Source organism: Corynebacterium sp. LK2590, from assembly GCF_040946105.1.
Taxonomy (GTDB): domain Bacteria; phylum Actinomycetota; class Actinomycetes; order Mycobacteriales; family Mycobacteriaceae; genus Corynebacterium.
The window spans coordinates 56,482-242,150 of the sequence record NZ_JAYWMH010000004.1; the positions used below are offsets into that span (position 1 = coordinate 56,482).

Sequence of the window (185,669 nt, forward strand, 5' to 3'; positions counted from 1 at the left end):
CCGCCGAGCACGTCGCGCGCCTGACCCCGAACCTGTACTCCGTGGAGGCCTGGGGCGGGGCGACCTTCGACGTGGCCATGCGCTTCCTCCACGAGGACCCCTGGGTCCGCCTGGACATGCTGCGCGAGGCCATGCCGAACGTCAACATCCAGATGCTGCTGCGCGGCCGCAACACCGTCGGCTACACCCCGTACCCGGACAAGGTCTGCCACTCCTTCGTGGAGGAAGCCGCCCGCTCCGGCGTGGACGTATTCCGCATCTTCGACGCCCTGAACGACGTCAGCCAGATGCGCCCGGCTATCGATGCCGTCCTCGAGACCGGCACCACCGTCGCCGAGGTCGCCATGGCCTACTCCGGGGACATGACCTCGCCGAAGGAAGACATCTACACGCTGGACTACTACCTGCGCCTGGCCGAGCAGATCGTCGAATCCGGCGCCCACGTGCTGGCCATCAAGGACATGGCCGGCCTGCTGCGCCCGGAGGCGGCCAGCAAGCTGGTCATGGCCCTGCGCAAGAACTTCGACCTGCCGGTGCACGTGCACACCCACGACACCGCGGGCGGCCAGCTGGCCACCTACTACGCGGCGGCCCTGTCCGGCGCCGACGCCGTCGATGGCGCCTCGGCCCCGCTGGCGGGCACCACCTCGCAGCCGTCCCTGTCCGCCATCGTCGCGGCCCTGGCGAACACCAAGCGGGACACCGGCATCGACCTGCAGGCCGTCTCCGACCTGGAGCCCTACTGGGAGGCCGTGCGCCAGGTCTACGCCCCGTTTGAGAACGGCATCCCGGGCCCGACGGGCCGGGTCTACAAGCACGAGATCCCGGGCGGCCAGCTGTCCAACCTGCGCGCCCAGGCCTCCGCGCTGGGCCTGGCCGACCGCTTCGAGGTCATCGAGGACACCTACGCCGCCGTCAACGAGATGCTGGGCCGGCCGACCAAGGTCACCCCGTCCTCGAAGGTCGTGGGCGACCTGGCGCTGCACCTGGTGGGCGCCGGCGTGGACCCGGCGGACTTTGCCAAGGAGCCGACCAAGTACGACATCCCGGACTCCGTCATCGCCTTCCTGCGCGGCGAGCTGGGCACCCCGTCCAGCGGCTGGCCGCCGCTGCGCGACAAGATCCTCTCCGGCCGCGCGGGCGAGAAGGAGGGGCCGCAGATTTCTGAGGTCCCGGCCGATCAGGCCCGCCACCTGGACTCGGAGGATTTCACCGAGCGCCGCGAGGCCCTCAACCACCTGCTCTTCCCGAAGCAGTTCGAGGAGTTCAAGGAGTTCCGCCGCCAGTACGGCAACACCGAGGCGCTCAACGATGCCGAGTTCTTCTACGGCCTGACCGAGGGCGAGGAGAAGATCGTCCACTTCTTCCCGGAAAACAGCACGGAGCGCGAGTCGCTTAACGCCATGGTCGTGCGGCTGGACGCGGTCGGCGAGCCGGATGAGAAGGGCATGCGCTCGGTCATCCTCAACGTCAACGGCCAGATCCGCCCGATGAAGGTGCGCGACCACTCCGCCGAGTCCACCGTCGCGACGGTGGAGAAAGCCGACTCGGCCAACCCGGGCCACGTGGCCGCCCCGTTCGCGGGCGTGGTCAACCCGACCGTCAAGGTCGGCGACGAGGTCGAAGAGGGCGATCAGGTCGCCGTCATCGAGGCCATGAAGATGGAGGCGTCCATTTCCGCCACCCAGTCCGGCACGGTGGAGCGCCTGGCCATCGGCCAGGCCACCAAGGTCGAGGGCGGCGACCTCATCGTGGTGGTCAGCTAGCTTAAGAAGCTAGAAGTAGTAAATCATGGTCCCCGGTTCGCCGCCGGGGACCTCCAGCGGGGTGAAACCGGCGGCATCGTAGAGCCGGCGGGCCCGCTCGTTGCGAGGATCGACCCACAGGGAGACGGCCGGCGCGGTCTGCTCCCGGGCGAGATCCACGACGTTGCGCAGCAGGCGCTTGCCCAGGCCTAGGCCGGCGTAGCGCCGCTCGACGGCGATGCACAGTTCGGGGATGTCTTCCGGGTCGAATTCCGTGGCCCACTGGCTGTCATCGTGGGGATCGGCGTCCGGGCGGCCGGTGTAGGCCACGCCCTTGTGCTCGCCTGTGAAGTAGCGCAGCCAGGCCCCGCCGGCCGGGACCTCGTACTCGGAGATGGCGATGACCCCGCCGTCCACGCGCGGGGACCATTCGCCCACGTAGGGGCCGATGTCGCGCAGGTGTTCCTCGCCCAGCGCGGCCGTCTCGTCACCGAGCACGTCGGTCAGGTAGAACAGGCGCGACAGGTAGGTGCGGTCATCATCCTGGGCCAGCCGCAGCCTGATCCCCGTGTCGTTGACGTCGGGGTGCAGCGGGGTGCGGTGCTCAGAAGGGGAGTGGGCATTATCAGTCATGCCCACCAGCCTAGCTACTTGATCTCCAGCATGGGGTTGCCCTTGTTGATCTGGGCGCCGGTCTCCACGGCCAGGCCCGTGACCACGCCGGCCTTGTGGGCCTTGACCGGGTTTTCCATCTTCATGGCCTCCAGCACGATGAGGACGTCGCCCTCGGCGACCTCCTGGCCCTCCTCGACGGCGACCTTGATGACGGTGCCCTGCATGGGCGCGACCACGGCGTCGCCGGACACGGCCGCCTTGGAGCCGCCGCCGCGGCGCTTCTTGGACTTCTTCTTCGGCGCCCCCGCGCCGGCGCCCAGCACCAGATCGCCCGGCAGGGCCACCTCGACGCGGCGGCCGTTGACCTCCACGACGTACTTCTGGGCCGGCAGGGCCTCGGCGTCCTCGGCCTCGGCGTCCGGATCCTGGTAGGCCGGCAGGTCACCGGACCACTCCTCCTCGATCCACTTGGTGTAGACGTCGAAGGACTCGCCGTCGCCGCGGAAGGCGGGATCGGCCACGATGGCCTGGTGGAAGGGGATGACCGTCGGCAGGCCGGTGACGGTGAATTCTCCCAGGGCGCGGGCGGAGCGCTGCAGGGCGGTCTCGCGGTCCGGGCCCCAGACGATGAGCTTGCCCAGCATGGAGTCGAACTGGCCGCCGATGACGCTGCCGGCGCGCACGCCGGAGTCCACGCGCACGCCCGGGCCGGTCGGCTCGCGGTAATCCACCACGGTGCCCGGGGCCGGCATGAAGCCGGCGGCGGCGTCCTCGCCGTTGATGCGGAACTCGAAGGCGTGGCCGCGCGGGGTCGGGTCCTCGCTAAAGGGCAGCTTTTCGCCCTGGGCGATGCGGAACTGCTCGCGCACCAGGTCCAGGCCGGTGGTCTCCTCGGAGACCGGGTGCTCGACCTGCAGGCGGGTGTTGACCTCGAGGAAGGAGATGAGCCCGTCGGATCCGACCAGGTATTCCACGGTGCCGGCGCCGTAGTAGCCGGCCTCGCGGCAGATGCGCTTGGCCGAGTCGTGGATGGTGGCGCGCTGCTCGTCGGTCAGGAAGGGGGCCGGCGCCTCCTCGACCAGCTTCTGGAAGCGGCGCTGCAGGGAGCAGTCGCGGGTGCCGACCACCACGACGTTGCCGTGCATGTCGGCCAGGACCTGGGCCTCGACGTGGCGGGCCTTGTCCAGGTAGCGCTCCACGAAGCACTCGCCGCGGCCGAAGGCGGTCACGGCCTCGCGGGTGGCGGACTCGAAAAGCTCCGGGATCTCCTCGTGCGTGTAGGCGACCTTCATGCCGCGGCCGCCGCCGCCGAAGGCCGCCTTGATGGCCACCGGCAGGCCGTGCTCCTGGGCGAAGGCCTCGACCTCCGCGGACTCGGCCACCGGGTCCTTGGTGCCCGGAGCCATGGGGGCGTCGGCCCGCTCCGCGATGCGCCGGGCGGTGACCTTGTCGCCCAGGGCCGCGATGGCCTCCGGGGAGGGGCCGATCCAGATGAGGCCGGCGTCGAGGACGGCCTGGGCGAAGTCGGCGTTCTCGGACAGGAAGCCGTAGCCCGGGTGGATGGCGTCGGCGCCGGACTTGGCGGCGGCGTCGAGGATCTTGTCGAAGACCAAATAGGACTCGGCAGAGGTGGTCCCGCCCAGCGCGAAGGCCTCGTCGGCAAGCTCGACGAAGGGGGCGGTGGCATCGGGCTCGGCGTAGACCGCTACGGAGCTGATGCCGGCATCGCGCGCAGCGCGGATGACGCGAACTGCGATCTCACCACGGTTGGCGATGAGCACCTTGGTGATCTTCTTTTGTTCAACTGCCACAGCAGGAATCCTCCTGAAAAACTAGTATTGGATCGCTTACTATTCTTGCACATCAAAACATGAGAAAACCGTCAGGTTCTAAAAATTATGCAAAAAATAATCCCGTACCAGGTTAGATACGGGAATTTCTCCGGCGTGTTACACCCAGCTCGGCTTAGACACTAGGATTCTAGCGCTCGATGGGCATTCGAACCATATTGCCCCACTCGGCCCAGGAGCCGTCGTAGGTGCGGACGTTCTCGACTCCCAGCAGGAATTTGAGGACGAACCAGGTGTGCGCGGCCTGCGCGCCGACGTGCGAATAGAGGATGGTGGGATCCCCGGCATTCAGGTTGCCGTAGTTGACCCGCAGCTCCTCCAGGGAGCGGAAGGTGCCGTTCGGGTACATCGCGCGGTCCCACTCCAGGTTGGTCGCGCCCGGGATGTGGCCGTGGCGGATGGTGGTCCCGTAGGCGGAGTTGCCCTGCGGGGAGGCGCTGGTCGGCTGGCCGGCGAATTCCTCGGGGCTGCGGGTGTCCACAATGACGGCGTCGGTGGAGCGCAGCTCGTCGACGAAGACGCGATGCGGGGCGTCGTCGCGCTCGACGGCCGGGTAGTCGGAGGCCGCGAATTCCGGCACGGCGAAGGAGGTGTCGCGCTCCTCGGCCATCCAGGCGTCGCGCCCGCCGTCGAGCAGCCGCGTGTCCGGGTGTCCGTAGAGCTCGAAGACCCACAGGGCGTAGGCGGCCCACCAGTTGGACTTGTCGCCGTAGAAGACCACGGTGTCCTCGCGGCTGATGCCCTTGTCCTGCATGAGCTGCTGGAAGGCCGCGCCGTCGATGATGTCGCGGGTGGTAGGGTCCATCAGTTCCTTCTGGAAGTTGATGCGGCTGGCGGTGGGGATGTGCCCGATGTCGTAGAGCAGGGAGTCTTCATCGACCTCGATGACGCGCAGGCCTTTGACCCCCAGCCGGGCGGACAGCCACGGCGCGGAGACCAAGCGGCCGGGGTGCGCGAAGTCCTGGAAGGGCGGGTGCGGGTCGAATTCGGTCATGCTCTTTGAAACCTTTCTTCGGGGGTGCGGTGCGCGCCGTGCGCTGGGTAAAGGGGGCTTCACGGCGCGGTCCGAAAAGTGTTGACCCAGGCGCCGGGGCTGGGGCCGGCGGGGCTGAGTCACGGTTGAATCTGCGTATAACTTTTACTGCCACATACTTTACCGCGCGGAAAACGATTGGTCACTTCCCCGCGACGGGTGTGGTATTTAATACATTCCTGCGCCCGCCGATGCCCCTTCCCCGGGCCCTGCGCCGCCCCGCCGGGGCGCTGGTTATAACAAGTGTGCTGGTAGGGTGCACGCGCGCTTTCCGCCCGGCCTGATCAACCCCCAAAAACCCCGCTTAAAGGTGGGATAGAGGGGGTAATTCCCGGCGCGCGCGGCGGCGGGAAGTCCGATAAATTAAAGGGTGTGGGAGCCGCTAGAAATCCGGTGCCCCAGACGTGACCGATGCCCCCTTTCCCGAAAGGTTTCACCCATGCACAAAGCCATCGTCGTCTTCGAAGTTGAAGGCGGATCCGACAAGCAGTTCAACGGCCACCGCAAGGACACCATGCCCATCGTCGAGTCTCTGCAGGAGGCCGGCTGGCACTCCGAGGTCGTCTACTTCCGCCCGGAGTGGTCCGAGGATCTCTTCGACTACGTCTCCAACAACTTCGACGCCTACATCTCCCGCGTGAACCCGGGCAACATCCCGGGCGGGGAGAAGGGCTACTTCGATCTCCTGACCAAGCTGTCCGAGGCCGGCCTGGTGGGCATGTCCACCCCGGAGGAGATGATGGCCTACGGCGCCAAGGACGCCCTGGTCAAGCTGAATCAGACCGACCTGGTCCCGGAGGACACCCAGGCCTACTACGACGTCGAGAGCTTCCACGAGACCTTCCCGCAGACCCTGTCCTACGGCGAGCGCGTCCTCAAGCAGAACCGCGGGTCCACCGGCTCCGGCATCTGGCGCGTGCAGCTCAAGGACAAGGAGCTGGCCGCCAGTGTTGAGCCGGGCACCACGCTGCCGCTGGATACCGAGCTCAAGTGCACCGAGGCCGTGGACAACCACACCGAGGAGCGCCAGCTGGGCGAGTTCATGGACTTCTGCGACCAGTACATCGAGGGCGATAACGGCATGCTGGTGGACATGCGCTTCATGCCGCGCATCGTCGAGGGCGAAATCCGCATCCTCCTGGTCGGCGTGGAGCCGGTCTTCGTGGTCCACAAGAAGCCGGCCGAGGGCGGCGACAACTTCTCCGCCACGCTGTTCTCCGGCGCGAAGTACACCTACGACTCCCCGGAGTCCTGGCAGGATCTGGTCGACATGTTCGCCGAGGTCCGCCCGGTCATCGCGGAGAAGCTCGGCGGCGACAACATCCCGCTGATCTGGACCGCCGACTTCATGCTCGCCGACGGCGAGAACGGCGAGGACACCTACGTCCTGGGCGAAATCAACTGCTCCTGCGTGGGCTTCACCTCCGAGCTGGACATGGGCATCCAGCAGAAGGTGGCCGCCGAGGCCATCTCCCGCGTCGAGGCCAAGCACGGCGCCGCCTAAGACCGGCCAACAACCACCGGCAACGATAAACCGCCCCGGGGCTAAATCAGCCTCCCGGGGCGGTTTTTAGTGTCTAAGCCAGCCTAGCTAGTCCAGCAGGGCAGCGACCGACTCCGGGTCGGCATCGCTAAGCATCTGGCGCAGGCGGTCGTACTCGTCCTGCTCGCCGATGGCCTGGGCCGCGTGCGCCAGGGCCGCGATGGCGCGCAGCACGCCCTGGTTCGGCTCGTGGGAATAGGGGACTGGGCCCCAGCCCTTCCAGCCGTTGCCGCGCAGGCGGTCCAGGCTGCGGTGGTAGCCGGTGCGCGCGTAGGCGTAGGCGGTGATATACGCGGTCGGCAGGGCCTCGTCGGAGCGCAGCCGGGCCAGCTCCTGCTCGGCCAGGGTGGCCCACAGCAGCGGCGAGTCGGGGTGCTCGACGATGCCGGCGGACAGGTCCTGCGTGGACTCCGCACCGGGATCCGCCGGCAGCTTGATCGGGTTAGGGGCAAGCATGTCTTTCATCTCCATGGCATGCCAGTATAGTCGCGCCCACCCGGTCCTGTCGGCGGCGTTTTAGGGGGCCCAACGCTAGTCCCAGAAAAGGCTAGTCCCAGAAATCCGCCACGCGCAGGCCGAAGGAGTACAGCGCCCGGCGCACCACCGGCAGGGACAGGCCGATAACGGAGGAGGGATCGCCCTCGATGCCGTCGATGAACCAGCCGCCCAGGGCCTCCAGGGTGAACGCGCCGGCGCATTCGAGCGGCTCGCCGGTTGCGGCGTAGGCGTCGATGTCGGCCTCCTCGGCCGCGGCGAAGTGGACCGCCGTGCTGGCGGTCTCCACGAATTCCTCCCCGCTGAAGATAACGCAGTGCCCGGTCAAAAGGTGTGCGGTGCGCCCGGCCTGGGCGCGCCAGCGCTCCACGGTGGCCGCGCGGGTGTGCGGCTTGCCCTGCAGCTGCCCGTCCAGCAGGAGCATGCTGTCGCCGCCGATGATGACGTCGCCGGCGTAGTCCGCGGCGTGTTCGGTGGCCACGGCCTGGGCCTTGGCGCGCGCCAGGGCGGCGACGACCTCGGCGGGGGAGGCGTCCGGCAGGCCTGCCCGGATGGCCTCCTCGTCCACCCCGGCGGGGGCCAGCACCGGGTCAATCCCGCCGGATCGCAGGATGCCGGCCCGTGACGGCGACTGGGAGGCCAGGACGATGCGCGGCCGGCGCGCCGCGGCGGCGTTGTTAGCAGCGGGCATCGTTAGTAGTAACGCACGTTGCGGAAGGCGTTCGGGTTGTATTCCACCCGGCCCGGCAGGCCGCGCCGGCCGTAGTCGCGTGCGCCCCACAGGTTGCGCTCGCCCGTGCCGGCGCCGGCGGCGGCCGCGCGGGCCTGGGCGGCGAGCTGGGTGAACACGGCGGTCAGGGCCGCGATCTCGGTGTCGCTGGGCTGGCCCTTGACTACTTGGAACAGGGGCTTGGATTCGGACACTGCTGCGGAGGCGGTATCGGTCACTGCGGGTGGCTCCTCACGGTGGGTGGTAACTGGCACGGGCGGGGCGGGCGTTAGAGCGTTATATTACCGTGCTTTTTCATGGAGGGTTGGGAAATCTTGCGCTCGAGCAGGCGCAGCCCCTCGACCAGGTGGCCGCGGGTGGTGGCCGGCTCGATAACGGCGTCGACCAGCCCGCGCTCGGCCGCGGCGTAGGGGTGCAAGAACTGCTCGGCCAGCTCCGCTTCCTGCTCGGGCGTGGCCGCGTCCCCGTAGATGGCGCGGGCGGCCTGGGAGGCCTGGGTGACCGCGATCTGGGCGGTGGGCCAGGCATAAGCCAGGTCGGCGCCCAGGTCCTTGGATCCCATGAAGACGTAGGCCGGGCCGATGGCCTTGCGGGTGATGATTGTCAGCTTGCCGACGCTGGCCTCGGCGAAGGCGAAGGCCAGCTTGTTGGCGCGGCGCAGTAGGCCGGCCTGCTCCTCGGCCGGCTGAGGCAGGAAGCCGGGCGAGTCGACGAACTCGATGATGGGGGTATTAAAGGCGTCGCAGGTGCGGATGAACCGGGCCGCCTTGTCGCAGGCCGCCCCGTCCAGGGTGCCGGCCAGGGCCAGCGGCTGGTTGGCCACTAACCCCACGGCGCGGCCCTCGATGCGCGCGAAGCCGGTCACGACGTTGCCGGCGAAGTCGGCCTGGATTTCGAAGAAGGAATCCGGATCCACCACGGCCGCGATGACCTCGGTGATGTCGAAGGCGCCGGTCTCCTCGTCGGGCACGATGGAATCCAGGGCGCGGGCGGTCTCGTCGACGTTGTCCGCGATGGATCCATGGGAGATCTCCGCGTCCGTGCGCGGGGCCTCGGCGCGGTTGTTGACCGGTAGGTAGGCCAGGGCGGTGCGCGCCAAGTCCAGGGCCTGGGCGTCGGTCTCCGCGATGAGGTGGGCGGTGCCGTTGGTGGCCAGGGCGTCCGCGCTACCGAGCTCCTCGGCGGTCGTCTCGGCGCCGGCGACCTCCTGGACCACGGCCGGGGCCGCCTGGTGCAGGGCGCCGCCGCGGGCCACGATGACCAGATCGGCCAGGGCCGGGGCGAAGGCGGCCATGCCCTCGTTGTCGCCGACCACGACGGCCACCTGCGGGATGAGGCCGGAGGCGCGCGTGACGGCGGCCATGATGCGCGCATGCATGCTCAGGCTGACGATGCCCTCCTGCACGCGCGGGCCCGCCGACTCGTGGATGCCCACCATGGGCACGCCGGTCTTCAGCGCCAGGTCGTAGAGCTTGCAGATCTTTTCCCCGGTGACCTCGCCCAGGGTGCCCTCGAAGACGGTGGCGTCCTGGCTGAAGACGCAGACGCGGCGGCCGTCGATGGTGCCGTAGCCGGTCACCACGCCGTCGGTGTAGGGGCGGTCGTGCTCGCGCCCGAAGTCGGTGGAGCGGTGGCGGGCCAGGGCGTCCGTCTCGACGAAAGATCCCTCGTCCAGCAGGTCGAGCACCCGCTGGCGGGCGTCGGTCGAGCCCTCAGCGCCGGTGGGCTGGCGGGACTCGCTCAGGCGGTTGTCCAGATCGGTGATCTTGCCGGCAGTCGTTTTCAGATCCGGTTTATCTGTCATAATCGCTTAGTCTACAACCTCTAAAAATAAAACAAACTCGCAGCCTGTGGTCTGCGGGCGGCGCCGAAGGTATCCTCGGCCCCTCCGGCTGCCTGGGTCCTCCCTTTTAGTCGGCGCCCGCCCCGTTTCTGTTAACACCTCGTGGCACCTCGACGACGTCCCTCCGGCACTGCGCCGGCATCCAACCAACATGGCGGCGACACCCAAGGGGCACCGCGCTGGCCTCCAAGCGGCACCGCTCCGACACATCTAAAAGACACCGTAGGGACAGCTTTCAGGCAGCTTTTTGTCATGGCATTGAAGCGGAAACGTTATTCGGGATCCATGGTGACCCATGTCATAATGGGGGCTATCCAGGAGTCTTGACGAGTCTAGGAGTGGCAATGTCCACCATGTGAGGAATACTAACCACCGGTATCGCCGGCGCCGTGTTTGCGCTGGCCGGATGCTCGGGCCTGAACGCAGACAAAGCCGATAATGAATCCGCCCCCGCCAGCGAGGCCCCCGTGGCTTCCGTCGCGGAGACCGACCCGGTCACTGCCAACGAACAGAAAGGCCAGGGACAGCAAGACCACGCCTCCCCGAGCGGCGAGGACGCCAACGGCGCCAACAACGCTGCGGGGGAGGCGGCCGTCACCGTCACCGGCGCGACGGCCTCATCGCCCTACCACATCATGCTCTTCCACCAGGGCGAATACCTGGGCACCGCGACCGTGGAGCCCTACGGCTTCGCCCCGGAGATTACCCGGGCCTCGGGCCGACAGGTGGATGTCACCTACCGCTGGCCGCAGGACGGCGACGCTAACGCCAACCCGACGGGCAGCTCGTTCGCGTCCTTTGCCTGGAACCCGGTAGCGGAAGAAATTGAGATGGCCGGCAACGTGCCGCCGGCCTAAAACAGGACCCCTTCCAGCAGTCCCCGCAACCGCCGCAGCCCGTCCCAGCCAGGGGCGGGCTAGAGCGGCATGTTGCCGTGCTTGCGGCTGGGCCGCGGCACGGACTTGTCGGCGTAGAGCCGCAGGTTCTTGGCCACCATGGCGCGGGTCTCGGACGGCAGGATGACGGCATCGATAAGCCCGCGCTCGGCGGCCTTGTACGGGTTGAGCATGTGGTCTTCGTACTCGCGCTCGAAGGACTTGGCCAGGGCCTGCTCGTCGACGCCCTTCTCGCGGGCGGCCTTGAGCTCCTTGCGGTAGATGAATCCCACGGCGCCGGCCGCGCCCATGACGGCGATCTGGGCCGTCGGCCAGGCGAGGTTGACGTCCGCGCCCAAGCCCTTGGAACCCATGACGCAGTAGGCGCCGCCGTAGGCCTTGCGCATGGTCACCGTGATCTTCGGGACGGTGGCCTCGCCGTAGGCGTAGAGCAGCTTGGCGCCGTGGCGCAGGATGCCGTCGTGCTCCTGGGACGCGCCCGGCAGGAAGCCGGGGACGTCGACGAGCATGACGATCGGGATGTTGTAGGCGTCGCAGGTGCGCACGAAGCGGGCGGCCTTCTCGGAGGAGTCGATGTCCAGGCAGCCGGCGAAGACCTGCGGCTGGTTGGCCACGAACCCGACGGTCTGGCCCTCGATGCGCCCGAAGGCGATGACGACGTTCTCGGCGCGCTCGGCCTGGATCTCCAGGTACTCGGCGTCGTCGGTCAGAGCGGCGATGACGTCCTTGACGTCGTAGGGCTGGGTGGGCGAGTCCGGGATGATTTCGTCCAGAGCCAGGTCGTCGACGCTGGTCTCGGTGACCGGCTCGAAGGGCTCGACGGGGCTGCGCTGCTGGTTGTTGGACGGCAGGTAGCCCAGCAGGTCGTGGACCCAGTCGAGGGCCTCCTCGTCGGTGGCGGCGGTGTAGTGGGAGTTGCCGGCGGAGACCATGTGGACGCCGGCGCCGCCGAGCTCCTCCTGCGTGATTTCCTCGCCCGTGACGGTCTTGATGACGTCGGGGCCGGTGACGAACATCTTGGACTTCTTGTCCACCATGACCACGAAGTCGGTCAGGGCGGGGGAGTAGGCGTTGCCGCCGGCGCAGGCGCCCATGATGACGGAAATCTGGGGCACGACGCCGGAGGCCTTGACGTTTTGGTAGAAGGTCTGGGCGATCCAGTCGAGGGAGACCGCCCCGTCCTGGATGCGCGCGCCCGCGCCCTCGTAGAGGCCGATGAGCGGGCGGCCGGTGGTCACGGCCAGCTCCATGATTTTGACCATCTTCTCGCCGTAGACCTCGCCCAGGGCGCCGCCGAAGACGGTGCCGTCCTGGCTGAAAATGCACACCTCGCGCCCGTCGATGGTGCCCCAGCCGGTAACGATGCCGTCCGTGGTCGGCCGCTTGGCATCCATCCCGAAGTCGGTGGTGCGGTGCTTGGCCAGCATGTCGGTCTCGACGAAGGATCCCTCGTCCAGCAGGTAGTTCAAGCGCTCGCGGGCGGTCAGGCGCTCCTGGGAGTGCACCTTCTCGAAGGCCTTCTGGCCCAGGGGTGCCTCGGCCTCGGCGCGGCGGCGTTTGAGCTCGGCGATCTTGCCGGCGGTGGTGTTGGCGTCGTTCAAGCTGTCTAGTTCCGTCAAATGTGAGGAAATGGTCATGTTCAGGGATGGTAGTGCGAAAAGTCCCCTCCATTCTAGACCCAACCGGCGGTAATTTTGCATGAGAAACCAAATCCGCAGCTCGCGCGTCAAATATGAGATTGTCCTCACGTTTCTTCCGGGTGCCCGGGCTGCCCCCATTAGGGGGAACTCGCCGCTGCCAATGTCGCTGCCGATGTCACCCCGCCGCTGGCCCAGCCCGCCGCCGGGGCGCTCCGGTTCAGCACGTGGTTTCCGCCTGCCCTTGCGCAGGAGCTTCCGGGAAGCTTAAAATCTCCGTATAGTTCAGTGAAGGGGTCTTGGGCCGCACTCTCAAGACAAGGAACCCTTATAGTGCACGCACCCAAGGCGTTAAACGTAGGGAAGAAGGGCTGGGCACGAGCAGCCGTCGCCATCGTCGCGGCGGCACTGGTCCCGCTGGTGGCCAGCCCCGCAGTTCCGGCACGGGCTGTTCCGCCCATGCCGCAGGGCTACCCTATTGCCAACCTCTACAAGTCCTGCGATGCCGCCGGCAAGAACAACCCGGAGCCCGAGTGGCGCTTCGGGGAGACCGGGCGTCGCTACCTCAGCGACGGCACGCTCCAATTCACCAACACCACCGATCAGGAAGTTCCCTACACCGCCGAGGTGGAAACGGGCACCAACCACGAGATCGATGCCAACTCCAAGGCCAAGCTGCCCAACGGTTGGAACACGACCGCCAAGTCCGACATCGGCCTGAAGATGACCAACGGCTGGCGCGACACCGAAACCTTCGGCCCGGTCAAGCTGGCCCCGGGCGAGTCCCTCCGCGTCGAGTACGGCGTCATTGAAAAAGACTTCATCTCCATGTTCGTCAGCTGCAACGACGGCCGCCTGGAAAACACCCCGGGCGCAAACGTCGTGCGCGGCACCGGCCCGGCTGAGCGCTACGCGTTTGCCTACATCATCCGGGCGGACGGCACCGTCTCCGATCTGGCCATGGAGATCCCCTCGCGATCCCCGGGCGCGAACAGCAAGCCCATCGACGGCACCTATACCTCCGTGTCTGGGCCCAGCCTGGAAAAGATCGCCGATCCGGCCCGCGACGAGGTCGTCGAACCGACCACCGAGCCGCAGCGCGAGGACGACTGGCCCAATGAGGGCGACGCCTGCGAGGCCGGCACCCGCACCTGGTACCCGCTGGACATCACCGCCGTCCAGCCGACCTACCGGAAGCCCGGCTATTCCACCGACTTCCTCAACTGGTCGAAGAAGGATTACGAGTACGCCCCGGTCACCGACTTCGTCGTCGGCGCGGAGCACCACCCGTACACCAACTGGCAGGGCAACCGCGGCGACATCCCGCGCGGCTGGCTCGAGTCCGTCGGCGCCGTCAAGCGCGCCTACATGCCGGTCGGCACGGAGCTGGGCCACGTGGACCTGGCCGCCGGGGAGCGCGTGCGCGTCGAGTACGGCACGACGATGACCCGCATCAACTACCGCGAAATCACCTGCGGCAAGGACGGCAAGTACAGCCTGACCTCGAACTACAAGCAGACCTCGGCGCCCAGCGGCTTCTGGGCCGAGGCCACCATCACCAGCCCGGGCGGGGCCAAGCGCACCGTCGACGTCACCCCGGACGAGTACCGGTCGCTGCCGGTGCCCACCCAGTCCACCTACTAACCCCAGGCCACCCAAAACCACATACTTCAAGGAGTTTCCTCATGCACGCATTCAACGCAATCTCTTCCCGCGCCCTCGCCGGCCTGACCGGCCTGGCCCTGGCCGGCGGCATCGTCGCCGCCGCGTCCGGCGCCCCGGCCGCCCAGGCCCTGCCGGCCCGCGACCTGGGCCCGGCCAACCCGACCGTCATCGGCGAGCAGTGCGCCAACCCGGGCGATACCGGCCAGACCGTCGACATCAAGCGCACCTACTTCGACGGCTCCGCCGGCACCTGGACCGTGTCCAACTACAACGATGAGCCGCTGCCAGTGACCCGCTCCATCAAGGAGACCAAGACCAAGACCTGGAACGTCTCTGCCGGCATCGACTTCAAGCTGCTGGATCTCATCAACATCAGCTTCTCCTCCAGCTACACCGACAGCCAGTCCTACGAGGTCGGTGAGCAGGTCGGCCCGTACGACATCGCCCCGGGCAAGACCGCGGTGCTCAAGGCCGGCTGGGTCGTCTCCGACTTCGAGGGCCAGAAGACCGTCTGCGGCTCCGACCACACCTGGCAGCCCAACGGCGGCAAGTTCACCGCCACCCTACCGAAGGAGCGCCACGTCCAGGTCTCCACCCGCGACAACACTGATTGGGGCGAGTAAGCATGGCGGGAAAGCGGCGCGCCGGACTCGCGGCGCTGTGCCTGCCGGTGGTGGTGGCGCTGGGCTACCCGGCATCGGCAGGTGCGGTCTCCCCGGCGGCGGATTTCGAGCTGCCGCAGCGCTGGAACGATGACTACGCCCCGGGATCGCACTGCGCGACGCCCGGTTTTATGGGCACCTACGTCTCCGCGCAGCGGCGTTGGTTCAAGCAGACCGATGCCACCAGCGTGGCCAACAACACCGACGGCCCGGTGCCGGTCAGCCACACCGTGACCCAGGCCCGCACCCAGACCATCGAGGTCGGCGCCGGGATCACCGGCGAGGGCGAGCTGGCCAAGGTGCTGACCCAGACCTACGGCTTCAACTACGTCTCCGAGCAGCACTGGAAGCTCAAGCAGAAGGTCGGCCCCTACACCCTGTCGCCGCAGTCGCAGGGCCAGCTGGTCTGGGGCTTTACGATGCTCGACGTCGACGCCCAGGACGTGCGCTGCAGCACCGACCAGGTCTGGGAGCCGACGGGCAAGCCCTACCAGGCCAGCGCCCCGGAGGCGAAGTACTCCGAGCTGCGGCTGGGCGATGCCCCAGACTGGGCCTAGCGCTAGCTCAGGTATTCGGCCGGCAGCCAGCTGTAGCCGTACGGCCCCAGGTCGACCGGTCCCAGATCCACCGGTTCGGCGGAGAAGTTGTGCAGGCACAGCAGGCCGCCGCGCTGGAAGCCCAGGACCACCTCGTGGCCCGTCTCGACGGGCTCAAACTCGGCCGTGCCCAGCTCGGGGTGGGCGTGCCGGGCGGCGATCATGCGGCGCACCGTGTGCAGCAGCGAGTCCTCGTTGTTGGCCTGCGCGGCCACGGAGGCCCCGCCGACCACGGCCCAGCGCTGCGGGGCGCGGGTGCTAAAGCCGGCGTGCTCGGTCTCGTCCCACTGCATCGGGGTGCGCACGGCGTGCCGGTCGGGCAGGGCCGGGTTGTCCAGCATTCCGATCTCGTCGCCGTAGTAAATAAACGGGGCGCCGGGCAGGGTGAACAGGAGCGAAAACATCAGCTCCACCTTGCGGCGGTCTCCGCCCATCAGCGGCATCAGCCGGCGGGCGATGCCTAGGTGGGCCCGCATGGCATCGTCCGGCAGGTAGGCCGCGTACATCTGATCGCGCACGGACTCGTCGACCATCTCCAGGGTCAGCTCGTCGTGGTTGCGCAGGAAGGTGCCCCACTGGCAGCTGGCGGGCAGGGATCCGAGATAGTCCATGATCTCATAGATCGGGGTGGCCGAGTTCAGTGCCAGCGCCTGGTAGAGGCGCGGCATGACGGGGAAGTTGAAGACCATGTGGAAGCGGTTGCCGTCACCGAAGAACTCGCGCGTTTCGGCCGGCGGCTGGTTGGCCTCGGCGATCATGACGGTGCCGGGGAATTCGGCATCGATAAGCGCGCGGATCTCCTCGATGAAGGCGATGGTCTCCGGCAGGGACTCGCCGCCCAGCCCGTCGCGCTCGTAGAGGTAGGGGATGGCGTCCAGGCGGAAGCCGTCGATGCCCTTGTCCAGCCAGAAGCGGATGACGTTTTTGACCTCTTCGCGCACGGCCGGGTTGTCGTAGTTGAGATCCGGCTGGTGGGAGTAGAAGCGGTGGAAGTAGTACTGCTCGCGCACCGGGTCCCAGGCCCAGTTGGACTCCTCGACGTCGGTGAAGATGATGCGGATTTCCGAGTAGCGGTTCGGATCGTCGCCCCAGACGTAGTAGTCGCCGTAGGGGCCTTCCGGGTCCTGCCGGGAGGCCTGGAACCAGCGGTGATCGGAGGAGGTGTGGTTCAGCGCCAGGTCGGTGATGATGCGCATGCCGCGGGCGTGGATGGCGGCGATGAGCTCCTCGACGTCTTCCATGCTGCCGTAGACCGGGTTGACCTCGTAATAGTCGGCGATGTCGTAGCCGTCGTCGCGCAGCGGGGAGGCGTAAAACGGCGGCAGCCACAGGCAATCAATGCCCAGCCACTGCAGGTAGTCCAGCTTCTCCGTCACGCCGCTGAGCGTGCCGATGCCCTCGCCCTTGCCGTCCTTAAAGGCGTGCACCAGGGCTTGATAGAAAACGGCGTTGTGGTACCAGCTCATGCTCGGTCTTTCTGTTGGGGAAGGGTGTTTCGGGGCGCGGTGTTGTGGGGCGCCGTGTTTTGGGCCGCGGTGTGCGGCTGGGTGCTCGGTCCGGTCCGGGCCAGGTGCGCGCGCTTGGCGCGGTAGATCCCGTACAGGGCCAGGCACAAGACCCCGGCTAGGAGGCCGGGCCAGATCGCCGGTTCGGGGCGGAAGAGGTTGACCACGGCCTGGAGGATAGCCAAGGCGGCGAAGAAGCCGCAAAACCCTAAGGCCGTGTCCCAGAGGAGGGAGTGGCGCATGCGGCCGCCTAGCCCTTGACCCCGCCGGCGGTCAGGCCGGCCACGATCCGGTGCTGGAAGATCAGGACCATGATGATGAGCGGGATGGTCACCAGGGCGCCGGCAGCCATGGTGGCCGCGTAGGGGTACTCGAAGGCCGAGGGCCCGGAGAAGCGCGCGATGGCCACGGTGACCGGCTCGGTGTCGGTGGAGGAGAGCTGGCGGGCCAGCATGAACTCGTTCCAGGTGGTGATGAACGCGATGATGGCCGTGGTGAACAGGGCCGGGGCGGCCAGGGGCAGCAAGATCATGCGGAAGGCCTGCGCCTTGGTGGCGCCGTCGACGCGGGCGGCCTCCTCCAACTCCCAGGGCAGCTGCCTAAAGAAGCTGAGCAGGGTGTAGATGGTCAGCGGGAGGGCGAAGGAGATGTTCGGGATGATCATGGCCCGGTAGGTGCCAATCCAGTCCAGGTCGCCGAAGAGCTGGAAGAGCGGGGTGACCAGCGCGATGGCCGGGAACATGGAGGCCGCCAGGATGACGCCGGTGACGATGCCCTTGCCCGGGAAATCGTAGCGCGCCAGGGCGTAGGCGGTGAACGCGCCCACCAGCACGGCCAGGGCGGTGGTGACCAGGGAGATGACCAGCGAGTTGGTCAGGGCCCCGAGGAAGTCGTTGCCCTTGTCGGTGGCCAGGGCGTCCCGGAAGTTGTCCAGGGTCAGGTGGGTCGGCCACGGGGTGGTGTCAAAGGTGTGGTCCTTGTGCCGCAGGGCGGTCACGACCATCCAGTAGAAGGGGGCCAGCCCCCAGAAGATGATGAAGAGGATGCCGGCGAAGTGGCCCACGGTTCCCCAGGAGATGCGCGATTTCATTACTTGGCCTCCTTCTTGGATTGGGCAGAGGCGGGTACGGCAGAGGCAGGCGCTGCCGACGCGGTGCTTGCCGATGCCGCTGCTTCCTCAGCCGCGGGCTCACCCGGGGCCTTCTTCCGGCCCCACGGCAGGTTTCGCCGTTTGCGGGGCTCCTCGGCGGTGCCCGCGATGTTGGCGCCCAGGAAGCGGATGAGGATGAAGGCGACGAAGAAGATGAGCAGGAAGATCAGGGTGGACAGCGCGGAGGCGGAGTTGAAGTTGCCCTGGCGCATGTCCTCGACGACCAGCTGGGAGATGGTGGCGGTCGGCGAGTTCGAGGAGCTGGAAATCATGATGACCGGCAGGTCGTACATGCGCAGCGCGTCGAGGGTGCGGAAGAGGATGGCCACCATCAGGGCCGGCCGGACCAGCGGCAGGGTGATGCGGGTAAAGATCTGCAGGCGGCTGGCGCCGTCCATGCGGGCGGCCTCGTAGACGTCCTTCGGGATCATCTGCAGGCCGGCGAGGATGAGCAGGGCCATGAACGGGGAGGTCTTCCACACGTCGGCGATGATGACGGCCAGCCGGGCGTAGAAGGGGTCGGTGGTCCAGGCGATGTCGGTGCCGAGCAGGGAGTTGACTACGCCCTGCGGGGCGAACATGAACTGCCACAGCTTGGCGGTCACGGCGGTGGGGATGGCCCAGGGGATGAGGACGGCGGCGCGCACGAAGCCGCGGCCGCGGTAGTTGCCGTTCATGATGAGCGCCATGGCCATGCCCAGGATGGTCTCGAGGGTCACGGTCACGACGGTAAAAAACAGCGTGATCTGCACGGCCGGCCAGAAGTCGGTCGCAATAACCCCGGGCGGGCAGGTGGCGGCCACGCCGGACGGCGACATGCACTGGTTGGTGATCCAGTACAGGTAGTTGTCCAGCCCGGCGAACTGGCCCTCGACGAAGAGCCCGGTGGTCGGGTCGAGCTGCCGGTTGCCCTTGAACGACAGGATGATGGCCCGGATGACGGGGTAGCCGATCACGATCGCCAGCACGATGATCGCGGGCGCGATGAGCCCGGCGGGCACCCAGGCCCGAGACTTGGGCGAGGGGCGGCGCCGTTGGGCGGTTTTCTCGGTCACGCGCTTGGCCTTTCTGATGTTTGCTCTACTGCTGCGAATTAACGCTGCGGCGAATCACCGCTGCTGTGCGGCGTGCAATGGTTTGCACTGAGGATGGCACTGATCATAACGCACGGCCCCGACGCAGCCTCGAAACTCGCCGTGTTCATACAAAAGCGAACGATGCCACCTCGCCGCACGGGAAGGGGCATCGTTCGCTAGGTTGGTGTCCGGCCGGGGCCGGGCGGGCCTGAGGCCTGGGAGGCTTAAGCCTGGGAGGTCTAGGCCTGGGAGGCAGACTCGATGGCGGCCTTCATGTCCTTGGTGGCATCGTCAACGCTCTTGCCGTCGGTGATGGCGGCGTAGGCGTTGTCCTGGATGGCCTTGGAGATGGCGGAGTAGAACGGGGAGACCGGACGCGGGGAGGCGGCCTCCAGGGACTCCTTCAGGGCCGGCAGGTACGGGAACTTCTCGATGAGCTCCGGGTCATCGTAGATGGAGGCCAGCACCGGCGGGAAGGAGGCCTCCGCGAAGGAGGTCTGGTTCTCCTCGTTGATGATGTACTCGATGAAGTCGCGGGCCGTGGCCTTGTACTCGGAGTTGATGTTGATGCCGTTGTTGTAGCCGCCCAGGGTGGACACGCCCACGCCGTCCTTGGCGACCAGAGGCTGGACCTCGAACTTGCCCTGGGTCTCTGGGGACTCCTCGGCGTTGGTGTACATGTACGGCCAGTTGATGGCGAAGGCCGACTTGCCCTCGGTGAACGCCAGGTTGGTCTCCTCCTCGGTGGCGGCGGTCGAATCCGGGGAGATGGTGCCGTCCTCGTAGGCGTCGACCAGGGCCTGCAGGCCCTCCTTGGCCTCGGCGGAGTCGACGGTGATGGTGCCGTCGTCGGCCAGGACCTTGCCGCCCCAGCCCTCGATGAAGCCGACGGTGTTGACGGTCAGGCCCTCGTACTGCTTGAGCTGGGTGGTCAGGCAGTCGGTGTCGTCCTTGAGCGCCTCGCAGGCGGACTTGACGTCGTCGAAGGTGGACACTTCCTCGGGGGCGAGCTCCGTGTTGCGGTAGAGCAGCTGGCCGTTGGTGTTCTGCGGCAGGGCGTAGAGGGTGTCGTTGTAGGTGGCGGACTCGACGGTGGCCGGCAGCAGGCCGTCGGTGTCGACGGCCAGGTCCTCGGTCAGCGGGGCGAGCCACTGGTTGGCGGCGAAGTCGGCGGTCCAGACGACGTCGAGGGCCATGACGTCGTAGTCGGAGTTGCCGGCCTGCAGGGACTGCACGAGGGTCTCCCGCTGGGCGTCGGCCTCACCGGCGAGCTCTTCGAGGGTGACTTTCTCCTCGGGGTGCTCCTCGTTCCACTTCTCGATGATGGGCTGGATCTTGTCCGTGTCGTTCTTGCCCATGGCGAAGGTGATGGGGCCACGGCCGTCGGTGTTCTCGGTGGCGGAACCGTCGGCGTTGGAGCTGCCGGAGTCGGAGCTGCAGGCGGTCAGCGCCAGGGCGAGGGCGGCGGTGCTGGCGATGACGCCGTTGCGCACGGTGCGCCGGGAAGGTGACTGCATCATAGTGATTTACCTTTCGGGAAACAGTAGGTGTATTTCAGGTTATATTCACCAACGTCCGGAAGAATAGTTTTTTGGGTTCTTGCCCCCACGCCGGGGGTAGTGGGCCCCGCGGCGCTCGCAGCCGCTGGGATCGCGGGCCCGGCGGCGCTCGCAGCCGCTGGGATCGCGGGCCCGGCGGGTATTGTTTGGGTTATGACTGAGCGAAACAATACTGAGCACAACGATGCCGTGCACCCCAGCAGTGATCTGGACCTGGACCGCATCCGCGCCGCGCTGTCCGGGCTTTACAGCACCGTCGACTACAAGGAACAGACGGGATCCACGAACACGGATCTGATGGGGGCTAACGATGTCGCCGACGGCACCGTCCTCCTCGCCAACGAGCAGGTCAGCGGCAAGGGACGCCTGGGCCGCAAGTGGGTCGCCCCGGCTGGCAAGCAGCTCATCTTCTCGGTCCTGCTGCTTCCGGATTCCCTCGAGCACCTGGGCACCCTGCCCCTGGCGGGCGGCCTGGCGGTGACCGACACCGTCGAGGGTTCCGTCCTGAAGTGGCCGAACGACGTCCACATCGACGGCAACAAGCTCTGCGGCATCCTCGCCGAAGCCGGCCCGGTCGGCGCCGCCTTCAAGTCGGGCGGATTTAAGACCGGCGAGTTCAAGGGCGGCGAGTTCAAATCGGGCAAGGCCACCGGCGAGTTCAAGTCCGGCGATGCTGAGATCAACAAGGCCGAGATCGACAAGGCCGAAATCAACAAGGCTGAGGTGGCCCCCAAGACCGAGGTCAACAAGGCAGAGGTCAACAAGGCCGAAATCAACAAGGCCGAGGTGGCCCCCAAGACCGAGGCCGGCGCCGCCCCGAGCGCCCGCGTCGTGCTGGGCATGGGCCTGAACGTCACCCTGACCCGGGAGGACCTGCCGATTGAGAAGGCGACATCGCTAGCGCTGGAGGGCCGCGACACGGACCGCACCCAGCTGGCGATTGACCTGCTGACCAACCTGCGCCGACGCATCGCGCAGTGGCAGAACCAGGACCCGCAGCTGATGCGGGACTACCGCGCGGTGTGCTCGTCGATTGGCCAGGAGGTGCGCTTGGAGGCGCCGACGGGTGATGTGGAGGGCATCGTCGAGGGCGTTGCCGACGACGGCCGCATCAACGTGGGCGGCGAGTACTACTCGGCCGGCGACGTGACCCACCTGCGGCCGCAGCGCTAGAAACCTCCACCGCCCTTCGCCGCCGATGCCATCCCAGGTAAGCTTTAGGGCGCTATGGGATATATGACGATGGGGCCCGGTGAGGCCAAGCGGGTCGACGTGACCGCGCCGTTCCGCACGCTCGTCTTCCCGCTGCTGGAGCTCATCCTGATTACGGGGGTGTGCTGGATAGCCATCGGCTGGCTGGACGCGCAGGGGGCGGACCTGCGCCTGCGCAACGCGCTGGTCGTGTTGTGGGGAGCGCTCAGCGTGTGGCGCTTCGTGCTGCCGGTGATCCGTTCGCGCCGGAAGCGCTTCATCGTCACGGACCGCCGCGTCATCGCCCGGGCGGCCCGCTTGGGCGGCCGGACGGATTCGATTCCCCTGCGCGACATCGTGGGCGCCCGGCGTCGCCGGGGCGGGATTTCGCTGGCGATCCGCGGCTACGACCAGACCCTGTATTTCCCGGACGTGCCGAAGACCAAGAAGGTCGAGGCTGCCATCGGGGATCAGCTGCGGGCGCTGCGATCGCCCATCTGGCGCTAGCGGCCCGCTACTAGCTAATTGGGGTACCGTCATGCCCGGTTTCCTGGGGTGACACGCGAGCCGCCGGCGCCGCGCTAGGATTGAAAACGTGAGTGAACAAGCTGGAAATCCCCAAGCCCATGCCCCCGGTATGCCAGTGGTCACCGTCATTGGTGACGGTCAGCTGGCGCGGATGATGCAGACCGCCGCCATCGAGTTGGGTCAATCGCTGCGCCTGCTGGCCGGCAGCCCTGATTCGTCGGCAGCGCAGGTCTGCGCCGACGTGGTGGTGGGCGACTACACCGATTACGACGACCTGTTGCGGGCCGTCGAGGGCGCGGACGCGGTCACCTTCGACCACGAGCACGTCCCGAACAAGCACCTGGAGGCCCTCATCGAGGCCGGTTACAACGTGCAGCCGGTGCCGTCCGCCCTGGTCAACGCCCAGGACAAGCTCGTCATGCGCCGCCGCCTGCGGGAGCTCGGCGCCCCGGTCCCGGAGTTCGCCGAAATCACCAGCACTGACGATGCCACCTCTTTCTGGGCCGCCACCTCCGGCCAGGTTTGCTTGAAGGCCCGCCGCGGCGGCTACGACGGCAAGGGCGTCTGGTTCCCCTCCACCGAGGAGGAGCTGGTCAACCTGGTCAGCGAGCTCCTCGATGCCGGCACCCCGCTGATGGCGGAGAAGAAGGTCGCCCTGACCCGCGAGCTGTCCGCCCTGGTGGCACGCACCCCGTCGGGGCAGACCGCTTCCTGGCCGATCACCGAGTCGGTCCAGCGCGACGGCATCTGCTCCGAGGCGGTCGCCCCGGCCCCCGGGCTGAGCTCCGCCCTCGAGTCCCGCGCCTCCCAACTGGGCGTCCTGGTCGCCGAGTCACTCGGCGTCACCGGCGTCCTTGCGGTCGAGCTCTTCGCCTTCACCAACGATGCCGGCGAGGAAGACATCGCCATCAACGAACTGGCGATGCGCCCCCACAACACCGGCCACTGGACCCAGGATGGCTGCGTGACCTCCCAGTTCGAGCAGCACCTGCGGGCCGTCCTCGATTACCCGCTCGGGTCGACCACCCCGACCGCCCCGGTCACCGTCATGGCCAACGTCCTGGGCGCCGAGGAGGATCCGGAGATGCCGATCGCCCAGCGCGCCGTCGAGGTCCACCGCCGCTTCCCGCAGGCCAAGATCCACCTCTACGGCAAGGGCCACCGCCCGGGCCGCAAGATTGGCCACGTCAACCTGACCGGCCAGGACGCGGAGCAGACCCGGCACGAGGCCCGCCTGGCGGCCGGCTTCCTGGTCAACGCCCGCTGGGACGACTAGGCCACCGGGGCCCGGCAGCTTCTTTCGGGCCCCGCGCACCTTCACCCCGGCCTTCAGGCCCCGCGTACCTTTGCCCCGGCCTTCAGAACCTGGCCCCAGGATCCAGGCCCCAGGATCCAGAACCCAGCACCCAGAACCCAAAACTCACCAAAGGAGTGCCCCACAGCATGACCGCTACCCCAGAGAACACCCAGGCCCGCGTCGGCATCATCATGGGATCCGATTCCGACTGGCCCACCGTCGAACCGGCCGCCCAGGTGCTGGCCGAATTTGGCGTCCCCTTTGAGGTCGGCGTCGTCTCGGCCCACCGCACTCCGGAGAAGATGCTCGCCTACGCCAAGCAGGCCCACACCCGCGGCTTGCAGGCCATCATCGCTTGTGCGGGCGGGGCGGCCCACCTGCCGGGCATGGTCGCGGCGGCCACCCCGCTGCCGGTCATCGGTATCCCGCGGGCCCTGAAGGAGCTCGACGGCCTGGATTCCTTGCTGTCCATCGTCCAGATGCCGGGAGGGGTACCGGTCGCCACCGTTTCTATCGGCGGCGCCAAGAACGCCGGCCTCCTGGCCGTCCGGATCCTGGGCGCGGGCGATCCCCAGCTGATCGAGAAGATGAGCAAATACCAGCAGGACATGGCAGATTCGGTGGAGGAAAAGGACGCAAACCTCCGCCGGAAACTGCTGGGTGACTAACACGGAACCCACACGGATCTCACACGGATCCCATTGATCTAGCCGCGGGCAGGCTCCACTACCGGTATCCATGTATCCACTACAGACATCTACTACCGGCACTCACTACTGTTTCAACTAGGCCGTCTTAACTAGCGGCCGCGGTTTGCCTTCGGAGCTTATACCCGGCGGCCTCTTGGGCGGCGACTGATTCGTTGCATTCGACGTCGCTACTTCCGGGCCTGACGAACCCGACCCTTCCGCTGCGAGGATCCCTGGCCGCATGGCCCATGTTTCCTCTGCCATCTTGTCTGTCGTTGTTATTGACGTGATGGGAGCGGCATAACAATGTCAGATTGTGTATGTCCGTGACCCCGCCGTAGTACCAGGCCTGCAGATGGTGGACATCGCAGGCATTGGCGGCCCGGTCGCACCCGGGGTGGGAGCAAACCAGCTCGGAGGCAATCAGCGCCAGCTTCTGCATGAAGCTCGCCGTCCGCTTCGAGCGACCTAGCGCCAGCGGCTGGAAGTCCTCGCAGTCCATGATGCAGAGGTAATCACTAGCCGCGGCCCCGAGTCGGATAATGTCCAGCGGGGTCAGCGAGTGCCCGGTGTTGGTGGGCAGCAGGGAATCCGCCTTGAGGTTCTCGAAGTCCTCGACCGTTCCGGAGATGATGATGGAGCCCAGGCCGGGGTGCGCCTTCTCGCGCGAGCCGAGGTACTCCTGCAAAATTGCGGTGAACTGGTCCGCCATCCGCTGGCGGTAGTTACGCTTGTCTTCCTCCGGCGGCAGGTCCGGGGTGCCCGGACGCGTGGCGGGCGCGAAGGCCTGGCTCATCAGCGCCGCGGTGGCGCCATCCAGGTAACCGCTGACGTGGACGCCGCCGTCGGCATCCGCGGGGCTGAACTCCAAATGACGCTTGCGGGTGGCGGCGAACCGGTCCCGGTTGCCGAAGGGATCCCGGCTGCGCGCATTCGCCGCACGGACCTCGCGGCGCAACCACTGGGCGAAGTCCTTCAGATTTCGCTTCTTCGCCTCGTCGATGGCCTTGTTGCGCAGCTCGTTCGGGCCCGGGGTGGCGTGCGCGTTCAGGTGCTTGAGCTCGCGGTCGATGATGGACAGGTAGCGCCCGCGAAGAGCTTCCTTCTCCCGCAGCTTGCGCTGCGCCTCGGCGCGGGCCTTTTCCTCGCGTTCCCGGCGAATACGAGCCTCTTCTTCGGCCTTCCTGCGGCGCTCCTCGGCCTGCTTCCGGCGCTCTTCTTCTGCCTGTGCGGCGGCCGCAGCGTCCCCATCAGCAGCAGAACCGTCAGCCGAACCATCAGCGGCGCCATTGCCGGCGCCCGCTTCAGCATCCTCCGGCGGGTCCTGCAGGGGCGGCGGATCCGACAGGGGAGCGGTCCCGAAGATGGTCTGCCCGTTGCGGAGCCGGTCCTTCGCCTCACCGTAGGACAGCCCCAGCCGGTTCATCAGGTAGTCCATCGCCCGCGTGGAGTTGACGTGGCGCCCGGCGTCGTCGCGTTCGGCGATGAACGCGAAGGCGGCATCGATAGTAGTGATGGTGCCCGAGAGGGCAGCGAGCTTCTCGAAATAAGGGTAGATCTCACCAAAGTACACCGAGTCCACCTCCGTGACGGCGGCGTGCAGGCGGGAGTATGCCTGTTCGATTTCGGCTACACATTCGGCAATGGATTGCGTCGCTTTGGTCATGATCTTCACCCCCTTGAGGTGCTCGAACCTTTGTTCCTTACGACATCAATCCTATTCACGCAACCACCCCACGCAACCCCTAAAGCAAAACTTTGTTCTAGATGGTCACATTGTTAGTAAAACGGGGGTAACCTCTGGCAGAAATAGGCATTAACGGCGCCGAATGGGCCGCCAAATGCCCTCAAGTATCCTAATTCTTATGTTCAAAAACGACGGCGGAGAAGCCTCCCGGCGACCATCACTTGACCCGACGGCCCCCATCGTCGTCCTCGGCTCCCGCACCACCGCCGGCCGCCCCGAACCGCTGCTCCGCGCCCGCCTCGCCACCGCCGCCCGCCTCGCCGAGGCATACCCCCAAGCCCCCATCGTGGTCAGCGGGCACGGGGAAGCGCTCCCGATGCACAACTACCTCACCGCCCAAGGCATCGACCCGGAGCGCATCATCCTGGAGCCCCTGGCCACCAGTACGAACGAAAACCTCGAAAATTCCGCGCGCCTGGTACCCCGCGGCTCGACGATGACCGTCGTCACCAGCAACTTCCACATCTTGCGCACCCGTCTCTGGGCCTGGCACCTCAAGATTCCTATTCACACGGTCGCCGCGCCGACCCCGAAGGGCCACAAACTACAAAACTATGCCCGTGAGCTCGCCGCGACGCCGCATTCTGCGCTGCGCATCGCTTGGCGACGCCTCCGGCACCGCCTCGAAGGCCGCCCCGACTAGCCTCAAACTAGCCTCAAACAGGCCCCAAAGCAGGCCCCAAACAGGCCCCAAAACTGCCCCAGAACCAGCCCCCGAAAACCTAGGCCCCAGACCCCGCGCCCGGACTTCCGCGTCGGCGCCCACCGCGACGACGTCCCCCGCGGCGCCCGCCCCGTCGCCGCTTATTCCGCGCGCCGGAGCCAGACCCAGCACCAGCCCGAGACCCAGCACCAGCCCCAGACCCAGCACCAGCACCAGCACCAGACCCAGTCCCAGAACCGGACCGAGAACCAGCCTCAGACTCTCGCGTCACCGACTCGGGCAGGCGCGACGCAGCTCGCTTGTGGGCGTCCTTTGCGGCTTCCTGCAGGGCCTTATCGATGCCCTCTGCCAGGGTGTCGCGAACCTCCTTCTGCCGGTAGGCGATGGCGCGCAGCCCCATGATGGCGATCTTGTCGGCGGCGCGGTTGAGCGGGTCGCCGGAGTGTCCCATGACGCGGCGGAAGGTGATGCTGCGCTGCCCCTGGTTGTCCTTCCAGGCCTGCTGGAAGCGGGAGAGCGCGCCCGGGTGGATGCCGCGCCAGCGCTTGCCGAGCTTGCCCTGGCCGGTGATGTAATCGACGGCGCGTAGGGCGGCCTGGCTGTCGCTCTCGATGAGGACGTCGGTGGCATCGGTGTGCACGAGGTACTTCAAGGCCAGGGTGAGGGCCTCGAGCTCGAGCTCGTCCGTGGAGGCCTTCGTGCGGCGGGTAAGTAGCTGGTAGTCGCCGTTGCTGGCGACGAAACACGACGCGCCCTTGATGTTGGTGTCGGAGGAGGCATCGGTGGCGATGCGGGTGGGGGTGGCATCGTTAGCGTTAGAAAAGTCGGAGAACTGCGGCCACCAGTGAGCCTCCGTGGCGGGCGGGGGAGTGGGCTTGCGCTTGGGGGACTGCCCGTTGCGCTTGCCCTGGCGCTTGGCCTTGGTCTCCTCGACGGTGCGCAGCTTGCTGGCCCGCGGGCAGGCGCGGTTGTACTCGGAGAAACTGCCCGTGACCAGGTAGCCCTGCTTCTCCAGCTCCAGGCGCAGCGCCCCGCGGCGGCGGCCGACGTTGCACCATACCTTCTTCTTGGCGCCGTTGAAGCTGCGGATGCCGCTGATGGCGTCGTTGAGGTCGCGCATCACGGGCCCCACGGTGTCTTCCTCCGTGGTGCGCCCGGTGCGGACGAAGCGCGGGCCGGGCTTGGCATCCACGGCGATGACCCACCCGTTGAGCTTGCCCTCGGCGGCGGACTTCCAGGGGATGTCCCACATGGCGATGGCCACGTGCACCGGCGCGTTGTGCATTTGCGGGGTGACCTTTCGCGATCGGTAAGTACGCGATTCTGTACCTACCAGCGCGGCGAGATCGACGGGTTCCATGCCTACTAGTAAACCGTACGGGCATCCGGGCCCGTTCCCCGGGGTAGGCACTAACCTGCCAGCGCTCACCAACCGCCAACCAACCGCCCACCAACCACCAGCCAACTGCCTCCCCCGGGGTACCCACGATGCCCACGGGGTTAGGCGGGTGGGGTTCGCCTTTACATATTGTTCAACAACCCCCTAAGATGATGCGCATCACAAACCTGTGTGACCTATATCGCGGAGGGAAAACAATGAGTGCACAGACACCCGAATCCACTTCTCACACCGGCTCGACCCCAGGCCGGGACTCCAACCAGGGCCCCGCCCACAGCAACCAGAGCGACAACCAGGGCCCCGCCCAGGGTTCCGCCCAGGCCGCAGGCACCACCCAACCGGCTGCCGATGCCGCCGCCTCCCCCGCGGGCGCCAAGAAGAAGTCCCCGGCCTCGAAGGGGATTGGCGCCATGGCGGGTGCCATGTTCCTCATGGCGACCTCCGCCATCGGCCCGGGCTTTTTGACCCAGACCTCTGTCTTTACCGTCCAGATAGGCGCTGCCTTCGCGTTCGCTATCGCGGTGTCGATCATCGTTGACATCGCCATCCAGCTCAACGTCTGGCGCGTGCTGTGTGTGTCCGGCATGCGCGCCAACACCCTGGCCAACACGGTCCTGCCGGGGCTCGGCTGGGTGCTGGCCGCCTTCGTCTTCTTTGGCGGCCTGGTCTTTAACATCGGCAACATCGCCGGCGCCGGCCTGGGCATGAACGCCATGCTGGGCCTCGACGCCCGCTGGGGCGGCCTGATCGCCTCCGCCATTGCCATCTTCATCTTCCTGTCCAAGCGCGCCGGCATGGCCTTGGACCGGCTGGTGGCCGCACTCGGCGCCATCATGATCCTGCTCATGCTCTACGTGGCGATCGTCTCCCAGCCCCCGCTGGGCGAGGCCCTCAAAAACACCGTGGCCCCGGAGACCATCGACCCGTTTGTCATCACCACCATCATCGGCGGCACCGTGGGCGGCTACATCACCTTCGCCGGCGCGCACCGCCTGATCGACACCGGCTACTCCGGCGTCGAGAACGTCAAGAGCATCACCTACACCTCGGTCTCCGGCATCATCATCACCGGCATCATGCGCGTGCTGCTCTTCCTGGCCGTCCTGGGCGTGGTCGCCACCGGCGTCACCCTGTCTGAAGACAACACTGCTGCCGATGCCTTCCAGCACGCCGCCGGCGAATTCGGCCTCCGCGCCTTCGGCGTGGTCCTGTTCGCAGCCGGCCTGTCCTCGGTCATCGGCGCGGCGTACACCTCCGTGTCCTTCGTGACCTCCCAGAACTCCAGCGACAAGGTCCGCAACTTCGCCACCGTCGCCTTCATCGCCGTGTGTGCGGTGGCCTTCGTGGTGCTGAACTCCGCCCCGCAGACCCTGCTGATTTTCGCCGGAGCCATCAACGGCCTCATCCTGCCCATCGGCTTCGCCATCGTGATGTGGGTGGCCTGGCGCCGCCGCGACCTGCTGCAGGGCTACAAGTACCCGACCTGGCTGCTGGTCCTGGGCGTCCTCGCCTGGTTCCTGACCATCTTCATCGGCGTGATGGCCTTCAGCGGCATCGCCGCCCTCTGGTCCTAGGCGGCAGCACCCTAGTCCCAGCGCCCTAGGCCCAGCACCCTAATCCCAGCACCCCAGCGAAATAACAAGAAGGAAGGCTACCCCATGGCACCGGAAGGCACCCAGCAACTCAACCCGAATTCGACCCCGGCGGAGGTGCGCGCCTTCGCCCGCCACCACCCGCTGCCGACGACCTCGGGGCTGGCCCGCGGCTATATGCAGGCCAACCTGCTGGCCGTACCCCAGGAATACGCCTTCGACTTCCTGCTGTTCGCCCAGCGCAACCCCAAGCCGTGCCCCATCGTGGGCGTGCTGGAGGCCGGCCAGCACACCTCGGACCTGCTGGCCGGCGGGGACATCCGCACCGACATCCCGGGCTACCGCGTCTTCGAAAACGGCGAGCTAACGCAGGAAACTGCCGATGCCACCTCCTTCTACACCCCGGACATGGTCAGCTTCCTCATCGGCTGTTCCTTCACCTTCGAGACCGCCCTGCTGGACAACGGCGTGGAGATCCCCCACATCGCCCAGGACAAGAACGTGGCCATGTACCGCACGAATATTGCCACCAACCCGGCCGGGGTCTTTAGCGGGCCGATGGTGGTCTCCATGCGGCCTATTAAGGCCTCCCAGGTAGCCGATGCCGTGCGGATTACCTCCCGCTACCCCGGCGTCCACGGGGCGCCGGTGCACGTGGGGGATCCGGCGGCGATTGGTATCGATAGCCTGGACGCGCCCGACTTCGGCGAGGCCATCGACGTGCCTGCCGGCTATATCCCGGTCTTCTGGGCCTGCGGGGTGACCCCGCAGGCGGTGGTGATGAACTCGGCGCCGCGCCTGGCGATTACCCACGCGCCGGGGCAGATGCTGGTCACCGACGCCCGCGACCTGGGCTACCAGGTGCCCTAGGCCGCCGGCCTAAAACACGGCCTTAAACCACAGCCAGAATCTTCTCGCAGGTCGCGCGCAGCGTCGCGTGCGAGAGATCGGCGGCCGCGCGGCGCTCGCCGCGGGCGATAAGGCCGGCCAGCTGCACGTTGCCGTCGATGTGATCGGCGTGCAGCAGCGGGTAGCGGGGGATGACCAGCAGGAAGGTCAGGCGCATGCGCGCGAGCAGGTTGCCCATCTGCTCGTCCAGCGTGGGCGAGCCGAGCGCGGCCACCAGCGCCCGGTGGAAGCGCTGGTTGATGTTGGAGACCTCCTGGTGCTCGCCGCGGGCGGCGAAAGCGCGGGCGGACTCGGTCAGCGCGACCAGCGCGTCGGCGTCTGCGAACTCGCCCCACAGCACCCCGGAGGGCTCGATGGCGGCGCGGGCGCGGAAGAGATCCTGGATATAGGCGCGGTCCGGGGTGGCGATGAAAACCCCGCGGTTGGGGATGCGCTCCACCAGCCGCTCGGCGGTCAGCCGGGCGAAGGCCTCGCGCAGGGTGTTGCGGGAGCACTCGAAGCGCGCGGCCACCTTGACCTCGCTGAGCTGCTCGCCCGGCTGGTACTCGCCCCGGGAGATGGCGTCCCTAAGGTCCGCCGCGACGGTCTGAGAAAGCATGCGTAACAGTCTAATGCCGCACCCCCGGCTAGCAGGGCACTTTGGCCCTTCTGCTTGGCGGCACCGCCCCGCGAAAAGGGGGCCGCACTGCCGCCCGGGGGACGCGGCGGGGTAGGGGGTTAGTTGATGGTGGCGATGACGTCGTCGGGGGTGACGCGCTCGCCGGCGTCGATCTTGATGGAAATCGTGCCGGCGTTGGGCGCCTTGACCGCGGATTCCATCTTCATGGCCTCGATGGTGGCGATGGCATCGCCCTTGGCGACCTCGGCGCCGTCTTCGACCTTCCACTCGACCAGGTTGGCCTCGAATGGGGCGGTCACGGCCCCGGCGGATCCGGCCTTGGCCTCGCCGCCGGCCGGCGCGGCGGAGCTAGTGGCCCCGGCGGGCGCCTGGAAGAACTCGACGGGCAGGCCGATGTTCATAAGCTTGCCGTCGACCTCGATGGCAACGGTGCGGCGCTGCGTGTAGATGGCCTCCACCTGCTCGGTCTGGTGTCCGGCAGACGGGCGGTAGTTGTGGTCCACCCAGTCGGTGTAGAGCTCCAGCTCGTCGCCGGTCAGCGCCGGGTTGTTGACCATGTCGCGGTGGAAGGGCAGCACGGTGCGCACGCCGGAGACGGTGAACTCCTGCAGCGCCTGCTGGGCGCGGCGCAGGGCTACCTGACGGGTCGGTCCCCAGACCACCAGCTTGGCAATCAGGGAGTCGTAGTACGGCGGCACGATGGACCCGGTCCGCACGGCGGCATCGACGCGGATGCCGGGGCCCGTCGGCGGCTCGAAGGACACGATGGTGCCCGGGCAGGGGGCGAAGCCGTTGAGGATGTCCTCGGCGTTGATGCGGAACTCGAAGGCGTGGCCGTGAGATTCCGGATCCTCCGCGAGGGAGATCTCCTCGCCGGCGGCGATCCGGAACTGCTCGGCGATGATGTCCACGCCGGTCACGGCCTCGGTGACGGGGTGCTCGACCTGGACACGGGTGTTGACCTCCAGGAAGGAGATGGTGCCGTCCTCGGAGACGATGAACTCCACGGTGCCGGCGCCGGTGTAGCCGACCTTCTGGCAGATGGCGCGGGAGCCCTCGATGATGCCCTGGTACTGCTTCTCGGTCAGGTTCGGGGCCGGGGCCTCCTCGATGAGTTTCTGGAAGCGGCGCTGCGTAGAGCAGTCGCGGGTGCCCAGCACGCGCACGTTGCCGTGGGTATCCGCCAGGACTTGGGCCTCCACGTGGCGCGGGTGGACTAGGAACTTCTCCACGAAGCACTCGGCGCGGCCGAAGGCCTCCATGGCCTCGCGGCCGGCGGAGTTGAACGCGCCCTCGATCTCTTCCATGGTGTCCACGACCTTCAGGCCGCGCCCGCCGCCACCGTAGGCGGCCTTGATGGCGATCGGCAGGCCGTGCTCCTCGGCGAAGGCGCGGGCCTCCTGCCAGTCGCCGATGGGATCGGAGGTGCCCGGGGCCAGCGGGGCGCCGACCTCCTCGGCCACGCGGCGGGCGGCGATCTTGTCGCCCAGCAGGTCGATGGCGTCCGGGCCCGGGCCGATCCAGGTCAGGCCGGCGGCGCTGACGGTGCGGGCGAACTCGGAGTTTTCCGACAGGAAGCCGTAGCCCGGGTGGATGGCGTCCGCACCGGCGCGCACGGCGATGTCCAGCAGCGCCGGGATGTTCATGTAGGTTTCACCGGCGGAGTTGCCCGGCAGGGCGTAGGCCTCGTCGGCCACCACGGTGTGCAGGGCGCCGGCGTCGGCCTCGGAGTAGACGGCGATGGAGCGGATGCCCAGGTCGCGGGCGACGCGGGCGATGCGCACGGCGATCTCGCCGCGGTTAGCAATCAGTACAGCAGAAATGGCCATGGTTAGTTGACTCCTGAGACTAGTTCGAAGCGGACCCGGGCCCCGGGCGGGAGCTGGGCGGCAATATCAATATCTTCTTCCAAGACGGTGGCGACGACGGGGTAGCCGCCGGTCACGGCGTGGTCCCGCAGGAAGACCACGGGCTTGCCGTTCGGCGGGATCTGGACGCTGCCGGCCACCATGCCCTCCGAGGGCAGCTCGCCGTCGACGACGCGCTCGATGGTGGCATCCCCGGCCAGGCGCAGGCCGACGCGGTTCGAGTCCGAGGTGACGGTCCACTCGGTGTCCAGGAACTGCTGGACGTTCTCGCCGAACCAGTCGTCGCGCGGGCCCAGCGCGCAGCGCAGCACGCCGGTGGTGGTGCCGTTGTCGTCGCGCACGCGCAGCGGGTTGGACAGCTGGGCGTCGGTCATGGCGTTCGAGCGCGGCAGCACGCCGATGACCTCGCCGGCGCGGACCGGGTCCGGCCCCAGCCCGGAGAGCACGTCCGTGGCGGAAGAGCCCAGCTCCGTGTCGGCGATGATGCCGCCGCGGATGGCGATGTACGAGCGCATGCCGGTAATGGCCGGGCTGACGGTCAGGGTGGTGCCGGCGGTGACCAGGATGGGCCGGGCCAGCTGCAGCGGGTATTCGCCCACGCGCACCACGGCGGTCGCGCCGGTGACGCAGATGACCGTGTCGGTCAGCGCCTTGAGCTGGATGCCGCCGATGTTTTCCAGCACCGTCGCATTGCGCGGGTTGCCCACCGCGATATTGGCGGTGGCGGCCGCCGCGCGGTCCGCCGCACCGGAGGGGGTAACCCCCAGGTCGCCGCGGCCCGGCCGGCCGAGGTCCTGGTACAGGGTCAGCAGGCCGGCGTCCTCGACCTCCATGCGGGGCAGGCGCGCCGGGGACTTCTTGGCCCCGTCGTGGTCGCGGGTCAGCTCGGGCAGCTCGCGGACGGCGTTGTAGCGCACCCGGTCGCCGGGCTGGACCAGCGCCGGCGGCTCCGCGTGGGACTCCCACATCGGGGTGTTCGTGGTGCCGATGAGCTGCCAGCCGCCGGGGGACACACGCGGGTAGACCGCGGAGAAATCGCCCGCGATGCCCACCGCGCCCGCCGGCACAGCCGTACGCGGGTCGGGGCGGCGCGGCACGGCCTTGGCCTGGCTAGGGTCCTCCGGCGCGCAGTAGGTAAACCCGGGCGCGAAGCCGCCGAAGGCGGCGGTCCAGGTGGTGGAGGTGTGCCAGTCGATGAGCGCTTGCTCCGACATGCCGAGTAGCTCCGCGGCGTCCGCCAGGTCCTCGCCGTCGTAGCGCACGTCGATGTCCACGGTGCGCGGCTCGCGCCGGCCCGCCTTCGTGGGCTGGAACTCGGCCAGCTGCTCGGCGGCGAGCTCGGCCGCGCGCGGGGCGTCGAAGGTGACCAGCAGGGTGGTGGCGGCGGCGATGCAGTCGACCTGGTGCGGCAGCGGGTGCGCGGATAGCTCCGCGTGCCAGCTCATGACCTGGTCGAGCCCGTCCAAGTCGATGAGCATCGCGCGCGTGCCGACCGGGTGGATGGTGGGGTTAGACATCGAGGAAGCTCCGAATCTCCACGCCTTCCTGGCCCAGCAGGTCCACCACGCCGCGCAGCAGCTCGACGGCGCCGGGGGAGTCGCCATGGGTGCACACGGACTGGGCATCGACGGCCAGCTCGGTGCCGTCGTAGGCGGTGATAGAGCCGGTGCGGGCCACCTGCAGGACGCGGTCGGCCACGGCCTGCGGGTCGTGCATGACCGCGTGGGCCTCGCGGCGGGAGACCAGCGTGCCGTCGGCGTTGTAGTTGCGGTCGGCGAAGGCCTCGCGCACCACGGTCAGGCCCTGGTCCTCGGCCATGTCTACGGCCACGCCGCCGGGCAGCAGCATCAGCGGCAGGTCACCGAAGGCGCGCACGCCGTCGATGACCGCCTGGGCCTGGGCCTTATCGTGCACGATGGTGTTGTAGAGCGCCCCGTGCGGCTTGACGTAGCGCACCCGGGTGCCGGCCGCGCGCGCCAGGGCCTCCAGCGCGCCGATCTGGTAAGTAATCTCATCGGCCAGCTCCGCCGGGGCGTAGTCGATGAAGCGGCGGCCGAAACCGGCGGCATCGTTATAGCCCACGTGCGCGCCGATGACCACGTCGGCGCGGGCCGCGGCCTGGACCGTCTGCGCGATTGAGTGCGGGTCCCCGGCGTGGAAGCCGGTGGCCACGTTGGCAGACGAGACCAGCTCCAGCATGGCCGCGTCATCGGCCACGGGGTTGCCGGCGGTCGTCTCACCCAAGTCTGCGTTGAGATCAATAACAAGCGAAGACATCAACACCATCCCTAAAATTGTTGAACAATCTGATGGATCCAGTGTAGCGCGCGTCACGTCGATTTGTGAATAGGGTTACGTTTCACGGATTCCCCGACTACCCCCACAGCCCCGGCGGGCTAAGATCTGAAAGATTTTGTACTTACAGAAAGGACCTGCGCAATGGGTTTCGGGAAAGCGCTTCTGGGTGTGGGCGGGGTGGCCCTCGCCGCGGTCGCCGGGGTGGCCATCCTGGGCGGCGGGGAAGAGGAAACCACCGTCAACCGCGTCATCGACGGCGACACCATCGACGTGCACACCGCCGACGGCGACAAGCGCGTCCGCCTGCTCAACATCGACACCCCGGAGCTCGCCCGCGACGGCCGCCCCGCCGACTGCCTGGCGGAGGAAGCCCGCGATTTCCTGGCCGATCTCCTGCCCGCCGGCACCGCCGTGCGCCTGGAATACGACGTCGAGCACCAGGACAAATACGGCCGTGAGCTGGCCGGCGTCTTCCTGGACGATGAGCTGGTCAACGCGCGCATCGCGGAGGAAGGCCTGGCTGCGGCCATGGTGGTCGGTGAGAAGCGGAAGTTCTACCCGCCCGTCCAGGCGGCCGTCGATGCCGCCCAGCAGGACCGCCGCGGCATCTTCGACGTGGATCCCGAGTGCTTCGCCACCGACGGTGGCGAAGCTGCCACCGCGCTGAGCTCGTCCCCAACCACGACCTATGGTTCCGGCGACGAGGTAGCTGCCATCGACAAGCTGCTGGCCGGCACCGCCGCCCGCCGCGCCGATCTGGACGCCATCGAGGGCGGCGCCCGCAACGCCTTCTACGGCACCTACCTGGTCGATCGCCTCAACACCATCCTGGCCGAACGCCGCGCCGAACTCGACGAGGCCGAGGAACGCCTCCACGATGAGCGCGCCGACGCGGTCGAGAAGGCCGAGCGCGACAAAGAACGCCAGGAAGAAGCCCACCGCCTAACCAACGAGTCCGCCCGCCCCAACACCGCCGATTACCCCGCGCCGGCCAACCCCGCGCCGGCCAACCCCGCGCCGGCCAACGATGCCCCGGCCGCACTAGCTCCCGCCGCACCAGCCCCCGCCGCACCCGCGCCGGATACCTACAACGGCTGCCGCGCCTACGGCGGAAACTACGCGCTGACCTCGGTGGACAACCAGGGCCGTCCGTACGCCAAGATTGATTGCTCGACCAAGGTGCAGATTGGCTAGGGGCCTTTAGCTAAAGAGTCCGGCGACCTGGGTGATGCACAGGTAGACAAAGGCGACGGAGATGACCGCCATGAGGGTGTTGACAATCCAGCCGTTGCGCCAGCGCTTCGGCGTGAGCTTCGTGTTGAGCAGTACCAGGAGGGTCAGCCCCAAGAAAGGCATGAACAGCGCGCCGAGGACCCCGTAGGTGATGATGAGTCCGGTGGGCTTGCCCAGCAGCAGAAGTAGCATCGGCGGGAAGGTCAGCCAGACCAGGTAGGCGCGGTAGTACCTGCCGCCGGTCTTGGTGGATGGGTCGTCCTGCGGCAGCTTCTTGAGGTGGCCGATGTAGTCGGCGAACATCAGGGACACCCCGTTCCACACGCCCAGGCAGGAGGAGAACGCGGCGGCGAAGAAGCCGACGATGAAGCCCTTGGACAGGACGGTCCCGTAGCGGGCCTCCAGGACGTCGGCCATGTCGACCAGGCCCTCGTCGTTGTCGGAGACCGCCACGTTGGCGCTGTAGAGCAGTTCCGCGCCCAGCACCAGCATGGCGAGCACGAAAATGCCGGTGACGAGGTAGGCCACCGAGTTGTCCAGGCGCATGACCTTCATCCACTTCGGGGTGTACCACTTTTTCTCGCGCAGCCAGTAGCCGTAGGCGGCCAGGGTAATAGTGCCGCCCACGCCGCCGGCGATGGAGAGCACGTAGACGAACGATCCATCCGGGACGGTGGGGACCAGTCCGGCGATGATCCCGGGCAGGTTGGGCGCGGTAATCGCGGCGACGCCCACGACGGTGACGAACATGATGCCCACCAGCACCGCGGAGATCCGCTCAAAGAGCTGGTAGCGGCCCAGCCACGTCAGCGCGAAACAGACCAGCCCGGTGCCGATGGCCCACATGTTCAGGCTCGTGCCGGGGAAGAGGGCGGACAGCGCCAGGCCGGTGCCCGACATCGCCGCGGCCCCGTAGACCAGCCCCCAAATCACGATGTACGGCGCGAAGTACCAAGCCGTCCACGGGCCTAGCTCCCGCCAGCCGTGGAAGATGGTATTGCCCGTGGCCAGGCTGTAGCGGCCCACGCCCTCCACGAGCACGATCTTCATGAACGTGCCCAGGATGACCGCCCACAGCAGCGCAAAGCCGTAGCGCTGGCCCGCAATCATCGTGGCCACCATGTCCGCCGCGCCCACGCCGGTGGCCGCCGCCACCAGGCCGGGCCCCACCAGGGTCCAGCGAACCTTCTGTTGGCCCTCATCAGCAGCCGGCGAGCCACCGGACGCACCAACCGGACGGGCAGCAGGGGCAGCTTCCATGACGCACTCCTTCACGGGCGACACTAGGGAACAGTGATGGAAGTCACTGTACTCCGATGTGCCGTGCGTCACGTTAATTTTTGGAAGAAAGTTGTCGCCTTCCTCCGATCCGGGCGTTGCCCGGCTGTTCTAGGCCACGGTGCGGCCTTCGACGAAGAGCTTTTCCGGAATGGGCCGCTCCAGGGCCCACTCGAATTTGATGGGCTTTTCGCCCTGGTGGGAGACGTAATCGACCTTGCCCAGGAAGGTATAGGCCGAGGCCGTTCCCACCTCGTTGCTGCTGAGGTAGCGGGTCGCCATGGCGATGGAACCGCCGAGCTCCTGATGGTGAATATAACGCTGCCCGGTCTTGCTCTTTAGCGTGGTGCTGTTCTGGGATTCCCAGCGCATGAGCTCAGGGGAGACCGGATAGTCATGGTAATCGGTCGAGGCGCTGATATCTTCGCGCTTCTTCAAGGTCACCAGGAACAGATCCGTGTTCAGGTTCGGGAAGTAGCGCACGCCCTCGCGCGGGAGACTGACCATCTTGGGCAGCGGCCGCTCTTCCATGGCGGCGACGAGCTCGGACAGCGAATACTCGGCGTGGCTTTTGAGTAGCGAGATGCCCGTCGGCCGCGGGATGACGCGGGCGGAGCTGATGGCGTATTCCATGATTTGCCCCAGCTCGGTGCGCACGGCGGGGTAGTTGCGCAGCAGGCGGAGCGCTGCAGCGAAGTCCTCGGGCGGCGTGACGGTCGACTGCCCACCCCAGAACGACAAGACCAGCATGCGTGCATACGCGCGGTCGTCGCCTTCCAGGTTCTCCGGGTCGGGGCCGTCCGGATCCAGCAAGCGCAGGTAGGCGTTCGCGCGGTCCTGATCGTTGATATGCAGCATGGTGCGCAGGCGCTTGAGCAAGAAGGTCTCGGTCTCGTCGGCGTCGCCTGGCAGGAGGTTAGCCTCCCGAAGGAACCGGGTCCACGAGTACTGGTTGGGGCGGGTCTTGTAAATATCGCTGATATCGATGCCGGACTCGGCCAAAAACTGCGACAAATCGGTCGTCCGGATCTCCGCGACCAAGGACTTGATCTTCTTCAGCGAGCTGCTGGCAGCCTTCTTGATGCTTCGCAGAATCTGCTCCTGGCTCACCCGGTCCAGGCTGATATTGGAGCCGGCCGGCATGGAATAGAAGCCCTTCTCAACTTCCTTGACCAGGTTCTGCCCGCGCTTCTTAGTCAGCGCCTGGTAGCGCTCCGTGAAGTCGAAGTTTTGGTGCTGCTGCCCGATGAAGTCGAGGATCAGGCAGGAGTCCTTGCCCTCGGACAGGCGCAGGCCGCGTCCCAGCTGCTGGATGAAGACTACTGGGGACTGCGTGGGGCGCAGGAGCAGCAACGTGTTGACCTGGGGGATGTCCACGCCCTCGTTGAAAAGGTCGACGGCGAAAATCACCTTGATGTCCCCGTCCTGGAGCTGGCGGATAATCGCTTCGCGTTGGTTCGTCGGGGTGTTGCCGTCGATGGCCTTGGCCGGGATTCCGAACTCGGTGAACTGCTGGGCCATGAACTGAGCGTGGGTGACGGACACACAAAAGCCCAGTGCCTTGAGCTCGGACATGTCGAGGACGCGCTTTTCGATCTCTTGGATGATAAACCGCGTGCGCTTCTGCCCGGCCTTGACGTAGAGCTCGCTGAGCTCGTTCATGTCGTATCCGTTGGTCCGGCGGTTCCAGGTCACCCCGGTCAGATCCGTGCCGTCGGCGATGCCGTAGTAGTGCATGGGCGTCAACCGTTGCATGCGCAGGGCGTCCCACAGCCGCAGCTCGTAGGCGACGCGGTAATCGAAGAACTTCTGCACGTTCTCGCCATCCGCGCGCTCCGGCGTGGCGGTAAGCCCTAACAGCTCTTGCGGGGCGAAGTGGTCCAAAATGCGGCGGTAGCTCTTCGCCTCGGCGTGGTGGAACTCGTCAATGACCACGACGTCGAAGTGATCGGGGGCCAGTTGATCAAGGATGGCGGGCTTAAGGGACTGCACGCTGGCGAAGACGTAGTCCCACTGGCCGGGCCGCTGGCCATCGACCAAGAGCTCGCCGAAGGTGGCATCGGAGAGCACCTCCCGGTACGTGCGCTGGGCCTGGAGGAGAAGCCTCTTCTGGTGCGCCACGAACAACAGGCGCGGCCGGCGGCCGAATTTTTCGCAGAGGTTGCGGTAGTCCAGGGCCGCCACGACGGTCTTGCCAGTACCCGTTGCCGCCACCAGCAGGTTGCGGTGCCGGTCGTGTTCGGTGCGCTCGGATTCCAAAGCCTCGAGCATCGGCCGCTGAGAGCTCAAGGGCTCGACCCGCAGGCCGGAGATCTCCAGGGACTCGTTCTTGCGCTCGCCGCCGTGGGCCAGGAGTAGGGCCCTATCGAGCTTGTCGAAGTCGCGCTCGGGCTGGAAATCCACAAAGTGGGGGTCGTGCCAGTACGTATCGAAAGTCTTGATGAACTTATCGATGACCTCCGGTGTGGTCTTGCTAGAACCGCGCACGTTCCATTCCCAGCCGTCTACCAACGCGGACCGGGAGAGGTTGGAGCTGCCGATGAAGGCGGTATCGAAGCCCGAATTACGCTTAAACAACCAGGCCTTGGCGTGCAGGCGAGTGCTCTTGTGCTCGTAGCACACGCGCACCTGCGCGCCGTAGCGCTCCACCAGGGTCTTGACCGCCAGGGCGTCGGTCGCGCCACAGTACGTAGAGGTCAACACCCGCAGGGGGATGCCCTTATCGCGGAGGTACTCGAACTGCTCCGTAAGCGCAGAAACGCCAGTGTTCTTCACGAAAGCACACAGGAGGTGCACCTCGTCGGCGGTCTTGATCTCGCGGTCGAGTTCGGTCCAGAGGTTCGATTCCTCGGGCGCGTTGGTAAAAAGGGCGCTCGAATGGAAAGGGATCTCCGGCATCTGGGGCGGGCTGGCGAGCGCGGTGTCGAAGATGGCATACAGCAACTCTTCGCTATCGATGGCCTCCTCGGCGCCCAGAGCCGAGGTCAGCCGGTTGACCAATGCCAGGCGGTCGGCCGGCTTGGTCAGCTCGCGAAGCTTTTGCTCGAGGATGCTGGCGATGCCCTGGGAGACCGCAGCCTGGTAGCGGCGGGAGACCTCCTCGCTCGCGCCGTCGGCAATCTGGAAGCCGGCGGTAGGGTAGGCGGCCTCTTTCCGGCGCAGCTCCTCCCGCACCCGGGCGGAGAGGGGAGTCTCGTAGTAGCCGAAGGGCAGCGTGGAGTCGTCGGGGTGGTGGCTCACAGGGCGTCCACCACCAGCTTGAGCGCCGGGACGTCGGCCGGCGCCCAGGTCAGCTCGGCGGCCTCGGCCGCGGTGACCCAGCGGGCCTCGTCATGATCGCTCAGTTGCGGGGTGTCCGCGGAGATCGTGCACCAGAACGTAGTCAGCTCGATGGTCGCGAAGTCATACTCGTGCGTCGTGGTGGTCACTTGCGACCCCACCTCGGCGGTGACGGACAGCTCCTCGCGGATTTCGCGCGCGAGCGCTTCCTCCGGGGACTCGCCGGCCTCGATCTTGCCGCCCGGGAACTCCCAGTAGCCGGCAAGCGACTTGCCGGGGGCTTTGCGGCACGCCAAGATCTTGTCCTCGGCGCGGAAGACCGCGCCCACAACTCGTATGACAACGCTCATTCTTTCATTATGAACATCTGCCGGGCACTCGGATGGACAAGTGCTAAACCCGCTGGGTAGCTGCGGATCTTCGCTACCCCCGACCGCCCTGTTCTCCGAACGCAGTGACAGAGGCAACGTTAGCAGTAAGATGTGCGCCAAAACTCAATCAAAAAGACCCAAAAACAATCGGGCACCGGGTTAATTTCACGAGAAATACCTGTTCGTAGCTAATGTTGATGCCGTTTTTGCTGGTGCGGAGTAGGCTAATGGATGAGCACATTCAGAAGTTTACGTTGGATTCCAACGTGCTGGACTTAAGGAGAAAACCAATGTCTGCTCAAGCTACGGAACGCGTAGAAAACGGCAAGGTCGCCCTGATGATCGGCGGCGGCCAGGGAATCGGTGAGGCGGCTATCAAGCGCCTGCACCGGGATGGCTTCCGCGTCGCGGTGGGGGACCTGAACCTGGACACCGCGCAGAAGGTCGCTGAGGACCTGGGCGGCGAGGCCGCCGGTGCCATCGCCATCGAGGTCAACGCGGCGGACCGGGACTCGGTCTACGCGGCGGTGGACCAGACCGTGGAGAAGCTCGGCGGCTTCGACGTCATCGTCAACAACGCCGGCATCGCGCCGCAGATCGATATCCTCGACGTGACCGAAAAGGACATCGACACCATCTACGACATCAACGTCAAGGGTGTCATCTGGGGCATCCAGGCCGCGGCGAAGAAGCTGCGCGAGCTGGGCCACGGCGGCAAGATCATCAACGCCGCCTCCCAGGCCGGTGTGAAGGGCAACCCGGGTATCCCGCTGTACACCTCCACCAAGTTCGCCATCCGTGGCCTGACCCAGACCACGGCCCAGGACCTGGCTGACGACGGCATCACCGTCAACGCCTACGCCCCGGGCATCGTCCGCACCCCGCTGATGGAAAAGCTCGCCCAGGACCTGGCGAAGAGCAACAACCAGCCGGAGGAGTGGGGCTGGGAGCAGTTCACCAAGAACATCACGCTCAAGCGCCTGTCCGAGGTTGAGGACGTCGCCAAGGCGATTTCCTTCCTGGCCGGCGAGGACTCGGACTACGTCACCGGCCAGACCCTAGTGGTCGACGGCGGCATGGTCTTCCACTAAAAGGCGACGCCACTGCGGAAAATCGCATTAGCAAACGGGGTAGTCTCCCCGGTGCGCACGATGAACCGGCACTCCGCGAGCCGGTTCTTCAGTGTTTCGTGAGTGGTCTCCCGGACGGGCACGTTCGGGAGTAGCTCGCGGATTTCGCGTGGGGTGCTGTCGGCAATCGCGACGGCCTCCACGACCACCTCGTTGAGGATGGCTCGGGCGACGTCCGCGAAGCTCGGCACGCCGAAGACGAGGCTCAAATCGATGACCTTCACGCCGTCCGGCAGCGGCAGGCCGCAGTCGCCGATGGCGAAGGTATCGGTGTGGCCCAGGCGGCTAATCGCCCAGGTCAGCTCGGGGTTCAAAATTCCTTGTTTACGCATGTTTTATACCTGTGGTAGTTCCGCGTCCAAGCCGGGGTAGGACGGCTGGGCGCCAGCAGAAAGGGCAGCAAAAGCGCCGACGCGGGCGGCGTGCCGGGCGGCATCGTTAAGCGATGCCCCGGCCAGCAGCCGGGCCACCAGCGCGCCCGTGAAGGCGTCGCCGGCGCCGGTGGTATCCACCGCGTGGATGCGCGGGGTGGGGATATCCGTCAGGCCGGAACCATCACCCACCAGGGCGCCCTGGGCGCCGAGGGTGAGCACGACGCTGTTAAAGCCGACCTCCAGCAGCGCCTGGACCAAATCGTGCGGGTCCGCCGAGGCTACCGGCGCGCCCAGCTGGGCCAGGACCAGGTCGGCCTCGTGCTCGTTGACCACCAGCGGGTCCGCGCGCAGCAGGCTGTCCCGGTCGACCTCAATGACCGGCGCCAGGTTGACCACCAGCCGGTGGGCGTGCCGGGCGGCCGCCGCGAAACCTTCCGCGGGGATTTCGCCCTGCAGCAGGACGATGTCGGCTGCCGCCACCGCGGAGGAGTGCGCGTCGACGTAGCCGCCGTCCACGGTGGCGTTCGCGCCGGGGATGACCACGATGGTGTTCTCCCCGTCCGCGCTGACCGTGATGACCGCCAGGCCCGTCGTCGTGGAGGAGCGGGTCGCGACGTGCTCCAGGTTCACTCCGCTGCTGTGCAGGTGGCTCATCGCCGGGGCGGAGTAGGGGTCGTCGCCGACCGCGCCGACGAAGTCCACGTGCGCGCCCTGCAGCGCGGCGGCCACGGCCTGGTTGGCGCCCTTGCCGCCGGCCAGGATGCCGCCGCCGCTGCCCAGGAGGGTCTCGCCCGGGTGCGGGTGACGGTCCACGCCCACCATGAGGTCGGCGTTGATGGAGCCCACGACGGCCAGACGGCCGGGCTGGGCGGACGCGGTGGACGGGGTGCTGGTCGGTTCAGTCATTATTTGTACTCAGCTACGTTCTGCTCGGTGACGGTGACAACTTCGACCGGGATTTCGGCTTCCGGGTCCTCGCCGTTCAGGATAGCAGCGGCCTGCTCCACGGCCTTGGCGCCGAGCTCGTCCGGCAGCTGCGCGATGGTGCCTGCCAGGGTGCCGTCCTCGATGGCCTTGATGCCGTCCTCGGTGCCGTCGAAGCCGAAGACCTTGACCTCCTTGCCGGCCTTCGCGCCCAGGGCCTCGATGGCGCCGAGGGCCATCTCGTCGTTCTCGGCGAAGACGGCCTTGACATTCGGGTGGGCCTGCAGCAGGTTGGTGGTCACGTTCAGGCCCTCGGTGCGGTCGAAGTTCGCGGTCTGCTTGGCCGCGACCTTGATCTTCGGGTACTTCTTCAGACCCTTTTCGAAGCCCTCGCCGCGGTCGCGGGAGGCCGAGGAGCCGGAGATGCCCTGCAGGACGAGGATCTCGCCCTCCTCGCCGATGGACTTAGCCAGCGCGTCGGCAGCCTGCTCGCCGCCGGCGACGTTATCGGAGGCCACAAAGGAGGCGACCTCACCGGCATTCGAGGAGCGGTCCACCGCCACGACCGGGATGTCCGCGGCGTTGAGCGACTGGACGGCCGAGCCCACGGCGTCGGAGTCGGTCGGGTTGACAATCACCACACCCGCGCCGGAGGTCTCCGCGTTCTTCAGCTGGTTGGTCTGGGTGGACGCGTCGTCGGAGGCGTCCTGGACGTCCAGGTTGATGCCCAGCTCGTCGGCCTTTTCCTGGGCGCCGTCGCGCAGCTCGACGAAGAAGGGGTTGGTCTGGGTCGACAGCGCCAGGGTGACGTTCTCGCTGGCGGCCTCGCCGCGGTTGCAGGCGGCAACGGACAGCGTCAGCGCGGCGACGGAGGCCACGGCCAGGGACTTGCGGATAAGGGTCCGGGATGCAGACATGAGGTTTTCCTTTACTTCTTCTGCGGCGACGGCGGGGTGTATTCCCGCGCGCCGCCGGGGGGAGGGGGAGAGTATTTAGTTAGCGGTCTTGTTACGGATGACGTCGAAGCCCACGGCCAGGGCGATGACCAGGCCGATGACAATCTGCTGCCAGAAGGAGGAGACGTTGAGCAGGTTCAGCCCGTTGCGGATGACGGCCAGCAGCAGCGCGCCGACCAGGGTGCCGGTGGCCTTGCCGGCGCCGCCGGCTAGCGATGCCCCACCGATGACCACCGCCGCAATCGCGTCCAGCTCGTAGCCCACGCCCGCCTGCGGCTGCGCCGAGGTCAGCCGGCCGGCCATGACCAGGCCGGACAGGGCGGCGAAGAGGCCGGACAGGCCGAAGACGGCGACCTGGATCTGGCGGACCGGCAGGCCGGACAGGCGCGCGGCCTCCAGGTTGCCGCCGATGGCGTACATGGAACGCCCTAGCACGGTGCGCTCCAGGATGAACCAGCACACCAGGCCGGCGATGACCATCATGACGATCGGGATGGGAACCCCGGCCACGGTCGAGCCCATCCAGTTGACGGCGTCGGCGGTCGGCATCGGCGAGCCCTGGGAGATGACCAGGGTGGCGCCGCGGGCGATCGACATCATGGCCAGGGTGGCGATGAACGACGGGATCTTGCCCCAGGCCGTCGCCATGCCGCAGATGACGCCGGCCAGCAGGCCGGTGAGCAGGCCGAGAATGAGCGTGACCCAGCCCGGCAGGCCGGTGTTGACGAAGAAGGAGGCCGAGACCATTGCGCCCAGGGCGGCGACGGAGCCCACCGACAGGTCGATGCCGGCGGTGATGATGACAAAGGTCATGCCGAAGGCCAGGATGGCCACGGTGGCGGCCTGGATGCCGATGTTGACAAGGTTGTTGACGGTCAAAAAGTGCGGGGTGGCGATGAACAGCGCCACGCACAGGACGATGAGGCCGACGAGCGCGCCGTTGTTCATCATCCAGTTGGATACCCGGTGCCAGCGGCTCGGGCCCGACGGGGCGCCGGCGGGCGCGCTGGCGGCGGTAGCGGTGGTGGTCATGAGGCGATCTCCTCAAAGTCGTGGGGGTTTTCGGTAATCGTGCTGGTGACGTTGGATACGGCGAGGGTCATGACCTCGTCCTGGGTGGCGGTCGGCGGCAGCTCGCCGGCGATCTTGCCGCCGGAGGCCACCAGCACCCGGTCGGACATGCCCAGCACCTCCGGCAGGTCGGAGGAGGCCATCAGGACGGCCCCGCCGGCGGCGGTGACCTCGTTGATGATGCGGTAGATCTCCACCTTCGCGCCGACGTCGACGCCGCGGGTGGGCTCGTCCAGCAGCAGCACGCGGGAGCCGGCCAGCACCCAGCGGCCGAAGACGGCCTTTTGCTGGTTGCCGCCGGACAGGTCCCGGATGGGCTGGTCGATGTCGGCCATGCGGATGCGCAGCTTCTCGGCCACCTCGCGGGCGCGGGCCTTCTGGCCGCGCCGGTCGGCGAGCCCGGCCTTGCTGGTCTTATTCAGCGTGGCCAGGCCGAGGTTCTCGCCGATGGTGGCGTCCAGGATGAGCGCCTGGGACTTGCGGTCCTCGGGCACGTGCCCGATGCCGGCGCGGATGGCGGCGGCGATATCGCCCAGCTTGAGCTTCTTCCCGGCCACGCGGACCTCGCCGGAATCCACCTTGTCCGCGCCGGCGATGGCCCGGATGATCTCCGTGCGGCCGGCGCCGACCAGCCCGGCCAGGCCGACGACCTCGCCGGCGTGGACGTCGAAGCTAACGTCTGCGAAGCTGCCCTGCGTGCTGAGGTTTCGCACGCTGAGCAGAGCCTCGCCGGCCGCCTCCGCCTCGCGCGGGTACTGGTTGTCGATGTCGCGGCCGACCATCAGGCGGACCAGCTCGGCTTCCGGGGTGTCCGGGCCGACCTCGGCGACGACGTTGCCGTCGCGCAGCACGGAGATGGAATCCGCGATCCGGGCCAGCTCCTCTAAGTGGTGGGAGATAAAGACCATGCCGACGCCCTTGGCGCGCAGGTCCTCGACCACTGCGAAGAGCTGGTCGATTTCCTTGCCGGTCAGCGCGGCGGTGGGCTCGTCCAGGATGAGCAGGCGCGCGTTCATCGACAGCGCCTTGGCGATCTCCACCAGCTGCTGGCGGGCGATGCCCAGCTCGCCGACCGGCGTGTCCAGGTTGACGTCCAGGCCGATAAGCCGCAGGGCGGCGGCCGCCTCGTTGCGCAGGAACTTCTTGTTGACCAGCCCGAAGCGCGAGGGCGTGCGGCCCAGCATGATGTTTTCGGCCACGGACATCGTCGGCACCAGGTTGAGCTCCTGGTGGATGGTGGCAATTCCCAGCGCCTCCGCCGCCTTGGTGTTCGGCAGCTGGACCTCGGCGCCGTCGACGAGGACGCGGCCGGTATCCGGCTGGTAGACGCCCGACATCATCTTGATGAGCGTCGACTTGCCGGCGCCGTTCTCGCCCAGCAGCGCGTGCACCTGGCCCGCGCGCACGTCGAGGCTGACGTCGCGGATGACGTTGACGGGTCCGAAGGATTTGTTGATTCCTTCCAGCCGCATGATGACCGGGTGGTTCATCGCGGCACCTCCTGGAGATAGTGTTCGGTCGATTGACGGGTGATAAGCCGGGTCGGCAGGGTCACGTCCGGCGGGGACATGCCGGACAGGGCGGCGACGAGGGTGTCGGCGGCGCGGTAGCCCAGCTGGGTCACGTCCTGGTCGATGACGGTCAGCGGCGTGGGCTGGACCCGCATATAGTCCAGGTCGTCGAAGCCCACCAGCGCCAGCTGCTTACCGATGCGCACCTTCTGGCGGTGGCAGTACTCCAGCGCGCCGAGGGTCATCATGGAATCGCCCGCGATGACCGCCGTGCACCCGGCCTCCCACAGCTCGTGCGTGCCCGCGATGCCCTGCGAGACCTCGAAGCCGCCCTGGTAGACGTTGTCGCCGCCGATGCCGAGGCGGTCTACCGCCGCACTAAAGGCCGCCCGGCGCTCCGCGCCGGTGGACAGCTCCTCCGGGCCGGCCAGGTAGCCGATGCGCCGGTGCCCGCGCGCGTAGAGCAACTCCACCGCCGCCGAAATCCCGGGCTCCGGGTTGGAGACCACCGTCGGCAGGTCGGATCCGGAAAGCGATCGGTCGATGAGGACCACCGGCGTGCCGGCCGCCTTGACCGCGCCGAGCAGGGAGAGCGCGTCCGCGGTGGGGACGACCAGCATGCCGTCGACGTTCTGCTGCGACAGCGTGGTCACCGCGTTGCGCAGGAGGGTCGAGTCCTCCGAGTAGGAGGTGATGATGGTGGCCAGCCCGTTGGCGGTCGCGCGGGCCTGGACCGCGTCGGCCATGGTGGCGAAATAGGGGTTGAGCAGCGTCGGGATGACCAGGCCCAGCGTGTAGGTGCGCGCGGTGCGCAGCCCACGGGCCTGGATATTCGGGTGGTAGTTCAGCGCCTGGGCCGCCCGCTCCACGCGCTGGCGCGTGGCCGCGGAGATGGAGTCCTTGCCGGCCAGCGCGCGGGAGGCCGTGGACACCGAGACCCCCGCGGCTAAGGCGACGTCTTTCAGGTTGGCGCTGTGGGCAGGCATGGTAGGGGCGGACCTTCTTCCCAGTCGGAGGGGGAGGGGTGCAAACGATTGCTGCAAACGTTTGCATTGTGGTTTGCGGCTTAATTTACGGCCTCACACCGCGCCCCGTCAAGTGCCCCTGCTCACCCTTTGCTGGCCGCGCAGGTAGCGCCACTAAACTCGGGAGAATGACAAAGAGTTCCTACCACGTCGTCATCATGGGTGTTTCCGGCTCCGGCAAGACCACCGTCGGCCACAACGTCGCGGCGCTGACCGGCCACGCCTACCGCGACGGCGACGACATGCATCCGGCCGAAAACATCGCCAAGATGTCCGCGGGCACCCCGCTCAACGATGCCGACCGCTGGCCCTGGCTCACCGCCATCGGCACCTGGCTGGCCGCCCAGCCCGCGGGCACCATGGTCGGCTGCTCCGCGCTCAAGCGCTCCTACCGCGACCTCCTGCGCGAGCACTGCCCCGATGTCATTTTCGTGCACGTGGCCGGGGAATTCGACGTGCTGGCCGAGCGCATGCAGCACCGCGCCGGCCACTTCATGCCGGCCTCGCTGCTGCAGTCCCAGTTCGACACCCTCGAACCGCTAGAGGCCGACGAAGCCGGCGCCGTCTTCGACGTCGACCAGCCGGAAGAGGAAATCGCCCGCCAGGTGGCGGAGTACCTGGCCGCCTAACGCCTGGCTTCTTAACGTTTGGTCGCTCTTAAAGCCGAGCCGCGCCCAAGGCCAAGCCGCACCCGAGCCGCGGCCCCCTCCCGGCCCGCTAGAAGACCGTGAGTTAGAAGGCCGCGGCGACCCCGAAGAGCACCAGCGCGAAGACGAAGCCGATCACGCTGATGAGCATCTGGTTGACGGTCCAGGTGCGCAGCGTGGTGGCCACGTCCATGCCCATCAGGCGGCCGACCAGCCAGAAGCCCGAGTCGTTGACATGGCTGCCGAAGACCGAGCCCGCGGCCGTCGCCAGCACGATGAGCGCGAGCTGGACCTCGTTGAAGCCGCCGGCCTCGACCGCCGGGACCATCAGCGCGGCGGCCGTGGTCAGCGCGACCGTCGCCGAACCCTGCGCCAGGCGCAGCGCCACCGCGATGAGGTAGCAGGCCAAAATCACCGGGATGCCGATGCCCGACAGCGAATCCGCCAGCGCATCCCCGATGCCGGAGGTGCGCAGCACCCCGCCGAACATGCCGCCGGCGCCGGTAATGAGCACCACCGAGCAGATCGGCCCCAGCGAGGACTCCATCGCCTTTTCCATCGCGTTCTTGTCCACCCCGCGGCGCAGGCCCAGGATTGCCATCGCGGCGAAGGTGGTAATCAGCAGCGCGATGGGGGTCTGACCCACCATGATGAGCACCTGCGCCCAGGTGGCCTCGCCGTCGATGGCCCCGGCCGCCGCTAGCGTGTTCAGCCCCGTGTTGCAGAAGATCAACACCAAGGGGATAAGCAGCACGGAAATCACCGCCGCCGGGGAGGCCGGGCGGTGGGGCATCTCCGCTTCCTTCACAGCCGGGCCGGTGAGCATCTCCGTCACGCCGAAGGGGAATTTCTTACCCAGGAACAGCCCCAGGCGGTAGCCGGAGAAGTACCACGTCGGGATGGCGATCAGCAGGCCGAGCGCCAGAATGAGCCCGATGTCCGCGTTGAAGAACTCCGCGGCCGCGACCGGCCCCGGGTGCGGCGGCAGGAAGACGTGGGTGACCGAGAACGCGCCGGCGGCCGGGATGCCGTAGGCCAGCACCGGCCCGTTGAGCCGGCGCGCCACCGCGAAGATGACCGGCAGCATGACCACCAGGCCGGCGTCGAAGAAGATGGGGAAGCCCATAATCAGCGAGGCGATGCCCAGCGCCAGCGGCGCGCGGTCTTCGCCGAAGCGGGCCACGAGGGCATCGGCGAGCGACTTCGCGCCGCCGGAGGCCTCCACCAGCCGCCCGATCATCGCGCCCAGGCCGACCAAAAGCGCCACCGATGCCAGCGTGCTCCCGAAGCCATCCGTCATCGTCTCGACCACCCCGGCGATGGGCAGCCCCGCCGCCAGCGCAGTCAGCGCCGACACCGTTACCAGCGTGACGAAAGCGTGCACGCGGAAATAGATGACCATCACCAAAATCAGGGCGATGGCTGCCACCGCGATGCCCAACAGCGGGCCCGCGCCCAGCGTCGGCTCCCACGTGTCCATAGTCTCCATTGGACAAACCTCTTTTCCTAGGTGGTTTGTGTAGTTAGGGGGAAGGCTCCGGTCGCCGTGGGCGGGCACGGGGCCAATACCTCAAGTTAACACGCGCACCCCCGCATTCAGGGTGTCGGTGAGCTTGGGAAACAACACACCTGCGGGATTTGCTTTTTGGGTCCGCGGCGTGCCGGTTGCTAAATTCAGGTGTAAATACCGCAGGCCGGCGCCCTAGTTGACGCTGACGGATTCGACAACTGCAAGGAGAAACCATGTCCAAACTAGGAGCCCTACTCGCGCCCGGGGGCGTGGAGCTGGACGCGCCTGCCGCGGACTGGCGCGCTGCTATCACCCGCGCCGGCCGCCTGCTGGAGGCCAGCGGTTCCGCCACCGCCGACTACACCCAGGCGATGATCGAGACCGTGGACAACAACGGGCCCTATATCGTCGTCGCCCCCGGCTTCGCCTTCGCCCACGCGCGGCCCTCGGAGGCGGTCCGCCACACCGCCATCAGCTGGGTGCGCCTGGCCGAGCCGGTCCGCTTCGGCCACGGCACCAACGACCCGGTCACCCTGGTCGTAGCCCTGGCTGCCCGCGACGACTTCGCCCACACCCGCGCCATGAAGGAACTGGCCCGCGTGCTCGGCGATGCCGACAAGCGCGAACTCCTCGACGTCGTCACCTCCGAAGGCCAGCTGCGCAACGTCCTGGACGGCTACGTGCCCACCGCCGCCGCCAACGCCATCGCTATGCGCCGCGAGCGCGAGGCCCGCGAGGCCGAAGAGACCGCGGCGGCCGCCGCAACCGGCGCGGCGGTCCCCGCCGCGCGCCCCGACGGCACGGTCGAGAGCAAGGGCAAGATACTTACCGTCTGCGGCAACGGGCTGGGCACCTCGCTGTTTTTGAAGAACACCCTGGACGGCGTGCTTGACGAGTGGGGCTGGTCGCCGTATTTCACCGTCGAGGCCACCGATACCATCTCCGCGAAGGGGCGCGCCAGCGAGGCCGACGTCCTGCTGACCTCCGGCGAGATCGCCGCCGCCCTGGGCGACGTGGGGGTGCCGGTCTACGTCATCGACAACTTCACCTCCGCCGCGGAGCTCGACCGCGCGCTCCGCGAAATCTACGACATCCCCGCCGCACAGGAAGGCCGGTAAAAACATGAACATCCTGGTAGACGCCGCCAATTTCGTGGTCAATGAGATCCTGGCCGTGCCGGCCTTCCTCATCGGCATCATCACCGCCATCGGGCTGGCCGCGCTGGGCCGCGGCATCGGCCAGGTGCTGGGCGGGGCGATCAAGGCCACGCTCGGCTTCCTGCTCATCAACGCCGGCGCCGGGCTGGTCACCGCCTCCCTGGAGCCACTCGGCGTCATGATCACCGGCGCCACCGGCGCGCACGGGGTAGTGCCGACCAACGAGGCCATCGTGGGCATCGCCCAGCAGCAGTTCGGCAGCCAGGTCGCCTGGGTGATGATCCTGGGCTTCGTGGTCTCCCTGCTGCTGGCCCGGTTCACGCCGCTGCGGTACGTCTTCCTGACCGGCCACCACGTGCTGTTCATGGCCACCCTACTCACGATGGTCTTCGCCCCGGCCGGCTATCCCGCCTGGGTGGTCATCGTCTTCGGCGCCGCCCTGTTGGGCATCCTGATGGTCTCCCTGCCGGCCATCGCGCACCCCTGGACCCGGCGCATTACCGGCGACGACTCCGTGGTCATCGGGCACTTCGGCGCCGCCGGCTACGTCGCCGCCGGCGCGGTGGGCAAGCTGGTCGGCGGCAAGCGCAAGCCTTCCGCCTCCACCGAGCAGCTCCACCTGCCGGAGGGCCTGCGCTTCCTGCGCGATTCCATGGTCGCCACGGCGCTGTCGATGGCGCTGATGTACATCGTGCTCGCCCTGCTGTTCCTGGCCCGCGCCGGCGACGAGGCCTTCACCGCCTTCGAGGACGGCGCGACCGGGGTGGGCAACTACCTCATGCAGTCGCTGACCCAGGGCCTGCAGTTCGGCGTGGCCGTCGCCGTCATCCTCTTCGGCGTGCGCACCATCCTGGGCGAGCTCGTGCCCGCCTTCCAGGGGATTGCCGCCAAGGTCGTGCCCGGCGCCATCCCGGCCCTCGATGCCCCCATCGTCTTCCCATACGCCCAAAACGCCGTCCTGGTCGGCTTCCTGACCTCCTTTGCCGGCGGGCTGGTGGGCCTGGCGGTCCTGTCGCTGTGGCTGGGCCCGGCCTTCGGGGTGGCGCTCATCCTCCCCGGGCTGGTCCCGCACTTTTTCACCGGCGGCGCGGCGGGTGTCTACGGCAACGCGACCGGCGGGCGGCGCGGCGCGGCCGCCGGCGGCTTCGTCAACGGCCTGCTGATTACCTTCCTGCCGGCCTTCCTGCTGGGCGTTTTGGGCTCCTTCGGCGCGGCGAACACCACCTTCGGCGACGCCGACTTCGGCTGGTTCGGCATGCTCATCGGCTGGGCCTCGGCGCCCGGCGGGGTAGTGGGCCTCCTCCTGGTCGGCCTCGTCGGCTTGGCCGTGCTGGCGCTCGGCTGGTTCTGCCAGGTCCGGCTCGTCGATGCCCACTGGGATCCCACCCCGCACCGCCCCGCGCCGACCGCGCACGACGACGCCACCGATGCCGGGGCCGCCGCCGGGAATTCCGCCGGGGCCGACGCCCGCCGCGGCACCTGGCGGCACTACCCGCGTATTACCCCGCCGGCGGGAGCGCTGATCCCGCCCGCGCCCCGGAACTAGCCCCGTTCTAACCCCCTCCTTACTTGCGGGGGTGTGCCGGCGGGCGTGTAATTGAGGCATGAGCCTCGACGTCAACACCGCTCTGATCGATCGCGTGGCCGCGGCCAGCGATGCCTCCCACTTCCTTTTCACCCCGCAAGCCGTCATCGAAGCCAAAAACGCCGATGACGTCGCCGCCGCCTTCCGCGCCGGGCGTGCCAACAACATCCCGGTGACCCTGCGCTCCGGCGGCACCTCCCTGGCCGGCCAGTCCGCCGGCGACGGCTACCTGGTGGACGTGCGCAAGCACTTCCGCGGCATCGAGGTGCTGGATGGTGGCGAGCGCGTGCGCGTCCAGCCGGGCGCCACGGTCCGCCAGGTCAACGCCCGCCTGGGGCTGTACGGCCGCAAGCTGGGCCCGGACCCGGCCAGTGAGTCGGCCGCCACGATGGGCGGGGTCATCGCCAACAACTCCTCCGGCATGGCCTGCGGCACGGAGCTGAACACCTACCGCACCCTGGAGTCGATGACCCTGGTCCTGCCGTCCGGCACCGTCTTAGACACCGCCCGCCCGGACGCCGACCAGCAGCTGGCCCAGCAGGAGCCGGAGCTCTTCGAGACCCTGCAGCGCCTGCGCCGCCGCGTGGTGGACAACCCGGCCTCGGTGGAGAAGATCACCAAGCACTTCAGCCTGAAAAACACCATGGGCTACGGCCTGAACTCCTTCCTGGACTTTGAGACCCCGGCGAAGCTCCTGGAGCACCTCATCATCGGTTCGGAGGGCACCCTGGCCTTTATCGCCGAGGCCGTCTTCCGCACCGTGCCGATCGCCCGCCTGACCACCACCTCCGTGGCCGTCTTCCCGGACGTGGACGCCGCCACCCGCAGCCTGCCCGACCTGCTGGAGACCGGCGCGGCCACCCTGGAGCTGATGGACTCGGCCTCCATCCGCGTCGGTCGCACCTTCGACAAGGTCCCGGAGGCCATCACCGGCTTCGACATCGACTCCCAGGCCGCCCTGCTCATCGAGTACCACGCCGACAGCGAGGACGAAATCAACGCCAAGGAGCAGGCCGGCTCGAAGCTGCTGGCCGAGCTCAACCTCCAGTCCCCGGCGCAATTCTCCGCCGACGCCGCCACCCGCACCGCCGCCTGGAACTTCCGCAAGGGCCTCTACGCCCAGGTCGCGGAGGCCCGCCCGTCCGGCACCACCGCGCTGCTGGAGGACATCGTCGTGCCGGTCGCCGACCTCGCGGACGCCTGCGCCGGCCTGCAGGACATCTTCGCCCGCTACTCCTACGACGACGCCGTCATCTTCGGCCACGCCAAGGACGGCAACATCCACTTCCTGCTCACCGACCGCTTCGAGGGCGACGAGGCCATCGGCCGCTTCAACAACTTCAACGAGGACATGGTCTCCCTGGTCCTGGAAGCCGAGGGCAACCTCAAGGCCGAGCACGGCACCGGCCGCGCGATGGCGCCCTACGTGCGCCGCCAGTACGGCGACGAGCTCTATGAGGTCATGCAGGAGCTCAAGCGCGCCTGTGACCCGACGAATACCATGAACCCGGGCGTCATCCTCGACGACGACCCGGACGCCCACGTCAAAAACATCAAGCTCAACCCGACCGTGGAAGAAGAGATCGACCGCTGCGTGGAGTGCGGCTACTGCGAGCCGGTCTGCCCGTCGCGGGATCTCACGCTCACCCCGCGCCAGCGCATCGTCGTCCGCCGCGCCCGCAAGCGCGCCGAGGAGGCCGGGGATACCGCCACCGTCGCCGAGATCGACGAGGCCTACCAGTACGAGGGCATCGAGACCTGCGCCGTCGACTCCATGTGCCGCACCGCCTGCCCGGTGGGCATCGACACCGGCAAGTTCATCAAGCGCCTGCGCCGCGAACAGGCCCAGCCGGTCCTGCAGGCCGGGTGGAAGGCCGCGGCGAAGGGCTGGCCGGTGGTCAGCGAAGGCGCATCGGTAGCGCTGACCGGCGCCCACTTCCTGCCGACCTCCCTGGTCAAGGCCGTCACCGACGTCGGCCGCCGCCTGGTAGGCTCCGACGTCATGCCGCAGTACCAGCCTGAGCTGTCTAAGGGCGGCAAGCCGCGCGCCCGCCTGGGCCGCCGCGTCGGCGATAACCGCGCCGCCGTGACCGGCATCTTCCTGCCGGCCTGCGTGAACACCATGTTCGGCCCGCAGGGCGACGGCCCCGGCGCCACCGATGCCTTCGTCAACCTCCTGGAGCGCGCCGGGCTGGCGCTGGAGGTGCCCGGTGGCATCGACAAGCTCTGCTGCGGCACCCCGTGGTCGTCCAAGGGCCTAAGCGAGGGCCACGACGTGATGGAAAAGCGCGTCGTGGACACCGTCGTGCCGCTGACCGACGGCGGGAAGCTGCCCGTTGTCGTCGACGCCTCCAGCTGTACCGCCGGCTTCCGCGACCTGCTGGAAGCCCACGGCGTCACGGTTATCGATGCCATCGCCTTCACCGCCGAGCACATCCTCCCGGCCCTAGATGTTGCGCACCCGGCCGAGTCCGTCACGCTGCACCCGACCTGCTCCGCCTTCCAGCTAGGAATCATGCCCGACCTGGAAAAGGTCGCCGGGGCCGCCGCGCGCGAGGTCAACGTGCCCACCGCCTGGAACTGCTGTGGGTATGCCGGCGACCGCGGCATGCTCCACCCCGAGCTGACCGCGTCCGCCACCCGCGCCGAGGCCGCCCAGGCCAAGGAATTCGGCGCCCAGTACCACGCGTCCACCAACCGCACCTGCGAGCTGGGGCTAACGCGGGCGACCGGCTCCGACTACCACCACATTCTGGAGCTGCTGGACAAGGCCAGCCGCTAGCGCCCGCTGTTTCGGCGTAGGCTGGCTGCGTACGCTTTAGTGAACCGGAAGGAGCCAGCCCATGGCAGTAGGGGACATCGTTAGCGGCTACGACGGGATTCGCGAGAAGCAGGAGGCGCTGTACGTCGACCTGCACCAGCACCCCGAGCTCAGCATGGAAGAGGAGCGCACCCGCGGGATCATCGCGGACAAGCTGCGCGAATTCGACTACGACGTCGTGGAAGTCGGCGGCGGGGTCGTCGGCGTCCTAGAAAACGGCGACGGGCCCACCGTGATGTTGCGCGCCGATTTCGATGCCCTGCCCATCCAGGAGGACACCGGCCTCGACTACGCCTCCACCGTCGACGGCGTCATGCACGCCTGCGGCCACGACTCCCACGTCGCCGCGCTCATGGGCGTGGCCGCCCTCATGAAGGACGCCACCGATGCCTGGTCCGGCACCCTGGAAGTCCTCTTCCAGCCCGGTGAGGAAACCGCCGAAGGCGCGCAGTCCATGGTGGACGCCGGCGTGGTGGACAAGGTCGCCAAGCCGGACGTCATGCTGGGTCAGCACGTTTTCTGCAGCGTGGTGCCCGCCGGCAGCGTGGCTATCAAGCCGGGCCCGGTGCTCTCGACGGCCACCAGCGTGACCGTCAAGGTCTTCGGCGCCGGCTCCCACGGGTCCATGCCGCACCTGAGCGTCGACTCGGTCGTGCTGGCCAGCTCGATTGTCATGCGCCTGCAGACGATTGTCTCCCGCGAGCTCAACCCGAGCGAGTTCGGCGTGGTCACCGTCGGCTCCGTGCAGGCCGGTTCCAAGGCCAACGTCATCCCGTTTGATGCCACGCTGAAGATCAACATCCGCGCCTACGACGAGGAGGTGCGCGACAAGATCATCGAGGCCATCGAGCGGATCGTGAAGGCCGAGTGCGAGGCCGCGCGCTCGCCGAAGGAACCGGAGTTCAGCTTCTCCGACCAGTACCCGCTGACCGACAACGACGCCGACGTCACCGCTCGCGTGCGCGAGGCCCTCGAGGAGCACCTGGGCAGCGACCGCGTCCAGGACGCCGACCGGTTCACCGCCTCCGAGGACTTCTCCGTGGTCGCCGATGCCTTCGGCACCCCGTACTGCTACTGGATCTTCGGCGGCGGCAAGGAGGGCGAGGAGATGCCGAACCACAGCCCGTTCTTCGCGCCCGTCCAGCAGCCGACCCTGCAGACCGGCACCGAGGCCCTCATCACCGCCGCTTACGCCTGGTTGGGCAAGTAAAATTCTTGCCCCGGTTGCGGGGTGGTGGGCCCTGTTTTAGGGTGTGGGGCATGACATCGGGGGATTGTTTTTCTAGGTTCGTGGCTGCCGTGACCCAGCCCGGAATCGACATCGTGGAGGGTGCTTGGCACGCCGATTGGGATGCCGAGCGCGCGGCCGCCGGCTCCGGCCGCGACGAGCTGGAGCGCCTTTTCGACCTGGCCGGGGTGTTTTTCGGGCCGGTCAGGCACGCTGGCCGCCAGCGCCGGGTGCGCGCGAACGCCGCCCGGCACGGGCACTGCCTGCCCGTGTTGGATGTGCTGCGTGGGGTGCTGCGGCGGGTCAAAAACAAAAACGATGCCTGGCGCATCATGGAAGAACTTTCCGCCCAGCCGGCTGACGCCAAGCAAATGGCCGCCATAGCCCGCCGCAAAATCCAGGAAGCGCGCCCCGCCCCGACGCCGCAGCCAGGGGTGATCTACCGCCGCTCGGCCGAGGGCTTGTGGTCGATGCGGCTTATCGCCGACGCCGGCCTGGTCGCCGATATTAAAGCCCAAGTGCGCACCGTCGAGGATGCTCGCGCGGTCTTCACCGGCGGCACCAGTGATGCTGCCAGTGTCGGCGACGGTGACGGTTCCGGTGCCGGCAGTAGACCTCGCGGCGGCGTGCGCGCGTCGGTAATCACCAACGTGGTCCTCAACATTCAGGACTTCGGCCACCTCGTCGGCGGTCAGGACGCCGCGGATATTACGGTGCAGCTAACCAACGGGGCGGTGATTAGTGGTGCGGAGTTGGTGACCCGGGCGTTTGAGCAGGTCGGCTACGTCGGGGTCTTTGACCCGGTGGCCGGGCCGGTTAATTGTTACCGGGATGAGCGTTTGGCGTCGTGGAAGCAGCGGCGTTTGGCGTTGATGGAGCACCCGGTGTGTGCCTGGCCGGAGTGTTTGGCCGGTGCCGATGAGTGCCAGGTCCATCACCTGCAGTCGTGGGACTCGGGTGGTCCGACGAATGCGGCGAACCTGGCCACGTTGTGTCCGCACCATAATGGTGCCAACGAGGATGGGCCAGGCCCGGCGCAGACTCGGGGCCGGATGGCTAGGGTTGGTGGCCGGGTGGTGTGGATACCGCCCGAACGCGTGCCGGCTTAAATCGCCGGCGTCCCACCCTGCGGCCAAAACTAGCGGCCAGGTCAGCGGCTAACTCGGCAGCAGGCCAGCACCCTGCAGCCAGCCCGGCTGCCAATTTGGCAACGGCAAAATGCGCGCGGTTAGCCCGGCGGGAAACGCGCAGCTAAGCAGCAAGAACACCGCGACAAGAACACGCGAAGAGGCGTCCACGGAACACACCGTGAACGCCCATTCAGCGTGCCTACTCGGCGTACCAAGGTTGTGAGCCTGCGCTGCGCGACTGGGGTGTGCGCCGAGGCGGCGCGCCTAGATTGCGCACCTAGATGGTTCTTACGGAAATCAGTAGGCGGAATCAGTAGTGAGGTTACCCTCGAGTAGTGGACACCCTATTAGTACGGATCTTGTGTCCGTAGGAGAGGATGTTCATTGTGAATTCGTCAAGGAAGAAGTACACCCCGGAGTACCGGCAGGAGGCCGCCAGACTGGTCATCGAGTCTGGGCGCCCAATCGCTCATGTGGCTAAGGAAATTAGCGTATCAGCGACAATTTTAGGCAGGTGGGTCAAACTCGAGCGGGAACGCCAAGGCTCGGTAGACGGCCGCAGTGATGCTGATATACGAGCCGAAAATGCTCGCCTGCGTCGTGAGTTAGCTGAGGCCAAGATGGATAATGAGTTCTTGTCAAAAGCCACCGCCTTCTTCGCTGCGAAGCAACGCGATCGGAAAAATTTGAGCTAATACAGCAGGAGAAGGCGAACTACAGTATAAAAAGAATGAGCAGGTTATTAGAGGTTTCCCGTTCTGGCTACTATAAATGGCAAAAGGCTCAAGCAGTACGGCTTCGTGGTGAAAATCAGCGTCAGAGATTCCTCGACCAGTTAGACAGGCAAATTCATGACATCTGGGAAGATTCTGACGAAGTCTACGGTGCCCCACGGATTACTGCAGAACTCGCCGAGGTTGGGGTCTATGTGAATCGTAAAACCGTGGCCAAACGCATGCGGATGATGGGTATTGAGGGCATCTCACCTAGGGCGTTTGTTCCCGTAACGACGATTCAATCCAAGCGGAAGTCCACGCTTCCAGACCTGGTGAAACGCCTATTTGATCAAGGGCAGCTTAATCGAGTGTGGATGTCAGATATTACCTATCTACGCACGAATGAGGGCTGGCTGTACCTATGCGTTATCCGCGATGGACACTCCCGCCGAGTCCTAGGCTGGTCCATGGATAGTGTGCAGGATTCTTACCTGGTTGAACGTGCACTGCGCATGGCTTACACCCTGCGTGGTGAAATACCCAACGGCGTGGTCTTCCACGCCGATCGTGGTAGCCAGTTCACCAGCGAACAACTGTGGCAGGTCTGTCAAGAACTAGGGATTGCACAATCGGTCGGCCGTACCGGTGTCTGCTTTGACAATGCGATGGCCGAGTCGTTCTGGTCGACATTGAAGACCGAATTTTACGATCGGAAGAAATGGCGAACCCGTGACGACGCCCGGAAAGCGGTGGCTCGCTGGATTGAGATTGTCTACAACCGGCGCCGTCGCCACTCGTCCATCGGGATGGTAAGCCCCGTCGATTTCGAAGCCCAGCTCGCTGATCAAAATGGTAATAAGAAGGCCGCTGCTTAACCCCTAAGCAGCTTAACAACGTGTCCACGATTTGCGGGTAACCCCAGTAGGCGGAATCAGTAGGCGGAATCAGTAGGCGACGGCGTCGGTGGAGTTGGGGTGCTTGGCCAGCGGGGTGACGTGGATCTTCATGTACTTGTACATGGGGAAGCCGGCGAAGATGTCGTGGAGGGCATCGTTGTCGGGGGCGTCGTAGATGGAGTAGTTGGAGTACTCGCCGACTACGCGCCAGATGCCTTTCATTTTCCCGGCGGTCTGGAGCGAGCCGGAGTACTCCTTTTCGCGGGCCTGGAAATCGGCGACCTCTTCGGGGCTTAGGTGATCGGGGAAGGTGACGTCCATTCGGGCAAGAAACAGCACGGTGGAAAATCCTTTCCTTGTAGGTTCCGGGTTCAGTTCAGGGGTAGGTTGCGGATGGTCTATTTAATTGTCGGGGCCCGCGTGCGCGAGGGCACGCGGAAGTTCGTTGCGCGAGCGGATGCCGAGCTTCCGGTAGACCCGCGTCAGGTGGTACTCGACGGTCTTGGTCGATAGGTAGAGTTCCTCGGCGACCTCCCGGTTGCTGGCGCCGTCGGCGACGGCCTTCGCGATCTCCTCCTCCTGCGGCGTCAGTCCGCCGGCGCCGGTGGTGCGCCGTCCGAGCCCGCTGGCGCGGCGCTCCTGGTTGCAGCGCTCGACGAATTCGGGCGCGCCCATCGCGGCGTAGACTTCGCCGGCGCGGCCGAAGATCTCGTCGGCGTGGCGCCGCCGGCCCAGCCGGCGCAGGATGCGCCCGTACTCAAACAGGATGCGCGACTGGTAGAAGGGCAGGGGGCGCGACTCGATCATCTCGACGGCATCGGCGAGCCGCTTCAATCCGGCGGCGGTCTCGCCGCGCTGGATGAGCAGGCCGGCGCGCGGGACGGCGAGCTTCGCGGCAACGGACAGGATGTCGCTGCCGGCGGCGCGTTCCTCGGCGCGGGAGGTGACTTCCTCGGCGAGGTCGGCATCGCCGGCGTGGAGGAGCTGCTGGGCCCAGATGTCCTCCCAGGGCCAGAACCCGGGCTGGCCGATGTCGACCAGCCGGCCCATCTCGTACAGCGAGCGCCCGAAGCGCACCGCGGCGGGGAAGTCCTTGTTCATGGCGGCCGAGTGCATCTGGGTCATCGCAGACGGGATGCGCTGGATCAAAAACGCGTCCTGGCTCAGGGTCAGCCGGTTGGTGTAATCGCGCCCCAGCTCCCGGTCGCCGCGGTAGTGCGCGACGATGGACCCAGTCCACAGCAGCACCGGCTCCAGCACCCGGATGCCGAACTGCTCGGCCCGAGACAGGCCCCGCTCGACGATGCCCAGCGCCCCGTCCAAGTCCCCCATCAGCAGCAGGGCGCGGGCGTGCCAGGCGTCCATCCACAGCGCGATGCGCTCGGAGCCCTCCACGTGGTAGGTCGTGCGCAGCAGCTGGCTGGCGGTGACGGGGTCGTCGTGGACGACGGACAGCCAGCCCTGCGTCATCGCGCGCCGGTGTGCCAGGGCCGGGGTTTCGTGCGGGAGGGCGGGCCCGGCGTGGTCGGCGCCGGTCAAGATGGCGTGGGCGAAGGAGGACAGGTAGCGGGCTTCGGCGCTGGGGGCATCGTTGGCCGGGGACCACTGGGCGGTGGTCTGGGCCCAGTCGAGGACCCGCTCGGGGCGCCATTCGTGAAGGTAGTACAAGGTGTGGCGGGCGGCGACGGTGGCGCGCAGGGAGCGGTCCGGGGTGTCGTCGCGCTCGAGCTTGTCCCACGCGCGGTCAAGGACGCCGCGGGCCTCGGTCCGCCGGCCCTCGTGCAGGGCGAGGTAGCCGCGCACGGAGTCCACCCTGGGGTCCGCGCCCGCGGAGTTGAGCAGCGACGTGTACAGCTTGGCCTGCCGGATGTCGGAGCCGGCAATCAGCGCCTCGATGGCCGACAGGGTATTGCTTGTCGATGCCTCCTCGCCGTCCGCCAGGTGCGCCGCCAGCCGGTAGGAGTCGGCGGCCGCCCGCCAGCGGCCCGCGTGTCCCAGGGCGGCGCCGCGTTCAGCCAGGTCCTGCGGGGCGGTGGCGCCGGAGTCGGTGGGCTGGCTGAGAGCCCGGTGGAAGGTGGCGGCGTCGATGTCGTCGCGGGCGGCGTAGTAGTCCGCGGCGCGGGCGTGCAGGCGGCGGGCGCGGGCGGGATCCGTGGTGGAGCGGACGACGGCGCGGTCGGTGGGGTGGCGGAAGTAGACGCTGTGCTGGTGGTCGTCGGTGGCCAGCGCGAGGATGCCCGCCTCCAGGGCGGGCTCCAGGTTGGTGGCGGCCTGCGGGGCGAGGTGCTCGATAAGCCCCAGGTCGAGGCTGGAGCGGTGCAGGTGCTCGAGGGCGGCAATGGGCAGCAGGTCGCCCAGGTCACGGCCGTCGATGCGCGCCGCCAGCGCCCCGTGCCACGCCTCCGGCAGGCGGATGAGCGGGTTCGGATCGCGCCAGTGGTCGGGCGCGGCCACGTCGAGGAGCTGGCGCACCAGCGACGGGCGCCCGCCGGAGACGTGCTGGAGGCTCAGCGCCGACAGCGGGGACAGGTGCACGCCCAGGTGGGTCAGCGCCAAAGACTGGATCTCCTCCGCGCCCAGCGGTGGGATGTCGACGACGACGTCGGAGATGGCGCGCAGCCGTGGCATCGGGAGGCGGTTGGTGCCGGAGTGGGTGGCATCGATGGTAAAGACCAGGCACATCGTGCCCACCGTGAGGCGGCGGGCCAGGGTGACCAGCTGCTCGAGGGATTCCGGGTCGGCCCAGTGGGCGTCGTCGACGATGATGAGCGTGGCGGCATCAGGGGTATCCAGCACGCTTTCCAGGCTGGCGTGCGGGTGGCGGGAGCGGGCCAGCAGGCGGGCGCGGATGAGGTCGAGCAGCGGGGTGTCGTCCCAGTCCAGCGCGGCGGCCTGCACCGTGGACCAGCCGGACAGCGACTGGAGGATGCGGCGGGTCAGCTCCGTCTTGCCCGCGCCGGCCGGGCCAGAGATGCTGGCGATGAGGCTTTCGCCCGGGCCCAAGTGGCCCAAGGCTGAAAACAGGTGCCGGCGCGAGTGACGGGAATCACTAGTGGGGTGGGGCATGTGTTCTGAGTCTACCGATTCTGCTCGAGGCCGTGATCTAGGGCTGTCGTGGGTTTGCCTAGCGTTGCCCTAGCTCGGCCCCGGTCTTTCCCGGGCGGGCGCTAGGTTCACCCTGGGCAGGCGCTAGGCCGGCACGGGGCTGTTCTAGCCCTGATCCCCGCCGGCGACCGGGAGGACGGAGCCGTTGATATAGGAGGCCTCCGGCGAGGCGAGGAAGGCGATCGGGGCGGCCTGCTCGTCCAGGGTCCCGTAGCGCTTGGCTAGCGAGGACTCGATGGTCTGGTCGACGATCTCCTGGTACCAAGCCTTCTCCTGCTCCGTGCCGGGTCCCGGCCCGCGCGGGACCTGCCGCTTGGGTGCGAGCGTGCCGCCGGGCGCGGCCGCGACGACCCGCACGTTGTGCCCGGCCGCCTCCTTCGCCAGGGCGGAGGTCAGCGCGTTGACCCCACCCTTGGCGGCGGCATAAGGAACGCGGTTGATCCCGGCGGTGGCCACGGAGGAGACGTTGACGATGGTGCCGCCGCCGGCATCGATAAGCAGGGGCAGCTCCGCGCGCACGGACCACAGGGTGGTAAACAGCGAGCGCTGGATCTCCTGCGTGATCTCCTCTTCGGTGTAGTGCTGGTAGGGCTTGGCCCAGATGGTACCGCCGACGTTGTTGATGGCGGTATCCACCCCGCCGAGCGCCTCCGCGGCCTCCGCCAGCGCCTCCTGGGCCCCGCTGAAGGTCTCCAGGTCGGCGGTGGCGGAGCCGATGGCGCCGAGGGTCAGCTCGCACAGGGACTCGGCGACCTCGTGCACGATCGGGGAGCGGTCCACCAGGAACACGGAGCCGTTCTCGCGCGCGATGCGCCGCGCCACCGCCCGGCCAATCCCCTGCGCCGCCCCAGTGACCACGACCTTGCGGCCGCGGAAGCGGTCAGGGGTATACAGCTGCGAGGTCTCCTCGCCGCCGACGGGGACCTCGCCGGGTTCGGATTGCGTGGAAGACATGGTTTAGGCGGACTCCTTCGCTGGTTCTTTTTCCTTTGCCTTTTCCGCCGTGGTGGACGGGTTGAACTTCTCGAAGTAGAAGTTGCGCGGCGGGGTCTCCTGGCCGTCCAGGTACTTGCGGACGGCCTCGACCATCGGCGGCGGGCCGCACAGGTAGACGTCGGCGTCGCCGTCGTGCAGGTGCTCACTGATGTCCATGTGATCGGTGACGTAGCCGCGGCGCTCGTGGGAGGACTCCGGGTCCGCGACCACGGTGGTGTAGTCGAAGTCCGGCAGCTTGTCGCGGAAGGCATCGAGGCGCTCCAACTCCACCAGGTCGTGGTCGAAGGTGGCGCCGTAGATGAGGCGGACGGGCACGTCCAGCAGCTCGTCGCGGGAGAGCTTTTCCAGGATGGCCATGATGGGCGCCAGCCCCGTACCGCCGGCCAGCAGCAGGATGGGATCCAGGGGCTCGCGGAGGAAGAAGGAACCGACGGGGCCGGCCATCGTCAGCCGGTCGCCGACGGCGGCGCGCTCGTCCAGGTAGGTCGACATCAGCCCGCCCGGGGTGTGCTTGATGAGGAACGTCGCCAGCTCGTCGGAGACGTCGGAGGAGAAGGAATAGGAACGGTGCTCGGAGCTGCCCGGCACGGTGATGTTGATGTACTGGCCGGCCAGAAAGTGCAGGGCGGACGGGTCGTCGAGCTTGACCGAGAGCTTGAAGGTCGAATCCGACAGGCGGTCTAAGGCGGCGACCTCGCCAGCGAACTCGCTGACGCCGGTCTTGGCCATCTCCGAGGTGGAGGCGATTTGCACGACCATGTCGGTCAGCGGCTTGGTCTGGCAGGCCAGGATGTAGCCTTCCGCGGCCTCGTCGGGGGAAAGCGCCTCGTCGACGTAGTCGCCCTCGGTGAAGTCGCCGGCGTCGCAGAAGGACTTGCAGGTTCCGCAGGCGCCGTCGCGGCAGTCGAAGGGGATGTTGATGCGGGCCTGGTAGGCGGCGTCGGCGATGGTTTCGTTCTCCGCGCAGTCGATGAAGCGGGTGACGCCGTCCTCGAAGGCCAGCGCGACCTTATGCGGTGCAGTCATGATTTCTCACCTTTCCTAGTGTCAGCGGTGGTTTAGACCTGGTAGATGTCCACGACGTGGTGGATGTAGTCGTTTTTGAGCACGATCTTCTTCTTGGCGATCTGGAGCTCCTCCTGGGAGGTATCCAGGGTGATGAACGTGGTGCCGAAGTAGTGGTCGGTGGTGTTGTAGCGGAAGTAGTAGGAAATCCAGTTGAAGCGGATGTCGACGGCGTCGTCGCGGCGCTCCAGGATTTCGACGTTGGTGATGTTGTGGTTGTGGCGCGGCTCCGGGATGGAGGTCGCGGACGAGCGCTCGGTGCGGATGCGGAAGACACGGTCCTCGAGGCCGGCGCGGGTCGGGTAGTAGATGAGCGAGATTTCTTGCTGCGGGTCCTGGGTCAGCTCGTCGTCGACGTCCCAGGCCGGCATCCAGTACTCGGCGTCTTCGCGGTAGCAGTTGAGCCAGTTTTCGAAGTCGCGGTCGTCGAGCAGGCGGGCCTCGTAGTAGAGGAAGTCTTCGATTTTCGTGCGCGTGATGTTCTGTGACATGGGTTTTCTCCTTGGGGCTTGGTTAGCGGCGGCGGCGACGGCGGCGGGCGGGGGCGTTCTCGGCGGCTTCGGCCTTGGCGGCGGCCTTCTGCTTGGCGTAGTCGACGGTCGCGGCCTGCGATGCCTCGTTGTCCTCCCGCTGCTTAACCGCGCCGGATTCCTCGTGGTCGAGGGCCTTTTCCATGACCTGCTCCCAGTAGCCGTGCTGGACCGGGTAGAGGCCTTCGTCCTCGGTGCGGGCGCCGGAGGAGAGCACCTCGTTCATGCCCAGCTCCTTGGCCTTGTCATTGGGGCCTGCGGACTGCTGCTGCTGGCCGCGGGTCATGTCGTTCCAGGGGAAGGCGGAGGCCTGGTAGGTCTTCTGGCAGCTGCGGAACTCTTCCAGGTCGTCCGGGGTGGCCATGCCGGTGGCGTTGAAGAAGTCCTCGTACTGGCGGATGCGCGCGGCGCGGGCCTCGGCGGACTCGCCCTTCGGCGCGATGCAGTAGATGGTCACCTCGGTCTTGTCCACGCCCTTCGGCTCCAGGCGGCGGATCTGGGTGGAGAACTGGTCCATGATGTAGACGTTCGGGTACAGGCACAGGTTGCGGGAGGCACCGACCATGAAGTTGGCGCGCTCCTCGCCGTGCAGGTCCTTCAGCGCGTCCAGGCGGTCGTAGAGCGGGCGGTCCTCCGGGTTGGCCCAGGTGGACCAGAGGGCCAGGTGGCCGTTCGGGAAGGAGAAGTAGCCGCCGCCCTGCTCGCCCCACTTGCCGGCGTCCATGGCCTTGGTGTCGTTCTTGGACTCGCCGGAGCCGCGGCGGGAGGTGGTCGCGGCGTAGTTCCAGTGGGTGGAGGAGACGTGGTAGCCGTCGGCGCCGTTTTCGGCCTGCAGCTTCCAGTTGCCGTCGAAGGTGTAGGTGGACGCGCCTTTTAAGACCTCGAGGCCCTCGGGCGACTGGTCGATGAGCATGTCGAGGAAGACGCGGGCATCGCCCAGGTGCTCTTCCAGGTCGACGACGTCCGGGTTCAGGGAGCCGAACAGGAAGCCGCGGTAGGAGGCGAACTTGGGCACGCGGCGCAGGTTGTGGGAGCCGTCGGTGTTGAAGTTGTCCGGGTAGCCGCCGTCCTTTTCGTCCTTGACCTTGATGAGCTGGCCGTCGTTGGAGAAGGTCCAGCCGTGGAAGGGGCAGGTGATGGTGGTGCGGTTGTCCACCTTCTTGCGGCAGAGCATGGCGCCGCGGTGGGAGCAGGCGTTGATGAGGCAGTTGAGCTCGCCGTCTTTGGAGCGGGTAATGACGACGGGCTGGCGGCCGATATTCGTGGTGAAGTAGTCGCCGGGGTTGGGGATCTGCGAATCGTGGGCCAAAAACAGCCAGTTGCCCTCGAAGATGTACTTCATCTCCAGGTCGTAGATCTCCTGGTCGGTGAAGACCTCGCGGTTCACGCGAACGATGCCCTCGTCCGGGCGGTTGTCCAGCGCCCGGGAGAGGAGCTCGCGGGCAGAAGAGGTGGGGGCAGTCATGGGAAAACCTTTCCTCGTTGTGCAGTTAAAGTAACGTCATGTGTTCGCCCTCACGTTTTCGGTGAAGGTGTGACAATGATGGGTCGAACGTGACCCGAGTCGCATTAGGGAAAGTCCTAGGGTGATTTAAGGGGTGTATGTTCACAACATTCCCGGGTGGTTCGCGGGTCGAAAACCTGCAGCTCAACCCCGGTAAGGCAAGCCTTTATTTACTGAGATAAGTATTTTTCGCGCCGCCGGGTGTGTCGTCACCCCCAAGCGCCAGGGTGGGGCCTAGTGGTTGTTAGGGGTGCCGCGTTCGCGTGGCGGCGGAAAGCGGGGAAAGTGCTGTTCGGGTACGCCGGCCGACCAAATTAGGGCAGCGTAACCTAAAGAAAACGCTCCAAAAAGGGGCTTGCGCACCTTGGTGAGTTGCAACACACTGATGGTCATCAAGTCGCCCACATCACGGGACGGGCGCTTGGCACTCCACAAGACCGAATCACCGACAACGAAGGAGCACCCCATGTCTAAGCTGGCAAACGCCCACGACGAGGAACTGTCCGCCAAGGGTTCCGGCAACGCCGCCACTGACGCGTTCAAGAACACCATCGTCAAGGCCGACACCTCGAAGGAACGCGCCGGGGAAATCTACAAGGACCTGCTGGCCGCCATCGCCGAGGTCGCCCACAAGCACCAGGTCACCTACGACGAGTACCGCGTGCTCAAGGACTGGATGATCAAGGTCGGCGAGTACGGCGAGTGGCCGCTGTGGCTGGACGTCTTCGTCGAGCACGAGATCGAGGAAATCAACTACAACCGCAACAACTTCACCGGCACCAAGGGGTCCATCGAGGGCCCGTACTACGTGCCTGACTCCCCGAAGCTGCCGTGGAAGACCGAGATGCCCATGAGCGACAAGGACAAGAACTCCGAGCAGCTCATCTTCAAGGGCCAGGTCACCGACCTGGACGGCAACGGCTTGGGCGGCGCAACCGTCGAGCTGTGGCACGCCGACGAGGACGGCTACTACTCCCAGTACGCCCCGGGCATCCCGGAGTGGAACCTGCGCGGGACCATCGTGACCAACGAGAACGGCGAGTACGAGATCACCACCGTCAAGCCGGCCCCGTACCAGATCCCGACCGACGGCCCGACCGGCTGGTTCGTCGAGTCCTACGGCGGCCACCCGTGGCGCCCGGCGCACCTGCACCTGCGCGTCAAGCACCCCGGCTACCGCGTAATCACCACCCAGCTCTACTTCCAGGGCGGCGATTGGGTCGACAACGACGTCGCCACCGCCGTCAAGCCGGAGCTCATCCTGGACCCGCAGCCGGGTGAGGGCGGCATCGACGTGGTGACCTACCCGTTCGCACTCGACAAGGAAGAAGCCTAAGGGATTAGCACCTTTAAAACACCTGGCCCCAGCCGCACTCGGACGCGGCGGGGCTTTTGGTGCGTTAAAACTAGAAGCGAGGAGCGAGCAATGACTGATTTGATAATTGACAAGGTAGAAACCCGCCTGCTGGACGTGCCGCTGTTTCGCCCGCACGGCTTCGCCACCTACACGGCGACGGCGCAGCCCATCCTGCTGGTGATGGTGCGGCTGAAGGGTGGCATCGTCGGCTACGGCGAGGGCGTGGTGCCCGGCGGGCCCTGGTGGGGCGGCGAGTCGGCGGAGACGATGAAGGTCATCATCGACGGCCACCTGCGCCCGCACATGGAGGGCCGGCCGGTCAACGAGCTGGCGGGCATCGTGGCGGATTTCGAGCGCTCGGTGGCGAATATGCGCTTCGCGAAGGCCGCCTGCGACGTCGCCATGCACGACGCCTGGGCCCGCGCGCTGGGCGTGCCGGTCACGGACCTGCTGGGCGGGCGCGTGCGCGAGGCCATCGACGTGACCTGGGCGCTCGGCGTGCTGCCGCTGGATGAAGCGCTGGAGGAAATCAACGACCGCCGCGAGCGCTTCGGGCACACCTCGTTCAAGCTGAAGATGGGCGCGGGCGATCCGGACCGGGATACCGGGCGCATCGCGGAGCTGGCCGATGCCCTGGGCGGCGAGGTGGGCCTGCGCATCGACGTCAACGCGCGCTGGGACCGGCTCACGGCCCTGCGCTACCTGCCGCGGCTGGCTGAGGCCGGCGTGGAGCTTTTCGAGCAGCCCGCCCCGGCCGACGACCTGGCCACCCTGCGCGAAATCACCACCCGGGTAGGCGTGCCGGTGATGGCGGACGAGTCGGTGTGCTCGCCGGCCGATGCCCTGCGCGTCGTACGCGAGCAGGCCGCCGACGTCGTGGCCATCAAGACGACCAAGCTGGGCGGGCTGCAGGAGTCGAAGAAGACCGTGGCGGTCGCCGCAGCCGCGGGTCTGGCCTGCCACGGCGCGACCAGCCTGGAGGGCCCGTTCGGCACGGCGGCCTCGCTGCACTTTGCGTGCGCTACCCCGGAGATTAACTTCGGCTCCGAGCTTTTCGGGCCGCTGCTGTTGCGCGAGTCCTATACCACCGAGGACCTGGTTTACCGCGACGGCAAGGTCGAGCTGCCCCAGGGCCCGGGCCTGGGCCTCGAGCCGGACTGGGACAAGGTGGATTTCTTCACCCGCGACTAGGCGGGCAGGAAGTCTGCCAGCGCCTTCGTCACGTCCGTGGGGGATTCCAGGGTCGGCACGTGCGCGCCGGGCACGGTCACGGTGGTGGCCGGCCCGGCCACGCGCTCGGCGATGGAGTGGACGGTGGCGGGTGGGGTGGAGGCATCGTCGGCGCCGGCCAGGGTGAGCACGGGGCAGGTGATGTCGGCGAGCTGCTCGGTGAAGTCCCAGTCGGCGAGCGCCTGGGCGCAGCTGGCGTAGCCGGACCCGCGGGTGGCAAGCACCATGTCGAGGCAGGCGGCCGTGGTGGCCGGGTGGGTGCGGCGGAAGTCTTCAGTCAGCCAGAGCTCGACCACGGACTCGGCCATGGGGGCAAGGCCCTCGCGGCTGGTCAGCTCGACCCGCGGCAGCCACTTGTCCGGGCCGCCGAAATAGGAGGCGGTGCACAGGAAGGCGGCGCGCTCCACGCGCTCCGAGGTCGCGGCCAGGTACTGGGCGATCGCCCCGCCCAGGGACAGGCCCACCACGCTAAAGCTATCGATGCCGGCTGCGTCCAGCGTCTCCAGCACGTCGGCGGCCAAGCGCTGCATGCTGGCAGGCTCCGTGATATCCGGCGAGCGCCCGTGGCCGCGGTGGTCGATGGCGACAACGCGGCGGGTCCCGGCGAGCTCGTCTGCGACCGGCGCCCACATCGCGGTGGTGGAGGCGATAGAGCCCAGCAGGAGCACCGGGGCGGAAGCGTCCTGGGTGCCGGGGAAGTCGTGATAGTGCAAGACGGTCATGGATTTTTCCTTTCGGGAGCTAGTCGCGGGTGATAACGGCTGCCAGGCCCTGGCCGCCGCCGATGCACATGGTCACCAGCGCGGTGTGCAGGTCCTCGCGTTCCAGGGTGTGGGCGGCGGTCACCAGCATGCGCGCGCCGGTCGCGCCGACGGGGTGGCCGAGCGAGATGCCGGAGCCTAGCGGGTTGAGGCGCTTGTCGTCGGCGGAAATGCCCCATTCGCGAAGGCAGGCCAGGGCCTGGGCGGCGAAGGCCTCGTTGAGCTCGATGAGATCCAGGTCGTCGAGGCTCAAGCCGAGGCGCTCGAGGACGCGGGCGGTGGCGGGCACCGGGCCGATGCCCATGCGCTCCGGTTCGACGCCGGCGACGGCCCAGCCGCGCAGGCAGGCGGCCGGGGTTAGGCCGAGCTCGCGGGCGCGGGCGCGGGTGGTCACGATCATGGCGGCCGCGCCGTCGTTTTGGCCGGAGGCGTTGCCGGCGGTGACGGTGGCCTCCGGGTCTTGGGAACCCATGACCGCGCGCAGGCCGGCGAGCTTGTCCGCGGTGGTGCCCGGGCGCGGGTGCTCGTCGCGCTCGACCACGACGTCCGGGTCCTTGCGGCGCCGGCCCGGTACGGTCACCGGCACGATTTCGGCGTCGAAGAGCCCGCCTTCCTGGGCGGCGACGGCGCGCTGCTGGGAGGCGGCGGCCAGCTCGTCCTGGGCGCTGCGGGTTAGCCCGGCCTCGCGGCGGAGGTTCTCGGCGGTCTCGATCATGCCGCCGGGGATGGGGTGGTGCTTGCCGCCGGCGGTCTCGCGGGCCTGCTGGAGGCGGTCGCGCAGGACCATGTTGCCGGCCTTGACCCCGGTGCGGATGGACGGGTCGACAGTGTATTCGGTCTGGGACATGGACTCGGCCCCGCCGGCGATGATGAGGTCGGCCGCCCCCGTGGCCACGTGCGCGGCGGCGGTGGTCACCGCCTGCAGGCCCGAGCCGCAGCGGCGGTCCAGCTGCATGCCGGGCACGCTTTCGCCCAGGCCGGAGTCCAGCGCCACCACGCGGCCCAGCGCGGGGGCGGCGCCGTTCGGGGCGGCCTGGCCCAGGATGAGGTCGTCGACGTCGGCGGTCCGCAGCCCGGTGCGCTCGACCAGGGCGCGCACGACGGTGGAGGCGAGATCCTGGACCGGCACGGCGGCCAGGGCGCCGCCGAAGCGGCCGACCGGGGTGCGCAGGGGCGAGCAGATGACGATGTCGGCATCGTTGGCATCGCTCACGTCGTGGGCGGTGGACTTAGGCATGATAAGGCTCCTTCGCGTGGGTGATATCGGCGCTGATGGCCTGCGTGGTGCGCAGCAGCGCGGGGATGAGGGTGGTCTCGATGTGCTCGAGGTCGTAGGAGGCGGTCTGGGTGGAGATGTTGACCGCGGCTACGACCTTGCCTTCCGGATCGGTTACGGGCGCGGCGATGGACCGCAGGCCCAGCTCGAGCTCCTGGTCGACCAGGCTGTAGCCCTGCAGGCGGACCTCGTGCAGGATCTCGCGCAGCTGCGCCGGGGAGGTGACCGTCCGCGGCGTGAGCGGGGCGAGCTGGGTGTGGTCGAGGTGCTGGGCCAGGGAGGCATCGTCAAGCCCGGCCAGCAGGACGCGCCCCATGGAGGTCGCGTGGGCGGGGAAGCGGGTGCCGACGGTGATGTTGACCGTCATGATGCGGCGCACGGGCACGCGGCAGACGTAGACCACGTCCGCGCCGTCGAGAACGGACAGGGAGCTGGACTCGTCGATGGTCTGGGAGAGCGCCTCCAGGTGGGGCTGGGCCAGGGCCGGCAGCTCGAGCCCGGAGACGAAGCTGTAGCCGAGCTCCAAAACCTTCGGCGTTAGCCAGAACTCGGAGCCGTTGGTGGCGGCGTAGCCTTCCCCCACCAGGGTGTGGAGGAAGCGCCGGGCGGTGGCCCGGGCCAGGCCGGTGGCGGTGGCGACCTCGGAGAGGGATTGCCGGGGCGCGCTCGGTCCGAAAGACCGGATGACCTGCAGCCCGCGGACCAGGGACTGGACCGGCTGGGTGGTCGAGGTGGACATGGTGGTTGCTCCTAAGCGTGTGTGCTGGGTGTTCACATGGTGAACCCTTGTGCTCTGTATGAACATCAGTGTACATTGTGGGGCATGTTTGACAAGACATTCCCCGAAATTTCCGCGGCGGTGGCCGATATCCCGGATGGGGCATCGGTGGCCGTCGGCGGGTTTGGCCTGGTAGGCATCCCCGCCCGACTCATTGACGCGCTCCGCGAAAAGGGCGCCAGCGATCTGACGATTATCTCCAACAACTGCGGCACCGACGGCTTCGGCCTGGGCCTCCTGCTGGCCGACGGCCGGATTGCCCGGACCATCGGCTCCTATATCGGCTCCAACAAGGAATACGCCCGGCAGTACCTAGCCGGCGAGCTGACCGTGGAGTTCACCCCGCAGGGCACCCTGGCCGAAAAGATGCGCGCCGGGGGCGCGGGCATCCCCGCCTTCTACACCACCGCGGGCGTGGGCACCCAGGTCGCCGACGGCGGGCTGCCCATGCGCTACAACCCGGACGGGACCGTCGCCGAGGTCTCCGAGCCGAAGGAGACCCGCGTCTTTGGTGGCCGGACCTACGTGCTGGAAGAGGCCATCGTGGCCGACTTCGCCCTGGTCCACGCGCACACCGCCGACCGCTGGGGCAACCTGGTCTTTTCCAAGACCGCCCGCAACTTCAACCCGGATGCCGCGCAGTGCGCGCGGACCACCATCGTGCAGGCCGAGCACGTGGTCGACCAGCTCGACCCGGACGAAGTCCACCTGCCCGGCATCCACGTCGACCGAGTGGTGGAAGTAGGACCGCAGGAAACGGGCATCGAAAACAGGACGGTGAGGTAAATGACCTGGACGAGGGAACAGATGGCCGCGCGCGCGGCACAGGAACTGACCAACGGGCAGTACGTGAACCTGGGCATCGGCATGCCCACTCTGGTGCCGGGCTTTCTGCCGGAGGATTCGGAGGTCATCCTGCACTCGGAGAACGGCGTGCTGGGCGTGGGCCCGTACCCGACCGAGGACGAGGTGGACCCGGAGCTTATCAACGCCGGCAAGGAGACCATCACGGTCAACCCGGGGGCGGCGTTTTTCTCCTCCTCGGATTCCTTCGGCATGATCCGCTCGCGGGCGGTGGACGTGGCCATCCTGGGCGCGATGGAGGTCTCGCGCTACGGCGACCTGGCCAACTGGATGATCCCGGGCAAGACGGTCCGCGGCATGGGTGGGGCGATGGACCTGGTCCACGGCGCCCAGCGGATCGTGGTGATGATGTCGCACACCAACAAGCACGGCGCGTCCAAGGTGCTCAACACCTGCGAGCTGCCGCTAACCGGCGCGCAGTGCGTGGACCTGATCATCACCGACTACGCGGTCTTCCACGTGGACCCGCAGGAGGGGCTCACGCTCATCGAGGTCGCCGAGGGCGAGACCGTGGACTCCGTGCGCGCGGTGACCGACGCGGACTTCGCCGTCAGCGACCGGCTAGCGGGTTAGAAAGCTAGAAAGGCCAGCACCCTAGGCGCCCGGCCCGATATAGCTTTCGGGCGGGGTCAGCCGGGTGATCGCCAGGTTGATGCGGTCCTCGGTGAACTCGCCGAGCGACATGCTGCGGTGGAGCAGCAGGCCCTCGTAGAAGGCGTCGAGCAGGTAGGTGGTGTGGGCGTCGAAGTACTGGCCCATCACGTTGCGGCAGCCCTGCGTCCACTCCAACAGGTTCATGCGGTGCAGGGGGCGCCGCAGGGACAGGGTGTAGAGCTCGGTGCCCAGGATCAGCGTCTTGCGGGAGGCCGCGGACGCGATGAGCATCTGGGACAGGGCGGCGCGGGCATCGGCAAGGCTGTCGATGCCGGTGAAAAAGGAGCCGAAATCCGCCACGGATCGCTCCGCGAAGACGGAAAAGGCCGCCGCCAGCAGGCCGTCCTTGTCGTTGAAATAATAGGAGATGGACCCCAAGGACACGTCCGCCTTGTCGGCGACGACGCGCATGGTGGTGCCGACCACTCCGTTGTGCACGATGGAGTCTAGGGTGGCATCGATAATGCGCAGTCGGGGGCCGTACTGGGGGTTATTCTTGGGCAACCATCGCTCCTCAACGCAGCCGAAACGCGGCCAACAATAAAACAGGCGGCCGCGGCAGTAATCCGTGTGCTAGGGAAAGTATAGTTGCCCACCCCGGACCGGCAAGCAGGGGTCGGGGGTGGTGGCGTTAAATTTAGGCGCTTAGTCTTAGGCCTCGTTGCGGCGGGTATCCGGCACGGCCTCGGCAGCCTTGCGCTTGCTGGAGGAGGTGAAAATCTTCCACAGGCCGAACAGGGCGACAATCGCCCAGACAGCCTCGGTGATGAACAGGCCCGGGTTGAACGGGGACAGGGCGGTGTAGACGAAGCCCATCGCGCCCAAGAAGTTCAGGGTCTGGTAGATGGGGGAGGTAGCGGTCAGGACCTTGAAGTTGAGCAGGCCGAAGGCAACGACGAAGCAGATGCCGGCGATGATGCCAATTTCGTAGGAGAGTGCCATGAGGGTATTCCTTTCGTTCGTTGCGGACTAGGCGGTGGCGGACTGGGACTGGTTGTTCTTGCGGCGGTTCAAGAAGATCTTGATGATGCCGTAGAGGCCCAGCAGGGACCAGATGAGCTCGGTCCAGAACACGCCCGCGTTGAACGGGTTGGCGGCAGAGGCGGTCAGGAAGCCGGCGCCGACGAAGTTCAGGATCTGGTAGGGGTAATCGTCCGGCGTCCACTTGCCCAGGTTGAGCATCGCGAAGGCGAAGAGCAGGGCGACCGAGGCGATCAGCCCGAAGATGACCATTGCTGACATTGTTCGACGGTCCTTTCAGAATGTGTGCGATATGGGAGCGCGACTAGCCGCGCGCAGGAGCGCCCCGCGGGCGCTACATTTATAGACTCTAAGCTGGGTTTTTAATCCATGCGAAGTCGAACGAGCATACGGTTTTGAACGCTTGATCTAAACCGCAGGTAAATGGGATAGCCCCGCCCTTGAACGTACGATCAATTCAGCGCGTTTGCCCAGCTTAAACTACCTTGGGGTTATGGGCACGGAGGCCCAACATAGCCTCCCGCGCGCCCGTGGGGAAGGCCTCAACACCTCCCGCACAATCCGAACGGAACTTTAACCTAACGGACGACGTCACCGGCCGGCGCACACGCGAAGCGCCGCCAGACGAAGTCGATAAAGAACAATCTGAACAGAAAAGGAGCCGAGCCGTGTCACAGCAACCGAACCCGGACACCGAGGACATTAAGCTCCACGTCAAACCCGGAAAGACGCGGGCGCCGTTTTTCCGCTATATCCGCATTAACCTGCCGCGCCTGACCAAGGCCGCCATCCTGGTGATCGTGGCGCTTATCGGCGGCTGCGCCTGGGCCGTGCTGTCCAGCGGCTTCGATATCTTCGCCGGCAGCGACATCGCGCTCGGCCTGGTCATCGCCCTGGCCGCCATCTTCCTGGTGCTGGGCCTGGTGACCAAGTGGCGCATCTGGGGCTTTGGCACCGTGGTGGCCGCCGCCGGCATCCTGGTCTACATCGGCGGCCTGTTCGGGCACGCGCCGTTCGTGGGCAACGGCGCGGGCGTCTACCTCGCGGCCGGCTGGAACACCATGTTCTTCGCCAGCCTGGCCTACTGCGTTATCTACTGGGCGCTGGACTACGGCGTGCTGGTGGCATACCCGGATACCCAAGGATTTGAGGATTAATCATGTTAGAAGAATTTCCGGTCTGGCTCCGCGTCGAGCACTTCGTCAACATCTTGTTCGTGACGCTGTTTATCCGCAGCGGCATCGAAATCCTGGGCACCTTCCCCAAGCTGCACCGCTCCGTGCACACCCCGCTGGGCGGGCAGTGGGCGCAGTTTTCCATTAAGCAAAAGCGCAAGCGCAAGTACTTCCCGGTCTCCGGCGAGTATGACGACTATTCCCCGATCATCTCGCTGCCGGGCTACGGCGCCCTGGGCCAGGGCCGCTACTGGCACTTCATCAGCGTGATGGGCTGGGTGCTGCTGATGGTCATCTACTGGGGCCTGCTACTGGTCACCGGGCAGTGGCGCCGCTACTGGCCGGAGGACTGGGGTGTTTTCGCCCAGGCCTGGGACGATCTCATCCACTACCTGGCCTTCCAGATCCCGCCGGCGATGGACGGCTACCCCTTCAACGCCATCCAGCAGCTGTCCTACGGCTTCGTGGTGCTCATCCTCCCGCTGTGGATGATCATCACCGGCGCCTTCCAGTCGCCGGCCATCAACAACCACTTCCCGCGCATTTCCAAGCTGATGGGCGGCCGCCAGGTCATCCGCACCCTGCACTTCTGGGGCCTTATCGCCTACGTGGTCTTCATCGTCGTCCACGTCGCGATGGTGGTGCTGCACGGCTACGGCCACGAGGTCTCCAAGATGGTCTTCGGCCACGCGGAGAACCCGATCGCCGGCGGCGTGATCTTCACCCTGGGCCTGGTCGGCATCGTCGCCTTCCACGTCTGGGCCACGAAGACCTCGCTGGAGCGCCCGAAGGTCATCGAGCGCCTGCACAACGTGGTGGTCCGCCCGCTCACGCGCGCGCTGCGCAAGCTGCCCTCGCGCCAGAACGCCTACAGCGATGCCGAGATCACCAAGGCGCCGCACCACCGCGCCTCGGGCATGCCGCCGTCAACGGAGGCCTATATGTCCCTGGTCTGCAACGACTACGAGGATGACTACGTGCTGGAAATCGGCGGATTCGTCGAAAAGCCCATGCGTCTGACCATGGCGGATATCCGCAAGATCGCCGACGGGCACTCGCAGAACACCGTCCACCACTGCGTGCAGGGCTTTTCCTCGGTGGGCAAGTGGGACGGCGTGCCGCTGTACAAGCTGCTCGACCTGGCCGGCCCGCTGGACGGGGCCAGCGACGTGGTGGTCCACAGCTTCCAGAACATGACCCGCGACGACGATAACTACAACGGTTCCTACTACTACGAGTCCATGCCCATGGAGGAGGCCCGCCAGCCGCAGTCGCTGATCGCCATTGGCTACGACGGCGACGAGATCCCCATCAAGAACGGCGCGCCCATGCGCCTGCGCCTGGAGACCTCCACCGGTTTCCGCTCGGCGAAGTGGCTGGACCGGATCGAGGTGGTCAACCGCTTCGACATCATCGGCAACGGGATGGGCGGCTTCTTCGAGGACACCGATTCCTACGACCGCCTGCAGATGCTCTAAGGAGGACACACCATGTCACGAGCGTTATACCAAGACATTTTCCTAAGCCCCGAGCAGCAGCAGCGCGTGCGCGACTACCTCCACGAGGTCGACTTCCGCCTGCCGGGCGCCACCCCGGACGACTTCGAGATCAACCCGCGCGCCCGCTACCTGGGCTACATGTTCCAGGCCGAGGACCTGGAGTCCTTCGGCGTGGGCCTGCAGTGCACCCGCCCGGGCATGGAGGACCAGCGCACCTTCATCCGGATAAGCCGCGGGCAGCTGCTGGGCGAGGACGATGCCCCGCGCCTGCCTGTCAACGACCCGGTCCTGGCCCGCGAGGCCATGACCCTGGACCGTTTCTACCGCGCCGAGGACCCGCCGCGGCCCACCGGGGTTAACGCCTATGCTCACGATGCCGGCCTGCCCGGCGCCGACATGGACCTGTCCATGTTGGAGGAGCAGCTGCGCGATATCGTCGCCTTCCACAACGGCGAACCGGTGCCGGGTAACCAGGAGATCCTGGACCTGCGCATCTACTGGGGCACCCTGCTGGCCGGCCGCTACCCGCGGCTGAAGGCCCTGTGCGGCAAGCTCAGCGAGAACCAGGCCGCGCGCTTGGACCAGCTGGAGGCCGATATTACGGCCCTGGCCGGCATCCTCGAGGCGCTGGGCCTGCCCACGCTGGAGGATCTGACGAAGCCGAAGCGCGAGGACGGCTAGCCCGCCCGGTGGTCGAAAACCAGGGAGGTGTTGGTGGAGGCCACCTCGGGGCGTGCGCTGACCACGTCCGAGATGAAATCGCGCAGGCCGGCCGCGCTGGCCAGCTGCACGTGCGCCACAAAGTCCTGGTTGCCGGCCACGAAGAAGACGTGGCGCACCGGCTCTAGCTCCAGCAGGTAGTGGTAGAAGTCTCGCAGGGCGCCGCGGGCTCCGGGGTGGAGGCGGATGTGGATGAGCGCCTCCGTGCCCAGTCCCAGGGCCGCCGGGTCCACGTGTGCGGAAAAGCCGGTGATGACCCCGCGGGCGATGAGCGAGTTCAGCCGGCGGTGGGCGGTGGACTCGCTGACGTTGATGCGGTGGGCGAGTTCGGAGATGGGTAGGCGGGCATCGGAAGCCAATTCGCGGCAGATGGCCGCCTCAATCTGATCCAGCTGCATGGGGTTTTGTTCTCCGCGGTGGGGGATGCTTGCAAAATCGGGCGGATTCTGGGGGATCCCGCCAATGTATACCCGCCCACTCTATCCTCCGTGGATGATATAGGTATTCAAATCATCTGTGAGGAGGAGCACATGACTAAGGCTATTGTGGTAGGCGCCGGCATGACCGGCCTGTCGACGGCGTGGTACCTGCAGGAACACGGCTACGACGTGGAAATCGTGGACAAGATCGGCGTCGCCGCCGGCGCGTCCTGGGGCAACGCCGGCTGGCTGGCGCCGGGCAAGACCATCCCGCTGTCCAATTCTAGCCTGTGGGGCTACGGCCCCACCGCGCTGTTCGACAAAGATGCGGCGCTGAGTGTGCCCACCCGCATCGACCCGAAGCTGTGGGCCTTCGTCGCCCAGTTCATGGCCCGGGCCAACCAGCGCTCCTGGGACAAAACCATGGCGGCCCTGACGCCCATCGACAAGGCCGCCCTGGGCGCCTACGACGAGCTCATCGACGGCGGCGTCGACGCCGTGACCCACGAGGGCCCGTTCATCGTCGGCTTCGAAAACGATAACCAGGCCAAGGGCTTCTTGGACGAGGTCGAGGGCGCCATCCGCCACGGCCAGGAGATCCCCTTCGACAAGCTCAACCACACCCAGGCCCTGGAATACGCCCCGATGCTCTCGGAGCGCGTCCAGACCGTCTACAAGCTGGGCGGCCAGCGCTACATCGAGCCGCAGTACTTCTGCGAGGCCATCGCCGAGTCCTTCGTCGCCCGCGGCGGCACGATTACCACCGGCGCGGAGGTCACCGACGTCCAGTCCACCCGCAAGCCGGCCATCCAGCTGGCCACCGGCGAGTGGAAGCCCGCCGACGTGGTGGTCATCGCCACCGGCGCCTGGCTGCCGAAGCTGGCCAAGTCCCTGGGCGTGCGCACCATGGTCCAGGCCGGCCGCGGCTATTCCTTCACCGTCAAGCCGGAGCAGGAGGCCAAGCACTCGGTTTACCTCCCGGAGACCCGCGTGGCCTGCACCCCGGCCCCGACCCGCGGCCGCTTCCAGATCGCCGGCACCATGGAGTTCCGTGGCCCCGACGAGGCCTTTCAGCCCGGCCGCATCGAGTCCATGATCAAGGTCACCGCCCCGATGTTCAAGGGCATCGACTGGGACGACATCCAGGACGAGTGGGTCGGCTCCCGGCCCGTCACCCCGGACGGCCTGCCGCTTATCGGCCAGACCCAGGTGCCCAACGTCTACACCTGCGGCGGCCACGGTATGTGGGGCGTCGTGCTCGGCCCGATTTCCGGCAAGCTGCTGGCCAAGCAGATCGCCACCGGCGTTATCGATCCCATCCTGGACCCGTTCGACCCGCTGCGCTAAGCGGCGCCCGCAGCGCGCGCACGAGCAAGAGCGCATAAAAAATTCCCATCACCTCCAGCGAGGCGATGGGAATTTTTTTAAAGCTTAAGCCAGGCCGATCTGGCGCAGCAGCTTCTGGATGGGGGAGAAGTCAATCTTCAGGATGCCGGCTGCCTGCGCGGCGGCGAAGATGGCGCCGAAGATAGCGGCCACGATGCCCGCGCCCGCCAGGCCGGAGGCGGCGTTGGAGCTGCCCTGGGAGGCACCAGCGTTGTCGTCCTGGTTGCCATCACCCGGCTGCCCGGAACCATCCGACCACCAGTTCTTCATGGCCAGCTGGGCGACGTCGGTGTTGTCGATGTAGTCGCCGCGGACCGGGTCGGTGCCCTTGACGCGGGAGATGATGTCCTCGGAGCCGGCGCCCTTGAAGAAGAACGGAACCAGCTGGTTGGTGTGCTCGTCGGAGTACCACTGGTGGCTCGGCAGGGACTCGGCGTCGCCGGCCATCTGGTTGAAGCGGCCCTCGTCCGGCTCGTTCTCACCGGACAGGTAGCCGGTCTCGTGGTCAGCGGTGACGATGAGCAGGGTCTCGTCCCAGTTGGAGTTCTCCTCGACCCACTGGATGGCGGCGTCGACGGAGGCGTTGAAGTCCTGCATCTCCTCGATCTCGCGGGCGGACTGGTTGGCGTGGCCGGTCCAGTCGATGGCGCCGCCCTCAATCATCACGGAGAAGCCGTCCTCGTCCTGGCCCAGGGCGTTCAGGGCGCCGGTGGTCATGGTCGGCAGGTCAACGACGTCGTTCTGCGGATCGGAGTACGGGGTGGTGCCCTCGCCGGAGCGCTCCTGCTGCAGGGTGGAGTGGACCGGAGCCAGGCTCCAGTACTTCTTGCCCTCTTCCACGTTGCCCTCGGCCAGGCTGGCGAAGCCGTCGTTGGAGTCGAAGTACTCCCAGTCGGTCTCGCCCTCGGCCAGGCGGTTGTAGTCGGCTTCGTTGATGTAGCCGAAGGAACCGGTCTCCGTCGGCTGGGCGTCCTTGTCGAAGAACGGGTGGCCCGCGCCCATGACGACGGAGAGATCCGAGTCGATCATTTCCTTGGCGATCTCGCCGTAGGCGTTGCGGTCCTGGTTGTGGGCGGCGAAGGCGGCCGGGGTGGCGTGGGAGAACGGTACGGAGGAAACCACGCCGGCGGACTTGCCCTGCTCCATGGCGGTCTCCTGGAAGTTCTTCTGGGCCATGCCGTAGTTGGACATACCCAGGACGCCGTTTTCGACCTTCACGCCGGTGGCCATGGCGGTACCTGCCGCAGCCGAGTCGGTGATGATGCCCTTCTGCACGTAATCGTGGGTGGCCCAGGCCTTAGACGGGTCGTAGGAACCGCCCTGGGAGTAGGTGGACATGGACAGGCGGTTGAAGTCCTCGTAGGCCTGGACGGACTCGCCGTCCAGCTCCTGCGGGCCGGCTTCGCTGAATTCGCCGTCGACCAGGTACTTGGACTGGCCGGTTTCATACAGGTTGTTGTAGGCGACGTGGCCGTAGCCCATGCCGTCACCGATCATGTAGATGATGTTCTTCGGGCCGTTGGATTCCTGGGCGGTGGCCGGGGCAACGCCCGCGGCAATCAGGGAAGCAGCAACGGCCACGGAGCCGGCGCGCAGAGAAAAACGCATAAGAAGAGTCCTTCACAAAGACGGAATAGAGACAAAAGAGACAGTGCGCGGGCGGTGGCTCGCCCGCGTCCCCACGCCGCGCAAAGGACGACGTTATGGTTCTGACAGGGCAATCACAGCCGCACGTGAAGAAACACTAATTTCCGAACATCTCGGGACGATGACAGAAAAGAAAACTTCGCGTTAACTCTCCCGGGAACACGCCCCGGGCACTAGCCGGCCGGCACCTGCTCGACGAGCGCTGCGGCGCGGGCGACCTCGGCGCGCTGGTGATCGTAGAGATCGTCCACGCCCTTGGTGTCCAGGTTCGCCGCGTGCGGGTCCCCGAAGCCGGACTCGCGGCCGGTCAGCTCCTCGATGACCCCCAGCCCGCAGACGGGCAGGTAGTACGGGCTGTAGCCGCCCTCCTGGAGGAAGGCGATCCGGCCGCCGCAGAGGGCATCGGCAGCCGCTAAAAGCCGGCGGGTAAGCGCCTTGAAGCCGCGCTGGGTGACCATCATCTGCGCCAACGGATCCATGACGGCGGCGTCGAAGCCGCTGGCCACCACGATGAGCTCGGGGTTAAAGCGCTCGAGCGCAGGCACCACGACGTCCGCAAAAGCCAGGTCGTAGACCGCGTTGCCGCTGCCCGGCGGCAAGGGAATATTCAGCGCCGCGCCCTTACCTGCGCCGGTGCCGTTGTGCTCCCGGTGCCCGGAGCGCGGCGGGAAGCTGTTGTGCTGGTGGATGGAGATGGTCAGCACCTCCGGGTTGTCCCACCAGATATCCTGGGTGCCGTTGCCGTGGTGGACGTCCCAGTCCACCACCGCCACGCGCTGAACCCCGTGCACTTCACGCGCGTGCGCAATCGCCACGGAGGCGTTGCCGAACAGGCAAAAGCCCATGCCGCGGGCGCGCTCGGCGTGATGGCCCGGCGGGTTGACCAGCCCGTAGGCCGTATCCACCTCGCCGGTGACCACGGCCTCCACCGTGCGGATCGCCCCGCCGGCGGCCAGGCGCGCGATGTCGAACCCGCCCCGGCCGAACGGGCTGGCGTCGTCGCCGGCATCGCCCCCGCGCAGCAGCTGCGACTGCCGCTTCATCTCCGCGATGTGCTCGCGGGTGTGTACCCGCGCAAGCTCGTCCTCGCTCGCGTACCGCGCCTGCAGCGGCGTCAAGTGCTCGCGCAAGGCGCTGACCTGCACCAGCTCGTGGAAGCGGCGCTTAGTATCCGCGTGCGCGACGTGGTGGGAAATAGGCTGCAGGCCCCGCGCCGGGTCCGCGGCCTCCATCCCGCCGGTGCCGGTATCCACCCAGCCATAAAGCGTGTCCCACACGTACCCAACCCGGCGCTTTGCCGCCTCCACCATCACAGCGTCCTTTCCTCGCGTCCACGAAACCACAATGTGATGTGGAGCCTACCGAAGGGAGACTGTGGTGTAAACGATAATGTGCGCGGCGGGGTTAACCGGCTAGGCCTCAGTTACACCCGCAACTTCTTACCGCGGTGTACGCGGTGTGCCAGAACCACACCCGTAAGTCCCCAGTCAGTCACGACCACTGAGGAGTGCTCTTTAGGGAGCGTGCCTGCGCTGCGTTGTTTTACGGCTGAGGCAGATTGTCGACAATACGGTTCGTCTCCATAGCGACACGAGTGACCTTGGCAACCAGATCCACGATGTAGCGCGGGTTCCCGGCTTCAGCAGCGAGGTCGTTCGGGTCATTGACGATGCCGGAGGCCTTGTCCTTCTTAATCTGGTAGCGGTCGATGATCCACGCTAGCGCCGAGCGGGAGCCGAGCTGGTAGCGCTCGGCCTCGGCGGGGATATCGGCGATGGTGATCTTGGGGTTGTAGATCATCCGGGTGGTGTCGTTGACCTTCTTGCCGGTCTCCGGGTCGGTGGTCTTAGCCCACTTCGGCTTGGTGACCTTCCAGGTATCTGGGTCGTCGGGGTCGGCGTTCTTCTTGAGTTGCACGTCGACGGGCCAGGGCTCGACGTCCTCGTAGTTGACGTGGAGGTCGAGAAGTTCCTTGCCGGCGGAGACGTAGGCGTCGAAGAAGTCCCGGTCGGCGGGGGTCTCGATGTGAGGCAGCATCTTCTTCAGGTCTGTCTTGTACGTCTCCCGGTAGTCGGGGGAGTGCAGCACGGCGTAGACAAAGTGGAAGATGTCGTCGCCGGTGACGTCAGATCCGAGACTGTCCCGGTAGATCGTCTTGATCTCGTCGGTGATGTTGTCAACGCGTCGGTAGCCGTCGACGACCTCGCCGATCTGTCCGTAGACGCTCGCCTCGGCTTCGGTGGTGGTATTCATGTCGAGGTTGAGTTCGCCTTCGGGCGCGTCGACGGGTTGCCAGGTGAAGCGCGAGAAGAACTGGCCAGCATTCGACCCCCACATCGCGAGATCCGGAAGGAGATTGGTGGCGATGGTGCTGAACGGCTTGGCCGAACCAGGGTTGACTACGTAGTAGCCGATGTTCTTGTGGTACGGGGTGGGGAACAACCGTGGGAGTTGGTAAATGCGTTGGTTCAGATGGGTGTCGTAGTAGACGTTCTGCTTAGTGAACGGGCGGTACAAACTCTTTTGGATGGATGGAGCAGATACTGAAATGCTCTTGTTACGCGCGCAGTTAGACTTCAGGTTGCTGTCCCAGGAGATCTTCGATCGATCTGTGTACTGAGGATTTTCATTGAGGAACTCGTCAACGACTCGCTCCGTAAGCTTCTGAAGCCCCGCAGGCGCCGCCCAGTCGTGGAAGTCATTTCGGGCTTGGTTGTAAGCGGTAGCTAAAAGATCGATATTGTTTAACAATTTCGATCTATTAGGCCCGTAGCACCACGCGTCTCGTGCAGTCGCAAGGCCTAGGGAGTGTCTACCGAAAATCGGCGTGCCTTCCGCGGGCTTCTTGGATCCGAGGACTGGCCACGTCTCGAACTCTTCGTGGCGCTGAGACACCCAGTCTCCGTATTTGTTCGGGGTGATGGCCCACCATCCGTGGGATTCGGCATCGTCGGCCAGTGCGGTGGCGGCATGGTCGACGATGTCGAGCTTCTCCTCGGTGCTCAGGTAGTCACCGATGTCCCGGTAGAAGATCCTGCAGCCGGTCGCCTGCGGGTCCTTGACCCCGATGGTGATCGCGACCGTGGTCTGGGAGCCGCCTTTGAAGATTTGGCCGCCTTCCTCGCGCCAGTTCGCATTCCTCATGTTTCCGCGCAGGTTGAATACGTGGACCTCGTTGAAGTCCTCAGTGAAGGACAGCCGTACCCCGTCTGCGGTGTTGCCGTCGATCCATCCGCCGTTGGACACGAAGGCGACCACACCCTTGTCCCCGATACGGTCGGTCGCCCACCGGAATGCTCGCATATAGGAGTCGTAGAGCTGCGCTTTGCGGCCTCCGGTGGAAAGCTTGGCATAGGTTTCGCGGATTCGACTGTCGAGTGTCGGGTACTTCAGATTCGCGTTGAGGTCGTTCGCGTTACTCTGCCCGACCGAGTACGGCGGGTTACCGACCACCACGTGGATCGGGGCGTCCTGCTGACGTTGGATACGCTCGTTGTTGTCCTTGAAGACCTCAAGATCCAGCGTGTCATCCTCCTCGCTGATCTGGAACGTGTCCGCCAGAGCGATCCCCGCGAACGGCACATAGGCGGGAGCCTCACGATTCTCGCGTTGTGCGGCTTCGGTCGCTAGGGCGTTGTAGGTTGTCTCGATGTTGACCGCAGCGACGTAGTAGGCCAGCAGCATGATTTCCGTGGCGTGCAACTCGGTCGCGTACTTGCGCGCGAGATCCTCCGGTTTGATTAACCCGGACTGGATTAGCCGCACGATGAACGTGCCGGTACCGGTAAACGGGTCGAGGATGTGCACGCCTTTGTCGGTCAGGCCCTTGCCGAAGTGGGCTTTGAGGATCTCGTCGGCGGCACGAAGTATGTAGTCGACGATTTCGACCGGGGTGTAGACGATGCCGAGTGATTCGGACTGCTTCTTGAACGCCTTCTGGAAGAAGCGCTGGTAGAGGTCCTTGACGACCTGCTGCTTGCCGGAGGCCGAAGTCACCTCGCCGGCGCGTTTGCGCACCGACTCGTAGAAACCTTCGAGTTTCTCGGTCTCGCTGTCCAGCTGCTTGTCGTTAAGCGCGTCGACCATAGTCTGCATGACCTTGGAAACCGGGTTCTGATCGGCGAACTCGACCTCGGTGAACAGCGCGTTGAACACTGGGGCGGTGATCAGGTGCTGAGAGAGCATGTTGACCGCTTCTTCCGCGGTGATCGACTCGTTGAGGTTGCCGCGCAGCCCCTCGACGAAGCGATCGAATTCCTTTTTCAGCTTCGGGTTGGCGTCGGCGAGAAGCGCGTTGATGCGTGCGGTTTGAGCGTGGGCGATGTCGGCGACGTCGTCGGCCCAGTCCGCCCAGTAGGTGCGGTCGCCGACCTTGTCGACGAGCTTGGTGTACATCGCCTCCTGCCACTCCTCCAAGGAGAACAGCACCTGCTGAGCCAGGTCCGACTCGTCCGCGGGCGACTTGTCGTCGGTGTGGTCGCCTTCCGCGGCAAGCCGGGCTTTCTCCTCGGCCTTACGCTTTTTCTCCTCGAGGGCCTTGTCAGGGTCGACGACTGGATCGACAACGATGGGAAGCTCCGGGTCGCCCTCGTTGAGTTTGATGGAATTGACCTTTGCATTGAAGCGGTCGTCGTGGGCGCGAAGGGCGTTGAGGATCTGCCAGACAACTTTGAAGCGCTGGTTGTCGTCGAGTACCTGCGACGGGGAAGCGCCCGCCGGCACGGCGACAGGCAGGATGATGTAGCCGTAGTCCTTGCCCTCGGACTTACGCATGACACGGCCGACGGACTGAACGACATCGACCATGGAGTTGCGCGGGTTGAAGAATACGATCGCATCCAGCGCCGGCACGTCGACGCCTTCGGCCAAGCAGCGTGCATTGGACAGAAGCTTCGATTCTTCTTCGCCGGTGGGCGCTTTCAGCCAGGTCAGTAGGTTGTTACGCTTCAGCGCGTTCATCGATCCGTCGACATGGCGCGACGAGACAGTCAGGTCAATGTTGTGCAGGCTGACATGCGGATTGGCTACTGCCTTCGAGCGCATCGTCTCGGTGTAGGCACCAACAATCCGGGGAAAGATTTCGGCGATGCGAGTGGAGGTCTTGATGTCCTTGGCGAAGGCGACCGTGCGCCGCATAGGGGTCTCGTTCGAGGAGAATCCGGAGCGGGTGTCCTGCTCGTCACCGGAGCGCTTGGCCAGCGCGTTCCACGTGCCGATCATGGCGCTTGCCAGGTTGAGAGTGATCTCGGATCCCTCAGCCATGGTTACCTTGGCCATCGCGTCGGCGGCAAGCTTCTCGTCGACGGTCATGACCACGACCTTGTAGTCGGTTAGAAGCCCGCGCTCGACTGCTTCGCCGAAGCCGAGGCGATGGAATTCGGGGCCAAAGACGGCCTCGTCGTCCATCGAAGCGATTTCAGCGGAGAATTCCTCGGCCTTGCCCTTGACCGTATCGTCGAAGAGTTTCGGGGTGGCGGTCATGTACAGCCGCTTCTCGGCTTTGATGTAATCGGCGTCGTGGATGCGAACGAAGTTTGACGCGTCCACACCGTCCAAGGTCACCCCGGTAGTGCGGTGGGCCTCATCGCAGATGACCAGGTCGAAGTCATCGGCACCGGCGGCTTGAGCGTCGTGGACGGAGAGAAGGGACTGGTAGGTGGAGAAAACTACCGTCAGACCTGCCGCGCGTTTTCGGTGAGAGAGTTCCTCGGCGAGTACTTTGCCGTCGGTGGTCACGGGGACTTCGAGGTCATAGGTGGCGATGTCTTCGGCGTCGCGGGAGACCTTCTTATCGGAACAGACCGCGAAGGTGCGAAGGTCTAACTCTGCCTGAGAGTGCCAGCCGCGCAGGGACTGGGACAAAAGACTGATCGAGGGGACTAGGAAGAGCACGCGTGCGCGTCCGCCGTTTTCACGAGCGAATTTCTCGGCTAGGCGAAGGGAGGTGAACGTCTTTCCGGTGCCGCAGGCCATGATCAGCTGGCCGCGGTCGCGGGTGGAAAAGCCAGCCATGCATTTATCGATGGCTTCGATCTGGTGAGGTCGAGGTTCAAAGGTCTGCCGGCGGGTGAGGTTGATGGTGACCTCGGAGCCGGGGAAAGCGATGTCCCAGTTGATCTCGGATTCGGCGATGTCTGACAAACCGATACGCGAGACAGGAATGGCCTGGTCGTTGAGCATCTCCTCGGCGTTCTTGCTCCACTTGTCGGTGGTAGCGATGATGATGCGCTGCTTGAACTCGACCGTCTCCCCGTCGATGTCGAAGGTATGCCCCGAGGCCTCGAAGAACGAGTCGAGGTTGCCTTTGGCCAGGGTGGTGGTTGGTCTGTAGAACTTGCACTGGATCGCGGCCCAGGAGTCGTCATCGACGCGTTGGGCTACCAGGTCGATGCCTGTTTCGGGTTTGCCGTTAAAGAAGGGGGGAGTCGTTGAAGCGGGCGACGTTTTTGTAGGTCTTCGATAGAACGGGGTCGACGGTGAAGTAGTTGACCATGAGCTTTTCGAAGGCGAGGCCCGCTTTGGCGTCCGAGGGGAGATCACGCAGGGCTTTGACGGAATCAGCAAACGACGACATATCTAACAGTATGCCGAAGTATGCCGACCATGTCGGGCAAACACTCGAGACTCGGCTCGATAGGGAATGGAGTCCTCTAAACCGGAGTACTCTTTCTCCCATGAGTCTGAATAACAAAGAACGCCAGGCCGCTGCGGCGGAGATTGCGGAGAACCTGCGGCGGGCGGGCATCGATGAGCCGGCGCTGCAGGCCCTGACCGGTTTGCCGGATGGGCGCTTTGCGGCGGCGTTGAACGTGACTGCGGCCTGCGACCCGGCGGATGTCTGGCTGGTGCGCGACGCGGTGGTCAAGGCCGTCGTGGACGCGGGCGCGGAGCCCTATCCGTTCTCGAAGATGGCGGATTCCATGCGGGACGCCGCCGGCAAGTGGTTCGGCTACCAGCGCCCGGAGCACCTGCGCTACTAGGCGGGCGCGCGCTGGTGGTAGCGCAGGAATGACAAAAGCGGCCGAGGGTCGGATTCTGGATCCGGTCCTCGGCCGCTGTTTTCTGTACCCGGCAGGGTAGTGCGGGTTTTAGGCCACGGCCTCTTCGACGAGGGCGACGACGGCGCGGCGGTCGGCGGCGGCGTAGAGCTTGTCGCGGAAGTCCTGCTTCATCAGGCTGCGGGCCAGCTTGGAGAGCAGCTTGAGGTGCTGCTTGCCGGCATCGTCGGGCACGGCGATGAGGAAGACCAGGCGGGAGGGGCCCTCGTCCGCGGCCCAGGGGATGCCGGGCTCGTTCAGGCGGGCAAAGGCCAGCGTCGGGGCGGCCACGCCGGCCACGCGGGCGTGCGGGATGGCCACGGCGTTGCCCACGGAGGTCGAGTGCTTGGCCTCCCGGGCGAGGGCAGCGTCGACGACGGCCTCGGCGTCGGTGATGCGCCCGCTTGCGGCCGCGGCGGCGACGAGCTCACGGATGACGTCGTCGCGGCTGGAGACGGCCTCCGGTTCCAGCAGCACGACCGAGGGGTCGATGAGCGTGCTGGGGGTGGTGGCAGTCGCCGTAGCGCTCGTGGCGGCCGTGGTGGCACCCGCGGCGCCGGCCGGGACCGCGGCACCGGTGGTGTCGGTCCCGGTGGTCTCGGTGCCGGTGGTCTCAGTGCCGGGCTGGGCGCTGGTGGCGTCGGTGGCGGCGTCGGCGTCGGTGTTCTGTTCTTCAGTGGTGGCGGGGTTCTTCTTCTGCGTCAGCCCCACCAGGACCAGGATGAGGATGGTCGTGGCGGCCACGCCGGCAGCCATGGCGATGAAGAAGCCGACGACGTTGTCCACGGCGCCCAGCAGGGCGACGATGGGGCCGCCGTGCATGACGTGGTCGGCCGCGCCGAAGGCACCGGCCAGGGCGCCGGCGATGGCGCCGCCGACGACGTTGGCCGGGATGACCTGCAGCGGGCGGGCCGCGGCCAGCGGGATGGCGCCCTCAGTGATGCCGAAGAAGCCCATAAAGAGGGCGGCGATGCCGGAGTCGCGCTCGGCCTTGGTGAACCAGGCGCGGCGGATGAGCGTGGACAGGCCCACGGCCAGCGGAGGGACGGCGATGGCGGCCGCGGCCATGCCCATGGGCAGCGCGTTGCCGGAGGCAATCATGCCGCCGCCGAAGAGGAAGGCGGTCTTGTTGAAGGGCCCGCCCATATCGAAGGCCATCATGGCGCCGATGATGGCGCCCAGCACCAGCACCGAGGCGCCCTGCATGCCGGCGAGGTATTCGGTCAGCGCGGCGAAGACGCTGGCAATCGGGGCGCCGATGAGCCAGATGAAGGCCAGGCCCACGATGAGGGTGGTCAGGATCGGGATGACGATGATGGGCCAGATGGGCGCGATGAACTTGTGGACCGGGATCTTCCTAATCCCCAGGGCCACGTAGCCGGACAAGATACCGGTGACAATGCCGCCCAGGAAGCCGGCGCCGGCCTCCGAGCCGTAGAGGGAGCCGGTGGTGGCGATAAAGCCCGTAATCAGGCCGGGCGCCAGCCCGGGCCGGTCCGCGATGCCGACGGCGATATAGCCGGACAGCACCGGCACCATCAGCGAAAACGCCAGGGTGCCCAGCTCAGAAATGGTGAACCAGAAGGAGTCCTCCGGGATGGCCAGGCCCTCCGGGGTGGGTGTGCCGCCGATGGACAGGGCCACGGCCAGCAGCAGACCGCCCGTGACCACGAACGGGATCATGTGGCTGACACCGTTCATCAGGGCCTTGTACATCGTCTGGCCCATGCCCGCGATGCCGGAGGACTCCGACTCGGCGCCTGCGTCTTGGTCGGCCTGCTGCTTCTGCAGCTGGCGGTCGGTGAAGGTGTTGGCCTCCAGGGACTGGCGCAGCAGCTCCTTCGGGCGCTTGATCGCGTCGTCGACGCCGGTGGCCAGTAGGCGCTTGCCCACGAAGCGCTCCTTGTTGATGACGGTATCGGCGCCGATGAGGATGGCATCGGCAGCCTCAATATCAGCGGGGGTGAACGTACCCTCGACGCCGATGGAACCGTGCGTTTCGACCTGAAGATCGAAACCCAATTCTTGCGCGGCCGCGGTGAGGTTTTCGGCCGCCATATACGTGTGCGCAATGCCCGTGGGGCAGGCGGTGATCGCCAGGATGCGCGGCGGGTTCTTAGTGTTATCGGACATGGAACCAATTTTATGGCCCCAGCCGGGCCGGGCCAAGACAATTGGGAAGAAAAACAAAAAGAAAACTCCCTTGGTTGCGCGAGAAGGAATCACTTTCTCAGTGCGCAACCAAGGGAGTTTAGTGCATCATCGCCGCGGGCGATGAGCAGTTAGTCCCATGTAGTTCCTCTGTCCCTAAGGAACTTAGTGGTCTTTAGTACAGACCGCTGTGCTTCTTGCCGAAGTCGTTGGTGCCAACCTTGCGGGAGTCAACGTTCTGGTCGTTGCCCTTGGAGTTGTCACCGTCCAGGCGGGAGGTCTGGGTAACGGTGATGTAGTTCTTCAGGCGGCCTTCCTTGGTGTTGCCGTCGCCGAAGTCCAGGAACGCCAGCTCCTGCTTGTCACCCTTGTTGATCGGGTTGGACAGGTTGACCTCGAAGGAGCGGGTGGAGGTCTTCTCGTTGAATCCCAGGTCGCGGATGTGAGCACCGTTGGTGGAGCGCGGGGTGATCAGGCGGTCAACGCCCTCCGGGCCCTTGTCGGTCTTGACATCGACGCGGAACTGAACGGCCGGGAACTCGCCGTAGTAGCGCTTGGAACCAACGTTCTCAGCGCCGATGGCGACGGTGCCGGCGAAGCCAGCGTGCTTAGCGCCGGAGGTCTTGATGAACGGCTTCAGGTCCAGCTCGGAGTCTTCCTCGGTGGCCTCGCCCTTGTCGACCTCTTCCTGCTTCTTCTTGTCAGCAGCCTCTTCCTTCTCGCCCTCAGCCTCGGAAGCAACCTCTTCCTTAACCGGCTTCTCGTTCTCGGCGATGACCTCGGCGTCAGCCTTCGGGTCCTTGTCTTCCTCGACAACCTTCGGGTCGTTGACGTCGGTGGTGTTCTGAGCGTCCTTGTTCGGAGCGAAGGAGTCAGCCAGGTCGTCGTACAGCTTGACGCGGACCTCGTTCTTAACCGGCTGCAGAGCGGACCAGAAGGTCGGGGTGGACCAGGTGCCGTTCGGCTTGCAGTACTGCTGGGTGCCGGTCATGTTCAGGACGCGGAAGCCGTAGGTGGCCTCACCGGTGTGGTTCGGCGGAACGTCGTACGGGCCAATGGTCTGGCCAGCGTCCCAGGACAGGGAGTAGGAAGCGGAAGCGCCAATCTTGGTGGCGATGGAGTGGGAGATGCCGACGGAGGACTCGCCGCCGTCCTTGGAGTAGCCGCCACCCAGGTTCATGGAGGTGGTGGAGGTGCGGTCACCGTTGATCTCCACGTTGATGGACTGGGACTTGGACAGGTCCTGGCTGAGCGGGATGTCCTTCTTGGTCTGGTTGGTGGTGGAGATGGTGCCGGCCGGCATGAAGGTGTCGGTGGCCTTGTAGACCACGGTGCGGTGGTCTTCCCACGGGTTGCAGACCGGACGCGGGTTCAGCACGTTGGCCTTCATGTGGTCGGAGCCGTGGGTGGTGTGGATGATCGGCAGCTTCGGGTTCAGCGCCGGGGTCTCCGGGTAGGACTCGGTCTGGGTCGCGGCACCGGCGACCGGGGCGGTCAGGGCGGTACCCGCAACGATGATGCCAGCGGTCAGGCCGGCAAAACGACGACGGATATTCATAAAGAAAGTCTCCTGAAGTAGGGGATGGTTTTTGACAGTACGACACGCATTCCTCAAGGCGTGATGGAATCCAACGTAAAGGCCGCTGGAAAGAACCGCAATAGCCAAGATGTCTAGACAAATGATCGTTTTTCAGGGTCGGACATCTGGTTCACCCTTTATTGAGCTTTTTCTGGACTTTCGCTGGCTACGGCGGGATAAATCATTATCTACTGGACCTTTAAAGGTATATACAATTGGAATTTCCAGAAATAGTCGGCACACCGATATGGGGGTGAAATTAAGCTTGCTGATCAGGAAACTCTCAGACGTTACTAACGGGTAAACAGTGATAAAAAGCGTTATTGAGCTGGAGCTTGCGAGATCGTCGAGGGTTGTGGATCATTTTGGTTAATGCGTCAAGTTAACGGAAGGTTAACTATGCCACGCTGGTTAGGCTGACCTCTGTAGATGGGTGGCGAGTGATGAAAGTTTTGCAATCTTGGGTCTAGCTGGGCACTGGGACAGCTGTTTCGGGGTGTTTCGCCCGTCGCAGGTGGCAGGCTGCCGCGAGTTTTGGGGCTTTGCTGCGGCTTTGCTGCCCTGTGCGGCTCGGTGCAGGTGGGCGCGGCGGGGCGGGGGAGTTTGACGCAGCCTGTGTGGCGCCTGCTTAAGCCACGTGCACGCTGGGGCTGGGCTGGCCGGTGTCCAGACTTGTCCGACGCAGGATCTCCCGGGTGACGGTGGCGACCTGGCCGCGGCCCAGGAAGACGGTGCGCAGGGCGGCCTTGAGCGGGCCGTCGTCGGCCCACTCGAAGTAGACCTCCACCGGCTTGCCGGTGAGGCGTTGGATGTCCAGGGCGATAACGGCCACCGCGTTGGAGACCGAGGCTGCCTCGACCACCAGGGCGCCGTCCACGCCGCGCACGGTGTAGGGTTCGGTGAAGGCGCTGGGATCGCGAACGGAAATCTCCAGCGCCACCAGCTCCGCAGTGCCGGCCAGGTGGTGGGCGCGGCAGACGCGCCGCTTCTTAGTGCTCAGGTCGGGGCAGGGGGCCGCCGGCATCAGCTGGACGCTAGGTCCGGGGACCTCGAGCAACGCCCGGGCGGCTGCGTCCCAACAGATGCCGTTGTCGCGCAGCTCGTAGGAGCGCGCGGCGCGGGAGGCCAGCGAGCTCAAGACAATGGCCACGATGAAAAAGCCGGCCACGCGCAGGCCGTCGGGGCGCTCCACGAGGTTGGCGGCAAGGGTCAGCCCCAGAACCACCGCGATGGCGGCGAACCAGGCCTTGGCGCGCGCAGTGCAGGTAACCGCCACGGCCCCGGAGAAAATCACCACCAGCACGCCGGTGGCATAGGTCCCGGACTGCTTGTCCACGTCCGCGTCGAAGAGGCAGGTAATGCCGACGGCGATAACGCTGAGCAGCAGCACCATCGGCCGAGAGCGCTTGGCCCACTCCGGGGCCATGCCGAACCGCGGCAGGTACTTCGGGATCAAAGCGAGCATGCCCGACATCGCCGACGCACCGGCGAACCACAGAATGGCCGTGGTGACGTAGCCATAGAACTGCCCGAAGGAAGCCCCGAGGTAGTGCTCGGCCAGCCAGGCCAGCGCCCGCCCGTCGGCGCTGCCGCCCGCGCCGAACTGGTCGGTGGGGATAAGCGTGGTCACCAGCAGGGAGGTCGCCAGCAGGTACAGGCTCATAATCACCGCGCTGGTGGTCACTAGCCGGCGGGCGCGCTTGATGCGCTGCGGCAGGGACTGCGAGCGGATAAGTGGCATGACGGACACGCCGGTCTCAAAGCCGGACAGTCCCAAGGCGAGCTTCGGGAAGACAATCAGGCTAAGCACGGCCATGCCCACCGGGTGCGGGTGCTGGGCGTTAAGGGTAGTGGCCCATTCGCCCAGGAGGACCGGGTGGGTGGCTAGCTGCCAGAAGCCGGCGCCAATGACCACCAGGGTCAGCGCGAGGTAGGTGACGACCAGGGCCACGGCCACGCCGACGGCCTCGCGGAAGCCGACCAGGAAGACCACGGCCAGGGCGCACACCAGGGCGATGGTCACGGCCAGCTGGTGCGGGCCGTCGGTGGCGCCGAGGAGGTGCGCGGAGGCATCGGAGGCCGACAGCGTGATGGTGACCATGAAATCCGTGGCGGCAAAGCCCAGCAGCACCAGCAACTTGCCCCACCAGCCGTGGGTGAGGGCCTCCATCATCGCGATGGAGCCCAGGCCGTGCGGCGAGCGCGCCGCCACGCGCCGGTAGACCGGCACTGCCCCGGCCAGGGTGACGGCAACGAGGATGAGGGTCGTGGCCGGGGCCAGTGCGCCGGCGGCCAGCACCGCGATGCCGGGCTGGTATCCCAGTGTGGAGAAATAGTCCACCCCGGACAGGCACATCACCTGCCACCACGGGTAGGTGCGTTCAAGAATGGGGTCCGAGGAAAAATTGTCCCTCCGCACTGGCTTGTGCGGGCGGGGAAGATGCATTGCCACGACAAAGGAATATACGCCGCGCGCCGGAGAATAAAAGTCCCGCGACGGTGACATATATCATTGGCTCGACAGCGCGTGCCCGCCGCGAAGGGGCTAAAGACATGAAGTTGCCCCTCCGCTTGCTCGGGGGGTGATAGGCAGAGGGGCAACGGGTGCGAGGTGGGGCGGCCGGAACGCTCGGGGGGTGATGTTCCGGCGCCACGCTGCCTCGCAATTACGATACTAACGTAGGTCGGCAAAAAATGCACGCCCAAAGCACAAACTTTTTGTTAGTGCAGCTCAGTGGCCTTTTCGTTGGCCCGGATTTCCTCTAAACGGGCGGCATCTGCTAGGCCCGAGACCACTACCGCGGACCCACCCAACGCCAGCGGTTCCAAGACATTCGCGCGGAAGCTGTCCCAATCGTGCCATCCGGTGCTCAGCACGCGGGGTCCGCCGTGGCCGCCGTGGCTGTCAGGGTTGTTCGCGGCCGCGTTCGTGGGCACGAGCTCGGGCAGGGGAGTGGTCGGCTCGAAGTACTGATCGCCGTAGAAGCGCACGGTGGGGCCGAAGTCGATGGCGCCCAGCGGCAGCGCGCCGCCGGACTCGACCACGCCGCGGCCGAAGGGGTCCTCGGTGACTAGGACGACGTCGCGGCCCGGGAAGTCCTCGAAGCGCTCCGGGCTGGTGAAGACCACCTGCGGGGTGCTGGGGCCGGTTGTGTCGGCGCCGGCGCTGGCGTCGGTGGTGCCGGTGCTGGCGTGGGTGGATAGCTGCACGCGGACGTCGCGGGCCAGGGCGCCGAGGCAGATGACGGCGGCCTGCCAGCTGACCGGCAGGTTCACGGCGATGGTGTCGCCGGGCTCCAGGTCGAGCTCCTCGGCGAGCATGTTGGCGATCTTCGCCACCCAGTTCTGCAGGGTCTGGGCGGAAAAGTCGAGGCGGGCGCCGGTGGCCTCCGTGTAGACGGTAATGCGCGGGGCGGCCGGATCCTGGTCCAGCAAAGCTTTGACGAAATCCATGGCACCCCATGGTAGGCAAAAGCCGCCTGCCACGGCGCTGGGGGCGGTGGCAGACGGCGGTGTGGCTGTGCGGCTGGGTGGCTAGTTCACGCAGCGCGGGCCGTGGCCGCCGGCGTCGATCTCCGGGGAGACCTCGGCGGTGCCGAAGTCGCCGCCCGGGGTGCCGACGGGGGCATCGGCGTCCGCGTCGGCCTCGCCGGCCGGGCCCTGGGCCTCCTCGTCGGAGGGGCCGGAGTACTCGTCGGCGGTGACCACGATGAGGGTGGAATCATCCAGGCCCTCGTTGACCGTGACCGGCAGGCCGCCGAGCTTCTCCGCCAGGGCCTTGGCCTTCTCGTCGTTGGCGTCGGCGGCGACGACCTGGGACTCGGCGTAGACCCCCGGCTGCGCGTTCGAGGTGCGCGCCACGGTGTAGCCCTCGCCCTCCAGGAAGGAGCCCACGCCGCCGGCCAGGCCGGAGACCGAGCCGGCGTTGAGGACGTGGACCTCGACGCCGTCGACGTGGGCCGGGGCATCGCCCGCGCCCGCGCCGTCGCCGGAGTCCTCGGCCGGGGCCTCCTCCTGGTCCTTTTCCTCCTGGCTGCGGGCCAGGTCGTCCATGAACTTGTGGACCTCGGCGACGTCGATGGTGATAATCGACTCGCCGTAGTCGCCCGTGCCGTCCACGGAGGTCACCGGGATGGTGTTGAAGGTGACGTTGCCGCCGGCCAGATCGGCCAGCTGCGTGGCGAAGCTCATCACGTCCCAGTTTTCATCGATGACGACGGAGCGCTCCACCGCCTCGGAGATCTTGCCCAGCTTGGACGGGTTGGTCAGGGTGCCCGCATCCAGCATCTTGTTGACCAGGGAGGCCGTGAAGGCCTGCTGGCGGGTGATGCGGTCCAGGTCGCCGCGGGGCAGGCCGTAGCGCTGGCGGACAAAGGCCAGGGCGTCGGCGCCGTGCAGGGTCTGCTCGCCGGCGGGGAACTTGGCGCCGGACATGTCGTCGTCGACCGGTTCGTTCAGGCAGACGTCCACGCCGCCGACGGCCTCGGTCAGCAGGACGAAGCCCAGCAGGCCGATCTCCGCGTAGTGATCGATCTCGATGCCGGTTAGATCCCGGACCTCCTCCAGCAGGGCGGCGCGGCCGGCCTCGACGCCCTTTTGCTCGATCTCCTTGGCGTCGTGCGGGGCGGACTTGCCGGCGGCCTCGGCCTCGTCGTTTTCGGCCTGCAGCTGGTCCGTCATCGCGCCCTTGTGCGCGGCGTAGACGCCGTTGATCTTCATGTTGCCGTGCTCGTCGTCGGAGATATACGTATCGCGCGGGATGGACACGGCGGAGGCCCGCGAGCCGTCGTTGGGAACGCGGATGACCATGATGGTGTCGGTGTTTTCCTCGCCCTCGTCGACGCCGGCGTGGAGCTTTTCCAGCTCCTCGTCGCTCAGGCGGTTGCCGTGGGCGTCCGAGCGGGAGTCGGAGCCGACCAGCAGGATATCGACGGCGCCGTCCGCGGCGTCCTTATCCTTAAAGCCGCCCCCGCCGCCGAGCTGCAGGTTGGACACCGAAGACAGGTCCCCGCCCAGGCGGCCGATGGTGGCGTACCCGATGCCGCTGATAACCAGCACGATCACCGACAGGATGGTCAGCACGGTCTTCAGCGCCGTGGACCCGGACTGGGCGGTCTGCGGACCGCGCGTGGGGGCGGCCTGAATATCGCGCACGGGGCGGGCGAGTTCTTTGTTCACGAGTTCGACTTCCGTTGGACTGCTGGTAGCGAGGGGTACTGGAACTGGGAAATAATAGCACTCAGTTTAGGCGAAACCGGGTAGATCCCCGAAGCCGGGCCGGCCGGGTCGTGTCGTGGGCGAGCGCGACAGGCGGGGTGGGTAGTGTGGAAACCATTGTGACTACTCAGAACCAAACCCCGCTGGCCGTGGTGACCGTGACGTACTCGCCCGGCGCTTACCTGGCGGACTTCCTGGATTCGCTGGCCGGCGCCTGCAGCCAGCCGACCCACGTCGTGCTGGCCGACAACGGCTCCACCGACGGCGTGCCGGAGGCGGCCGCGCGCGAGCGCGACGGCGTCGACTTCGTGCCGACCGGCGGCAACCTGGGCTACGGCGGCGGCATGAACTCCGGCGTCAAGGCGCTAGAGAAGCTGCGCGCGGCCGGGGAGATCGACCCGGACTGGGTGCTGCTGTCCAACCCGGACGTGGCGTTTTCGCCCGGCTCCATCGATGCCCTCCTAGCGTGCGCCCGGGCCTGGGACCGGGTGGGGTCAGTGGGACCGCGCATCGTTGAGCCGGACGGCAGCAACTATCCCTCGGCGCGCGCGGTGCCGGGTTTGTTTACCGGGGTCGGCCACGCAGTCTTTTCCGATATCTGGCCGTCCAACCCGTGGTCGGCGCGCTACCGCGCGGGCGAGGACATGGCCCGCCAGCGCGAGGCCGGCTGGCTGTCCGGTTCCTGCCTCCTGGTCAGCTGGGAGGCCTTCCGGGCCGTCGGCGGCTTCGACGAGCGCTACTTCATGTACCTGGAGGACGTGGACCTGGGCGACCGCCTGGCTCGGGCCGGCTACCGCAACGTCTTCTGCCCGGAGGCGGTCATCAAGCACGCCCAGGGGCATTCCACCAAGGCACACTCGGCGGCCATGCTGCGCGCCCACCACGACTCGGCCTACCGCTTCCAGGCGGACAGGCACCCCGCGGTGTGGCAAGCGCCCCTGCGCTGGCTGCTGCGGGCGGGGCTGCGCCTGCGCGCCGGGCTGGCTGTGGCCAAAGGTACAGACAAAGTCTAGTCACGCCACGGCCCCTCTTTGGCGGCGTTTGACCAGCGTGCGTGCGGTGTTCCCGCGCGAGTGCGCGGGAGAGTGACGTAAAAAGCCGGCGGCACGCGCGTGGCAAGGCGCGGCGGCTGGGGCCGGGGGCTCTACAATCGGGCGAGAATATTTCTACCTAAACCAAAGAAAGATGGATTCTATGGCCGAGCACGAGACCGCCGCAGAGAACCTGGGCGCGGTTACCGATGCCGTGATCCTCGTCGGTGGACGCGGCACCCGCCTGCGCCCCTTGACCATCGGCACGCCCAAGCCCATGCTGCCGACGGCCAACTATCCCTTCCTGCAGCACCTGCTGGCGCGCATCCAGGCCGCCGGCATCACCCACGTCATCATGTCGACCTCCTACAAGGCCGAGGTCTTCGAGGAATACTTCGGCGACGGCTCCGAGCTGGGCCTGGAGATCGAGTACGTCGTCGAGGAGCAGGCCCTGGGCACCGGCGGCGGCATCCGCAACGTCTACGACCACCTGCGGCATGACACCGCCATGGTCTTCAACGGCGACGTGCTCTCCGGCATGGATCTCAACTCCATCCTGGAAACCCACCACTCCAAGGGCGCGGATCTGACCATGCACCTGCTCAAGGTCGCCGATCCGCGCGCCTTCGGCTGCGTGCCCACCGACGCCGACGGCCAGGTTACCGCCTTCCTGGAAAAGACCGAGGATCCGCCGACCAACCAGATCAATGCCGGCTGCTACGTGTTCGACAAGGAGCTTATCGCCACCATCCCGGCCGGGCGCGTGGTCTCCGTCGAGCGCGAGACCTTCCCGCAGGTCCTCGAGGCCGGCCGCAAGGTCATCGGGCACGTGGACAATTCCTACTGGCGCGACATGGGTCGCCCCGAGGACTTCGTGCGCGGTTCCTCCGACCTGGTCCGCGGGATCGCCCCCTCGCCGCTGCTGGAGGGCCGCACCGGCGAGGCCATCGTGGATGATTCCGCCGGCGTGGCTGGGGGAGCGCTCCTGCTGTCAGGTACCTCCGTGGGCCGCGGCTCCGAGGTCGGCGCCGGCTCCCGCCTGGACGGCACCGTGGTCTTCGACGGCGTGACCATCGAGCCGGGCGCAGTCATCACGAACTCGATTATCGCCTCCGGCGCGCACATCGGCGCCAACACGCACATCGACGGCTGCGTCATCGGCGAGGGCGCCCAGATCGGCGCCCGCTGCGAGCTCGAGGGCGGCATGCGCATCTTCCCGGGCGTGGTCATCCCGGACCGCGGCGTCCGTTTCTCCTCCGACGCCTAAAACCTCCCCGTGGGGCGGGCCACCGGCTGGTGGCCCGCTTTTTTGCTGCCGATGCCACCTGGCGCCCCGCAGCCAGAAGTAAAAACCTGGCAAAAGGGTAGCGACACGCCGGGGATTCCTGTGAATTGTGAACAGGGATCGGGGTGGCCCCTATATGTAGTACCCCCGCCATCTCCCCCGGGGAAGCCGCGTCTGTGGTCAGTGTGAAAAATGTGAATAGTGACGTGGGGTTTCGGGATCTTTTCGGTTATTTAGCTCCCGACAGGTTGACGATATTTAGTGATACAGTGTGAAATAACAACAGTGTAAGTAACCACTTGGCGCGGTCCCGTGAGTACCGCGGCGGATGGTGTGGGTCGGCCCCTAGCGGGGTCGGCGAAGATTGTTCGAATTTTAAACTACTGCAAACTACGGAGGAAGGACGAGGCGTGAAAGACATGGCTAACGGCGCCATTCCCCGTGGCGGTGCTGCTGCAGAGATGTCCATCGACGAGCTTTTCGGGGCGGTCGAGCAAGAATGGCAAGACCAGGCGCTGTGCGCGCAAACCGATCCGGAGGCATTCTTCCCGGAAAAGGGCGGCTCCACCCGGGAGGCGAAGCGAATCTGCCAGGCCTGCGCCGTACGGGACGAATGCCTGGAATACGCGCTCGAGCACGATGAGCGCTTTGGCATCTGGGGTGGCCTCTCCGATCGTGAACGCCGCCGCCTGAAGCGCGAAATCAGCTAAACCGCACGTCAACTAACCGGTCAGAGCCCTTGTCCGTCGCGGGGTGCACCCGCTCCCAGCCTTCTCCGGCTGGGTTTTTGAGATCTTTGGGGCGGGCGGCCCGGCCGGGCGCTGGGTGCCGGTTGTCGGGTGTCGGCTACCGGCTACCAGCTAAACCGCGGGTCGATGTCCTGCGGGCTGAGGTTCAAGTAATTGGCCACCAGGGAGGTCAGGACGGTCGACAGGAGCTCGCTGCGCTCCTCGCGGGTGGTGCAGCGGGCTTCGATGGGCATGCGGAAAATTACCAGCCGCGAGCGCGTCGGCCGGCCCTTGGCATCCACGCCTGCCGGCACGATGCGCCCCAGCGGCACCGGCCCGTCCGCGATGATCTCGTCGGGCAGCACCGTCATGTCGGCGCGCAGACGCATCCGCGGCACGGTATCGACGGCCAGGTCCAGGGTGGTCAGCTGGTCGGCGAAGGCGTTCTGGATGGGCGCGTAGGCCTCCAGCACGGCCATGTCGAAGCTCTGGGCGCGCGTGCGGAAACGCGGCGTCTGCTGCGGCAGCAGGGGGCCGCGCTGGCCGCGGCCGTGGCGGTCGCGGCGGACGGAAAGCGGCGGGGTAGCGGGCATGAGGCTTACTCTAGGGCCCCGCGCGGCGGATTTTTCCGGGGCGCGCCGGTGGGAGTCTGTCTAAATGACTACTTGAGGTCTAGACTGTGTGGCTGTGACTGAATTTCGACGTTGTTCCCGCCCCGGCTGCGGCCGTGAAGCCGTGGCTACGTTGACTTACGCCTACGCCGAGCAGACCGCCGTCGTCGGCCCGCTCGTGGAAGAAGAAGACCCGCACTCCTGGGACCTGTGCGCCGAGCACGCCGAGCGCATTACCGCCCCACAAGGCTGGGAGATGCTGCGCGTCGACCAGGTCGACATCGAAGACGACGATGATCTCCTGGCCCTCGCCGAGGCCGTCCGCGAGGGCGGGCGCGTGACCACCGGGCTGGTCGAAGGCGGCGAGCCCGGTTCCGGCGCGGACCCCATCGACTACGCGCCCACCTTCGACGGCGCCGATCCGGCCCGCTCCAACCACCCCGTCTTCCGCACCCGCCGCGTGGCCACCGCCAAGCAGCAGCGCCGCGCCCACCTGTCCGTGGTCCCGGATCCGGGCAGCAACAGCTAGCCTCCGGTTGCCTGTGAGTTAGCTAGCAGTAACCCATGGGGAGCCCGGCCCGTGGCTCGGTCGCCGCGGCGGCGGACTAGACTGGGCGTTTATGCGAGACCGTGAAAAGCTGGACCAAGTAATCAAGGCCTATGACGTGCGCGGCGTGGTGGGCGAGGACATCGACGTCGACTTCGTGCGCGAGGTCGGTGCGGCGTTTGCGGCACTGATGCGCGCCGAGGGCGAGCACGTCGTCGCCATTGGCCACGACATGCGCCCGTCGTCGCCGGAGCTGGCCGCCGCCTTCGGTGAGGGGGTCAACTCCCAGGGCCTCAACGTGGTCATGCTGGGGCTGACCTCCACCGACGAGCTCTACTTCGCCTCCGGCGACCTGGACTGCGCCGGCGCGATGTTTACCGCCTCCCACAACCCGGCCAAGTACAACGGCATCAAGCTCTGCCGCGCCGGCGCGAAGCCGGTGGGCGAGGCCACCGGCCTGGCCGACATCAAGGACGCGCTGGTCAACGGCGTGCCGGACTTCGACGGCGAGCCGGGCGCCTCCACGCCCCGCGAGGTCCTAGAGGACTACGCCGCCTACCTCAACAAGCTCGTCGACCTGTCCGACACCCGTCCCCTCGTCGTCGCCGTCGATGCCGCCAACGGCATGGGCGGCCACACCGTCCCCGCCGTCCTGGAGGGGCTGAACCTGGACATCCGCCCGCTCTACTTCGAGCTGGATGGCACCTTCCCCAACCACGAGGCCAACCCGCTGGACCCGAAGAACCTGGTCGACCTGCAGGCCTTCGTCAAGGAGCAGGGCGCGGACATCGGCCTGGCCTTCGACGGCGACGCCGACCGCTGCTTCGTCGTGGACGAGCTGGGCCAGCCGGTCTCCCCGTCGGCCATCTGCGCGCTGGTCGCCGAGCGCTACCTGGACAAGTTCCCGGGCGCGACCATCATCCACAACCTGATCACCTCCCGCGCCGTGCCGGAGCTGGTCGAGGCCAAGGGCGGCAAGCCGGTGCGCACGCGGGTGGGCCACTCCTTCATCAAGGCCCAGATGGCCGAGCACGACGCCGTCTTCGGCGGCGAGCACTCCGCCCACTACTACTTCCAGGAGTTCTGGAACGCCGACTCCGGCATGCTGGCCGCCATGCACGTGCTGGCCGCCCTGGGTGCCAGCGATAAGCCGCTCAGCGAGCTCATGGCCGACTACCTCAAGTACGAGGCCTCCGGCGAAATCAACTCCACCGTCGACGACCAGGACGCGGCCACCCAGGCCGTGCTGGACGGCATGGCCGACAAGATCGCCGGCGTCGATCGCCTCGACGGCGTGACCGTGGATCTCAAGGACACCCCGGCCTGGTTCAACGTGCGCGCCTCCAACACGGAGCCGCTGCTGCGCCTGAACGTGGAGGCGCCCACCAAGGACGAGGTGGACGGCATCGTCCAGGAAGTCCTAAGCTTCATCCGCGCATAAGCTCCTGTTCACGCTGGCGTCCCCAGCCGTTTACTAGCCGGTTTTAATATTCATTGCGTATTGAACCGTTCTAGTAAAAGGAAAGGCCGTCATGCCGAACCGTCGTTTCACCGCCACCGTGGTTTCCACCGCGGTGGCATCTTCTTTGGTCGTCATCGCCCCCGCTACCGCCGCCGAGGACACCGGCTCCCGGTTTACCTTAGGCGTCATCCCAGACACCCAGTTCTACTCGCGCTATTCCACCCCGGAGACCGGCAACCTGGCCAGCGAGCGCTACGGCAGCGAGCCCTACCAGACCCAGATGGAGTGGCTGGCCGACAACCAGGACGCCCTCAACATGGAATTCGCCACCCACCTGGGCGACGTGGTCGACCAGGCCGACGTCGCCGGCGAGTGGGACGTCGCCGACAAGGCCATGCAGGTCCTCGACGACTCCGACCTGAACTACTCCATCCTGCCCGGCAACCACGACATGGCCGAAGGCGCGCCCTTTAGCACCCACTTCCCGGCCTCCCGCGCGGCCGGCAACGACACCTTCGGCGAGCGCCACGAGGTGCCCAACCAGGAGTCTGAGTATCACATCTTCGAGGCCGAGGGCCAGCAGTACCTAGTCCTGGCGCTGGCCTGGCGCGCTAACGATGCCACCCTGGACTGGGCCCAAGGCGTCCTCGACGCCCACCCCGATCTGCCGGTCATCCTGACCACCCACGAGGTGCTCAACATCGACGGCCAGGGCCAGGTCTACTTCTCCGACGACTACGGCCGCGGCCTGTGGAACAAGTTCATCCGCAAAAACGACCAGATCTTTTTGACCATGGGCGGCCACCACCACGGCGCCGGCTACCGCGTGGACACCAACGACGCCGGCAACGAGGTCGTCTCCATCCTGCAGGACTACCAGATGGCCTACCAGGGCGGCAACGGCCTGCTGGGCGTGCTGGAATTCGACCTGGCCGGCAACGAGCTGGAGATGGCCGCGCTGTCGCCGTGGGTGGCCAAGAAGCCGCACAAGGAGCTGACCCAGTTCGACAAGCTCATCCTGGACGGCGAGGGCGACAGCTACCACATCCCGCTGAACTTCAAGGAGCGCTTCGCCGGCTTCGCCCCCGAGTGGGAGGCCGGCGACGGCCAGGAAGGCGACCTGGCCGGCAAGGCCAAGGAGGTAGTCGCGGAGGGTTACAAGCCCTACGAAATCACCGACGACGAGCTGCCGCAGGACGATGCCGACTACATCCAGGCCGAGGACACCGTCTTCCACTGGCGCCCGGGCCAGACCACCCTCGACGGCAAGCAGCTGGCCGAGGGCGAGGCCGCCGGCCGCGGCGCTATCATCCCGGACATCCACGGCGACGGCGATCTCACCCGCGAGTCCGGCCTGCCTAACCGCGTGACCTACAGCACCGGGCACCACCCGCTGTCCGCCGATGCCGGCTCCCTCTACTGGTCCGACCCGGCCGGCAAGCCCGCCGTGGCCTGGTTCAAGTCCGCCCCCGATGCCGCCATCAACAACGTCGACACCTCCCGCGGCTACACCTTCGAGTCCTTCGTGAAGCTGCCGGCCGACTTCGACGGCGAGAAGCACGGCTGGGGCAACGCCATCGCGCGCGATTCCTCCATCGCCGACCTGGTCGAGGGCTCCACCGACACCGACCCGACCGTGATGATGGGCGTGTCCAACCTGCGCGAGCTGCGCTGGTGGGCCGAGCCGGAGGAGGGCAGTGGCAGCACCGTCTGGTCCCACGAGGTGCCCACCGACGAGTGGATGCACGTTGCCGTAGTCAACGACCCGGAGCGCGACACTGTCGAGATGTTCATCAACGGCGCTCCCATCCTGCGCAACGCCGCCGGCGCGCAGGGCCTGCTGCCGCGCGAGCTGCGCTGGGTCATGGGCGCGGGCATGGACAACAAGCGCCCGCAGGACCCGTGGTACGGCTGGATCGGCGAGACCCGCCTGGTCAACAGCGTCATCGGCGAGGACGAGTGGCTGACCGCCCGCGCCCACAACGCCGGCGATGCCGACGGCTCCAGCTCCGATTCCAGCTCCGACGGTTCCAGCTACGGCTCCAGCTCCAGCTCCGACCTGAGCTCCAACGGTTCCAGCTCTGACTCCAGCTCCAGCAAGGCCGGCTCCATCGTCGCGATTATCGCGGCTCTGGCGGCGGGCATCGGCCTGGCGTTCAACTGGCGGACGATTGCCGCCCAGCTGGACAAGTTCGGCATCCACCTGCCGCGCTAGTCATCCCCCGCGGCATACCAAGCCGTCTAGAACAACCCGCCCCGGCGCTGATTAACCCAGCGCAGGGCGGGTTTTTCGCGATTGTGGCCCGCGTAACTTTTGGCTAACCGAATTCAGGTGGCCCCGCCGAGTTAATTAATTTCTAACCGGGCCGCCGAGCAAACCCCAGTACAGGGCATATTTATCCGCCACGCCCACCCAAGACCGAGCGGTCTAGCTAGACCGTACCTGTTTGTTCGCTAGACTTTGGTCACACAATTTTCCCGCCCCGCGCCACACGGAAAGGCACACGACTATGGCAACCGACGTCAAAGAGCGAAAGCGATCCGCCCGGCCGAAAAAGCCCGAGGGCCAATGGAAAATCGACGGCCACAAGCCCCTCAACAACGACGAGGTCATCAAGCAGGAAGACGGGGGCATGTCGGCGCGCCAGCGCGTCATCGACATCTATTCTAAACAAGGTTTCTCCTCCATCCCGGCCGACGACCTCGCCCCGCGCTTCAAGTGGCTCGGCCTGTATACCCAGCGCAAGCAGAACCTGGGCGGGGAGCTGACCAGCCAGCTCGACAACTCCGAGCTGCAGGATGAATATTTCATGATGCGCATCCGCTTCGACGGCGGCCGCGCGACCCCGCAGCAGCTGCGCGTGGTGGGCGAAATCTCCCGCGACTTCGCCCGCTCCACCGCGGACTTCACCGACCGCCAGAACATCCAGCTGCACTGGATCCGCATCGAGGACGTCCCCGAAATCTGGGACCGCCTCGAGGCCGTCGGCCTGTCCACGCTCATGGGCTGCGGCGACGTCCCCCGCGTCATCCTCGGTTCGCCCGTGGCCGGCGTCGCGGCCGACGAAATCATCGACGCCACCCCCGCCATCGAGGAGATCGTCGACGACTACCTCCTCCGCGAGGAATTCCAGAACCTGCCCCGCAAGTTCAAGACTGCCATCTCCGGAAACGCGCGCCAGGACGTCACCCACGAAATCCAGGACGTCGCCTTCATCGGCACCAACCACCCGGAATACGGCCCGGGCTTCGACTGCTTCGTCGGCGGCGGCCTGTCCACCAACCCGATGCTCTCCCGCTCCCTCGGCGCCTTCGTGCCCCTGGAGCGCGTGCCGGAGGTCTGGGCCGGCGTGGTCGGCATCTTCCGCGACTACGGCTTCCGCCGCCTGCGCAACCGCGCGCGGCTGAAGTTCCTGGTCGCGCAGTGGGGCGTCGAGAAGTTCCGCCAGGTCCTCGAGGACGAGTACCTGGATGCCCCGCTAGCCGACGGCGTGCCCACGCCGATTAACCCGGGCAGCCGCGACCACCTGGGCGTGCACCAGCAAAAGGACGGCAACTACTACGTCGGCGTCAAGCCCACCGTGGGGCATGCGACCGGCGAGCAGCTCATCGCCATCGCCGACGTCGCCGAGCGCTTCGGGCTCACCCGCATCCGCACCACGCCCATGAAGGAGCTGCTCTTCCTCGACGTGCCGGAGGACCAGGTCGCAGAGCTCAGCGATGCCCTCGACGCCACCGGCCTCTATTCGCACCCCTCCGAGTTTCGTCGCGGCGTCATCTCCTGCACCGGCCTGGAGTTCTGCAAGCTCGCCCACGTGACCACGAAAGCGCGCGCCATCCAGCTCGTCGACGAGCTCGAGGACGCCCTCGACGACCTCGACGTGCCGATCTCCATCGCGCTCAACGGCTGCCCGAATTCCTGCGCCCGCACGCAGGTCTCCGACATCGGCTTCAAGGGCCAGACCCTGACCGATCCGGACGGCAACCGCGTGGAGGGCTTCCAGGTCCACCTGGGCGGCGCGCTCGGCCTGGACCCGGACTTCGGGCGCAAGCTGCGCGGCCACAAGGTCCTGGCCGACGACGTCACCGACTACGTCATCCGCGTGGTCACCAAGTTCAAGGAGCAGCGCACCGAGGGCGAACAGTTCCGCCAGTGGGTGCTGCGCGCGGACGACGAGGACCTGCAATGAGATTCCGCCGCCAGCCCAACCCGAACCGCAACCACCCGACGTACTGCCCCTACTGCGCCGGCACGCAGCTCTTCCCGGACACCGAGGACGACTTTGCCTGGAACTGCCAGGACTGCCGCCGGGTGTTCTCGGTGCGCTTCCACGGTCAGGACGACTCGCCGGTCGCCCCGTCGCCGGCTCCGTCGTCCCAGGAGGCGCTGCAGCAGTCGCTGCGCCGGCACGGTCACGCCACGGCCCGGCAGGAGGCCAACGATGCCTAACCGCGCCCTCATCACCCTCGCCCACGGTTCGCGCCGGGCGGGGGCGGCCGCCGGCATCGAGCGGCTCACGGCCGCCGCCGCGCGCCGGGCCGGTGTGCCCTTGGCCGCCGCCGCGCACCTGGAGTTCAACGACCCGGACCTGGCCAGCGCCGCCGCCCGCCTGCGCGATCGCGGGGCCGACGAGGCCGTCGTCGTGTCGCTGTTGTTCACACCCGGCTACCACCAGCGCGTGGACTACCCAGCCGTGCTCGCCGATGCCCAGTCCGCCACCGGCCTGCCCCTCAAGGCAGCCGCCGGCCTGGGCACGGGCGCGGATCTTGCCGACGTGTTGGCCCCGCGCTGCCCGGCAGGTAGCCACGGCGTGCTCTACGCGGTGGGCTCTGCCGACCCGCAGGCCAACGCCGCCGTGGCCGACCTGGCGTCTGAGCTGGGCTGGTCCACGCTCTTTGCAACGAAGGCATCCCCGGACGCCCCGCGGGGTGCGGCCGGTCTGGAGCACCTAGCCCGCCAGCAGGTCCAAAAGCACGCCCATCAGCGCACCCAGCAGAAGGGCCGAAAGCACGCCCAGGAACAGGCGCAGCAGCCCCCGCGCCTGCACGTGGTGCCGATGTTCGTCACCGACGGCCTCCTGCTCGACCGCCTGACCGCAGCCGTGCCAGACATCGAGGCGGCGACGGGCGCGAGCGTGACCTGCCGGCCGCCGCTGGGCGCTGCGCTCGCGGGCATCGTCGCGGCGCGGTACGGTGCCGCATATAAGCACGACAAGCACAGGCAGCACCAGACGCTACCGGCGCGGGAACTGTTGAAGGTAGGTGTCTAGATGACGGCATTGCTCTTGATTGCGGTGGGCGGCGCGGCTGCCCAGCTGGTCGATGGCGGCATCGGCATGGGCTTCGGCGTGACGTCGACGACCATCCTCATCTTCCTGGCCGGCCTCGGGCCGGCGCAGGCTTCTGCCGTCGTGCACACCGCGGAGCTGGGCACCACGCTGGTCTCCGGGATCAGCCACTGGCGCTTCGGCAATATCGACTGGAAGACCGTCGTGCGCCTGGCAGTACCAGGGTCTATCGCGGCGTTTGCCGGCGCGACGGTGCTCTCCAGCCTCTCGCTGGATGCCGCGGCGCCGATCACCTCGACCATTCTCTTCGCCGTCGGCCTGAACCTGGTCTGGCGCTTCTCCCGTGGGCGGGTCACGCGCAAGCTCACCGAGACCCCGCATTCCACCCCGTTCCTGTTGGGCCTGGGCTCGGTCGGCGGCTTCGTCGATGCCACCGGCGGCGGGGGCTGGGGTCCCGTCACGACGTCCACGCTGCTGTCGTTGGGCAAGCAGCAGCCGCGGCGCATCGTGGGCACGGTCAACACCGCGGAGTTTTTGGTCACCCTCGGCGCGACGCTCGGCTTCGTGGTGGGCCTGTGGGACGACCTGGTCTCGAACGCGGCCGCCGTCGTGGCGCTGTTGGTCGGCGGCTGCCTGACCGCCCCGGTCGCGGCGTGGCTGATTAGCCGGCTGAGCCCCATCGTGCTGGGCGGGTTCGTGGGCACCGCGATCGTGCTGCTCAACGTCGGCACCATCGTGGACGGGGCGGAGAACGCCTTTGGCTTCACGATGCCCACCGCCCTCACCATCGCCCTCTACCTCGCGCTGGCCGCCGGGGGAGTGGCCCTGACCCTGCGGGGGCGTAAGCGCGCCCGCACCAACCGGCAGGCCGCCGCCGACCAGGCGCCGGCCGTGGAGACGACCGACCCCGTGCCGGCGCCTTCCAGTCGCTAGGCACGCCGAGTAGGCACGCCGAGTAGGCGCTACGGACGTGGTCCGTGGCGCCTTTCGCGTGTTTTGGCGGGGTTTGTTCCCTTGGGTTTGCGGCTGCCCCCGTCTCAGCCGTCCGCCGTCAGCCGTTAGGTGCCGCCGCCCCAGGGCGGGTCCCATGTCACCTTGCCGTTTCTTCGGTTGACCCTGCCGTGTCTGGGGTAGGTGGGGTCGTCGTCGTTCCAGGAATTATGGAACTCGCACAACAAGGTCAGGTTTTCTTGGTTGGTCTCGCCGCCGTCTACCCAGGGGTGAATGTGGTGGACCTGGCACTCGTCGGCCGGCTTCCGACAGTTCGGCCAGGCACACGTCGTGGTCTCGGCTTTCGCCATATCTTTCTGTTTCGATGAGGCGTGGCGCTGGTAGCGGTATTGATTGACCGGACCCCGCCGCGGGTCCACCAGCGTGCCCAGGCCCGCGTCCCACAGGCATTGGCGGACGTATTCGGCACCCGTCATGGTGGTCCCGTTGGTCAGCTGCAGGGTGATCTCATCCCCGTCACCGGACAGGATACGAACCCAGTCGGGCAGGGAGATGACCACGTGCGTGGCCTTCGGCTGCTTGTTCAAGCCGCCGCTGAAAAGGGCCTCGACGTCGGAGATGGTCTTAATCGAGGCCCAAAGGTTTTCCACCAACTCCGGATCACCGGTAACAGAAAAAGTACTCGGTCCGTCTTTGCGTCGGGTCACGCGCACGCCTTCGGCCGGCGGTGCCGGGCGGTTAAGCTCCAGGACCTTCTTGTTGGCTAGGCGTCGTAGTTGTTTGGTGGAGCCAGGCGTGTTGCACAGTTCGATGAGCATGGCCCAGGCCTCGCCCTGGTTGCGCACCCGGCGGAAGGCGTTGTCTAACACCAGCAGTGTGTCGAGGTGGTGTCCGGATTCTGCGGCACCCCGGCGGGCGGCGGCTTGCTTGCGCGTATACGTCGTGTGCCTGAAGAAAGTCTGGCACGCGCGATGGTGCGCGGCGGCGGCAACGTCGGACATGACAGCCTTCAGGGCAGGCAGGCTCAACTCGCGGCACAGGCCCAAATACTGGATCCCGTCCGCGAAGATGGAGTGCGCTGCTTTCAAAGTGTCCATGGCTGTCGTCGTCATGCCCCACACGCTAGAAGCACACGTCAACCCCTACAAGGCCCGGAAACCCGATCTGTGGATAACTCGGGACAAAGTAGCCATCCTGCACGGACCCCAAAACAGCCGAAAACGCCCGGATTTACGGTTCAACCTGCCTAAAGGCTGAAAAATGGAGCAATGTGCCCAAGTTGGCGCAAAGCTGGTCCCTATACGCGTCGGGACTGTGCAGAACTTATCCCTCCGCGCGCAGGCCCGCGACGTTTCCAATGACGAAGACGGCCGGCGGCTGAATCTTTTCCTCCTCGACCACGGCACCTAAGGCGGACAGCTGGGTGCGCACCACGCGCTGGCCGGACAGGGTGCCCTCCTGGATGGCGGCGACGGGGGTGTCGGCGGGGAGGGAGGCATCGATGAGCGCGGTGGCAATCGCGCCGGCGTTGCGCACGCCCATGATGACCGCCAGGGTGGCCCCGGAGCGGGCGAGCGCCTCCCAGTCGACCAGGGAGCGCTCGTGGCCGGGCGGCAGGTGCCCGGAGACCACCGTCATGGCGTGCACCATCCCGCGCTGGGTCACGGGGATGCCCACGGCCCCCGGCACGGCGACGGCGCTGGTGACCCCGGGGATGACCTCGCAGCTTAAGCCGGCGGCAGCCAGCGCCTGGACCTCCTCGAAACCGCGGCCGAAGACGAAGGGATCCCCGCCCTTGAGGCGGGCGACGCGGCGGCCGGCGCGGGCGTGGGAGATGAGCATCTCGTTGATCTTGTCCTGCGACGTCTGGCGCTTGTACGGCAGCTTGGAGACGTCGATGAGCTCCTTGCTGGCGATATCGCAGAGCTTATCCAGCTGCGCGGTCGGGCCGAGGTGGTCGGCCAGGATGACGTCGGCATCCTGCAGGGCGTGCATGCCGCGCACGGTGATGAGGTCCCAGGCGCCGGGGCCGCCCCCGATGAGCTGGACGGGATGAACAACAGTGTTTCCGGTCATGATGTCGAAATAGTATAACCGGCGCTACTAAGGTGAGAAACCATGGAGAGCACACAGTGGACCCCGGAGCAGGTGCGCTTTTTCGACATTGCGCACGAAGGGGCGCAATTACGCGCGCTCGCCGGCCAGGTGGCGGGCCTGAATGAATATCTGGCCGGCCTGCGCCCGCGCTCGGTCGTGGTGCTGGCCACCGACCAGGTCGCCGCCGCGGCCGCCCGCGCGATCGCCCAGGTCTACCAACCCCAGGCCGCCTGCCCGGTGGTCGTGGCCCGCGCGCTGCCGGCCTACGTCGGCGCCCTGGACATCGTGCTGACGGTGGGGGAGGCCGCGGACTGCGAGTGGGTATCGCGGGCCCTGCTCACCGCCCAGCAGCGCGGCGCCGCCACGGTCTTTGCCGGCCCGCCCGGGCCCCTGGCCGACGACGTCGCTGACGATGCCTTCTTGTTCACCGCCCTGCCCAACGTCTCCGGCCCCGCTCCGGCCCGCGCCGCGGGCGCAGTCTGGCTGGTCCTGGGCGGCGACCCGCAGGCCCTGGACGAGGCCGCCGCTGCCGTCGATGCCGAACTGGCCGCCTGCGCCCCCGACCGCAGCGCGGATACCAACCCGGCCCGGCAGCTGGGCGCCTTCACCGCGCAGGCAGGTGGCAGCGGGGTGATGCACTCGGCGCCGGCGGGGGACCGGGTGGGTGAGGCGGTGGCATCGGTAGCCGCGGCGGTTTGGGCCACGCGCGGGCGCTCCGGGACCGTCGTGGAGGCCGCCCAGCTGCCGCAGGCCCTGGACGGCGCCGACACACAGGCGGCTGACGATATCTTCTACGATCCTTTTATAGATGGTGCGCTAACCTGGAGGGTGATTTTCTGGGGGCAGGAGGAGGCGAACCTGCCCCATAGCCTGGCTGTCAACGCCGCCGAGGGAAGCGAATTCTCCCGGGCGCTGCAGCTTTTCACGCGCGCCTATGCCGCGACCGCCTTTGATGAATGAGGAAAAGGATCCATAAACCGCATGAAGTTGCTCGATAGTTCGGTGCGTAACTATTCGTGGGGATCCAAGACCATGATCCCGCAGCTCTTAGGCCAGCCGGCGGGGGACAACCCCGTGGCCGAGCTCTGGTTCGGTGCCCACCCGGCCGCCCCGGCGACGCTGGACGGCACGCGCCTCGACGAGGTCATCGCCGGCGACCCGGAGACCCACCTGGGCCACCGCGTGCGCAGCACACACGGCGACCGCCTGCCCTTCCTGCTGAAGCTGCTGGCGGCCGAGGACGTGCTCTCGCTGCAGGCGCACCCGTCCAAGGCCCAGGCCGAGGAGGGCTTCGCCCGGGAAAACGCCCAGGGCGTGGCCCTGGACTCGTCCCAGCGCAACTACAAGGACGACAACCACAAGCCGGAGCTCATCGTCGCCCTGACGGAGTTTTATGCCATGGCGGGCTTTAGGCCGCTGGCGCGCACGCGCGAGCTCTTCGCCGCGCTGGATTGCCCCAGCCTGGAGCGCTACCTGTCCATGCTCGACGACGACCCCGCCGCCGAGGGCGCCAGCCTGCGCGCGCTGTTTACCACCTGGATCACCATCCCGGCGGGCGTGCGCAAGGAGCTCATCGCGGACATCGTGACGGCGGGCGAGCGCCTGGTCGCCGCCCCAGCCCCGGGCACCCCGGAGTGGATCGTGCGCGACGTGCGCACCGTGCTGGGGATTAACGAGCAGTACCCCGGGGACATCGGCGTGCTGGGCGCGCTGCTGCTCAACCACATCGTGCTGCAGCCCGGCGAGGCCGTCTTCCTGGCGGCCGGCCAGCTGCACGCCTACGTCCACGGCCTCGGCGTGGAGCTGATGGCCAACTCGGACAACGTGCTGCGCGGCGGGCTCACGCCGAAGTACGTCGACGTGCCCGAGCTGGTCAAGGTGCTGGATTTCCAGGCCGTCGCCGACCCGCAGGTCCACCCGGGGCACGCGAACCCGGCGGCCGGCTGCGAGGTCTTCGACTACCCGGTGCCCATCGACGAGTTCTCCCTGCGCCGCTACGCCCTCGATGCCGGCGCGCAGGCCACCGTCGAACTCGACGGGCCGGCCATCGTGCTGTGTACCCGCGGCGACGGCGCCACCGCCGGCGGTGTCCGCCTCACCCCGGGCCGCGGCGCCTGGGCCCCGGCCGCCGATGGCCGCGTCAACTTGGCAGCCGGCGATAGCCCGGCGGAATTCTTCGTCGCCAGCGTCTAGGAGCCAAACGCTCTAGCGCCAGGCGCCTAAGCTGCAGGCGGCCCTAGCACCGGGCGCCTTGAGCCCCGGGCGCTTTTAGCGCCGGCGCGCCCAGTGCCGCCGCGCTTAGTTGTTGCCCGGCTCGCCCGCGGTTTCCTCCGTGGGCTCGGGCGCGTCGCGGGTCTCGCCGCGCTCTTCGGCCGGCGGGGCCTGCTGCTGTGCCGGCTCCGGCAGGAGATCGGAGATCTGGATCTCCAGGTGGCCGTTGTTCTCTTCGGCCGGCAGGCCCGGGATGGTCGGGGAGGGCGCGGGCTGGTTCGGGCTGCTGGGCTGCGGCTCGGTGGTCGTCGACGGCTCCTCGCTGGTATCCGGGCGGGTAGTCGGCGCGGGCTGGGTCGGCTGTCCCGGCTGCGTCGGCTGAATCTGCGTGCCCTGCTGGCCCGAATTCTGCGAGCCCTGCTGACCTTGCTGACCCTGCTGGTTCTGCTGGCCCTGGGACGCGGAGAGGTTGTCGGGGCGGTAGTACGTCGTCGGCGCGGCGGGCGCGGTCTGGGCGTCCACCACGGAGTTGGGGGCCAGGAACGGATCGTTGGCCTGCGGGGCCGAGAACTTGGCGTCCTCGCGGGAGCTGTGCTGGTTGCCGTCGTTGTCCTTCGCGTCGTCGCGATCGCGGCGGTCGGAAGGCGCGGTGCTGGACGTGGAGCTCGACGAGGTGGTTGCTTTCTCCTCGGAGCTGGTTAGCTGCTTGTTGGCCACCGGCGTGGCATTATCGTCCATGGAAGAGGATTTGGGCGCACCGAGGTGCCAGACGCTCACCCCGACGCCGGCGGCCACAAGCAGGCCCACGACGACGAAGATGACGACGCGGCGCGTATCAGTATTCACCGTGCGGTCCCCTTCCATGGTAACAAGTCGATAACAACAGTACCATGCACTTTAACGTCTGATACCCGACTTCCGCTAGTGCGGGAGCCAAATTCACCTTGCGAAGGAGATCACAGTGAGCACCTGGGACGAAGAGATTTTCACCCGCGACAGCAACACCGATTTTCTCGATGAGCTGTCTGCCCTCGAAGAAGAGGAGGTCGTAGAAGCCGTGCGGGACGCCGTTGTCCTCGCTGCCGATTCCGCCCAGCCCACCGACGAGGAGCTCGCCAACGGCCTGGCCGCCGCCACCATCGCCGCCATCTGGTCGGGCGCGCCGTTCAGCGCCGGCGACGTCGTGGCGGAGTACCCGTTCATCCGCTCCCTGGCCGGCAGCTCCGACGAGCAGCTCAACGAAAAGGCCGCGGAGCTGCTGGAAACGGCCGAGCCGGGCGAGGCGGACGACGCCGACATCGAGCCCTTCCTCGAGGCCCTGGCTTAAAGGAGAAGGTGACGCACTGCTGTGATTATTGCCATAGAGGGCATCGATGGCGCGGGCAAGAACACGTTGGTGGCCCGCCTGCGCGAGGCCATCAGCCGGGAGATCCACACGCTGGCCTTCCCGCGGTACGCCGACTCCATCCACGCGCAGCTGGCCCAGGACGCGCTGTACGGCCGCATGGGGGATATGACGGACTCGGCCTACGCGATGGCCACGATGTTCGCCCTGGACCGCTGGGGCGCCAAGGAGCAGCTGCTGGCGGCCCACCGCGCGCCGGAGGTGTGGGTGCTGGACCGCTACGTGGCATCGAATGCGGCGTATTCGGCCGCGCGCCTGCAGGATGACGCGGTGACGGACTGGGTCTATAACCTGGAGTTCGAGCGCCTGGGCCTGCCCAAGCCGCACCTGCAGGTCTTCCTGGACACCGACGTCGAGCTGGCCGGGGCCCGCGCCCAGGGCCGCGCGGCTGACGATGCCACCCGGGCCCGCGACGCCTACGAAAAGGACGCTGGCCTCCAGGCCCGCACCGCCGCGGCCTACCGCGCGCTGGCCGACCGCGAGTGGGCGGGGCGTTGGATAGCTACAGCCGATAGCGATATGATTATTCAAGCTGTACGACAACTGGTAGGGGAGAAGTAGTGGCACCGACAATCCTGGTGGTCGATGACGACCCGGCGATCTCGGAGATGTTGACCATCGTCTTGGAGTCTGAGGGCATGGAGCCCATCGCCGTGACCGACGGCAACGACGCGGTGCCCATGTTCCAACGCCACGACCCGGATCTGATCCTGCTGGATCTGATGCTGCCGGGCATGAACGGCGTGGACATCTGCCGCAGCATCCGCCAGGTCTCCTCGGTGCCGATTGTCATGCTGACCGCCAAGACGGACACCGTCGACGTCGTGCTGGGCCTGGAGTCCGGCGCGGACGACTACATCACCAAGCCGTTCAAGCCGAAGGAGCTGGTGGCCCGCATCCGCGCCCGCCTGCGCCGCACGGACACCGCGACCACGGAGATGATCGAGGTCGGCGACCTGGTCATCGACGTGCCCGAGCACACCGTGACCCGCCGCAACGCGGACGGGAGCTCCCGCGAGCTGAACCTGACGCCGCTGGAATTCGACCTGCTGGTGGAGATGGCCCGCCGCCCGGGCCAGGTGCACACCCGCGAGGAGCTGCTGGAGAAGGTCTGGGGCTACCGGCATGCCTCCGATACCCGCCTGGTCAACGTGCACGTCCAGCGCCTGCGCGCCAAGATTGAGCACGACCCGGAGGATCCGCAGATCGTGCTGACCGTGCGCGGCGTGGGCTACAAGGCCGGCAAGCCGGCCGGCGCCGAATAAGCCGGGGGAGTAACTGCCATCCTGGACCGCTTCAGACAATTCCGCGACTCCGCCATCCAGTGGTGGCGCACCTCGCTGCAGGTGCGCGTCATCGGCCTGATCTTTATGGCCGCCACCGTGGTGATGGTCATTTTGACCTACGCGCTGGTCTCCGTGCTGACCTCCCGCCTGGTGGATCAGAAGCAGGACGTCGCCCTGCAGGAGCTAGAGCGCGCCCGGATCGCGGTGGAGCAACAGATCGCGGCCACGGGCACGGCCAACTCGGTGCAGGTGCGCATTAACTCCGCGCGCGCCTCCCTGACGCAGCTGGGCTCCCAGAGCGGCGAGACGCAGGCCTCCTACGAGCCGGTGATCGTGGTCAACGGCTCCGACGGCTCGGTGACCACCTCGCCGGAGGGCTACCGCATCCCGACGGAGCTGCGCAACGGCGTCTCCCACGACCAGGTGATGGTCCAGTACGCGCCCATCGACCACGGGGATGGTACCAAGTACAACGCCATGATCGTCGGCACGCCCACCGAGTCCGACATCCCGGACACCCAGGTCTACCTGGTGATGAGCATGGAGTCGGAGGAATCCACGCTGGCGCTGATGCGCGGCCTGCTCTCGGCGGCCGCGGTGGTGGTCATCGTGCTGCTGGTGGGCATCGCCTGGCTGGCGACCCAGCAGGTGATTACGCCCATCCGCTCGGCCTCGCGGATTGCCCAGCGCCTGGCGGCCGGCCACCTGCGCGAGCGCATGGCCGTCGAGGGCGAGGACGAGATGGGCAGCCTGGCCCAGTCCTTCAACGACATGGCCGACAAGCTGTCCAAGCAGATTACACAGCTGGAGGAATACGGCGACCTGCAGCGGCAGTTCACCTCCGACGTCTCGCACGAGCTGCGCACCCCGCTGACCACGGTGCGCATGGCCGCGGACATGATCGCCGCGAACGCGGACAGCCTGGATATTTCCACCCGCCGCGCCAGCGAGCTGATGAGCCGCGAGCTCGACCGCTTCGAGGAGCTGCTGGCCGACCTGCTGGAGATCTCGCGCCACGACGCCGGCGTGGCCGACCTGTCCACCAACAAGCTGGACCTGCGCAACTGCGTGACCGCCGCCTTCGGGCAGGTCGATCACCTGGCCGACGAGCTGGGCGTGGCGGTCAACCTGCACCTGCCGGACGAGCCCATCAACTTCGAGGGCGACGACCGGCGCGTCCAGCGCATCCTGCGCAACCTTTTGGCCAACGCCATCGACCACTCGGAGGGCAACCCGGTCGACGTGCACCTGGGCGCCAACGACACAGCCGTGGCCGTGACCGTCACCGACCAGGGCGTGGGCCTGAAGGAGGGCCAGGAAGAACTGGTCTTCAACCGCTTCTGGCGCGCGGATTCCTCCCGCAAGCGCCACTCGGGCGGGACCGGCCTGGGCCTGGCCATCGCCCGCGAGGACGCCGTGCTGCACAGCGGTACGCTGGACGCGACGGGCACCTTAGGCCGCGGGTCCTGCTTCCGCCTGATCCTGCCGCGCGTGCCCGGCGAGGCCGTGGAGGAGGCCCCGCTGGACCTCTACGTGCCGGAGCCCACGCCGCTAGCGGACCCGAAGGCCCCGAATGACCCGAAGGGAGGTCAGCCGTGATGCCACAGACCCACCGGCGCTCGGCCAGCACGGCCAGTCCGGCCCGCGCCGTCGTCGCCGTGCTGGCCGCGACCTCGCTGACGCTTTCGGCGTGCTCGACGCTGCCGCAAAACTCCAGCCCCAAAGTGCTGCACTCCTTCGAGCCGGCCGCCACCCCGGAGCCGTCCATGGGCCCGCGCGCCGGCGAGGAACCGGACCTGCTGCTGCGCGACTTCTACGCCGCCTCGGCGCTGCCGGCCGGCGATTATTCCGCCGCGCGCTCCTTTATGACCGAGGAGGCGGCCGGGGACTGGGACCCGGACCAGCAGGTGCTCATCGTGGACTCGCTGGACATCATCACCAACGCCGAGGCGGATTCCACCGAGGGCGGCCGCAGCTTCAACGTGCGCGGATCGGTCATCGGTACGCTCTCGGAGGGCGGGTCCTATACCTCCGAAAACGGCGACTTCGAGGCCCAGATCCATATGACCCAGGTGGACGGCGAGTGGCGGATCTCGGACCTGCCGGAGGTCGTGGTCATCGAGCGCACGGAGCTGCGCAACCGCTACCAGCCGCACTCCCTATTCTTCTACGAGCACACCGGCCAGGCGCTGGAAAGCGACCGCCGCTGGCTGTCCACGGGCCAGGAGTCCCTGGACACCGAGCTCATCACCCTGCTGCTGCAGGGCCCGGCCGAGGAGCTGGCGCCGGCGACGATGTCGGTGGTGCCGCGGGAGGCCAACTTCGGCGGCATCGAGGACGGCGTCTACCACTTCACCGGCATGTCGGATATGAGCCAGGAGGACCGCACCCGGTTCGCCGCCGAGCTGGTCTGGACCCTGTCCACCGCCGGCATCCCGGGGCCCTACCGGGTCGTGGCCGACGATGCCCCCTTGGTCGAAGGCCTCGACGAACTAACCACCGACGACTTCGCGGACTACAACCCGAAGGCGAACACGGACGCGGCCACCTCGCTGTACGCGGTGACCAACGGCAACGTGGTGCGCCTGAGCGGCAACGAGACGCAGCCGCTGAACAACCCGGCGGCGAACGCCGGCAACGTGGAGTCCGCGGAGATCTCGGCGGAGGAGACGTTCGCGGCCGTGCGCAAGAAGGGCGCGGATAAGACCCAGCTGGTGCTGGGGACGCTCAACGGCGACGTGGCCGAGTCCTTAGAGGGCGAGAGCATTACCCGGCCCACCTTCGGCATTACCGGCCGGGGCGCGTGGGTCGCGGTCGACGGCAAGAAGATCTACCGCGTGGTGCGCTCGACCACCGGCGAGGTGAGCGAGCAGCAGATCAACGCGGACGCGCTGGATGGCATCGACGGCGAGATCTCGGTGATGCGGCTGTCGTCGACGGGCGCGCGCGTGGCCTTCATCATCGGCGGCGCGGTCTACTCCGGCGTGGTGGCGCAGGAAACCGACGGCGACTACCGGATCGTCAACGTGCGCGAACTCGCCTCGGAGCTGGGCCGCAACGCGCTGTCGCTGGACTGGCAGCCGGACGGCTCGCTGGTGGTGGGCACCTCGTCCACGGAGACGCCGGTCTGGCGCATCGAGCAGGACGGGTCCTCGCTGACCACGCTGCCCAGCGGCAACATCACCGCCCCGGTGGTCTCCGTCGCGGCCTCGCCGACGACCGTCTATCTGACCGACGCCAACGCCTTGCTGCGGCTGCCGTCCGGCGAGTCCGACTCCGTGTTCTGGCGCGAAGTCCCCGGCCTCCAGGGCGTGCGCGCGGCCCCGATCGTGGGCAACTAGGCGGCGCGCGATGGGGGTCTGGCAGCAGGTCGGGGAGCTGCTAGTCCCGCGCGCCTGCGCCGGGTGTAAGGCCCCGGGCCAGGTGCTGTGCGCGGCCTGCCGGGAGCACCTGCGCACCCCGCCGCACCGCGTTTCCCGCCGCACGCTGCTGGACCCGCCCATCTTTGCGCTGGGCCCGTACTCGGAGATCCGGCGCAACCTCATCATCCAGATGAAGGAGTACCACAACCGGGCGGTGCGCCCGTACGCCGGCGCGGTCATCGCCGCCGGGTTGGAGCAGCTGGTGGCCCAGGGCGTGCTGCCGCCGCGGCTGGTGGTGGTGCCGGCGCCGACGCGGGCATCGTCAGCCAGGGCCCGGGGCGGGGACCCGGTGCTGCACATGTGCCAGCACGCGGCCCGGCTGCTGGGCGACGGCCTGCCGCTGACCGTGGTCAACTGCGCGCGCCTGCGCCGCGGCGTGGCCGACCAGTCGCGGTTGAACGCGGACCTGCGGTGGGCGAATATGCGCGACGCCGTGGCCGTCGATGCCGACCCGCGGCTGGTGGGCCGGGCCACCGTCGTGGTCGACGACGTGGTGACCACCGGCGCCACCCTCATCAACACCGCCGACAAGTTGCGCGCGGCCGGCGCGCTGGTGCGGGCGGGGCTGGTGCTCGCCGACGCCTAGAGGGGGACTGGCGTGGGGGTGAACAGAAATGTAATTCCAACCTTTGGTGGGGAATGGTTATGACCACTGGTATGATGAGGGGTGTCACAGGTTGAGGTTTGAGCCTCCGGATTCACACGGTTTCCGCCGGTGGATGACCGGGGTGGGGATCTCAGCAGGACGAGTCCAATAGTCCCCCGGGGGCGCCGGGATTGCGCGCCCCCAGCCAAATCTAGGGAGGCAAGTCAATGACCGAGCCACAGGCCACCAACGCACAGGTAACCATCACGGGACGCAACGTGGAGGTGCCGGAGCACTTCCAGGAGCGCGTCACCGGCAAGCTGGCCAAGATCGAGCGGCTGGATCCGACGCTGACCTTCTTCCACGTCGAGCTGCAGCACGAGCCGAACCCGCGCCGTGACTCCCAGTCGGACCGTATCCAGATCACCGCCACCGGCAAGGGGCACATCGCCCGTGCGGAGGCCAAGGAGGATTCCTTCTACGCCGCGCTGGAGACCGCCCTGGCCAAGATGGAGCGCTCCCTGCGCAAGGTGAAGGTCCGCCGCGAGAACGTCAAGTCCGGCCACCGCGCCCAGAAGGGCACCGGCGAGATCGCCGCGGAGATGGTCGCCGAGGCCGAGGCCGAGCGCAACGCCGCTCCGGCGAAGGAAGATCGCTACGTCGATCCGTACGCAGACTCCATCGAGGAGCAGCGCCCGGGCCAGATCGTGCGCACCAAGGAGCACCCGGCCAACCCGATGACCGTGGATGATGCTCTGAGCGAGATGGAGCTGGTGGGCCACGATTTCTACCTGTTCATCAACTCCGAGACCCAGCAGCCGGCGGTCGTCTACCGCCGCCACGCCTTCGACTACGGTCTTATCACCCTGACCGAAGACGCCGAGGGTGCGCAGGCTAACAACTAGCTAGCCCATCCTGCGCCCAGCTGCCCGCCCGCCGGGTGCTGGGCGCTTTTTCGTGTCTTTTTGGGCCGGGGCGGAGATAGTGAGACCGCCTCTGGTGGGTACAATGGCACGGAGTTAACTAGTTTACGTGTCGCGACAAAGAAGGAAACTACTACGTGTTAGGACTTTCGAAGCTGCTGCGTGCCGGCGAAGGGCGCACCGTCAAGCGCCTGGAAAAGATGGCCGACCGGGTAATCGCCCTGGAAGATGAGTACGCCGCCCTCAGCGACGACGAGCTCAAGGCCAAGACTGACGAATTCAAGCAGCGCCTCGCCGACGGCGAGGAACTCAACGATATCCTGCTGGAGGCCTTCGCCACCGTCCGCGAGGCGGCCTGGCGCGTGCTGCAGCAGAAGCACTTCCGCGTCCAGCTGATGGGCGGCGCGGCCCTGCACTTCGGCAACGTCGCCGAGATGAAAACCGGTGAGGGCAAGACCCTGACCTCGCTGCTGCCGGCCTACCTCAACGCCCTCGAGGGCAAGGGCGTGCACATCGTCACGGTCAACGACTACCTGGCCAAGCGCGACGCGGAGATGATGGGCCGTGTCCACCGCTGGCTGGGCCTGTCCGTGGGCGTCATTCTCTCCGAGATGCGCCCGCCGGCGCGCAAGGAGGCCTACGCCTGCGACATCACCTACGGAACCAACAACGAGCTGGGCTTCGACTACCTGCGCGACAACATGGTGCGCAGCCTGAACGACATCGTCCAGCGCGGCCACAACTTCTGCATCGTGGACGAGGTGGACTCCATCCTCATCGACGAGGCCCGTACCCCGCTCATCATCTCCGGCCCGGTGGACGGCTCCTCCCAGTTCTACGGGGTCTTCGCGCAGCTGGCCCCGCGCATGCGCGAGGGCATCCACTACGAGGTCGACCACAAAAAGCGCACCGTCGGCGTGCTGGAAGAGGGCGTGGAATACGTCGAGGACCAGCTGGGCATCGATAACCTTTATGCCCCGGAGCACTCGCAGCTGGTGTCCTACCTCAACAACGCGCTGAAGGCCAAGGAACTGTTCACGCGCGACAAGGACTACATCGTGCGCAACGGTGAGGTCATGATCGTCGACTCGTTCACCGGCCGCGTGCTGGCGGGCCGCCGCTACAACGAGGGCATGCACCAGGCCATCGAGGCCAAGGAAAACGTCGAGATCAAGAACGAGAACCAGACGCTGGCCACGGTCACGCTGCAGAACTACTTCCGTCTCTACGACAAGATCTCCGGCATGACCGGTACCGCCGAGACCGAGGCCGCCGAGCTGCACTCCATCTACGGCCTCGACGTGGTGCCTATCCCGACCAACAAGCCGAACCAGCGCCAGGATCACTCCGACCGCATCTACAAGACGCAGGAGGCCAAGTTCGCCGCGGTGGTCGACGACATCGCGGAGCACGTGCAGAACAAGCAGCCGGTGCTGGTGGGCACCACCTCCGTGGAGCGCTCCGAGTACCTGTCGCAGCTGCTGGACAAGCGCGGCATCGACCACACCGTGCTCAACGCCAAGCACCACGAGGAAGAGGGCAACATCATCGCCCGCGCCGGCCGCCCGGGCCAGGTCACCGTCGCCACCAACATGGCCGGCCGCGGTACCGACATCGTGCTGGGCGGTAACCCCGAGGTCATCCTGGACATGAAGCTGCGCGAGCAGGGCCTGGATCCCTTCGAGGACGAGGAGAAGTACCAGGAAGCCTGGGATAACCACATCGAGGAGGAGAAGGAACGCTCCAAGCGCCTGGGCGACGAGGTGCGCGAGGCCGGCGGCCTCTACGTGGTTGGTACCGAGCGCCACGAGTCCCGCCGTATCGATAACCAGCTGCGTGGCCGTACCGGCCGCCAGGGCGATCCGGGCGAGACCCGCTTCTACCTGTCCATGCGCGACGAGCTCATGGTGCGGTTCGTGGGCCAGTCCATGGAGAACATGATGAACCGGCTCAACGTGCCGGACGATGTCCCGATCGAGGCCAAGATGGTCTCCAACTCCATCAAGGGCGCGCAGGCCCAGGTGGAAAACCAGAACTTCGAAATGCGCAAGAACGTCCTGAAGTACGACGAGGTGCTAAACGAGCAGCGCAAGGTCGTCTACGGCGAGCGCTACAAGATCCTGGACGCCGGCGACATCAAGGACAACATCCGCTCCATGATCGACGACACGGTTTCGGACTACGTGGCCGCGGCCACCGCCGCCGGCTACGTCGAGGACTGGGACCTGGACAAGCTCTGGCAGGCCCTGGACTCCCTCTACGGCCCGTCGGTCAGCGCCGAGGAACTGGTGGACGGCTCCGAGTACGGCTCGCCGGGCGAGCTGAGCGCGGAGCAGCTGCGCGACGCCCTGACCGACGACGCCCAGCACCAGTACGACGAGCTGGAGGAGAAGATCTCCGCCATCGGTGGCGAGAAGCAGATGCGCAACACCGAGCGCATGGTCATCCTGCCGATCATCGACCAGAAGTGGCGCGAGCACCTCTACGAGATGGACTACCTGAAGGAAGGCATCGGCCTGCGTGCGATGGCGCAGCGCGACCCGCTGGTCGAGTACCAGAAGGAGGGCGGCGACATGTTCCGCGCCATGAACGAGGGCGTGAAGGAAGAGACCGTCCGCCAGCTCTTCCTGCTGCGCAAGCAGTTCGCGACCGAGGAAGAAAACGCCGAGTCCGGCTCCGCCTCTGAGGCGTAGAGAAGCCTCACCCCGCTAGGAAAGCAGGTTTTCCGTGGTGGCAGTTACCTTGACCTGGGCGCTGTTTAGCGCCTTGCTGGTAGCTGCCGCCATTTTTTCTGTCTGGCGGGCCCGCGCCGGGGAGGCGGTCGCCGCCGGCTTCGTCGGGGGCGTCGGCGCCTGGCTGCTGGGCCTGGGCTGGGGCAACCACGCCCACTACGCCGCGTGGCAAATTGCCGTGGCAGCCATCGCCATGGTGGCGCTGACCGCCGCGGTGGCCTGGCGCGTGCCCCGCACCGGCGCCGGCGCGCTGGGCGCGGTGACGGGTCCGACGCTGGGCTTTGGCTTCGCCTGGTCCGTGCAGGCGGGGCTCAGCGACTCGACCGGCATGTGGCCGGTCGGCCTCATGCTGCTCAACACCGGTCTGGTGGTGGGCTTGGGCGTGGTCGTCGGCCTCGTGTTCTGGGCCGGCCGCCGCGCGGAGCACGGAAATTCTGCGTCGGGAGCCGGCTTGAGGTAGGCTTAAGCCCTTGATAAGTACCTACTAATCGACTGGAGTTTTTATGCGAACGCCGCGCCGCCGAAGCCGTCTGGCTTCCCTGTCGGCTTTGGTGACCGCAGCGTTGCTCGGCGCGCCGACGGGGGCGAGCGCCGCGCCGACGGAAAACTACCGCGCCGATAGCTACGAGTCCCGTACCGCGTTAAGCGGCGGCCAGGAGACAGTAGGCGAGTGGCTCGAGCGGGTCGAGGCCGCTCAGGACCAAGCGGGCCAGGCAGAAGATAGCGCGCTACCCCAGCCGGCCGAGGACGCCGCCGCGCCGGGCGCGGCCGACTTTCAAAACGACAAGGGCGCCGCTAGCGATGCCGACGCCGGGGTGCCCGTGTGGGGCATCGGCGCCGCGCTGGGCGGGATCCTGGCGGCGGTGGGGGCATCGGCGGCCGCGTGGTCGGCCGTCGACTGGACGCAGGTCCTGATGTTTTTGGGCTCGCTCTAGGCTAGAGCAGCCGGAAGGATACGAGCCGGTGCTGCTCGTAGGAACCCGTGAACGCGTGCTGGGTGACGCCGATGGTGGCTGTGCCGTAAAACTCCCCGTTGGCGTGCGCGTGCACGGCGACCAGATTGTGGCGCGCCGGCAGGCTAAACCCGCGAGTGCGCAGCCAGGCGGACAGGTGGTTGGCCAGCCGCGGCGGGAAGCGCTCGGAGCGCACGTGGCTGAGCGGGCGGCGCCCGGCGGCGGTCTCGATGACCTGGCGGATAAGCGTTTGGGCGCGCTCCTTGACCTCCTCGTCCATGGGCGTGGGCTGACGGTCATAGGAGATGGGGTCGGCCGGCACGTATAGCTGCAGGTGGGCGAATCCGGGAATGGGGGCGTACATAGGCCGTATTCTGGCACGCGCCGGGGTGGTGCGCAGGGCGAGGAACCCAAGCTGGGAGTTTGCTGAAAGGGGTGGAGGCGCGTGAAATGCCTCTTCGCTATAATTTGCGGGGTTAGAGGGAAATAGAACCCGAAGCGAAAGAAGAAAGAGAACTCATGCGTGGTTTGATTGTGGACTACGTCGGCGTGCTCGACGGCACCGACGAAGACGTGAAGCGCTGGCGCAACCTCCTGGCCGCAGCCAAGGCCCAGGGCGTGGCGACGGCCATCCTGTCCAACGACCCGGGCGGCCCCGGCGCCGAGGCAATCCGGGAGTGGGAGTACCGCGGCATCGTGGACGCGGTCATGCTCTCCGGCGAGATCGGGGCGGAAAAGCCGGAGCCCGCGGCCTTCCAAGCGGCGGCCGACGCCCTCGACCTGCCCGTCAATGACTGCGTCTTCGTGGACGACAACATCGTCAACGTCAAGGCGTCGGTGGAGTTCGGCCTGCTCGGCATGCTCTATACGGTCTTCGACCGCACCAGCATTGAGATCCAGGCCGTCTTCGACATCGAGGGCGAGTTCTAAGATGGCTGATTGTCGCGTCTACCTGCCGGCCACCTTCGCCATGCTCACGGAGCTGAAGGAGACTGGCCAGCTGCACGCCCGCTCGGGCTGGGGCTTTATGGTCACCGACGCCCTGCGTGAGTTCTACACCGCCGGCGACGAGGAAGAAATCGCCTACTCGGCCTTCCTGGAGGCCTCCATGGCGTCGCTGCGGCTGCTGGCCATCGGCGACGAGGAGCACTTCCCGCACCGGCGCGTGGTCATCTCCGTGGACGTGCCCGCCGAGGCGGTCACCCCGCAGCCGGAGATGGGCGAGCCCGTGGTGAAGCTGGAGCCGGCGCTGATTACCACCGAGCAGCTGGCCGCCATCCACGTCGACATCGCGGAATCGGAGACCGCGACCGCCAAGGCCATCGAGGCCATCGACACCGCGGACCTGGGCGACGAGGACGCCGAGCTGGCCGTGGGCGACGCCCTCGACAACTTCATGGCCTTCTACGACCCGAGCGAGCTGCCCTTCCTGGTGGAGCTGCTCTAGTTTTCCCAGTCGACGTTGGTGCGCAGCGCGGCCAGCAGCTTGCGCACCGCGGCCGCGCGCCGGGCCGAGGCCGAATCCGGGGGGATGAGGGCGGGATCGTCGAGCCCGCACTCGGGATCGGCCGGGGGACCGGCGTGCGTGCACCCGCGCGGGCAGGACTCGGTGGCCTCGGCGAGATCCTCGAAGACGCCTAAGACGGTGTCGGCATCGACGTGTGCCAGCCCGAAGGAGCGGATGCCGGGGGTGTCGATGATCCAGCCGTTATCGTCGGGAAGCGGCAGCGCCACGGACTGGGTGGAGGTGTGCCGGCCCTTGCCCACGGCGGAGACCTCGCCGGTCTCCCGGTCGGCGTCGGGCACTAGCCGGTTGACCAGCGTGGACTTGCCCACCCCGGAATGGCCGATGAGCGCGGTGATGTGCCCGGTGACGGCGTCGCTGACCTGCTCCAGGCCGTCCTCGACGCCGGCGTAGACCACGCTGATGTCCAGGTCGGCGAATTCCGCGGCGAAGGGGGCCGGGTCGGCCAGGTCCGTCTTGGTCAGGCACAGGATGGGGTGAACATTGCCCACGAAGGCGGCCACCAGGGCGCGCTCGACGAAGCCGGAGCGCGGCGGCGGATCGGCTACCGCGGTGACAATCAGCATCTGGTCGGCGTTGGCCACCACGATCCGCTCGTAGGGGTCGGTGTCGTCGGCGGTGCGGCGCAGCACGGAGGTGCGCTCGGCGAGCTTGACGATGCGCGCCAGCGTGTCCTTACGGCCCGAGGTATCGCCCACGACGCCGACGCGGTCGCCGACCTCGATGGCGGTGCGGCCCAGCTCGCGGGCGCGCATGCAGGTGACCACGGGGCCGTCGTCTAAGGCCACGCCCCAGCGGCCACGGTCCTTGGTGATGACCATGCCGAACTTGGCGTCCTTGTGCTTGGGCCGGTCCTTCGTGCGCGGCCGCGAGCCCTTGCCGGGGCGGACGTGGACGTCGGACTCGTCGTAGTGGCGCCTAGGCATGCGCGCTGCCTTCGGAGACCATGGTCTCCCACAGCTCGGCAAATCCCGGGAGGGTCTTCGCGGTGGTGGCGATGTCCTCGACCTCGATGCCCTCAACGGCCAGGCCCAGGATCGCCCCGGCGGTGGCCATGCGGTGGTCGGCGTAGGTGTGCCAGCGGCCCGCGTGCAGGGGCGCCGGGGTGATTTCCAGCCCGTCGGGCAGCTCGCGGACGTTGCCGCCCAGGCCGTTGAGCTCCGTGGCTAGGGCGCTGAGTCGGTCGGTCTCGTGGCCGCGCAGGTGGGCGATGCCGGTCAGCCGGGAGGGGCTATCGGCCAGCGCGCAGAGGGCGGCCACGGTGGGGGTCAGCTCGCCGAGGGCGGACATGTCGTAGTCGATGCCGCGCAGGCGGGCGCCGGGGGAGCCCACGACGGTGACCTGCCCGTGGGCCTGCTCGACGGTCACGGACATGCGGAAGAGCACGTCGCGGATGAGATCCCCGGCCTGGGTGGTCACGGCCGGCCAGTCGCGCACGGTCACGCGCCCGCCGGCCACGGCCGCGGCGGCCAGGAACGGGGTGGCGTTGGACAGATCCGGCTCGATGCTCCACTCGCGGCCGTTGATGGGGCCGGGGTGGACGGTCCAGGTGTCCCCGTCCTCGTCGACGGTCACGCCGGCCTCGCGCAGCATGGCCAGGGTCATCTCGATGTGCGGGCGCGAGGGGATTTCGCCGCCGACGTGGTGGACGGTGATGCCGTTTTCAAAGCGCGGGGCGGCCAGCAGCAGGCCGGAGACGAACTGGGAGGACTGGGAGGCGTCGATGGTGACCTTACCGCCGGCGGGCGTGTGCTCGGCGGAGATGCTAAAGGGCAGGCAGTCGTCGGCGGTCTCGACGGTGACGCCCAGGTCGCGCAGGGCGCCCAGGATGGCGCCCATGGGGCGCACGCGGGCCTGCTCGTCGCCGTCGAAGGCGACCGGCTCGCCGGCCAGGGCCGCCACCGGCGGCAAAAAGCGCATCAGGGTGCCGGCCAGGCCGCAGTCGATGTGCCCGCCGTGCAGCTCGCCCGGGGTCACGTGGAGCTCCGGGCCGGTGGTGGCGTCTTTCACCTCGATCTCGGCGCCGAGCTCGCGCAGGGCGGCAATCATCAGCTCGGTGTCGCGGGCGATGAGTGCTTGGGTGATGACCGAGGGGGCATCGGCAAGCGCGGCCAGGACTAGGGCCCGGTTGGTCATGGACTTAGAGCCGGGCACGCGCTGCTCCCAGCGCAGGGGGCCGGTGGGATGCGGGGCTAACCAAAAATCTGCCATATAGGCCATAATAGAGGTTCATGTGTGGTCGTTTTGTCTTGTTCAGCGAGTCGTTGCTCGATTCCGTCGGTGCGCTGGCCGGAATCGAGGAAGTTTCCGCGCCCGCCGGCCTGCCGGGGCCGCGGTACAACATCGCACCGACCCAGAAGGTGCCCGTGGTGCGCATCCAGGGGGCCTACGCGCAGGTCGATCCCGGGCGCTGGGCCCTGCTGCCGCACTGGAAGAAGGACTTAGACGGCCCGCCGCTGTTTAACGCCCGCGCGGAGACGGTGCAGAAGAAGCCGTCGTTTCGCGACGCCTTCGCCGGCCGGGCCGGCTCCGGGCGCTGCCTCATCCCCATGGACGGCTACTACGAGTGGTACGACGACGGCAACGGCAAGATGCCCTACTACGTGTGGCTGGGCGAAGGGCAGATGATGTGGGCGGCCGGCCTGTGGGCCACGGGTCTGGACCAGCTCTCGGCGACCATCGTGACCACCGCGGCCACCGAGGAGATGGCCTGGCTGCACGACCGCCTGCCGCGCTTTTTGGCGCCGGAGGAAATCCGGCAGTGGGTGGAGGGTAGCCCGGAAGAGGCCGCCGAGCTTTTGCACCCCAGCCCGGTCACCGGCTGGCAGGTGGACCAGGCGGCGAAGGAAGTGGGCAATATCCGCAACGATTACCCGGAACTTCTGCCCCAAGGGGCCGGGGCCTAGGATGGTTATGGCAGAAAGCTCATTTAAAGGAGTACGTTAATGGCGAAAGACCGGGCCGCCTCGTTCGAGGAACAGGCCATGCCGCTTCTGGATCAGCTCTACGGGGGAGCGATGCGCATGACGCGCAACCCGCAGGACGCCGAGGACCTGATCCAGGAGACCTACCTGAAGGCGTATAAGAATTTCGATTCCTTCATGCAGGGCACCAACCTGAAGGCGTGGCTGTACCGGATCATGACCAACACGTACATCAACTCTTATCGCAAGGCGCAGCGCCGCCCCACGCAGTCCTCGGCGGACGAGCTGACCGACTTCCAGCTGTACACGACCTCCGGGCACGACTCGACGGGCCTGGAGTCCGCGGAGGTCGCCGCGCTCAAGGCCATGCCGGATACCACGATTTCGGAGGCGATGAACGACCTGCCGGAGGACTACCGCATGGTGGTCTACTACTCCGACGTGGTGGGGCTGGCCTACAAGGAAGTCGCGGAAGTGATGGATATCCCCTTAGGGACGGTCATGTCGCGGCTGCACCGGGGAAGAAAACTGCTGCGAAAAGCGTTGAAGGATGTAGCACGTGAGCACGGCATCGGGCTAAACCACCCAGATATGGAGGCAGACAAGTGAGCAACTGCAACCACCGCGGGGCTTGTAACTGCTCTTCGCAGGAGATAGAGGCACTGCTGTGCCAGCTGCTGGACGAGTCGCTGAGCCCGCAGCAGCGCGCGGCCGTGCAGGCGCGCATCGCCGAGTGCAACGTGTGCATGGAGCGCCTGGAGACCGAGCAGATCGTGCGCCGGCTGGTGCGCACCTGCGACAAGGCCACCCACGCCCCAGAGACCTTGCGGCAGCGGATCACCGTCCAGATCCGCTCCATCCGCTACCAGTAAATAACAAAGCCTCCCCGCGCCGGCGCTGTCCGCGTCTCGGTGCGCCGGCGGGGGAGGCCAAGAGACAACAAGCCCGCCGCGACGGGGCCTAACGCTTGGAGGCGTTATCCCCGCTGCGGCGGGCTCGGTGTTTTTAGCTGTGATTATGCGTTAGGACGCTTGCCGCGGTTAGCGGACTTCTTCCGGCGATCCTTACGCTTACGGCCACGCTTGCTCATGGTGGTACTCCTTTGCAGAGAGCGGTTAGATGAACTGGTAATAACTGTAGCGGCAGGCAACGCCGGGGGCGAAATTGCCCTACCTTAGGCGGAGACGCGGGCGCGTCCGCGGCCGCGGTTGCGGCGGCGCTTCAGGGCGCGGCGCTCCTCCTCGGACAGGCCGCCCCAGACGCCGGCGTCCTGGCCGGACTCCAGGGCCCACTTCAGGCACTGGGAGGAAACGGGGCAGCGGTTGCAGACCAGCTTGGCCTTGGCGATCTGGGTGAGGGCGGGGCCGGAGTTACCGACCGGGAAGAACAGCTCGGGGTCCTCGTCGCGGCAAATTGCTTCGTGGCGCCAATCCATGATTGATATCTCCTAACAAATTTTCGACAGCGTTTAACACCGGTACTTGGAACCGAATTCGGGAGCAACCAAAAATGGCGCACCGAAAATCAGAGCCAAGCCCTAATGTCATGGGGTTTGCGTGCCAGGACCGGTCTGCAACGCGGGGTGTCTGGTCTCGAGGTCAGTCCTCCGCTTGCCGCCATGGTTTACCTGGCGTTCACTCTGCGTTGGCGCAGAGTTTGGAGCTGGTTAAGCAGCTCGTCTTTTTTGCTACCTGAAGATAATGACACGTTTACAAAGACTTCGCTAGGGTTAAAGGCTAAATTGTGGCCAACATCACCGAATTATATGTCGGTGGCTTGGGGAGCTTCTGCCGAATTTCAGGCAGCTGACAGGTAGTGGTAGCGCGCTGGCCTGCGCGGACAGTTTTTGTCTGCTAAATACCTAAGGTATGCCTAGGTCAAATCCGGATCGGCGGACCACACCCGAGCGCGGTGGACCGGGCGCCCGCTCAGTGCCCTAGACAACGCGGTTAACATTACGGCGGGTAAACGGGCCGTGCGGCGCCCAGCGCGACGGTGAGTGGAGGCGCGCGGGCGGGAAAACGTAGACTAAGCTCCGTGAGCTCTAAGAAATCGACATCCGTTGCTTCTGCCGCCCGCAACTCGGTAGGCCGCGCCGGCGGTCTGGGTGCCCCGGCCACGGTCCGCCTGGGCGCGGGGATCGGCATCGTCCAGTCCATCGCCGTCATCATCTTCGGCATCTTTTTGATCGTGCACGAAGTCACCCACCCGGAAAACCCGTCGCTGGTCTCCGAGACCGCCGCGACCGACTACCTGGGCCTGGGCACCGCGATCTTCATCTTCATCGTCTTCGGCTTCGTTATCGTGGGCGCTATCGCCATGACCCGCGGCCGCCGGTGGGGGCGTGGCGCGGTGCTGCTGGTGCAGTTCATCCTGGCCGCCAGCTCCTTCCAGATGTTTTCCGGCGGGGCCATCGCCCTCGGCATCGCCACGCTGGTCGCCGCCCTGGCGGGCATCTACCTGCTGATGGTCAACCCCATCTCGCAGGAATGGTTCCAGCAGAACTTCTAAGCCGGCGCGGCCTGCAGGGCCACGAGCTGCCCGCCGCGGGCCTCGACCAGGTTGGTGCCGGCGACGGTCAGGTGGACCGGGCCGCGGTAGGAGCCGCGGTCGACCGGCACGGTGCGCTCCGTCTGGCCGGTCTTCCAGTCGTAGACGGCTATGCCGTCTGCGGTGGGCACTAGCAGGCGGTCGCCGATGGCGGCCCCGGTGCCGAGCGCGCCGTCGATGACCCGGGTGACCTTGAGCTCGTTGGGGCTGAAAAGGTACAGGCGGGCGCCGTCGAACCAGGTCATGTGGTGCGGCAGGTCCGCGGTGGCGGGCTGAAACAGCGTGGGGGACTCGCTCACCGCCGGCGAGGAGGGCACTGCCTGCCGGTGCGTGACGGTGCCGTCGTCGCTCAAGGAAATAAGCTCGGGGGTCTCACCTTCCGCGTAGACGGTGGCCGCGGACTGGCCGACGGCGACCAGCCGGGCAGAGGCGGCCTCGACCTCGGCGGTGGCGGAAACGTCCGGCTCGCGGGAATCCTCCGGCTCCGTGGTCTGGAAGCGCAGGAAGTCGCGGTTGGCGGCGTCCGGGCAGGTCTCCGAGACGACGAGTAGCTCGGTGCGGGTCAGCGCCGAGTTGATGGTGCACTCCGGGTGCGGCTGCGTGTTGGCCTCCTGCGGGGCGGGGATCTCGCCGTACTCCACCGTGCGCACCATGTCGGAGCGCCACAGCTCGACGCGGTCGGTGGAGGCGGTGCCCACCCGGTCGTTGGAGGCCACCGGTACGGTCTCCTCCGAGTTCAGCGCGCTGCGGGTGTCCGAGTACTGGCCCGTAGTGGCATCGATAGCCACGGTGTCACCGCAGCCGACCGAGGTGCGGTAGGTGGCCACCACCTTGTCCCAGGCCGTAGCCAGGCTGCACAGCGGGGCATCGGTGCGGGTATAGGACCAGACGTCGTGGCCGTCGGCATCGACGGCGCGGATGGTGGCCCCATCGGCGGCGATGATCAGCCCGTTGGTGGCGATGGGTTGGACCCCGGCCGAGGTCCGCGGGGCAGCGCCGTTGGCCAGCTCGAAGGCTGGGGTTAGCTGCGCGGGGATCTCCGCCAGCGTGGCGGGCAGTTCCGGGACCGCCTCGTCGGCCGGCTGCAGATCCGCGGCCCGCAGGGAGCCGGAAAAATAGGCGCCGACCACGGCGACGACGCAGACCACCGCGATGACCGCGGTAAGCACCCAGTCGCGGCGGGAAGCGCGCAGCACTACCGTGCGGCTCATCGCTTCCGGCCCCGGCCTCGGGCATGAGTCCGCGGGCGGCGCGGGCGTCCGGAGCCGCGCTCACGCCCGGGGCGCTTGCGGTCCCCGCCCACCACGGCGCGGGCCGGGCCGACCGACTCGCCGGCCTCGGCGGGAAAGTCCAGGGCCTCGGCCAGCTCCGGGGAGGTGCTAAACCAGGTGGGCAGGTCGTGCTGGCCGAGATCCAGCTCGGCATCGATAGCCTCCCACTTGGCCTGCTCGTCGTAGCCGACCAGGGTGACGGCGGTGCCGGTGTGGCCGGCGCGCCCGGTGCGGCCGATGCGGTGGACAAACGTCTGCGGATCGTCCGGGACCTGGTAGTTGATGACGTGGGTGACGTCGTCGATGTCGATGCCGCGTGCGGCCACGTCCGTGGCCACCAGCGTCGAGACCGCGCCGGAGCGGAAGGCTTCCAGGGAGCGCTCGCGGGCGGCCTGGCCCATGTCCCCGTGCACGGCGGCCACGGCGAAGCCGCGCTGGGCCAGGTCCTCGGCCACCTGGGCGGCCGAGCGCTTGGTGCGGGTAAAGATGATGGTCCGGCCCCGCCCGCGGGCCTGTAAGGCGCGGGAGAGCACGGCCAGCTTGTCCATGCGGTGGGCCAGGAAGCTGATCTTCTTCGTCGAGGCGTGGGTCTGGTCGGCCTCGCCGGACTCGGCGCGGATGTGCACCGGCTTGTCCATGAAGCCGCGGGCCAGCGACAAGATGGCGCCCGGCATGGTGGCCGAGAACAACATCGTCTGCTGCAGGCTGCCGGCCACCGCGGCGGCGAGCTTTTCGATATCGGGCAAAAACCCCAGGTCCAGCATCTCGTCGGCCTCGTCCAGGACCAGGATGGCCACCGCGTCCAAGCGCAGGTGGTGCTGGGAGTGCAGATCCAGCAGGCGGCCCGGGGTGCCGACCACGACGTCCGCGCCGCGTTCCAGCTCGGCGATCTGCTCGGCATAGGGCCGCCCGCCGAAGACGGTGACTACGCGCACCGGCAGGTTGGCCGCCGCCGCCCGCAGATCCTCGCCGACCTGCTGGGCCAACTCGCGGGTGGGGACTACGACCAGGGCGTGCGGGGTGCCGTCGCACTCCGGCAGGGCCGCGTCGTCGAAGACCCGGTCGAGTAGAGGAACCCCGAAGCCTAAGGTCTTGCCCATCCCGGTGCGCGCCTGGCCGATGATGTCGGCGCCCTTGAGCGCCAGCGGCAGCGCGAGCTCCTGGATGGCGAAGGTGCGGGTAATACCCTGGGCGGCCAGGGCATCGCAGATCTCGGCGGCCACACCTAGGCGAGAAAACGTCGGGGTCGGCGGTACGGTGGAAGGCGTTTGCGAGTCAGACACACCTCGATACTAACCGTCACGGTTATAGTGGGGGCCATTAGATTGTTTGGCTTCGCGCTCAGACAACAGGAATTGGCGCACCGCGGTGCGCCGCAGACGAAGAAGACGCAGAAAGGCGGGTTTTCACCCCATGGATATCAAGTTTGGTTTCGCGGATACGGCCCGGGAACTGGTCATCAACGCCGAAGGCACCCAGGACGAGCTGGCCCAGCGCATCAACGCCGCCCTGGCGGACAACTCCACCTTGGAGCTGGCCGACGAGAAGGGCCGCAAGTACCTGGTGCGCACCGATCGCGTCGTCTACGTCGAGATCGGCGCGGTTAAGCCGCACGCCGTCGGCTTCGCCGGCGCCTAGTTTTCCCACCGCTGCCCGGGGCCTTCGGCCCGGCCGCCCGCTTGCGGCGCGCCGGCGGGCACCGGGTAACCTTAAGGGCCATGGAGAACTCGGAATTTCCACAACCCCGGCACCACCGCCGCGCCGAGCCGCGCGGTGAGAACGACCAGCGCAGCTGGGCCGGGGATTCCAGCCTGTCCGAACCCGCCCGCCACGGCGCCGAGGACAGCAGCCGGGGCGCCGGCGGGGCGGTGCGCCGCTTCGCCGCGGACTACGGCTGGTGGCGCGTGGTGGCCATCCCGGTCCTGGCGATCATCACCGTCTGGGTGCTCATCGACATCTTCACCGGCCCCAGCGAGGAGGCCGGCTCCCCGCGCGCCCAGGAGCAGGACAGCGCCACGGCCGGCCATGACGCCACGGCCGTCGGCCCCGACCCGGCGGATGCCGGCGACGTCCAAGGCGCTATCGACCAGCTGCCGCCGGGCGGCGAATTCACCCGCGCCGGCGACAAGACCTACCGCGAGGTCGGCACGCCAGGCCTCGACGTCGGGGAGGGCGAGGTGCGCACCGTGCGCTACTCGGTGGAGATCGAAAACGGCATTGACACCTCCAGCTACGGCGGCGACGCCGCCTTCGCCAGCATGGTGGACGCCACCCTGTCCGACCCGCGCGGCTGGACCAACGACCCGGCCTTCAAATTCGTCCACGTGGGCGCCGACGAGGACCCGGACACCCGCTTCCAGCTGACCTCCCTGGAGACCACCGCGGAGCTCTGCGGCGCGCAGCTGGGCATGGAGACCTCCTGCCACACCACGATCACCGGGGACTCGACCGTGGTGGTCAACGAGTCGCGCTGGGTACGCGGCTCCCGCGCCTTCGAGGGCGACGTGGGCAACTACCGCCAGTACCTCATCAACCACGAGTTCGGCCACGCCATCGGCTACGCCGAGCACCAGGCCTGCGGCGGCGAGGGCAAGCTGGCGCCGGTGATGATGCAGCAGACCATCTCGCTCAACAACAAGGCCCTGCACGCCGAGGCCCCGGACGAGGTCTACCCGGACGAGGACGTCACCTGCGAGCCCAACCCGTGGCCCTACCCGGTCCCGGGGGTGGAAGACCCCCACGACCCGGGCCACGGCAAGGCCCGTAACGACTAAACACCTCAACTAGAGACGTAACCCCAACCCGAACCGAGTGAAGGAGCCGGACGTGATTTCTAACCCTCCGGAGCATGTCTTAAGCGCATTCCGTAGCAGCGGCCGTCCGGCCGTGGGCCAGCCCGAGCAGCTGGGCTATGCCTGGGACAACGGCCTGCGCGTGGGCGACGTGGTCTACGCGCTCGCCTCTGACACGGCGACCTGGTCGGCCCGGGTGCGCGAGAAGCTCAGCGTGCCGGGGGCGCGGGTGGCCCGCCCCCTGCTGACCACGGACGGGCGCTACACCGTCGCCGGCTGGAAGGCGACCCAGTTCGTGGCCGGGGACCTGGAAAAGCGCGTCGATGAGACGGCGCTGCTGGCCGGGCGCCTGGAGGCCGAGCTGGCGGATTATTCGGCGCCTTTCGCCGGCACCGCGGAAAGCCGCACGGACGTCTTCGCTCAGGCCGAGCGCGCGGCCTGGGAGGAAACCAGCGAGTACTACGCGGACCTTTCCGGCCTGCCGCGGGTGGTCGGGCACGCGGACCTGCTGGCCACCACGCTGTATTCCGGCCACAATCCGCCGGCCCTCGTGGAAGTCGTGCCCACCGCCGCGCCCCGGCCGAAGGGCTACACCACGGCCCTGGTGATTGTCGACGGGCTGATTAACCGCGCCGTGGATGACGCTATCTGCGATCGCTTCGACCACATCGAGGGACTCGACCAGCTGCTGCTGCGCGCGGCGGCCTACCGGCGCCACGTGAACTCCCTGCACGAGGAATCGCGCGTGAACGTACGTTCGGAGATCCAGCGGGTGGAGCAGATGCTCGTGTCCCGCGTGTGTGCCAAACTTTAGGGCATGACCGGACGCTATGACCCCCATGACACCGCCCGCAGCGGCGTAGTCCTCCCGCCCTCGCCCGAGGTGCGCCTCGTGGCCGGTGAGAAGCCCGCCGGCACCCGCGAGTGGCCGCACCCCCTGCCGGAGCGCGGGGTATGGAAGGTGACCGGCCAGGCCGGGGCCGGGGTGAGCAGCTTTCTGGTGGACACCGTCCTGAACGTGCTGCGCTCCGGGGCGGACCCGGCCGGGGTGCTGGTGGTCAGCTTTTCCAAGGAATCCGCGGCGGCGCTGCGGCGCGAAATCTCGGCGCACCTGGGCGACTACGCCTCCTCGGCGGCGCTCGTGCGTTCGGTACACTCGCTGGCTTTCTCGCTCCTGCGCCAGGCCAGCGACGAAGACCTGCGCCTTATCACCGGCGCGGAACAAGACGCTGTCATCCGCGAGCTGCTGGAAGGCCACGCCGCCGGCGGCGTGGCCAGCTGGCCGGAGGAAATCCGCCCGGCGCTGGGCATGGTGGGCTTTGCCCGGCAGCTGCGCGACTTCCTGCTGCGCGCCATCGAGCGCGGCCAGTCGCCGGAATCCCTGCGCGAAAAAGGCCGCGAGCACTCCCGCCCCATGTGGATTGCCGCCGGGGACTTCCTGGAGGAATACGAACAGGTCATGGCACTCAGCGGCGCGCATTCCTACTCGGCCGCGGAGCTGGTCAGCCAGGTGCTCCTGCGCGCCGGGCAGCTGGATTTCGGCCAGTGGCACACCATCGTGGTCGACGACGCGCAGCTCTTGGCGCCGGCCTCCGGCGAGCTGCTTAGCCTCATCATCGCGCAGGCGAAGCTCGCCGTGGTGGGCGGCGACCCGGAGCAGGCGGTCTTCGCCTTCCGCGGCGCCAACACCCGTTTCTTCGACGAGCTGGACGCCGAGCACCACATCGACCTGGGCGCCTCGCAGCGGCGGCCGGAGCCGGCCTGCCTGGACATCGTGTCCACCGCGGCCCAGCTGCAGGCCTCCGTGGCCGACGCCATCCGCCGCCGCCACCTAAGCGATGGGGTGGACTGGCGCGATATCGCCGTCATCGTGCGCTCGGTCGCGGATATCACCCCGCTGCGCCGGGGCCTGCTGGCCGCCGGCGTGCCCGTACACCTCAATCCCACGGACGTGGTGCTGGCCGAGCAGCGCCTCGTGGCGGCCATGGTCCAAGCACTCGAGGCGGTCTACCAGCCCCTGCGCACCGCGCAGCTGGAGGAGCTCATGACCGGGCCCGTCGGCGGCGCGGACCCGGTCACCCTGCGCCGGCTCATCCGCGGCCTGCGGCGCTGGAATCCGGCCCAGCGCGGCCTGGAGACCCTGCGGGAGCTGCTCACCGGCCCGCTGCCGGACTTCGGCGACCTGCTGACCGAGCGGGAAGTCGCCGTGCTCGAGCGCGTCCGCGGCGTGCTGGGCGCGGGCGTGGAGCAGGCCGCAGCCGGCGCCAGCGTGGAGGAGATCCTGTGGGCCATGTGGAACGCCACGGGCCTGGCCGAGCGCCTGCAGGCGGCCGCCCTGCGCGGCGGCGCGACCGGCTCCCAGGCGGACCGGGACCTGGACGCCATGATGGCGCTCTTCGACGCCGCCGGCGACTTCGTGGAGCGCTACCCGGGCGCCGGCCTGGAGACCTTCGTCCGCCACATCACCGAGCAGGAACTGCCCACCGGCGTGCGCGACAGGCGCAACGCCACCCCGCAGGCGGTCAACATCCTGACCGCCCACGGCGCGGTGGGGCGCGAGTTCGACACCGTGGTCGTGGTCGGCGCCCAGGAGACCGAGTGGCCGTCGCTGGGGGAGACCGGCACCATCTTCGACCAGGCGGACCTGGTCGACCTGGTGGACGAGGGCATTGACCCGGACGTACCGGTCAGCCACCTGCGCGAGCGTCTGCACGAGGAGCGCCGCCTCTTCCACGTGGCCACCACCCGGCACACGTCCCGCCTGCTGGTCGTGGCTATCGATGCCCCCGATGCCGAACAGGTCCAGGAACCCTCCCGGTTCATCGCGGATTTCGCGACCCCGGCCATCAACTTCCCGGCCCTGTTCGCCCGCCGCGCGGCCACCCGCCGCCTGCGCGCTAGCGTGTGGCCCAAGGAACTGGGCCTGACCGTCCCCGAACCGGCCGCCGAGCCCCACCCGCAGCCCGTGCCCAGCGCCCTGCCCACCACAGCCCCGGCGCCGAGCGCGCCGGGGCTGCCAGACGGGGCAGAGGTGGATCCGCTGCAGGTCTCGGTGCTGTCCGTGCCGGTCTTCGTGGCGGCGCTGCGCCGGGTGGTCAGCGACGCCGAGCAGACCGAGTCCGCCCGCGAGCAGGCCGCCCGGCAGCTCGCGCGGCTGGCCGCGGCCGGGGTCCCGGGCGCCGAGCCGCAGCAGTGGTGGGCCGCCCGCGAGGTGGCCAGCAGCCCGGAGCTTAACCCGCGGCCGGCGCTGTCGCCGTCCAAGGTGGAAGCGCTCATGCAGTGCCCGCTGCACGCGGTCCTGTCCAGCCTGGAGGAGGAACCAGACAACCAGATGGCCATGCTGCGCGGCAGCCTGGCGCACGCCTTCCTGGAGGCCATCGGCCGGGGGCTGAGCCCCGCCCTGGCCCACGAGCTGTCGCTGGCCGCCTTTAGCAGCATCCAGAACTCGCCGGCCTGGAAGCGCGCCTCGGAGGCGGAGTCCTTCGCGGAACTGCTGCAGCGCACCCAGAGCTGGGTCGCGGAGGCGAACGTGAACTTCACTGCCGTGGGCACCGAGGTGCCCGTCGACGTGCGGCTGGACAACGGCGTGCGCATCTCCGGGCGCATCGACCGCCTGGACAAGTCCGCCGAAGGGTACCGCGTGGTGGATCTCAAGACGGGCAGCTCCGTACCCTCGGTCCAGGCCGCGGAGGACAACCCCCAGCTGGCGACCTACCAGCTGGCCCTGTCCCAGGGCGAGGTGGTCACCGAGGACGCCAGCACCCACAACCCCAGCGGGGTCAAGGTCGCCAGCGGCGACGGCCTGCCGCGCGAGGGCGGGGTGCTGTTCTACCCGGCCTCGTCGAACAAGTCGGTGCCGGGGCGCTACCAGAGCGCCTGGGGCGCTGAGGCCCTAGAGGAATTCGCCGCGCAGCTGCCCGACCTGGTGGCCGAGCAGCGCGGGCCGACCGTGACCGCGCGCATTAGCGATAGTTGTACGTTCTGCCGGATTAAGCCCATCTGCCCGGTGCAGCCGGAGGGAAGGATGACCACCGATGTCGAAGGCTAATTACCCCCACTTGAGCCCGGCCGTGCTGGCCGCGTCGCTGGGCAAGAAATTCCCGCCCAGCGCGGAGCAGGCCCAGGTCATCGACAGCCCGCTGGGGCCGAAGTTGGTGGTAGCCGGCGCCGGCGCCGGCAAGACGGAGACCATGGCCTCCCGGGTGGTCTCCCTGGTGGCCAACGGGGTGGTCCGGCCCGAGGAGATCCTGGGGCTGACGTTTACCAAGAAGGCCGCCCTACAGCTGGAAAACCGCATCCGCCGGGCGCTGGTGCAGCTGCGGGAGACCGGCATGTTCCCGCCGGGCTCGCCGGTGGCCGACGCCCTGGAGACCATCGCGCCGAAGGTGGCCACCTACGACTCCTACGCCGGGGACCTGGTCCGCGAGTACGGGCTCTTGGTGCCGGTGGAGCCGGGCGCGCGGATCATCACCGACGCCGAGCGCTTCGCCCTGGCCCACGAGGTGGTCACCAACTACACCGGGCGCCTGTCCAGCACCAGCCAGGTCGGCACCGTCACGGAGCAGCTGGTGAAATTGGTCTCCGCCATGGACAACGTGCTGGCCGACCCGGACGATATCCGCCAGCACGCCCAGGACTTCCGCGCCGAGGTCGACGACCTGCCCAAGGGCCCGCGCACCAAGGGCGAGTATTCCAAGAAGTTGGAAGGCTACCTGGACACCCAGCAGGTTCGCGTGGACTACCTGGAGCTGGTCGAGGCCCTGCAGCAAGCGCAGCGGGAAAAGGCCGTGGTCACCTTCGGCGAGCAGATGGCCGTGGCCGCGAAGCTGGCCGCCGCGCACCCGGCAGTCGGCGCGGCCCAGCGCTCCCGCTTCCGCGTGGTGCTGCTGGACGAATACCAGGACACCTCCCACTCCCAGCGTGTGCTGCTGCGCGCGCTCTTCGGCGGCGAGCCCCATCCGGGCTTGTCCGTGACGGCGGTGGGCGATCCCATGCAGTCCATCTACGGCTGGCGCGGTGCCACCGCGGAAAACCTCGCCGCCTTCGTCACGGACTTCCCGCAAGAAAACGGCGAGCCCGCGGACAAGGACCAGCTGACGATTTCCTGGCGCAACCCGCGCAAGGTGCTGGAGATGGCCAACGCCGTGGCCGACGGGGTCTTCGCCGGCGGCCCGCGGCCGGTGGACCCGCTGCGCGCGCACGATCACGCCGGCGACGGCGAGGTCTCCCTGGGCTTTTTCGCCAACGAGGACGCTGAGATGGAGTTCGTGGCCGAGCACCTGCGCGAGAAATACGTGGCGGCCCAGGAAGCCGAACGCGACTTCAGCGCCGCGGTGCTGGTGCGCACCAACAAGCAGGCCCAACCCGTGGCCCGAGCTCTGGAAGAAGCCGGGGTGCCCTATGAAATCGCCGGCCTGGGCGGGCTGCTCTACGAGCCGGAAGTCCAGGACCTGGTGGCGCTGGCCACCATGCTCATCCGGCCGCAGAACAACACCGCGGCCCTGCGCGTGCTGGCCGGGCCCGCCTGCGGCATCGGCCTGAAGGACATCCAGTCCCTGGGCAAGCGCGCGGCCAACCTGGCCGGCCGCCTGCGCCACCCCGGCGAGGAGGACCCGGCCCAGACCACCGACCAAAGCGCAGACCAGCCAGCAGGCCAGGCGCCGGAGGAGCCGCTGGACCCTGCCGATCCGGAGGCGGTGCTGCGCGCGGAGCTGGACGACATCACAGCCCAGGCCCCGGAGCAGGTGCTGGGCCTGGCGGACGCGGTCGCGGACCTGGGCGAGCGCGAGCGCTACACGCCGGAGGGGCTCGCACGCATCGAGGAGCTGTCCTCCCGGCTGCGCTACCTGCGCACCTATAGCCTTTCCAAGCCGCTGGGCGATCTCTTCGCCGACATCGAGGCGGTGTTCAACCTGCGCACCGAGGTCCTGGCCCGCGGCACGGCGGGCGGGGCCACGCACCTGGACGCCTTCGCCGGCGTGGTGGAATCCCTGCCGGTCGACGGCCTCGGCGCGCTGCTGGACTACCTGGAGCTGGCTAAGGAGCACGAGAACGCGCTGGAGCCGGGCGAGGTCCCGAAGGTCAACAACCGGGTGCAGATCCTGACCGCGCACAAGGCCAAGGGCCTGGAGTGGGAGCACGTCTGCGTGGTGCGCGCGGACAAGAATTCCTACCAGACCCGCGGCGGGACCTTCCTGTCCCAGGCGGCCATCGTGCCCGGCGACGAGGACTATATCGAGGTCGTCGAGCCGGAGCCGAACGCCAAGGGCGAGGTCAAGGAAGCCACCCGCAGCGACTTCGAGAAGGGCTGCGAGGCCTACAAGCAGGAGAAGAAGGAACACCTGGCCCAGGAGGCAGCGCGCCTTTTCTACGTGGCCATGACGCGCAGCGAATCCACGCTGACCGTTACCGGCAGTTACACCGGCAAGCGCGACGAAGGCGTCTACGAGCAGCTGGAGCTGCTGCGGGATAAGTTCCCGGACGCGGTCGTGCACTGGGACGAGGGCTTCGAGGACACCGACGCCGAGCAGGCCCCGGCCGCCGGCTTCCCGGTCCTGCCGCAGCGCCCGGGCGCCAAAGACGGCGCGCGGCGGGTGGCCGCGGCGATGGACCAGCTGCCGGAGCTAAGCGAGGGCGAGGCCTTCGCCCAGTGGGAGGCGGAAGCCAGCGCGCTCATTGAGGAATACCGCGGCCTGCAAGCACCCGTGGTGGAAGTGGCCCTGCCGGGAGAGCTGACCGCCTCGGATCTGGTGGCCCTGCGCGCGGATCCCGTGCAGTTCGCCCGCCGGCAGCGCCGCCCGGTGCCGTTTAAACCGAATTCTTATGCCAAGCGCGGCACCGCCTTCCACGCCTGGCTGGAGGAGCGCTTCGGCGGCCAGGCGCTGCTGAGCGAGGACGAACTGCCCGGCATCGATGAGCCGGTCCCGGCCGCGGACCTGGTCACGCTGAAGGAGAAATTCCTCGACAGCGACTGGGCCAACCGCACCCCGGAGCACGTCGAGGCCCCGTTCGAGGTCACCATCGGTGGTGCGGTGGTGCGCGGGCGCATCGACGCGGTCTTCCGCGAGCCGGACGGCAGCTGGCTGGTGGTGGACTGGAAGACGGGCCGGCCGCCGCAGGGCGCGGACATGCAGGCCGCCCAGATCCAGCTGGCCGTCTACGCCGAGGCCTGGCGCCGGCTGACCGGGGCACACAGCGTGCGTGCGGCCTTCCACTACGTGGCGGATAACTACACGCTGGAACCGCGCCACCTGCCGGACGGGCCGGCCCTGGTGCGGCTGCTCAGCGGGGCGGTGCACCCCGAGTGAGGGCGGGTGGGCCCCGCGGGAGTTCGGTAATATTGCGGCAATCGCACTAGGGTATTGCATTGCGTGGGCAGGTTCCTGCCCGGCCCGCGCCCCTGGTTTGACACACGAAGGAGGCCGTCGAGCTCATGCCGACTCCCGCGCGCCGCTTCAAGCGGCGTATTACCCAGCGGTTCCACCCCGGACACGAGCTGTCCGCGCTGCCAGCGCACGGCCTCATCGACATCATCCGCGTGCCCCGCAAGGATGAGACCAACCCGTGGAAACAGCTGATGCGGCGTATTGTCCTCGCGCTGGTGATCGTGGTCTTTGTGACCCTGGTGGTCTACTTCGACCGGGACGGTTACAGCGAGGAGAACATGTCGCTTCTGGATGCGGCGTATTATTCGGCCGTGTCGCTAACCACCGTGGGTTACGGCGATATCGTGCCGGTCAGCCCGGAGTCCCGCTTCTTAAACCTCGTTCTTATTACCCCGGCCCGCCTGATCTTCCTGGTCTTGTTGGTCGGCGCGACCTTGTCGGTGCTGACTGAAAAGACTCGAAAGACCTACGAAATCCAGCGTTGGAGGAAAAAGTTGCATAACCACACCGTCGTCATCGGCTATGGCACCAAGGGTGCCGGGGCCGTCGCGGCCCTGCTGGCTGACGATGTCCCGGCCTCCCACATCGTGGTCATCGACACCAACCGCGCGGCACTCTCCCACGCGGAGCACCACGGGCTGGTCACCATCTACGGCAACGGCACCCGCCAGGACGTGCTGAAAATCGCGGGCGTGGAACACGCCAAGTCCGTGGTGGTCACCCCGTCCACGGATGATACCGCCGTGCTGTGCACCCTGTCGGTGCGCGAGCTGTCCCCGCACGCCAAGATCGTGGCCTCGGTGCGCGAGTCCGAAAACCGCCACCTGCTGCGCCAGTCCGGCGCGGATTCCGTGGTCACCTCCGCCGAGACCGCCGGCCGCCTGCTGGGGCTGGCCACCGTCACCCCGACGGTCGTGTCCATGATGGAGGACCTGCTCTCCCCGAACGAGGGCTTTTCCGTGGCCGAGCGCCCCGTGCGCGAATACGAGGTCGGCTCCAACCCGCGCCACATCATGGACATCGTTCTGGCCGTGCTGCGCGACAACGAGATCCACCGCGTAGACACCGCCGACGCGAACGCCCTGCGGCCCGGCGACCGGCTGCTCTACATCAAGCACGACACGGAGGAGCCCGCCGAGGTCACGGAGGACAACGACTAGTGCTTATCTACGTCTCCGCGCGCGGGCAGGTCCCCGCCAGCGGCGACGGGCTGCCGGTGGTCATCGATGCCCCGCCGGCGGCCGCGGAGGTTTACGTCACGGTCTCCTATAGCCCGCTGGTCTACGCGCAGCCCGCGCCGTCGGCCGGGGTGGAGACCATCCCCGGGGCGGCGGGCTGGCTGGGCCCGCGCGAGCTGGCCGCCCTGGCCCGCGACCCCCACACCAGCGCCGAGACCCGCCAACTGGTTGCGTGGTCGCTGCGCGCGATTGGTCTGCTGCGCTACCGCCGCGAGTTCCGCTTCCACCCGCGCAGCGGGCAGGAGCTGGAATTCGGCGCCGGCGGCATCGCCGGGCGCGCGCCGGGTCAGGACACGCAGACGGTCTACCCGCGCCTGGATCCGGCGGTCATCGGGATGGTCCACCACCCAGAGAAGGAGGAAATCCTGGTCGCCCGCAACCGGATGCGGCCGGGGTATTTCTCGCTCATCGCGGGCTACGTCGACGTCGGCGGAGAGCCTAGAACACGCCTTCGAAAGGGAGGTGTGGGAGGAGACCGGCCGTCGGGTGCATAAGATAACCTATTGGGGATCCCAGCCGTGGCCGGCCAGCGGCTCACTGATGGTGGGCTTTAGTGCCACCGCCGCGCACCCGGACCCGGACCCGGCGGCTGCGACCGACGGGGAGCTGGCCGAAATCCGCTGGGTCGGGCGGGACCAGTTGCTGTCGTTGCCGCTGGCCGCGCCAGGTTCTATTGCACACACGATGATGATGGAGTGGTACGCCCGTGGCACCAGACGCTAAGTTCAGTCTCGACCTCAGCCAGCTGGACGAGGACCAGCGGGTCGCGGCCACGGCCCCGCGCGGGCCGGTGTGCATCCTCGCCGGCGCCGGCACCGGCAAGACCCGCACCATCACCTACCGCATCGCGCACCTGGTGGAACAGGGCTTCGTCAGCCCGCAGCGCGTGCTGGCGGTGTCCTTTACCACCAAGGCCGCCGGGGAGATGCGCGACCGGCTTGAGTCCATGGGTATCGGCGGCGTGCAGGCGCGTACTTTCCACTCCGCGGCCCGCCGGCAGCTGAAATACTTCTGGCCGCAGGTGGCCGGGGACCTGCCCTGGGCCATGGTGGACAAGCAGTTCTCCCTGGTTGGCCGCGCCGTCAACCGGGTGGGCGTGGAAAACACCAAGGAGACCGTGGGGGATCTCAAAGAAGAGATCAAGTGGGCCAAGTCCTGCCTTCTCACCCCGGGCACGTACGCCGAACACATCGCCAAGCTGGGCCGCAAGGCCCCGGTGAGCCCGGACAAGGTCGCGGCGGTCTACCAGGCCTACGAGGACTTAAAGACCCGCCCGGACGGCGTCCTGCTGGACTTCGAGGACCTGCTGCTGCACGTGGCCGGGGCGCTGGAAAACGTCCCGGCGGTGGCGGAGGAGTTCCGCTCGCAGTACCGCAGCTTCGTGGTGGACGAGTACCAGGACGTCACCCCGCTGCAGCAGCGCGTGCTGGACGCCTGGCTGGGCGAGCGCGACGATCTCACGGTGGTCGGCGACGCCAACCAGACCATTTACTCCTTTACCGGCGCGAGCCCGGACAACCTGCTGAACTTCTCGCGCAAGTACCCGAACGCTACGGTGGTCAAGCTGCAGCGCGACTACCGCTCGACGCCGCAGGTTACCGACCTGGCCAACCGGGTCATCGGCCAGGCCAGCGGGCGGGCCGCCGGCACCCGCCTGGAGCTACAGGGCATGCGCGAGCCCGGCCCGGAGCCGCAGTTCCAGGACTACGAGTCCGAGGAGACCGAGGCCCAGGAGGTCGCCGGCAAGATCTTGAGCCTGCTCAACGACGGCGTGCCCGCCAAGGAGATCGCGGTGCTCTACCGCATCAACTCCCAGTCGGAGCCCTTCGAGCAGGCGCTGGCGGATGCCGGGGTGGTCTACCAGGTCCGCGGCGGGGAGGGCTTTTTCAACCGCGCTGAGATCCGCGAGGGCGTGCGCGAGCTGGTGCGCGCGACCCGCCGCGACGACCTGCCGGCCGACCCGGTGGCGGTGGCCCGGGCGGCCTTCGCGCCGCTGGGGCTTTCCGAGCGCGAGCCGGATGGCGCCCAGGCTCGCGAGCGCTGGCAGTCCCTAAGCGCCCTGGTGGATCTCATCCGGCAGCTGGTGGACAACCGGCCGGGCATCGACCTGCCCGGGGTGGTCGCCCAGCTGCAGGAGCGCGCCCGCAACAAGCAGAACCCGGTCATGGAGGGCGTTACCCTGGCCACCTTCCACGCCGCCAAGGGCCTGGAGTGGGACGCGGTCTTCCTGGTGGGCTTGAGCGAAAAACTGTTGCCGCTCAACCACGCCATCAAGTCCGGCAATGCCGAGGACATCGAGGAAGAACGCCGCGTGTTCTACGTCGGGATCACCCGCGCCCGCGAGCACCTGCTGTGTTCCTGGGCGCGTGCGAAGACCACCGGCGCTCGCGCCAGCCGGGAGCGCACCCGCTTTTTGGATGGGATCGTCCAGGACCAGGTCGCTGACGCGCCGTCGCGGCGTTCGCGGCGCCGCTCGTCCTGCCGCGTGTGCGGGCGCCCGCTGGCCACCCCGGCGGAGAAGTCGCTGGGCCGCCACGAGTTCTGCGCCTCTGATGTCGACGAGGAGCTCTTTGCCCGCCTGCGGGCCTGGCGCAAGGACGTCGCGGCCGAGGCCCAGGTGCCGGCGTACGTGATTTTCTCCGACGCCACGCTGCTGGCCATCGCGGAGCAACTACCCACCGACGAGGCCGCCCTGCTCAGTGTGTCCGGCGTGGGCCCGAGCAAGATGGAAAAATTCGGCGCGGAAATCTTGAGCCTGGTCTCTAGCCACGTGGCCGGCTAAGCCGCAAGCACGCGAGCTAAGCACCGCAGCCTAGAAGCAGGCGGGGCAGTGCGGGTGCGGCTCGAGTATGCGGTGCGTGGTCTGCCCGTAGACGTCCACGTCGATTAGCGAGCCGGGCACGGCCCGGGCGGCGGGAACCCCCGGCGGGGTAGGGGTGCCGGTGACCGCGCCGACTGCCACCAGCGTGTGGGCGCTAATGGCGTGGTAGACGGCGAAGTCGTGGGCCTTGGTGTGCTGCCCGTACTGGGCGATGACGGTGGGCCAGGACGGGTCCATGTCGCTGCGCACCAGGTCGAAGCACAGCGGGCAGGGGCCTTCGCCGCGGTAGTGCAGCGGCCCGATGATCCCGCGCGAGTCGATGGCGCTGACCGGCAGCCAGGTAAAGGCCTTGGCGCGGTACCGGGCCAGCAGGGGCGCCCAGTAGAGGGCCTCGGCCAGCTCGTCGACGAGCACGATGGGGGTGTGCGGGGCGGTGTGCGCCAGGTAGGAGCTCATCGTCTCCCGGTCGAAGGGGTTGCGCACCCGGCACCCGTGTGCGCGCAGCGTCTCCGTGACCAGCCCCGCCAGCCGTGTGCGGCCGAGCACCACCACCGCTGGGCCGAGCCCCTGGGCGCGCACGATGCCGTATTTGAGCAGGTCGTCCAGCAGGCTGCGGGAGGCACTCGGCGGCAGGCCGGCCAGGTCCTCCCAGTCGGCGCGCGTGAAGGGATCCGGGAGGTTGGCCAGCGCCCGCGCCAGGCGCATGGGCTGGCCGGTGCCAATCAGGCCGGCGCGGGTGGCATCCAGCCCGAACTGCAGCGTGCCCGCATCCCGCGCATAAAACCCCACCCCGGGCGCGAAGCGGAAGCTCTCGCCCGCTCCGGCCGGCAGGTCCGTGCCCTCCGGCTCGGCGAAAAAGGCCGCGCCCTCATCGGGCATGGCGTTAGTCGTGTCTTCGTTATCCACCGGTGGATTGTCCCCCTCGCCGCGACGGCGTCTGTTCACCCCTTTGCGTAGCGCCCGTGGCGGCATGGGCCTTGAGCGCGTGTCCTCATTGGAACACAGCTAGGATGGGCTGTCATGTCGAGACCACAGCAGCCGGGGGAGTCAGTCGCCACCATGCCGGTGCGGGTTATCCGCTCGGCCCGGCGCAAGCGCACCGTCGAGGCCCGCGTGGTGGACGGCGTCCTCCAAGTCCGGATCCCGGCCTGGATGTCGCAGGCCCAGGAGGACAAGGCCGTGGCCGATATGCGCCGGCAGCTGGCCAAGAAGGAAGCCTCCCCGCACGCCAGCGACGAAAAGCTGGCCGAGCGCGCCGAGTACCTCAACCAGACCTACCTGTACGGCCAGGCCCAGGTGGGTTCTATCCGCTGGGTGACCAATCAGAACACCCGCTGGGGCAGCTGCACCCTGACCACGGGCGCCATTCGGATCTCCCACCGGCTGCAGCGGGTGCCCGAATACGTGCTGGACTCGGTCATCATCCACGAGCTGGTGCACACCTTCATCCCCAACCACGGGGAAGCGTTCTGGATGTGGGCCAACAAAGCCCCACACGCCGAGCGCGCGCAAGGCTATTTGGAGGCCTATCAGCGCTTCGGCGGCGGGGCTAGCGAAATAAACGAAAGCTAGGAGCCACCGCGGGGCAGGCCTAGCGGCCTACACCGGCTTAGTTGTCCTTCGGGGAGTCGTCCTCGCCCTTGCTGTCGTCACCATCGTTGCTGGCGTCGTTGCCACCGCCCGTGGTGTCGTCCTCGGCGGAGTCCCCGTCGGCGGATTTGTCGGCGTCGGTCTTGTCGGCGTCGTCTTCGCCCTTGGTGTCCTCGTTGCGCAGCATCTCTTCCAGCTTGGCGAACTCGGCGTCGAAGTCGTCGCTCGGCGCGTCGTCTAGCAGGGCGTCGATGAAGGAGGCCGGGTTGTCCAGCTGCTCGGCGGTGGGCAGCAGGTCGGGGTGCTCCCAAGCGCCGTCGCGCTTGGTCACGCCCACGGCCACGGTGGAGCGGCGCCACAGCTCGGCGGCCTCCCGGACCTTCGGGGCGGCCAGCTCAATGCCGACCACGCGGGAAAACGCCTTCTCGGCGGAGCCGCCGGAGGTGCGCCGGCGGGCCCAGGCCTCGTTCATCGCCGAGGTCGACGGGATGCGGTCCTGCATGGCCTCGGTGACGACGTGCTCGACCCAGCCCTCGACCAGGGCCAGCAGGGTCTCCAGGCGGGAGACGGCCGCGGCGTTGCGCGAGGAAATGCGCGGGGAGAGATCCATGCCCTGCAGCTTGCTCATCGCGTCCTGGATGGCCTGCGGATCGCCGGACTCCAGGTTGAGCTCGCGGGTGGCCTCCTCGATGTGGGAGGTGTCAATGACTAGCCCCAGGGCGTATTCCTCCACGGAGGAGACCAGGCGCTCGACCAGCCACGGCACGTGGGTAAACAGGCGCTGGCGGGCGGCCTCCCGCGCGGCGATGTAGACCATGACCTCCTGGGCCGGGATGTCCAGGTCGCGGGCGATGTGCTGGATGTTGTGCGGCAGCATGGCGGTCACCCCGGACGGGGCGACGGGCAGGCCGAAATCGGAGCCGGTCAGCGCCTGCTGGGCCAGATCGCCCAGCGCGCGGCCGAGCTGCATGCCGAAGTTCATGCCCGACATCTGGTTCATCATCTGCGACAGCGGGCCCATCATCTCCCGGGCCTGCTCCGGCATGGACTCTAATTGCGCCTCGTTCATGTGCTCGGCCACGGGAGTGACCATGCGCTTCCACATCGGCAGGGTGTTTTCTAACCACTCGGTGGAATTCCACGCCGCCACGGTGGAGCTAGCAGTCGGCAGGTCCGTGGAATCATCCAGCCAGAGCTCGGCCAAGCGCAGGGACTGCTCGACGGCCTGGGTGTCCTTGTCACCGACGGGCTTGTCGCTGGAAATCTGCTGGCGGGCGATGCGCTCAGCCATGGCGTAATTAACCGGGCCGGAGTTTTCCGGCGAGTTCATAGACGAGCCCATGCCGGACAGCATCTGCCCGAACTGGTTGAGCATATCGCCTAATCCGCCGCCCCCGGCTCCGCTAAATCCGAAGGCGCCAAACGGGTTCTGGTCGCGGCGATCGTTGTTATCGTCGTCGTCATCATTATTGGGGAAAGAAAAGCCGAATCCGTTAGTCATAGTCCCCAATCTACCGTCCGCGCTAAGGCTGCCACCATGCCAACTTAAACGCTGATAGCGAACACGGTAGGCTGTGTGGCCATGACCTCTTCATCCTCGCGCCGCCGGCGCACGCTCGTGTGGGGCGCAATCCCAGTGGTCCTGCTCGGCGCCGCGGTCAGTGTCACCGAAATCCCCGGAACCGATATCAACCTCGCGGTGCCCTATGCCGCCGAGGGGCCCGGGCCGACCGTGAACACCCTGGACGAGGTCGACGGCAAGCCCGTCGTCGAGGTCGAAGCCCCGAACACCGATGATCCGGCCGGTCACCTGAACATGACCACCGTCTCGGTGCGCACGCAGATGAGCCTGATGCAAATGCTGGGTCGCTGGCTGACCAGCGACGACACCATCGTGCCCATCGAAACGGTCATCCCGAAGAACATGTCGCCGGAGCAGATGGAAGAGGCCAACAAACAGGCGTTTACCGACTCCGAGTCCGCCGCCACCATCGCGGCCATGGACTACCTGGACAAGCCGGTGGAAATCGTCGTCGCCGATCTGACCGAGGACTCTGCGGCCCAGGGCGCCCTGGAGCGCGAGGACGTGATCAAGGCGCTGGACGGGGAAGCGGTCGGCGAGCCGCAGGAGCTGCAAAAGCGCATCCAGTCCCACGCCCCAGGCGACGAGGTCACCCTGACCGTCGAGCGCGACGGCAAGGAACGCGAGGAAAAGGTAACGCTGGCTGCCTCGCCCCACGACGAGGACGTGCCCCTGCTGGGCATCCTGATGACCACCCAGCCAGCCGAGGACATCAAGGTCAACTACAACCTGCAGGACATCGGCGGCCCGTCGGCCGGCATGATGTTCAGCCTCGCCGTCATCGATAAGCTCTCGCCCGGGGATCTGACCGGCGGGCACTTCGTGGCCGGCACGGGCACCATCGGCCCGGACGCGAAGGTCGGGCCCATCGGCGGGATCGTGCACAAGGTGGACGCGGTCGAAGAGGCCGGCGCCGAGCTTTTCCTGGCGCCGTCGGGCAACTGCGCGGAGGCCACCAGCCGCGACCACGGCGACATGGTCATCGCCAGCGTCGACACGCTAGATGATGCCATCGCGGCCATGGACGACTTCGACGCCGGCCGCGACGTAAAAACCTGCCCGGCGCAGTAGCGCCGGGCAGGCAGGGGGAAGGCCGCGGGTTCTGCCGCGGCGGGGGCGGTTTAGAGGACGCCCATCTCCGCGAGGAGCTCCTCGGGCTCTTCCACGTCGGAGGGGGCCAGCTGCTTCATGACCAGGCCCTTGTCGTTGTCCACGACGGACAGGATGGTGTCGGTGCCCAGGGTGGACCAGCCGACCAGGATATCGCCCTCGTCCTTGACCACGTGCCCGTTGCGCAGGCCGGTCAGCACCTGGGTGGCCTGGGCGGCCTGGGAGGAGGACTTGTAGAACTGGATGGAGCCGATCTCGGCGCCGGTGCAGTTGTAGGAGTCGCGCATGCCCACATCGTCGCAGCTGTCGAACTGGGCGAACAGGGAGCGCGGCGCCAGGCTGGAGAAGATTTCGTAGACATGCGCGACGGACTCCTTGAGCTTTTCGTCGCCGGTGGCCTGCGAGGACTTGGCGGCCGAACTATCGGCCGGCTCAGACTCGTCGGCCGCGGACTCCGAGGCGGATTCCGCGGAACTGGTCGCCGGAGCCTGAGACTCGGTGGACTCCTGGGCCTCGGAGGTCTCAGTCTCCGGGGCCTTGTCCGTTTCGCTGGCGGCCGGGGCGGGATCCGGTTGGGGCTCCTCTTCGGATTGGCCACAGGCGGCCAGGCTCAGCGCGCACAGTCCGGTAGCGGCGGCCAGGCTCACCCGGCGGAAACGGTTGGCAAGACGCACGGGATCAATCTCCTCAAAGAACATCGCGATAGGGGACCAAGCGGGGCCGGGTAAAGCACAGCCCCGTTGCTTACAACTTAAACTACCTCATCCGGGTCCTGCTCCAAGCCATAGCGCAGGGCCGCGAGCACCCCCGGCGCCACGTCGGGGCCGCCGCGCAGCTGGATGTCGTCTTGGGCGAAGGGGCCGGCGGCTTCCAGCTCTTCCTCGGTGGGGCGCAGCTGCAGCAGGGTCAGCTCCACGCCCTCCTCGCGCAGTACGCCGGAATACAGCCGCGCCGGGCGGGCCGGGGCGCCTTCCCCCGCGGCGGCGTCGCAGAACTTGATCTCCTGGGCCAGGACCACGCCTGCCACGTCGTGCGGCCACGCCAGCCGGGAGACGTAGTCGGCCAGTTCCTCGGAACCTGGCTCCAAGTTTTCGGGAAGGTTATCTTGCACGATGAGCGTCAGCGGGGCGTCGTCGTGAGCGCCCAAATCGTCGAGCTGCGCGGCCACTAAATCCGTGGGCACGAGGGCAAAAAGGGTAGGGGCGGCGTCCCACCCTTCGGCGTGGACAAACTCGACGGCCTCCCGCATGGCTTTGTTAAGAGCTGGCTGGGAATTGCTGGGGGAACTCATGAATATCCTTATTCGTTGTCACTTTAGTGCTTGCTTAAACTGGAAGCCTATAACTTTCTATATTCGCACGATAATTGATTGGAGCTGGCGTTGGTTTCAAACCTATCCCAACCCGCTGCCCCTATGAAGCGCCCGCCGCGCGTGCTGGGCTGGATCGTGGGCATCATTGCGATCCTGGTCATCGTGGGCCCGATTTTCGTCGGGCTCTACACGGACTGGAAGTGGTTCGGCGCGATTGACTACCGCGGCGTCTTCACCACGGCCGTCGTCGCCCGCGTCGTCCTCTTCCTCGTCGCGGCGATCTTCTCCGGCCTGGTGGTGGCCCTGGCAGCCCACTTCGTCTGGCGGGGCAGGCCCGACAGCCTGGACGCGGACATGGGGGACCTGAATTCCCCGGTCTACCAGTACCGGCAGTCGATCGAAAAGACCATGAACACGGTCCTGAAGTTCCTGCCCATCCTGATCGGTCTGGCCGCGGGCTTTATCCTCCAGGGCTCCTGGCGGATCGTGCTGTTGTTCTTCAACGGCAACGACTTCGGCGTGCAGGATCCCCAGTTCCACCACGACCTGGGCTTCTACGCCTTCACCCTGCCGGTGGTCCGCCTGGTGGTCAGCTCGCTGAGCGTGCTCGCCGTGGTGGCCTTCCTGATCGCCCTCATCGGCCACTACGTGCTGGGCGGCATCCGCTTCGGCAACCAGGCCGCAGGCGTGAAGGGCCAGGTCTCCAAGCCGGCCCGCGTCCAGCTGGCCGTGACTGCCGGCATCTGGATGCTGCTGCAGGTCGCCGGATACTGGCTGGACCGCTACGACCTGCTGACCAATACCAACGAGCTGTTTACCGGTGCCTCCTACACCGATATCAACGCCTACCTGCCGTTGAAGATCATCCTCATGGTCATTGGCGTCTTCGTCGCCATCGCCTTCTTCGCCGCCGTGGTGATCAAGGACCTGCGCATCCCCGGCCTGGCCGTGGTGCTGATGCTGGTGTCCTCCCTGGTCATTGGCAACGGCTGGCCGCTGCTGATGGAGCAGTTCTCCGTCCAGCCGAACCGGCAGATGAAGGAAGCCGAATCAATCGAGCGCAACATCGCGTCCACGCGCTTTGCCTACGGGATTACGGATGATGACGTTGACTACGTCGAAAACTGGGGCGCCGAGGAGGTCCCGGACGCCAAGGTCGCCAAGGACGAGGAGACCATCAACAACCTGCGTCTGCTGGACCCGGACATCCTGAGTGAGACCTTCACCCAGATGCAGCAGCTGAAGAACTTCTACGGCTTCCCGGAGACCCTGGCCATGGACCGCTACGAGGTAGACGGGCAGCTGCGCGACTTCGTGGTCGCCGCCCGTGAGCTGGACCCGAACGCCCTGCAGGAAAACCAGCAGGACTGGCTGAACCGCCACACGGTCTACACCCACGGCAACGGCTTCATCGCGGCCGAGGCCAACAAGGTCGATGAGGTCGCCCGCGACGCCGGCTCCTCCCGCGGTGGTTTCCCGGTCTTCACGGTCTCCGAGCTGGATACCCAGGAGGCTGAGGAGGACCGCGAGGGCGAGGTCCGCGACGCCGAGGAGGAGCTGGGTATTAACGTCCAGCAGCCGCGCGTCTACTACGGCCCGGTCATCGCTTCCGCGGATGACGGTCTGGACTACGCCATCGTCGGCCAGACCGGCGATCGCCCGGTCGAATACGACACGGACTCCAGCACCTTCACCTACGACGGCCAGGGCGGCGTCGATATCGGCAACATCGTCGACCGCACCATCTACGCGGCGAAGTACCGCGAGCTGAACTTCCTGCTGTCCGACCGCGTGGGCTCCGAGTCCAAGATCCTCTACGACCGCGACCCGCGCGAGCGCGTGGAGAAGGTCGCGCCGTGGCTGACCACGGATTCCTCGACCTACCCGGCCGTTATCGACGGCAAGATCAAGTGGATTGTCGACGGCTACACCACGCTGGAGGCCCTGCCGTACTCGCAGCGCACCACCCTGTCGGAGACCACCCAGGACGCGCTGAACCCAGACGGGACCACCCAGCGTCTCATCAACGACCAGGTGGGCTACATCCGTAACTCGGTCAAGGCCGTGGTGGATGCCTACGACGGCACCGTGGACCTCTACGAGTTTGACACCGAGGACCCGGTCCTGAAGGCCTGGGAGGGCGTCTTCCCGGACGTCGTGAAGCCGGAGTCGGAGATCTCCGACGAGCTGCGCGAGCACTTCCGCTACCCGGAGGACATGTTCAAGGTCCAGCGCGACATGCTGGCCCGCTACCACGTCGATGACCCGGGCGTGTTCTTCAACAACGACGCCTTCTGGTCCGTGCCGGAAGACCCGTCCGCGGCCGAGGGTGCCCAGGCCAAGGATCAGCCGCCGTACTACGTGATGGCCCGCGATCCGCAGTCGGAGGAAGCCAGCTTCCAGTTGACCACCACCTACCGTGGTCTGCGCCGCCAGTTCCTCTCGGCGCACATGACGGCAACCTCCGACCCGCAGAACTACGGCAAGATCACCGTGCGCGTGCTGCCGACGGACACGCAGACCCAGGGCCCGAAGCAGGCCCAGGACGCGATGATGTCCTCTGACCAGGTCGCCCGCGACCGCTCCCTGTGGGAGGGCACCAACGAGCTGGAGAACGGCAACCTGCTGGCCCTGCCGGTCGGCGGGGGAGAGATCCTCTACCTGGAGCCGATCTACTCCAAGCGCGCCGACCAGGAATCCGCGTTCCCGAAGCTGCTGCGCGTGCTGATTTCCTACAAGGGCCGCGTGGGCTACGCCCCGACGATTAGTGAGGCCCTGGAACAGGTCGGCATCGACCCAGAGGCCGCCCAGGACATCGAGGAAGTCGACGGCCGCGGCGGCTCGGGCGACAAGCCGGACGCGGATAGCTCCGGCGACGACAAGGGCCAGGAGGCTTCCACCTCCGACCCGGCCAGCGCCCCGGCGGATAGCGCTGCTGGCGATGCCATCTCCGGCATCAACGACGCCCTCAAGGGTATCGAGGACGCCCGCGGCGGCTCCCACGAAGAGTACGGCCGCGCCCTCGACAAGCTGGACGAGGCCGTCAAGCGCTACCAGGACGCCGAGAACCAGTAACGAGGTTCGATGCCACCGCGCCCACCCGGTCCCCGCACCCCGGCCAATATGCCGCGTGCGCTGGGGATTTGGGTGGGCGCATTACTGTCTGTATAGTTACAGGAGTCGCCGGCACAGAAGGGACACAATAAGAACCCGCTGTGGCAGGCGCAGATGTTAGAAGTCATCTCGACGCGGGGTGGAGCAGCTCGGTAGCTCGCTGGGCTCATAACCCAGAGGTCGTCGGTTCGAATCCGGCCCCCGCTACCAACTTCTTAGTCCCTCCAGCTTAGGCTGGGGGGACTTCATTGATCTCGAGGGGCACCGCGGGAAAGCAGATTTGTTCTGTTTAAGACAAAATAATCTGCAGTTGTGTAGAGCCCATTGAGCAACCAAGAAATCTCCCAGGCTTGACGCAACCGAAACACGTGGTATGAATACCTTTTATCCCACTGACGGGCGGATAGAAGCTCCGGATTGGTTAAGGTCATCGATCCCCAATTTCGAAGACATTGCCGGTCGATGAATCCTGGATTTCTGCATCTGTAGAGTAAGGATTGAAAGCTCTATGTGGATACGTATTGAACAGATCGATATTGGACGGTTGGCGGTGAAGCTGACCACCGCGTTGGACAAATGGATTGCTCCCGAAAATAGTTACCAAAATAGGGTTCGGTTAAGCCCCTTGCTAATAATGCAGCATTCCTCTCATTTCGACCTGGTGCTCGGGCTTAATGTTGTTTCACTAAAAAGTACCGCACTTGTAGGGTACGAAGCTGGTTACGAGCGCTATAAATGGTCATCGAGATTTTATGAGGGCATCGCTGAGTCCATTGTTTTTGACACGCTGGCTGGTGACTATCCAATAAAGAAGGCAAACTTTTCCGCGCCGGATAGAATTACCTGGGTAGGAGGGGAGGATGCGGAACGGGGAAAACCTCAATCCATAAGTGGATTTCTTGACTACTACCAAGACCTGAATGCCGAAGCCAAGAAACGGATCTGGATTAACTGGGCTCTCCTATTGGGTAAGACCTGGTAGTGTCAGGGCTGAAGTGGTGGGGTATCCTCTGGCGCTCATCATCAACGACGCCCCCCGACACCAACCTGATCACCCTGGAGAAGATCACCATCACCAACATGGGCACCGGCGAGTTCAGCCGCACCGGCGACATCGTTCAGCTCCGTTTACTCGGCACCAAGCCCGTCCCGAAGGACAGCAAGATCCATGACCAGGCAATCAGAGGTATGGAGTCGAGTCTCTGGGCCTCCGATGAACAGCTAGATCGCGTCCGATATTGGGAGGCTACAGGCCATAATAGGCCGAACCTGCCCATCGTTACCATCGAGGCCGACCCCAACCGTCCGAAGGTCAACTCCGACGGGGAACTGCAGGGATACATGTGGGGTACCATCGACAACAACTCCACCAACTACTTCTACAGCAGTGTGGCGATTGCTGACGGTTACAGCTACTTCTACATGGACCCTGACGAAAAGCCGTTGAAGTACGCGCAGCTGCTCTACAACACAGAAGAGAAGACCGCCAAGGACCACAGTATCATCTTCGCCGCCGACATGCTCCAGTCCCGTGACGGCAAGAGCCGCCACTAGCAATTAGGTGGAAGGAAGCGCCTCGCGCGTCGTCGGGAAGGTTTGGGGCTTCTTATCACGGGTAGGGGCTCGTGCCGGTTTGATTCCTGATCCCGTGACTGCCATGGACGTTCTCCTGCTCGGTTGTACTGCTTTTCTTGGTCGTGAGGTTGCCCGGCATCTTCTTGCCGGCGGTGATGTTGTTACCTGTCTGGCGCGTGGTTCACGACCGGCGCCTACGTGGATGCCGCGCTGGACCTGTTCGTCCACGGCTCGCACGGGCCCTTGATGGTCGCGGTCTAAAGCTTCCCCGAGGCCTTTGCGGACGAGAAGGTTCAGGCCTCCCATGCCGGCTTCAACGACGTCGTGGATCAGCTGTGCCCGGGCGTATCCGAGCTGGAGTTCTCCCTGCTGAACGCGGCTATCCTGCGCGCAGCCGAGCAGGCAGATGACCCCGGCGTCCAGGAGGAGGCGCTAGCCGCCCTGCAAGCGATGGCGACCGCGCTGGTGCGCTAAACCCGGGGCGGGCAGGGTAGTCCGCTGGGGGTAGGGAAACCCCAAATCACATTGCAATCGTTTGCGTGGATATTCCGCCCAGTTATAGCGTAAGTAGGTGGCGCGTATAAAAAATTCGCGCAGCACGTGCACATAGGCGCGTGCTCCCTGAAGGCTAGGCCTTAAAGGCCAAGGTGAGGTACATGTCGGACTCGGCTACTGGCAATCACCCGGTATACGCGCTCGTCGCCGGTGACTACCGCGCGGAGATCGCCGGAGTAGGCGGCGGCATCAAGGCGCTGACCTACTGCGGCCGCGACCTGGTGGAAACCTACCCGGACGGCGCAGACGCGCCCGCCGCGTGCGGGGTGGTGCTAGCACCCTGGCCGAACCGCACCGAAGATGGCCGGTTTGGCTGGGCGGGCCAGCAGTACCAGCTGCCCATTACCGAGCCGGAGCGCAACAACGCCATCCACGGCTTCGTGCACGATCGCCTCTGGGAATGCGAGTCGGTCGCGGACGGGGACTCGGGCGCGGCGTTGCGGCTGCGCACGGACATCGGTCCGCGGCCCGGCTGGCCGTGGCAGATTCGGCTGACCGCGACCTACCGGCTGGGCACGGACGGCCTTGACGCCGAATACCGGGCGGAGACCGACGGTTGCCCCGCGCCCTTCGCCCTGGGGGCGCACACCTACCTTTCGGCCGGCGGTGACGCTATTGATGACTGCCGCCTCCAGCTGGCCGTCGAAGACAACCTCCCGCTGGGTAGCCGCAATTTGCCCTGCGGGCAGTTGCGTCCGGCAGACGAGGTGCTCCCCGGCATCGCTAGCGGCGTGCCGCTGGCCGCCGCGGGCGCGCTAGGGGAGTGCCGGGATGAGTCCGGAAAGGTGTGGCTCGACCACTGCTTCCGCGGCGCGCACCCGGTAGCGCGCCTGACCCGCCCCGACGGCCACGGCGTGCAGTTGGACCCTGGGCCGGGCGATCGCTCCGGCATGCGCTGGGCCCAGGTCTATACGGCGCCGGACTTCCCGGATTACCGATCGGAGGGCGGCCCCAGCGGGCCGCCGCGCCGGGCCCTGGCGGTAGAACCCATGAGCGCGCCGCCGAACGCGCTGGCCAGCGGGTGCGATATCACCACGCTGCGACCGGGTGCCCCGGCGAGCTTCGCCCTGCGTATCAGCGCTTTTTAACAAATAGAAAGGCAACACTATGGATAGTGTGCAGCAAGCACTACGGCTCGACGCCTCGTGGGTCGACTACCTCTTGGTGGCCGTCTACTTCGCGTTCGTGCTGGGCATCGGCTGGGCCGCCAAGGCCCGCGTGTCCTCCTCCATCGACTTCTTCCTCTCCGGGCGCGGCCTGCCCGCGTGGGTGACCGGCCTGGCGTTCGTCTCCGCGAACCTGGGCGCGGTGGAGATCATCGGCATGTCCGCCAACGGTGTGGAATACGGCTTCCAGACCATGCACTACTTCTGGATAGGCGCGGTCCCGGCGATGGTCTTCCTGGGCATCGTCATGATGCCGTTCTACTACGGCTCCAAGGTCCGCTCCGTGCCGGAGTTCATGCGCAAGCGCTTCGGCAGCGGCGCGCACCTGGTCAACGCCATCTCCTTTGCGCTCGCGCAGCTGCTCATCGCCGGCGTGAACCTCTTCCTGCTGGCCACCATCGTGGAGGCCCTGCTGGGCTGGCCGCAGTGGGTGGCCCTGGTGATCGCCGGCATCATCGTGCTGTCGTATATCTCCCTGGGCGGGCTGTCCGCCGCGATCTACAACGAGGTCCTCCAGTTCTTTGTCATCGTCGCCACCCTGGCGCCGCTGACGATTATCGGCCTGAACCGCGTGGGCGGCTGGGAAGGCCTCAAGGACGCCGTGGCGCAGGAATCCCACTTCCACACCTGGCCGGGCACGGACATCTCCGGCTTCGACTCGCCGTTCTGGTCCGTGGTCGGCATCGTGCTGGGCCTGGGCTTCGTGCTCTCGTTTGGCTACTGGACCACCAACTTCGTCGAGGTCCAGCGCGCCATGGCCTCGGATTCCATCTCCGCCGCCCGCAAGACGCCGATTATCGGCGCCTTCCCGAAGATGTTCATCCCCTTCCTGGTGGTCATCCCCGGCATGGTCGCCTCCGTGCTGGTCGCCGACCTGGTGGAGGGCACCGCCGAGCCGAACGACGCCATCCTGCTGCTCATGCGTGACCTGCTGCCCAACGGCCTGCTGGGCGTGGCCATCGCCGGCCTGCTGGCCTCCTTCATGGCGGGTATGGCCGCGAATATCTCCGCGTTCAACACCGTCATCTCCTACGACATCTGGCAGACCTACGTGGTCAAGGACCGCTCGGACGATTACTACCTGCGGTTCGGCCGCTGGGCGACCGTGGGCGCGACCGTCATCGCGATGTTCACCGCGCTGCTGGCCCGCAACTTCGGCAACATCATGGACTACCTGCAAACGCTCTTCGGCTTCTTCAACGCGCCGCTGTTTGCCACGTTCATCCTGGGCATGTTCTGGAAGCGGATGACCCCGCACGCCGGCTGGTCCGGCCTGACCGCCGGCACGCTGGCCGCCATCGGTTACTGGTACACCGCCAACTTCACCGACGCGACCTCCACGCTGTTCAACCTGCCGGGCCAGGGCACCGCCTTCGTCGCCGCCGGTATCGCCTTTGCCACCGATATCATTGTCTCCGTGGTGGTCACCCTGTTTACCACCCCGAAGCCGGACCACGAGCTGGTGGGCTTCGTCAGCTCCGTCACGCCCAAGGGCCACTTCGAGGACTACACGGAGGCCTCCCTGCCGTGGTACCAGCGCACCGTGCCGCTGGGGATTATCTGCCTGGTCCTCGTCATCGTCCTCAACGTCATCTTCGCCTAGAAAGGGAAGGGGAGTAACTCATCATGTCTTCTTCACCCGTGAGCCAGAAACCTGACTCCACCTCGCCGACCGGCGCCTTCGACCTGCGCAACGTGATCGCGGCACTGCTGGGAATCTACGGCGTGGTGCTCATCGGCTGCTACTTCTTCCTCGACCCGGGCATCGATCCGGAAACCGGGGCGCTCAAGGCGGCCACGGATAACCTGTGGACCGGGCTGGCCCTGCTGGGCACCGCCGTGGTCTTTGCCGCTTGGGCTAAGCTGCGGCCTATCGTGGTAAGCGACGCGTCCGCGGCGCAAGCCGCAGCGGACGCAGAACCTAACCCGAAGCACTAGATACTGATCCCCGGCGGGGAGAGCCTCCCGCCGGCGGCAGCATTTATTTAGGAAACGTCAGGAGAACGACGCATGTCGAAAGCACATGTTTCAGTCACGCAAGCCCAGCTCGCAGACGGCCGGGACATCTTCTATTTCGATGACCGCCCGCACGCCGAGGGCGAGCGCGTGTTGACCGACCCGCGCGACTTGCCGCAGGTGCAGCCGACCTCGGAGATGCGCCGGGACCCGCTGACCGGGGACTGGGTCGCCTTCGCCGCCCACCGCATGAGCCGTACGTTCATGCCGCCGGCCAACGAGAACCCGCTGGCGCCGTCGCGCCCGGGCGGCTTGCCCACGGAGGTCCCGTCGCCGACCTACGACGTCGTGGTCTTTGAAAACCGCTTCCCGTCTTTCTCCCTGACCGCGGAGGCCGGCCCGGATTTTGAGTACGACGTGGACTCGATGGGCCTGGTCCCGCGCCGGCCGGCCCACGCGCGCTGCGAGGTGGTCTGCTTTACCGAGGACGCGCACACCTCCTTCAAGGACCTGCCGGTTGGCCGCATCCGTACCGTCATCGAGGCCTGGGCCCACCGGACGGAGGCCCTGGCCGCCATCGAGGGCGTCCAGCAGGTCTTCCCGTTTGAAAACCGCGGGGAGGAAATCGGCGTGACGCTCCAGCACCCGCACGGGCAGATCTATTCCTACCCGTTCCTCTCGCCCCGGCTGAAGGCGATGGTCAACCGCGCGCGGGAGTACCGCCAGGAAACCGGCGGGGATCTCTTCGCCGACGTGCTAGAGCGCGAGCGCGCCGCCGGCACCCGGATTATCGCTGAGACCGAGCACTTCACCGCCTTCGTTCCGGCCGCGGCCAAGTGGCCGGTCGAGGCGATGGTCATGCCCAACACCCCGGCCCGGGACTTCCGGGATCTCAACGACGCCCAGCGCGACGACCTGGCCGCGTTGCTCAAGAAGCTGTATACCGCGGTGGATGAGTTCTTCGAGGGAGTCGAGCGGACCCCGTACATCGCCGGCTGGAACCTGGCGCCGGTGGACCCGGCCACCTGCGGCACGGTGCGGATGCACCTGCAGCTTTTTTCGCTCATGCGCTCGCCGAACCGCATGAAGTTCCTGGCGGGCTCCGAATCCGCGCAGGGCGTGTGGATCAATGACACCACGCCGGAAGCCATCGCCGCCCGCTTCCAGGAGGTCTGGCCGCGTGACTAAGCTCGACTGGCTGCCGCGCCGCAGCGACGCCGCGCTGGCCGATGCCGCCGAGGACCTCTTTGCTAAGGAGTTTTCCGCCCCGCCGGCCGGGGTGTGGGCCGCGCCGGGCCGGGTCAACCTCATCGGCGAGCACATCGACTACGCCGGCGGGGCCTCCATCCCGTTCGCGCTGGAGCACAACACCGCCGTGGCGGTGGCCCCGCGGACCGACGGGCAGCTGCGCCTGGTCTCCGTGCAGCCGGGCCAGGCCGAACCGACGCGGTGTGAAATCCCGCTGGCGCAGGTAGGCCCCGGCAACCCGGCCAGCTGGGCCGGCTACATCGCCGGCACCGTCTGGGCGGGGCTGGAATCCGGCGCGATTGCTGAGTGCGCGGGCCTGGACATCGCGGTCGTCTCCGACGTACCGGTGGGTTCGGGCCTGTCCAGCTCCGCGGCGCTGGAGTGCTCCGTGGCCGTGGCGGCTTATGAGCTGGCCGCTGGCCGCCAGCCCGACGACGCGGCGCGCAAGGAGCTGGCGCAGGCCTGCATCCGCGCCGAAAACGAGGTGGTGGGTGCTTCCACCGGCGGGCTGGATCAGAACGCGAGCCTGCTGTGCGCCCGCGGCAAGGCCCTGGTCCTGGATTTTGCCACCGGCGCGGTGGAGCGCGTGCCCTTCGACATCCAGGCGCGTGACCTAGTGCTGCTCATCGCGGACACGAACGCCCCGCACACCCTAAGCGACGGGCAGTACGCCTCTCGCCGCGGGCTGATCGACGACGTGCAGCACGCCCTCGCCCCCGGTGATAACGGAACGATTCGTGACATCCAGGCCGCCACGGGCGATGCCGTCGCCGCCGCCCGCTCCTGGGCCGCCGACAACGCGGCTGGGGATCAGGCCCTCGACCCGGATCTCGTGGCCCGCCGCGTGGCGCACGTGGTCGAGGAAACGCAGCGCACCCTGGAGGCCGCCCGCGCCCTGCAGGACGGCGACTTCGACACCTTCCGAGTGCTCATGCGCGATTCCCACGTGAGCCTGCGCGACAAATACGAGGTCACCACCCAGGAGCTCGACCAGGCCTTTAGCGCGGCCGGCGAGGTGGGCGCGCGCATGACCGGCGGCGGCTTCGGCGGCGCGGTCATCGCGCTTATCCCGCGCGACGAGGTCGACGCGACCGCCCACGCGATCGCCGCGGCGGCTGCCGATGCCGGCTTCCCAGAGCCGTCCTTCCTGCTGGCCGAGCCCGGCGCCGGCGCCCGCCGCCTGCGCTAGGCACCAGGAAGCACCGGGCTAGCCCTGCGCCTGGGCGAGCCAGATGCCGATGCCGGCGATGGCGTAGCGGGTGCCGGTATCCAGGGTCGGCTGCAGCGCCGGGTTGAACGCCGGGGAGTGGTTAGCGGGGGCTGCCCCCGTATCCGGGAAACCGCCCCAGCCCCAGTAGCAGTAGGGCACGGACAAAGCGTGCGGGATGATGGGGAAGTCCTCCGAGCCGGTCAGCGGTGCCATGTTGCCGTAGACGGCGTCGGCGCCGAAGAGCTCGGTGAAAGAGTCCACCACCCGCGCGGTGGTGGCCTTGTCGTTGCGCACGGGCGGGACCGCGTCCAGCAGGTCGAACTCGGGCTCGCGCGGGGACTGCGCGGCCAGGCACTCGGCGCGGACAATGCGCTTTATGGCCGCGACTATCTGCTCGGTGGCCTCCGGCGACATCGCGCGTGTTGATGCCCAGCTGGGCCGACTCGGCGATGGAGTTCGACGAGGCGCCGGCGTGGACCGAGCCGACGGTCAGGATCCCCATCTGCTGCGGATCGAATTCGCGGGCGATGACCGTCTGCAGCCGCGTGATGATATGGGCGGCGAGTACTACCGCGTCGGTGCTCAGATGTGGCTGGGAGCCGTGCCCGCCGCGGCCGTAGACGGTGATTTTCCAGTTGGTGGCCTCCGCCATGAGCGCGCCGGGGCGCGTGGTCATGGAGTAGTCGGGAGCGAACGGTCCGACGTGCTGGGCCAGGGCCACGTCCGGTTGCGGGATCTTATCCGCCAGCCCGTCGTCGACCATCTTCTGCGCGCCGCCGCCGGCCTCCTCGCCCGGCTGGAACAAAGCGATGAGCGTGCCCGACCAGGCCTCGGGGTGGTCGGCATAGGCGCGGGTAGCCCCCAGCAGGCAGGCGGTGTGGAAGTCGTGCCCGCAGGCGTGCATGAGCCCGCGCTCCTTGGCGACCGCGTACTCAAGGCCGGAGTCCTCCGCGATGGGCAAGGCGTCCATGTCGGCCCGGAACAACACCGTCGGGCCGTCGCCGTTGCGCAGGATGCCCACCCGGCCGGTGCCGGCCAGGCTTAAGACCTCGCAGCCGTAGGCGCGCAGCTCTTCCTCGACCCGCGCGGCCGTGTGCTCTTCCTGCATGGACAGCTCCGGGTGCTGGTGGAACCAGGTGTAAAGCTCCTCGCGCTCGCCGCGCGTGGCGTCCAGGCGTTAAAGAGGACCTGCAGGTTTACCGGTACAGTTCCGCTAGTTGTCATGGCGACCATGATAAAGGTTTATGCATCGACCGCGCCGCCCGCATGCCGCCGGGGACAAGTCCTCCGCGGGGAGGAGGACAGCGCGTGGGGCATCGGATACTCTGTGCGCTATGAACAGGCCGGAAGATGATCGGGAAGACAGCCAGGTGCCACCGCCGAGGGATCCTCGCCGCGCCGGGCAGGGGCCGCAGCCGGCCCGGCGGGCGGTTGCCCAGCCGGCGGCTGCCCAGCCAGAAAAGCCCAAGGCGCGCCGGGGCGTGGCCGGGTGGGTCGTGCTGGTAGGCGTCGGGCTGCTCATCGTGGCCGGCCCGCCGCTTCTCCAGACCTTCGTGCCGGGGTGGGGGATCCTGGTCTTCCTGCTGGCCGTGGCCGTGGGCGGCGGGGTAGTTGATGCCCGGGTTTTCCGGTTTACCTATTCCTTCCCCGTACTGGTCGGGGTGGCGTACTACCTCGCGATGAAGATGTATTTCAATTCCGGGACCTGGATCTACCTTCCGGTCATGGTCGTCCTGGCCTTTGCCGGCGGCGCCATCGGGGACAAGGAGGGCGCGACGACTGCCTGGGAGGGGGAGGAATAGGTGGAAACCTGGACGCTGGAGCACCCTACCCACGGGCGGATTACGGTCGAATGCGGCTTTGACGCGGAGTTTATCGAGCGCTACCCGGACTGGCCCGCCGAGCGGGACGAGGAGAACGGGGAGGTGGCGGCCGGCACGCCGCTGCCCGTGGACGCCGGGGCCATGGAGAGGCTGCAGACCTTCGCGGCGAACCCGCCGGTGCGCCTGCAGGTCACCGTGGGTGGGGAGGTCCGCCGGCGCCTGCGCGGGGTGCAAAGCGGCAAGATCCCGCTGAGCAAGAAACGGGGCTGGGACTCCGCGCCCGCGGGAAACCTGGCGGCCATGGACGGGAAACCGTGCGTGAAGATCACCGCCAATTTCTTTGACGAGCTCAAGGCGGTGGAGTTTCGCGAGGGCAAGCAGGTTGTCGAATTCACCCCGCCGCCGGGCAGCCGCGGGGAGAAGCGGGCAAAGGAGATGGAGGAAAGCTCCTTCAAGCGGGTGCTCTATCCCATGCTGAGCGGGCTGGGCAAGAGCGGTTGGGCCATCGCAGTCATCGTCTTAGGCCCGCTAGTCAGCCGGCTCATCGGCTGGCTCCTCGACCAGCTGCCGGACTGGGAGCTTCCCGACTGGCAGCTGCCGGCGATTGCCCTGCCGGTGCCGGACCTTCCGGACATCACCCTGCCGGTGCCCGCGTGGCCGGACTGGGATATCCCCTTCCCGGATCTGACCATCCCGGCCTGGCTGGAGTTCCTCCTAGAGTACACCAAGGTGTGGGTGCCGCTGGTCATCGCCGTGGTCCTAGGCGTCATGGCGGTGCGCAATCACCGCAAGTCGGAAGCGGAAAAGCGCCGCTGGGAGTCCGGCGAGGATGAAACACGGTCACCCTCCGTTAGGGGTGGCTAGGTAACGCGCCGGGAGGGGCAATCGGGGGAAAGTCGAGGTCGCAAATTGGAAACTATAACGGCTTGGAAACAGTGTGGGAAAGCTGATGTTTATAACTAATTTACGTGCCAAGATTAAGGGGCCCTAATGATCCACGATGTGAAAGAAGGCTGTTTATGCTTCGCATTCCGCACCTAAAGAAAGTCCTGGTGGGCTCGGCTTTCGCAGGTGCGTTTTTCTTTGCGGCCCCAGCCGCCGGAGCGCAGGAAGCGACCCAGCCTGGCTTTGATGCCGCGGCGGCTGTGGACCAGGTCCGCTCGGATCTGGCCGACTGGGGAATTTCCACCCCGGAGGTAGACCCGCAGGTGACTGATGCCGTCACCGAGGCTGTTAACCACCACCTGCCGCAGGCCCCGCAGGCAGTGGACCAGGCAGCAGCTGCGGCGACCGCACCCCAAACGCACGACTACGCTGACGCGCCGGCCACCAACCCGAACCCGATTGGGCTCGAGGAGACCGTCCGGCAGGCAACGCAGCCCGAGTTCAAGCCCCAGAACGTTGACCCGAACTACCAGTGGCGCAACGATATGTTCTCCAAGGTGATGGCTGGCAAGCCCACCAAGGACTTCATCCTGCACCGCGTACCGGGTTCCTACTTCGACGCCCCGCAGGTGCCGGAGGAGTCCAACGCCGCCCTGACCGAGGGCAAGTCTCTCTACGGGCCGGGTACTCCCATCTACGTCAACGATGAGTCGATGTGCACCCTGACCGCCGCCGGCACGGACAACGCCGGCCGCAAGGTCGGCCTGACCGCCGGCCACTGCGGTGAGGTGGGGCAGTCCGTGGCTTCAGCCGACTCCTGGCAGGTCGGCCCGTCGGGCACCATCGTGGACAAGAACGCCGAGCTGGATTACTCCGTCGTGGAGTTCGGCGCTAACGCGGAAGTTTCCCGCTCCTACAACGGCGTGACCGCCAACCGCCTGGGCGGCAAGGTCAAGCCGGGCGACATCAGCTGCAAGCGCGGCCTGGCCACCGGGGATACCTGCGGTATGACCCTGACGACCATCCCACAGTACCAGTTCACCCAGGTCTGCGCCATGCAGGGCGACTCCGGCGCGCCGCTGTTCAACCGCGGCCGCCTGGTCGGCTCCGTCACCGGCGGCATCAACCCGCCGGGCTTCAACGGTGCTTGCCGCACCCCGCTGCAGGGCGCCGTGCACGTGCCGACCGCGGCGACCAACATGGATGCCATCCTGGCGGATCTGAACCGCCGCGGTGGCGTGGGCGCCGGCTTTAGCCTCCCGGAGGACTAAGGCCGCACCGCCATCCCGGTTAGCCGCTCACTACAACAAACGAGGTCCCCGCCTGATTTTCAGGCGGGGACCTCGTCGTATCTTTAGGCGTTAAGCCGGGCGGTGGGCTCGCGCTTAGGGCGCCAGGTAGCCCAGTGCCTTCTTGTGCAGGTGGCCGTTGGTGGCCAGCGCGGAGCCGTTATTCGGGCCGGCTGTGCCCTCGAAGCTGGTGAACTTGCCGCCGGCCTCGGTGACCAGCAGGCAGGGGGCGGCCAGGTCCCACAGGGAAACCTCCGGCTCGGCGGCAATATCCACCGCGCCCTCGGCCACGAGGCAGTAGTTCCAGAAGTCGCCGTAGCCGCGCAGGCGCCAGGTCACGTCGGTCAGCTCGAGGACGTTCTCGCGCAGGCCGCGGTCCCGCCAGCCGGACAGGGAAGAAATGCCCACGGAGGCATCGGCCAGATCGCCCACGCCGCTGACGTGGAGGCGCTTCGGCTCGCCGCCGAAAACGCGGAAGGCGCCGCCGCCCTTCGCGGCGTACCAACGGCGACGCAGGGCCGGCGCGGAGACGACGGAGACGACCGGCTCGCCGTCCTCCAGCAGCGCGATGAGCGTGGCCCAGACCGGCACGCCGCGCACGAAGTTCTTGGTCCCGTCGATGGGATCGATGACCCACTGGCGGCCGGAGAACTTGGCCTCGCCGCCGAATTCCTCGCCCAAGACGTCGTCGTTGGGGCGGGCCTGGGCCAGCTTCGAGCGAATGAGTTTTTCGCAGGCCAGGTCGGCGTCGGTGACCGGGGTCATGTCCGGCTTGGACTTGACCGCCAGATCCGAGCACTCGAAACGGTGCATGGTCACTGCGTCCGCGTGACCAGCGACCTCAAGGGCCAGCCCCAAGTCCTCTTTGTATTTACCCACGCAGCATCTGCTCCATTTCTTTCACTGCCTGTTTATTTCCAGCCAGGCACCATACCACGCCGCCGGCCGAAATCTCCTTCGTCGCGCCGCCGGCGGCCTCTACCAGGGCTTTGCCCGGCAGCCAGTCCCATTCGGCGACGGTGTGCTGCATCCACGCGCCCCAGGTGCCGTCCGCCACGCTGGACAGATCCACCGAGCCCGCGCCCAGCATGCGCACGGTGGCGAAGCCGGAGGCCACCTTCTGCCAGGCGGCGCGGATATCCGGGTCCTGGATGGAGGTCGGGTGCAGGTAGGTGGCCAGGGACAGCTGCTCGGCCGGGGCATCGGCCAGCGGGGTGACCTCCTTGCCGTCCAGGGAGGTGGGGTAGTCGCGCCCGCCGAACCAGGTGTAGCCCATGGCCGGGCGGTGGACCGCGCCCAGCACCGTGCCTTCGGCGTCGCGCAGGGCGAGCGCCGAGCACCAGTAGTCGGAGCCGGAGGAGAAGTTGTAGGTCCCGTCCACTGGGTCGATGACCCAGGTGCGGCCCGAGGTCGACTCCTGGGAGGTGCCTTCCTCGCCGACCAGGCCGTCCTCGCCGCGCAGCGCCTGCAGCACGGTGGCGACGAAGCGCTCGGCGGCGCGGTCGGCTTCCGTGACCACGTCGGACACGGAGGTCTTCTGTTCGATATTGACGCCCTGATCGCGCATGCGCCAGGCCAGTCGGCCGGCGTTGTAGACCAGTGCCTGGGCCAGGTGCGCGTCGGAATCATCCGCGTGCGCGACCATGAAGGTCTTGGCAATGGCGTCGATCATCTCGGGCAAGCTCGGGGTCTGAGTCATAGCCCCTATTGTCGCCCCTGTGGCAGGCGATCGCTAATTGAACACCCCTGCGCGGTAGACTGGGGCGCTATGCACCCGGATAAGACTGCAGCTTTGGACGAGTTGTCCACGACGCTAACCACCATCGAAAAGGTGATGAACCCGGAGGAGCTGAGCGCGCGGGTCCGGGAACTAGAAGCCCAGGCGGGCGACCCGAGCCTCTGGGACGATCCGGCGCACGCGCAGAAGGTCACCTCGGAGCTCTCCGCCGCCCAGGCGAAGCTCCGCAAGCTCGCCGATCTCCGCGGCCGGCTCGACGACATGCCGGTGATGTACGAGCTCGCCGAGGAAGAAGGCGACACCGCGCTGGCGGACGAGGAGCTGGCTGCGCTGCGCTCGACTATCGAGGCGCTCGAGGTGACCACCATGCTCTCGGGCGAATACGACGAGCGCGAGGCGGTCATCAACATCCGCTCCGGCGCCGGCGGAGTGGATGCCGCCGACTGGGCGGAGATGCTCATGCGCATGTATATCCGGTGGGCGGAGCACAACGACCACAAGGTCGACGTCTACGACATCTCCTATGCCGAGGAGGCCGGCATCAAGTCCGCCACTTTCGTGGTGCACGGCGAGTACATGTACGGCACACTCTCGGTCGAACAGGGCGCGCACCGCCTGGTGCGCATCAGCCCCTTCGATAACCAGGGCCGCCGGCAGACCTCCTTCGCGGAGGTCGAGGTGCTGCCCGTGGTGGAGCAGACCGACTCCATCGATATCCCGGACGCCGACGTGCGCGTGGACGTCTACCGCTCCTCCGGGCCGGGCGGGCAGTCGGTCAACACCACCGACTCCGCCGTGCGGCTGACCCACATCCCCACCGGGATCGTGGTGACCTGCCAGAATGAAAAATCCCAGATCCAGAACAAGGCCTCGGCCATGCGGGTCCTCCAGGCCAAGCTGCTGGAGCGCAAGCGGCAGGAAGAGCAGGCCGAGCTGGACGCGCTGGGCGCCGGCGGCAACGCCTCCTGGGGTAACCAGATGCGCTCTTATGTCCTGCACCCGTACCAGATGGTCAAGGACCTGCGCACCGGCTTCGAGGTCGGCGACCCGCAGAAGGTCCTAGACGGCGACCTCGACGGCTTCCTGGAGGCCGGCATCCGCTGGCGCATGGCCCAGCGCGACGACAGCGAGGACTAGCCGCCTACCACCGCGGCGCCGCTGGCTCACAGCGGCCGCGAACTAACGACGCCAGCCCCGCGCGGATTGCGTAAAACATCCGCGCGGGGCTGGCGTTTGAGGTTTTCGTTCCCGGTGGTGGCTATTCGGCCGGGTAGTGCATGGGTGCGCCCGGGCCCAGCGGGATGCCCAGCAGGTACCAGACGACGAAGAACAGGAACCAGCCGACCAGCATGGCCACGGAGTAGGGCAGGGCCAGCGACATCAGGGTGCCCACGCCGGCGCGCTTGTAGTAGCGCTGCAGGAAGGTCAAAGCCAGGGCGAAGTAGGGCGACATCGGGGTGATGATGTTGGTCGGGGAGTCACCGATACGGAACAGCATCTGGGAGACCTCCGGGGAGACGTGGACGTACATCATCATCGGGACGATGACCGGGGCCATCAGCGCCCACTGCGCCGAACCGGAGGTAATCAGCAGGTTGAGCAGGGCGACCAGCAGGACCAGCCCGGCGAACATCAGGATCGGCGGCAGGTCCCAGCGCTGGAGGAGCTCGGAGCCGGTAATCGCGGTCCACACGCCCAGGTTGGACCACTCGAACCACGCCAGGAACTGGGCGACGGCGAAGAAGAGCACCAGCATGGGCAGCAGGGTCTTCAGGCCCCGGGCCATGAAGTTCGGGACGTCGGAGCCGTCCTTGATGGTGCCGACGACGATGCCGTAGACGATGCCCACCAACAGGAAGGCCAGGGCGATGGGCACCGCGATGGCGGAGATGAGCGGAGATTCCATGGCTTCCCCGTCGGGGCCGGCCAGCGGCGAGCCCGGGATGAACAGCAGGGCGAAGAAGCCGGCCAGGAAAATCAGCAGCGCGATGCCGGCCCACGCCAGGCCCTTGGCCTCCTGGCGGGACAGCTTCAGGGCTTCCTCGTCCTCGGAGAAGTCGTAGTCACTGTCGGCGTCGCCGGCATCCTCAGTGTCGTCAGCGGAGGACTTGTCCGGGCCGCCGGCGGCCTTGTCGAAGGAGACCTCCTCGTAGTTGATGTGGTCGTGGTTGACCAGCTCGCGGGCCTTGCGGTTAATAAACAGCTCGGTGACCGCGGTGATGATCAGGGCCAAGACGATGGCCGAGGGGATGACGAAGAAGATGTTGGCCAGCGGGCTGACGTGGTAGTCCGGATCGACCATCTGCGCGGCCGGGGTGGAAATGCCCGCCAGCAGCAGGTCGGTGATGTTGAGGATCAGCGAGGCGTTAAACCCGGCCGAGGAGGCGGCAAAGGCCACCATGGCGCCGACGATGGGGGAGCGCCCCAGCGCGTGGAAGGACATCGCGCCCAGCGGGATGAGGATGACGTAGATGGCGTCGGAGGCCACCGAGCCGGTCACGCCGGCCAGGGCGACGGCGAAGGTCAGCGTCGCCGGGGTGACCTTGGCAACCATCGCGCGCACGAGGGCGGACAGCAGGCCGGACTGCTCGGCCACGCCCACGCCCAGCATGACGGCGAGGATGACGCCCAGCGGCGGGAAGGAGGTGAAGTTCTCGACGGCATCCGTGACCATGCGCGAGATGTTTTCCTGGGTGAGCAGGGACTCGACCTCGATGGTCTCATTGGTCTGGGGATCCACCGCGCTCATGCCCGCCAGGGAGCCGAGCCAGGAGGAGACGGCGACGACTCCGGCGAGGACGACGAATAGCCAGAAGGGATCCGGCAGCTTATTGCCCAGCTTTTCGATGGTGCCGAGAAAACCCCCGGGGGATTCTGTCTTCTTCGGCTGGTCTTCGGTAGCGGTTTCTGTCATAAAACGGCACTTTCTGTGTCGAAGAGCCGGGGCTCTTGGATTTTTCCGGGTGCGACGGCAAGGCGGGGCCGGTCGGCGCCGCGCGAGACGATCGCCCGGATTTCATGGCAGGTATTCGAACTTATGGTGTGCGTCACTATAGCGTACACGGGCTTGGGGACACATAATTTTTAGTCAATCGACGGGTAAAAGAGTTTCAATTGTTATCTCCTGTTGCTAGAGTTGCAAACGTGATCGCCTTCGAGAACGTAACCAAGGTCTATCCGACCTCAACGCGACCGGCACTGGACGACGTGTCTTTCCGCATTGAGGACGGCGAGTTCGTCTTTCTTATCGGCCCCTCGGGCTCAGGCAAGTCCACCTTCCTGCAGCTGATGGTGCGCGAGACCAACTTGAGCTCCGGACAGATCCACTTCGACAACTTCCACGTCAACGCCCTGAAAGGCCGCGAGATCAACCGCTTGCGCCAGTCCATCGGCTACGTCTTCCAGGACTTCCGGCTGCTGCCCAAGCTGAACGTCTACCAGAACGTGGCTTTCGCGCTGGAGGTCATCGGTAAAAAGAAGCACCGGATCGACAAGGCCGTTCCGGAGGTCCTCGAGATGGTTGGCCTGGGCTCCAAGGCGCACCGCATGCCGAATGAGCTCTCCGGTGGCGAGCAACAGCGCGTGGCCGTGGCCCGCGCCTTCGTCAACCGTCCGAAGCTGGTGCTGGCGGACGAGCCGACCGGCAACCTGGACCCGGCGACCGCGACGGAGATCATGACCCTGCTGTCTAAGATCAACCGCCGCGGCACCACCGTCATCATGTCGACGCACAACGCTCGCGCCGTGAACGAGGCGCGCCAGCGCGTGCTGGAGCTGAGCAACGGCAAGCTCGTGCGCGACGAAACCCACGCCGTTTACGGGGAGGCCTTCTAAGACCATGCAGACAAATTTCGTCTTCCGCGAGGCCGCCAAGGGGTTGGGCCGCAACATCACCATGACCATCGCGCTGATTATCACCACGGCCGTGTCCGTGGGCCTGGTGGTCGCGGGTGTCTTGGTAACCATCCTGACCCAGGACACTAAGGACATCTACCTCGAGCAGGTCGAGGTCATGGTCCAACTGGATGAAGAGATCTCCGCTAACGACACGGACTGCACCTCGGCCGGATGCAAGGAGATCAAGGACCAGCTGGAGGCCGACTCCAGCGTGGAGAAGGTCACCTTCCGCTCGCAGGAGGAGTCCTACGAGCGCTTCAAGGAGTACTTCCAGGAGACCGACCCGCTGCTGGTGGAGGAGACCTCCCCGGACGCGCTGCCGGCCGCCCTGCACGTGCGCCTGGTGGATCCCACGGAGACCGCGGCTATCGATGCCATCCGGGGCCTGCCGCAGGTCGACGCCGTTGTCGACCAGGTCGAGGAGGTCGACCGCGCCACCGACAACCTGGACTCCATCCGTAACGCGACCTTCCTGGTCGCCGCTGTCCAGGCCGTGGCGGCCATCTTCCTGATTGCCAACATGGTCCAAATCGCGGCTTACAACCGCTCGACGGAGATGTCCATCATGCGCATGGTGGGCGCTTCCCGCTGGATCACCCAGGCCCCGTTCGTGCTGGAGGCCGTCCTGTCCACGCTCATCGGCGTGGTGGTGGCCGGCATCGGCCTGTTCCTGACCAAGTCCTACGTGGTCGACCCGTCGCTGCAGAGCCTCTACCAGGCGCAGCTGCTGGCCCCGCTGCACACCAAGGACATCTGGATAGCCCTGCCGATTGTCGGCGTGGTGGCGATGGCCTTTGCCGCCCTAGCCGCCCAAGTCACGCTGCGGCTCTACGTCAAGAAGTAGCCCGCGCGCCCCACTTCCCCGCCCGAAAGCCACCGCCTGTTGCGTGGCCGTCGGGCGGGTTTGTTCGCTCTAGCCTGGGCGGTTAAGCTTGATGGTTATGGTAAAGAAGGGCAAGAAGAAAAAGGGCGCGGTCGACAACAATTCGACCCTCGCCACCAATCGGCGTGCCCGCCATGACTTCAAGATCCTGGACACCTACGAGTGCGGTATTGCGCTCGTGGGCACGGAGATTAAGTCCCTTCGGGAGGGCAAGATTTCTCTGAACGACGCCTTTGCCACCATCGACAAGGGCGAGGTCTGGCTGCGCAACCTCCACATCCCGGAGTACTCCATGGGCACGTGGACCAATCACAGCCCCAAGCGCACCCGCAAGCTGCTGCTGCACCGCCGGGAGATCGACAAGCTCTACGGCCAGGTGCGCTCCGGCAACAAGACACTCATCCCGCTCAAGGTCTACCTCAAGGACGGCCGGGCCAAGTTGGAACTCGGCCTGGCACAGGGCAAGCAGGACTATGACAAGCGCGAGGACATCAAGCGTCGCGACCAGGACCGGGAGATCTCCCGCGAGCTCGGCCGCCGCGTCAAGGGCATTAACGTCTAAGACTTCCGCCACGGGCCAACCCGCCGCAGGAGGTCTAGGCTGGAAGGCATGATTTATACCTGCAGAGTTCACGACGTCAAAAAGGATCCCAGCCTTGCCTCCGGCACCCGGGTACTGGTGGACCGGATGTGGCCGCGCGGGGTAGCCAAGGATGATGTGGCCTACGACGAGTGGTTCAAGGACGTTGCTCCCAGCAGCGAGCTGCGCAAGTGGTTCAACCACGACGCCGAACGCTTCGAGGAATTCAGCCAGCGCTACCGTGCGGAGCTCGACGACTCCGACGCTGACGAACTGCAACAGCTCATCGACGTCGCGAAGGACGGCGATCTCAGCCTGCTTTTCGCCGCCCACGACCGGGAGATAAACCACGCGGTGGTGCTCAAAGAGTGGCTGGACGAGCACTTGAATTAGCACACGTCGGCGAGTAAAGTAATTCTTCCTATAGGGAATGCGGACGCATCCCGCCCTATAGGCAATGGGGTTGATTTGGTTTCGACTTCGTACATTGAGCCAGGGGAAGCGTGCCGGTGCAGGCTAGAGACCACCGTTAAGCGTCGTAGCACTCAATAAACGCAGAGAAGAACTCTCAGCGTGACTACGCACTTGCTGCCTAATTAGCAATGCGTGTCTGTCAGCCTAGGTTTTGTTCCTGACCTAGTAACTGGCATCGACTAAGGAACTTGCCATCCGGTTGCGTCTTCAGGGCCGGATGGGACCTCTACTGGAGACTGGGCCCATCATCCGGACGTGTTCGTCCGATCCGGAGGGCCGAGCAGAGATTCCGCGCGAACTGCGCACGGAGAAGCCCTGGCAAGATGACGAAGGACCCGGGTTCAATTCCCGGCAGCTCCACCACGAGGACGCTCATTTTGATACAAAATGAGCGTCCTTTTGTTTTGCGGCTGTGCGGGGGATAGGCGATAACCGGGGGCTATCTCCGTCCGCGGGGATGAGATGCCGTCTTACGTGGCATATTCCAGTGAGTCGCGGATTTCGTCTACCTGGCTCGGGGAGATGCCCGTGCCGATGATTTCGATTCCCGATACCTTTTCTGACTCGTCGCTCACCCGGATGACAATCGTTGGCTCGTCGGGGTTATCGGAGTGTGACTCCGTCCAACCGTCGGTCGGCTCGTAGTCGTCTACTTCGCTAACTCCCTCGGGCAGCTCAAACGACAAGGTTGATGTGCTCACGCGGTTCGAGCTTTCGTCGGCGGATTGGGTGGAAACTTCACTGCGACCCGCAGGCTGAAAGCAGAAGAACCGAAAACGCGAGGAGGCTCGCTTCAACGAATCGTTTCATGGTGTTCCTTTCCTCAAGCTAGTTCAGGTTGTCGATGGCCAACTGGCCGGGGACGTCTAGACAACTTTTTTATAGCGTCCCCCGGTGGCTTCCGTGGCCGTTTGCCCAATTGTTGGGGGTAGAAGTGACAGGAAACGTCCAGTATCGGGCGTAGCGGTGTCCGGTTGCGGGCGTGGGGATGTCCGGTTGTGGGGGAGTCTGGCGGGAATCTGGGGCCGTTACAAATTTGTAATCTGCAACACAGGTACATGTGTTGTGAGTTACATTATGCTGGCTGCACACATCCCGTGACGGCAAGGTGACGGGCCGAGACAGGCAGGAGGGCTGCGATGAGTACCCCCATTTCTAATGACGACAAAGACCTGCGCGATGAGGCTGCTGCTGACGGTGCCGGTGGCGACGTCGGTGGCGGCGGTGCGAGTGCCGCCGGGGAATCCGGCGGGAAGCGGGGCTTGCTGGATAGGTTCCTGTCCGGCGTGGAGTACGTGGGCAACAAGCTGCCCGAGCCGTTTACCATCTTCGTCATCCTGTTTCTGATTACCGGGGTGGCCTCCACCGTGATGGCCTGGATGGACGTGGCGGTCCAGGTGCCGGGCTCGGATGAGGTCTCCGAGGTCAACGGGCTGTTTACGGGCGAGGGCCTGGCGTGGCTGACTACCACGATGGCGGAGAACTACATCGGCTTCCCGCCGCTGCTGACGGTGCTGCCCATCCTGCTGGCCGTGGGCGTGGCGGAGCGCTCCGGCATGCTCTCGGCGCTGATCCGCCAGCTGTTCGGCTCGGCGCGGCCGGCGCTGCTGCCGTACGCGGTCGGCGTCATCGGCGTGACCGCCTCGGTCATGGGCGACTCCGCCTTCGTGGTGGTCCCGCCGCTGGCCGCCATGGTCTTCAAGGCGGCCGGCCGCCACCCGGTCGCCGGCCTCATCGGCGGTTTCGCCGCGGTGGGCGCGGGCTATTCCACGGCATTGGTGCCCACCAGCCTGGACGCGCTGTTCGCCGGTATTACCAACGCGGTGATGGACACCCTGCCCGGGGCGGGGTATTCCACCGTGACGCCGCTGTCGAACTACTTCTTCAACGTGGCCTCCTCCGTCGTGCTCGGCCTGGTGGCCGGCTACATCATCGACCGGATCCTGGAGCCGCGCATGCGGGCCCAAAACGTGCCGGAGGATGAGTCGGTGGACGCCGCGGATGCCGCGGAGCGCGGCGACCGTGACGCCGAGGGCAACGCCCTGACCGCGAACCTGGAGCCGAAGGAGCGCAAGGCGCTGTGGCTCTCGTTGCTGGCCGGGCTGGTGCTGACCGCGGTGATCCTGGCCGCCGTGCTCATCCCGGGCTCGCCGTGGCGCAACGGGGAGGGCGGCTTCCTGCCGAAGTCCCCGCTGCTGGATTCCATCGTGTTCATCATCTGCGCCTACTTCTGGGTCTTCGGCATCACCTACGGCGCGGTGGTCGGGACCATCAAGGGCATGGCGGACGTGGTCACCATGATGATGGGCGCGCTCAAGGACATGCTGAGCTTTTTGGTCCTGGCCTTCATCCTGGGCCAGTTCGTCGCCCTGTTCGCCTGGACCGGGATCGGCACCTTCACCGCGGTCAAGGGCGCGGCCTTCCTGGAATCCATCGGGCTGACCGGCTTCCCGGCCATCCTGGCCTTCATCGTGCTGGCCTCCCTGCTGAACCTGCTGATTATCTCGGGCTCGTCCATGTGGACGCTGATGGCCGCGGTCTTCGTTCCCATGTTTGCGCTGCTGGGCTACGAGCCCGCCTTCGTGCAGGCCGCCTTCCGCGTGGGCGACTCCGCCACCCAGATCATCACCCCGCTTAACCCCTATATGATCGTCATGCTGGGCCTGCTGCAGCGCTACGAGCCCAAGGCGGGCCTGGGTACGCTGATGTCGCGCCTTATCCCGTTCGTCATCCCCTTCTTCCTCGTGTGGGCCATCCTCCTGGGGATGTGGTTCTTCGCCGATATCCCGCTGGGGCCGGGCGATAGCATTATGATTGAGTCCTAATGACAGCTCACTCAGACAACTGCCATGATTCCTGCCCGCCGCAGCGCCCGGGGCTAGCCCCGGAGGCGGCATCGACAAGCTACTTGGACGCCACCTCCGCCGAGGTGGACGCGGCGGTCGAGCGCGCCCAGCAGCGGCAGGAAGCGGCCGGGCAAGGCCGGGCCGCCCCGGTGCCCGACTACTGGGAGCGGCTGCGCCACGCGGTGGAGGAGACCGAGCTGGCGGCCGATATCCGCCACATCGTCCACGATCTACACGCGCACCCGGAGACCGCCTTCGAGGAATACCGCAGCCAGCAGGTGCTGTGCGATCTCCTGGAAAAGCACGGGCACCGCGTGGTGCGCGGGGCCTACGGAGTCGAGACGGCCTTTTCCAGCCAGGTCACCTCGCCCGGCTACGAGCCCGGGCGCCACCCCCGGGTGGTCATCATGGCCGAATACGACGCGCTGCCGGGCATCGGGCACGCCTGCGGGCACAACGTCATCGCGGCCGCCGGCGTGGGCGCCTACCTGGCGGCGGCGCGGGCTATCGATGCCGCCGCGCCCGTGTGCATCGAATTGCAGGGCACCCCGGCGGAGGAGGGGCACACCGGCAAGGAGTACATGATCCGCGGCGGGAGCCTGGACGGGGTGGACGCCGCGCTGATGATCCACGGCTTCGGCTACGACATCGCCGAGCACGTCTGGGTCGGGCGGCGCTCGGCGACCGTGACCTTCCATGGCACGGCCGCGCACGCGAGCTCGCAGCCGTTCATGGGCAAAAACGCCCTCGACGCCGCCTCCCTCATGTACCAGGGCCTGGGCCTGCACCGCCAGCAGATGCCGCCGAGCGACAGGTTGCACGCCGTCATCGCCGAGGGTGGCACCCGGCCCAGCGTGGTTCCGGATAGGGCAGTGGTCGAGGTCTACGCGCGCTCGCTGCGCACCGAGACCTTGCTGGAGCTATCCCGCCGGGTCGACGACATCGCGCGGGGTGCGGCCCTGATGGCGGGAGTCGGCGTGGAGATCGCCTGGGATCCGCACCCGATGTCCCTGCCGGTGCGCAACAACTCCGCGCTGGCCACCCGGTGGTCTGCCACCCAGCGGCGCCGCGGCCGCGCCCCGCTGCCCGCCGGGATCATCCCGGATAGCCTGGCGGCCTCCACGGACTTTGGCAACGTCTCCCAGCTGGTGCCGGGCATCCACCCCATGGTGCAGGTCAGCCCGCGGGAGGTGGCCCTGCACACCGAGGCCTTCGCCCACTGGTCGGCCACCGAGTCCGCGGAGCGCGCCGCTCTCGACTCCGCGGTGGGCCTGGCCCAGGTCGCCTTTGACTACGCCGCGGATCCGCAGCTGCGGGCGGACGCCCACGCGGAGTTCGCGGCCTCGGGGACGGTCTCGGTGGAGAGCCTGCTGCGCGCGGAGGGTTCCCAATAATGGGGAGCCGCGGCAAGGGCGGGACAGTCCTCCGCGCCTCCGCGGGGCCCGAAGTGGGGGTGTGTCCTGGGGGTAGGGGATCCTGTTATAAAAATTTCAGGTAAATCGCAGGTGAACAGGGTTGTCTGAAACTTAGCTGTGCCTAAGCCTTGTCAGGTTAGGGTTTCTTCAGTTAGGTTGTCCTAGGAAAGATAGTCCCGGAATTCCGCAAGGGATTCGTTTCGAAAAGGATGATTGACAAACCATGAAGATTCGTCGCACCCTGGTTGCCTCGGTAGCCGCCGCCTCGCTGCTGCTGACCGCCTGCTCTTCGGCGGAGAATTCCTCCAATTCCGCCGACAGCTCTTCCAACTCCGCTGAGAACACCGCGGCAGACAACGCTGCCTCGGAGTCCGGCGGGCTGAAGCTGGAGGACAACAACGGCGAGCAGACGGTGACCCTGCCGGTCGAGAAGCCGGCCGTGACCGACAACCGCGCCTTCGCGGTCCTGGCCGACTGGGGCGTTGAACTCTCCGCAGCGCCGCTGAACCTCGTCCCGGATACCCTGGCGGATACCTACAACAAGGACACCGTCGCCGCGGACCTGGGCAGCCACCGCGAGCCGGACCTCGAGGCCCTGGTCGCCGCCGAGCCGGACCTGGTCTGGAACGGCCAGCGCTTCTCCCAGCACCAGGCCGATATCGAAAAGCTGGTGGAGGACACCCCGGTTGTGGACTTCGAGCCGCGCGAGGACAAGGACTTCTTCGAAGAGCTCAAGCGCCACACCACTGCGCTGGGTGAGGTCTTCGAGCACGAGGAAGACGCCCAGAAGCTGATCGACGACCTGGACGCCGCCATCGAGCGCGCCAAGCAGGCCTACGATCCGGAAAAGACCGTCATGGCGGTCAACACCTCCGGCGGCGAGATCGGCTACATCGCTCCGCACGTCGGCCGCACCCTGGGCTCCATCTTCGATCTGCTGGACCTGGACCCGGCTCTGACCGTGAAGGACGGTAGCAGCAACCACGAGGGCGACGACATCTCCGTCGAGGCCATCGCGGAATCCAACCCGGACTGGATCCTGGTCCTGGACCGCGACGGTGCGATCAACTCCGAGGAGCCGGACTACACCCCGGGCAAGGACCTGGTGGAAAACAGCGCGGCTCTGAAGAACGTGCAGGCGGTCAAGGACGGCAATGTTTACGTCGCGCCGAAGGACACCTACACTAACGAGTCCATCATTACCTACACCAAGATCCTGAACGAAATGGCTGATGCTTTCGAGAATGCCTAGTACTTCCTACGGCACTTCCCGCAAGTAACCGGATAGCTCCTGCGCCTTTTGACCCGCGCAGGGCCTATCCGGCTTTCGGCTATCTACAAAGAATCGGACCTTATGCAAGAAACAACACCTAGGCGCTCCCGGTCGAAGCTCTTCGACTGGAAGCTTCTGCTCGGCGTAGGTGGCATCCTCCTGCTCCTAGCGCTCTCGTTGGCGGTGGGTGAGTATGACATCCTGGGCCACGAGGACGGCGGGGAGATGTTCAACACCACCCGCATCCCGCGCACCATCGCGTTGATGCTGGCCGGTGCCGCCATGGCCATGAGCGGGTTGGTCATGCAGCTTTTGACCCAGAACCGTTTCGTGGAGCCGACCACCACCGGCACCACCGAGTGGGCCGGGCTGGGTCTGCTGACCACCATGGTGTTGTTTCCTAGCTCCAGCGTGCTGCAGAAGATGGTGGTCGCCGTAGTCTTCTCCTTCGTGGGAACCATGGTCTTCTTCGCGTTCCTGCGGCGGGTGACCCTGCGCTCTTCCCTGATCGTGCCGATCATCGGGATCATGCTGGGCGCGGTCGTCAGCGCGGTCTCCACCTTCGTGGCGCTAACCACGGACTCCCTGCAGCAGCTGGGCATCTGGTTTATGGGCTCGTTCACCTCGGTCTACGAGGGGCAATACGAGGTCCTGTGGCTGGTGCTCGTCGTGCTCATCGCGGTCTTTTTCTTTGCGGACAAGCTGACCGTGGCCGGGCTGGGCGAGGAGATCGCCACCAACGTCGGACTGAACTACAACCGCATGATCCTCATCGGCACGGGGCTTATCGCCGTGGCCACCGGCGTGGTCACCGTGGTGGTCGGCGCCCTGCCGTTTTTGGGCCTTATCGTCCCGAACATCGTGAGCCTGTTCCGCGGCGACGACCTGCGCTCCAACCTGCCGTGGGTCTGCCTGCTGGGCATCGCGACGGTCACCGTCTGCGACCTGGTGGGGCGCACCATTATCTCCCCGTTCGAGATGCCCGTGTCCGTCATCCTGGGGATCATCGGCGCGGTCGTGTTCGTGGTCCTGATTGTGAGGTCGACCCGTGGTAAATAAGACTGTTTCTACTTCTGCTTCCGCCCCGGCTACTGCCGTCGCGCGCGACGTCGGGGCTTTCCAGTCCGCCGCCGCGCACCGCAAGTACTGGGTAATCCTGCTCCTGCTGCTGGTCACCGGCGGTATCTTCGCCGCCGGGTTGCTGGCGTGGGATAACCCGATGGACTTCGGCACGCGCGGATTCTGGCTCATCGCCGAGCGCCGCGCCGATGCCGTCATCGCCATGGCCGTGGTGGCCATCTGCCAGGCGACCGCGACGGTGGCCTTCCACACCGTGACCAACAACCGCATCCTCACCCCGTCGATCATGGGCTTTGAGGCTTTGTACGTGGCGATTAACACCGCGACCATCTTCTTCCTCGGCGCGGCCGGTCTGACCAATGCCCGCAACATCACGACGTTCCTGGTCCAGGTCGCGCTCATGGTCCTGCTGTCGCTGGTGCTCTACTCGTGGCTGCTGACCAACCGCTCCAACAACATGCACGCGATGCTGCTGGTCGGCGTGGTCATCGGCGGCGGGTTGGGCTCGTTGTCAACGTTCATGCAACGCATGCTGACCCCCTCCGAATTCGACGTGCTCACGGCCCGTCTGTTCGGCTCCGTCAACAACGCCGACTCGGACTATTACCCGGTTGCCATCCCGCTGATGCTGGTTGCCGCGGCCGCGCTGTACCTCAACTCGCGCCGGCTCAACGTGCTCGCGCTGGGACGCGACGCCTCGACCAACCTGGGCGTGAACCACCGGACCAACGCCATTTTCACGCTCATCATGGTCTCCATCCTCATGGCGGTGACCACCGCGCTGGTGGGCCCAATGACCTTCCTAGGCTTCCTAGTCGCTACGCTGGCATACCAGTTTGCCGAGACCTACGATCACCGTTTCTTGTTCCCGATGGCCGTGGCCATTGCCTTTGCCGTGCTCACCGGGGCGTATTTCATCATGCAGCACGTCTTCTACGCCCAAGGCGTGGTCTCCATCATCATCGAGTTGGTCGGCGGTACTGTCTTCCTCTTCGTCATCTTGAGAAAGGGGCGCCTGTGATTTCCCTAAAACACGTCGCGAAAAGCTACAGCGGCGAGACCAACATCGGTCCCGTCGATCTGGAAATCCCCTCCGGTGGCATCACCTCCCTGGTCGGACCGAACGGCGCCGGCAAATCGACCCTGCTGACGATGATCGGCCGCCTGCTGGAGATGGACGAGGGAACAATCGAGATCGCCGGCTACGACATCGGGAAGACCAAGTCGAAGGATCTAGCCCGCATTGTCTCCATCCTGCGGCAGGAAAACCACTTCATCACGAAGCTGACGGTCCGGCAGCTGGTGGGCTTCGGCCGCTTCCCGTATTCCCAGGGGCGCCTGACCGAAGAAGACGAGGAGATCATTTCCAAGTACATCGACTTCCTCCACCTGCGCGAGTTTGAGGGCCGCTACCTGGATGAGCTCTCCGGCGGCCAGCGCCAGCGCGCGTATGTGGCCATGGTCCTGTGCCAAGAGACCGACTACGTCCTGCTGGACGAGCCGCTCAACAACCTGGACATCTCCCACTCCGTGGAGATGATGCGCCACCTCAAGCAGGCCGCGCGGGAATTCGGCCGCACGATCGTGCTGGTCATCCACGACATTAACTTCGCCGCCAAGTACTCGGACAATATCTGCGCGGTCAAGGGCGGCGAGGTCGTCGCCTTCGGTAGCCCGGAGGAGATCATGAAGGACGAGATCCTCACCCCGATCTTCAACACCCCGATCCAGGTCATCGACGGCCCCGACGGGTTGCTGGCCTGCTACTACTAGCCCCACGGGCGGCAGATACTAGACAGGAAACGGCCCTGAAAAAACGTGCTGCAAGCACTACCGGCGGTGCCCCGCCAGCGGGGGAGGGGCCGCGCTAGTAGGTTGAAGGCCATGACCAGTTTCCTCGAGCGCCACCAGGTGGCTTTCTACCTCCTGGCAATCGCGGCCGGGCTAGCATTCAGCGGCCTGGCCCTGGGCTGGCTGGAATATCCCGCCCTGGCCCTATTGCTATTCGCCACCTTCATGGCCATCCCGCTGGAGAAGGTCCGCCCGCACTGGCGCTACCTGCGCGCCTCCCTGGCCCTCAACTTCCTCGGCGTGCCGCTCATCGTCGCTGTGCTCACCCTTTTCCTTAACGACCTCGAGGTGAAAACCGCGGTGGTCATGGTGCTGCTCGCGCCCTGCATTGACTACGTGGTGGTCTTTACCCGGCTGGCCGGAGGCAACGTGGCGGCCATCGCGACCAGCACCCCGTTTCTCTTCTTGGTACAGATGGCCGTCATCCCGGTCGCCCTGCACTTTGTCATCGGGGGAGGGGACGTGCCCTTCCCGGTTGCTCCCGCGCTCCAGGCGTTCATAGGCCTCATAGTCATCCCCTTTGGCCTGGCCTGGGCAGTGCAGCAGACGCGCGCCAAGGAAAAAATAAGCAAAGTCACCGATGACTGGATGGTCCCGGTCATGTGCCTGACCCTCTTCGTCATTGCGACGGTGCATTCGCCGGGGCTGGGGGAGAACCTGCCGCGGCTTATTCCGGCACTTGTTTGTTACGTGTTGTTCATCTTCGCCGCGGTCGGTCTGGCTCTGGCACTGGGGCGGGCGCTGAACTTCCAGAGGCAGGACCGCATTGCGCTGATGCTGACGACGATGACCCGCAACTCACTGGTCATCATGCCCTTCGCCCTGGCCCTGCCGGAGGGATTTTCATTCGTCCCGGTGGCCATCATCATGCAGACCGTGGTCGAGTTAGTGGCGTTAAGTGCAGTAGTGAAAATAGCCCGCTTACCTGCGGCTAAACATTAAGGCAAAAGGCGATTTGGTGTCTTGGCGAAGAACGCGCTATATTAGTTCGAGTCGCCGCGAGGTAGCTGAGAGGTTAG

The 185,669-nt window shown here is 66.9% G+C and carries 162 protein-coding genes, 1 tRNA gene, 1 other RNA gene and 3 pseudogenes (1 of these 167 running past the window's edge); 96 read left to right on the top strand and 71 right to left on the bottom strand.

Annotated elements, in window-relative coordinates; all coding sequences use genetic code 11:
• Window positions 1-1,766, top strand: the 3' portion of a protein-coding gene (locus tag VVR85_RS06295) for a pyruvate carboxylase (RefSeq protein ID WP_368520093.1). The gene continues 1,675 nt to the left of window position 1, outside the view; only the last 1,766 of its 3,441 coding nucleotides appear in the window; the start codon falls outside the window, past its left edge; the stop codon is at window positions 1,764-1,766.
• Window positions 1,767-1,775: 9 nt separating this feature from the next.
• On the opposite strand, the gene VVR85_RS06300 is transcribed toward VVR85_RS06295, so the two are convergent.
• The 3 genes from VVR85_RS06300 to VVR85_RS06310 form a co-directional block, all read right to left on the bottom strand.
• A complete protein-coding gene (locus tag VVR85_RS06300; protein WP_368520094.1) occupies window positions 1,776-2,378 on the bottom strand; it encodes a GNAT family N-acetyltransferase in 603 nt (200 codons plus the stop codon).
• 14 nt (window positions 2,379-2,392) lie between these two features.
• The gene (locus tag VVR85_RS06305; RefSeq protein WP_368520095.1) at window positions 2,393-4,171 is read right to left on the bottom strand and encodes a biotin carboxylase N-terminal domain-containing protein; all 1,779 of its coding nucleotides are present in this window, start codon (window positions 4,169-4,171) and stop codon (window positions 2,393-2,395) included.
• Between the two features lie 169 nt (window positions 4,172-4,340).
• Window positions 4,341-5,204, bottom strand: a complete 864-nt coding sequence (locus VVR85_RS06310) for a sulfurtransferase (protein WP_368520096.1) — start codon at window positions 5,202-5,204, stop codon at window positions 4,341-4,343.
• Window positions 5,205-5,682: 478 nt separating this feature from the next.
• On the opposite strand from VVR85_RS06310, the gene VVR85_RS06315 reads away from it, so the two are divergent.
• The gene (locus VVR85_RS06315) at window positions 5,683-6,747 is read left to right on the top strand and encodes a Cj0069 family protein (protein WP_368520097.1); all 1,065 of its coding nucleotides are present in this window, start codon (window positions 5,683-5,685) and stop codon (window positions 6,745-6,747) included.
• Between the two features lie 87 nt (window positions 6,748-6,834).
• On the opposite strand, the gene VVR85_RS06320 is transcribed toward VVR85_RS06315, so the two are convergent.
• The 4 genes from VVR85_RS06320 to VVR85_RS06335 form a co-directional block, all read right to left on the bottom strand.
• A complete protein-coding gene (locus tag VVR85_RS06320; protein ID WP_368520098.1) occupies window positions 6,835-7,257 on the bottom strand; it encodes a DUF3151 domain-containing protein in 423 nt (140 codons plus the stop codon).
• 76 nt (window positions 7,258-7,333) lie between these two features.
• Window positions 7,334-7,972, bottom strand: a complete 639-nt coding sequence (locus tag VVR85_RS06325; RefSeq protein WP_368520099.1) for a nucleoside triphosphate pyrophosphatase — start codon at window positions 7,970-7,972, stop codon at window positions 7,334-7,336.
• 2 nt (window positions 7,973-7,974) lie between these two features.
• Window positions 7,975-8,229, bottom strand: a complete 255-nt coding sequence (locus tag VVR85_RS06330) for an acyl-CoA carboxylase subunit epsilon (RefSeq protein WP_368520100.1) — start codon at window positions 8,227-8,229, stop codon at window positions 7,975-7,977.
• Between the two features lie 50 nt (window positions 8,230-8,279).
• Window positions 8,280-9,815, bottom strand: a complete 1,536-nt coding sequence (locus VVR85_RS06335) for an acyl-CoA carboxylase subunit beta (protein WP_368520101.1) — start codon at window positions 9,813-9,815, stop codon at window positions 8,280-8,282.
• A 506-nt stretch (window positions 9,816-10,321) separates the two neighbouring features.
• Between VVR85_RS06335 and VVR85_RS06340 the strand changes: the two genes are divergently transcribed.
• The gene (locus tag VVR85_RS06340; RefSeq protein ID WP_368520102.1) at window positions 10,322-10,711 is read left to right on the top strand and encodes an LppP/LprE family lipoprotein; all 390 of its coding nucleotides are present in this window, start codon (window positions 10,322-10,324) and stop codon (window positions 10,709-10,711) included.
• A gap of 59 nt (window positions 10,712-10,770) precedes the next feature.
• Here VVR85_RS06340 and VVR85_RS06345 read toward each other — a convergent pair whose 3' ends face one another.
• Entirely contained in the window at window positions 10,771-12,387 is a 1,617-nt protein-coding gene (locus tag VVR85_RS06345; RefSeq protein WP_368520103.1) for an acyl-CoA carboxylase subunit beta, read from the bottom strand.
• Between the two features lie 459 nt (window positions 12,388-12,846).
• Between VVR85_RS06345 and VVR85_RS06350 the strand changes: the two genes are divergently transcribed.
• From VVR85_RS06350 to VVR85_RS06360, 3 genes are read left to right on the top strand one after another with little or no spacing between them, the layout of a single operon-like run.
• Window positions 12,847-14,031 (top strand): hypothetical protein, encoded by a 1,185-nt coding sequence (locus tag VVR85_RS06350; RefSeq protein ID WP_409338188.1) that lies wholly within the window; start codon window positions 12,847-12,849, stop codon window positions 14,029-14,031.
• Between the two features lie 41 nt (window positions 14,032-14,072).
• Window positions 14,073-14,675 (top strand): hypothetical protein, encoded by a 603-nt coding sequence (locus VVR85_RS06355; protein WP_368520104.1) that lies wholly within the window; start codon window positions 14,073-14,075, stop codon window positions 14,673-14,675.
• A 2-nt stretch (window positions 14,676-14,677) separates the two neighbouring features.
• On the top strand, window positions 14,678-15,271 hold the full coding sequence (locus tag VVR85_RS06360) for a hypothetical protein (protein WP_368520105.1): 594 nt from the start codon (window positions 14,678-14,680) through the stop codon (window positions 15,269-15,271).
• Between the two features lie 2 nt (window positions 15,272-15,273).
• Here the strand turns inward: VVR85_RS06360 and treS are convergent, their stop codons facing one another.
• From treS to VVR85_RS06385, 5 genes are all read right to left on the bottom strand, one after another.
• A complete protein-coding gene (gene treS, locus VVR85_RS06365) occupies window positions 15,274-16,776 on the bottom strand; it encodes a maltose alpha-D-glucosyltransferase (RefSeq protein ID WP_368520106.1) in 1,503 nt (500 codons plus the stop codon).
• Complete coding sequence (locus VVR85_RS06370; protein ID WP_368520246.1) at window positions 16,773-17,057, bottom strand: hypothetical protein; 285 nt, start codon at window positions 17,055-17,057, stop codon at window positions 16,773-16,775. Before VVR85_RS06370 ends, treS begins: the two co-directional genes overlap by 4 nt.
• Before the next feature lie 8 nt (window positions 17,058-17,065).
• Window positions 17,066-17,905: a carbohydrate ABC transporter permease gene (locus VVR85_RS06375; RefSeq protein WP_368520107.1), complete on the bottom strand. Its 840-nt coding sequence runs from the start codon at window positions 17,903-17,905 to the stop codon at window positions 17,066-17,068.
• Complete coding sequence (locus tag VVR85_RS06380) at window positions 17,905-18,966, bottom strand: carbohydrate ABC transporter permease (protein ID WP_368520233.1); 1,062 nt, start codon at window positions 18,964-18,966, stop codon at window positions 17,905-17,907. Before VVR85_RS06380 ends, VVR85_RS06375 begins: the two co-directional genes overlap by 1 nt.
• 314 nt (window positions 18,967-19,280) lie before the next feature.
• Complete coding sequence (locus VVR85_RS06385; RefSeq protein WP_368520234.1) at window positions 19,281-20,558, bottom strand: ABC transporter substrate-binding protein; 1,278 nt, start codon at window positions 20,556-20,558, stop codon at window positions 19,281-19,283.
• Window positions 20,559-20,753: 195 nt separating this feature from the next.
• Here VVR85_RS06385 and VVR85_RS06390 point away from each other — a divergent pair, with 195 nt between their 5' ends.
• From VVR85_RS06390 to purE, 4 genes are all read left to right on the top strand, one after another.
• On the top strand, window positions 20,754-21,773 hold the full coding sequence (locus VVR85_RS06390) for a biotin--[acetyl-CoA-carboxylase] ligase (protein ID WP_368520108.1): 1,020 nt from the start codon (window positions 20,754-20,756) through the stop codon (window positions 21,771-21,773).
• A gap of 54 nt (window positions 21,774-21,827) precedes the next feature.
• Complete coding sequence (locus tag VVR85_RS06395; RefSeq protein WP_368520109.1) at window positions 21,828-22,298, top strand: hypothetical protein; 471 nt, start codon at window positions 21,828-21,830, stop codon at window positions 22,296-22,298.
• Between the two features lie 88 nt (window positions 22,299-22,386).
• On the top strand, window positions 22,387-23,595 hold the full coding sequence (locus VVR85_RS06400; RefSeq protein ID WP_368520110.1) for a 5-(carboxyamino)imidazole ribonucleotide synthase: 1,209 nt from the start codon (window positions 22,387-22,389) through the stop codon (window positions 23,593-23,595).
• 167 nt (window positions 23,596-23,762) lie between these two features.
• The gene (gene purE, locus VVR85_RS06405; protein WP_368520111.1) at window positions 23,763-24,284 is read left to right on the top strand and encodes a 5-(carboxyamino)imidazole ribonucleotide mutase; all 522 of its coding nucleotides are present in this window, start codon (window positions 23,763-23,765) and stop codon (window positions 24,282-24,284) included.
• A 127-nt stretch (window positions 24,285-24,411) separates the two neighbouring features.
• On the opposite strand, the gene VVR85_RS06410 is transcribed toward purE, so the two are convergent.
• Window positions 24,412-25,971: a DUF222 domain-containing protein gene (locus VVR85_RS06410; protein WP_368520112.1), complete on the bottom strand. Its 1,560-nt coding sequence runs from the start codon at window positions 25,969-25,971 to the stop codon at window positions 24,412-24,414.
• 199 nt (window positions 25,972-26,170) lie between these two features.
• On the opposite strand from VVR85_RS06410, the gene VVR85_RS06415 reads away from it, so the two are divergent.
• Window positions 26,171-26,695, top strand: coding sequence for a YdcF family protein (locus tag VVR85_RS06415; RefSeq protein ID WP_368520113.1), 525 nt, complete (start codon window positions 26,171-26,173; stop codon window positions 26,693-26,695).
• Between the two features lie 79 nt (window positions 26,696-26,774).
• Here VVR85_RS06415 and VVR85_RS06420 read toward each other — a convergent pair whose 3' ends face one another.
• Window positions 26,775-28,076 carry an RNase H family protein gene (locus VVR85_RS06420; RefSeq protein WP_368520114.1) on the bottom strand — a complete coding sequence of 434 codons (1,302 nt, stop codon included), beginning with the start codon at window positions 28,074-28,076 and terminating at the stop codon, window positions 26,775-26,777.
• 449 nt (window positions 28,077-28,525) lie between these two features.
• On the opposite strand from VVR85_RS06420, the gene VVR85_RS06425 reads away from it, so the two are divergent.
• Both VVR85_RS06425 and VVR85_RS06430 read left to right on the top strand, forming a co-directional pair.
• On the top strand, window positions 28,526-29,689 hold the full coding sequence (locus tag VVR85_RS06425; protein WP_368520235.1) for an NRAMP family divalent metal transporter: 1,164 nt from the start codon (window positions 28,526-28,528) through the stop codon (window positions 29,687-29,689).
• Between the two features lie 84 nt (window positions 29,690-29,773).
• Entirely contained in the window at window positions 29,774-30,577 is an 804-nt protein-coding gene (locus VVR85_RS06430; protein ID WP_368520115.1) for a putative hydro-lyase, read from the top strand.
• Window positions 30,578-30,599: 22 nt separating this feature from the next.
• Here the strand turns inward: VVR85_RS06430 and VVR85_RS06435 are convergent, their stop codons facing one another.
• From VVR85_RS06435 to VVR85_RS06450, 4 genes are all read right to left on the bottom strand, one after another.
• Window positions 30,600-31,214 (bottom strand): GntR family transcriptional regulator, encoded by a 615-nt coding sequence (locus VVR85_RS06435; protein ID WP_368520116.1) that lies wholly within the window; start codon window positions 31,212-31,214, stop codon window positions 30,600-30,602.
• A 119-nt stretch (window positions 31,215-31,333) separates the two neighbouring features.
• Window positions 31,334-33,064 (bottom strand): biotin carboxylase N-terminal domain-containing protein, encoded by a 1,731-nt coding sequence (locus tag VVR85_RS06440; protein ID WP_368520117.1) that lies wholly within the window; start codon window positions 33,062-33,064, stop codon window positions 31,334-31,336.
• A 2-nt stretch (window positions 33,065-33,066) separates the two neighbouring features.
• Window positions 33,067-34,620 (bottom strand): carboxyltransferase domain-containing protein, encoded by a 1,554-nt coding sequence (locus VVR85_RS06445; protein WP_368520118.1) that lies wholly within the window; start codon window positions 34,618-34,620, stop codon window positions 33,067-33,069.
• Entirely contained in the window at window positions 34,613-35,380 is a 768-nt protein-coding gene (locus VVR85_RS06450; RefSeq protein ID WP_368520119.1) for a LamB/YcsF family protein, read from the bottom strand. The genes VVR85_RS06445 and VVR85_RS06450 overlap by 8 nt, the downstream gene beginning before the upstream one ends.
• Before the next feature lie 162 nt (window positions 35,381-35,542).
• On the opposite strand from VVR85_RS06450, the gene VVR85_RS06455 reads away from it, so the two are divergent.
• Window positions 35,543-36,595, top strand: coding sequence for a thermonuclease family protein (locus VVR85_RS06455; RefSeq protein WP_368520120.1), 1,053 nt, complete (start codon window positions 35,543-35,545; stop codon window positions 36,593-36,595).
• 6 nt (window positions 36,596-36,601) lie between these two features.
• Here VVR85_RS06455 and VVR85_RS06460 read toward each other — a convergent pair whose 3' ends face one another.
• The 3 genes from VVR85_RS06460 to VVR85_RS06470 all read right to left on the bottom strand — a co-directional run bounded on the left by VVR85_RS06460 (window position 36,602) and on the right by VVR85_RS06470 (window position 41,541).
• Window positions 36,602-37,894 (bottom strand): Nramp family divalent metal transporter, encoded by a 1,293-nt coding sequence (locus tag VVR85_RS06460; protein WP_368520121.1) that lies wholly within the window; start codon window positions 37,892-37,894, stop codon window positions 36,602-36,604.
• Between the two features lie 129 nt (window positions 37,895-38,023).
• On the bottom strand, window positions 38,024-41,152 hold the full coding sequence (locus VVR85_RS06465) for a DUF3427 domain-containing protein (protein WP_368520122.1): 3,129 nt from the start codon (window positions 41,150-41,152) through the stop codon (window positions 38,024-38,026).
• Window positions 41,149-41,541 carry a (deoxy)nucleoside triphosphate pyrophosphohydrolase gene (locus tag VVR85_RS06470; RefSeq protein ID WP_368520123.1) on the bottom strand — a complete coding sequence of 131 codons (393 nt, stop codon included), beginning with the start codon at window positions 41,539-41,541 and terminating at the stop codon, window positions 41,149-41,151. The genes VVR85_RS06465 and VVR85_RS06470 overlap by 4 nt, the downstream gene beginning before the upstream one ends.
• Window positions 41,542-41,852: 311 nt before the next feature.
• Here VVR85_RS06470 and VVR85_RS06475 point away from each other — a divergent pair, with 311 nt between their 5' ends.
• Complete coding sequence (locus tag VVR85_RS06475; protein ID WP_368520124.1) at window positions 41,853-42,653, top strand: (S)-acetoin forming diacetyl reductase; 801 nt, start codon at window positions 41,853-41,855, stop codon at window positions 42,651-42,653.
• On the opposite strand, the gene rbsD is transcribed toward VVR85_RS06475, so the two are convergent.
• The 6 genes from rbsD to VVR85_RS06505 form a co-directional block, all read right to left on the bottom strand.
• Window positions 42,650-43,024, bottom strand: a complete 375-nt coding sequence (gene rbsD, locus VVR85_RS06480) for a D-ribose pyranase (protein ID WP_070769273.1) — start codon at window positions 43,022-43,024, stop codon at window positions 42,650-42,652. The two genes, VVR85_RS06475 and rbsD, sit on opposite strands and share 4 nt — an antisense overlap.
• Before the next feature lie 3 nt (window positions 43,025-43,027).
• Complete coding sequence (locus VVR85_RS06485; RefSeq protein ID WP_368520125.1) at window positions 43,028-43,972, bottom strand: ribokinase; 945 nt, start codon at window positions 43,970-43,972, stop codon at window positions 43,028-43,030.
• Window positions 43,972-44,907 carry a D-ribose ABC transporter substrate-binding protein gene (locus VVR85_RS06490; RefSeq protein ID WP_368520126.1) on the bottom strand — a complete coding sequence of 312 codons (936 nt, stop codon included), beginning with the start codon at window positions 44,905-44,907 and terminating at the stop codon, window positions 43,972-43,974. The genes VVR85_RS06485 and VVR85_RS06490 overlap by 1 nt, the downstream gene beginning before the upstream one ends.
• 75 nt (window positions 44,908-44,982) lie before the next feature.
• Entirely contained in the window at window positions 44,983-45,897 is a 915-nt protein-coding gene (locus VVR85_RS06495) for an ABC transporter permease (RefSeq protein ID WP_368520236.1), read from the bottom strand.
• Between the two features lie 77 nt (window positions 45,898-45,974).
• On the bottom strand, window positions 45,975-47,507 hold the full coding sequence (locus tag VVR85_RS06500; RefSeq protein ID WP_368520127.1) for a sugar ABC transporter ATP-binding protein: 1,533 nt from the start codon (window positions 47,505-47,507) through the stop codon (window positions 45,975-45,977).
• Window positions 47,504-48,514: a LacI family DNA-binding transcriptional regulator gene (locus tag VVR85_RS06505; RefSeq protein WP_368520128.1), complete on the bottom strand. Its 1,011-nt coding sequence runs from the start codon at window positions 48,512-48,514 to the stop codon at window positions 47,504-47,506. The genes VVR85_RS06500 and VVR85_RS06505 overlap by 4 nt, the downstream gene beginning before the upstream one ends.
• Before the next feature lie 167 nt (window positions 48,515-48,681).
• Here VVR85_RS06505 and VVR85_RS06510 point away from each other — a divergent pair, with 167 nt between their 5' ends.
• Window positions 48,682-49,182 carry a gluconokinase gene (locus VVR85_RS06510; protein ID WP_368520129.1) on the top strand — a complete coding sequence of 167 codons (501 nt, stop codon included), beginning with the start codon at window positions 48,682-48,684 and terminating at the stop codon, window positions 49,180-49,182.
• 103 nt (window positions 49,183-49,285) lie between these two features.
• On the opposite strand, the gene VVR85_RS06515 is transcribed toward VVR85_RS06510, so the two are convergent.
• On the bottom strand, window positions 49,286-50,680 hold the full coding sequence (locus tag VVR85_RS06515) for a GntP family permease (RefSeq protein WP_368520237.1): 1,395 nt from the start codon (window positions 50,678-50,680) through the stop codon (window positions 49,286-49,288).
• 263 nt (window positions 50,681-50,943) lie between these two features.
• Between VVR85_RS06515 and VVR85_RS06520 the strand changes: the two genes are divergently transcribed.
• The 6 genes from VVR85_RS06520 (at window position 50,944) to VVR85_RS06545 (ending at window position 60,222) form a co-directional block, all read left to right on the top strand.
• Window positions 50,944-51,828: a PTS sugar transporter subunit IIA gene (locus VVR85_RS06520; RefSeq protein ID WP_368520130.1), complete on the top strand. Its 885-nt coding sequence runs from the start codon at window positions 50,944-50,946 to the stop codon at window positions 51,826-51,828.
• A gap of 4 nt (window positions 51,829-51,832) precedes the next feature.
• A complete protein-coding gene (locus VVR85_RS06525; protein WP_368520131.1) occupies window positions 51,833-53,413 on the top strand; it encodes a PTS ascorbate transporter subunit IIC in 1,581 nt (526 codons plus the stop codon).
• A 58-nt stretch (window positions 53,414-53,471) separates the two neighbouring features.
• Complete coding sequence (locus tag VVR85_RS06530; RefSeq protein WP_368520132.1) at window positions 53,472-56,234, top strand: FAD-binding and (Fe-S)-binding domain-containing protein; 2,763 nt, start codon at window positions 53,472-53,474, stop codon at window positions 56,232-56,234.
• Between the two features lie 61 nt (window positions 56,235-56,295).
• Complete coding sequence (locus tag VVR85_RS06535; RefSeq protein ID WP_368520133.1) at window positions 56,296-57,483, top strand: amidohydrolase; 1,188 nt, start codon at window positions 56,296-56,298, stop codon at window positions 57,481-57,483.
• Window positions 57,484-57,572: 89 nt separating this feature from the next.
• Entirely contained in the window at window positions 57,573-58,610 is a 1,038-nt protein-coding gene (locus VVR85_RS06540; RefSeq protein WP_368520134.1) for an HNH endonuclease signature motif containing protein, read from the top strand.
• Between the two features lie 398 nt (window positions 58,611-59,008).
• A protein-coding gene (locus VVR85_RS06545; protein ID WP_368520135.1) for an IS3 family transposase occupies window positions 59,009-60,222 on the top strand; the annotation gives its coding sequence in 2 pieces (ribosomal slippage) (window positions 59,009-59,282 and window positions 59,282-60,222; 1,215 coding nt in all).
• A 69-nt stretch (window positions 60,223-60,291) separates the two neighbouring features.
• Here the strand turns inward: VVR85_RS06545 and VVR85_RS06550 are convergent.
• The 6 genes and pseudogenes from VVR85_RS06550 to benA all read right to left on the bottom strand — a co-directional run bounded on the left by VVR85_RS06550 (window position 60,292) and on the right by benA (window position 67,404).
• On the bottom strand, window positions 60,292-60,582 hold the full coding sequence (locus VVR85_RS06550) for a muconolactone Delta-isomerase family protein (protein ID WP_368520136.1): 291 nt from the start codon (window positions 60,580-60,582) through the stop codon (window positions 60,292-60,294).
• Window positions 60,583-60,645: 63 nt separating this feature from the next.
• Window positions 60,646-63,309, bottom strand: coding sequence for a LuxR C-terminal-related transcriptional regulator (locus VVR85_RS06555; protein WP_368520137.1), 2,664 nt, complete (start codon window positions 63,307-63,309; stop codon window positions 60,646-60,648).
• Between the two features lie 144 nt (window positions 63,310-63,453).
• Window positions 63,454-64,302, bottom strand: coding sequence for a 1,6-dihydroxycyclohexa-2,4-diene-1-carboxylate dehydrogenase (locus tag VVR85_RS06560; protein WP_368520138.1), 849 nt, complete (start codon window positions 64,300-64,302; stop codon window positions 63,454-63,456).
• Between the two features lie 6 nt (window positions 64,303-64,308).
• Window positions 64,309-65,370 (bottom strand): annotated as a pseudogene (gene benC / locus VVR85_RS06565) (benzoate 1,2-dioxygenase electron transfer component BenC); the annotation flags it as partial.
• A 32-nt stretch (window positions 65,371-65,402) separates the two neighbouring features.
• Window positions 65,403-65,900, bottom strand: a complete 498-nt coding sequence (gene benB, locus VVR85_RS06570; protein ID WP_368520139.1) for a benzoate 1,2-dioxygenase small subunit — start codon at window positions 65,898-65,900, stop codon at window positions 65,403-65,405.
• A gap of 22 nt (window positions 65,901-65,922) precedes the next feature.
• Complete coding sequence (gene benA / locus VVR85_RS06575; protein ID WP_368520140.1) at window positions 65,923-67,404, bottom strand: benzoate 1,2-dioxygenase large subunit; 1,482 nt, start codon at window positions 67,402-67,404, stop codon at window positions 65,923-65,925.
• A gap of 505 nt (window positions 67,405-67,909) precedes the next feature.
• Between benA and catA the strand changes: the two genes are divergently transcribed.
• A complete protein-coding gene (gene catA / locus VVR85_RS06580; protein ID WP_368520141.1) occupies window positions 67,910-68,779 on the top strand; it encodes a catechol 1,2-dioxygenase in 870 nt (289 codons plus the stop codon).
• A 90-nt stretch (window positions 68,780-68,869) separates the two neighbouring features.
• Window positions 68,870-69,991 carry a muconate/chloromuconate family cycloisomerase gene (locus VVR85_RS06585; protein ID WP_368520142.1) on the top strand — a complete coding sequence of 374 codons (1,122 nt, stop codon included), beginning with the start codon at window positions 68,870-68,872 and terminating at the stop codon, window positions 69,989-69,991.
• Here the strand turns inward: VVR85_RS06585 and VVR85_RS06590 are convergent.
• Genes VVR85_RS06590 through VVR85_RS06600 form a run of 3 tightly spaced genes read right to left on the bottom strand, consistent with a single transcriptional unit; the run spans window position 69,988 to window position 72,806 of the window.
• On the bottom strand, window positions 69,988-70,752 hold the full coding sequence (locus tag VVR85_RS06590; protein WP_368520143.1) for an alpha/beta fold hydrolase: 765 nt from the start codon (window positions 70,750-70,752) through the stop codon (window positions 69,988-69,990). The genes VVR85_RS06585 and VVR85_RS06590 overlap by 4 nt on opposite strands.
• A gap of 19 nt (window positions 70,753-70,771) precedes the next feature.
• Window positions 70,772-72,028, bottom strand: a complete 1,257-nt coding sequence (locus VVR85_RS06595) for an acetyl-CoA C-acetyltransferase (RefSeq protein ID WP_368520144.1) — start codon at window positions 72,026-72,028, stop codon at window positions 70,772-70,774.
• Window positions 72,021-72,806, bottom strand: coding sequence for an IclR family transcriptional regulator C-terminal domain-containing protein (locus VVR85_RS06600; protein WP_368520145.1), 786 nt, complete (start codon window positions 72,804-72,806; stop codon window positions 72,021-72,023). The genes VVR85_RS06595 and VVR85_RS06600 overlap by 8 nt, the downstream gene beginning before the upstream one ends.
• Window positions 72,807-72,890: 84 nt before the next feature.
• Between VVR85_RS06600 and VVR85_RS06605 the strand changes: the two genes are divergently transcribed.
• Both VVR85_RS06605 and VVR85_RS06610 read left to right on the top strand, forming a co-directional pair.
• On the top strand, window positions 72,891-73,631 hold the full coding sequence (locus VVR85_RS06605) for a CoA transferase subunit A (RefSeq protein WP_368520146.1): 741 nt from the start codon (window positions 72,891-72,893) through the stop codon (window positions 73,629-73,631).
• Window positions 73,632-74,282: a 3-oxoacid CoA-transferase subunit B gene (locus VVR85_RS06610; RefSeq protein ID WP_368520147.1), complete on the top strand. Its 651-nt coding sequence runs from the start codon at window positions 73,632-73,634 to the stop codon at window positions 74,280-74,282.
• Window positions 74,283-74,303: 21 nt separating this feature from the next.
• Here the strand turns inward: VVR85_RS06610 and VVR85_RS06615 are convergent, their stop codons facing one another.
• The 3 genes from VVR85_RS06615 to VVR85_RS06625 form a co-directional block, all read right to left on the bottom strand.
• Window positions 74,304-74,867 (bottom strand): TetR/AcrR family transcriptional regulator, encoded by a 564-nt coding sequence (locus VVR85_RS06615; protein WP_368520148.1) that lies wholly within the window; start codon window positions 74,865-74,867, stop codon window positions 74,304-74,306.
• Window positions 74,868-75,014: 147 nt separating this feature from the next.
• Window positions 75,015-75,305 (bottom strand): CBU_0592 family membrane protein, encoded by a 291-nt coding sequence (locus tag VVR85_RS06620; RefSeq protein ID WP_070768715.1) that lies wholly within the window; start codon window positions 75,303-75,305, stop codon window positions 75,015-75,017.
• A 27-nt stretch (window positions 75,306-75,332) separates the two neighbouring features.
• The gene (locus VVR85_RS06625) at window positions 75,333-75,605 is read right to left on the bottom strand and encodes a CBU_0592 family membrane protein (protein WP_368520149.1); all 273 of its coding nucleotides are present in this window, start codon (window positions 75,603-75,605) and stop codon (window positions 75,333-75,335) included.
• A gap of 407 nt (window positions 75,606-76,012) precedes the next feature.
• On the opposite strand from VVR85_RS06625, the gene VVR85_RS06630 reads away from it, so the two are divergent.
• The 3 genes from VVR85_RS06630 to VVR85_RS06640 are packed head-to-tail and all read left to right on the top strand — an operon-like array spanning window position 76,013 to window position 78,699.
• Window positions 76,013-76,501, top strand: coding sequence for a hypothetical protein (locus VVR85_RS06630; RefSeq protein WP_368520150.1), 489 nt, complete (start codon window positions 76,013-76,015; stop codon window positions 76,499-76,501).
• Between the two features lie 2 nt (window positions 76,502-76,503).
• Window positions 76,504-77,997, top strand: coding sequence for a molybdopterin-dependent oxidoreductase (locus VVR85_RS06635; protein ID WP_368520151.1), 1,494 nt, complete (start codon window positions 76,504-76,506; stop codon window positions 77,995-77,997).
• Window positions 77,998-78,009: 12 nt separating this feature from the next.
• Window positions 78,010-78,699 carry a hypothetical protein gene (locus tag VVR85_RS06640; RefSeq protein WP_368520152.1) on the top strand — a complete coding sequence of 230 codons (690 nt, stop codon included), beginning with the start codon at window positions 78,010-78,012 and terminating at the stop codon, window positions 78,697-78,699.
• Here the strand turns inward: VVR85_RS06640 and VVR85_RS06645 are convergent.
• A complete protein-coding gene (locus VVR85_RS06645; protein WP_368520153.1) occupies window positions 78,696-79,136 on the bottom strand; it encodes an Lrp/AsnC family transcriptional regulator in 441 nt (146 codons plus the stop codon). The genes VVR85_RS06640 and VVR85_RS06645 overlap by 4 nt on opposite strands.
• 132 nt (window positions 79,137-79,268) lie before the next feature.
• Between VVR85_RS06645 and VVR85_RS06650 the strand changes: the two genes are divergently transcribed.
• Window positions 79,269-80,504: an NAD(P)/FAD-dependent oxidoreductase gene (locus VVR85_RS06650; RefSeq protein ID WP_368520154.1), complete on the top strand. Its 1,236-nt coding sequence runs from the start codon at window positions 79,269-79,271 to the stop codon at window positions 80,502-80,504.
• Between the two features lie 84 nt (window positions 80,505-80,588).
• On the opposite strand, the gene VVR85_RS06655 is transcribed toward VVR85_RS06650, so the two are convergent.
• The 3 genes and pseudogenes from VVR85_RS06655 to VVR85_RS06665 all read right to left on the bottom strand — a co-directional run bounded on the left by VVR85_RS06655 (window position 80,589) and on the right by VVR85_RS06665 (window position 88,764).
• Window positions 80,589-82,151 (bottom strand): alkaline phosphatase, encoded by a 1,563-nt coding sequence (locus tag VVR85_RS06655; RefSeq protein WP_368520155.1) that lies wholly within the window; start codon window positions 82,149-82,151, stop codon window positions 80,589-80,591.
• 212 nt (window positions 82,152-82,363) lie between these two features.
• Window positions 82,364-83,500: a class II histone deacetylase gene (locus tag VVR85_RS06660; RefSeq protein ID WP_368520156.1), complete on the bottom strand. Its 1,137-nt coding sequence runs from the start codon at window positions 83,498-83,500 to the stop codon at window positions 82,364-82,366.
• A 232-nt stretch (window positions 83,501-83,732) separates the two neighbouring features.
• Window positions 83,733-88,764 (bottom strand): annotated as a pseudogene (locus tag VVR85_RS06665) (DEAD/DEAH box helicase).
• Between the two features lie 100 nt (window positions 88,765-88,864).
• Between VVR85_RS06665 and VVR85_RS06670 the strand changes: the two are divergent.
• Window positions 88,865-89,170: a DUF2316 family protein gene (locus VVR85_RS06670; protein WP_368520157.1), complete on the top strand. Its 306-nt coding sequence runs from the start codon at window positions 88,865-88,867 to the stop codon at window positions 89,168-89,170.
• 108 nt (window positions 89,171-89,278) lie between these two features.
• Here the strand turns inward: VVR85_RS06670 and VVR85_RS06675 are convergent, their stop codons facing one another.
• The 5 genes from VVR85_RS06675 to VVR85_RS06695 all read right to left on the bottom strand — a co-directional run bounded on the left by VVR85_RS06675 (window position 89,279) and on the right by VVR85_RS06695 (window position 98,135).
• Window positions 89,279-91,360 carry a fructose-specific PTS transporter subunit EIIC gene (locus VVR85_RS06675; protein ID WP_368520158.1) on the bottom strand — a complete coding sequence of 694 codons (2,082 nt, stop codon included), beginning with the start codon at window positions 91,358-91,360 and terminating at the stop codon, window positions 89,279-89,281.
• Between the two features lie 193 nt (window positions 91,361-91,553).
• Window positions 91,554-92,936 (bottom strand): hypothetical protein, encoded by a 1,383-nt coding sequence (locus VVR85_RS06680; RefSeq protein ID WP_368520159.1) that lies wholly within the window; start codon window positions 92,934-92,936, stop codon window positions 91,554-91,556.
• A gap of 649 nt (window positions 92,937-93,585) precedes the next feature.
• On the bottom strand, window positions 93,586-95,403 hold the full coding sequence (locus VVR85_RS06685; protein ID WP_368520238.1) for an amino acid transporter: 1,818 nt from the start codon (window positions 95,401-95,403) through the stop codon (window positions 93,586-93,588).
• Between the two features lie 275 nt (window positions 95,404-95,678).
• On the bottom strand, window positions 95,679-96,410 hold the full coding sequence (locus VVR85_RS06690) for a TIGR03089 family protein (RefSeq protein WP_368520160.1): 732 nt from the start codon (window positions 96,408-96,410) through the stop codon (window positions 95,679-95,681).
• Window positions 96,411-96,491: 81 nt separating this feature from the next.
• Window positions 96,492-98,135 (bottom strand): LCP family protein, encoded by a 1,644-nt coding sequence (locus VVR85_RS06695; RefSeq protein WP_368520161.1) that lies wholly within the window; start codon window positions 98,133-98,135, stop codon window positions 96,492-96,494.
• Window positions 98,136-98,272: 137 nt separating this feature from the next.
• On the opposite strand from VVR85_RS06695, the gene VVR85_RS06700 reads away from it, so the two are divergent.
• The 3 genes from VVR85_RS06700 to VVR85_RS06710 all read left to right on the top strand — a co-directional run bounded on the left by VVR85_RS06700 (window position 98,273) and on the right by VVR85_RS06710 (window position 101,200).
• On the top strand, window positions 98,273-99,187 hold the full coding sequence (locus tag VVR85_RS06700; protein ID WP_409338184.1) for a glycosyltransferase family 2 protein: 915 nt from the start codon (window positions 98,273-98,275) through the stop codon (window positions 99,185-99,187).
• Between the two features lie 181 nt (window positions 99,188-99,368).
• Window positions 99,369-100,472, top strand: a complete 1,104-nt coding sequence (locus tag VVR85_RS06705; protein ID WP_368520240.1) for a sugar phosphate nucleotidyltransferase — start codon at window positions 99,369-99,371, stop codon at window positions 100,470-100,472.
• 428 nt (window positions 100,473-100,900) lie between these two features.
• Window positions 100,901-101,200: a WhiB family transcriptional regulator gene (locus VVR85_RS06710; RefSeq protein ID WP_070768728.1), complete on the top strand. Its 300-nt coding sequence runs from the start codon at window positions 100,901-100,903 to the stop codon at window positions 101,198-101,200.
• 143 nt (window positions 101,201-101,343) lie between these two features.
• Here VVR85_RS06710 and VVR85_RS06715 read toward each other — a convergent pair whose 3' ends face one another.
• Window positions 101,344-101,811, bottom strand: coding sequence for a metallopeptidase family protein (locus VVR85_RS06715; RefSeq protein WP_368520162.1), 468 nt, complete (start codon window positions 101,809-101,811; stop codon window positions 101,344-101,346).
• Window positions 101,812-101,905: 94 nt separating this feature from the next.
• Between VVR85_RS06715 and VVR85_RS06720 the strand changes: the two genes are divergently transcribed.
• From VVR85_RS06720 to VVR85_RS06750, 7 genes are all read left to right on the top strand, one after another.
• On the top strand, window positions 101,906-102,358 hold the full coding sequence (locus VVR85_RS06720; RefSeq protein ID WP_083319157.1) for a DUF3499 domain-containing protein: 453 nt from the start codon (window positions 101,906-101,908) through the stop codon (window positions 102,356-102,358).
• Window positions 102,359-102,449: 91 nt separating this feature from the next.
• A complete protein-coding gene (locus tag VVR85_RS06725) occupies window positions 102,450-103,817 on the top strand; it encodes a phosphomannomutase/phosphoglucomutase (protein WP_368520163.1) in 1,368 nt (455 codons plus the stop codon).
• 91 nt (window positions 103,818-103,908) lie between these two features.
• Window positions 103,909-106,053 carry a LamG-like jellyroll fold domain-containing protein gene (locus tag VVR85_RS06730; RefSeq protein ID WP_368520164.1) on the top strand — a complete coding sequence of 715 codons (2,145 nt, stop codon included), beginning with the start codon at window positions 103,909-103,911 and terminating at the stop codon, window positions 106,051-106,053.
• A gap of 295 nt (window positions 106,054-106,348) precedes the next feature.
• Complete coding sequence (locus VVR85_RS06735; protein WP_368520165.1) at window positions 106,349-108,028, top strand: nitrite/sulfite reductase; 1,680 nt, start codon at window positions 106,349-106,351, stop codon at window positions 108,026-108,028.
• Window positions 108,025-108,288: a hypothetical protein gene (locus VVR85_RS06740; protein WP_368520166.1), complete on the top strand. Its 264-nt coding sequence runs from the start codon at window positions 108,025-108,027 to the stop codon at window positions 108,286-108,288. Before VVR85_RS06735 ends, VVR85_RS06740 begins: the two co-directional genes overlap by 4 nt.
• The gene (locus VVR85_RS06745) at window positions 108,281-109,108 is read left to right on the top strand and encodes a sirohydrochlorin chelatase (RefSeq protein ID WP_368520167.1); all 828 of its coding nucleotides are present in this window, start codon (window positions 108,281-108,283) and stop codon (window positions 109,106-109,108) included. Before VVR85_RS06740 ends, VVR85_RS06745 begins: the two co-directional genes overlap by 8 nt.
• Entirely contained in the window at window positions 109,109-110,059 is a 951-nt protein-coding gene (locus tag VVR85_RS06750; RefSeq protein WP_368520168.1) for a sulfite exporter TauE/SafE family protein, read from the top strand.
• Between the two features lie 125 nt (window positions 110,060-110,184).
• Here VVR85_RS06750 and VVR85_RS06755 read toward each other — a convergent pair whose 3' ends face one another.
• Both VVR85_RS06755 and cobA read right to left on the bottom strand, forming a co-directional pair.
• Window positions 110,185-111,189, bottom strand: a complete 1,005-nt coding sequence (locus VVR85_RS06755) for an HNH endonuclease signature motif containing protein (RefSeq protein ID WP_368520169.1) — start codon at window positions 111,187-111,189, stop codon at window positions 110,185-110,187.
• Between the two features lie 211 nt (window positions 111,190-111,400).
• A complete protein-coding gene (cobA, locus tag VVR85_RS06760) occupies window positions 111,401-112,153 on the bottom strand; it encodes a uroporphyrinogen-III C-methyltransferase (RefSeq protein WP_368520170.1) in 753 nt (250 codons plus the stop codon).
• Window positions 112,154-112,195: 42 nt separating this feature from the next.
• On the opposite strand from cobA, the gene VVR85_RS06765 reads away from it, so the two are divergent.
• Both VVR85_RS06765 and manA read left to right on the top strand, forming a co-directional pair.
• Entirely contained in the window at window positions 112,196-113,134 is a 939-nt protein-coding gene (locus VVR85_RS06765; RefSeq protein WP_368520171.1) for a hypothetical protein, read from the top strand.
• Between the two features lie 21 nt (window positions 113,135-113,155).
• Window positions 113,156-114,367, top strand: coding sequence for a mannose-6-phosphate isomerase, class I (manA, locus tag VVR85_RS06770; protein ID WP_368520172.1), 1,212 nt, complete (start codon window positions 113,156-113,158; stop codon window positions 114,365-114,367).
• 105 nt (window positions 114,368-114,472) lie between these two features.
• On the opposite strand, the gene VVR85_RS06775 is transcribed toward manA, so the two are convergent.
• Entirely contained in the window at window positions 114,473-115,231 is a 759-nt protein-coding gene (locus VVR85_RS06775) for a hypothetical protein (protein ID WP_368520173.1), read from the bottom strand.
• 115 nt (window positions 115,232-115,346) lie between these two features.
• On the opposite strand from VVR85_RS06775, the gene VVR85_RS06780 reads away from it, so the two are divergent.
• The 10 genes from VVR85_RS06780 (at window position 115,347) to VVR85_RS06825 (ending at window position 125,674) form a co-directional block, all read left to right on the top strand.
• Window positions 115,347-115,712 (top strand): DUF4259 domain-containing protein, encoded by a 366-nt coding sequence (locus VVR85_RS06780; protein ID WP_368520174.1) that lies wholly within the window; start codon window positions 115,347-115,349, stop codon window positions 115,710-115,712.
• Window positions 115,713-115,733: 21 nt separating this feature from the next.
• The gene (locus VVR85_RS06785) at window positions 115,734-116,351 is read left to right on the top strand and encodes a dTMP kinase (RefSeq protein ID WP_368520175.1); all 618 of its coding nucleotides are present in this window, start codon (window positions 115,734-115,736) and stop codon (window positions 116,349-116,351) included.
• On the top strand, window positions 116,351-117,055 hold the full coding sequence (gene mtrA, locus VVR85_RS06790) for an MtrAB system response regulator MtrA (protein WP_368520176.1): 705 nt from the start codon (window positions 116,351-116,353) through the stop codon (window positions 117,053-117,055). Before VVR85_RS06785 ends, mtrA begins: the two co-directional genes overlap by 1 nt.
• A gap of 105 nt (window positions 117,056-117,160) precedes the next feature.
• On the top strand, window positions 117,161-118,675 hold the full coding sequence (gene mtrB, locus VVR85_RS06795) for an MtrAB system histidine kinase MtrB (protein ID WP_409338189.1): 1,515 nt from the start codon (window positions 117,161-117,163) through the stop codon (window positions 118,673-118,675).
• Entirely contained in the window at window positions 118,675-120,417 is a 1,743-nt protein-coding gene (gene lpqB, locus VVR85_RS06800; RefSeq protein ID WP_368520242.1) for an MtrAB system accessory lipoprotein LpqB, read from the top strand. The genes mtrB and lpqB overlap by 1 nt, the downstream gene beginning before the upstream one ends.
• A gap of 10 nt (window positions 120,418-120,427) precedes the next feature.
• Window positions 120,428-121,084, top strand: coding sequence for a ComF family protein (locus VVR85_RS06805; RefSeq protein ID WP_368520177.1), 657 nt, complete (start codon window positions 120,428-120,430; stop codon window positions 121,082-121,084).
• 227 nt (window positions 121,085-121,311) lie between these two features.
• On the top strand, window positions 121,312-121,989 hold the full coding sequence (hpf, locus tag VVR85_RS06810; RefSeq protein WP_368520178.1) for a ribosome hibernation-promoting factor, HPF/YfiA family: 678 nt from the start codon (window positions 121,312-121,314) through the stop codon (window positions 121,987-121,989).
• Window positions 121,990-122,144: 155 nt separating this feature from the next.
• Window positions 122,145-124,700: a preprotein translocase subunit SecA gene (secA, locus tag VVR85_RS06815; RefSeq protein ID WP_368520179.1), complete on the top strand. Its 2,556-nt coding sequence runs from the start codon at window positions 122,145-122,147 to the stop codon at window positions 124,698-124,700.
• 34 nt (window positions 124,701-124,734) lie between these two features.
• Window positions 124,735-125,199 carry a hypothetical protein gene (locus VVR85_RS06820; protein ID WP_368520180.1) on the top strand — a complete coding sequence of 155 codons (465 nt, stop codon included), beginning with the start codon at window positions 124,735-124,737 and terminating at the stop codon, window positions 125,197-125,199.
• A 91-nt stretch (window positions 125,200-125,290) separates the two neighbouring features.
• Complete coding sequence (locus VVR85_RS06825) at window positions 125,291-125,674, top strand: hypothetical protein (protein WP_368520181.1); 384 nt, start codon at window positions 125,291-125,293, stop codon at window positions 125,672-125,674.
• Between the two features lies 1 nt (window position 125,675).
• Here VVR85_RS06825 and VVR85_RS06830 read toward each other — a convergent pair whose 3' ends face one another.
• Complete coding sequence (locus VVR85_RS06830; protein ID WP_368520182.1) at window positions 125,676-126,056, bottom strand: hypothetical protein; 381 nt, start codon at window positions 126,054-126,056, stop codon at window positions 125,676-125,678.
• A 155-nt stretch (window positions 126,057-126,211) separates the two neighbouring features.
• Between VVR85_RS06830 and VVR85_RS06835 the strand changes: the two genes are divergently transcribed.
• Together VVR85_RS06835 and VVR85_RS06840 are read left to right on the top strand one after the other, a co-directional pair.
• Entirely contained in the window at window positions 126,212-126,622 is a 411-nt protein-coding gene (locus tag VVR85_RS06835; RefSeq protein ID WP_368520183.1) for an HAD-IA family hydrolase, read from the top strand.
• Window position 126,623: 1 nt separating this feature from the next.
• Window positions 126,624-127,139: a DUF6912 family protein gene (locus VVR85_RS06840; protein ID WP_368520184.1), complete on the top strand. Its 516-nt coding sequence runs from the start codon at window positions 126,624-126,626 to the stop codon at window positions 127,137-127,139.
• Here VVR85_RS06840 and rsgA read toward each other — a convergent pair.
• Both rsgA and aroA read right to left on the bottom strand, forming a co-directional pair.
• A complete protein-coding gene (gene rsgA / locus VVR85_RS06845; RefSeq protein ID WP_368520185.1) occupies window positions 127,136-128,143 on the bottom strand; it encodes a ribosome small subunit-dependent GTPase A in 1,008 nt (335 codons plus the stop codon). The two genes, VVR85_RS06840 and rsgA, sit on opposite strands and share 4 nt — an antisense overlap.
• Window positions 128,136-129,428 carry a 3-phosphoshikimate 1-carboxyvinyltransferase gene (aroA, locus tag VVR85_RS06850; RefSeq protein ID WP_368520186.1) on the bottom strand — a complete coding sequence of 431 codons (1,293 nt, stop codon included), beginning with the start codon at window positions 129,426-129,428 and terminating at the stop codon, window positions 128,136-128,138. Before aroA ends, rsgA begins: the two co-directional genes overlap by 8 nt.
• 20 nt (window positions 129,429-129,448) lie before the next feature.
• On the opposite strand from aroA, the gene VVR85_RS06855 reads away from it, so the two are divergent.
• From VVR85_RS06855 to VVR85_RS06865, 3 genes are read left to right on the top strand one after another with little or no spacing between them, the layout of a single operon-like run.
• Window positions 129,449-130,123, top strand: coding sequence for an SOS response-associated peptidase (locus tag VVR85_RS06855; RefSeq protein ID WP_368520187.1), 675 nt, complete (start codon window positions 129,449-129,451; stop codon window positions 130,121-130,123).
• A 39-nt stretch (window positions 130,124-130,162) separates the two neighbouring features.
• Window positions 130,163-130,750 carry a sigma-70 family RNA polymerase sigma factor gene (locus tag VVR85_RS06860; RefSeq protein ID WP_368520188.1) on the top strand — a complete coding sequence of 196 codons (588 nt, stop codon included), beginning with the start codon at window positions 130,163-130,165 and terminating at the stop codon, window positions 130,748-130,750.
• Window positions 130,747-131,013 (top strand): anti-sigma factor, encoded by a 267-nt coding sequence (locus VVR85_RS06865; protein WP_290225173.1) that lies wholly within the window; start codon window positions 130,747-130,749, stop codon window positions 131,011-131,013. Before VVR85_RS06860 ends, VVR85_RS06865 begins: the two co-directional genes overlap by 4 nt.
• 143 nt (window positions 131,014-131,156) lie before the next feature.
• On the opposite strand, the gene VVR85_RS11195 is transcribed toward VVR85_RS06865, so the two are convergent.
• A complete protein-coding gene (locus tag VVR85_RS11195) occupies window positions 131,157-131,231 on the bottom strand; it encodes a 50S ribosomal protein bL37 (protein WP_100227335.1) in 75 nt (24 codons plus the stop codon).
• 84 nt (window positions 131,232-131,315) lie between these two features.
• The gene (locus tag VVR85_RS06870) at window positions 131,316-131,576 is read right to left on the bottom strand and encodes a WhiB family transcriptional regulator (RefSeq protein WP_070769720.1); all 261 of its coding nucleotides are present in this window, start codon (window positions 131,574-131,576) and stop codon (window positions 131,316-131,318) included.
• A 602-nt stretch (window positions 131,577-132,178) separates the two neighbouring features.
• On the opposite strand from VVR85_RS06870, the gene VVR85_RS06875 reads away from it, so the two are divergent.
• Complete coding sequence (locus VVR85_RS06875) at window positions 132,179-132,652, top strand: hypothetical protein (protein ID WP_368520189.1); 474 nt, start codon at window positions 132,179-132,181, stop codon at window positions 132,650-132,652.
• On the opposite strand, the gene VVR85_RS06880 is transcribed toward VVR85_RS06875, so the two are convergent.
• Both VVR85_RS06880 and VVR85_RS06885 read right to left on the bottom strand, forming a co-directional pair.
• Entirely contained in the window at window positions 132,649-133,902 is a 1,254-nt protein-coding gene (locus tag VVR85_RS06880; protein ID WP_368520190.1) for a hypothetical protein, read from the bottom strand. The two genes, VVR85_RS06875 and VVR85_RS06880, sit on opposite strands and share 4 nt — an antisense overlap.
• Window positions 133,899-135,245: a DEAD/DEAH box helicase gene (locus VVR85_RS06885; RefSeq protein WP_368520191.1), complete on the bottom strand. Its 1,347-nt coding sequence runs from the start codon at window positions 135,243-135,245 to the stop codon at window positions 133,899-133,901. The genes VVR85_RS06880 and VVR85_RS06885 overlap by 4 nt, the downstream gene beginning before the upstream one ends.
• 130 nt (window positions 135,246-135,375) lie before the next feature.
• Between VVR85_RS06885 and VVR85_RS06890 the strand changes: the two genes are divergently transcribed.
• The 9 genes from VVR85_RS06890 (at window position 135,376) to VVR85_RS06930 (ending at window position 148,159) form a co-directional block, all read left to right on the top strand.
• A complete protein-coding gene (locus tag VVR85_RS06890) occupies window positions 135,376-135,600 on the top strand; it encodes a DUF3107 domain-containing protein (protein ID WP_368520192.1) in 225 nt (74 codons plus the stop codon).
• 80 nt (window positions 135,601-135,680) lie between these two features.
• The gene (locus tag VVR85_RS06895) at window positions 135,681-136,736 is read left to right on the top strand and encodes a DUF3152 domain-containing protein (protein WP_368520193.1); all 1,056 of its coding nucleotides are present in this window, start codon (window positions 135,681-135,683) and stop codon (window positions 136,734-136,736) included.
• Between the two features lie 52 nt (window positions 136,737-136,788).
• The gene (locus tag VVR85_RS06900; protein WP_409338185.1) at window positions 136,789-137,568 is read left to right on the top strand and encodes a TIGR02569 family protein; all 780 of its coding nucleotides are present in this window, start codon (window positions 136,789-136,791) and stop codon (window positions 137,566-137,568) included.
• Between the two features lie 3 nt (window positions 137,569-137,571).
• Window positions 137,572-140,802, top strand: a complete 3,231-nt coding sequence (locus VVR85_RS06905) for a PD-(D/E)XK nuclease family protein (protein ID WP_368520194.1) — start codon at window positions 137,572-137,574, stop codon at window positions 140,800-140,802.
• A complete protein-coding gene (locus VVR85_RS06910; protein ID WP_368520195.1) occupies window positions 140,789-144,061 on the top strand; it encodes an ATP-dependent helicase in 3,273 nt (1,090 codons plus the stop codon). Before VVR85_RS06905 ends, VVR85_RS06910 begins: the two co-directional genes overlap by 14 nt.
• Window positions 144,062-144,186: 125 nt before the next feature.
• Entirely contained in the window at window positions 144,187-145,299 is a 1,113-nt protein-coding gene (locus tag VVR85_RS06915; protein ID WP_368520196.1) for a TrkA family potassium uptake protein, read from the top strand.
• Window positions 145,299-145,871, top strand: coding sequence for a hypothetical protein (locus VVR85_RS06920; protein WP_368520197.1), 573 nt, complete (start codon window positions 145,299-145,301; stop codon window positions 145,869-145,871). The genes VVR85_RS06915 and VVR85_RS06920 overlap by 1 nt, the downstream gene beginning before the upstream one ends.
• Window positions 145,864-146,100, top strand: a complete 237-nt coding sequence (locus VVR85_RS06925; protein ID WP_368520198.1) for a hypothetical protein — start codon at window positions 145,864-145,866, stop codon at window positions 146,098-146,100. Before VVR85_RS06920 ends, VVR85_RS06925 begins: the two co-directional genes overlap by 8 nt.
• A complete protein-coding gene (locus tag VVR85_RS06930) occupies window positions 146,084-148,159 on the top strand; it encodes an ATP-dependent helicase (RefSeq protein WP_368520199.1) in 2,076 nt (691 codons plus the stop codon). The genes VVR85_RS06925 and VVR85_RS06930 overlap by 17 nt, the downstream gene beginning before the upstream one ends.
• Window positions 148,160-148,189: 30 nt before the next feature.
• On the opposite strand, the gene VVR85_RS06935 is transcribed toward VVR85_RS06930, so the two are convergent.
• Window positions 148,190-149,104 carry a hypothetical protein gene (locus VVR85_RS06935; protein ID WP_368520200.1) on the bottom strand — a complete coding sequence of 305 codons (915 nt, stop codon included), beginning with the start codon at window positions 149,102-149,104 and terminating at the stop codon, window positions 148,190-148,192.
• A 114-nt stretch (window positions 149,105-149,218) separates the two neighbouring features.
• Between VVR85_RS06935 and VVR85_RS06940 the strand changes: the two genes are divergently transcribed.
• Entirely contained in the window at window positions 149,219-149,770 is a 552-nt protein-coding gene (locus tag VVR85_RS06940) for a M48 family metallopeptidase (protein ID WP_368520201.1), read from the top strand.
• Window positions 149,771-149,807: 37 nt separating this feature from the next.
• Here VVR85_RS06940 and VVR85_RS06945 read toward each other — a convergent pair whose 3' ends face one another.
• Entirely contained in the window at window positions 149,808-151,289 is a 1,482-nt protein-coding gene (locus tag VVR85_RS06945; protein ID WP_368520202.1) for a zinc-dependent metalloprotease, read from the bottom strand.
• A gap of 81 nt (window positions 151,290-151,370) precedes the next feature.
• Here VVR85_RS06945 and VVR85_RS06950 point away from each other — a divergent pair, with 81 nt between their 5' ends.
• A complete protein-coding gene (locus tag VVR85_RS06950; RefSeq protein WP_368520203.1) occupies window positions 151,371-152,441 on the top strand; it encodes a PDZ domain-containing protein in 1,071 nt (356 codons plus the stop codon).
• 50 nt (window positions 152,442-152,491) lie between these two features.
• On the opposite strand, the gene VVR85_RS06955 is transcribed toward VVR85_RS06950, so the two are convergent.
• Complete coding sequence (locus VVR85_RS06955; RefSeq protein WP_368520204.1) at window positions 152,492-153,154, bottom strand: beta-N-acetylglucosaminidase; 663 nt, start codon at window positions 153,152-153,154, stop codon at window positions 152,492-152,494.
• Window positions 153,155-153,231: 77 nt separating this feature from the next.
• Window positions 153,232-153,771, bottom strand: coding sequence for a PPA1309 family protein (locus VVR85_RS06960; RefSeq protein ID WP_368520205.1), 540 nt, complete (start codon window positions 153,769-153,771; stop codon window positions 153,232-153,234).
• Window positions 153,772-153,894: 123 nt separating this feature from the next.
• Here VVR85_RS06960 and VVR85_RS06965 point away from each other — a divergent pair, with 123 nt between their 5' ends.
• From VVR85_RS06965 to galK, 10 genes are all read left to right on the top strand, one after another.
• Complete coding sequence (locus tag VVR85_RS06965; protein WP_368520206.1) at window positions 153,895-156,867, top strand: UPF0182 family protein; 2,973 nt, start codon at window positions 153,895-153,897, stop codon at window positions 156,865-156,867.
• 172 nt (window positions 156,868-157,039) lie between these two features.
• A tRNA-Met gene (locus VVR85_RS06970) sits at window positions 157,040-157,116 on the top strand.
• Between the two features lie 298 nt (window positions 157,117-157,414).
• Window positions 157,415-157,888 carry a hypothetical protein gene (locus tag VVR85_RS06975; protein ID WP_290225215.1) on the top strand — a complete coding sequence of 158 codons (474 nt, stop codon included), beginning with the start codon at window positions 157,415-157,417 and terminating at the stop codon, window positions 157,886-157,888.
• On the top strand, window positions 157,888-158,460 hold the full coding sequence (locus VVR85_RS06980; protein ID WP_368520207.1) for a hypothetical protein: 573 nt from the start codon (window positions 157,888-157,890) through the stop codon (window positions 158,458-158,460). Before VVR85_RS06975 ends, VVR85_RS06980 begins: the two co-directional genes overlap by 1 nt.
• Before the next feature lie 345 nt (window positions 158,461-158,805).
• Window positions 158,806-158,955, top strand: a complete 150-nt coding sequence (locus VVR85_RS06985; RefSeq protein WP_368520208.1) for a hypothetical protein — start codon at window positions 158,806-158,808, stop codon at window positions 158,953-158,955.
• A gap of 182 nt (window positions 158,956-159,137) precedes the next feature.
• Window positions 159,138-160,124: an aldose epimerase gene (locus VVR85_RS06990; protein ID WP_368520209.1), complete on the top strand. Its 987-nt coding sequence runs from the start codon at window positions 159,138-159,140 to the stop codon at window positions 160,122-160,124.
• 28 nt (window positions 160,125-160,152) lie between these two features.
• Complete coding sequence (locus VVR85_RS06995) at window positions 160,153-161,805, top strand: sodium:solute symporter family protein (protein ID WP_368520244.1); 1,653 nt, start codon at window positions 160,153-160,155, stop codon at window positions 161,803-161,805.
• Window positions 161,806-161,828: 23 nt separating this feature from the next.
• Window positions 161,829-162,140, top strand: coding sequence for a hypothetical protein (locus VVR85_RS07000; protein ID WP_368520210.1), 312 nt, complete (start codon window positions 161,829-161,831; stop codon window positions 162,138-162,140).
• Window positions 162,141-162,212: 72 nt separating this feature from the next.
• Complete coding sequence (gene galT, locus VVR85_RS07005) at window positions 162,213-163,346, top strand: galactose-1-phosphate uridylyltransferase (protein WP_368520211.1); 1,134 nt, start codon at window positions 162,213-162,215, stop codon at window positions 163,344-163,346.
• Window positions 163,339-164,595 carry a galactokinase gene (gene galK / locus VVR85_RS07010; RefSeq protein ID WP_409338186.1) on the top strand — a complete coding sequence of 419 codons (1,257 nt, stop codon included), beginning with the start codon at window positions 163,339-163,341 and terminating at the stop codon, window positions 164,593-164,595. Before galT ends, galK begins: the two co-directional genes overlap by 8 nt.
• An 18-nt stretch (window positions 164,596-164,613) precedes the next feature.
• On the opposite strand, the gene VVR85_RS07015 is transcribed toward galK, so the two are convergent.
• The gene (locus VVR85_RS07015; RefSeq protein ID WP_368520247.1) at window positions 164,614-165,030 is read right to left on the bottom strand and encodes a hypothetical protein; all 417 of its coding nucleotides are present in this window, start codon (window positions 165,028-165,030) and stop codon (window positions 164,614-164,616) included.
• Window positions 165,031-165,079: 49 nt separating this feature from the next.
• Window positions 165,080-165,724: pseudogene (locus tag VVR85_RS07020) on the bottom strand (amidohydrolase); the annotation flags it as partial.
• A 226-nt stretch (window positions 165,725-165,950) separates the two neighbouring features.
• Here VVR85_RS07020 and VVR85_RS07025 point away from each other — a divergent pair.
• The 3 genes from VVR85_RS07025 to VVR85_RS07035 all read left to right on the top strand — a co-directional run bounded on the left by VVR85_RS07025 (window position 165,951) and on the right by VVR85_RS07035 (window position 168,595).
• Window positions 165,951-166,418: a hypothetical protein gene (locus VVR85_RS07025; RefSeq protein WP_368520212.1), complete on the top strand. Its 468-nt coding sequence runs from the start codon at window positions 165,951-165,953 to the stop codon at window positions 166,416-166,418.
• Window positions 166,419-167,303: a hypothetical protein gene (locus VVR85_RS07030; RefSeq protein WP_368520213.1), complete on the top strand. Its 885-nt coding sequence runs from the start codon at window positions 166,419-166,421 to the stop codon at window positions 167,301-167,303.
• A 155-nt stretch (window positions 167,304-167,458) separates the two neighbouring features.
• Window positions 167,459-168,595: a S1 family peptidase gene (locus tag VVR85_RS07035; protein WP_368520214.1), complete on the top strand. Its 1,137-nt coding sequence runs from the start codon at window positions 167,459-167,461 to the stop codon at window positions 168,593-168,595.
• A 114-nt stretch (window positions 168,596-168,709) separates the two neighbouring features.
• Here VVR85_RS07035 and hisN read toward each other — a convergent pair whose 3' ends face one another.
• Window positions 168,710-169,492, bottom strand: coding sequence for a histidinol-phosphatase (gene hisN, locus VVR85_RS07040; protein WP_368520215.1), 783 nt, complete (start codon window positions 169,490-169,492; stop codon window positions 168,710-168,712).
• Window positions 169,485-170,312: an inositol monophosphatase gene (locus tag VVR85_RS07045; protein WP_368520216.1), complete on the bottom strand. Its 828-nt coding sequence runs from the start codon at window positions 170,310-170,312 to the stop codon at window positions 169,485-169,487. The genes hisN and VVR85_RS07045 overlap by 8 nt, the downstream gene beginning before the upstream one ends.
• Window positions 170,313-170,381: 69 nt before the next feature.
• Here VVR85_RS07045 and prfB point away from each other — a divergent pair, with 69 nt between their 5' ends.
• A complete protein-coding gene (gene prfB, locus VVR85_RS07050; RefSeq protein WP_368520217.1) occupies window positions 170,382-171,488 on the top strand; it encodes a peptide chain release factor 2 in 1,107 nt (368 codons plus the stop codon).
• Between the two features lie 121 nt (window positions 171,489-171,609).
• On the opposite strand, the gene VVR85_RS07055 is transcribed toward prfB, so the two are convergent.
• The gene (locus VVR85_RS07055) at window positions 171,610-173,265 is read right to left on the bottom strand and encodes an AbgT family transporter (RefSeq protein WP_368520218.1); all 1,656 of its coding nucleotides are present in this window, start codon (window positions 173,263-173,265) and stop codon (window positions 171,610-171,612) included.
• A gap of 230 nt (window positions 173,266-173,495) precedes the next feature.
• Here VVR85_RS07055 and ftsE point away from each other — a divergent pair, with 230 nt between their 5' ends.
• The 5 genes from ftsE (at window position 173,496) to ssrA (ending at window position 176,548) form a co-directional block, all read left to right on the top strand.
• Window positions 173,496-174,185, top strand: a complete 690-nt coding sequence (gene ftsE, locus VVR85_RS07060; RefSeq protein WP_368520219.1) for a cell division ATP-binding protein FtsE — start codon at window positions 173,496-173,498, stop codon at window positions 174,183-174,185.
• Window positions 174,186-174,189: 4 nt separating this feature from the next.
• On the top strand, window positions 174,190-175,092 hold the full coding sequence (gene ftsX / locus VVR85_RS07065) for a permease-like cell division protein FtsX (RefSeq protein WP_368520220.1): 903 nt from the start codon (window positions 174,190-174,192) through the stop codon (window positions 175,090-175,092).
• Window positions 175,093-175,189: 97 nt separating this feature from the next.
• Window positions 175,190-175,693, top strand: a complete 504-nt coding sequence (gene smpB, locus VVR85_RS07070) for an SsrA-binding protein SmpB (protein WP_368520221.1) — start codon at window positions 175,190-175,192, stop codon at window positions 175,691-175,693.
• Window positions 175,694-175,741: 48 nt separating this feature from the next.
• Window positions 175,742-176,104: a DUF488 domain-containing protein gene (locus tag VVR85_RS07075; protein WP_368520222.1), complete on the top strand. Its 363-nt coding sequence runs from the start codon at window positions 175,742-175,744 to the stop codon at window positions 176,102-176,104.
• A 66-nt stretch (window positions 176,105-176,170) separates the two neighbouring features.
• Window positions 176,171-176,548: a transfer-messenger RNA gene (gene ssrA, locus VVR85_RS07080) on the top strand.
• Window positions 176,549-176,655: 107 nt separating this feature from the next.
• On the opposite strand, the gene VVR85_RS07085 is transcribed toward ssrA, so the two are convergent.
• The gene (locus VVR85_RS07085) at window positions 176,656-176,886 is read right to left on the bottom strand and encodes a hypothetical protein (protein WP_368520223.1); all 231 of its coding nucleotides are present in this window, start codon (window positions 176,884-176,886) and stop codon (window positions 176,656-176,658) included.
• Window positions 176,887-177,324: 438 nt separating this feature from the next.
• Between VVR85_RS07085 and VVR85_RS07090 the strand changes: the two genes are divergently transcribed.
• The 7 genes from VVR85_RS07090 (at window position 177,325) to VVR85_RS07120 (ending at window position 185,592) form a co-directional block, all read left to right on the top strand.
• Complete coding sequence (locus VVR85_RS07090; protein WP_368520224.1) at window positions 177,325-179,010, top strand: AbgT family transporter; 1,686 nt, start codon at window positions 177,325-177,327, stop codon at window positions 179,008-179,010.
• On the top strand, window positions 179,010-180,425 hold the full coding sequence (locus VVR85_RS07095; RefSeq protein ID WP_368520225.1) for an amidohydrolase: 1,416 nt from the start codon (window positions 179,010-179,012) through the stop codon (window positions 180,423-180,425). Before VVR85_RS07090 ends, VVR85_RS07095 begins: the two co-directional genes overlap by 1 nt.
• 244 nt (window positions 180,426-180,669) lie before the next feature.
• Entirely contained in the window at window positions 180,670-181,698 is a 1,029-nt protein-coding gene (locus VVR85_RS07100; RefSeq protein WP_368520226.1) for a siderophore ABC transporter substrate-binding protein, read from the top strand.
• A 102-nt stretch (window positions 181,699-181,800) separates the two neighbouring features.
• Window positions 181,801-182,778, top strand: coding sequence for an iron chelate uptake ABC transporter family permease subunit (locus VVR85_RS07105; protein WP_368520227.1), 978 nt, complete (start codon window positions 181,801-181,803; stop codon window positions 182,776-182,778).
• Window positions 182,768-183,820 (top strand): iron chelate uptake ABC transporter family permease subunit, encoded by a 1,053-nt coding sequence (locus VVR85_RS07110; protein WP_368520228.1) that lies wholly within the window; start codon window positions 182,768-182,770, stop codon window positions 183,818-183,820. Before VVR85_RS07105 ends, VVR85_RS07110 begins: the two co-directional genes overlap by 11 nt.
• The gene (locus VVR85_RS07115) at window positions 183,817-184,572 is read left to right on the top strand and encodes an ABC transporter ATP-binding protein (RefSeq protein ID WP_368520229.1); all 756 of its coding nucleotides are present in this window, start codon (window positions 183,817-183,819) and stop codon (window positions 184,570-184,572) included. The genes VVR85_RS07110 and VVR85_RS07115 overlap by 4 nt, the downstream gene beginning before the upstream one ends.
• 111 nt (window positions 184,573-184,683) lie before the next feature.
• Window positions 184,684-185,592: an arsenic resistance protein gene (locus VVR85_RS07120; protein WP_368520230.1), complete on the top strand. Its 909-nt coding sequence runs from the start codon at window positions 184,684-184,686 to the stop codon at window positions 185,590-185,592.
• Window positions 185,593-185,669 lie beyond the last annotated feature (77 nt).

What these genes read in the sequence shown, in the direction of transcription:
- VVR85_RS06300 (WP_368520094.1), bottom strand. Translation starts at nt 2,378, where the DNA reads ATGACTGATAATGCCCACTCCCCTTCTGAGCACCGCACCCCGCTGCAC.
- VVR85_RS06310 (WP_368520096.1), bottom strand. Translation starts at nt 5,204, where the DNA reads ATGACCGAATTCGACCCGCACCCGCCCTTCCAGGACTTCGCGCACCCC.
- VVR85_RS06315 (WP_368520097.1), top strand. Translation starts at nt 5,683, where the DNA reads ATGCACAAAGCCATCGTCGTCTTCGAAGTTGAAGGCGGATCCGACAAG.
- VVR85_RS06320 (WP_368520098.1), bottom strand. Translation starts at nt 7,257, where the DNA reads ATGGAGATGAAAGACATGCTTGCCCCTAACCCGATCAAGCTGCCGGCG.
- VVR85_RS06325 (WP_368520099.1), bottom strand. Translation starts at nt 7,972, where the DNA reads ATGCCCGCTGCTAACAACGCCGCCGCGGCGCGCCGGCCGCGCATCGTC.
- VVR85_RS06335 (WP_368520101.1), bottom strand. Translation starts at nt 9,815, where the DNA reads ATGACAGATAAACCGGATCTGAAAACGACTGCCGGCAAGATCACCGAT.
- VVR85_RS06345 (WP_368520103.1), bottom strand. Translation starts at nt 12,387, where the DNA reads ATGACCATTTCCTCACATTTGACGGAACTAGACAGCTTGAACGACGCC.
- VVR85_RS06350 (WP_409338188.1), top strand. Translation starts at nt 12,847, where the DNA reads ATGCCGCAGGGCTACCCTATTGCCAACCTCTACAAGTCCTGCGATGCC.
- VVR85_RS06355 (WP_368520104.1), top strand. Translation starts at nt 14,073, where the DNA reads ATGCACGCATTCAACGCAATCTCTTCCCGCGCCCTCGCCGGCCTGACC.
- VVR85_RS06360 (WP_368520105.1), top strand. Translation starts at nt 14,678, where the DNA reads ATGGCGGGAAAGCGGCGCGCCGGACTCGCGGCGCTGTGCCTGCCGGTG.
- treS (WP_368520106.1), bottom strand. Translation starts at nt 16,776, where the DNA reads ATGAGCTGGTACCACAACGCCGTTTTCTATCAAGCCCTGGTGCACGCC.
- VVR85_RS06370 (WP_368520246.1), bottom strand. Translation starts at nt 17,057, where the DNA reads ATGCGCCACTCCCTCCTCTGGGACACGGCCTTAGGGTTTTGCGGCTTC.
- VVR85_RS06375 (WP_368520107.1), bottom strand. Translation starts at nt 17,905, where the DNA reads ATGAAATCGCGCATCTCCTGGGGAACCGTGGGCCACTTCGCCGGCATC.
- VVR85_RS06385 (WP_368520234.1), bottom strand. Translation starts at nt 20,558, where the DNA reads ATGCAGTCACCTTCCCGGCGCACCGTGCGCAACGGCGTCATCGCCAGC.
- VVR85_RS06390 (WP_368520108.1), top strand. Translation starts at nt 20,754, where the DNA reads ATGACTGAGCGAAACAATACTGAGCACAACGATGCCGTGCACCCCAGC.
- VVR85_RS06395 (WP_368520109.1), top strand. Translation starts at nt 21,828, where the DNA reads ATGGGATATATGACGATGGGGCCCGGTGAGGCCAAGCGGGTCGACGTG.
- purE (WP_368520111.1), top strand. Translation starts at nt 23,763, where the DNA reads ATGACCGCTACCCCAGAGAACACCCAGGCCCGCGTCGGCATCATCATG.
- VVR85_RS06410 (WP_368520112.1), bottom strand. Translation starts at nt 25,971, where the DNA reads ATGACCAAAGCGACGCAATCCATTGCCGAATGTGTAGCCGAAATCGAA.
- VVR85_RS06415 (WP_368520113.1), top strand. Translation starts at nt 26,171, where the DNA reads ATGTTCAAAAACGACGGCGGAGAAGCCTCCCGGCGACCATCACTTGAC.
- VVR85_RS06420 (WP_368520114.1), bottom strand. Translation starts at nt 28,076, where the DNA reads ATGGAACCCGTCGATCTCGCCGCGCTGGTAGGTACAGAATCGCGTACT.
- VVR85_RS06425 (WP_368520235.1), top strand. Translation starts at nt 28,526, where the DNA reads ATGGCGGGTGCCATGTTCCTCATGGCGACCTCCGCCATCGGCCCGGGC.
- VVR85_RS06430 (WP_368520115.1), top strand. Translation starts at nt 29,774, where the DNA reads ATGGCACCGGAAGGCACCCAGCAACTCAACCCGAATTCGACCCCGGCG.
- VVR85_RS06435 (WP_368520116.1), bottom strand. Translation starts at nt 31,214, where the DNA reads ATGCTTTCTCAGACCGTCGCGGCGGACCTTAGGGACGCCATCTCCCGG.
- VVR85_RS06440 (WP_368520117.1), bottom strand. Translation starts at nt 33,064, where the DNA reads ATGGCCATTTCTGCTGTACTGATTGCTAACCGCGGCGAGATCGCCGTG.
- VVR85_RS06445 (WP_368520118.1), bottom strand. Translation starts at nt 34,620, where the DNA reads ATGTCTAACCCCACCATCCACCCGGTCGGCACGCGCGCGATGCTCATC.
- VVR85_RS06450 (WP_368520119.1), bottom strand. Translation starts at nt 35,380, where the DNA reads ATGTCTTCGCTTGTTATTGATCTCAACGCAGACTTGGGTGAGACGACC.
- VVR85_RS06455 (WP_368520120.1), top strand. Translation starts at nt 35,543, where the DNA reads ATGGGTTTCGGGAAAGCGCTTCTGGGTGTGGGCGGGGTGGCCCTCGCC.
- VVR85_RS06460 (WP_368520121.1), bottom strand. Translation starts at nt 37,894, where the DNA reads ATGGAAGCTGCCCCTGCTGCCCGTCCGGTTGGTGCGTCCGGTGGCTCG.
- VVR85_RS06470 (WP_368520123.1), bottom strand. Translation starts at nt 41,541, where the DNA reads ATGAGCGTTGTCATACGAGTTGTGGGCGCGGTCTTCCGCGCCGAGGAC.
- VVR85_RS06475 (WP_368520124.1), top strand. Translation starts at nt 41,853, where the DNA reads ATGTCTGCTCAAGCTACGGAACGCGTAGAAAACGGCAAGGTCGCCCTG.
- rbsD (WP_070769273.1), bottom strand. Translation starts at nt 43,024, where the DNA reads ATGCGTAAACAAGGAATTTTGAACCCCGAGCTGACCTGGGCGATTAGC.
- VVR85_RS06485 (WP_368520125.1), bottom strand. Translation starts at nt 43,972, where the DNA reads ATGACTGAACCGACCAGCACCCCGTCCACCGCGTCCGCCCAGCCCGGC.
- VVR85_RS06490 (WP_368520126.1), bottom strand. Translation starts at nt 44,907, where the DNA reads ATGTCTGCATCCCGGACCCTTATCCGCAAGTCCCTGGCCGTGGCCTCC.
- VVR85_RS06495 (WP_368520236.1), bottom strand. Translation starts at nt 45,897, where the DNA reads ATGATGAACAACGGCGCGCTCGTCGGCCTCATCGTCCTGTGCGTGGCG.
- VVR85_RS06500 (WP_368520127.1), bottom strand. Translation starts at nt 47,507, where the DNA reads ATGAACCACCCGGTCATCATGCGGCTGGAAGGAATCAACAAATCCTTC.
- VVR85_RS06505 (WP_368520128.1), bottom strand. Translation starts at nt 48,514, where the DNA reads ATGCCTGCCCACAGCGCCAACCTGAAAGACGTCGCCTTAGCCGCGGGG.
- VVR85_RS06510 (WP_368520129.1), top strand. Translation starts at nt 48,682, where the DNA reads ATGACAAAGAGTTCCTACCACGTCGTCATCATGGGTGTTTCCGGCTCC.
- VVR85_RS06515 (WP_368520237.1), bottom strand. Translation starts at nt 50,680, where the DNA reads ATGGACACGTGGGAGCCGACGCTGGGCGCGGGCCCGCTGTTGGGCATC.
- VVR85_RS06520 (WP_368520130.1), top strand. Translation starts at nt 50,944, where the DNA reads ATGTCCAAACTAGGAGCCCTACTCGCGCCCGGGGGCGTGGAGCTGGAC.
- VVR85_RS06525 (WP_368520131.1), top strand. Translation starts at nt 51,833, where the DNA reads ATGAACATCCTGGTAGACGCCGCCAATTTCGTGGTCAATGAGATCCTG.
- VVR85_RS06530 (WP_368520132.1), top strand. Translation starts at nt 53,472, where the DNA reads ATGAGCCTCGACGTCAACACCGCTCTGATCGATCGCGTGGCCGCGGCC.
- VVR85_RS06535 (WP_368520133.1), top strand. Translation starts at nt 56,296, where the DNA reads ATGGCAGTAGGGGACATCGTTAGCGGCTACGACGGGATTCGCGAGAAG.
- VVR85_RS06555 (WP_368520137.1), bottom strand. Translation starts at nt 63,309, where the DNA reads ATGCCCCACCCCACTAGTGATTCCCGTCACTCGCGCCGGCACCTGTTT.
- VVR85_RS06560 (WP_368520138.1), bottom strand. Translation starts at nt 64,302, where the DNA reads ATGTCTTCCACGCAATCCGAACCCGGCGAGGTCCCCGTCGGCGGCGAG.
- benB (WP_368520139.1), bottom strand. Translation starts at nt 65,900, where the DNA reads ATGTCACAGAACATCACGCGCACGAAAATCGAAGACTTCCTCTACTAC.
- benA (WP_368520140.1), bottom strand. Translation starts at nt 67,404, where the DNA reads ATGACTGCCCCCACCTCTTCTGCCCGCGAGCTCCTCTCCCGGGCGCTG.
- catA (WP_368520141.1), top strand. Translation starts at nt 67,910, where the DNA reads ATGTCTAAGCTGGCAAACGCCCACGACGAGGAACTGTCCGCCAAGGGT.
- VVR85_RS06585 (WP_368520142.1), top strand. Translation starts at nt 68,870, where the DNA reads ATGACTGATTTGATAATTGACAAGGTAGAAACCCGCCTGCTGGACGTG.
- VVR85_RS06590 (WP_368520143.1), bottom strand. Translation starts at nt 70,752, where the DNA reads ATGACCGTCTTGCACTATCACGACTTCCCCGGCACCCAGGACGCTTCC.
- VVR85_RS06595 (WP_368520144.1), bottom strand. Translation starts at nt 72,028, where the DNA reads ATGCCTAAGTCCACCGCCCACGACGTGAGCGATGCCAACGATGCCGAC.
- VVR85_RS06600 (WP_368520145.1), bottom strand. Translation starts at nt 72,806, where the DNA reads ATGTCCACCTCGACCACCCAGCCGGTCCAGTCCCTGGTCCGCGGGCTG.
- VVR85_RS06605 (WP_368520146.1), top strand. Translation starts at nt 72,891, where the DNA reads ATGTTTGACAAGACATTCCCCGAAATTTCCGCGGCGGTGGCCGATATC.
- VVR85_RS06610 (WP_368520147.1), top strand. Translation starts at nt 73,632, where the DNA reads ATGACCTGGACGAGGGAACAGATGGCCGCGCGCGCGGCACAGGAACTG.
- VVR85_RS06620 (WP_070768715.1), bottom strand. Translation starts at nt 75,305, where the DNA reads ATGGCACTCTCCTACGAAATTGGCATCATCGCCGGCATCTGCTTCGTC.
- VVR85_RS06625 (WP_368520149.1), bottom strand. Translation starts at nt 75,605, where the DNA reads ATGTCAGCAATGGTCATCTTCGGGCTGATCGCCTCGGTCGCCCTGCTC.
- VVR85_RS06635 (WP_368520151.1), top strand. Translation starts at nt 76,504, where the DNA reads ATGTTAGAAGAATTTCCGGTCTGGCTCCGCGTCGAGCACTTCGTCAAC.
- VVR85_RS06640 (WP_368520152.1), top strand. Translation starts at nt 78,010, where the DNA reads ATGTCACGAGCGTTATACCAAGACATTTTCCTAAGCCCCGAGCAGCAG.
- VVR85_RS06645 (WP_368520153.1), bottom strand. Translation starts at nt 79,136, where the DNA reads ATGCAGCTGGATCAGATTGAGGCGGCCATCTGCCGCGAATTGGCTTCC.
- VVR85_RS06650 (WP_368520154.1), top strand. Translation starts at nt 79,269, where the DNA reads ATGACTAAGGCTATTGTGGTAGGCGCCGGCATGACCGGCCTGTCGACG.
- VVR85_RS06655 (WP_368520155.1), bottom strand. Translation starts at nt 82,151, where the DNA reads ATGCGTTTTTCTCTGCGCGCCGGCTCCGTGGCCGTTGCTGCTTCCCTG.
- VVR85_RS06660 (WP_368520156.1), bottom strand. Translation starts at nt 83,500, where the DNA reads ATGGTGGAGGCGGCAAAGCGCCGGGTTGGGTACGTGTGGGACACGCTT.
- VVR85_RS06670 (WP_368520157.1), top strand. Translation starts at nt 88,865, where the DNA reads ATGAGTCTGAATAACAAAGAACGCCAGGCCGCTGCGGCGGAGATTGCG.
- VVR85_RS06675 (WP_368520158.1), bottom strand. Translation starts at nt 91,360, where the DNA reads ATGTCCGATAACACTAAGAACCCGCCGCGCATCCTGGCGATCACCGCC.
- VVR85_RS06680 (WP_368520159.1), bottom strand. Translation starts at nt 92,936, where the DNA reads ATGAATATCCGTCGTCGTTTTGCCGGCCTGACCGCTGGCATCATCGTT.
- VVR85_RS06685 (WP_368520238.1), bottom strand. Translation starts at nt 95,403, where the DNA reads ATGCATCTTCCCCGCCCGCACAAGCCAGTGCGGAGGGACAATTTTTCC.
- VVR85_RS06690 (WP_368520160.1), bottom strand. Translation starts at nt 96,410, where the DNA reads ATGGATTTCGTCAAAGCTTTGCTGGACCAGGATCCGGCCGCCCCGCGC.
- VVR85_RS06705 (WP_368520240.1), top strand. Translation starts at nt 99,369, where the DNA reads ATGGCCGAGCACGAGACCGCCGCAGAGAACCTGGGCGCGGTTACCGAT.
- VVR85_RS06715 (WP_368520162.1), bottom strand. Translation starts at nt 101,811, where the DNA reads ATGCCCGCTACCCCGCCGCTTTCCGTCCGCCGCGACCGCCACGGCCGC.
- VVR85_RS06725 (WP_368520163.1), top strand. Translation starts at nt 102,450, where the DNA reads ATGCGAGACCGTGAAAAGCTGGACCAAGTAATCAAGGCCTATGACGTG.
- VVR85_RS06730 (WP_368520164.1), top strand. Translation starts at nt 103,909, where the DNA reads ATGCCGAACCGTCGTTTCACCGCCACCGTGGTTTCCACCGCGGTGGCA.
- VVR85_RS06735 (WP_368520165.1), top strand. Translation starts at nt 106,349, where the DNA reads ATGGCAACCGACGTCAAAGAGCGAAAGCGATCCGCCCGGCCGAAAAAG.
- VVR85_RS06740 (WP_368520166.1), top strand. Translation starts at nt 108,025, where the DNA reads ATGAGATTCCGCCGCCAGCCCAACCCGAACCGCAACCACCCGACGTAC.
- VVR85_RS06745 (WP_368520167.1), top strand. Translation starts at nt 108,281, where the DNA reads ATGCCTAACCGCGCCCTCATCACCCTCGCCCACGGTTCGCGCCGGGCG.
- VVR85_RS06750 (WP_368520168.1), top strand. Translation starts at nt 109,109, where the DNA reads ATGACGGCATTGCTCTTGATTGCGGTGGGCGGCGCGGCTGCCCAGCTG.
- VVR85_RS06755 (WP_368520169.1), bottom strand. Translation starts at nt 111,189, where the DNA reads ATGACGACGACAGCCATGGACACTTTGAAAGCAGCGCACTCCATCTTC.
- cobA (WP_368520170.1), bottom strand. Translation starts at nt 112,153, where the DNA reads ATGACCGGAAACACTGTTGTTCATCCCGTCCAGCTCATCGGGGGCGGC.
- VVR85_RS06765 (WP_368520171.1), top strand. Translation starts at nt 112,196, where the DNA reads ATGGAGAGCACACAGTGGACCCCGGAGCAGGTGCGCTTTTTCGACATT.
- manA (WP_368520172.1), top strand. Translation starts at nt 113,156, where the DNA reads ATGAAGTTGCTCGATAGTTCGGTGCGTAACTATTCGTGGGGATCCAAG.
- mtrB (WP_409338189.1), top strand. Translation starts at nt 117,161, where the DNA reads ATGGCCGCCACCGTGGTGATGGTCATTTTGACCTACGCGCTGGTCTCC.
- lpqB (WP_368520242.1), top strand. Translation starts at nt 118,675, where the DNA reads ATGCCACAGACCCACCGGCGCTCGGCCAGCACGGCCAGTCCGGCCCGC.
- VVR85_RS06805 (WP_368520177.1), top strand. Translation starts at nt 120,428, where the DNA reads ATGGGGGTCTGGCAGCAGGTCGGGGAGCTGCTAGTCCCGCGCGCCTGC.
- hpf (WP_368520178.1), top strand. Translation starts at nt 121,312, where the DNA reads ATGACCGAGCCACAGGCCACCAACGCACAGGTAACCATCACGGGACGC.
- VVR85_RS06830 (WP_368520182.1), bottom strand. Translation starts at nt 126,056, where the DNA reads ATGTACGCCCCCATTCCCGGATTCGCCCACCTGCAGCTATACGTGCCG.
- VVR85_RS06835 (WP_368520183.1), top strand. Translation starts at nt 126,212, where the DNA reads ATGCGTGGTTTGATTGTGGACTACGTCGGCGTGCTCGACGGCACCGAC.
- VVR85_RS06840 (WP_368520184.1), top strand. Translation starts at nt 126,624, where the DNA reads ATGGCTGATTGTCGCGTCTACCTGCCGGCCACCTTCGCCATGCTCACG.
- rsgA (WP_368520185.1), bottom strand. Translation starts at nt 128,143, where the DNA reads ATGCCTAGGCGCCACTACGACGAGTCCGACGTCCACGTCCGCCCCGGC.
- aroA (WP_368520186.1), bottom strand. Translation starts at nt 129,428, where the DNA reads ATGGCAGATTTTTGGTTAGCCCCGCATCCCACCGGCCCCCTGCGCTGG.
- VVR85_RS06855 (WP_368520187.1), top strand. Translation starts at nt 129,449, where the DNA reads ATGTGTGGTCGTTTTGTCTTGTTCAGCGAGTCGTTGCTCGATTCCGTC.
- VVR85_RS06860 (WP_368520188.1), top strand. Translation starts at nt 130,163, where the DNA reads ATGGCGAAAGACCGGGCCGCCTCGTTCGAGGAACAGGCCATGCCGCTT.
- VVR85_RS06870 (WP_070769720.1), bottom strand. Translation starts at nt 131,576, where the DNA reads ATGGATTGGCGCCACGAAGCAATTTGCCGCGACGAGGACCCCGAGCTG.
- VVR85_RS06880 (WP_368520190.1), bottom strand. Translation starts at nt 133,902, where the DNA reads ATGAGCCGCACGGTAGTGCTGCGCGCTTCCCGCCGCGACTGGGTGCTT.
- VVR85_RS06890 (WP_368520192.1), top strand. Translation starts at nt 135,376, where the DNA reads ATGGATATCAAGTTTGGTTTCGCGGATACGGCCCGGGAACTGGTCATC.
- VVR85_RS06895 (WP_368520193.1), top strand. Translation starts at nt 135,681, where the DNA reads ATGGAGAACTCGGAATTTCCACAACCCCGGCACCACCGCCGCGCCGAG.
- VVR85_RS06905 (WP_368520194.1), top strand. Translation starts at nt 137,572, where the DNA reads ATGACCGGACGCTATGACCCCCATGACACCGCCCGCAGCGGCGTAGTC.
- VVR85_RS06910 (WP_368520195.1), top strand. Translation starts at nt 140,789, where the DNA reads ATGTCGAAGGCTAATTACCCCCACTTGAGCCCGGCCGTGCTGGCCGCG.
- VVR85_RS06915 (WP_368520196.1), top strand. Translation starts at nt 144,187, where the DNA reads ATGCCGACTCCCGCGCGCCGCTTCAAGCGGCGTATTACCCAGCGGTTC.
- VVR85_RS06940 (WP_368520201.1), top strand. Translation starts at nt 149,219, where the DNA reads ATGTCGAGACCACAGCAGCCGGGGGAGTCAGTCGCCACCATGCCGGTG.
- VVR85_RS06945 (WP_368520202.1), bottom strand. Translation starts at nt 151,289, where the DNA reads ATGACTAACGGATTCGGCTTTTCTTTCCCCAATAATGATGACGACGAC.
- VVR85_RS06950 (WP_368520203.1), top strand. Translation starts at nt 151,371, where the DNA reads ATGACCTCTTCATCCTCGCGCCGCCGGCGCACGCTCGTGTGGGGCGCA.
- VVR85_RS06960 (WP_368520205.1), bottom strand. Translation starts at nt 153,771, where the DNA reads ATGAGTTCCCCCAGCAATTCCCAGCCAGCTCTTAACAAAGCCATGCGG.
- VVR85_RS06965 (WP_368520206.1), top strand. Translation starts at nt 153,895, where the DNA reads ATGAAGCGCCCGCCGCGCGTGCTGGGCTGGATCGTGGGCATCATTGCG.
- VVR85_RS06975 (WP_290225215.1), top strand. Translation starts at nt 157,415, where the DNA reads ATGTGGATACGTATTGAACAGATCGATATTGGACGGTTGGCGGTGAAG.
- VVR85_RS06990 (WP_368520209.1), top strand. Translation starts at nt 159,138, where the DNA reads ATGTCGGACTCGGCTACTGGCAATCACCCGGTATACGCGCTCGTCGCC.
- VVR85_RS07000 (WP_368520210.1), top strand. Translation starts at nt 161,829, where the DNA reads ATGTCTTCTTCACCCGTGAGCCAGAAACCTGACTCCACCTCGCCGACC.
- galT (WP_368520211.1), top strand. Translation starts at nt 162,213, where the DNA reads ATGTCGAAAGCACATGTTTCAGTCACGCAAGCCCAGCTCGCAGACGGC.
- VVR85_RS07015 (WP_368520247.1), bottom strand. Translation starts at nt 165,030, where the DNA reads ATGTCGCCGGAGGCCACCGAGCAGATAGTCGCGGCCATAAAGCGCATT.
- VVR85_RS07025 (WP_368520212.1), top strand. Translation starts at nt 165,951, where the DNA reads ATGAACAGGCCGGAAGATGATCGGGAAGACAGCCAGGTGCCACCGCCG.
- VVR85_RS07035 (WP_368520214.1), top strand. Translation starts at nt 167,459, where the DNA reads ATGCTTCGCATTCCGCACCTAAAGAAAGTCCTGGTGGGCTCGGCTTTC.
- VVR85_RS07045 (WP_368520216.1), bottom strand. Translation starts at nt 170,312, where the DNA reads ATGACTCAGACCCCGAGCTTGCCCGAGATGATCGACGCCATTGCCAAG.
- prfB (WP_368520217.1), top strand. Translation starts at nt 170,382, where the DNA reads ATGCACCCGGATAAGACTGCAGCTTTGGACGAGTTGTCCACGACGCTA.
- VVR85_RS07055 (WP_368520218.1), bottom strand. Translation starts at nt 173,265, where the DNA reads ATGACAGAAACCGCTACCGAAGACCAGCCGAAGAAGACAGAATCCCCC.
- ftsX (WP_368520220.1), top strand. Translation starts at nt 174,190, where the DNA reads ATGCAGACAAATTTCGTCTTCCGCGAGGCCGCCAAGGGGTTGGGCCGC.
- smpB (WP_368520221.1), top strand. Translation starts at nt 175,190, where the DNA reads ATGGTAAAGAAGGGCAAGAAGAAAAAGGGCGCGGTCGACAACAATTCG.
- VVR85_RS07075 (WP_368520222.1), top strand. Translation starts at nt 175,742, where the DNA reads ATGATTTATACCTGCAGAGTTCACGACGTCAAAAAGGATCCCAGCCTT.
- VVR85_RS07090 (WP_368520224.1), top strand. Translation starts at nt 177,325, where the DNA reads ATGAGTACCCCCATTTCTAATGACGACAAAGACCTGCGCGATGAGGCT.
- VVR85_RS07095 (WP_368520225.1), top strand. Translation starts at nt 179,010, where the DNA reads ATGACAGCTCACTCAGACAACTGCCATGATTCCTGCCCGCCGCAGCGC.
- VVR85_RS07100 (WP_368520226.1), top strand. Translation starts at nt 180,670, where the DNA reads ATGAAGATTCGTCGCACCCTGGTTGCCTCGGTAGCCGCCGCCTCGCTG.
- VVR85_RS07105 (WP_368520227.1), top strand. Translation starts at nt 181,801, where the DNA reads ATGCAAGAAACAACACCTAGGCGCTCCCGGTCGAAGCTCTTCGACTGG.
- VVR85_RS07120 (WP_368520230.1), top strand. Translation starts at nt 184,684, where the DNA reads ATGACCAGTTTCCTCGAGCGCCACCAGGTGGCTTTCTACCTCCTGGCA.